The organism is Sandarakinorhabdus sp. DWP1-3-1, assembly GCF_049896705.1.
Classification (GTDB): Bacteria; Pseudomonadota; Alphaproteobacteria; order Sphingomonadales; family Sphingomonadaceae; genus Sandarakinorhabdus.
Genome location: NZ_JAFCUV010000001.1, coordinates 173,015 through 393,712, shown reverse-complemented (window position 1 = coordinate 393,712; position 220,698 = coordinate 173,015). Strand labels below are relative to the sequence as shown.

Here is a 220,698-nt window from a genome sequence, read left to right as displayed (position 1 = left end):
GGGTGCGCCCGTCCGACGGCCGCGTGCTGTTCCGCGGCCAGAACATTTCACGGCTGCCGGTGCACCGCATCGCCGGGCTGGGCATCTGCCGCAAGTTCCAGGCCCCCGGCGTGCTGCCGACGCTCACCGTCGCCGACAATCTCGGCATCGCCGCGGCCCGGTCGAAGCGGCTGTGGGCATCGTTCGGTTTCGGTCAGCCGGCCGCCGAGGCGGCGCGGGTCGCTGATATCCTCGACCGCATCGGGCTCGGCGATCGCCGCGGCGCCATCGCCGGCACGCTGGCGCATGGCGAGAAACAATGGCTCGAAATCGGCATGGTCGTCGCCACCGATGCCGAATTGCTGCTGCTTGATGAACCCACCGCCGGCATGGGCCTTGCCGAAACCAGCCGCACCGCCGACCTGATCCGCGGCCTCGCCGGCGACCACAGCATCATCGTCATCGACCACGACATGAGCTTTGTCGAACAGCTGGCGGCGCGGGTGACGGTCATGCACCAGGGCCGTTTCCTGATGCAGGGCAGCGTCGCCGAGGTGCGCGGCGACGCGCGCGTGGCCGACGTCTATCTGGGGCGGGCGGCGTGATTCCCCTCCTCGCCCTGTCCGGCGTCGCCGCGGGCTATGGCGCGGCGCAGGTGCTGTGGGACATCGACCTGCAGCTGGCGCCGGGCAGCGTCACCGCCCTCATCGGCCGCAACGGCGTCGGCAAGACGACGCTGCTGCGCACCATCATGGGCATCCAGCCGCTCGATGCCGGCACGATCCGCCTCGACGGGCGGGACATCGGCACGCTGCCGCCGCAGCGCCGCGCCCGCGCCGGCATCGGTTATGTGCCGCAGGGCCGCCACATCTTTCCGCAGCTGACCGTCGCCGAAAACCTCGAAACCGGCCTGATGGCGCTGGGCCCCCGCGGCAAGGCCGGCGCCGGCGTCCCCGACCATATCTACGATTTGTTCCCCAAGCTCGCCGCCATTCGCCAGCGCAAGGGCGGGCTCCTGTCCGGCGGCGAACAGCAGCAGCTCGCCATCGGCCGCGCGCTGGCCGGCGCGCCGCGGCTGCTGCTGCTCGACGAACCCACCGAAGGCGTGCAGCCCAACGTCGTCCAGATGATCGAGGCGGCGCTGCTGCAGGTCCGCGCCGACATGGGCCTGACCATCATCCTCATCGAACAATATCTCGATTTCGCCTGGTCCTTTGCCGATCATTATGCGGTGATGGACGGCGGCCGCATCGTCCGGCGGGGCGACACCGCCAGCGACGGCGCCGCCGATGTCGCGCACCTGGTGCGGATCTAGCAACGCGATCCGTCACCCCGGCGAAGGCTGGGGCCCATAAACCACCAATCACGCCACGCCGGCGCCTTCCCGGCCCTACTGCGTCAGCGTCTTCACCGCCGCCGCCGCCGCCGACGCCCGGTTCTCGATGCCCATCTTCTCGAACACCTGTTCCAGGTGCTTGTTCACCGTGCGCGGCGAGATCCCCAATATTTCGCTGATCTCGCGATTGGCCTTGCCGCGGCTGATCCACAGCAACACCTCCGCCTCGCGCTCGGTCAGGCCATGCTTCGCCGCGAGCAGCCGTTCCTCGGCGCCCTCGCGGATTTCCGCCAGGCGAAACAGCCATTCGTCGCTGCCGTTCCGCGTCAGCAACGTCAGTTCCAGCCGGCCATCTTCCAGGTCATGCCGCACCACCCCCTGCCCGTCGCTGCCGACATGGCGCGCCAGCGCGGCGGCCAGCGCCGGCGCCGGCAAGCCCTCTGGCGGGAACAGCCGCGCCAGCATCGCAATGCTGCGCGGCGTCGCCCACAACAGCCGCCCGGCACCATCCACCGCCAGCAGCGGCCGGCCGCTTTCATCAAGCGCCGCCTGGCTGCCCGACGACACCCGCGCATTGCCGAGATGGACCCGGATCCGCGCCAGCAGCTCCTCGACAACGATCGGCTTGGTCACATAATCGACGCCGCCGGCCTCCAGCCCGCGCACGACATGCTCGGTTTCCGTCAGGCCGGTCATGAAGATCACCGGCAGCCGGGCAAAACGCGGATCGGCCTTGATGCGCCGCGTCGTCTCGAACCCGTCCATCACCGGCATCATCGCATCCATGATGACAAGGTCGGGCAACGACCGTTCGCCGGCGAGTTCCAGCGATTGCAGCGCGGCGGCGCCGTCGCCCGCGATCAGCACGGTCATCCCGGCCTTTTCGAGCGTGGCGGTGACGAACCGCAGGCTTTCCGGCGTGTCGTCGACGACGAGGATGGTGGCAGGCTGGCTAGCCATGGATTTCGAGCAACTTCAGATACGCCTTCAGGTCGAACGCCCGCACCTTGTCGCGCAACTGCGCCACCAGGGCCTGGCTGTCGGGGAAATCGCGTTCGAGCGCGGCAAGGCCCGTCTCGATGCCGCGGACATGGCCGAGCTGCCCCAACCGGCGCAGCTCGGCGATCTGGCTGCCGGCGCCCGCCAGCGGCGCCGCCGGCGGCAGCGGCGTGGCAGCGACGGGCAGGCTTTCATCCCAGACCAGCCCGAGCCGGGTGGCGACGACATCGAGCAGAGTCTCCAGCTCCACCGGCTTCAGCACGAAACCGTCGTGATCGGCGCGGCCATCGCCGCCGGCGGCGAATTCATGGGCATTGGCCGACACCATGACGATGCTCGGCCGCTCGCCGAAACGTGCCCGCAACTGCGCCGCCACGTCCCAGCCGCTCAGTCCCGGCATCTGGATGTCGAGCAGCACCAGATCGGGATCGCAGCGCGCCGCGAGGTCCAGGCCGGCGGCGCCGGTCGACGCCGCATAGACGGTGAAGCCCAGCGGCCGCAGCAGGCCCTGCAGCACCGCCAGTTGATAGGGGTCGTCGTCGATCACCAATATCGTCCGCCGCGGGCCGGCATAGCCCGACACCGGCCGCAACCGTGTCGTCGCCGGCGGCGCCTCACCCGGCGCGGCGAGCATCAGCCGCAGCGTGAAGCGGCTGCCGATCCCGGGTGAACTGCGCACCGCCACGTCGCCGCCCATGACCTGGGCCAGCACCCGCGTGATGGCGAGGCCGAGGCCGGTGCCGGGCTGGCCATTGGTGGCGCTGCCGCGCTCGAACGGCTCGAAGATGCGCTCCAGGTCGCCGGGCGCGATACCGACGCCGGTGTCCGACACCTCGAATTCGGCCACCAGTCCGCGATAGCGCACCGCCAGCCCGGCCTGGCCCTCGGCGGTGTATTTGACGGCGTTCGACAGCAGGTTGATCAGGATCTGGCGCAAGCGTTTTTCATCGGTGCGCACGAACGCCGGCAGGTTCGGCGGCGGCTCGTAATGAAAGGCGATGCCCTTTTCCTGCGCCTGCATGCGGAACATGTCGGCGATCTGTTCGAGGAATGCCGGCAGCGGCACGATGTCGCGACTGAGCTTCAGCACGCCGCTCTCGATGCGGCTGATATCGAGCAGGCCGTCGACGATGTTGGTCAGATGCTCCGACGACCGCCGGATGACGCGGCCGGCTTCCTCGGGATCGATCGTGCCTTCGCGCTCGAGCAACTGGGCATAACCATAGATGGCGTTGAGCGGCGACCGGATCTCGTGGCTGACCCCGACCAGATAACGGCTCTTGGCCAGATTGGCGGCCTCGGCGGCGTCACGGGCCTTTTCCAGCGCCACGTCGGTGCGCTTGTGGGCCGCGATCTCGTCCATCAGCATGGCGGTGTGGCGCTGGCTTTCGGCCTCGGCGGCGCGGCGGCTCTCGTGCGCCAGCACCAGCAGCCAGGCGGCGATGCCCGACAGGATGGCCAGCGCAAAGAACACCACCCATAATGTCGTCATGATGGCTGCGCGCTCGGCGGGCGCGGCGGCGGCATACTGGATGCCGATCAGGAACAGCAGGCCAGCGCTGATCGCGGTGAACAGCGTCATCACCCCGATGAAATGCCCGGTCGTCGTGTCGGCATAACGCGCCAGCGGCCGCGGCAGCAGGTGCTGCAGCAGCCGTGTCGCCTGCTCGCCGAAACTGCTGCCGTCCTTGCACATGTCGTGGCACCGCGCCTCCAGCGTGCAGCATAGCGAACAGATGCTGCCGCTGTGGAGCGGACAATGCGCCATGTCGGGCCGTTCGAAACGGTTGCCGCACAAGACGCAAGCAAGATCGCCGGCGCCCGCCGGCAGATCGGCGTCGCGGGCGATGTAATAGCGGCCGCGGGTGGCCAGCGCGATCGCCGGCGCCGCGACAAAGGCCACCGACAGGCCGAGCAGCGGTGAAAACGCCTGCGCCAGCGGCCCGAACACGCCGACCAGCGCCGCGGTCGACACGATGATCGACAGCAGCATGGCGCCGACGCCGACGGGGTTGATGTCGTACAGCCGGGCGCGCTTGAACTCGATCAGCGGCGGCGACAGGCCGAGCGGCTTGGAGATGACGAGATCGGCGACCAGCGCCCCGATCCAGCCGGCGGCGAGGTTGGCATAAAGCGTCAGGATATTCTCGATGACGGCAAAAATGCCGATCTCCATCAGCAGCAGCGCCAGCAGCACGTTGAACACCAGCCAGACGACCCGGCCGGGATGCGCGTGGCTCAATCGCGAAAAGAAGTTCGACCAGGCGATGCTGCCGGCATAGGCATTGGTGACGTTGATCTTCATCTGCGCGGTAACAACGAGGATACCGGTCAACAGCATCGCCAGCCCAGGCGAGCCGACCATGTCGTTGAACACGGCGAGGAACATGTCTGGCGGTGCCGAGGCCTGCAGCGCATTGCCGCCATGATCGATGACCAGCCGCGCCAGGTACGAGCCGAGCAGCAGCTTGGCACCGCCGATGATCACCCAGCCCGGTCCGCCGAGCAGCAGCGCCCCCCACCAGCGGCCGCGGTTCCCGCGGGTGCGTGCCGGCAGGAATCGCAGGTAATCGGCCTGCTCCCCGATCTGCGGCAGCAGCGAAAGCAGGGTCGACAGCGCCAGCCCGAACAGCAGCAGGTCGACCGAACCATCGGCGGCGCCGCGCAGCCCCGGCCAGTCGAGCCAGCGCGCCATCGTCGGCCCGCCGACCGCCAGCACATAGACCAAAGGCGCCAGCTGCAGCACCAGCCAGACCGGCTGGGTCCAGGCCTGGAATCGCGTGATGGCGCGCATGCCATAGAGCGCGATCGGGATGACGATCAGCGACGAAATGATGTGGGCTATCGCGATCGGGATGCCGAGCAGCAGTTGCAGCGCCATCGACAGGATGCTCGCTTCGATGGCGAACAGCAGGAAGGTGAAGCTGGCATAGATCAGCGAGGTGATCGTCGAGCCGATATAGCCGAAACCGGCGCCGCGGGTCAGCAGATCGACATCGAGCCCGGCGCGCGCCGCATGCCAGGCGATCGGTAACCCGACCAGGAACAGCAGCAGCATCGCGGCGATGATCGCGGCGACGGCGTTGGAAAAGCCATAGGCCAGGGTGATCGTCGCGCCGATCGCCTCGCAGGCAAGAAAACTCGCGGCGCCGAACGCCGTCGAGGCGATGCGGCCCGTCGACCATATCCGTGCCCTCGCCGGCGTGAAGCGCAGGGCGTAATCCTCCAGCGTCGGATCGGCGACCCATTTGTTGTAGCGGCGCGTGCCGGCGACGGTGGACGCGGTCATCCGGGCACGGCCTGCGGCGGTATCGGGCGCGCCGGCAACCCGGCGGCGCCGACGAGGAAGGCGATGACGCCATCGAGGCCGTGATTGACCTTGAGATTGGAAAACAGGACCGGTCGCTCACCTCGCATCTTGCGCGCATCGCGGTCCATGACGCCGAGATCGGCGCCGACCAGCGGCGCCAGGTCGATCTTGTTGATGACCAGCAGGTCGGATCGCGTGATGCCGGGGCCGCCCTTGCGCGGAATCTTGTCGCCCGCCGACACGTCGATGACATAGATGGTGATGTCGGCGAGTTCGGGGCTGAAGGTCGCCGCCAGATTGTCGCCGCCGCTTTCGATGAAGATGATGTCGAGCCCCGGATGCCGCGCGTTCATCGTGTCGACGGCGGCGAGGTTGATGCTGGCGTCCTCGCGGATGGCGGTGTGCGGGCAGCCGCCGGTTTCGACGCCCATGATACGATCGGGCGCCAGCGCGCCGGACCGGGTCAGGAATTCGGCGTCCTCGCGAGTGTAGATATCGTTGGTGATGGCGGCGACATTGTAGTGCTCGCGCAGGGCCTTGCAGAGCCGGTCGGTCAGCGCGGTCTTGCCGCTGCCGACGGGGCCGCCAATGCCGATGCGGACGGGACCATGTTCGCTCATGACCGGAATAGCCTCGAATATTGGACTTCATGCGCCAGCGACGCCAGCTCGAGCTGCGGCGCCGCCGTGCCGAGATCGTCCAGCTCGGTCACCTGGGCGCGCGCCGTCGCCGCCTCGACCACCGGCATCAGGGCCGCCGTCGCCAGCTGGCCGTCGGTCTGCCCGAGCGGCACCAGCCGCACCCCGGCGGACACCAGATTGGCCGCCGTGCCATGCCCCCAGGCAATGAGCGCCGCCCCCAGCGGCACATCGTGCAGCGCACAAGCAAGCGCCCCGGCGGCGGCATGGCTGACAGGGCGGCCGGCGAGACGCGCCGCAAAGGCATCGAGGCCCGGGTGCGGCCAGGCCTTGCGCGTGACGAGAAGGAAGCTCGACCCCATCTGCCGGCTTTCGAGCGCGGTTTCCGAAGAACCGCGAAACGCCGTGGCAAAATCGCTGACCGCATCGAACGCCACGGGGTCCCGCGCCGCCCGCCAGCCATGCGCGAAGACGACGAGATCGGCCCAGCCGCCGCCGCGCGCGATCACTGCGCCGACGTAATCGACCAATGTCGCGCGATCATGGACATCGCCGGCCTCGACCGCCGCCTCCAGGCCATGGCTGTAGCTGAACGCCCCGACCGGATAGCTGGGCGAGGTCCAGGCCAGCAGCGCCGCAAGCCCGCGATCAGTGATCATGGTCATGCCCATGAGCGTCGTCATGATGGTGATGATGATCGCCATACCCGCCGGCATAGGCGCCGGTCTCGGGGTTGAAAGGCGCCGTGATGGCGGTGACCGTGCCGCCCAGCCCGCGCAGCATGTCGGCAATGACATGATCGGCGCGCAGCCGAATGGCATTGCCCAGCAGCGCCGCGGGCAGATGCCGGTTGCCGATATGCCAGGCGATCGCCAGCAGCGCCGCGCCATCGGCAGCCGTCACCTCGATAAGCGGTTCGGCGGCAGCGACCACGGCGACCACCCGGCCATCCTCCAGCACCAGGCCGTCGCCATCGGCGAGCACCCGCGCCCGCGGCAGGTCGAGCAGGAACGGTAGCCCGCCCTCGGCATGGTAATGAAACCGCCGCCGATGCCGCGCGGCATGATCGAGGACGACACGATCCACCGCATCGCGCCAATGCCCCGCCGGCAGCACGGATGTGGCGCGCAGCATCAGAACAGGAAATAACGTTGCGCGAAGGCGAGCTCGCTCGCCGGTTCGCAGGTCAGCAATTCGCCATCGGCGCGCACTTCGTAGGTCTCCGGATCGACCGCAATGTCGGGCAGCGCGTCGTTGAGCACCATGTCGGCCTTGCCGATGCCGCGCGTCCCCGTCACCGCCACGCATTGCCGCGACAGGCCGAGCGCATGCGGCATGCCGTCGTCCAGCGACGCCGCGCTGACGAACAGCAGCGATGACAGCGTTCCCGATCGCCCCATGCCGCCCCACATCGGGCGATAATGCACCGGCTGCGGCGTCGGGATGCTGGCATTGGGGTCGCCCATCGGCGCCATGGCGATGCTGCCGCCCTTGATGACGAGGTCGGGCTTCACCGCAAAAAAGGCCGGCGACCACACCACCAGGTCGGCGAGCTTGCCCACCGCCACCGACCCGACATGCGCCGACAGGCCATGCGCGATCGCCGGGTTGATGGTGTATTTGGCGACATAGCGCCGGGCGCGCAGATTATCGGCCGCACCGTCGCCGGCCAGGGGCCCACGCTGCTGCTTCATCTTGTCGGCCGTCTGCCAGCACCGGATGATCGTTTCCCCCACCCGCCCCATCGCCTGGCTGTCCGACGACATCATCGAAAAGGCGCCGAGATCGTGGAGGATGTCCTCCGCCGCGATCGTCTCCTTCCTGATCCGGCTTTCGGCGAACGCCACATCCTCGGCGATGCGCGGGTCGAGGTGATGGCAGACCATCAGCATGTCGAGATGCTCGTCGAGCGTGTTGACGGTATAGGGCCGCGTCGGATTGGTCGACGACGGCAGCACATTGGGCAGCGACGCCAGCCGGATGATGTCGGGCGCATGGCCGCCGCCGGCGCCTTCGGTGTGGAAACTGTGGATCGTCCGGCCCTTGAAGGCAGCGATGGTGTCCTCGACGAAACCGCTTTCGTTGAGCGTGTCGCTATGCAGCGTCACCTGCACGTCATGGGCATCGGCGACCGACAGGCAATTGTCGATCGACGCCGGCGTCGTCCCCCAATCCTCGTGCAGCTTCAGCACCGCCGCCCCGGCGCGGACCATCTCCTCCAGCGCCGCCGGCCGGCTGGCATTGCCCTTCGCCGACACGCCGAAGTTCATCGGCAGCATTTCCAGCGCCTGCAGCATCCGGCCGATATGCCAGGGCCCGGGCGTGCAGGTCGTCGCCAGCGTGCCGTGCGACGGCCCGGTACCGCCGCCGATGATGGTGGTGACGCCCGCGCACAGCGCCTCCTCGACCTGCTGCGGGCAGATGAAATGGACATGGGCGTCGATGGCGCCGGCGGTGACGATCTTGCCTTCGGCGGCAATGACGTCGGTGCCGGGCCCGATGATGATGTCGACGCCCGATTGCACATCGGGGTTGCCGGCCTTGCCGATATGGCTGATCCGCCCGGCGGTGATGCCGATATCGGCCTTGATGATCCCCCAATGGTCGAGGATCACGGCGTTGGTGATGACGGTGTCTACGGCGCCCTCGGCGCGGCTGCGCTGGCTCTGCCCCATGCCGTCGCGGATGACCTTGCCGCCGCCGAACTTGACCTCCTCGCCATAAAACGTGCGGTCGGCCTCGATCTCGATCAGCAGGCTGGAATCGGCGAGCCGGATGCGGTCGCCGGTGGTCGGCCCGAACATGCCGGCATAGGCGCGGCGGGTGACGGTGACACTCACAGCGGTCCGCCGATCTGCCCGCGAAAGCCCCAGACGATGCGGTCGCCGCCATAGGGGATCAGCGCCACGTCTCGCGTCTGCCCGGGCTCGAAGCGGATGGCGGTGCCGGCGGCAATGTCGAGCCGCTGCCCCCGTGCCGCGACTCGATCGAAGGCCAGCGCCGTGTTGGTCTCGGCAAAATGGAAATGGCTGCCGACCTGGATCGGCCGGTCGCCGGTGTTGGCAACGCTGAGCACCGTCACCGGCCGCCCGGCGTTGAGCACGATGTCGCCCGGGGCGGTGATGATCTCGCCCGGAATCACCTTATCGGCCGGTGCACGGTGACGAGCTTGGTGCCGTCGGGAAACGTCGCCTCGACCTGGACGCTCTCGATCATCTCCGCGACCCCGGGCATGACCTGGTCGCGGGTCAGCACATGGCCACCGCTGGCCATCAGCTCCGCCACGCGCACGCCATCGCGCGCCCCTTCGACGACATGATCGGCGATCAATGCCACCGCCTCGGGGTGGTTGAGTTTCACGCCACGCTCCAGCCGCCTGCGCGCCACGATCGCCGCCATGGCGACGAGCAGCTTGTCCTTCTCGCGCGGGGTCAGGTTCATGTTTTTCCTCTCCCGCTTGCGGGAGAGGCGAGAGACGGCGAAGCCGGCCCGGGTAAGGGTGTTCGTTCGCGCCGAAGCTGGGGGACACCCTCACCCGCCGCGCTGGTGCGCGTGTCGCCTCTCCCGCAGGCAGGAGAGGAAGCCGGGGCGTCGCATTTCATCATCAGCAATGCCACACATTCGGCATCGCCGCGGCATAGCCCCCCGCCGCCGCGCGCAGCCCCGCCACCAGCCGCATCACCGTCCGCCGCAGCGCCGCCGCATCCGCCGACAACAGCCGCACCACCAACAGCCCGTCGAAACTCGTCGCGCCCCCTTCGCATCCCGCCACCAGTATCCGCGCCAGTTCGAGATGCGCCTCCGCATCCGTCCCGACATACAGCAGTGTCGCCGACGAACACGCGTCCCCGAACCCGAACGGCGCCGCCATCTGCGCCGCGATATCCCCCTCCAGCCGCAGCGCATCGACCCAGACCAGCCGGCCGTCGCGGCGAATGCGCCAGCTGTCGTGGATGCGGCCCGACCGCAGCGTCTCGCCCATCGCCGTCCGCCCGAACACCAGGCTTTCGACCGCCAACAGCCGCCCCGTCGGCGCCACCTCGGCGTCGAAACTGCGCCGCGCGCGCGTCGCGTCGAACAGGATCGCCTCCTGCGCCAGCCATTCCGCCCAGCCGCCGGCGCCGACCGTCACCGCCGTCTCGATCCGGATATCGGCGTCGCCGGGCAGCACGCGGTACAGCCGCTCGGCCGCCTGGGTCGTCAGCGTCGCCGCCGCCCCGGCCGCCACCGCCAGTTCGACCCGGATGCGGTCGCCGCCGGTCAGCCCGCCGGTCGTGGTGATCGACACCGCCTGCAACGGCTCGCCGGGTTCGACATCGGGGAACAGCAGCCGGCATGGTGCGCGCTGGTACAGGTCGGCGACACCCGCCGGGCCGCACGCCAGCCGCGCCGCGCCATCGACGCGCTGGTGGCGCTGGGTGCCCCCGCCCGGCGCCATCGCTGCATATGGTTCCACCCGCATGCCTACAGGATTGGCGTCAGCCGGCCCCGGGTCAACATGGGGTAAATGACGTAGGGCAGACTCAGTTCGGCTTGGGCTTTGAAACCGTCACGTCCTTCACCGGCACTTCGGGCTTGTAGCGTTTCCGGCCTGCCGGCGTGTCGGCGCCATGCTCGGTGGTCACGTCGCTCAGGTAATGCGCCTGGGTCAGGCCCTTCTTGCGCATCGCGATCCCGGTCAGGCAGGCGTGCATGATGAAATTGGCGTTCAGCGGCGTCCGGTACGACACGTCCAGCTGCGGCGCGACCTCGACGATTTCGAAGCCGATGATGTCGGTCTCCGCGCACAGCCGGCGCACGATCGGGATCGCCTCGCGCATCGTCAGGCCGCCCGGCACCGGCGTGCCCGTGCCGGTCACGAACGCCGGGTCGAGCACGTCGACATCGAAGCTGACATACATCTTCTTGCCGGTCTCCTTCGCCTCCTTGACTGCCCGCTCCATGACGACGTTCCAGCCCGATTTCTCAACCTCGGGCATGGCGTGGTAGCGCACCCCGTTGTCGCGCATCCATTCGAACCCTTCCGGCCCCGGCCACGGCCCGCGCAGCCCGACCTGGATGTAGTTCTTCCCCAGCACATGGCCTTCCTTGACCGTGCGATACACCGGCTGGCCATGGGTGATGAAATGCTCGCCGCCCTTGCCGGCGTCGTAATGGCTGTCGAAATGGACGACGCCGAAACTGCCCTTGCCATGGACATCGGCAAGGCCGGCGACGTCGGAATACTCAAGGCTATGGTCGCCGCCGACGATGAACGGGATGGCGCCGGTCCGGGCGATCGCCGCGACCTCCTCGCGGACATGACCCATGGTGCGCTCGGTCGACATGTTGTCGACGGCGATGTCGCCGTAATCGACGATGTTGAGCTCGTCCGACGGGTCGACCATCGTGTACATGTCGATGCCGCCGGCGCCATAGGTGGCGCGCATCGCCGCCGGCCCCGCCTTGGCCCCGCGATAACCCGAACCCATGTCGAGCGGCGCGCCGACAATGGCGACATCGACCTTGCCGGCCACCAGGTCCTCGGGGGTGATGGCGACGGGCGCATTGGCAAAGGTCTTGATGCCGGTTTCCCAGCGGCCGATGTAGCGGTCGAGATAGATCGGCCCCGGCTCGCGCTTCGGGTTCATCGATTGCGGGCGCTTGGTCTTCCAGGCGTTGAAGCGCTCGTCGCCGGTATCGAGCGGGATCATGCCCATGTCGCGCCCGGCCTTGAACTTGAAGTCCTCGGTCATCTGCATCATGCCGTCGACATAGGCCTCGATCTCCGCCGGGCTCTTGTCCAGGAATCGCTTGAACAGCAGGTCGTGGCGCGCCGCGAAGTTGGTGATCTTGTCGGACAGCAGGAACTCCCGCTTCGCCGCCGGCAGCCCGGCGATCTTGGGTGCCAGCCAGGCCGGCACCTCGACCTTCTTGTCCTCCGCCATCACCATCGCGCCGCCGGCGATCCCCGCCAGCAGCACCACGCCGAACGCTGCACCCCGCCTGCTCATGTGGTCCCCCGCCGTGCCGGCTTCGCGTCCTTGTCGTCGGGCTTCTTGTCGACCGGTGGCACCGGCCGCTTGCTGAAATCGCGCCCGTCCTGGCCGTGTTCCGAGCTCAACGGGCTCAGGAACTTCGGCGGCTTGTTGCCCTGCTTGCGCATCGCGACGCCGGTCATGCAGGCATGGATGATGGTCTTGGAATTGAGCGCCGACTGATAGGTCGGGTCCATCGTCGGATCGAGCTCGACCAGCTCGAACCCGACAAGGTTGGTCTCGCTGCACAGCCGGCGGATCATCGGCACGACCTCGCGCATCGTCAGCCCGTTCGATACCGGCGTGCCGGTGCCGGACATGTAGACCGGGTCGAGCACATCGATATCGAACGAGATATAGATCTTGCGCCCGTCCTCGCTGGCTTCGGCAAGCACGCGCTTCATCACCGTTTCCCAGCCGGATTTTTCCACCTCGACCATGGTGTGATAGCGAAAACCCTGCTCGCGCATCCATTCGAAGGTCGCCTCGTCGGGAGACTGGGCGCGCAGGCCGACCTGGATATAGTCGCGGCCGCGGACATGGCCCTCCTTCAGCAGGCGATAGACCGGCTGGCCATGGCTGATCAGATGGGCGTTGCCGCGCCCGGCGTCGTAGTGGGAATCGAAATGGATGACGCTGACCCGGTTCTTGCCATGGACATCGGCCAGCCCGGCGACGTCGGAGTATTCGAGGCTGTGGTCGCCGCCGACGATGAACGGCAGCGCCCCGGTGGCGGCGATCTTGCGGACCTCCTCGCGGACATGCTCCATCGACCGTTCGGTCGACATCTGGTCGACGGCGATGTCGCCGTAATCGACCATGTTCAGCACCTTGTTGGCCGCCACCATCGTGTACATGTCGTTGCCGGGCCCCAGCCGCCCGACGGTGCGGATGGCGTTCGGCCCCAGCTGCGCACCGCGCGTGCCCGACCCCATGTTGAGCGGGATGCCGACCATGGCGATATCGACGGCGCCGGCCTTCAGGTCCTCGGGCGTGATCGCCACCGGCAGGTTGAAGAAGGTCGGGATGCCGCCGCGGCCCTGGGCATAACGCGACAGGTTGAACGGTCCCGGCTCGCGCTTCGGCTCCAGCACCTGCGGCCGCAGCGTCTTCCAGCTGTTGAAACCCGGCACCGTCGTGTCGAGCGGGATCGATGCCATGTCGGTGCCGGCGTGGAACTTGTTGTCCTCCACCACCTGCATCATCGCCTGGACATAGGCCTTGACCTGTTCCGGGGTCTTGTTGGCCCAGCGCCGGTACATCTCGGCACGGTTGGGAACCATCGCCTCGGCTGCCTTGGACAGCATGAAATCACGCTCGGCCGGCGTCAAAAGCCCGATTTTCGCGACGATTTCGGGCGGAATCGCTACCTCGGCACTGGCCAGGGCGGCCGCCATGCCACCCACAAGCGCCATGGCCGCCACCGTCCGCCGCCATCTGCCCGCCATGCCGTCGCCCCTCGACCCTGTTGCCGCAAAGGTGCGCCACCCCGCGCAGTGCAACAAATGGACGTTTGACGTAGGGCGACAGTCCGTGTTCGCCAGCGTAAGGCGCCTTTCCACGCCCGCTACGTCATACGCCTTATGGTCGCGGCGTTTGACGCCGCCCTAGCGTTGCTACAGGTTTCGACGTGCCGGTCACGTTGCGAACGCCCGGGGGCAGGTCTGGACCGATGATGACAGCCACGCAGCATCTGCCGTTTCTCGTCACCGCGCTGGTGCTGGCGGCACCGCTGTCGGCCCAGCCGGCCGCCACGCCGACGACATTCGCCCCGCCCGTCGTACCGCCCGCCCCCGCCGCTCCGCCGCCGACCCCTGCCACCGCCACCAGCGCCCCAATATTGGAGAGCGAGACCAGCGACATCGCCACCCTGCCGCCGGCCGGCCCGCACCGGCTTTTCGTCGCCTCGCGCCGCGGCGGCATCACCATCGTCAACGGCGACACCGCCAAGATCGAGGGCACCGTCAACGCCGCGCCCGCCGCGGGCTTTGCCGCCGCCCCCGACAACAGCCGATTCTACGTCTCGGAATCGATCTGGAGCCGCATCAATCGCGGCACCAGGCAGGATCTGCTGTCGGTCTATGACGGCACGACGCTCAAGCTGCTGACCGAAATCACCCTGCCGGGGCGCCTGATCGCATCGGGCCGCGTGCCCTATTTCAACCTGTCGGCCAGCGGCCACCGCGGTTATGTGCTCAACATGCAGCCGGCACCCTCGGTCGTCGTCGTCGATCTGAAGACAAACAGGCTGCTGTCGGAGGTCGAAACCCCCGGCTGCGGCCTGGTTTTCCCCTATCGCGACGCCGGTTTCGCCGCGCTGTGCGCCGATGGTTCGCTCGCCAATGTCGCGCTCGACAGCCGCGGCAAGGGCAGCATCACCCACACGCCGGTGTTCTTCAACGCCGAAACCGATCCGGTTTTCGAAGAAAGCCTGGTCGATCGCAACACCGGCAAGGCGCTTTTCATCACCTATACCGGCATGGTCCACCCGGCGACGCTCGGCGCCACCACCACGCTTGATCCCGCTTGGTCGCTGCAGCAGGCCGCGGGTCTCGGTACCGCCACCACGGCGCCCCAGCACAAGACCTGGCGCCCCGGTGGTCGCCACCCCTTTGCGCTGCACACCGCCAGCGGCCGGCTGTTCGCGCTGATGCACAACGGCAAGCACTGGACCCAGAAACAGGGCGGCAGCGAGGTCTGGGTGTTCGACATCGCCGGCAAATCGCTACTGCGCCGCTTCGAACTGCCGACCGATGGCTACGTCGTCGGGGTCAGCCAGGATGCCCGACCCCAGCTTTATGTGGTGTCGGAGGAAGGCTGGTTCTGGGTCATCGACCCCGAAACCGGCCGCATCGAGCGCAATCTGAAGGACCTCGGCCGCTCCGGGCTCATCACCGTGACGGGCTTCTGACATGCTGATCGCCTCCACCTTCCTGCTGTGGATCGTCGTCGCCGTGCTCGCAATCGCGGTGCTGGCGCTGGCCCGCCAGGTCGGCGTGCTCCACGAACGCATCGCGCCGATGGGCGCGCTGGTCACCGATGCCGGTCCGCGCGCCGGCGACATGGCCCCGCACGTCCACGCGACCACCCTCGACGGTGCCGCACTGGCCATCGGGCCGGGCCATATGGGCGCGCGCAACACGCTGCTGATGTTCGTCGCCCCCGACTGCCCCGTCTGCAAGAAGGTCGCGCCGCTGGCCAAGGCAGTGGCGGCGGCCGAAAACCTCGACCTGGTCTTCGTCGGCGACGGCGAAGACAGCGCCATTCGCGCCATGGTCGACCGCTACAAGCTCGGCGGCACCCCCTTTGCCAACAGCGCCAGCATCGGCCTTGCCTTCCATGTCGGCAAATTGCCCTATGGCGTGCTGATCCGGCCCGACGGCATCATCGCGTCCAAGGGCCTTGTCAGCAGCCGGGAACATCTCGAAAGCCTGATGATCGCCGACGAAACCGGCTTTTCATCGGCCCAGGCGTATCTGAAAAGCCTCAATGGCAAGGTCGCGGCATGATCGGAGACGCACCACATGGCTGAATTCCAGGCCAGCACCGGCATCGACGGCTGGAGCGAACGGCTGGTCCGGCGGCTGGCCGGCGGTACCTCGCGGCGCGGCGTGCTGAGCAAGCTCGGCCTCGCCATCGTCGCAGCGCCGGTGTTTCCGCTGCTGCCGATCGAGCGGGCGAAGGCCCAGACACCCCAGGCGCCCGCGCCGGCCCCCGGCACGGTGCTGCCCGACCTCACCGATTTCCAGAAAAAAGCCCAGACCAAGGAAGATACCGAGTGCAACTACTGGCGCTATTGCGCCATCGACGGCTCGCTGTGCACCTGCTGCGGCGGCGGCGTTCACACCTGCCCGGCCGGCACCCAACCGTCGCTGACGTCCTGGGTCGGCACCTGCTACAACCCCGACGACAAACGCAACTACCTCATCGCCTATCGCGACTGTTGCGGCACCTCGGGCTGCGGCCAATGCGGCTGCGACAACACCGAGGAAGCGATGCCGACCTACCGCCCGCAGGGCAACAACGAGATCATCTGGTGCTTCGGCACCTCGAGCATGGCCTATCACTGCTCGACGGCAGCGCTGGTAGGCGTCGCCAGTTGAACCGATTTTCGATGCTCGTCGGGCTGTTGGCAGCCGTCCTGACCGCGCCCGCCGCCGCCGCGCCGCCGCCGGCGTGGAAGGCGAACTGCCAGGTCTGCCACCAGACCGACGGCCAGGGCCTTGCCGGGCAGTTCCCGCGCCTGGCGGGGCGCACCGCCGTCATCGCCGCCAAGCCGGCGGGCCGCGCCTATCTCGCCGCCGTCGTCACCAACGGGCTGGCCGGCCGCATCATCGTCGACGGCACGCCGATCATCGGCGTCATGCCGGGCTTCGGCACATTGTCGGACAGCGACCTTGCCGCCGCGCTCAGCTTTGCCGCCCGCGGCGGCACGGCGGCGCCGTTCAAGCCCGCCGAAATCGCCGCCGCCCGCAAGGCGCCGATGAAGAACAGCGCCATGACCGAGCTGCGCGCGCGCCTAATTGCCGACGGGACCATCCCGTGAAGGCACTGGCGCTGCTGGTGCTGTTCACCGCCCCGGCCTTGGCCAGCGACAACAGCGCCGCCGAACGCAACGCCGTCGTACTGTCGCCAGCCCAAACCAAGTTCATCCTGCGCTGCGGCGGCTGCCACGGCACGCTGGGCGCCTCCCCGCCACTGTCGGTGCCGCAGCTGCGCGGCCTCGCCGGCTGGTTCCTGTGCACGCCGGACGCTCGCGAATATGTCGTCCGCCTGCCCAATGTCTCCCGCGCCCAACTGAGCGATGCCGACCTTGCCCAGGTCATGAACTTCGTCACCTTCGATCTCGGCGGCGCGTCCACCCCGCCGGCGACCGTGCGCTTCACCGCCGCCGAGGTCGCGGCGATCCGGACCCGGCCGCTCAACGTGCTGCCGCTCAACGCCTATCGGCGCCAGATCGTCACCGGCCTCATCCGCCGCTGCGGCGCCCCGGCATCCCTGCGCGACTATGGCAAGGCCAATGCGGTGACCATCGCGGCGCGTTGACGCCGGCTGCGTAGCCGCCCCTATTGCCTGCGGTCGCGGAACCTGCGCGCTTGAGCGCGATGACCGGCCTGCCCCTCAACATGCTCGTGGCGCTCGGCATCGGCCTGCTGGTCGGCCTCGAACGCGAACGCAGCAAGGGTCGCGGCCCGACCCGCGGCCCCGCCGGGCTGCGCACCTTCGCGCTGGTGGCCCTGCTCGGCACGCTGGCGATGCATCTTGGCGGTGCGCTGCTGCTCGGGATCGTTGTCGCCGCCGTCGCCGGGCTTGCCGGGCTCGCCTATCTCGGCCGCCGCAGCACCGATCCGGGGCTGACCACCGAGGTCGCGCTGGTTGCCGTGCCGCTGCTCGGCGCCCTGGCGCTGGCCCAGCCGCTGCTCGCCGCCGGCATCGCCGTCATCATCGTCGCCCTCCTCGCCGGCAAGACACGGCTGCACCGCTTCGTCCGCGGCACGCTGAGCCAGGCCGAGCTCGACGATGCGCTGGTCCTCGCCATCATCGCCATCGTCGTCTGGCCGCAACTTCCCGACCGGGCGATGGGCCCTTACGGCGCCATCAACCCGCACCTGCTGGGGCTCGTCGTCATCCTCGTGCTCGCCATCAGTGCCGCCGGCCACATCATGACCCGGGCGCTGGGACCGCGCTACGGCCTGCCGGTGTCGGGGCTGGCTGCCGGCTTCGTCTCCAGCGTCGCCACCACCGGCGCCATGGGCAGCAAGGCCCGCGCCGAACCCGCCGCGCTGACCGCTGCCGTCGCCGGCGGCACGCTGTCGTCGCTGGCGACCTTCGTGCAGATGGTGCTCGTCCTCGGCACCGTCAGCCGCCCGACACTGCTGGCCCTCGCACCGGCGCTGGCCGCCGGCACCGGCGTCATCATGCTGTTCGGTGGACTGTATACCCTGCGCGCCGCACGATCGACAGCGCCGCCACCCGCCAGTGGCCGCGCCTTCAGCCTCGGCGCCGCGCTGCTGCTGGCCGCCGGCATGGCCGCCATCCTGCTGCTCACCGCCGCCGCCCAGCCCTTGTTCGGCACCGCCGGCGTCACGGTCGGCGCGGCCCTCGGCGGCATCGTCGATACCCATGCCGCCGCCATGTCGGTCGCCGCGCTGGTCGCCGGCGGCAAGCTGACCGCGGCGCAGGCCGTCACGCCGGTGCTCGCCGCAATGACGGTCAACGCGGTCATGAAGATCGCCATGGCGGCGAGCACGGCGACCCCGGCCTATCTGCTGCGCGTCGGCGCGGCCGTCAGCGTGTCGATGGCGGCGTGCTGGGCAACCGCCTTTGCCACCGGCGCACTGGGCTGACGGGTCGCCAGGGATGGTCGCCGATGCGGTCGTGCACCGTCTCGACGCGCCGCTCCCCCAGCCAGATCGCCACCGCGCCACTGTCGGCCAGCGCCGTGCGATCAAGCTTCAGCCAGCGCGGCCGGCACCAGCCCGGCAGGCGGCGATCGCTGATCACGATGTCGGCGGCAGCACAGGCCGGCTCGAAGCTGGCGCGGGCGACGTAATCGCGCGACAGCGTCGCCAGCAGCCGCCAGTCGCGGCCGCCGGCATGGATGCGGCTGACACAGGCATCGCCGCTGCACGCCATGCCCGGCAGGTCGACAAAGGCGGCATCCCCCTCCGCCGCCAGCGCATCGCCCCATACATCCTTGAGGAAGCTGCCGGTCCGGGCGCGCAGGAACGCCAGCCGGCCATCGGGCAGGCGCACCGCGGCATTGCGGCCGTCGCTGCTGACCAGCAGGTCCGCCGGCGCTGCCGCCATTGCCAGCACCACGCCCAGGGCCGCGGCGCCAGCCCCCCACCAGCGCAGCCGGGACCGCCACAGCGCCAGCCACAGCCCGCCGGCGATGATCAGCGCATAGGCCGGCACCGGCATCGCCGGCCGCCGCACCACCGCGCAGGGCAGCGCCGCGGCGGCATGGGCGATTTCGACCAGCCAGCCCATGACCAGCCCGACCAGCGGCCAGGCCCAGGCGCCCAACCCGACCACGTCGGCGAGCAGCGCCAGCACCAGCGCCGGCATGATGACAAAGCTCGCCAGCGGGATGGCGACCAGGTTGGCGAGCACGCCGTACAGCCCCGCCCGGTTGAAATGGAACAACCCGATCGACGACAATGCCAGCTCGGCAACCAGCCCCGACACCAGCAGCGACAGCAGGTGACGGCCAAGCCGGTGCAGCGGGTGCTCGTCCTCCTGCGGCGTCGTGAGCCAGCGCCCGAGGCGGGATTCGTACAGCGCCACGATGGCGATGACGGCGGCGAACGACAGCTGGAAACTGGCGCCGAGCAGCGCCTCCGGCCGCACCGCGAGAATGATGAACGACGCCGCCGCCAGCAGCCGCAGCGAAAACGCCTCCCGGCCGAGCACCATGCCGACCAGCACGATCAGCGTCGCCAATATGGTCCGCACCGTCGGCACCTCGCCGCCGGCGAGCAGCGTATAGGCAACGCCGATCACCGCGGCGACGGCAACCGCGATAGTCTTGACCGGCCAACGCAGCGCGATCCAGGGGCTCAGCGTCAGCGTTCGCCGCACCAAAAAGATCGCCCCGCCCACGACAACGGCGATGTGCAGCCCGGAGATCGACAGAAGGTGCGCCAGCCCCGAATCGCGCATGGCCTGGGCGGTTTCGATGGGGATCGCGCCCTGGTCGCCGGTGACAAAGGCGGCAGCGATCGCGCCTGACTCACCGGGGACCGCCGCAACGATCCGCGCCGTCAGCCGGCCTCGCGCCGCGGCGAGCCAGGCAAGCGGCCCGGCGGGCGGCGGGGCCGGCGCCAGCACCCGTACCGGCCCCATCGGAAAGCCGGTCGCGCCGATGCCGGCAAACCATGCCCGGCGCGCGAAATCATAGCCGCCAGGAACGGCCGCCGCGGCCGGCGGCGACAGCATGGCACGAACGGCAACGCGCGCGCCGGGAGCGACTTCGACCTTGCCGCGGACCGTCAACCGCACCAGCGGCGGCAAGCCGCTACCGGCATCGGGCGCCACCAGCAGCCTGATCTGGCGACGATCGGCGCGGTTCTCCACGCCGGTGACGATCCCCGTGACGCTGGCGACCGGGCGCGCCGCAAGAACAGGATGCGCGACCCGCGCCGACCGCCACTCGGCAACGCCCATGCCGGCCAGTGCCAGCAACCCTGCCACCAGCAAGGGCCGCAGGCGCGACAGGCCGCCGGCCAGCGCCAGTCCCAGGCAGAGCACCGCCGCCGCCAGCCGCTGTTCGGCCCAAGGCAGCACGAACCAGGCGGCGATGCCGGCGCCGAACGCCACCGGCAGCCACAGCGCCACGGATTCGCGCTCGGCATCCACAAGTGCCCACCAGCGTGCGGTCAACGCGTCGCGAACCCTGGGGGCCGTGATTTGAACCCCCCCGGCGCTTCTGCTAGTCAGCCCCGCATATGGCCCCGCCATTGCCGTATTGCCCCCGCAATCAGCCTCCAAAGACCCCTATTACCATTGGACAAGAACCAGATGGGCGCAAGCAAAGTCGTTACCCGTTTCGCCCCGTCGCCAACGGGCTACCTACACATCGGCGGCGCCCGCACAGCGCTGTTCAACTATCTGTTCGCGCGTCATCACGGGGGCGAGTTCCGGCTGCGCATCGAGGATACCGACCGCGCCCGTTCGACCGAGCCGGCAATCGAAGCCATTCTCGACGGCCTGACCTGGCTCGATTTCGACTGGGACGGCGAGGTCGTCTACCAGTTCGCCCGCGCCGCCCGCCATGCCGAAGTCGCCCATCAGCTGCTCGCCAGCGGCCATGCCTATCGCTGCTACGCCACCGCGGCCGAGCTGGAAGAAATGCGCGCCGCCCAGCGCGCCGCCAAGCAGCCGCTGCGCTACGACGGCCGTTGGCGGGATCGCACCGACTGGCCGAACGATGTGCCTTATGTGATCCGGCTGAAAGCGCCGCAGGAAGGCAGCGTCACGATCGACGATCTCGTCCAGGGATCGGTGACCGTCGCCAATGCCGAGCTCGACGACATGGTTCTGCTGCGGTCGGACGGCACACCGACCTATATGCTCGCCGTCGTCGTCGACGATCACGACATGGGCGTCACACATGTCATCCGCGGCGACGATCACCTCAACAACGCCTTTCGCCAGCTGGCGTTGATCCGCGCGATGGGCTGGCCGGAGCCTCTCTATGCCCATATCCCGCTGATCCATGGCGCCGATGGTGCCAAGCTGTCGAAGCGGCACGGCGCGCTGGGCGTCAACGAATATCGCGATCAGCTCGGCATGCTGCCCGAGGCGGTGGAAAATTACCTGCTGCGCCTCGGCTGGGGTCACGGCGATGACGAATTCATCAACCGGGCCCAGGCGTCCGAATGGTTCGACCTGTCGGGTGTCGGGCGCGGCCCGGCGCGATTCGACATGAAGAAGCTGGAAAACATCAACGGCCACTACATCCGCGCCGCCGACGATGCGCGGCTGGTTGCGCTGATCGAGGGCCGTGTCGGCACCGCGCTCGGCCGCGCGCTTGCCGATCCCGACCGAGCCATCTTGCAGCGCAGCATGGCCGAACTGAAGAAGCGCGCCAACAATATCAACGATCTGGCATCGGGCTCGGTGTTCTATCTTCGCAGTCGCCCAATTCCGATGGACGATGGCGCGAGCAAGCTGCTAGCGTCGGCAGCACCGGGGGTGCTGGCATCGGCACGCGCGCTGTTCGCCACCATCCCCGACTGGACGGCAATCCAACTGGAAGAACAGGCACGCGCCTTGGCGGAAACATCGGCCCTGAAGCTCGGCCAGGTCGCGCAGCCGCTGCGCGCCGCGGTCACCGGCTCGTCGCAGTCGCCGGGCCTGTTCGAAGTCATGGAAACGCTGGGCCGCGACGAAACCCTGGGGCGCATCGACGATGCCATTGCTTTGATCCCTGCACTGATCCCCGCACCGACCCCCTCGCATTGAACGACAAAGGGCAATCCGAATGACCGAACCCGCAAGCGTCTCCGTCGACGGCAAGAGCGCGAACTATCCCGTCCTGGCCGGCAGCGTCGGCCCCGAAGTCATCGATATCCGCAAGCTGTACGCCCAGACCGGGCGCTTCACCTATGATCCGGGCTTCACCAGCACCGCGGCATGCGAGTCAAAGATCACCTATATCGACGGCGATGCCGGCGTCCTGCTGTACCGCGGCTATCCGATCGACCAGCTGGCCGAACAGTCGAGCTTCCTCGAGGTCGCGCACCTGCTGCTGAACGGCAATCTGCCCAACCCGGCCGAGCACGCCGAATTCACCCGCAACATCACCCGCCACACGATGATCCACGAACAGCTGGCGCAGTTCTATCGCGGCTTCCGCCGCGATGCGCACCCGATGGCGATCATGTGCGGCATCGTCGGCGCCATGGCGGCCTTTTATCACGATTCGACCGATATTCATGATCCGCAGCAGCGCATCATCGCCAGCCATCGGCTGATCGCCAAGATGCCGACGCTGGCGGCAATGGCGTACAAATATTCGATCGGCCAGCCGTTTCTCTATCCCGACAACAGCCTGTCGTTCGCCGGCAATTTCCTGCGCATGACCTTCGGCGTGCCCGCAGAGCCCTATATCATCGACCCCGTCGTCGAGGATGCGATGGAAAAGCTGCTGATCCTCCAGGCCGACCATGAACAGAATGCCTCGACGTCGACGGTGCGACTTGCCGGTTCGTCGGGCGCCAACCCGTTCGCCTGCATTTCGGCCGGCATCGCCTGCCTGTGGGGCCCGGCGCACGGCGGCGCCAACGAGGCGGCGCTCAACATGCTGCGCGAGATCGGCCGGCCCGAGCGGATTCCGGAATTCATCGCCCGCGCCAAGAACAAGGACGACCCGTTCCGCCTGATGGGCTTTGGCCACCGCGTCTATAAAAACTATGATCCGCGCGCCAAGGTCATGGCCGGCGTCGCGAAGACCATCCTCGACAAGCTCGGCATCGACGATCCCATCTTCGACGTTGCCCGCGAGCTCGAGCACATTGCCCTCAACGACCCCTATTTCATCGACAAGAAGCTCTATCCGAACGTCGATTTCTACTCGGGCGTCGTCATGTCGGCGATCGGCTTCCCAACGTCGATGTTTACCGTGCTGTTCGCCATCTCGCGGACCGTCGGCTGGATCGCGCAATGGACCGAGATGATGGAAGACCCGGAACAGAAGATCGGCCGCCCGCGGCAGCTCTACACCGGGCCGACCCACCGCGATTATGTGCCGCTGAACAAGCGGGCTTGACGCCGGCAGCGGCGACCAAGGGAAGTAGAGTATGCGTTACCTCGCCTTTGCGTCGTTGCTGGCGGCGCTCGTCGCCGCGCCGGCGCTCGCTGGCCCGTTCGCCGAGGTCGGTGACCGGCAATTGCGCCAGGACGTCGATTTGCTCAAGGCAGCCGGCCTGGTCGAGGGCCCGGTCGACAGTTGGCCGCTGCCATGGGCGCAGATCGATTCCGGCCTCGACAAAGCCCGTGACGGCCGCACGCTCGACCCCTGGCTAAAAGCGGCGGTCGACCGCCTCGACCGGCTCGGCGACCTGGCAGCGCAGCGCAAGGCCGTCGATATCCGGCTCGGCGTCACCAACGATGTTTCGGTCGCCCGCGACTTCGGCACCCTGGCCCGCGGCAAGGCGGATGCCTCGACACGGGTCGAGTTCAACAGCGATGTGGTGAGCGTCGCTCTCGGCGTCGGCTATCGCGCCGGTGCCGGTGGCCAGGACAACAGCTACCTGCATTTCGAACCATCGCAGATCGCCGTGCGGTTCGGCAATTGGGCGGTTTACGGTGGCTACACCGAGCAATGGTATGGCCCCGGCCATGACGGCGCGCTGCTTTGGTCGAACAGTGCCCGCCCCATTCCCAAGGTCGGCCTGAAGCGTCTGGTACCGGAACGCATCGACTTTCCCGTGCTACGCTGGCTGGGGCCGGTGCAGTTCGAAATCTTCGGCGGCGTCCTCAACGGTCCGCGCCGCGACTATGCCAATATCCTGACCTTTGGCACCCGCGTCGGCTTCGAACCCGCGCGCGGTCTGGCGATCGGGCTGAACCGCGCCCAGATGCTGTGCGGCGACGGGCGGCCCTGCGGATTGAAACAGATCAGCAGCAGCTTCATCGGGTTTGGCAACGCCGACAACCCGACGACCGGCGACCAGGTTGCGTTCCTGCAACAAGCCGGCAACCAGATCGCCGGCTGGGACATAAGCTACACCCAGCGCTTCGGACCGGTATCGGCAAAAGTCTATGTCGAGGCCGAGGCCGAGGATTTCGACAACGTCATCCTCGAGCAATATTCGCGCATGGTCGGCGCCACGCTGCAGGGCCCGTGGGGCAGGAAGGGTGCCAGCTGGGTCGCGACGGTCGAATATGCCGACACCCAGGCGGCATCGCTGTTCAACGGCACACCGCTCGAAAAACTTACCGGTGGCGAGACGATCTATCCGGGCTCCATGTACAACAACAGTCTGTATTTCGATGGTTTCACCTATCGCGGCCGGCCCATCGGTTATTGGACCGATGGCGACAGCCGCAGCCTGTCGTTCTCGGCGGCGGTGACCGATACCCGCAACCGCCGTTGGTATGGCTCCGTGCGATCAGTGCACCTCAACATAAACGACATCGGCAATCCGCCGATCCCGGCCAACGACCCGACCGGTGCCGTCCGCGGCCTGGTGAGCTACAGGATTTCGGCCAACGCTGAAAAGTTCGCGATCGTCACTGCCGGCGCCGAGCTGCCGCTGGCGTTCGGCGATGTCCGCATCGAGGGCCGATTGCAGACCGATTCGCCGAACACGCCGGGCTATCGCGACCGCCAGGCGGCACTGGAAGTGCAGTTTCGGCAGCGCTTCTAGCCGGCATCGGCAACGCCCTTTACTGCACCCAGTCCTCCGCTAACGCCAGTGCCCGAGGATCGTCGATGTCGATCCAGTCATGCGCCGAAACATCGACGGTGAGCGCCCGCCCGCGTGCCGCAAGCGCCCTGACGCCGTCGGACAAGCCCGGCGCCGGCAGCGGCGCCAGTGCCGCCACAAGCTCCGGCGTGATCAGGAACACGCCGCAGTCATGCGCGTCATAGGTGCAGATCTGCTTTCCGATGGCGACGATGCGGCCTTGGCGGGTGGCGACGCGGGTGACATCCGCCTCATCCGCCCATGGGTGGCCCATGCGGCGGTCGATACCCAGCACAAGCCCGGCATCCGGGCAGCCGGCGCCTGCCACGGCGGCATAGACGCCAGGGCTGGCCAGATGGTCGGCCATCACCAACAGCGCCTCGGCTTCGAGCCGGGGCGCCGCGGCGAGCACCGAAACCCCGTTCGGCTGTGCCCATTCCGCATTGTGCAGCGTCTCGGCGCCCCAGGCGTGGACAGCCTCCGCCACGTCATCGCCGCGATAGCCGGTAACGACGAGCGGACGGGTAATGCCCGCAGCCGCCAGGTTGTCGAGGATACGGTGGATCAGCGGCCGCCCGGCAACCATCGTCAACGGCTTCGACGGCGATACCGATCGCAGCCGCGTGCCCATGCCGGCCGCGAGGATGATTGCCTGCATAGCGAACAGGGCCGGAAGCGCGCGCTCCGGCCCCTGAAAGCTGCTTAGTTGACCGTGCCGGCGATGAACTCTTCAAGCGCGGCATAGGCTTCGTCGTCGGTCACCTGGACCGGCGGATGCTTGCAGAAATACGACGACGGCGTCAGGATCGGACCGCCGATCTTGCGATCGAGGGCAACCTTGGCGCAGCGGATCATGTCGATGGCGACACCGGCGCTGTTCGGGCTGTCCTCCACCGACAGGCGCAGCTCCAGATTGAGGGGCACGCCGCCGAACATGCGGCCTTCCATGCGCAGGAAGCAGACCTTGTTGTCGTTCTGCCAGGCGACATAGTCTGACGGGCCGACATGGATGTTGTCGTCGTCGAGACGGCTGTGCGCTACCGACTGCACGGCCTCGGTCTTCGACTTCTTCTTCGAAGCCAGCCGGTCCTTGTTGGTCATGTTGAGAAAGTCGGTGTTGCCGCCAGTATTGAGCTGATAGGTGCGATCAAGCGTCACACCGCGCTTGGCGAACAGATCGGTCAGCGTGCGGTGGACGATGGTGGCGCCCAGCTGCGCCTTGATGTCGTCACCGAGGATGGGAACGCCGGCGGCGCGGAAACGCTCGGCCCATTCCGGGTTCGACGCGATGAAAACCGGGATGTTGTTGACGAAGGCGACGCCCGCCGTGATCGCGGCATCGGCATAGAATTCCGTGGCTTCCTGGCTGCCGACCGGCAGATAGTTAGTCATGACCTGGGCGCCCGAACGCTTCAGCTCCTCGACGACCGAGGCCTTGGTGGCCTGCGGCAGGTCGGCCACGATGAAGCGGCGATCCTCGTGATAGGCGTTCATGTGATCCGAAGCGCCATCGAGCACGCGGCCCATCGACACGATCGCGCCGGTCTTGCCGACATGGTCGCAGAAAACCGCGGTGCAATTCGGCTTGGCAAAGATCGCCTCACCCACGTCCTTGCCGACCTTGCGCGCATCGACGTCCCAGGCCGCAACGATTTCAATGTCCTTGGGCCGATAGCCGGCCAGGTCCCAATGCATCAGGCCCTGTTCGTCATTGGAGCCGCCATTCGAATAATAGGACAGGCCCTGAACGAGCGAGGATGCACAATTGCCAACGCCGACGATGGCGACGGGAATGGACGACATGGTTGAAAGTTCCTTTTCGGGCGGCACGATTCATCAGCCGCGGACCCCAGCTTTGTTTGTTGCAGTTAGACTACGCGCCCGTCCGGGGCAAGAAGGTGTACGAGGTCGCCTGGTAGTTTGCGGCGATCCGATCACCATGCTGGCGTCCGTACTGTGATAACCTTTTGTAAAATCGCCATTGTGCCATACCGGTCGTCACGACGCTGTAGACCGCAATGCCCACAAAACCTTCGAACCAGAAGCCAAACGCGGCAAATGGCAGCCAGGTCCAGAGAAACGTGTTGCGGCGACCGGCGAACAACCTGATGCGGCGTTCGACGGTGCCGGCGTCGTCGAGCTGGATGCCGGTCACGCGCCGGAAGAATTCGCCCTGCACCGCCTCGACGATGGCCGGCAGGATGATCAGGGCGGCAATCGCATAGACCAGCATCGACCCGCGCACTTGCGAAAAATGCCACGCGACCGCAATATACCAGCCATATTCCAACAACTTGTCTAGCAGATGCTCGAGGTCGCCCCATCGCGAAAATTCCACCCGGGTGCGTGCCAGCTTGCCGTCGACGCCGTCCAGCGGCCCGGTGACGAGTGCCAGTATCAGCCCGGTCCACAGCCAGCCGGCAGCGAACGCGACCCCGGCTCCGACGCCGATCAGCCCCGTCCCGACTGTCACCATGTTCGGCGTGATTCGAGTCGGTGCCATCAGGCGCACCAGCAGGTTTTCGGGCAACGGGTGCAAAAAGCGCGCCGGCCAGTCGAGACAACCTTTCTGAGACGCGGCGATCAACGTCTCGCCGACCGCCCTGGCTTCGTCAGGTGTCTGCGGGCGCGACCAGAGCAATGCGATCTCGCGCCGGCGATTTGGTGCGTAGATCGGCAGGGTCGAAAATTCGATGCGGGTGGTCACCGGATCGCCGGCGACTGCACGTGTCAGCACCGAATGCAGGTCCCATTCCCCCAGCCCCGCCGCCAGCGTCCGCAGGGTGGTGCCCGGGAGCGTCAGCACGCCCCCGGCAAAGGTGAGCGCGTCGAGCCGCTCGACACCCGCGGCGCCCTCCACGCCGGCATCGCACACCAGCAAGGCAGGCGCCGGCGCTGCCAGCACCGCCGCGATTGCCCGTTCGTCGACAACCAGGCCTGCGGCCAGCGCGCAAACCCTGTCGCCGACCTGCACCTGGTCGACCAGCGTCGCTGCCGTTACTGCCGCGACCCCATCCGGCAACTGTGTCAAAGGCACAACATCGACGGCAAAAAGCACATCGATCCCGGCACGGCGCAATTGCCGCGCCTGGCGTTCCAGGATCGAAATACCGCCGACAATAAGGGAAGCCGGTGTTTCAGCAGGTGGAAATAAAAGGCCTACCGTACGCATTACACCCCATCGCATGTGCGGCGTGCCTCATAGGGCGTTGCAGTGGCGCTTGCCAAGGCTGCACTGCGGTGATTAGCGCAGTGTCGTGATCGATTTTACGCAGAACATCGCCCGACCGGCCGTTATCGAGGATCCAACCAACCTGTGGGTGGTGCATCCGCTTGCCGATCGGCTGCTGCCGCTGGCGCTGCGCCTGGGCATTCATCCCAACACGGTTTCCTTTACCGGCATGGGCTTCGGCGCCGCGGCCGGCTGGTGTTATTGGCACTGGCAGCAGCCGCTGTATGTCGTCGCCGGCTTCCTGCTGATGGTCGGCTGGCACGTCATGGATGGCCTCGACGGCAAGCTGGCGCGCGCCAGTGGCAAGACCAGCCCGCTCGGGCGGGTCATCGACGGCGTCTGCGACTATCTCGCCTTCATTTTCGTGCTGTTGCCGATAGCGCTGTCGTTCGCCGACTGGCCGTGGGTGCTGGCGCTGGCGCTGGTCTCGGGCGCTTGCCACGCCGTGCAGTCGGCCTGGTACGAAGGTGAACGCGAAGCCTGGAAGCGCCGTGCCCGTGGCATCTTCGTTACCGAACCACGGCCGCCATCGGGCATGGGCATCGAAGGGCTGTACAATCGCGTCGAGCAGAAACTGGGCAGTGGCGCCCGCGAAATCGATACCACGCTGGCCGCCAACCCTGGCCTGTTGCAACGCTACCTTGCCGGGACCGCGCCCCTGGTGCGCCGCCTTTGCGTGCTGTCGGCGAACAATCGCACCATCACCATCGCCCTGGCCTGCCTTGCCGGCAATCCGCTGCTCTACTGGTATTGGGAAATCTTCGGGCTGACGCTGGCGGCGCTGGTGCTGGCATGGCAGTTGCGGCGTTGCGAATCCGCGCTTACCCTGCACCCGTCAATGCCGGTTCGGCACGGCCACGTCGGGGGATGATGGAAGACAATCTGGAACTGCCGCAGTCCCGGCGCTGGCCGTTGATCGTGGCCATCGTCGCCGGTGTCATATGGCTCGGGTTGGCCGCACTCGCGCTGGCGCCGTTGTTCATTGATGGTCCACCGTCGCCGGCCCTGCTCGCGGCCGCCGGCGCGGCTTCGGCGGCGATGATGCTCGCTGCGCCTCTGGCGGTGATCTGGCTCGTCGCCGGCCAACTGCGCGACCGGAGCGGCGCCAACGCGCAGCGCACCGACCTGATGGCGCGCCATGCCCTGCTCGCCGAACAACGCACCGATCGCAGCGCCAGTGCCCTTGTCATGCTCGAGGATCGGCTGTCGGCCCTGACGGCGCGCATCGAAGCAATTGCCGGCCCCATCGAGCGCCAGCACGAAAACTTGCTCGCCGCCGTCGGCGCCCTCGAAACCGCCGGTGCGAAGCTGAACGAAGCCGCTGGCCGCACCAACGACGCAACGGTCTCGCTGACGGGAGCCACGCCCGCTGCCGTCAACGAGGCGGAGCGGCTCACGGCGCTCCTCGAAGCCTCCGAGGCCGGCCTGCACAAACAGATCGCCGATGCCGAGCGCATGCTCACGGCGCTGCACGAGCAGGCCGCCGCAGCCGAGGCCCAGGCCAGGGCGACAGCGACGGAAACTGTGGCCAGCCTCACCGCCATCGAGACCGCTTCGACCGCCGCCCAGACGGCCGTTGCCGCCCCGCTGGCACAGCTTGTCGAAGGCGTGGACGCGGCCTTCGCCCGCACCGCCGCGGCGATGGACGCCACCCGCGACGGCGTCCATGCCCAGACCAATGCCATGCTGGCCAGCGTCGACCAGGCCCGCGTCACGCTCGACCATATCGGTGGCGAAGCAGCGCGCCAGATCGGCGAGCGGCTCGAAAATCTGCTCGGCACCACCGGCCAGCTCGGCGGCGAGCTCGATGACCAGTCTGCGCGCTTCAACGCGATGATCGAGGAGATCAGCCGCAGCTTTTCCGTGCTCGACGCCAAACTCGGCAACTCGGCGACGACCGGCAGCAACGCGCTTGAGGGCATTGCTGTCCGCATGACCGAGGCGCGAGAAGCGATCCATCGGCTCGGCGAACCCATCGGCGTCACCGAAGAGGCGCTGGCGACGGTCGAATCGCGGCTGTCTGCCATCGGGCTGACGTTGGAAGGCACGCTCGGTTCGCTGCAGAGCGCCCTGCCCGCGGCAATGCCGCAGATCGACGACATGGCGTTGCGGTTGGGCGACCTGCACGAGCGCGCCGACCAGCTGTCGCTGCCATTGCGCAGCGGCGGCGACAGCATCGCCGCAGCCCAGGCCCAGCTCGAGGCGGCGCGCGACGCCCTCGATACGGCTGCGACCAAACTCGGCGAGGACCTGTCGCTGGCCCGCAACGCCCTCGCCGACATCGAGACCCAGACCGGCAGCGCCTCTTTGGCGGCATCCACGCAACTCATCGAAGTATTCGGCCGCGTCCGCGATATCGCCAACCAGACTGCCGGCACGATGCGCGAGACGCTGACCAACGTCGTCGCCGAGGCCGAGGCCGCGCTCGACCAGGTCGGCAGCAGCCGCGCCGAGCTGGCCTTCGGCGTGCCGATCCGGGCCCAGCTCGCCCAGGTCGAAACCATGCACGACCGGGTCGCCGCGGCGGCGCAGGCGGCTTCGGACCGCATCACCCAGCGGCTCGTCGGCCTTACCGAGACGGTCGCCAAGGTCGAGCAGCGGATCGACGAGGTCGACACCCGCTTCGAGGTCAAGGAGCGCAACACGCTGGCACGCCGGTCGAGCGAGCTGATCGACGCGATGCACGCCGAGGCCATCGACATCGCCGGGCTGTTGTCGTTCGACATCGAGGACAGCGCCTGGGACAGCTACATGAAGGGCGACCGCAGCATCTTTGCGCGCCGCGTCGCCGAACACCTCGACGCCAACGGCCAACGCGCCGTGGAGCGGCATTTCCACCATGATCCCGAATTCCGGGTCAAGGCGACGCACTACATCGAGGAATTCGAGAAGCTGATCAGCCATGTGCTGCCCGACCGCGAAGGCAAGTCGCTGTCGGTGGCGCTGCTGTCGTCGAATGTCGGCCGGCTCTACGTCTCGCTTGCCCAGGCCGCGGATCGCTTCAACTAGGCGGCACCCGGCAGCGCCGCTGTCAGCTGGCGATTGACCGATAGGGTCCGGTGTCTTTCCAGCCGGGAATGTCCTCAAGCGCGATCCAGCCGTGGACGTAATTGGCGTAGAACAGCGCGAACAGGATCGTCGCCACCACCGTCGTCCACAGCAGTTTCTTGCCGAGCATCGGGTTGTGCGGCGCCGACTCCGCCTGGCCAGGCACCGGCTCGGCGCCGCTTTCGCGGGTCGTGCGGACGCCAAAAGGCAGCACCGCGAACAGCGTCAGTGTCCAGAACAAAAGGTAGATGGCAACGGCGGACGCCGGTTTCATGGCGGCATCCCCGTCATCGCGCCGCTACAGCCGCACCACCTGGACGTCGGTGACCGGCTTCTTGCCGGTCCATTCGCGCGCCACCTTGCGGACGGCGAAGCGGATGGCCTCGGCATATTTGTCGGTCTGGCGCGAATCGCCCCTGGTGGCGGCAGCGCGGGCGGCATCGGCGCATTGCGACAGGAAATCCGCCTTGTCCTCCTCCACCGGCACGCCCTGGGCGGTGATCGCCGGGTCGGCGGCGACCTTGCCATCGCGCGACAGCACGACGGTGACGCCCATGTGGCCGCTCATCATCAGGCGCCGGCGTTCGACGATCGTCGCGCCGTTGGCGGGCAGGATGACATCGCCGTCGAGCACCAGGCGCCCGGCCTTTTCATGGCTGAGCAGCTTGGGGCCGTTCGGCGCCAACCGGATCGCGCTGCCGTTGATCGGCACCATCGCCTTGTCGACGCCATTGGCCAGCGCCAGCGCGGCATGCGCCTCCATGTGGCGGCGCTCGCCGTGGACCGGGATCGCGATTTCGGGGCGTATCCAGTCGTACATGGCCTCCAGCTCGGGTCGACCGGGGTGGCCCGAAACGTGCACATGCGCCTGCTTTTCGGTGATGACCTCGATGCCGCGCGTGGCCAGGGCATTCTGCACGCGTCCGATGGCGAGCTCGTTGCCGGGGATCTGCTTTGACGAATAGACGACGAGGTCGCCCTTCTCGAGCTTCAGCGCCGGGTGCGAACCATCGGCGATACGGCTGAGTGCCGCCATCGGCTCACCCTGGGCACCGGTGCACAAGATCAGCAGCTTCGACGGATCCATGTTGGCGGCGTCGTTCCACGAAAGGGTCGGCGGCATGTCCTTCAGATAGCCCGTCGCCTTGGCCACCTGGGTAATCCGGTCCATCGATCGGCCGGCCAGCACCAGATGCCGGCCGGTTTCCTTTGCCACCCAGCCAAGCGTCGCGAGGCGCGCAGCGTTCGAGGCAAAGGTGGTGACGACAACACGCCCCTTTTTTCGCGCCTTGACGACCTTCAGCAGGCCTTCGCGCACATCGGTTTCGCTGCCCGAAGCCTTTTCATTGAAGACGTTTGTCGAATCGCCGACCATGGCGAGAACGCCGCTGTCACCGATCGCGGTCAGCTCTGCCGCCGACGCCGGGTTGCCGAGCAGCGGGCCGTCGTCGAGCTTCCAGTCACCGGTGTGGAAGATGCGGCCATAGGGCGTGTCGATGACGAGCGCATTGCCTTCGGGAATCGAATGCGCCAGCGCGACATAGCGGAAGCCGAAGTCGCCAAGCTGCAGCGTGCCGCCCATCGGAATGATGTTGAGCTTGACCTCCCTGGTCAGGCCCTCCTCCTCGAGCTTCTTCGCAATCAGGCCGGCGGTAAACGGCGTCGCGTAAAGCGGCACGCCGAGATCGTTGGCGAGATAGGGGATGGCGCCGATATGGTCCTCATGGCCATGGGTCAGCACGATGCCGAGCAGGTCGGCGGCGCGGTCCTCGATAAAGCTCAGATCCGGCAGCACCAGTTCGACACCGGGATAGGACGGATCGGCAAAGGTCATGCCGAGATCGACCATCACCCATTTCCCGTTGCAGCCATAAAGATTGACGTTCATGCCAATCTCGCCCGACCCGCCCAGAGGCAGGAAAATCAGTTCTTTGCCCGGTTTCATCTAATCAAGAATCTTTTCTGTTGTGTTATTGGCCCTGGTTAAGGGCATGAATACGGATCAAACCGCGAATTGTCAGGTCGCCATCGACGCTATCGATGGCGGAAGTGTGGCGGTTGAACAATGTGGCAAGACCGCCCGTGGCGATCACCGTCACCGGCCCGTTGATCTCTGATGTAATGCGTTGCACCAGACCTTCAATAAGGCCGACATAACCCCAGAACACGCCGGACTGCATGGCATGGACGGTGCCCTTGCCGATGACACCCAGATTACCGCCGGGCGGCTCCACCGCAATGCGCGGCAGCTTGGCCGCCGCCTGGTAGAGCGCATCCATGCTGAGGTTGATGCCCGGCGCGATGACGCCGCCCTGATAGGCACCATCGGCCGAGACGACATCGAAGGTGGTCGCGGTGCCGAAATCGACGACGATGAGGTTTCCCGGATGGGCCGCATGGGCGGCAACGGCGTTGACCAGCCGGTCGGCGCCGACCTCTGCCGGATTGGGCATGTCGATTCGCAAGCCCAGGTTGATGCCGCCGACAGCGACGACCAGCGGCTCGACATTGAAATATTTGCGGGCGAGCCGTTGCAGGTTGAATAGCGTCGGCGGCACCACCGTGGCGATGATGGCGGCATCGATCAGCCCCCGCTCGACACCCTCCAGCTGCATCAGTTGGTGCAGCCAGACGGCATATTCGTCGGCGGTGCGCTGGCCGTCGGTGCTGATCCGCCAGCGCCACCTGATCTCGTCGCCTTCGCAGATGGCAAAGACGATGTTGGTATTGCCGACATCGATGGCGAGCAGCATGAGCCCCCTCCCCTTAAAGCGAGAACACTTCGCCGGCGTGCACCGGGCGCAGGCTGCCATCATCGAGCCGCAGCGCCAGCGCGCCGTCGGGCTCCAGCCCTTCGAAGCGACCTTCCAGTGTTTCGGTGCCGAGCCGGGCGGCGATGCGGTCACCGACACCCGCGGCAAGCGCCAGCCAGCGGCTGCGGATCGGCTCGAAGCCTTGCGTTGCCCACAGGCCACGATAGCCGGAGAAGGCGGTGATGAGCGCCGCCAGCAAGTCGGTCGTCGCCGGCACCGGTAGCCCCGCCGCGGCGAGCGAGATCGCAGGCCGCTCCGTGCCGGTGGGAAAGCTGCGCAGATTGGCCCCAAAGCCGATGACAAGCGCGGTAGCGCTGCGCTCGAGGAGAATGCCCGAGACCTTGGTGCCATCTAGCAGCAGGTCGTTCGGCCATTTCAACCTGATGCGATCGCCCTGCGCCAGCGCCGTGTGCAGCGCCAGCGCGGCGACGAACGACAATTGCTGCACCGGGCCTTCCGCCTTTACCAGGACCGACGCCATCAGATTGCCGGCGCCATCGCCCCAGGCGCGGCCACGGCGGCCGCGGCCTGCGGTCTGGCGATCGGCCAGCACCCATTGGCCGTCGGACAGTTCCCCGGCGCGAGCCAGCAGCCAGTCGTTGGTCGAACCCACCTCGGCAAGGTGGGTAATGCGGCCGCTGCTCAACCGGGGATCGCGAACAGCGCCGCCGATGCGCGCCCGGCGGCAGCGACCAGCGGCGTGATCGCCAGCATGCCGATCGGCGAGCAGAACAGCGCCGCCGCGGCGATCATGGCGCCATTGGTGCGGCCACCGTCGCTTGTCACCGCCACACCGGCATCATCGAAATACATGACCTTGACGAGGCGCAGATAGTAATAGGCGGCAACCACCGAGGTGATGAAGCCGATGATCGCCAGCGGCAACAGCCCGGCGCCGACCGCCGCCTGGAACACGGCGAATTTTGGCCAGAAGCCCAGCAGCGGCGGGATGCCGGCCAGGCTGAACATGAAGATCGCCAGCGCCGCGGCAAGGCCCGGCCGCACCTTGGACAGGCCGCTGAGATCGCTGAGCAGCTCCACGGCCGCCCCATCGGCGCGGCGCAGTTGCAGCACGACCAGGAAGCTGCCGAGCGTCATCGCCAGATAGACGGCAGTGTAGAACAGCAGCGCCTCGATGCCCTGGGGCGTTGCCGCCGCCAGCCCGACCAGCGCAAAGCCGATGTTGGCAATCGACGAATAGGCGAGCAGCCGCTTGACGTTGGTCTGGCCGATGGCGGCGACGGCACCGAGCCCCATCGAGGCAACGCTGAGGAAGATGACGATCTGCTGCCAATCGACCTGCATCGGACCGAAGGCGCCGACGAGAACCCGCACCAGCAGGCCGAGCGCCGCCGCCTTGGGGGCAGCCGAGAAGAAGGCTGCGACCGGCGTTGGCGCGCCTTCATAGACGTCCGGTGTCCACATGTGGAACGGCACCGCCGAGATCTTGAAGGCGAGGCCGGCAACGATGAACACCAGTCCCACGAGCACGCCGAGCGACCGTTCCGCCTGGGCGCCGAGCACCGCATGCATGACCGGAAAGCTGGTCGAGCCTGCAAAGCCGTAAACCAGGGTTATGCCATAGAGCAGGATGCCCGACGCCAATGCGCCGAGGACGAAATATTTGAGGCCGGCTTCCGATGACCGGGCCTCACCACGATGGAAAGCGGCGAGCACATAGGAGGCGAGGCTGGTCAGTTCGAGGCCGATGTAGAGCGACAGCATGTCGTTGGCGCTGACCATCATGCACATGCCCAGCGTCGCCAGCATCAGCAGCACCGGATATTCGAAACGCCCGGTTTTCACATCGTCGAGATAGGGCAGCGCCAGCAGCATCGACGCCGCCGCGGACCCCAAGATAAGCACCTTGAGGAACGCCGAAAAGCCATCGGCGACATACAGGCCATCGAAGGCATATTGCCGTGTCGTCAGGTCGTCGAGCAGCGTCAGCCCGGCGATGCCGAGGATCAGCGCACAAACCCAGGTCAGGCTCTTCAACGCCCGGTCACCGCCGCCATAGGTGCCGAGCATCAACGCCAGCAGGCTACCGGCGGTCAACACGGCTTCCGGCCCGGCGATGGCGATGGAGGCAAAGGTCGGGTTCATCGGTGCGTCTCGGGCTCGGCCGCCATGGCGGCTGGCAACAGGTTGACCGGCAGCCCCGGCGTCAGCGTCATCCGGGTCGGCAGCGTGGCCATCTCGCGGCCGTCGAGCCGCGCGACAATGCTGGCGATGGCAGGCTTCATCGGTGCCTGGAAGCTTTTGGGATAGATGCCCATCCACAACACGGCGGCGGTGATCGGCAGCAGGATGGCGACCTCGCGCAAGCTCAGGTCGGGCATCGCACGCGTGTCGTCACCGGCGGCGCTGCCAAAGGCGATGCGGCGGTACAGCCACAGCATATAGGCGGCGCCAAGAATGATGCCGGTCGTCATCACGAACGTCGCCCAGGTCGACGTCTGGTACAGGCCGAGCAGCACCAGGAACTCAGCGACGAAGCCGCTCGTCGCCGGCAGGCCGACGCTGGCCATAGTGAAGAACAGCAGCAACAGCGCATAGCGCGGCATGGTATCGGCGAGCCCGCCATAACGTCCGATCTCGCGGGTGTGCAACCGGTCGTAAACGACACCGACGCACAGGAAGAGCGCGCCCGAGACGAGCCCGTGAGACAGCATCATCACGAGACTGCCCTCGATGCCCTGCGTATTCAGCGCAAACAGCCCGGCGGTGACGAACGCCATGTGCGCGACCGACGAATAGGCGATCAGCTTTTTCATGTCGTTCTGCACCAGCGCGACCAGCGAGGTATAGACAACCGCCACCATCGACAGCGCCAGCACCAGCCAGATCAGCTGGGCCGAGGCATCGGGGAACATGGGCAGGCTGAACCGCACGAAACCATAGCCGCCCAGCTTGAGTAGCACGCCCGCAAGGATGACCGAGCCCGCCGTCGGCGCCTCGACGTGCGCGTCGGGCAGCCAGGTGTGCACCGGCCACATCGGCATCTTCACGGCAAATGACGCGAAGAACGCCAGGAATAGCCAGAACTGCGCTTCGGGCGTGAAATTCCAGCGCGACAGCACGCCGATGTCGGTGCTGCCGGCCTCGCCGACCATGTACAGCATGCCGACCAGCATCAGCACCGAGCCGAGCAGGGTGTAGAGAAAGAACTTGTACGACGCATAGATGCGCCGCGCGCCGCCCCAGATGCCGATGATCAGGAACATCGGGATCAGCCCGGCTTCGAAGAACAGATAGAACAGGAAGATATCGCGCGCCGCAAAGGTGCCGATCATCAGCGATTCCATGATCAGGAACGCCGCCATATATTCGGGCACGCGGGTCTTCACGCTTTCCCACGACGCGAGGATGCACAGCGGCATCAGGAAGACGCTGAGCAGGATCAGCATCAGCGCAATGCCGTCGATGCCGAGATGCCAATCGAGATAGGGCGCGAACAGCGGCAGCTTCTCGACGAACTGGAAGCCCGTCGCGGCGTTTTCATACCCCGACCACAGCATCAGGCCGAGCGCGAACTCCACCAGCGTCGTGACCAGCGCGACGACCCGCGCCCGCGGTCCATCGATGCCCGGCAGGGCGACGAGCACCACCGCCGACAGCACCGGCAGCAGGATCATGATCGACAGGATGGGCATCACTGGCCCCCCACGCCGGTACCGATGGAGAACCAGGCCGCCGCAGCCGCCAGCCCGGTCAGCATGACGAGCGCATAGGAATAGACATAGCCCGACTGGAAACGCCCGGCCGCGCGCGCGCCGCCAGCGACCGCCGCCGCGGCGCCATCGGGGCCGAAGCGATCGATGGTCTGCTGGTCGCCGCGGACCCACAGGAAGCGGCCGATGGCAAACGACGGCCGCACGAAGATGGCGTCGTAGAGTTCATCGAAATACCATTTGTGGGTGAGGAAGGCGTAGAGCGCCGGGATGGCACCCGCCGCCCGCGCCGGCAGTTCCGGTGACCGCAAATAGGCAAACCAGGCGCCGAGAAGCCCGAGGAAGAAAGCCACGGAAGGCGTCCAAACCACCCAGGTCGGCACCTCGTGCATGGCGTGCATCAGATGCTCGCGGAAGGCGAGGCTGCCGCGCCAGAAGCCGGCGCCTTCCTCCGCGCCGACGAACTGCTCGTGCCACAGCCAGCCGGCGCCGAGTGCCCCGGCACCGAGCACGAACAGCGGGATCAGCATCGACATCGGGCTTTCGTGCGGATGATAGCCGCCGGTGCCATGCGGAGCGCTGTGGGCGACGGGGGCATGGTCGTGCTCAAGCCCGGCGCTGTCGGTGCTGTCCTCGGTATCGTGATGGTCATGATGCAGCGCGTGCTGGATATGCTCCGACCCCGCCCAGCGCGGTTCGCCATAGAAGGTCAGGAACACCAGCCGCCACGAATAGAAGCTGGTCAGCAGCGCGACGAAGGCGCCCACGACAAAGGCGAACTGGCCATGACTGGTGCCGCTGGCGAACGCCGCCTCCAGGATCGCGTCCTTGGAGTAATAACCGGCGGTGAAGAAAAAGCCGGTCAGCGCCAGCGTGCCGACCGTCATCAGCGCAAAGGTGACCGGGATGTGCTTCCTGAGGCCCCCGTAGAATCGCATGTCCTGTTCATGGTGCATGGCATGAATGACCGAGCCGGCACCGAGGAACAGCAGCGCCTTGAAGAAGGCGTGGGTGAACAGGTGGAACATCGCCGCGCCATAGGCCCCCGAGCCGGCGGCGAAGAACATGTAGCCGAGCTGCGAGCAGGTCGAATAGGCGATGACACGCTTGATGTCGGTCTGCACCAGCGCGACGCTCGCCGCGAACAGCGCCGTGGCAGCACCGACATAGGTCACCACCGTCTGCGCGGTCAGGCTCGCCTCGAACATCGGCGACAAGCGACAGACCATGAAGACGCCGGCGGTGACCATCGTCGCGGCGTGGATCAGCGCCGACACGGGGGTCGGGCCCTCCATGGCGTCGGGCAGCCAGGTATGCAGGCCCAATTGCGCCGACTTGCCCATCGCGCCGACGAAAAGCAACAGGCACAGGCAGGTCATCACATCGACACTCTGGCCGAGGAACGAGAAGGTCTGTCCGGCATGACCGGGCACGGCGGCAAGGATGGCATCGATCGAGACCGTGCCGAACACCAGGAACGTGCCAAAGATGCCGAGCGAAAAGCCGAAATCGCCGACGCGATTGACCACGAACGCCTTGATCGCCGCCGCATTGGCGCTGGGCTTGTGGTACCAGAACCCGATCAGCAGGTAGGACGCGAGCCCGACCCCTTCCCAGCCGAAGAACATCTGGACAAGGTTGTCTGCCGTCACCAGCATCAGCATCGCGAAGGTGAACAGCGACAGATACGCAAAGAACCGCGACTGCGACGGGTCCTCCTCCATATAGCCCCAACTGTAGAGGTGGACGAGCGCCGACACCGTTGTGACAACGACCAGCATCACTGCCGTCAGCGTATCGACCTTGAAGGCCCACTGCACATTGAGGTCGCCCGACTGGATCCAGTCGAGCACCGGCACCACGGTCGCCGGCGCGCCCGACAGCCAGAATTGCGAGAATATCACCCAGGACAGCGCGGCGCTGACGAACAGGCCGCCGGTGGTAACGATCTTGGCGGCATTATGCCCGATGACACGGCCGCCGAGGCCGGCGACAAGCGCCGTGATCAGCGGCAGGAAGACGAGAAGCTGAATCACTAGGTCAGCCCTTCATCATGTCGGCGTCGTCGACCGCAATGGTGCCGCGATTACGGAAATAGATGACAAGGATGGCCAGACCGATCGCCGCCTCGCCCGCCGCCACGGTCAGCACGAACATCGCGAAGATCTGGCCGTGGACCTGGTGGAGATACGACGAGAAAGCGATGAAATTGATGTTCACCGCGAGCAGGATCAGTTCGATCGACATCAGGATGATGATGACGTTCTTCCTGTTGATGAAGATGCCGAGCACCCCCAGCACGAACAGCGCCGCCGACACGACGAGATAGTGCGAAAGCCCGATCACAGGTCTACCCCCTGGCCGACGCCGGGCTGCGCCGTATGCACCGCATTGGCCGGTGTGCGCGCCACCTGCTTGCCGATATCCTGCCGCTTGGTGCCGACGCGCTGACGATGGGTCAGCACGATCGCACCGATCATCGACACCAGCAGCACCAGCCCCGCCGCCTGGAAGACGAACAGATAGCGGGTGTAGAGAACCGAGCCGATCCACTGGGTATTGGTCATGCCGTCGGGCGCCGAGGCCAGCGTATCGAACATCAACACGCCGCGCCCCGGCACCCAGGTGCCGACCGCGAACAGCACTTCGCCCAGGATCACCCCGGCGACGGCCAGCCCGAGCGGCAGGTAACTGAGGAACCCGCGCCGCAACGTGGCGAAATCGATGTCGAGCATCATCACGACGAACAGGAACAGCACCGCGACCGCGCCGACATAGACAATGACCAGTAGCATCGCGAGAAATTCGGCGCCGAGCAGGATGAACAGCCCGCCGGCATTGAAGAAACAGACGATGAGCCAGAGCACCGAATGCACCGGGTTCTTGGAGGTGATCACCAGAACGGCGGCGGTGATCAGCACCACGGCGAACAGGTAAAAGGCAAAGACAGCAACAGTCACAAAAAGTTCCGGGAGGGCTGGGCAACAGCGCGGCACGCGGCCGCTGCGAATGGGCGTCCGGTTACCGCCACGGCGCGTCCGCCGCAAGGTTCGCAGCGATCGCGCGTTCCCATTTGTCGCCGTTGGCGATCAGCTTGGCCTTGTCGTAGATCAGCTCCTCACGCGTCTCGACGGAGTATTCCATGTTGGGCGTCTCGACGATGGCGTCGACCGGGCAGGCTTCCTGGCACAGGCCGCAAAAGATGCACTTGGTCATGTCGATATCATAGCGCGTGGTACGTCGGCTGCCGTCCTCGCGCGGCTCGGCCTCGATGGTGATCGCCAGCGCCGGGCATACCGCTTCGCACAGCTTGCAGGCGATGCAGCGTTCCTCGCCGTTGGGATAGCGGCGCAGCGCATGCTCACCACGGAAGCGAGGGGAGAGCGGGCCCTTTTCATAGGGGTAGTTGAGCGTCACCTTGGGCTGGAAGAAATATTTCAGCGTCAGCCCGAGGCCGGTCAGAAACTCCAGCAGCAACAGCGATTTGGCGGCGCGGAAGATTGCGGTCACAGCGTGACGCTCCCCGGAACAGTGGCAAATTTGTCGGTGAAGAACATCAGCCATCCCGACACGACGACGACCCAGAACAGCGATAGCGGCAGGAACACTTTCCAGCCCAGCCGCATCAGCTGGTCATAGCGGTACCGCGGCACGGCGGCCTTCACCCAGGCGAAACAGAAGAACATGACCGCCATCTTCGACAGCATCCAGACAAAGCCCGGGATGTAATAGAGGGGCGCCCAGTCGAGCGGCGGCAGCCAGCCCCCCAGGAATAGCACCGGGATCAGCGCGCACATGAACAGGATGTTCGCGTATTCGCCGAGGAAGAACAGCGCGAAGCTCATCGACGAATATTCGACCTGATAGCCGGCGACGAGTTCGGCTTCGGCCTCGGGCAAGTCGAACGGCGGCCGGTTGGTTTCGGCGAGCGCCGTGATGAAGAACATGATCGCCATCGGAAACAGCAGTGGATTGAAGACGTTGCCGTTCAATATACCGAGCACGTTGCCCTTTTGCGCCATGACGATGTCGCTGAGATTGAGGCTCTGCGCATACAGCATCACCGCGACCAGGATGAAGCCCATCGCGACTTCATAGCTGACCATCTGTGCTGCCGACCGCAGGCCGCCGAGGAAGGGGTATTTGGAATTCGAGGCCCAGCCCGACATGATGATGCCATAGACGCCCATCGAAGACACCGCGAAGACATAAAGCAGCCCGACATTGAGGTCGGCGAGCACCAGCCCGGCATCGAACGGCATCACCGCCCAGATCGCCAGCGCCAACACGAAACTGATCATCGGCGCGATAAGGAACACCTCACGGCTGGCCCCCGACGGGATGATTGTTTCCTTCAGGAACAGCTTGGCGGCGTCGGCAAACGTCTGCAGCAGGCCGAAAGGGCCGACGACGTTGGGGCCGCGGCGCATCTGCATCGCCGCCCAGATCTTGCGATCGGCATAGACCGCCATGGCGACGCCGACCATCACCGGCAGCACGATCGCCAGGATCAGCACGGTGGTGCCGACGAACCAGCCGAAGCCCTCGCCGAGATGCGACTGGAACCAGCCGGTAAACGTCATTCCGCCGCCTCCCGCATCGGAGCGAGGATTTGCTCCACACATTCCGCCATCGTCTGGCTGGCGCGGGCGATCGGGTTGGTCAGATAGTAGTTATCGATGGCAAGGCGCAGCGGCCCCGACGGCGCGGCGGCCTGGCCGGGGTCGGACAACGACGCCGGAGCGGCGTCGCCGCCTGCCAGATGCGGCCATTCGGCGGCAATCCGCGCCCGCAGCGCGCGCAGGTCGTCATAGGCCAGCGGCGTGCCGAGCACCGACGACAGCGCCCGGAAGATCGTCCAGTCCTCACGCGCCTCGCCGGGCGGGAAGACGGCGCGCAGCCCGCGCTGGGCTCGCCCCTCCAGGTTGACCCAGGTCGCGGCCTTTTCGGCATAAGCGGCGGCCGGCAGGATGACATCGGCGTGGCGGACGCCGCGATCGCCGTGCGTGCCGATATAGACGGTGAAGGCGTCGGCACCCATGTCGCACTCGTCGGCGCCGAGCAGGAACAGTGCCCTGGCATCGGCCAGCGCCGCAACCCCGCCATCGACGCTCAGCCCCAGGTCGAGCGCGCCGACCCGCGCCGCTGCCGTGTGCAGCAGGTTCCAGCCGTTCCAGCCGTCGCGCACGACCTCGTATTTCGCAGCAAGCGCCCGCGCCGATTCGTACAGCCCAGGGGTCCGCAGCGCGCCCATGCCCACGATGATTGCCGGCCGCTCGGCCTTGCCCAGGGCCTCGGCAAGCGCCGCCGGAACGCTGCCGAGCAGCGCCGCGTCGTCGCCGAGCCAGGACATATCATAGGTAAGGTCGACCGCCGGCCCGATGCCGAAGACCCTGGACAGGCCGCGCGACGCCTTCTTGCGCAGGCGCACGTTGAGCAACGGTGCCTCGCGGCGCGGGTCGGTGCCGACCAGCAGCACGACATCGGCGTCCTCGATGCCCGGCAACCCTGAATTGAACAGATAGTCGCCGCGCGCCGCGGTGGGGAACCGCGCGCCATCCTGGCGGCTCTCGATCCGTGTCGACCCGAGAGTCGCCAGCAGATCCTTCAGCGCCACCATGTCCTCGACCGCCGCCAGGTCGCCGACGATCCCGGCGATGGCATCGCCCGGCACGCCTGCCAGCCCGGTCTTGATCGCGGCAAAGGCCTCGACCCAGCTCGCCGCCTTCAGCTTGCCGCCGACGCGCACATAAGGGCGATCGAGCCGACGCTCCGACAGGCCGTCGCAGGCAAAGCGCGCCTTGTCCGACAGCCATTCCTCGTTGACGTAGTCGTTGATGCGCGGCGTCACCCGCATCACGGCGGGGCCGCGACTGCCGAAGACGATGTTGGAGCCCAGCGCATCCATGACATCGATGCCGTCGGTCTTCTTCAGCTCCCAGGGCCGTGCCTGAAAGGCATAGGGCTTGGACGTCAGCGCGCCGACCGGGCACAGGTCGATGATGTTACCCGAAACCTCGCTGGTCACCGCCTTTTCGAGATAGGTGGTGATCTGCATGTTCTCGCCGCGGCCGATGGCGCCGATCTCCTCGACGCCGGCGACCTCCTCGGCGAACCGCACGCAGCGGGTGCAGTGGATGCACCGCGTCATGGCCGTCTTGACGAGCGGGCCCATGAATTTCTCGGTAACGGCGCGCTTGTTCTCCTGATAGCGCGTGAAGCCCTTGCCATAGGCTAGGCTCTGATCCTGCAGGTCGCATTCGCCGCCCTGGTCGCAGATCGGGCAATCGAGCGGATGGTTGATGAGCAGGAACTCCATCACCCCTTCGCGCGCCTTCTTCACCTTGGGCGTCGTCGTCATCACCACCTGGCCATCGGCGGCCGGCATGGCGCAGCTGGCGACCGGCTTGGGCGCCTTTTCCATCTCGACGAGACACATGCGGCAGTTGCCGGCGATGCTCAGCCGCTCATGATAACAGAAACGCGGCACCTCGACGCCGGCGGCCTCGCAGGCCTGCAGCACCGTGGCGCCGGCCGGAACCTCGACCTCGACACCATCGACGATCAGCCGGGGCATGGCTTAGCAGGCTCCCGCGCAAACGGGGCAGGTGCAATCCGGAACAGGAGCAGCGAAGCGGCTCGCCATGGTCAATCCAACTGGTCAGGCGCGGTAGAATCCACGCGTCGCGGCGGCTATAGCGAGAGCGGCACGCAATGGGAAGGCAGCGCAGTCGCCGATCGACATTCAGGCCGGTTTCAGGCCCGCCGCAAACAAGAAAAGGCCCGGGACGAATCCCGGGCCTTTCCCCTGTTCAAGCGTGCCCGATTTCAGCTGGCAACAACGGCCGTCCGGCGACGGCGTGCCACGCCGACAAGACCGAAGCCGATGACGAGCATCGCCCAGGTCGAAGGCTCCGGAACGGTGGCGCCGGCGCCGTCGTCGCCGGTGATCGCAACGTTGTCGAGCGCCGGACCAAAGCGGTTGCCTTCCTGGCTGGTGAAACTCAGCGTGCTGGTCACGTCCGACGCGGTGAAGGAGAAACCATAGGTTTCCCACTGCATGTTGGTCGGCGAATTGGCGGCGGTCACCGAGTACACCTGCTCCACCGGGTCATTGCCGCTGAAGGTGATCACGGTGATCTTGTCGTCGACGCCGCCGAACGGATTGCCCGACAGGTCGAACGTGACCAGGTAGGTCACGCCGACAACGGTCGCAAAGCTTTGCGAGATGCTGCCGGCGCCGCGGCGCGACAGGTCGACCGACTGGATGCCGTCCGACGCGTCCCAATAGTTGCTGCCGACGAGATCGACACCGGCGCCACCGATTGTCCAACCGGTGATGCTGAGGTCGCCAGGCGACAGTTCGAGGTAACCCTGCGCCCGGGCATTGGCATTGCCGCCAAGCTCGAAGCTACCGTTGATGAGGGTGACGGCAGACGCGGGGGCGGCAAGGGCCAGGGCGCCTGTCATGGCGAGGATGGTGACGAGGGCTTTCATGGTAACACTACTCCGAAACGGCCCCCCGCATTAATTGATATGCAACAGTCATGCCAAATGTGTTTTTCATTATATATCAATGGCCAAGACCCTTAAGCATGCGAAATGGTGTAAATGCCGGCTTACAACGATACGGATGGACAACAGTTGAAAGTGCCGGCGAAGTCGTCAATTACCTATATCAGTCGCTTTGTTATCGAACTGACCGTACAAATTACGGTACGTTACCGTAACGTCCTTCGGGTCGTCGCGTTTTCTGCGCCTCGGCGACAAAAAGCGTCGGTTCGGTAACGAAATTAATTTTTCAGTAAGTCTGCAATGCAATAGGTCGCCTTGCAGACCAGCTCCGGGGGGAGTGCCGACATTTGGTCGGCTGGCTGCGCGATACGGGGGACTGACATGACATCCATCAATGCAAAAACCGCCTCGCGGCGGCTTCCTGGATATTGTCTGGCGGCCATGGCGATGCTGGTATCGGCGGCGCCGGCCTCTGCACTGGTCCAATCCTGGAACAACTATCGCTGGGCACGTTCCGGCCCGCTGCAGATCACCGTCGGCGACAATCTGACCGGTTACTGGGCCGGCGAGCTGGACAATGTCCTCTCGCAATGGTCGCAGGCGGCCTACATCGATCTGGTGGCGGCGCCGGGCAAGGCAAAGACGACGGCCTGCAGCCCGACCTATGGCTCGATCCAGGTCTGCAACGGCAATTACGGCAAGAACGGCTGGCTGGGCTATGCCAACGTCTGGACGTCGGGCGGCTTCATCGTCCAGGCGACAGTCCGCCTCAACGACTATTATCTCGCCGCCGGCGGCTATGCCACCGAGGCTTGGCGCGACATGACGATCTGCCAGGAAGTCGGCCATACCCTCGGGCTGGACCACAACAATGCTGCAAAAACCGATGCCAACAAGGGCACCTGCATGGATTACACCAACGATCCATCGGGCCTGAAGGGCACCAACGGTACGCTGGCCAACACGATGGTCAGCTTCACCGACATCGCCGCGCTCGATGCCAACTATGCCATCCCGGCCGGCAACCAGCTCAGCCACACCAAGCCCAAGATGCTGGCCGGCTCCGGTCTGTTCATCGACGGCGACCATGTGGAAATGCTGGCTGCGGTGCCGGAACCGCAAAGCTGGGCGCTGTTGATCGCCGGCTTCGGGCTGGTCGGCGCCATGCAGCGGCGGCGACGCATCGTCGCTGCCTAGGCGTGTATCGGTGGGGCCGGCCCGGTTGCGGCGCCGGCCCCATGCCGCCATAGACGCGGCATGACCAGCCCAATCCACATCATCGGCGGCGGCCTCGCCGGGTCCGAGGCTGCCTGGCAGGCCGCCCGCGCCGGGGTGCCGGTCATCCTGCACGAAATGCGCGGGGTCCAGGGCACCGACGCGCATCACACCGACCAGCTGGCCGAGCTTGTCTGCTCCAACAGCTTTCGCAGCGACGATCCCGACAACAATGCCGTCGGCCTGATCCACCAGGAAATGCGCGCACTTGGCAGCCTCGTCATGCGCCAAGCCGACAAGGCGCGCGTGCCGGCCGGATCCGCCCTGGCCGTCGATCGCGACCAGTTCGCCGCCGGCGTCACCGCGGCGCTGGAGGCCGAGCCGCTTGTCACCATCCGGCGGGAACTGGTCGCCGGCCTGCCGCCGGCCGATTGGGACAATGTCATCATCGCCACCGGACCGCTGACGGCGACCCCGCTGGCGGAGGCCATTCGCGGCCTGACGGGCGAGGACAGCCTGGCCTTCTTCGATGCCATCGCTCCCGTCATCCACCGCGACTCGATCGACATGGACATCTGCTGGGCCCAGTCGCGCTGGGACCGGCCGAACGAGAACGGTGACACCCAGGATTATCTCAACTGCCCGCTCGACAAGGACCAGTACAACGCCTTCGTCGATGCGATGCTCGCCGCCGAAAAGGCCGATTTCAAGGATTGGGAGGCCAACACCCCCTATTTCGACGGCTGCATGCCGATCGAGGTGATGGTCGAGCGCGGCCGCAACACGCCGCGTTTCGGGCCGATGAAGCCCGTCGGCCTGACCAACCCACGTACCGGTCGCCGTGCCTGGGCGGTCGTCCAGCTGCGGCAGGACAATGCGCTCGGCACGCTGTGGAACATGGTCGGTTTCCAGACCAAGATGAAGCATGCCGAACAGGTGCGGGTGTTCCGCATGATCCCGGGTCTTGAAAAGGCGGAATTCGCCCGGCTCGGCGGCCTGCACCGCAACACCTTCATCAAGTCGCCGGTACTGCTCGACGATGTGCTGCGCCTGAAGGCCGACCCGCGGCTACGCTTTGCCGGCCAGATCACCGGCTGCGAAGGCTATGTCGAAAGCGCCGCCATCGGGCTGGTCGCCGCCCGCTTCGCCATCGCCGAGCGCCAGGGCCGCACGCCGGTGCCGCCGCCGGCCACCACGGCGCTCGGTGCGCTGCTCGGCCACATCACCGGCGGCGCCGATGCCAAGTCGTTCCAGCCGATGAACATCAATTTCGGCCTGTTCCCGCCGCTGGCGCCACCGCCGGCGTCCAAGGACCAGCGCAAGCCGGCCCTGGTGGCGCGGGCGCGGGCAGACCTAGCGGGGTGGATGGCAGCCTGAGCCGCCTTGGTCACGGCATCAGGGCGGCGCGGACCTGGTGGAGCTCGCCGCGCGGCAAGCGCACCCAGTGCGCGGTCAGCCTTGCCGCCTCGGCCATCATCCTGTTCGTTCTAGTTCGCGCCATCGTCCGCATCGGCTGGCAGCCGCTGGTCGCAGCGCTGCCGGCGAGTGCGTTGTTCTGGTCGCTGTTCATCGGATCCTACCTGCTGCAGCCGTTGATCGACTGGCAGATTTTCCGGCACTGGTGGCGCCTGCAGGCGCGGGATATCGCCGTCTTCCTCAAGCGCCGCGTGATGAACGAGGCGCTGTTCAGCTATGCCGGCGATGGCTATCTGATGGTCTGGGCCTCGACACGGCTGGGGGTCGCCATCGACCCGGCCGACCCGGCGGCGCAACTGGCCGGTCGCGGCGATGGTCCCGGCGTCGATCCCGCCGCGCAGCCGATCGCAGCGATCAAGGACGTCGCCATCACTTCGGGGCTCGCCGGCAACCTGTCGACACTGCTGATGCTCGGCCTCGCGCTGCTGCTCGGCGCCGACACGGTGATCGATGCCGGGCTCGACCCGGCGCTGGTCCGGCGCGTCGGTATCGGTTTCGCGCTGCTGGTCAGCTTGTCGCTGCTGATCCTGCTCAATCGCGGCAAGGCGTTCAGCCTGCCGGTCGGCGCCAACGTCCGCGCCTTCTGGTGGCACCTGCTTCGCTTGCTGGGATCGCAGGCGCTGCTCGTCGCCAGCTGGGTCGTCGCCCTGCCGGCGGTGGCGGCGATCACCTGGGTGCAGTTTGGCGCGCTGCGCATGGTGATGACGCGGATGCCGTTGCCGAACAAGGAGATCCTTTTTGCCGGCATCGCGATCAGCCTGGCCGGCGATGCATCGACCGCCATTGCCGCGCTGATGGCGGCACAGGGCGCGCTGCACCTTGTCAGCCACGGGATCGCCTGGGCCGCGGCGGCCGCAATCGACCGGGCCCCGCCGCGGGTCGCCGGCTGAGCAACCTGGATGTTACCCGCCGCCGGCCGGACAGCGGCACGCCGGCTTCGGCTTCCGCTTTACGGCCGTGGTCGCGAACTCCGGCGCCGCCAGCGCCCCGTCGCCGTCGCGATCGGCGCGGGCGAACTTTTCCACCGTCCTGGCCGCATATTCCTCGAAGCTGACCCGGCCGTCGCCGTTGCTGTCGAGCCGGGCAAAGGCCTTCTTCCGTGTCGCCAGATATTCGTCGCGGCTGACGCGGTCGTCCCGGTCCTTGTCGACGCGGGCAAAGCGCCGCGCCTCGCGCTCGGCGGGCGTGACGTCGCTGCGCGGCGCGGTCAGGGCGCCGGGCTCGGCCTCGCTGTCGCTGTCCTCGACGGCGGGCGGCGGCGGCAGCGCGGCCAGAGCCACCGGCCGGTCGCGAGTCCACAGGAACCCGGCCGCGACCAGCGCCAGCAGCGCCACTCCCAGCGCCAACGCGCGCCGCATCATGCCGTCCTTTCGGTCCCTGTCGGTGAATTTGCCGGGATCAGCGACCAAAGGCAATCGCCGCCAGCAGCCGCAGCTGGCGCCCGGTACTGCCGCGCGGCTCCTGCGGCTGGCCGGAACGCGCCCGCGCCGCGTCGCGCGTCGCCAGCCGCACCAATCCGAGGAGCGGCCGCAGCGGCGTCGGCACCGATCCGACGAAGGGCTCGCCGGTCGCCCAGGCGAGGCCCAGCCGGCGACCGAGCGCCACATCGCCGCCGAGCAGCTGCGCCGCCCAGCCGAACAGGTCGCCGCCGCCCTCGATATGCGCCGCCGGCACCTCGTCGCTGTCGATGAGGCCGACCCAGCGGTCCTCCAGCCCGGCGAGCGCCGCGCCGGCCAGCCCGCGCGGCAGCACCTCGGCAGCGACCAGCTGGAGCAGCGGCTGCGCCGGCGGCGGCGCGCTGTCGAGCGCGGCCAGCGCCTCCCGCCACCACGCCAGCCGGATCTGGCCGATCATCGCGTCGCTGGTGCCGGCAACGACCTGCCCGAGCTCGAGATCGAGGCCGTGCAGCGCCATCAGCGCCGGGCGGACCGCTGCCGGCGCATACAGCACGCTTAGATAGCGGTCGCGATCGCGCGTCCGGACATCGGCGGAAACCAGGTCGAAATCTGTCAGGCGGAAGTCGCTCAGGCTGGGCCGACCCTGAAGGCACAGAACTTGTTGCCGTCGAGATCGCGGAAATAGGCGCCGTAAAAGGCCTGATCGCCTTCCTCGCCGCGCACACCGGGTGCACCCCCGTCGGTGCCGCCGGCCGTCAGCGCCGCCGCATGCAGCGTGTCGACCTTGGCGCGTTCATCGACGACGATCGCCATCATGGCGCCGTTGCCGACCGTCGCCGGGGCGCCGTTCTCCGGGGTGCCGATCGCGAACATCGGCTTGTCCCAGGCGACGCCATAGGCCACCGCGCCGGTCGGGAATTCCATCATCCGGTTGACGCCGATGGCGCCGAACAGGGCGTCGTAGAATGCCAGGGCGCGCGGCAGGTCGTTGGTGCCGTACATGGTATAGCCAAGCATGGTCGTGTCCTCCCTTGATTTCCGCCGCTTCTAGCGCCTTGCCGGCGTCGCCGCCAGTTCCTGCAGCACCGCTTCCTCGACGCCGGAGAATGCCGAACGGTGCGGCGCCTTGGCCGGATCGTCGCCGGTGCCGGTGATCAGGTATACCAGCACCCTGCGATGCTTCCGATCGATCCACAGCCCGCCGAGCAGCCCATAGGCCTCACCCAGATGCCCCCACCAGCGCGCACCGGCGACCGGCTGGTCGCTGGCCCCCGCCTCGCCCGACAGGCACTGCAGCCCCGGGCCATAGCAGCGCATCTCGCCCTGGTAGGTGTCGCCCGCCGTCCCCTGCCCGTCGCGCCACACCGGCGTCATCAAGGCGCGGACCGAGGCGGGGCGCAGGACCTGCACGCCATCGACGCTGCCGCCATTCAGCAGCATCCGGCCAACGGTGGCGAGCCCCGATGCCGAGATGCGCAAGCCGCCCTGCGGGCTGAACAGCGTGCCATTGTCGCCAGGGCGATAGGCCTCCAGATCGCACGGCGCGCCATCGGTAGCGACCGGACACGCGGCGCGCACGCCCTGCAGGTCGTCGACCTGCGCCACCCAGGGCCCGGCCGGGTCGATCGCCGTCTCGTCTCTGCCGCGCCTGTACAGTACCGCCGCCCGCGTCACCGCGGCATCGCTGGCACCGCTCCAGTTATAGCCCGCGTCGAGCCGCAGCGGCGCCAGCACGAGCCGGGTCATCAGCCGGTCGAAACGCTCGCCCGTCGCCGCCTCCATCACCGTCGCGACGATGCCATAGTTGAAATTGGCATAGGAAAAGCGCGTCCCCGGCGCCGCTGCCGACCAGTGCGACGGCAGCTCGTCGCGCAGTTTCTCGCCCAGTAGCAGGCGATAGCCCGCCGCATCGTCGATGCCCGACGTGTGTGACAGCAGCTGCCGCAACGTCACCGGCGCGTCGGGGAACGCCGGGTTGCGCACTCGCCAGCCGAGCCAGCGCGACACATCGCTGTCGAGATCGAGGCGCCGTTGCTCGACCAGGCGCATCACGCCGATCGCGACCACCGCCTTGGAGATCGACGCCACCCGCATCGGCGTGTCGACCGTCAGCGGCCGGCTCCCGATGACCGCCTCGCCCAGCGCCTCGGCCCGCACCACGCCCCTGGCGTCGGCAACCACCACCGCCAGCCCGGCGATCCCCGGCGTCGCCGGCGTGCGCCCGGCGACGATGTCGTCGAGCGGCGCGGCACCGGCCGGAACCGCGATCAGCAGCGACAGGAAAGCCCGGATCATCACCCCACCCTAGCCAAGCGCCACCCCCGCCGCCATATCCCGGACATGAGCGTAGCCTTCACCAAGGAATCCGATGCCGAGGCGGTTGCCGCCAACCTGCCCGACCGGCCCGTGCCGACCCACGCCAACCTCGTGACCGCCGCCGGCCTCGCCGCCATCGACGCGGCGCTGGCGGAGGCCCGCGCCGCCTATGACGAGGCCCGCGCCGGCGGCGAGATCAGCGCCGACCGCAGCGCCATGGCGGTTGCGACCCGCGAGCTGCGCTATTGGTCTGCGCGCCGCGCCAGCGCCCAGCTGATCGAAGGCACGCCCGCGGACGGCGTCGTCGGTTTCGGCAGCAGCGTCCGCATCGAGCGTGCCGACGGTCGCGTCCAGACCTGGCGCATCGTCGGCGACGACGAGGCCGACCCGGCGACGGGCAGCGTCTCCTATGTCTCCCCGCTCGCCCGCGCCGTCATGGGCCGCCGCATCGGCGACGTCGCGATGCTGGCCGGCCACGAGGTCGAGATCGTCGCGGTCGGGTGATGCCGGCAACGCCCCGCGCCGCGACGACGTTAGCGTGGGCTATGATGCTCCGCCTGCTGCCGATCCTTGCCCTGTTCCTCCTTGCCGGCTGCGAACGCATCCGCACCGCGCAAAAGGACATGCCCTGGACGCCATTGTCGCTGTCCGAGCCGATCGGCTGGTCGACCGGGCGGAAGCTGGCGGCGCTGACCACCAATGCGCCGAAATGCCTGGCGCTGCTCGATGCCGCCGGCGTGCGCCATGCGCCCTTGCCGCCGGTCTCGAAGGACCAGTGCGGCTATGCCGATGGGGTCACGCTGGAACGCGGCGGCGCGCTCGATATCCGCTTCCATCCCGGCAACCTCGGCGTTGCCTGTCCCGTCGCGGCGGCGCTGACGATCTGGCAGCGCGAGGTTGTCCAGCCCGCCGCCACCCGGCATTTCGGAAAGCCGGTTGTCGGGATCGACCATTATGGCAGCTTCAGCTGTCGCCGCATCAACGGCCGCCCGGAAGGCGACTGGAGCGAGCACGCCACCGCCGACGCCATCGACATCGCCGGGTTCCGATTGAAAGGTGGCGACACCGTCAGCATCCGCCGCGACTGGACCGGGAACCCGGCGCGCGCCGCCTTCCTGCGCGAGGTTCGCGACGGCGGCTGCAAGGTCTTCGCGACGGTTCTGTCGCCGGACTATAACGCTGCCCATGCCGATCATCTTCACATGGACCAGGCCGCCCGCGGGCGTTTTGGCAGCATGTGCGCCTAGGCGATCAGCGCAGGCTGGCGATATTCAGCCCATCCTGCTTCGCCCGCGCCTTGGTCGATTCCTCGCTGCGGGTCAGCGCCCGGGCGATCGCGCGCAGCGGCATGCCTTTCTTGGCCAGCGTGTGCAGCTTCTGCACCTCGTCGCTGGTCCAGGCTTGCTTGTGACGTTCGAATCGTTCGGCCATGGCGCCGTCATAGACGCGCACCGCGGACGACGGTAGGGGCTGGACCCCCGCCGCGGCCCGCCGTAAAGGCAGCGCCATGAAAGCCCGCGTCACCATCACCCTGAAACCCGGCGTGCTCGATCCGCAGGGCCGTGCCATCCAGAACGCGCTGGGCGGCCTCGGTTTCGCCGGCGTCGACGGCGTCCGCCAGGGGAAGGTCATCGAGCTCGACCTCGCCGACGGCACCAGCGAGGCGACGATTGCCGAGATGGCGACCAGGCTGCTCGCCAATACCGTCATCGAAAACTACCGGATCGAAGTGCTGTGAAAGCCGCGGTCGTCGTGTTCCCGGGCAGCAACTGCGACCGGGATCTCGCCGTCGCTATCGAACGCATCACCGGTACCGCGCCGGCGATGGTCTGGCACCGCGACACCGAATTGCCCGAAGGCCTCGATCTCGTCGCCCTGCCCGGCGGCTTTTCCTACGGCGACTATCTCCGCTCCGGCGCGATGAGCGCGCGGTCGCCGGTCATGCAGGCAGTGATCGCCGCCGCCGGCGAAGGCCGCGCCGTGCTGGGCGTCTGCAACGGCTTCCAGGTGCTGACCGAGGCGGGGCTACTGCCCGGCGCGCTGATGCGCAACGCCGGCCTCGATTTCGTCTGCCGCGACGTCGCCCTGACCGTCGAGAACAGCCAGACGATGTTCACCGCCCGTTATGACGCCGGCGCCACCATCCGCATCCCCGTTGCCCATCACGACGGCAATTATGTCGCCGATGCCGACACGCTCGACCGGCTGGAAGGTGAAGGCCGGGTGGTGTTCCGCTATGCCGAGGCCGTCAACGGTTCGGCCCGCGACATTGCCGGCATCGTCAACGCCCAGGGCAATGTGCTCGGCCTGATGCCGCATCCCGAACGCCTGATCGAAGCCGAACAGGGTGGCACCGACGGGCGCGCGATGTTCGAGGCGTTGCAGGCAGCGCTCGGCTAGACCTTTGTCGCGAACGGGGTGAAATCCGTCTTCGTGTCGAACACATCGAGCCCTTCGGCCTGCTTGAAGAACGCCACCACGCGATAGGTCACCGGCGTCAGCACGATCTCCCAAAGCACCTTCAGCAGGTAATTGGTGACGAGCACCGACACGACCAGTTTCGTCTCCCACACGCCCAGGAAGGCCAGCGGGTAGAAGATCAGGCTGTCGACCCCCTGCCCGACCACCGTCGAACCGATCGTGCGGGTCCACAGATGTTTGCCGCCGGTCATCACCTTCATCCGCGCCAGCACGAAGGCATTGGCCATTTCCCCGGCCCAGAAAGCGAGGATCGAGGCGAGAAAGATGCGCGGCACCTGGCCGAAGACCTCGGCTAGCGCCTTTTGCCCCGCCCAGTCGGGCGAAGGCGGCAGCGCGACGACAACAAAGGCCATGGCGGCGGCAAAGACCGAGGCGGCAAAACCGACCCACACCACCCGCCGGGCGCGCGCAAAGCCATAGACCTCGGTCATCACGTCGCCGAGCACATAGCCCAGCGGAAAGAACAGGATGCCGGCGCCAAAGGTTACCGTGCCGAGCACCGGAACCGTGATCTGTGCCGGCTTGCCCGCGCCGATCAGGTTGGAGCAGATCAGGATGACGGCGAACGCCGCCATGGCGAAATCATAATAGCGCAGCTGCCGCCCGGCGAGCGCGTCGGCATCGACTGCGGTGATGCCGGCAGGTTCCTCGGTCGCCTTGATATCCATAGCCCGTCCCCCGGTCGCGACGGGACTTTAGCGGCTCAGGCGATGCTGTCGAGAAAGCCGATCAGCGCAGCCTCGTCGGCATCGAGATCACCGGTGAAGCGCCCGGCGAGCGCCCCGGCCCGCCAGCCGGTGAACACCTCCGGATGGATATAGGCCTTGCGGCACACCGCCGGCGTGTTGCCGAGCAGACCGGCTGTCTCCTTGACGCAGGTCACCAGCTGCCGCTTGGCCTCCGCCTCCGACAGCGGCGGATCGGCCACCGCGAGCTGCTGCGCAGCCGCCAGCGTCGCCGCCCAGGTGCGGAAGTCCTTGGCGGTAATGTCCTCGCCGCTGATGTCGCGCAGATAATCGTTCACATCGGCCGAATCGATCTGGCGCGGCATGCCATCGTCGTCCTGATACTGGAACAGCCGCTGGCCGGGCATGTCGTGGAGCTTGCGGACGATATTGGCGACGCGGCGGTCACCAATCTTCGCCTTGTGACGCACCCCGCTCTTGCCCCGGAAATCGAGCACCAGCGCGGCGCCCTCGGTCTTCAGATGACGGTTGCGCAGCGTCGTCAGCCCGAAGCTCTTGTTCGATCGCGCATATTCGTCGTTGCCGATGCGGACCAGCGTCAGCTCGAGCAGCCGGACGATCGTCGCCAGGACGCGTTCGCGCGACAGGTCGCGGCGGCGCAGGTCGGCATCGACGGCGGCACGACTCCGCGGCAGCGCCCGGCCGAACGCCGCCATATGCGCAAACTTGGCGGTGTCGCGGGTCTCGCGCCATTTGGCATGGTAGCGATATTGCTTGCGGCCGCGCACATCGCGCCCGGTCGCTTGTATGTGCCCGCGCGGCTGTGCGCAGATCCACACATCGGTCCACGCCGGCGGGATCACCAGCGCCTTGATACGGCCAAGTGTTTCGGCGTCGCGCAGCTTGCGGCCATCGACCCCACGATAGGCAAAGTCGTCGCCCGCGCGCTCCCGCGTGATGCCCGGATCATCGTCGTTGACATAGCGGAGCCCGGCTTCCTTCGCCGCTGCGACACTCTCCGGATCCGTCGCCAATCGTGCTGCTCCCAATTTGTTACGGGTGGAAACCATGGCTGCGTCGCCGGTTCCTTGTTCCTATTATGTTCTGCCTGTGGCACACTGGCGCGCATGGCCGAGTCGCCGCCTCTTCGCTGGCTCTATCTTGATCTCAACAGCTATTTCGCGAGCGTCGAGCAACAGCTGAACCCCGCCATCCGCGGCCGCCCGGTCGTGGTCGCGCCGGTCGATACCGACAGCACCAGCGCCATCGCCGCCAGCTATGAGGCCAAGGCCTATGGCATCCGCACCGGCACCAAGATCTGGGAGGCGAAAGCCTTGTGCCGCGATCTGATCATCGTGCCCGGCCGCCATGAGGATTATGTCCGCTTCCACCACAAGATCATCGCCGAGGTCGAGCGCCACGTTCCCGTCACCGCCGTCTGCTCGATCGACGAGGTCGCCTGCCGCCTGCTCGACAACGAAAACGGCATCACCGAGGTGACCGCGCTGGCGGCGCGCATCAAGGCCGGCATCCGCGAACACGTCGGCGAATGCCTGACCTCGTCGATCGGCGTCGCCCCCAACCGCCTGCTCGCCAAGATCGCCGCCGACATGCAGAAACCCGACGGCCTGACCATCCTGCCCGCCGCAACGCTCCACGACCGGCTCTGCACGCTCAAGCTGTCGGACATCCCGGGCGTCGGCCGCAACATGGAAAAGCGCCTGGCCGCCGCCGGCGTCGTCACCATGGAACGCCTGCTGTCGCTCGACGAGCGCGAGGCGCGGCTGGCCTGGGGCAGCGTCTGGGGCACCCGGCTGCACTGGCTGCTGAAGGGCGAGGAGGTCGCCGAGATTCCCACCGTCAGCCGCAGCATCGGCCACAGCCATGTCCTCGGCCCCGAAAAGCGCAGCCCCGATCGCGCCCGGCTGGTGGCGCGCCGGCTGACCGCCAAGGCCGCCACCCGGCTGCGGCGTGCCGAACGCCGCACCGGCCAGATGGTGCTGGCGGTGAAGGCGGAGGGCGAGCGCGGCGAGAAGGGCGCGAAATGGGCCCATGGCGTCCGTCTGCCCCAGGTCATGGACACTGTCACGCTGCTGGCTGCCCTTGATCGGCTGTGGGACCGGATGCTGGCCGAATTCGCCGGGCGGCGCTTCATCCAGGTCGCGGTGACGCTGGGTGAGCTCGCCGATGCCGACGCCGTGCAACTGCACCTGTTCGACAGCGGCGCCGCGCTCGGCCGGCAGGACGAGGCCCGCCGCCTGGCGCTCAGCCGGGCGATGGACAAGGTCAACCAGCGCTTCGGCCGCGACGCCGTCACGCTCGGTCATGACGCCGCCGGCGCCTCGCGCAGTTCGGGGCCCCGGATCGCCTTCACCCGGATCCCCGAGCTGGCGGAGTTCCGGGAATGACGGCGGCCGGCGTCCGTATTCTCCCGTAAAGACCGGCCGCGCCGCGGCCGGCAGATTGCCCATGGCGGCGCATTGCACCGGGAAAGGCGACGGGCTTGAAGTCGATCATGCTGCATATCCATGACGATGCCGAACAGGGCAATCGGCTGCAGCTGGCGCTCGACCTGGCCCGGCTCGGGGGTGGCCATATCAGCTGCGTGCAGGTGGCCGCTGTCGAGCCCTATGCCTCCGATCCCTATGGCGGGCTGTTCGGGCTGGCGGCGATCATCGACACGATTCACGACCAGGACAAGCTGGCACGCCAGGCCATCGAGGCGCGGCTGGCGCGTGAGGATGTCGCCTGGGACTGGCGCTGTTTCGATGGCGGCGTCGTCGAGACGCTGATTGCGCAGAGCCGCCTCGCCGATGTGCTGGTGGTCAGCCAGCCGATGCCGGGCCGCCACGTCCATGATCACCCGCTGCCGATCGTCGGCGATGTCGTCCTTCATACCAGCGCACCGGTGCTCGTCGCGCCGATCGGCGCCCGCGGTTTCAAGGACGACGGCAATGCCCTTCTCGCCTGGAACGGTTCGGCCGAGGCTGCCCACGCCATGCGGCTGACCGTGCCGCTGCTGAAGCACGCCGCCTGCGTGCATGTCGTCGAGGTCGGCGACGACGCGTCGGGAACCCCGCCGGTCGAGGCTGCCAGCTATCTCGTCCGCCACGGCATTCCTTGCGAAGTGCACGACTGGCCGGCCAAAGGCCGCCGCACGGCGGTCGCGCTGCTCGATGCCGTCGCCGAGCTGGACGCCGACTACCTCGTCATGGGCGCCTATGGCCACAGCCGGCTGCGCGAAACCGTGCTCGGCGGGGTGACGCGGGCGCTGATCCAGTCGGCGACCGTTCCGCTGCTGCTGGCGCATTGATAAGTCGGCGGCTTTGCGCGTACAGATGGCCATGTGCCCGTTCCGATCCACCGCGCCAGATGGAGCGGACAGCGCTGTAACCGGGTCCGATTTCGCCGACAGCGCCGCCTACCAGAAATCGATCCTGGCAACCGTTCCCGATGCGATGATCGTCATCAATTCGCACGGCACCATCCTGTCGTTCAGCGCCGCGGCACAACGCATGTTCGGCTATGCGGAGGCCGATGTCGCCGGCAAGAACGTCAAGATCCTGATGCCGGAGCCCGATCGCGCCGCCCATGACAGCTATATGGAACGCTATCTCGAAACCGGCGTCGCCCGCATCATCGGCATCGGTCGCGTCACCACGGCGCGCCGCCGCGACGGCAGCAATTTCCCGATCGAGCTGTCGATCGCCGATGCCCATATGGCGCAGGGCCGCGTCTTTACCGGCTTCATCCGCGACCTGACCGAAAGCCAGCGCACCGAGCGGCGGCTGCAGGACCTGCAGGCCGAATTGAGCCACATGTCGCGCATCACTGCGATGGGCTCGCTGGCGTCGGCGCTGGCGCACGAGCTCAACCAGCCGCTGACCGCCATCGCCAACTACATGGAAGGGGCGCGCGACCTGCTCGACAGGCCCGACGCCGAATCGCTGGCAATGGTCCGCGAAGCGCTCGACGAGGCGGCGGCGCAATCGATCCGCGCCGGCCAGATCGTGCGCCGGCTGCGCGACTTCATCGCGCGCGGCGACAGCGAAAAGCATGTCGAGAGCCTGCGGAAACTGGTGACCGAGGCGAGCGCGCTTGCCCTGACCGGCACCGGCACGTCACTCGTCGACGTCGCCGTCAGGCTCGACAGCGTCGCGGACCTGGTGCTTGTCGACCGCATCCAGATCCAGCAGGTCATGCTCAACCTGATCCGCAACGCCGTCGAGGCCATGCAGCGCAGCCCGCGCCGGCGCATCGACATCCGCAGCATCGCGACCGATAACGAGACCGTCACCGTCATCGTCGCCGACAGCGGACCGGGGTTAGCGCCCGACATCCAGCGCCATCTGTTCGAACCGTTTCATACCAGCAAGGAGCAGGGCATGGGGCTTGGCCTGTCGATCAGCCGGAGCATCATCGAGGCACATGGCGGCCGCATCTGGGCGGAACCCGCCGACATCGGCGGCGCCGCCTTCCACTTCACCCTCGCGCGGGCCACGGTGGCCGATCATGTCTGAGCCGCGCGTCTATGTCGTCGACGACGAACTCGCGGTGCGGCGCTCGATCGGCTTCATGCTGAAGACCGCCAGCATGGCCGTCGACACGTTCGAATCGGGCGAGGAGTTCCTGAAAGCCGCCGCTCATCTCGACAGCGGCTGCGTGCTGCTCGACGTGCGGCTGGCTGGCATCGATGGGCTGGCCGTACAGGAACAGTTGCGCGCCCGCGGCATCATGCTGCCGGTGATCATCATCACCGGCCATGGCGATGTCGGCCTGGCGGTACGCGCCATGAAGGCCGGCGCCGTCGATTTCATCGAAAAGCCGTTCGAAAAGGCGACGCTGCTCGCCGCCATTGCCCAGGCGCACCTGCACAATGCCGGCCGCGAGCAGCTTCACACGCTCGCCAAGGCAGCACAGGCGCGGCTCAACGTGCTGACGCCGCGCGAACGCGACGTGCTGGAGGGGCTGGTCAACGGCCAGTCGAACAAGGTCGTCGCCTATGACCTCGGCATCAGCCCGCGCACCGTCGAGATCCACCGCGCAAATCTGATGCAGAAACTCGACGTCCACAGCCTGTCGGAGGCGCTGCGCATCGCCTTCACCGCACGCATGGGGGCGATCGAAGGCAACGCCTGATCCTTTCGGGACGGCGTCAGGCCCTGCCCTTGCGCCGCTGGCAACCGGCGTGGCACGCCTGGTCACAGGCCTTTCCCGGCAGCTTACCGGGCGCCTCTGTACTGCCGCCGCTGCACAGCGCCACCGTCATCGGCAGCGCCGCCGCCGAACCGCCGGCCATCAGCACGGCGGCGATCAGCGCCGGCAACCAGGCGACGGGCTTGTCACGCCCCATCGGACGGCTCCAGCGGCTTGTCGCCATCGTCGATCAGGATGCGCAGCGCAGCGCCATCGAGATCGTCGTACTGATGATGCCGCAGCGCCCAGAAGAACACCAGCAGCCCGCCCAGCCCGAGCGCCAGTGCCACCGGGATCAGGATGACGAGCCCGTTCACTTGCTGGCCCCGCGCAGGCGCAGCGCGTTGGCGACGACGATGACCGACGACCCCGACATGGCAAGCGCCGCCACCAGCGGCGTCACCTGGCCGGCGATCGCCAGCGGCACCGCGACGACATTATAGGCGATCGCCATGGCAAAGTTCTGCCGGACGATACGCGCCGTCGCCCGCGCCACCCGCACCGCGGTCGCCACCGGCGCCAGGCTATCGCCCAGGAACACCGCATCGGCAGCATTTTGGCTGGCATCGCTCGCCGACGCCGGCGCCATCGCGACATGCCCGGCGGCCAGCGCCGGGCCATCGTTGAGGCCGTCGCCGACCATCAGCACCCGTCTGCCCTCCGCCGCGAGCGCGCCGATCGCCGCCAGCTTGTCTTGCGGCGACAGGCCGGCGCGGGCGTTGAGGCCGAGGTGCTGCGCCACCGCCGCGACCGCCGAGGGACGATCCCCCGACAGGATCGAGGCCGGCAGCCCGAGCCGCGACAGCTCGGCGACTGTCGCGGCGCAATCGGGCCGCAGCGGATCGGCAAATTCGATGGTCGCGGGCGCCGCATCGCCAATGCGCAAGGCGCAGGCGGGTGCGTCCGACGCTGCCTCGGCGCGCGCCAGGCTGACCGTCTTGCCCTCCCAGCGCCCGAACATGCCCTGCCCGGCCAGCTCGGCAATGTCGATGATCCGCGCCGGCACGACGCCGTCGCTTGCCAGCGCGTGCCGCAGGGCATTGCTCAACGGATGGCGGCTGGGCTCCGCCAGCGCCAAAGCCAGCGATTGCTGCTGCGGCGAGAGCCGTTCAAGCGCCAGCGGCTGCGGGTGGCCGAGCGTCAGCGTGCCGGTCTTGTCGAAGACGACGCGGTCGGCCTCGGCCAGTCGTTCGAGTGCGGAACCATCCTTGACCAGTACGCCCGCCCGCATCAGCGCACCGGCGGCGACGATCTGTGCCGCCGGCACCGCCAGGCCCAGGGCGCACGGGCAGGTGATGATCAGCACCGCGGCAGCGATCAGCAGCGCCTGGTGCCAGCCCGCGCCGGCGAGCAGCCAGCCGACGAGGCTGAGCAGCGCCAGCGCATGGACGGCGGGGGCGTACAGCCGCGCCGCGCGGTCGGCGATGCGGACATAGCGTGACCGCGATTGCCCGGCACTGTCCATCAGCCGCGCGATGTCGGCGATGCCGGTATCGGCGCCGGCAGCGGTGACGCGCACCTGCAGCGGACTGTCGATGTTTATGGTGCCGGCCAGCGCCAGGTCGCCCGGCAGCGCCAGCACGGCCGCGCTTTCGCCGGTCAGCAGCGAGCGATCGACATGACTGCGGCCAACGATAATCTCGCCGTCGGCCGCCAGCCGTTCACCCGCCGCGACCAGCATGGTCATGCCCCGCCGCAAGTCGGCGGCGGCCATCCAGATGCTGGCGCCGCCGGGCACCGCGACCAGCGCGCCCGCTGCGGCATGGCGCAGCAGCGCCGTCACCCCATCGCGAGCACGGTCGCGCATCACGGCATCGAGCCAGCGCCCGGTCAGCAGGAAGAACAGCAGCATGACGGCGCTGTCGAAATAGGCATGGGCGCCGCCTGTCATCGTCTCATACAGGCTGAGTGCCGTCGCCAGCGTCACGCCGATCGAGATCGGCACGTCCATGTTGGTGCGGCCGTGGCTGACCGCCATCCAGGCCGATCGAAAGAACGGCTGGCCGGCATAGGCAATCGCCGGTAGTGCGATCAGCGCCGACAGCCAGTGGAACAGGTCTCGCGTCGCACCGGTCGCGCCCGACCAAACCGACACCGACAGCAGCATGACATTCATCGCGGCAAAGCCCGCCACCGCCATGGCGCGCAGCAATTGCCGGCTTTCATCGCCGCTGCTCGCCGGCACGGCATTGCCGAGCGGTTGCGCCTCGAAACCCAGCGCGGCCAGCGCCGCCGTCAGTTCGGGAACCGCCAGCACCGGCAGATGCGTGACCGTCACCCGCTTCGCGGTGAAATTGGCCCGCGCGGCCACCACCCCCGGCACCGCTGCCAGCCCGGTTTCCAGCTTCGAAATGCAGCCGGCACAGCGCATCCCGGGGACCGAAAACAACGTTTCGGGCAGCGCTGTCGCGGCACCGGCAGAGACGGCGACCGTCATTGCAGCGTCTCGGCCAGCCGCGCAGTGCGGCCGCCATGGGCGACCGCCACCCTCACCAGCCAACGTCCCGGCGGCAGCGGCGCCGCGCTGCGCAAGCCGCCGTCTGATCCCGGCGCAAATACCAGCGCGACATCGGGCGCCCCGCCAAGCGGGTGGTGCGCGGTGCCCGTCGCCGTCGCACTGCCGGCGCCCGCCAGCGCAACCGTGACATGCCGGGCCCGATCGACGCCAAGCCGCGCCTGCCAGCCATAGCCGGCCTGTGCCCGCGCCGCATGCAGCCATCCGTTGAACTGCTGGCTGGCAACATAGCTGTTGTCGACGACGGTGCCGCCAAAGGTCCGGCTGGCAAAGGTCGCCATGGTGATGTTCACCCCGACGACAAGGCCGAAAAAACCGACCATCACTGCCAGCATGTGGCGTCCGGTAAAGCCGCGGCTCATTCGTCGTCCTCCTGATCGGGCCGTTCGAAGACCACGACGTCGCGCGCCGGTCGGGCTTCGCGACTGCCGGGCGCACCATCGGTCGGCTGCGCGACAATCCCGAATTCGGCATGCTCGTCACCCGCTGATGGCGCCGCCACGAACAGGCGCAACTGGGTCGTGGCATCGGGCGCCAGGACCACGCGCAGGCTGCGACCGGCGGTCTCGCGGCTGCCGACTTCGCTCCACACCGCAGCATCGGGCAGGCCGGTGACGACCAGGTCGACGGTGCGCGGCCGGGTTTCCATGTTGCGCAGCTTGACGGTGAAGCTGTTCCTGATGCTGCCGTCCGACAGCTGGACATACCGTGGGTTGCGATCGGCGGCCACGCTGATTTCGAGCCGGTCGCGCTGGCCGAGGCTGAACAGCATGGCAGCGCCGATGCCCGCCCAGATGCCGAAATACACCAGCGTCCGTGGCCGCAGCAGCGTCCGCCACACCCGTCGCGCCGTGCCGCCGGCCTTTTCGACGACGGCGTCATCGAGCGTCGCATAGTCGATCAGTCCGCGCGGCCGGCCGATCTGAGTCATCACCTTGTCGCAGGCGTCGATGCACAGCGCGCAGGTGATGCAGCCGATCTGCGGGCCTTGCCGGATGTCGATACCGGTCGGGCATGCCGCGACACACTGGTTGCAATCGATGCAGTCGCCGGTGCGCCGGACCGCCTGGCCCAGCGTTTCGACCGGATAGTCGGCCTCCATGGCCGACGCCTTCTTCATTCCGGCGCTGCGCGGTTCGCCGCGCCAGTCCTTGTAGGTGACGATCAGCGACTTTTCATCGAGCATCGCGGTCTGGATGCGCGGCCAGGGGCACATGTAGATGCACACCTGTTCCCGCATGAAGCCGCCGAGGATGAAGGTCGTCGCCGTCAGCACGCCGATTGTCGCATAGGCGACAAAGGGCGCCTGCAGGCCGGCGAGATCGCTCGCCAGGGTCGGGGCATCGGCGAAATAGAAGACCCAAGCGCCGCCGGTCAACAGCGCGATCAACAGCCATATCGACCATTTGCCGAGGCGCCTTGCGGCTTTCTCCACCGTCCAAGGCGCCTTGGCGAGCCTGATCTGGGCGTTGCGATCACCATCAATGGCCCGCTCGACATGGACGAACAGGTCGGTCCAGACGGTCTGCGGGCAGGCATAGCCGCACCAGGCCCGGCCTACGGCGGAGGTGATGAGGAACAACCCGATACCGGCCATGACCAGCAGGCCGGCGACGTAATAGAACTCCTGCGGCCATATCTCGATCGAGAACATGTAGAAGCGGCGGTGTGCCAGGTCGATCAGCACCGCCTGGTCGGGGGCATAGGCGCCACGATCCCAGCGCAGCCACGGCGTGACATAATAGATCGTCAGCGTGACGACCATGATCGCCCATTTCAACCGCCGGTAGAAACCATCGACCGCCTTGGGATATACGCCCTTGCGCTTCTGGTAGAGCGGGCTCGACGGGCTGATGAGGTCAAGCGCCGACATTTGACGCGCCCGGGGCCCTCCCCTCAGGAACCACCGCGACGACCGGCGCCGGGGCGGTTTCTCCGCCGCCGAGCGAATGGACATAGGCCGCCAGCATCCGGATCGTTACCGGGTCGAGCCGGCTGTTCCAGCGCGGCATCACCCCGGCATGCGCCTTGGTGATGGAGATGCGCAGTGCCGCCTTGTCGCCGCCGTACAGCCAGATGCCGTCCGTCAGATTGGGCGCGCCGAATTCGCGGCCGCCCTTGCCGGCGGTGCCGTGGCAGGCGCTGCAGTTGGTTTCGAACAGCGCCGCGCCGGCGGCGCTCGGCTTGCCCTTGCCCGAAATGTTGCGGACATGGGCCACCAGGCGCTCGATCTCACCCGGCGTCAACACGTCGGCGAACGGCGGCATCTGCGACTGGCGGGTCTCGTCATGGTCCGGGTTCCGGATGCCGTGCGTCAGCGTGTATTCGATGCTCGTCAGGTCACCGCCCCACAGCCAGTCATCGTCGTTGAGGTTGGGATAGCCAACGGAACCGGCGGCGCCCGAGCCATGGCACTGGACACAATGCACCTTGAAGGCGGCACGGCCGCCCTCGATGGCGGTGCGCAGCAACTGCGGCTGGGCCGGCAGCGCCTCGATCGGCAACGCCGCAATGGCAGCCAGCGTCGAGGCCTTGCGCGTCCGCTCGGCGGCAACCGCGGCGGCAAGGTCGCCGCGGCTCGACCAGCCGAACATGCCTGCCGATGCCGAATGGCGCATCGGGATCGCCGGGTAGACGACGACATAGCCAGCCGCAAAGACAATGCAGGCTACAAAGATCATCAGCCACCAGCGTGGCAGCGGCGTGTCAAGCTCCTCGATGCCGTCCCATTCATGGCCGACGGTCGTCGTGCCGGTCGGTTCATCAACGCGCTTGGTCATCGCAGCCATCCTTGAAGATCATGTTGGCAGCTTCGTCGAGGCGCCGAGCCGACCCCTTGCGGAAGGTCCAGCCGACAAAGGTCACGAACATCACGCCCATCGCGACCAGCCCCCAGCTGTCGGCAAGATGGCGGAGCTGGTCATAGCTCATTTCGCCGTTTCCTGCGGTGCAGCGGCCTCGAAGTCGACCAATGTGCCGAGCATCTGCAGATAGGCGACGAGCGCATCCATCTCGGTCAGCTGCCTGGGATCGCCGTCGAAATCGCGGGCCTGCGACTTGGGATAGCGCGCCTTCAGCGCCGTCGTGTCGGCATCGGGATCGGCCTGCGCCTTCAGGTCATCGTTGGCACGCGCGACTGCCTCGGCCGTGTACGGCACGCCGACATGGGTCAGCGCCTTCAGATGGTCGCGCATGTCGCCGGCGCTCAGCGGCCGCGTCGCCATGAAGGCATAGCTCGGCATGATCGATTCCGGCACGACGCTGCGCGGATCGGTCAGGTGCTGGACGTGCCAACCGTCGGAATAGCGCCCGCCGACACGCGCCAGGTCGGGCCCGGTGCGCTTCGACCCCCATTGGAACGGATGGTCGTACATGCTTTCGGCGGCCAGGCTGTAATGGCCATAGCGCTCCACCTCGTCGCGGAAGGGCCGCACCATCTGGCTGTGACAATTGTAGCAACCCTCGCGCATGTAGATGTTGCGGCCAGCCAGCTCGAGCGGGGTATAGGGGCGGACGCCCTCCACCTTCTCGATGGTGCTGTCGATCCAGAACAGCGGTGCGATTTCGACGATGCCGCCGATCGCGACGGCAACTAGGGCCAGCACACCGAGCAGCGTGATGTTGCGCTCGATGGTCCGGTGGGAAAAGCCGCCGGCTTCGGTTTTCGGGTCATTTGCCATTGTCCGGTCCCCTATTCTGCGGGCTGGGCGAGCAGCGGACGGTCCGCGGCGGCGTTGTAGGGCGTCTCGGTCATCGGCTTTTCGACCCGGATCTTGCCGGCAATCGTCATCCCGATGTTGTAGGCAAAGATCAGCGCGCCGCTGAGATAGAGCAGTCCGCCCGTCGCCCGGATCAGGTACATCGGGTGCATCGCCGCCACGACTTCGGCAAAGCTGTTCACCAGATAGCCGTCGGCGCCATATTCGCGCCACAGCAGGCCCTGCATGATGCCGGCGACCCACATCGACGCGGTGTAGAGCACGATCCCGATAGTGGCGGTCCAGAAATGCCAGTTGATCAGGCGGAGGCTGTACAGCCGCTCGCGCTTCCACAGGCGCGGCGTCATGTAATACATGCAGGCAAAGGTGATCATGCCGTTCCAGCCAAGCGCGCCGGAATGGACATGGCCGATCGTCCAGTCGGTATAATGGCTCAATGAATTGACCGACTTGATCGACATCATCGGGCCTTCGAAGGTGCTCATCCCGTAGAAGGCGAGCGCCATGACCATCATGCGGATGATCGGATCGGTGCGGATCTTGTCCCAGGCGCCGTTGAGCGTCATCAGGCCGTTGATCATGCCGCCCCATGACGGCATCCACAGCATGACCGAGAAGACCATGCCGAGCGTCTGCGCCCAATCGGGCAGCGCCGTATAATGAAGGTGGTGCGGTCCGGCCCAGATATAGAGGAAGATCAGCGACCAGAAGTGGATGATCGACAGCCGGTAGCTATAGACCGGCCGCTCCGCCTGCTTGGGCACAAAATAGTACATCATGGCGAGGAAGCCGGCGGTCAGGAAGAAACCGACGGCGTTATGCCCGTACCACCATTGCGTCAGCGCATCCTGGACACCGGCAAAGGCCGAATATGACTTGCTGCCCACCCAGCTGACCGGCATCGACAGGTTGTTGACCAGGTGCAGCATGGCGACGGTGATGATGAAGCTGAGGTAGAACCAGTTCGCCACATAGATGTGAGGTTCGCGGCGACGCACCAGCGTGCCGACGAAGACCGCAAGATAGGCGACCCAGACGATGGTCAGCCAGATATCGACATACCATTCGGGCTCGGCATATTCGCGCGCCTCGGTGATGCCCATGACATAGCCGGTGGCGGCGAGCACGATGAACAACTGGTAGCCCCAGAACACGAAGCGGGCGAGCGTCGGGAATGCCAACCGCGCCCGGCAGGTGCGCTGGACGACGTAGAAACTGGTGCAGATCAGCGCGTTGCCACCAAAGGCAAAGATCACCGCCGAAGTATGCAGCGGTCGCAACCGGCCGAAACTCGTCCATTCCAGCCCCAGGTTGAGCGCCGGAAAGGTCAGCTGCAGCGCGATGGTCAGGCCGACGAGAAGGCCGACGACGCCCCAGAACGTCGTCGCCATGACGCCCCAGCGCACCGGTTCATCATCATATTCCGACCGGACGACAACGCGTGTGCCAGTGAAATCCGCCGTGCGCAGCGTGGCGACAGCCGCAATCAGCGCGGCCAGGGCGACGATCGCCATGTGCACGGCAAAGCCGCCGTCGACGGCCTTGGCCGTGGCCATGACCGCCGCCACCATCACGGCCGCATAGCCACCCGCCCGCACCACTGTCGCCTGCATCGCACCGCCCCGCTGCTTCGGGTTTGAAGCCTTGGGCAGCAATGCACCCGGGCGGCGGCGTCTCGATATACGGGCTATTGCGGACAGAATGGGGCAGTGCGCCAGCCCGCCCGCGCGTCTTTGGTGCCACATCGCCGGAACCGCCGGGCATCAGCGGCGCTTCATTGCCTGAACCCCCAGCAGCAGGACCCACAAATGCGTGCCATTCTTGCCCTCAGCCTCGCCGTTGGCCTTGCCGCGTGCGGCAACAGCAGCGATGCCCCCAGCCCCGAAGCCAGCACCAGCCGCGGCAGTACGCCGACCACGGCATCGGGCAGCTCCGGCAGCGTCGGCACCGACACGACCGGCGCCGGTACCAGCGCGGGCGATACGACCGGCACCGCCGGCTCCACCCCCGGCGGGGGCATGAACGCGACGACGGGCTCTCAGGCGATGGACATGGGTTCCAGCGGCGCCGGCGGCGCCTCGGGCTCGTCGGGCAGCAGCGTCGGTACCAGCGGCACCCCGACCTCGTCGTCGAACACCAGCACCGTCACCCCGGGCCAGACCAGCCAGGGCACGCCGCCGGGCTGATCTAACCGCCCGACGCCCGCCAAGGCGCGATGACCGTCTCGGCAAACCGCGCCATTTCCTCGGCCTGCGGGCTCATCTGCAGCAGCAGCAGGTCGACGCCGGCGGCTTCATAGTCCGCGATCCGTGCCCGAACCTGCGCCGGCGTCCCGACCAGCCCGGCGCGCAGGCCGCGGTTCGACACCGAATATTCGCGAATCTGGAACTCACGCTCCAGCTGCGTGCCGGACAACCACTGGTCGAAATTGTCATAGCCCGCCGGCGGATCACCGCTCAGGGTCGTGATCCGCGCCAGTTCGGCCTCGGCCTCCGCCTCGCTGTCGCGGACGATGGCATAGCCCGCCATGCCGAACGTCATCGGCGGCAGCCCGAGCGCCGACCGACGCGCCCGCATGTCGGCGACCTTGGCGGCGATCACCTCGGGCGGGTCGCCGTGCATGACATAGGAGTCACAGCGCGCGGCGATCATCGCCTTCGCCGCGTCGCTTTCGCCGCCGGCATAGACCCGGGGCCGCGGCGACGCGATGGGCTTGGGCGCACAGATTGCTGCCTCGGTTCGGTAGAACCGGCCCTCGTGGCTGAAGCGTTCCTCCGACCACAGGCCATCGACCACCGCCAGCCATTCGGCGGTGCGCGCATAGCGGTCGTCGTGCTGGTCGAACTGCAGGCCGTATTGGCGGGCCTCGTCCGCCCACCATGACGACACGACGTTCAGCGTCAGCCGCCCGCCGGCGATATTGTCGATATTCGCCGCCTGCTTGGCGAACAGCGCCGGATGATGGAAATTGGGCCGCACCGCGACCATCAGCTCCAGTGTCGACGTCACGGCCGCCAGCGCCGCCGCCGTTGACCAGGCATCGAGCGCCGGCGCCTCGATCCCCTTGATGTCGTTGAGGTTGAGCTCGGCGATCAGCGTCAGGTCCCAGCCCTGCCGCTCGGCGGCGATCGTCAGGTCGCGCACATAGGCCCAGTCGGCGCGCATGCCTTCGTCGGGCACATTGCGCAGCCAGCCGCCGAACACCGGCATCCAGAAACCAAAGCGCATCAGGCGGCCTTTCGTGTCGCGGCGATATGGCCGCCGAGCCAGTCGACCAGCCGGTCATGCGGATCCCAGCCCAGGACATCGCGCGGATTGGCAACAAAGTTCGACAACACATTGATATCGTAGAACCGCGGGGTGCCGTCGCGATCGTCGATCAGATACTCGACCCCGCCGACATCGAGGCCCGCCGCCTGGGCGATCGCCTCGGCAGCGGCGATCAGGCGCGGCGGCGGATCGGCGCGCACCATGCGCACCGGCGGCCGCCCGACGGCGCAGGCATCCGCCGGGCACAGGTCGAAGGTGTCGCCGGCGCTTTCGATGTCGAGTGCATAGAGATAGCGGCCAGCCAGCGTCTCCACCCGGGTGATGCGGTCGCCGCGCCGCGGCACGTAATCCTGCACCAGGGTGACGCTGTTGATGCCCATCGGCACGCTGCCGTCGGCGATCGCCGCGGCCAGGTCGGCGGCGCCGTCATAGCGCACGATGCCGGCGCCGGCGCCGCCGATATCGGCCTTCACCACCAGCGGAAAACCGATCGTGTCGGCCGCGGCCATCAGGTCGGCACGCGCATGCACCACCCGTGTCGCCGGGGCCGCCAGGCCGAGCCGGTGGATCAGCGCGAGTTGCCGCGCCTTCGATGCATCGATGGCCAGCGCCGCGCTGCCGTTCAGAACGCGGGCGCCTTGCCCCTCCCAATGCGCGAACAGCGCCTGGGCATAGAAGATCGGATGCTCCGCCTGGCGCATGAAGCTCGACATGGCGATACGGTTGAACACCAGCGGCGCCGGGGGCGGGCTGCCCGCCGGGTCGAAGCCATGCCCTTCGGCGGTGACGGCGGCATAGCCGATGCCGGCGCGATCGAGCGCGGCAAACAGCGGCCGGAACCATTCGGGATGCTCGTAGATGATGGCGATATCGGGATGGGTCATCCACCATCTCTAGAGCCAAGCCGCCACCTTCGCCAAGCGGCTGCGACCAAGCCGCGCGTCACGGCGCCCATCCGAAGGCCCGCGTTCGATTTCGACCAGCGTGGCGGGGATTTACTATTAATGAAGGGCGGACCTGCCTATCTGCCGGCGCTTCAGCTGTGAACTATGTCGCCATCGGCCTTGCCGGCATGTTCACATCGGCGATCAGCCGGCCCGTCTACGCCATGGTCAACGACAGCTTTTACGGCGACAATTCGGGTGGCTACATCTTCAGTTTAAATGCCGTATCCGCCGGTGTCCCGGAGCCGGGAGCTGGGCGATGCTGGTCGCGGGCTTCGGCCTTGGGGTGCGGTAGCACGCCGTCGCCAAGGCAAGGTGCACGCAGTCACGGCCTGACGGACCCTAGCATCGTGCAGGGCGCCGTCGGGGGCTTCCGACCGGCGCCTGCTTTCCTGATGCCGTCGCTTGTGCCCACAGCTGCCCGCGGGGGAACGTCCAGTCATGGCAAGTATCGATGGCGCGCGCAGCGCGATGGTTGACGACGCGCGCGGCGCGATGGTTGACGGCGCGCGCGGCGCGATGGTTGACGGCGCGCGCAGCGCGATGGCTGGCGGCGCGCCGTCGGTCCGGATCTATCTGCCGGCACCCGCGCTGCGCAGCTATGTCACCTTTCACTATTTCGTCGAGGCGGACGAACCGTTCAGCGACTTTCTCTATCCCGGACGGGCCAATGTCCACCTCGCAAAACGCGGCGACTGGTGGATCCGGATGTCGGGCTGCTATCCGGATCATGCGCAGCCGGCGCCCCTCTACGGCCCGACCGATCGGCGCGGCGAGATCGTCACCACCGGCGGCAAGACCGTCGGCTTCGGGATGACCCCGCTCGGTTGGGATCGTTTGATCGGAGGCGATGCGGGACGCTTGGCAAACCAGCTCCGCGATCTCGATGACGCGCTCGGCATGCCGGCCGAAGCGCTGCGCGCGGCACTGCGCGACGACGACGATGCGGCCGGCGTCGCCCGTTTCGATGCCCTGCTGGTGGCGCTGCTTGCCGTGCGGCCTCCCAACGACGCATCGCCGATTGCGATCGATGCGGCGCTGCGCCATCAACCTGTCGATGTGCCGGCCTTTGCCGCCGCCGCCGGCGTCTCGATGCGGACGCTGCATCGCGCGGCGCTGCGGACCTTCGGCTTTCCGCCGAAACAACTGCTGCTGCGGCAACGTTTCCTCGATACGCTGGGCCGCATCCGCGTCAATGCGATGGCACCATCGGGTCGGTCGTCGGTGCCCAGTCTTTCGACCAGTCGCACTTCATTCGTGACTAGGCCGACGCCCAGGCCGCGACGGTCGCCTCGAGGACACCCATCGGTACCGGCCCGGCCTTCAACACCAGATCATGGAAGTCGCGGACGTCGAACCGGTCACCCATCCTGGCGCGGGCGGCCTCGCGGGCCGCGGCGATGCGGTTGGCGCCGACCTTGAAGGCGCACGCCTGGCCCGGGATGACGCAATAGCGCACGATCTCGCGGTCGGTGGACAGCGGGGGTTCGCCGGCGTTCTCGACCATCCAGTTCACCGCCTGCGCCCGCGTCCATCGCTCATGGTGCAGACCGGTGTCGACCACGATGCGGGCAGCGCGGAACAATTGCGACTGCAACGCGCCGATGCGCCCGAAGGGATTGTTCTCATAGACTCCGATTTCGTCGGCCACCTGCTCGGCGTAAAGCGCCCAGCCCTCGCTGTACGACGAGAATCGTACCAGCTGCCTGAACAGCGGCAAGGCAGGCGTGTCGCGCATGACGCTTGCCTGGTAATGATGCCCCGGTACGCCTTCGTGGTGGATCAGGGTCGGCATCCGCCACGCCGCATTCTCTTCCGGCTGGAGCAGGTTGACGGTGATGAGGCCGGTCCCGGCGCCGCCGAGACCGTGATACATTGCCCCCGGCGAACCCGATTCCACGCCCGGGTCCATTCGTCGGACCTCGACCGGATGGACCTTGACCGTGTGGAAGCCATTGCCGAGCCTGGCGGTCGTGGCGGCGATCTGGCGCTCCGCCAGCGCCAGCAGCCTGGCCCGACCAGCATCGCCCGACGCCTGAAACCGCGGATCGCTGTCCAGCCCTGAAAGGCGCGCGCCGACGCTGCCCTTGCTGAGCCCCTGCGACGTCAGCAGGCGGTCGATCTCGGCCGAAAGCGCGCGGCATTGCGCCAGGCCTTCGCGGTGCAGTTCGCCGGGGGCGATATCGGTCGTCGTGTTGGCGCGCAGGGCCGAGGCATAATAGGCCTCGCCATCAGGCAGCCGCCAGACGCCGGCCACGTCCGACGCTTGCGGTCGCAGCCCCTCCAGCGCGGCGATCTGGCGATCGAGCGCCGGCACGATCCGCTTGCGCAGGATTGTCTCCGCGCGCGCCGAAACGTCGCCATGGCCCTTGGCCGCGATCCGCGCCAGCATCGGGGTGATCAGCCGGCTCCTCGCCGGGCTTTCGTCGCGCAGCGATTTCAGCTGCGGGACCGTGCGGTCGATGACGAAACCCGGCGGCGAAACGCATTGGGCGGCGTCGTGGCGAACCCGATCGGTCTCCTGGTCGAGCGCCACGGCAAAGCCATCGAGCCGCGCCAGCCAATGCTCGACATCACCGGCGGCATCGAGCGGTTGCCGCTCGCCGATCGACCCCGGTAGCCAGTACCAGGCACCGCCCATCTGCTGGACGACATAGGGACTTGGCCGAAGATTGAGATCGACGAAGCCATAGCGCCCGAGCAGGTCATCGAGCGCGGTATAGACGAAGCGCGCCACGTCGTAATCGAGAGCGGCCGGAGGCGAGAGCGCGGTGCGGTCGATTTTCGACAGTTCGGAAATTGCGACCTTGATCGCGGCGCGGTCGCTGACACGGGCCGCCTGTGAACGATCGTCGAGCCTCGACCGCAGCGCAGGGTCCACGCCGGGCGCCAGCCGCCGACCCGTCGCTTCTTGCGGCATGCGGCGGAGATAGGCTTCGGAATGACGCTGCAGCAGCGCCGCCAGGGCGGCATCCTGCCCACCCGCGGCAAGCGCGGGAAGTGCACTGCTCATCGCGACGACCGCCGCTCCCTGCAAGAAATTACGCCGCTCGATCATGTCAGTCCCCGCATTTGCGTCGCTTGGCATAATGCGGCATCTCGTGCCCCGGCAAGCACGGAATGATCGCGGATTGCCAAGGGCATGCGTCGGCGCCGCGGGTGCGTCGCCTGCATGTCACCGCGGATCATGCCGTGCGATCGGGACGACGAAGGTGACCCAGCCGCCGCTGCTGCCGCCCGCGCCGCATGGGAACGATGTCGTTGCCGCAAGCGTTGCCATGACTTGATGTATCAACGGTTTCGATGACAGTTCCCGCCAGGATCCTTGCGGCGATGCCGGCCCCGCCATCGCCGGACAGCCGTCATGCGCTGTTCCTCGATGTCGATGGCACCCTCTGTCCGCTGGCGTCGCGGCCGGCCGACGTCTCGATCGATGCCGACACGCATCGGCTGCTGGCGCGTTCCGTGGAGCGCCTCGACGGCGCCGTGGCGCTGGTCAGCGGGCGCCCCCTGAACTGGCTGCTGACCCAGGCCGAAGGCCTGCCGCTTGCCCTCGCCGGTACGCATGGCCTCGAAATCCGCGCTGCCGACGGCGACACCCGGCTGGCCGCACTGCGGCCCGGCCTGGCACCGGCGCTGGCGGCCGCCCGCAGTTTCGCCACCCGGCACCTCGGCGTACTCGTCGAAGCAAAGCCGCGCGGCGTCGCCATCCATTACCGCCTGGCGCCGGAGCGAGCCGATGCCGTCGCCGCCTTTGCCGAGACGCTCGCCGATCGGCACGACCTGCCGCTGCAATATGGCAACATGGTCGTCGAGTTGAAGGGTGGTGACGGCAACAAGGGCGAGGCCGTCGCCGAGCTGCTCGCCGCGCCGCCCTTCGCCGGGCGGGTGCCGATCTATGTCGGCGACGACCTCACCGACGAGGTGGCGTTCGGCGCGGCGACAGCGGCGGGCGGTTTCGGTATCCTCGTCGGTGCGCCACGCGACACCGCCGCGCGCTTCGGGCTCCCCGATCCCGCTGCCGTCCAGCGCTGGCTGGCGCGCGTCGCATGACCCGACCCCAGGGCCTCGATCTCTCCCCTATAGGCAATTGCGCCGTGTCGGCTCTGATCGACGGCGACGCGCGCTTCGTCTGGGGCTGTGTCCCCCGCGTCGACGGCGATCCGGCCTTTGCCGCGCTGCTCGGCGGCGGCACGGAAGGGCAATGGGCCATCGAGGTCGAGGGCCGCGCCACGACCGAACAGGCCTATCTGCGCAACACCGCCGTGCTGCGCACCGTCGTCACCGACACAGCCGGCGCCAGCCTCGAGATCATCGATTTCTGCCCGCGTTTCGAACGCTTCGGCCGGATGTTCCGCCCGGTCGCCTATGCGCGCATGGTGCGGCCGCTGGCGGGCGCGCCGCGCATCGCGGTGGCGCTCGACATCGCTGCCGGCTGGGGCGGCGGCTCGGCCGATGTCACCATGGGCTCCAACCACCTGCGCTTCCTGGCGCCCGCCGGCACGCTGCGCCTGACCACCGATGCACCGATCGGCTATATCGCCTCGGGACGCTCGTTCCGGCTGGAACGGCCGCTGCACTTCTACCTCGGCCCCGACGAACAGTTCGACCGCTATCTCAATGTCGCGCTGCCCGAAATGCTGGCGGAAACCATCATGGAATGGCGCCAATGGGTGCGCGGCCTCGCCATCCCTTATGAATGGCAGGACGCCGTCATCCGCGCCGCCATCGGCCTGAAACTCTGCTGCCACGAGGCCAGCGGCGCCATCGTCGCGGCGCTCACCACCTCCATTCCCGAAGCCCCGGGCTCGGGGCGGACCTGGGATTATCGCTACTGCTGGCTGCGCGACGCCTATTACACCGTCCAGGCGCTCAACCGGCTCGGTGCCCTCGACGTCCTCGAAAACTATCTCGGCTATCTCCGCAACGTCGTCACCCGCGCCGACGGCGGTCACATCAAGCCGCTCTACGGCGTCGAGCTCGAGGAGGACCTGCCCGAACGGCTGGTGCCCGACCTGCCCGGCTATCGCGGCGAAGGCCCGGTCCGCGTCGGCAACCAGGCCCATGAGCATCTGCAGAACGACGTCTATGGTCAGGTCGTGCTGTCGAACATCCAGGCGTTCCTCGACAAGCGCTTGTTCCGGCCTGCCGACGCCGTCGATTTCGCCGCGCTGGAGCGCGTCGGCGACCGCGCCTTTGCCCTCCACGATGCTCCCGATGCCGGCCTGTGGGAGCTGCGGACGCGGGAACGCGTCCACACCTATTCGTCGGCGATGTGCTGGGCGGCGTGCGACCGGCTGGCGATCGCCGCCGATGCGCTGGCGTTGCCCGATCGCGCCGCCTTCTGGCGCGACCGTGCCGCCATCGTGCGCGCCCGCATCGAGGCCGAGGCCTGGTCGTCCAAGGGCCATTTCGCCGCCAGCTTCGGCGGCGACGAGCTCGATGCCAGCCTGTTGCAGCTCGTCGATCTCGGCTTCATGGCGCCCGACGACCCGCGTTTCCTGGCGACCCTCAATGCCGTGGAGGCGGCGCTGCGCCGCGGCTCCCACATGCTGCGCTACGACGAGGCCGATGATTTCGGCGCGCCGGAAACCGCGTTCAATTTCTGCACCTTCTGGTTGATCGAGGCATTGGCGCTGGTCGGCCGCCAGGACGAGGCGCGGGCGCTGTTCGAGGAGATGCTGGCGCTGCGTTCCCGTGCCGGGCTGCTGTCCGAAGACAGCGACATGGCGAGCGGCGAAGCCTGGGGCAATTATCCGCAAACTTACTCGCTGGTCGGCATCATCAACTGCGCCAACCTGTTGAGCACCCCATGGAGGCTGGCACGATGAGCCGCATGATCGTCATTTCGAACCGTGTCGCCGCGCCGACGCAGGGCGGCGCCGGCAGCCAGGGCGGGCTCGCGGTTGCGATCGCCGCTGCCCTGAAGGAATATCGGGGCATGTGGTTCGGCTGGTCCGGCGAACGCATCGCCGAATACACCGGCGCCATCAGCATTGCCCGCCACGATGGCGTGACGACGGCGACGATCGACCTCGAGGAACAGGACGTCGACGAATACTACAACGGCTATGCCAACAAGACGCTTTGGCCGCTGTTCCACTACCGGCTCGATCTCGTCGAATTCGATCGGGCCTTCGGCGCCGGCTATGCCCGGGTCAACCAGCGCTTTGCCGATGCGGTGGCGCCGCTGATCGAGCCCGACGACCTTGTCTGGATCCACGACTATCACCTGATCCCGCTGGCGCGGGAGTTGCGGGCCCGCGGCCTGAAGAACCGCATCGGGTTTTTCCTGCACACGCCGTGGCCGCCGGCCCGCCTGCTGGCGACCCTGCCCCAGCACGAGGAACTGGTGCAGTGCCTGATGACCTATGACCTGATCGGCTTCCAGACCGAGGACTGGCTCGACAGCTTTCGCGCCTATATTCTCGGCCAGGTCGGCGGCAGCGAGTCCGATGGCGTGTTCACCGCCTATGGCGCCAGCGTCCGCGCCGGGGTGTTTCCCATCGGCATCGATGCGGAAGCCTTCATCGCCGCGGCACATGGGCCGGAAGCCGATGCCGCCCATGATCGGATCGTCCACTCGATTGCCGGCCGCAAGATGCTCGTCGGCGTCGACCGTCTGGATTATTCCAAGGGTATCGAGGACCGTTTCCTCGCCTATGAACGCCTGCTCACCGACCATCCGGAATGGATCGGCCGTGCGTTCCTGTTGCAGATCGCGCCACCGACGCGCGCCGGCATCGGCAGCTACCAGGACATCCGCGAGCGGCTCGATGCCCTTTCCGGCCGCATCAACGGCGCCTTTGCCGATGTCGACTGGGTGCCGCTGCGCTATGTCAATCGCGCCTATCCGCGGGGCGAGCTTGCCGGCATCTACCGCGCCGCCACCGCCGCGCTGGTGACACCGCTGCGTGACGGCATGAATCTGGTCGCCAAGGAATATGTGGCGGCCCAGGATCCGGACGACCCCGGCGTGCTGATCCTGTCGAAATTCGCCGGCGCGGCGACCCAGATGGGATCGGCGCTGCTGGTCAACCCGTTCGACGGCCAGGATATGATGGAGGCCATGGACCGCGCGCTGACCATGCCGCTGGCCGAACGCAAGGAACGCTGGACCGAACTGTACGACGGCGTCCGGCAGGATGACGTCCTGGCCTGGCGCGAACACTACATCGCCGCGCTGCAGGAAACCCCGTCGCAGCAGGGCCCGTGGCCGAGCGCCGCCGCGCCGGTGCAAGGCCAGCCAGCATAGCCGATCGGCACCGGCACCCTGTCATCCATCGCCATGGGCGCGCCTCGGCCTGCAACCGGCATCTTCACGGACCAGCCGCGTCGACAGCGGGAGCATCGACACCTCGATCGGGCAAGCGGCGAGCGGCGCGATCAGCAGGCGCAAAAGCTCGATGTCGTTCTGCAGCGATATCGGATCCTGCCCGTCGACGCCTCGCAACGCCGTCTTTAACCATGCGCTCGTCCCCGGACTGTCGAGCAGCCAAGCAATGCGGGCCCGCACCGTCGCGATGACGATCTCGGGTTCGTGACAGGTCCTGTTGCGTCTCATGCGGCCAGCTCCGATGCGGCGACCGGCGCGGGCGTCGCGATGGCTTGCCACTGCAATTGCCCGACATAGCGCCACGCCAGGCGGCCCGCGGAGTCGATGGCGAAAAGATGCAGCCAGCGGTTGTCGTAAAGGGCGCGGACGCCGGGGTGCCGTTCCAGAACATCCGTCATCGCCTCGCGCGGTGCTTCGATGCACACGGTCAGGCGCAGCGGCTCATGGGCAAGGCCATGGCCGTCATGCACGGATTGCCACGGCAGACCGGCACGCAAGGTGCCGCCATTGCCCTCCACGACGCCGATGCCGCCAACGACATTGTGCAGCAGCTTGTTGCCGCCGCCAAAGAGCGCGGGCGCCACGACCGACCCGTAATATTGCAGGCTGATCCAGCTGGCGACGACGACCGGCGCCGTCATGATGAGTTCGAGGACCGCGAAGCTGGGGTCCCGATGCCAATGATAGTCGTGAAGGAAGGCCCGCCCGCCGAGATCTCGCCCGACGGTGCGGTGGCGCGGTGCGGCAATGAAGGCGCGGCAACCCGCCAGGGCCCATTCCGGGCGCGTTTCCGCCCAATCCGTACTGCGCCGGGCAAGGCTTGCCTCGCCGTCGGCTCGGGGCAGGCGCAGCGCTCGCTCCGCGCGTGCCAGCGCGCCGGCGGCGCCCAGCCAGTGCCGTGCCCGGACGATGTCCTTGCGATGGGCCGGCGATGGACAGTCGTCGATGTACAGCGTCACCGCGTCCGTCGTCGTATCGTGGAGCCCGGCGACGAACAGCGTCGCATCGGGAATGACGATGCCGGCTGCGGGCAGCGCCTCCCGCACCTCGGGGTCGTTCAGCAGGCTCGCCAGCAGCCGCGCGTTGACGTCACCCGGATAGCCGCCACAGGCTCCACAGTGCAGCCCGCTGGCATGCGGATTGTTGACGACGTTGGCGCCATGCCCGGCGAGGATCACCAATGGCGCGAAGTCATCGGTCAGCGACATGGCGCGCAGCACCGTTTCGGCGGTCTTCAGCTTGGTCGCTGCATCCAGCGGCGGTTCCGCCCGCGGCGCGGGGTCGACAGCCGGCACATCAGGCGCCAGGCCCAGCGCGTCGCGGATCAGTTTCATGCCATAAAGCGGCCCGGCAGCCTCGACAAAGGCAAAGGACGACACCGCCGCCAGTTTGAAGCGCGCCCAGGCGCGGGTGACCCGGACATCGAGACGCGCAGTCGCATCCGCGGCGTCGTCGGGACCGCCGGCACAGGTCGTGAGGCCGGGATTGAGCAAGACCGGCAACCGGTGCTCGGCAACGTCGGAGCCCGATCGCCGGTGGGATGCGGCAAGCCCGAAAAATCCCGCAAAACCGAGCGTGCGGATGCCCGGATCGACGGATTCCAGCGCACGACGGAAGACTTCCGACCGGACATCGATGCAGAAAGCCACCTGCAGTTCCGCCGAAGACGCGGGCGGCGGTTCCGGCAACGCCGCCGCCAGTGCCGCCGCAATCGATCGCTGCGCGGCATGTTCGGCGGCTTCCTGCAGGACGGCATCGACGCGCTGGCCCAGCGTCGGCGCCAAGGGTTGGGCATGGCGTGCCAGCACCGCCCTCCATTCAGCGTCGATGCGCGTGCCATAGCGATCCAGCAGCGCCATGTCCCACAACAGCCGGATGGTCAGCATGTCCCTGACCGTCGGGTCGCTGCCGCCCGTGAGTTCGGCCTGCCATTGCCGGTGGCGCGCCGCGTGCGCCCAACCGCCCAGCGTGACGAGTGCGCGGTGAAAGCAGCTTGCCATCGCGGGCTCGGGAATCCCCAGCCGCGCCACTACCTCGACCAGCGCGTCGCCTGCTGCCTCGGGTGCCGCCGCAACAGTCGCTGCAAAACCACCCAGGCCGAGGATCTCGGGCGTCAGGTCATGGGTGGCCACGGCACGCCAGGCGGCATAGGCCGACTTGCCGCGCGGCGCCGCCCACAGCGCCTGGCCTTCGTCGAACCACGCTGCCGCCCAATTGCCGAAGCGCTCGGCGATGATCGCCGGCCAGTCGATGCCCGATGCCGCCGCGGCCAGGTCGGCGACGGTCGGCAAGGCGACGGGTGCCGGCGCAGGTTCATGCATCGCGGACCTGAGCAAAGCGGGATCGAGCCGCAGCGCCGGCGGTGCGGTTGCCAGCGCCGATTGCAGATCGGCCTCGGTAATCATGCCAGCGGCAAGGCGGTCGGCATACCAGCGCCGGTCCATCGTCACGGCAACCCCGGCAACGCGCGCCATGCGGGCCGATACCGTCGCGAGGTCATCCTCGGCCTGGCCGAGCCAGGGATTGACGGCCACGCTGGCAGCGAGCGGCCACACCGGCGGGATCGCCAATGCGGCGGCCGCAGCAGCTTCATGCACCAGCACAGCCCCGCCGGCATTTGTCATGGCTTTCCTCCTCGCAGTGGTCATGATGGTCGCCGCGACACCCAGCCACCGAGCAGGCGATCGGTCAGGGCATTGACGTAGAGCCCGTTCGACAGGTGCACGCGCAGCCCGGCGGCGGCGGGGTGATGGGCCCACAGCGGGAACATCGCCTGGGCGACAGCCACCAGTCCGAAGCTGATGACAGCGACGACAATCAGGACCCATTCCAGGGGTCCCGGCGGCGGCGCTGGCGGCACGCTGTCGGCCACCAGCAGGGTCGCTGCGACGTGAAGCCCGAAATAGCCGAGCGAAGCCAGCACGGCGAGAATAGCGAGGCGCCGGGTCAGCGCGCGCGGCGCAGCCTCCGCCAGTCCCTGCGCCAGCAGATAGGCAATGCCGAAAATGAGGATCGCACCCAGCGCCAGCGCCTGCGGCGACTGGCCGAGGAAGCCGACGGCGGCACCGATGATGGCATAGATGGCAAGCGCGATGACGAAGGCGCGGGCGACGGCGGGCGGCCCGGGGACCGCCACGGCGCCCGGGCGACGAAACATCGCGATCCGAGCGACGGCGTCGCCCGAGGACAGGAAGGCGTGCGCCTTGTACAGCGAATGGGCAACGATATGGAGCAGCGCCAGCGGAAACAGGGCAAGGCCGCATTGCATGATCATGAAACCCATCTGGGCGATCGTCGACCAGGCCAGCGACGTCTTGACGGCCGGTTGTGTCAACATGACGAGACCACCGAACAGCGCCGTGAAACCACCGATCATGACCAGCCCGGCCAGCGCCGCCGGCGACAGCAGCATGACATCGGCAAAGCGGATGAGCAGAAAGCCGCCGGCATTGATGACGCCGGCATGCAGCAGTGCGGAAACCGGGGTCGGCGCCTCCATGACCTCGGTAAGCCAGCCATGCGCCGGAAACTGCGCCGACTTCAGGCAGGCGGCGACGGCAAGCAGCGCGGCGGCCGCAACCGCTGCGTCGCCGCCCGCGCCGCCGCGCGCCGCAGCGATGATGGTGCCGATATCGGTGCTGCCATAGGCTAGCGCCAGCAGTATCGCCGCGGCGGCGAGCACCGCATCGGCCAGGCGGGCGACGACCTGTTTCTTGCGCGCCGCCCGCTGCGCCGCGGGCCGCTCGGGATAAAAGAGCAGCAGCCGGGTCAGGCCGAGGCTGGTGGTGATCCAGACGGCAACAAGCAGGACGAGATTGCCCGAGACCACCAGCACCTGGACACTGGCGAGCGTGGCACATAGCCAGCCCATGAAGCGGCCCTGCCCGGCCTCTCCATCGAGATAGGTGGCTGCGAACCGCACGACGATCCAGCCGACAAACCCGACCAGCGCCAGCATCGTCGTGCTGACCGCATCGAGGCGAACGGAAAGGCCGATGCCTGCAACACCGAGCAGGGACGAAGTGGACGGTCCACGGGCGATCAGCAGCCCTGCGCTGGCAAAGGCCGTCACCATCCCGAGCGCCACGATGGCCTCGATCCGCCGGACGCGATGGCGGGACAGATGCCCGGGACACGCAAAGCCGGTTGCCGCCGCCAGCATGACGAGCGCCGGCGCGCCGAGCGCGAGAAACTGGATCATCGTCGATCTTCCGCAGCGCGCCACATGAGGCGCTGTCGGGTTGCTAGCGGGCGGCCGGCACAGCTGAAAATTCATTGTTTAGCCGATACCGTTCTGTTCTATGAAACGGTCATGAGCGAACTCAACTATAATCACCTCCGGTACTTCTGGGCCGTGGCGCACGACGGCAACCTGACCCGGACCGCCGCGCGGCTGCATGTCTCGCAGTCCGCCCTGTCGGTGCAGATCCGCAAGCTCGAGCAGCGGCTCGGCCATCCGCTGTTCGAGCGACGAGGGCGCCAGTTGCACCTGACCGAGGCCGGGCGGATCGCACTCGACCATGCCGATGCGATCTTTGCGACCGGTCGCGAACTCGTCGGGACGCTGCGGCAGACCGGCACGGCACGACAGGCGGTGCGGATCGGGGCGCTGGCAACGCTGTCGCGCAATTTCCAGACCGGCTTTGTACGGCCATTGCTTGGCCGGGCCGATGTCGAGATCGTGCTCCGGTCAGGCAGCGCGCCGGAGCTGCTGCGGGGGCTGCAGTCTCTGAACCTTGATGTCGTGCTGACCAACCGGGCGCCCGAGACCGATGCGCTGACGCCGTTCATCACCCACCGCCTGTCCGAGCAGCCGGTCAGCTTCGTCGGGGTGCCGACGCTGCTGGCCGATAGCGGCAGCATTGCCGACCTGATCGCGCGGCACCCGCTGATCCTGCCGACGCCGGGCAGCAGCATCCGTGCCGATTTCGACGCCCTGGCCGACCGCCTTGGCCACAATCCGCAGATCGCTGCCGAAGTCGACGACATTGCGATGATGCGGCTGCTGGTGCGCGAAGGCACGGCGCTTGCGGTCCTGCCGCCGATCGCCGTTCGCGACGAACTGACAAGCGGCGTCCTTGTCCAGGCCAGCGCGCTGCCCGGAATTGTCGAAAGCTTCTTTGCCGTCACCGTCGATCGACGGTTCCCCAATGCGATGGTGAGATCGCTTATCGAGGCAGCGATGGTCAGCGACAGGTCCTGACCATCACCGTACCGGCGCGTCGCGTCAGGCAGTCGGCACGGTGCCACCATCGATCCGGTATTCGGCCCCGGTTATCGTGCCGGCGCGATCGGAGGCGAGGAAGGCGACGAGGCTGGCAACCTCTTCGGGCTGTGACGGCCGCCCGATGGGGATGCCGCCGAGCGAGTCCATGATCATCCGCCGGCCCTGCGCGATGTCGACGCCATGCTCTGTCGCCAGACGCTGCGCCAGTGCGACCGATGCCTCGGTCTCGATCCAGCCCGGCGACACGCGCACGACGCGCACACCGTTTGCCGCCACCTGTTTTAGCGGGATAGATTGGGATAAGCTATTGCGGATCACGGGATAATGCCGAGCTACAGCCTGACCGGTTTCGATGCCGTGCTGGCCATCGGCCGCCGCGGCTCGTTCCGCGCTGCGGCACTCGATCTCGGCATGTCGACGAGCGGGCTCAGCAATGCGATCGCCAAGCTCGAAGGGCAGCTGGGCGTGCGGCTGTTCAATCGCACCACCCGCAGTGTCTCGCTCACCGAGGCCGGCCGGCGGTTCGTGGACCAGGTTACCCCGGCGCTGACGGATATTCACCAGGCGCTGGATACGGTGCGGTCGCAGCAGGAAACCCCGTCCGGCACGCTGCGCATCAACACGTTCGCCACGGCCGGACGCGAGATACTGTCGCCACTCGTGCTCGCGTTCTTATTCATGCTGTCCGACGTCGAACAGGACATCGCGGCAGGTCGGCTGGTCCGCCTTCTCGAGCAATGGACGCCGCCGCTGTCGCCGCTGTGCCTACTACCCCAACCGGCGCAACCCGCCGGCCGCCTTCAAGGTCTTCGTCGATCTCGCGCGGGAGCTTGCGCGTTCAGCGGTCAGACTTCGTCCCGGCGGAAACATGCCAGTTCGTGATCGTTGACGATCCCGACCGCCTGCATCCACGCATAGACGATTTTGGGCCCGACGAACTTGAACCCGCGGCGCTTCAACTCCTTGGAGATCGTCTCGGATAGCGGCGAGTTGGCGATCCATTCACGTCCGGCGTTCCGGATCGCCTTCCCGTCGGTGAAGGACCAGCAGAAATCGGCGAAATTCTCGCCCTGCTCCCGCATGGCGCAGTAGATCCGGGCGCCTTCGATGGTGGCACGGATCTTGGCCTCGGCCCGGACGATGCCCGGATCTGCCATCAGCCGCGCAACATCATCCTCGCCGAACGCCGCGACGATCTCGGGGTCGAAACCCGCAAAGGCCTGGCGAAAGGCGTCCCGCTTGCGCAGGATGATGATCCAGGCCAGCCCCGCCTGGAACCCCTCGAGCATCAGCATTTCCCACAGCATGCGCGGATCATGCTGGGCAACGCCCCATTCCGCGTCGTGATACCGACGCATATCGGGATCATGTTTTGCCCAGGCGCAGCGTTCGTTGCCATCCGTCGCCATCGGTCACACCTCCCTCCAGTCGGTCACTCGCGACGCGAACGATCAAGCAACGGATAGAGCGCCGCGCGATGGCGTGCCAGCGGTTGTGGGCGTTCAACCGATGACGTTGGCCGATGACGACGGCAACCAGATATCCGGATGCTTCAGGGTACCGGGGCGGCAGGCGCATTGGCGGCCACCAGGGCGGCGGCCAGGAACTGCTGGCCCGCTTCGCGGCTGACGATGCCCACGCCGCGTGCGCGATCCTCGCAGAAGCCGCCGACCGAACTGTCGCGTTCGACGACGATGTTGAGGGGGAACTTGCGGGACTCGACCTCCCCCTCGCCCACGATGGTCACACGGGCGATGCAGCGAACGTTGTATTCCTTGACCTCCACGCACCGCTGGTTCGATCTGGCCGCTGTCACCCTGATCGAAAGAGGTGGCAGGGCCGCCACTGACGTCGGCTTGCGTGCCGCTTCGGCGAACAGCGCCTTGAGCATTGCGGCCATCGGATTTTCGACTTTGTAGGCCGAACAATAGTTGCCAAGGGTCAGGACTTCATGATCGACCCCGGCAGCGATCTCGGTCTTGATGTCCCTGCCGCTGTCCGCGGGTGGCGGCGTCGTCGGCGCTATCTTGAGGTTGGCAGCCTCCGCCGCGAAGTTGGCGGCATTGAGATGGCTGTAATCGACGGTGCGGGCATTCACCGGCCCCGCCAGGAGCGCCATGGCGACAAGGGCGCGGTGCGGCCTCACGATTTCGGCACCTTCGGTGTCTTGGACTTGCGGCCGGTCAGGACGCGCGAGCTCTCGAGCGCGAACTCCTCGGCGAGCGACTCGCGCACGCCCGACCCGCGCAAGGCCAGTCCGGCAAGCCCGCCGTGGCTGTTGATGACATCGATGTAGAACGAACCAAGCGCCCGCCCATCCGCGGGATCCAGAACCTCCACCATGCCGGCCAGTTGGTCGGACGAGCCGAGCAGCAGTGCCATCCCGGCGTTGGCGGTCTTCACGGTATCCACCGTGACCCTCAGCTTCACGGGCCGGCCATTCGCCAGCCCCCATTCCCGGGTGACGTCCTCCATCACCAGCGGCAACATCTGCCGGAACGGCAAGGTGGAGTAGGTATCCCTGGTCGGTCGCGCGGCCGCGGTGTCGACCGGTGCCGTCGCGTCGACAGGCGGCAGCTTGGCATCGGCGCGCTTCTGGACGGCGATCGCCTCGAGCTTGTCGAGCGTCTCGACGGCGGTGGGAGAAACCAGCACCTCGACCGAGGCAAGTTGGCTGGCGGCGATGATCGACGGATCGAGCGGCTCGACGATCTTTCTCGACTTTGCATCCGCCGCACCTGCGACGATTGCCAGCGCGAGCGCTGCAATCTTCAACTTCATCTGAGTTTACCCCGTTGCGTTACTGCCCGTGCGTTACGCTAAAGCCGGCTTTAGGGGCTGAAAAGGGGGGCAGCAGAGACTTGCAAACGGTTCGTCTGATTTCGCGGCAATTGCGCGGCGCCCCGATCAGGTCCGGCTGAACCGGCCACCGTCACAGGCGCCGGCTCGACAATGCCCTGTGCTTCAACCAGTGTTCCTGTCGTGAAATCCCTGTCGCACGCTCAACCTCTCGCCTGGCCGTCTCTGGCCTGGCCGACAATGGCGCTGGCCGGGGTCGTGGCACCGGGCCTGGCCATGCTGATGCTTGTCGATGCGCCGGCGCCGGCGCCGTTGGCCCTGGTGGGCGGCCCCATATTGGCCGTCGGGCTGATGGGCGTCGGCATGATCGCGGCGGCCATTGCCGGGCGCCTGTGGATCGGTGTCCTGCTGGCCCTGCTGGCCGGGGCCGGCCTCCTGCTGTTGGCCCGGGCGCTGGGCATGCCACCCCTGCCGCACCCGTTCTCGACCGGGCTGGCAATCGTCATCGCCAGTTTCAGCTTTGCCGCCCGGGGCACCCTGTTCGCCCGCACCGCATCCGACGCCGCGTACAACAGGGGCTGGTGGATCGCCGTCTTCGTGGTCGCCGGTGAAGCGGCCATGCTGCTGACGGCGTCGGCCATCCCGGGTGCGTTGCCGGCGTGGCTGCTCGTCCTGCTGCCCGCGCAATGGGCGAGCGTCGCGATCCAGACGGCGCTGACGGGTACCGGGACGCGCGCAGCCAGTTCGGCGCTGCTCGCCCTGGCCGGCACTGCGGCGGTGACGTTGCTCGTGGCTCGGCTGCGGCCACGTCGCTGGCCCTATGCGGTGATGTTCACGGCGTGGCTCGGCCTGTCGGCCCTCGTCTGGCACCGGCCCGGCCCGCCGATGCCCCGCGCCGATCTCGCTATCGCTGCGGCACCGGCCGGGCCGATCGCGCCGATCGCCGTCATGCCCCCCGATGCCGCGACCGCCAGCGCGCTCGCCCGCGTTCAGCGCCAAATTCGGAACTGGCCCGCCGCGGCCGATCCCGATTTGACCCAGCGCGCGCGCAACCTGCTGCTGATCGCCGTCGTGCCCGATCTCTACGACAACGAACCGCTGCAATCCCACCTGCCCCTGCTGGTCGCCGCCGAATTGAAGGTCCGCCTCCCCGCTGATCAGCGCGCCGCCATCCTCGCCGCGATTGCCGCCGACCCGACCGCCGGCAGCGTCGCCGCCCGTCGGACCCTTCCGGTGCTGGGCCTTCCGGCGAGCGTGGGAGATGAAGCGCCCTTGCGAAACCGGATGGGCCTGTATGCGGCGCGGCTGGCGCGGAAATAGCAGCCAGCGAGCTGGCGGCAAGGTCACAGGACCGTCGCCTTGCGGGCAGCGGACTGGCGCCGGGACGATCCGATCGGCGGTCAGCCTTTGGGCGGGGCGACGAGCATGGCCGACAATTGCGCCAGCGCGCTCGACGTCGTTTCCGCGACCTTGCCCTCGATCTCGGCGTAAGTTCCAACGACGGCATGTCCCAGGGGAGAGAGCGAAGCGCCCCCGCCAGACGGACCGCCGGCGCGCGTGTCGATCAGGGGCGTCGAGGCAAGCGCGTTGATCTCGGCGACCAGTTTCACGCTGCGCGCATGGCTCATCCCCAGCGACCGGGCAGCAGCCGACACCGAGCCCGTCGCCGCGACCGCACGCATGAGCGCTATCTTCCCGGGTCCGAGCGCACCGGTGGGCAGCAGCAGGCGGAACCAGATCGAAGGATCGGTCGAGGGCGGGCGTTCGGCCATGGCCTTTGACACCGGGGGCCGGCGCTGTTGTCAATGGCGCTGTATCCGTCCGAACATAGCGGGTCTGGGGCAGCATGGTATGAAATCGGCGATCGGCGCGCAGCAGCCTTTATGGTGATCCGACGCTCTCCGGCGGCATATCGGGGGCGGAGGCAATCCGCAGCGATCTGGGCCGACGGCGGCACGGGCGCTGGCTGGCCCGATGCCGCGCACCGGCGGACATGGCGGCGAACACGGGACCTTGGCGACGGGTGGTGCGTGCTTTCGGCATGGACTCGTTTTATCATCGCAGGTCCCGCGGCTGACAATGACTTCCTTGCAATTGACAATGGAAGGACCCTGATATGACCAAGCTGATCTCGACAGCGCTGGCCGCTGCCCGCCTGTTGCTTGCGGTGTCTGCCACCGCCCAGCAGACGACGAATGTGGCCTCTGCCAAGGGCGCGTCTTCAGCGACCTTGAATGGCAGCATCAGGGGCGACCGGGACAGCCGCTATGTCGTCAACGCCCGCGCCGGCCAGACGCTGACGGTGGATTTCAAGCCGACCAACGCCTCGGCCTATATCAATATTCTCGCCCTTGGCGGTACGGGGAAGCGATGTTCATCGGTTCGACCAGCGGCAATCTTTTTTCAGGGCCGCTGACGATCAGCGGCCGTCGATCTGGGTTACTTTGCCGTGCGCCTGCAAGACGCCGGCGGAGACGCGCAGGACGCCGCCAGCCATGGCAACGCTTGGTTCGACTTCTACCACGAGATTTGCCTGGGCATCGTGCAGCATACGCTGCCAAGACAACAAGGTAAGGGGTCAACCGCCTAACCGGCGAGCCGTTCCGATGATGCCAAGAGGGTCACCTTCAGCCCGGTGGGCTGCCAATCATAGGCGAGACTACCCTTCAGTTGACCGCTGGCGGTACGACGGGCGAGTAGGCTTCCGAAACCTTCTCGGGCAGGCGGGCCGTTGATCGGCGGCCCGCCGCTTTCGACCCACGATAACTCCAACATATCCCCAACCGTTCTCCAGGAGACGTGAACATGGCCGGTCGTTCCTGACAGGCTGCCGTACTTCGCGGCATTGGTCGCCAGCTCATGCAGGATCATTGCCAGGCTCGTTACGGCATCGCCAGAGACGGCGATCTCGGGTCCGTCTGTGACCGCACGGGCCGCAGCCGTGCCTGCGACGTACGGACGCAGAACCGTGTCAACGACCTCCGCAAGCGAGGTCTCGAACCGTTGGCCGATTGGAGATGTACGGCGAGGGCGTACCAACTGATGTGAGCTCGCCAGCGCTCTGATACGCCCCTGGATTGTGGTCGCCATTTCAAGGGGTGTCGGCGCCGATCTGGCACTCAGCGAGACTATCCCGCTGATCACGGCAAACAGGTTTTTGACGCGGTGATCCATCTCACCGAGCAGGAGCTCCTGCTGCTCGTCGTGCCGTTTGCGGTCGCTGATATCGAGGAAAATAACCCCTAGCTTGGGTCCCGCGCCGTTTTCGAAACGAAAGGCATAGGCTTCCAGCGCCCTGCCCTGCGTCTCCAGCTCGCGCTCGAAGCGGACTGGCTCGCCAGTTTCCCAAACTTTGTCATAGATCTCGAACCACGCTTCAGACTCACCGGGTGCGATCTCACGGATCGTTTTGCCAACCGGGTTTTTGATGCCGCTCTGTTGTTCGAAGCCAGGATTGGCTGACAGGTACACATAATCGCTCTGCCCGCCGGCCGGAACCGAGATCCTTTCAAGCGTGCAAAACCCTTCGTCGATATAGTCGAACAGCATGCGAAACTTGGCTTCGCTGTTGCGGACGGCTTCGTCCGCAGCCTGGCGCGCGGTGATATCGACGAAGGTTAGAACGACACCGTCGATTACATTGTCCACAGTGCGGTAGGGGCGGATCTGCAGGATGTAGCTCGACCTGGTGTCGTGGAGCGTGACCTGACGCTCGACAGCCGTCAGCTTGCGCAAGACGGTCTTCACATCGCGCTCGAGTTCAGGATAGTCGAGCAGGGTCACGATCTCGGTAATCGGTCTTCCGACATCGCTGTCGCGCACATGGAAAACCTCGGCTACGCCGCGCGTGAAACGTCGTACGCGGAGCACGCTGTCAAGAAACAGCGTGGCGATCTCGGTACTCTCGAGAAGGTTGCTGAGGTCGCTGTTGAGCTGGGTAAGCTGTTCGTTCTTGCTGGCGATTTCGGTGTTGATCGTCTGTAGTTCCTCGTTGACCGACTGCATCTCCTCCTTTGCGGTCTCAAGCTCCTCGTTTGAGGATTGCAGTTCCTCATTGACCGACTGATATTCCTCGTTTGAGGATTTCATCTCCTCATTGGCGGTCTCAAGCTCGTCGATTGTCGATTGCAACTGAGTCCTTGTGGTACGCAGCTCCTGCTGGATTGCCTCGAACTCATCAGCCGATTGGCCGCCATGCAATGTGCCCTTGCCGCGCAAGGATGCCGGACCGCCGTCGTGGATCGCTAGTACAACGAACTCCGCATTTGATCCCTTGTCGGCCAGATGCTCGGCAGTCAAGCTGACGAGGCGTGGCTTTCCCTCAACGCGGATTGTGATGTTGTCGCGCCGCGCCGCGCCGGCCGAGTTACGAACGTCCTGGAGAATTTCGCGTGCTGCGGGGCGCAAGGCCTTGCGAAGGAGGTCGAACAAAGAGAAGCTTGCCGCGCCCGGTGACGGCTCGAGATACTGCCCTGCAGTCCCGCCCGAGAAACGAACAATACGGTTCGACCGGTCGAGCAACAAATGCGCCGGATTGTATTTCTCGATTACCCGCCGAATGCTCCGGTCGATGTCGTCGCCGGGGATGGCTTGCGGCTCGGTGGGCACTCGTCCGACTGCCCGATTGCCAGGGGCGAACGTTGGTAGTGAGCCCACAGCCACATCGGACCGCTCGAAAATGCGATGCCGCTTGTCGATCACGCTGAACATCTTGCCGGTTCGGGAAACGGACTCCGAGTTGCCGAGGAAAAGCTTGCCTTCGGGCTTTAGCGCATAGTGGAATGTGCACATCAGCCGATCCTGAACGGCGTTATCGAGGTATATGAGCAGGTTGCGGCAAGAGATCAGGTCGAGGCGCGAAAACGGCGGGTGTTTCACCGCACTGTGCACCGAAAAGATGCACATCTCGCGGATTTCGGAATTGATGCACAACTCCTCTCCATCGCAAGTGAACCAGCGTTCGGCCCGCTCCGGGGAAAGTCCCGCCGCCCCCTTGGCATAGCGGCCGCTCCGCGCAATACCGATCGCGCGTTCGTCGAGATCCGTGGCGAAAATTTGTACCTTCGGACGCGTCCGGCGCGGGTCGAATGCTTCCCTTAGCAGGATCGCCAGCGAGTAAGCTTCTTCCCCTGTTGCGCAGCCAGGCACCCAGATGCGAACGGCCTCGTCACCCGTCGTCCTCGCGACCAGCGGTTCTATCACCGTCGCATTCAATGCCTCGAATGCTGCCGGATCGCGAAAGAACTGCGTGACGCTGATCAACAACTCGCGGAACAGCATGTCGAGTTCTTCGGGCGCCTCCGCCAGTCGCGCGATATAGGCTTCGGGCGTGTCGACCTGCAAAACCTGCATTCGTCGCTGCAACCGGCGAACGATGGTCTTTTCCTTGTACTCGCTGAAATCGTGGCCGGTGCGCACGTGCAGGGCGCGCAGGATGGCCGACAGATGGGAAGCAGCGTCCGATCGGACACCCTCGTCATCCTTGCCGGCCGCGACATTGGCAAGGTGGTTGCGGTAGGAAATCAGCCGCTCGGGCATGGCCTCGACCTGCAGAACCTCGTCGACGAGGCCGGTGTCCCACGCGCTGCGCGGCATCCCGGACATCGCCAGGTGGTCGTGCTCGGCCTGTGCCAGCGTGAAGCCGCCGTGCTCCTTGATCGTCGCAACACCGAGCGCACCGTCGCTTCCCGTGCCCGACAGGATGATGCCGACGGCAAACTCGCCCATGTCTTCGGCAAGCGACTGGAGAAACGTATCGATCGGCCGGCGTCGCTCACGAGGCGGTGCCGGACGCACGATCTTGAGACGGCCCGCGGCGAGCGTCATCGTCGCATCGGGCGGTATGACGAACACACAATCGGGTTTCAGGGCCTGTCCGTCATGCGCCTCGACGACATCGAGCGCAGTGACCCGGTCGAGCAATTCGGCGAGCATGGATTTGTAGTCCGGCGACAGATGCTGGACGAGCACGAAGGCCATACCGCTGTCGGCGGGCATTGCGCCAAGAAAGCTCTTGAACGCCTCGAGCCCGCCGGCCGAGGCCCCGATGCCAACCGTCAGAAAAGCAGGAGCGGCGATTGGCATACGACGGGCCCCCATGCTTGCCGGAACGCAACGATCAACTTCTGCGGCGGAGGCACGTTGGGCCATTATGCATTTCGTGTCACGGCTTAAACGCCGACGTGGCAGCCAGCGTGAGCTAACCCTCCGCTGGCCTGACGCCACCATTGATCGCGGGGTGAATCCAGCGGCGGTTCAGCAAACCCTGTAGCACCGCTGTCCGGTCGCGCACTTCGGCTTCTGCTGCCTTCCACTGGTTGGCCGCTCCCTCGTCGACCGAACGGATTTCATCGATCATCACACGGCACAACTCGCCGCGTTCGCCGAGCGAGCGCAGTGCCTGCTCGATGAAGCGTTCCATCGCAAGGAATTGCGCCGCCATCATCACCTCGATCGTATAGACATGGCCGATATGGCAAGTGAACTGCGTCAACGATCCAAGCTGGCTCTGCCGCAGCGCACCGCCGCAGTCGGGGCAGGTTACCGCAACCGGCTTATGCTGTGTGAACTGACCTGTCATGCCCCTCTCCTGCGCGTCACCGGATGTCTGATTTCTATGCGCCCGGCCGCCGCTGTCGTGATGTGCAGCAACAAGGCGAATCAGCAGCGGGCCAAGCGCGGCGATCTCTTCGACGTGATCGACCACAACGTTATCTATCGCGCTTTGCGGCATGCTTGAGCCGTACGCATTTGCCGGGTTCTGGACGATCGTTGTTCCGCCCTGCGCCTTTACCTCGATCAGGCCGGCAGTGCCGTCGTTGAGCCCGCCGGTCAATACTATGCCGATGACGTCCTGACCGTAGGCACGCGCCGCGCTGCGGAACATCGGATCGATTGCAGGTCGCGCCATATTCTCGCGAGGCCCTCGGGTGAGTACAATTCTGCCTGGTTCGACGACCATATGATGGTCGGGCGGCGCGACGAAGACATGCCCTGCGCGGATCTCTTCACCGTCAACGGCGTGGCTTGCCGTAAGCGTACCGATGCGGCCGAGCAGCCACGGTAACTCGCTTTTGTGCGCCCCGATGTGCAGCGTTACAAATAGCGCAGCATCAAGTTCACGAGGGAGCGCAGCAACGATTGTGCGAAGTGCGTCGACACCACCAGCAGACGCGCCAATTACAATAATCGTACCGGGAGGAGACATTCGTCATCCTTTGGCGCTGAAGACCGGAAGCGGTTGCATCGTGCGCGCGGACAATGTGCTCCAACAACGCCCAGCTCGTCGTTACGGTGCCTTCGGATGGTCATTACACTCCGTTCTTTAAGCCAACGGAACGAAAGCAGCGACGCCGCTATCCCGAAAACGACGTCGGCGTGGAACTGCGATAGTCGAGGCTTGTTTCTTCTCTTTCACGCGCATGGACACTTGTGCGACAAAGGTGATTGACAATGGTCGAACTCTGGGGCGGTCTCGAGTGCACCGTCAATCGCATTGACGATTGCTTTTTTGACCAGGCAAGTCGCGGCAACCGCCGCACAGAACCGCTGGATTTCACGCCATTTTCGCGTCTCGGGATCAAGGCCATTCGTCTTCCGGTGCTATGGGAGACAACAGCGGCGCGCCCCGAACATCTTGAAGTGGTCGACACTCACATGGCGGCACTGCAGCGCCTTGGCATGCGACCGATCGTAGGACTGGTTCACCACGGCAGCGGCCCTGCTGGGACCGATCTCCTCGATGCTGACTTCGCCACCGGCCTTGCAGAACATGCCGCCGTCGTCGCGCGCCGCTATCCGCATGTGCACGACTGGACCCCTGTCAACGAGCCGCTTACCACCGCGCGTTTTAGTTGCCTCTACGGCCATTGGTACCCTCATCGTCACGACGAGGCGGCCCTGTGGCTTGCCCTGCTTAACCAGATTGACGCGACACGCCTGGCAATGCGCTCGATCCGTGCGGTCAACCCGCAAGCGCGACTGATCCAGACCGACGACCTGGGCGAAGCCTCTTCGACGCCCGAGATGGCGAAGCAGAGGGATTTCGAGAACCACCGTCGGTGGTTGACCTGGGATCTACTCGCCGGATTGGTCGTCCCTGGCCATCCGCTTTGGTCGCGCATCGCCGAGCATGGCCATGCCAACCAGTTGCAGAAGATTGCCTATGACCCGTGCCCGGCCGATGTCATCGGCATCAACCATTACCTTTGCAGCAATCGCTACCTCACCCACCGTTGCGACCTGCACCCCGACATTGTGCCCGCCAGCGATGGTGTTCCCTGTACCAACCTCGACGCCGTACGCACCGTCGAATCTACGATCGACCTCGCAGGGCTCCTGAGACAGGCCTGGCATCGGTATGGCACCACGCTTGCCGTTACCGAGTGTCACAACGGCTCGACCCGCGACGAGCAGATGCGCTGGTTTTACCAAGGTTGGCGGGCGGCGAGCGCAGTGGCATCAGAAGGTATCCCCGTTGAGGCCGTAACTGCTTGGTCACTGCTCGGCGCCTTCGATTGGAACAGCCTGCTGACCCGCGACGACGGTCATTACGAACCGGGAGTCTTCGACGTTCGCAGCACGCCGCCGCGGCCGACCGCCATGGCAGGGTTGTTGCAAGCGCTCGCGCACGGTGCCGATCCGCCGCTGTCGGAAATCGTCGAAGCTGCAGGATGGTGGCAGCGACCGGAACGGATGTTACCGAGCTATGCCGCGTCGACACCCGCGCCACCTTTGGCGGGACGGCCAATCCTGATTATCGGCGCCACCGGCACCTTGGCCCGCGCGATCGCGGGGCAATGCCAGGTGCGCGGCCTTGCCCATCTCATGACCGATCGAAACCTGCTAACCTTGACCGACCCGGTCTCGGTAGCAGCCGCACTCGATCGCTTCGCGCCCTGGGCGATTATAAACTGCGCCGGGCTTGTCGACATCGACCGGGCGGAGCGTGATCCACGCCTGTGTCGCCAGGTAAACGCCATTGGTCCGCAAACGCTTGCCCGCGCCGCCACGGAACGCGGCATCCGGCTCGTGCATATCTCGTCGGACCAGGTATTCGACGGCCGCGCCGGCGCACCTTATCACGAGCGCGACCGGACGCGCGCCGTCAATGCCTATGGCCGCGCCAAGGCTGAGTCCGAGCGCCGCGTCCGCCTGGCTTGTCCCGATGCGCTAATCGTGCGCACGGCAGCATTCTTTTCGCCGCATGACCCACATAATTTCGCGGTCCATGCGTTGGACACACTCGCACGCGGGCAGCCATTCCCCGCAGCCGCCGACCAGATCGTGTCTCCGACCTATGTGCCCGACCTGGTCACAACGCTGCTCGACCTGCTGATCGACGGCGAGAACGGCATCTGGCACCTCGCCAGTGCCGGCGGAATGGACTGGGCGGAATTTGCCGGTGCGCTGGCCGAAGCGAGCGGCCTACAGCGCCGCCTCGTCCGTCGCGCCAACGGCGGCGCGCTCGGCCAGCTGGCGCCGCGGCCGGCCGATGCGCGGCTGACGAGTTGCCGAGGGTTGGTGATGCCGGCGCTCGCGTCGGCGATCGAACGATTTAGCGCCACCTACCGGCCGGCAGCGTCCCGCACGGCACCGGCCAATTAAGATCGAGGAACCGCAAGTTCGGCACATGGCTGCGGTCGGGTCAGCGCAACCGAAAGGTTCGACCCCATCCCGCTGACTCTTAGCAACGCCGCCGAAGTCCAGTCAGTTCGCCAGGCGGTCTTCGCGCATGGAGAGCCTCGCAACGACGCCTTCCGACGCCCAGTCATAAGCGATCGTACCGCCGAGCCCGGCCATGCTGCGCTGGACCAGCTTGCTGCCAAAACCCTCTCCATCGGATGGTTTTGCCGTCGCTGGCCCCCCACGCTCGGTCCAGACTACGACAACATCCGAGTTGTTGGTCGAGCACTGAATGTCGATCGATCCGTCCGGCGATGATAGTGACCCGTATTTCAACGAGTTGGTAGCAAGCTCGTGAACGACGAGCGCCAAAGTTGTCGCTGCATTCTGTCCGACGCTCATGCGAGGCACCGCTACGCGGACGCGTTCGAGCGCTGCACCCATATCGTCGTAAGGCGCCAGCAGAACCGTAAACAGATCGCCGAGAAGAGCGGCGCCACCGCCTGCTCCTGGCAAAGGCCGAACAAGATCGTGCGCACGCCCTAGCGCGGTCAACCGCCGCGTCAGGTCGCCCGCCATCTCCGCGGCAGTGGTCGTTGAGCGGGAGGTGATTGTTGTCAGACCCGATGCGATGGCCAGAAGGTTCTTGACGCGGTGGCTCATTTCGCCGGCAAGCAGCTCATGATTCTCTTCCGCCTGCTTGCGCTCCGTTATGTCGAGAAAAACCCCGAACATGACGCGATTTCTAATTTCTTCGTCGTTGCCGTGACCGCGCGCTGAAATCCACCGCAGTTCATCGTCACGGGTAATCCGAAAATCCATCTCGTAGCTCCCCGGCATGGACCGGGTCGCCGCGAACGCTTGGCGGACGCGGTCACGATCCGCTGGATGGATGCGCGCCGACAACTCTTCGAATGTCACCTGTTCGCAACTTGGTACACCCCAAAGGCTGAATGCCCGCTCGCACATCGTCAACCGATCGTCATCGACATTCCAAGACCAGAGCGCCACGTCTGCAGCATCGATCGCGGCTTGCAGCTGTCTCATGCCCCAACCCGAAGGCAACGTGCTAGCTTGCGTCATGCTCCGGGCCTCATCTGAACTCCCAGAACCCATTTGCTGGCAGGAGGATGCAATCCCCAAGTTACCTGACGTCCGGAAGGTGTGTCTCAGGCGCGGCAGTCGATAGCTGCATCAGGGCCGCCTGCAGTACGACGGGGTTATACGGCTTGGCGAAGAATAATGCACCATCCGGAATTTGGTCCGCGTCAGGCGTATGCTCGCCGCTGACGATCACAAGGCCGACGGCAGGCTTTTGCTGGCGGGTCCGGACGGCAAGCTGCAAGCCATTCATCGACCCAGGCATCTGTATGTCAGTGAAAACGATACTGATGTCGTCGTGTGTTTCAAGGAGCAAGATCGCTTCGTCCGCACTGGCCGCCTCGCGGACAGCAAAGCCCAGGTCGTCGACGATATCAGCCGCCATCATCCTGAGGAGGACATCGTCCTCAACGATCAGTACAGTGCAGGTGCAACGGGGACCATCGTACACCTCCGACGCGGACGCGTTCATTCGAGGGACCATCTACAGACCTTTGCGTGAACCGGGGCTGTCGGCACCGGCGCCCATCCATGCGTTCAGCCTTCCCCTAACGCCTTGGAAACAGAATTGATCCTTGATCGTGATCGGACTGTGCTGTTCTCGGCGCCTGCCCCTTGCAAATGTCGCCACCTCGATGTGAACGGCACCAATGCTGGCTACTCAACATGCTGATATAGCTTACGTCGCTTGTATATGATTGAACCGACCGAGGGGGGGCGTAAACCACTGGAGCCGGCCTCCGCATGCTGCCGTTCGTTCGTGCTTGTGACAAATAAGAAAGCCTGGAGGCATCTTGTATTCATCGCCGCTAGGCATGAACCCGATCGCTTCCCAGACGCGTTTACAACCGGAGGAACTTGCGCCGGGGTACGTGGCACTCGCTTTGGGAGAGTTGCGCTACACCGACGGCAGCGTCTTTTGTTAGCGACGGGCACAATCTAGAGCGGGCACGCTCGCTCCACGACGTCATGGCGATCGTTTGCCAAAAGGCAGCCTTGAGGAAAGGTTAGTCAGATGGATGTTACAGTAACGGCAGCAGTCAAACGGATCGCGTGTGTGCTGGCAGGCGAGCGATTTTGATCGATTGGCTCCGCGGAGATGGCCGGCGCGGCCTACCATGCGTGCGTTGATAATTACTCGCGACTTTTTCGGAAGCCTGAAGCAAGCCGTCCGAGACCTGTACGGCGCGACGGCCGTTGCGGACATTCCGGCAGGGCGGACCAGGGCCGGCTCAATGTTTGCGACGGACAGAACGTCTCCCGACCCGGCAGCGACAGGTGAGCCACCGGGATTTGCGCTGACGACGTCAGGGCCCGTTCACCGCGTTGAATATGTGAGCAACGGCTATCGGCGGCTTTTCAACGACGCTGGTGCGCTGGGCGGACCTTTGGCGGAAGCCTGCCCTGCAATTTCGGGCAAGGATTGGGCAGAATTGTTCGACCGGGCGCACCTGGCCGGTGAGCGACAAAGCGCGCGGAGGCTGCCGGCAGGGTTCGCCGGGGACAACCCGACGTTCGTCATTGATGTGGTTTGCGTTCCACTGTTTGAGACTGGTGGCGGAGTCGGCGGCGTGTTTTGCCAGGCCTTCAACGTGGTCGCCCGCGGCGAAGATACTTCGGCGGACTCCGGTTAAGGGCGACTAAGGCCGAATATCGACTCGCTCAATATCGGATTGTGGGTCGTTAAAGACGGTCACGGCGCACTCCAATTGGCTGGCCCGGGTAAAGGGGATGTTCGGCATATCTGACACGTTAGCACCGGCCGATCGCGACCGACGCGAACTTTGCAACATCGACTTGCGGACTATTGGCGAGGATAACGGCGTCATGCGCCGGGTGGCGGCTAAGAGACATTGCCATTTCACGAAGCCGATAGGTGCGTTCGATGTAAGCGGTGTTCTGACCCCATCTTGCTGGTGGGTGCATAACCCGCGGGTCCTGCTGATCCCCGGGGCTGGCGGCGCTGAAGCTATGACGATGCGATGTGACGATGCTAGCGTGATCGACGGTCGCGCGGCGCGCAATAGCGCTTTCACCAGTACGCGGCGGCGCCGGATTGGTCCGACGAAGACAAGGCGCGGATCGTTGCCGAGAACTATCGGCGGCCGCTTGGACCTCGAGGTCCTCGAGCCGCAGCTCGAGCTGTTCGACCGTCCTGGTCAGCCGTTCCGATAACTGGAAGCGACGCTCGCCGCATGTCCTCAGAACGTGAAGCGCACACCGGCTTCGACAGCGTGGATCTTCAAGCCATCGAGACGAACAGGACCGAACAGCGGCACGTCATTAACTGTCACCCCGGGTGTGGCGAAATACCGGTATCCAAGCGTCAGGCTGGCCTTTTCCGCCACGGAAACACCAACGCCGGCCATCAGCTGCCAGGCAAATCCGGTGCGGTCGCCGCTGATCGGGCCGAAGCTGCCGACCGGCCCACCGGACGGCAGACCGACGGCAGCGACATTCGAAGCGCGAAAGCGAGAGATTCCGACGCCTCCACCGACATAGGGCTGCAGCGGTCCGATATTGAATGCCGGGTCGAAATAGGCATTCGCCATCGCGCTGAGCGCCGACGCATTGCCGGTGCCGGGCAGCTCAAGGCCGAAACCGCTGGCGCCATCGACGCTGCTGCGACGGTAGCTCCCCTCGAGTTCGGCCCGGATCGGGCCGAGTCCGGTCCCTACGGCAAGGGTGAAGGCATAGCCGTTCTTCAAATTACCACTGATCCCTGCATCGGATTCCAGGTCCTTTGGAAATGTCAGTCCGCCGGTAGCGGCGACATAGGGTGCCACCTGAGCATTCGCCACGCCACCGTAAAGACAAGCCGCCGAAACGATAGTCGTTGCGGCTGCAGCGTAAGACATCTTCATCAATTTGCTCCCAGAATATTGTCGAGGATATTGTTTTCGACAACGGCGTTAGCGATTACTCAGTTCCCGGCTATTCGATGAATAATGTCGGTGTGACCAATGCGGCACAGGGGGCCGCTGCCGAACTATGCGTGCGTTCCGGAAGGTCCCGCACGTACTGAAGCTTGGTGGCCTGAACCGCGGCGCCCCGAACTGACAACGAAGCGCCGAGGGTGGAGCCGGCGCCCTGCGGAGCTTCTGTCAAAATACGGATGACAGACATAACCGCTTTCGGCGCTTACAGGTTCATGGGGCTGGCGCTGTTGAGCGCGTCGTCTGTCGCCGAGGCCGGACCGATGATGGCCAAGGTGCACGCCTGAACTGCAGGCCGTGACGTGCACCCCTGATTGGTACCTTTCAGAAGTAGAGCCCTTTGCTTTGATGGCTGACAGCGACGTGTCGGCCACCAGCGCCAGGCACTCCCGCGTGAAGTCGTCGACGACGCACAGGATGCGGAACCGCCGGCCGCATGCAAAGGCGTCAGATACGAAGTCGAGCGACCAACGCTGGTACGGCCCCTGCGGCACCGTCATTGGCGCCCTAGTCCCCAGCGCCCGCTTGCGGCCGCCGCGGCGGCGCACCTTCAACCGTTGCTACGCAGCGGCAGGAAGATCTGGTTCAAGCTCGAAAGGCCAATACGCGTTGCGAGACGGCAATCAACCCCCTGCTTGAACTCATCGAAGAAGGCCTAATGTCGGCCAAGGATCCGATCTTTGCGAAACGTCTTGCGGACCAGCGGGGCAAAAAAGCTGAGCTTGACGCAACGATTGCCGGGCTCGACGCCAAATTTCGGGGACATGATCGTCCGCAAGCTACAAGGCGATGACCCGGTTTCTGCGAAAAGCCTATGTCCGTTTGCTTGTCGACAAGGTCGAAGTGACCACCACGGAAATCCGTATCCTCTGGTCCAAGGCGGCACTCGAACATGCCGTCCTCGACAATCGGATAGCCACCGGGCAAGTGCCCAGTTTTACCGAGATTGGTGCCCCTGGCCGGACTCGAACCAGCACGGATTTCTCCATCCGATTTTGAGTCGGACGCGTCTACCATTTCACCACAGGGGCATCGGCTCCGCGACTAGCGCATCGGCGCATCGTCTTCAACTGCTGCCATTCCATGAAGGCGGTGAAAGACCGTTCGTTAACAGAAAGCTTCCCGGACGTGCGGGAGCGATGCCGAAATGTCACGCACATAACAAAAATGTCATGGAACAGCCGTTGCGGCAATTTGGTGCTTCGCGGCGGCCTGCCCCCACATTTAGCATTGCGGCATCATCAACAACGCAATTGAGGGGGCTCTCATGCGTACCATCATCCTGTCCAGCGCTTCGGCGCTGGCGCTTCTTGCTGCGGCTGCAAGTGCGCAGACTGTGGCGCCGGCGGCGCCTCCGGCCACGACGACTGCCGCGGCAGAGGCTGCCGACGAAGGGCTGGTCATCGTCACCGGGTCTCGCATCGCCCGCGCCGGCCTCGATTCGGCCGTACCGGTCACGACGCTCACCCGCGCCGAGCTGACCATCAACGGCGAAGTCAACATCGGCGACCAGCTGTCGCAGCTGCCGGCCTTCCGCGTCACCTCGGGCTCGCAGAATTCGGGCGGCGCCATCGGTACCGCCGGCCTCAACATCCTTGATCTGCGCGGGCAGGGCACGGCGCGCACGCTGGTGCTGCAGAACGGTCGCCGCCATGTCACGTCGCAGCCGGGCACCAGCACCGTCGACACCAGCACCATCCCCAATGCGCTGGTCGAGCGGGTCGACATCGTCACCGGCGCCAACTCCGCCGTCTATGGTTCGGATGCAATCGCCGGCGTCGTCAACTTCATCACCAAGAAGGATTTCGACGGCATCGCCCTCGACGGCCAGACCGGCCTGTCGTCGCGCGGCGACCGCCCGACCTATTTCCTCAGCGGCACCTACGGCAAGAACTTCAACGACGGCCGCGGCAACATCGCCGTCAACGTCGAATATTCGCAGCAGAACCCGCTCTACTACAGCCAGCGCGAGGATTTCGCCGGCGCCCTCGGCGGCCGTTCGCAGTTCCAGCTGACCCAGGACACGTCGGTAACCGGCCCCGGCCGCACCCCCGAGCCGGCGGCGGGCGACGGCATTTTCGACACGACGTTTATCCGTAACGTCAACAACATCGGCATCACCACCGGTGGTGCCATCACGTCCGCCTGCCCGGCGCCCACGCCCACCAACGCGGCCCGTGTCGCGCTCAACTGCTCGGGCCTGTTCACCAGCACCGGTGCCCAGCTCGGCAACGTCTTTGCGTTTCTGCCCGACGGCACGCTGGTCAAGAACGTCGTCACCACGGACTTCCGTCCCTTCGGCTCGGGCAACGCCGTCGGCGGCCTCGGTTCGACCCTGCGCGAAGTCGGCCAGCTGTCGACCGGCACCACCCGCTATGCCGGCAACATCCTCGCCCGCTATGAATTCGACCCGGCCTTCACCGTGTTCGCCGAGGCGAAGTACGTGATGACCCAGTCGCAGCAGGAAGGCCAGCCGACCTTCTCGTCGGGCGCGCTCAACCCGACCTTCAGCATCAACAACCCGTTCCTGACGGCGCAGGCGCGCAGCACGCTCGTCACCCTGCTCGCCCCCGGCGCCACCGGTTTCGCGCTGCAGCGCTTCAACATCGATTTCGCCGGCCGCGGCGAGGACCACAGCCGCGACCTCTATCGCATCGTCCTGGGCGTCGAAGGCACCTTCAACGACACCTGGCGCTATGAAGTCGCCGCCAACTATGGCCACGTCGACACCTATTACGAAACCCGCGGCAACGTGAACCTCGCCAAGTTCACCAACTCGGTCAACGCGGTGCGCAACACCGCCGGCAACATCGTCTGCGGCATCAACAACGATGCGATCGCCACCAACGACGACGCCGCCTGCGTGCCCGTCAACCTGTTCGGCCTGGGCGCGCCGAGCGCCGAGGCGCTGAACTATTTCCTCTACACCTCGTCGCGCAAGCAGCGCTCCGACCAGCTCGATTTCACCGCCTTTGTCTCGGGTGACACCGAAAAATGGTTCAGCCTGCCCGGCGGCCCGGTGGCCTTCTCGGTCGGCGGCGAATATCGCCGCGAAACGAGCTTCTCGGCCTTCGACGCCTTCACGCGCGGTGGCGGCACGTTCCTGAACTCCATCGCCGATTTCGCGCCGCCGCCGCTGGAGGTGAAGGAAGCCTATGGTGAACTTCGCCTGCCGCTCGTCAAGGACGTGTTCCTGCTGCGCGAACTGACCCTCGAAGGCGCGGCGCGCATCTCGGACTACAACACCGGCAACACCGGATCGACCTTTGCCTGGAACGCCGGCGTGACCTGGTCCCCGGTGCAGGACCTGCGCTTCCGCGCCGGCTATGGTCGCGCCGTTCGTGCCCCGACCCAGTTCAACCTGTTCGCATCGCAGAGCCAGACCTTCCTCAACGGCCTTGTCGATCCCTGCGGCCAGCAGAACATCAACAGCAACCCCAATCGCGCCGCGAACTGCGCCGCCGGCGGTGTGCCGACGACCCAGACCTTCAACGGCATCACCGAACCCTTCACCAACCGTCCGGCATCGGGCATCTCGGGCCTCAACGGCGGCAATCCGCTGCTCGATGAGGAAGTGTCGAACAGCTACACCATCGGCGGCGTCTTCACGCCGCGCTTTGCCCCGGGCCTGGTGCTGACGGTCGATTACTACAACATCGAGTTGAAGAACGCGATCAACACGGTGCTGGCGCAGACGGTCATCAACCAGTGCTACGACAGCCCCGATGGCATCGACAACAGCTTCTGCCGCGCCCTCACGCGCAACCCCAATGGTACCTTTGCCGGCCAGCAAAACGTCCTCCACGCCGGCAGCCAGGTCGACTTCCCCGCCACCGGCTCGTCGTTCACCCAGGGTCCGTTCAACTATGCCCGGCAGAAGACCTCGGGCATCGATTTCGACCTGACCTACAACACGACCTTCGGTGCCGACTGGCGCTTCGGCACCCGCGCCATCGTGTCGTACCTGATCGAGCGCAACGAATTCACCTCGATCACCGAACCCGGTCGCATCACCCAGGAAAAGCAGACGCTGGGCGATCCGGAATGGCAGGGCCAGCTCCGCCTCAACCTGGGCTACAAGGCGTTCGATGCCAGCGTGAACATCCGCTACATCGGCAAGATGACGGTCGCCGCCGGCTTCGATGCGCAGAACAGCGTCCAGGGCCGCCCGCCGACCAACGCCGACCAGTTCCCGCGCGTCTTCTACCCGAACGCCGCCTATGCCGATTTCCGGTTCCAGTACGAGCTGACCCCGGGCAAGCGGATCTACGTCGGCGTCGACAATGCCTTCGACAAGCTGCCGCCGTTCGACCTGCTGGGGCTGACCGACAGCGCCATCTACAGCAACACCGGCCGCTTCTTTTATGGCGGCTTCTCGGTCAGATACTGATCGTTCGCCGCACGACAGTGGTGGCAAGGGGCCGGTCGCAAGACCGGCCCCTTCGCTTTTTCAGGAACCTCCGCGCTGTCACAAGGCTGGACTTGCCAGCCGCTTGGCCGCAAGGCTGGCACGATGCGACCACCAAGAAAAACCGGCGGGCCCTCGGGCGGCGCCCGACCGCCCCATGGCCCGGGCGGCGACCGCCCGACAGGCAACCGCCCCACTGGCGACCGGCGTGCACCCCGTGCCGAGGGCACGCGCCCTCCCCGCGCCGGCGGGACCCGTCCGCCGCGCCCCGACGACGCCCGGCCGCGCGACGACGCACCCCGCACCTTCCGCGCCGTCGCCCCCGTCAACCCGCGCCCGCGGCCGCGCGCCGCCGACGAGGTGCTCGTCCACAGCCGCCGCGAGGCCGAGGCGCTCGACCAGCCGCGCGATCAGAACTCGGGCGAGCGCCGCCGCCACATCCCCGGCGGCCGCCTGCCCAAGCTGCCGCGCAGCGAGCCCAAGGCGGTACCGCGCCCGCCACGCGACGGCCGCAAGCCGATACGTGCCAACCCGGCGCCGTTCAGCGACCTGCCCGCGCCGCCGACCGGCCGCCGCGGGCGGGGTGATGCGCGCGTGGCCGCGCGGGCCGCCGAGAAATCCGGCAAGAACGTCCCCGTCGAGCCGCAGCGCATCGCCAAGCTGCTCGCCCGCGCCGGCATCGGTTCGCGCCGCGACATCGAACGCATGATTGCCGAGGGCAAGGTCGTCCTCAACGGCAAGGTGCTCGACACGCCGGCGACCATCGTCGCCAGCCTCGACGGCATCACCGTCGACGGCAATCCCGTCGCCGCGCTGGAGCCGTCGCGGCTGTTCCGTTTTCACAAGCCTGCCGGATTCCTGACGACGGCGCGCGATCCCGGCGGCCGCCCGACGATCATGGACATATTGCCCCCCGGCCTGCCCCGCGTCGTCCCCGTCGGTCGGCTCGACATGAATACCGAGGGGCTATTGCTGCTGACCACCGACGGCGCGCTCAAGCGCGCGCTCGAAATGCCGTCGAGCGGCGTGCCGCGCCGCTACCGGGTGCGCGCCTATGGCGAGATCACCCAGCCGGCGGTCGAGGCGCTGATCGAGGGCCTGACCATCGACGGCATGCGCTATGGCCCCATCGATGCCGAAATCGAGCGCCGCACCGGGCGCAACCTGTGGCTGACGATCACGCTGACCGAAGGCAAGAACCGCGAGATCCGCCGCGTGCTGGAACATCTCGGCCTCCAGGTCAGTCGCCTGATCCGCGTCGCCTATGGCCCGATCGAACTCGGCGATCTCGAACCGCGCGATGCCGATGAAGTGCCCGACGGCGTCGTCGCCAGCTTGCGGAAATCACTCGCGAGGGCGTGAAGATGCGCATCATTTCCGGCCACTGGCGCGGCCGCGCGCTGATCGCTCCGCCGGGCGATTCGACCCGCCCGACCGCCGACCGCGTCCGCGAGGCGCTGTTCTCGATGCTGACCAGCCGGCTGGGCAGCTTCGAGGGCTTGCGCGTGTTCGACGGCTTCGCCGGCACCGGCGCGCTCGGCCTGGAGGCGCTGTCGCGCGGCGCCGCGCACTGCACCTTCGTCGAAAGCGACGCCGCCGCGGTCAAGGCGCTGCGCACCAATATCGCCGGCATGAAATCCAATGCCGATGTCATCCCCGCACCGATGCAGACGCTCGGCCAGGCGCCGGCGCCGTGCGACCTGATCATGCTCGATCCACCCTATGGCTCCGGCCTGGGCGACCTTGCATTGCAACGCCTGTCGGAGCGCGGCTGGGTGGCGCCGCATGCGATCATCTCGGTGGAAACGGGCAAGAAGGACGTGCTTGCCACCGACTATGAGGTGCTGGTCGTGCGCGACCACGGCAAGGCCCGGCTGCACCTGCTGCGCGCGCCGGGGTAATTCTCAACCGGTTTGCAGCGCCGCAGCAGAGGCGCGCCGCCGGCGCAGGACGGCGCCAACGCCGGTGAAGCCGAGAATGAGCATTGTCCAGCTTGCCGGCTCCGGCACGCCGCCGACGACCTCGCTGGCGGCGCCATAGATCAGCGTGTCGAGCGTATAGGCAAAGCCGCTGTTGGCCTGCAACGTCACCGTGGTGAAGGGCAGCGTCGACACAAAGCCGATGAACTGGCCGGTGCCGCGGCCGGGGAACGTTTCGAAGATGCTCAGCGACGTGTCGCCGGTGTTCAACGTCACGCTATAGGCGCCGTTGTCCGGGGCAAAGGTGTTGATGTCGATGGCGAACGCCGTGATCGCAGAGCCGAAGGTGAACGATGCGGTATCGGCCGCCAGGAAGAACCCGACCCCGGTCCGGCCGAGGCCGTTGGCGCCGGTGCTGGTCAGGAACGTGCTGGTCACCAGCGGCGTGCCTGTCGATGCGCCATACTGGACCGCGCCGTCGCTGGTCAGCTCGGAGCCCGCGACAAGGCTGTCGAAATCCTGCACGCCCAGCGTCGTCACGCCGGCGATCGCCGCCTGGAAGGTCGCCCGGTCGAGACTGGCGAGGACCGCGGCCTCGGCTGCCGCCGTCGTGCCGAACAGGGCCAGGCCCAGGACAAGATGCATCGGCTTCACGGACCGTTCCTCCCGCTGGAAAGTCGATCGCTTGCCAGGCCTCGCTTTGCCGTCGATCAACAGTGGAATGCAGAATACCGCGGTCCGGCGGCGAAGCCATGACGCAGGCGACGTAACTCGAAAGAGGTGCCGCCTGGTTGGCGCGGCTAGGCGGTTCGTTCCCGCACGCATGGGTAGGTCCCGATAACCCTCACCCATTTGGTGTGAAACTGCAGCTCCTCCAGCGCCAGCTGGACCGCTGGCTGGTCGGGTGAGCCGACGATCTCCGCATAGAATTCCGCCGCCGCGAACGACCCGTCGCGGATATAGCTCTCCAGCTTGGTGATGTTGATGCCATTGGTGGCAAAGCCGCCCAGCGACTTGAACAGCGCCGCCGGCACGTTGCGGACTTCGAAATTCAGGCTGGTCATCGCCAGCACGTCCGGCGCCGGCAGCGGCACGGCGTCGGTCTGCAGCACGACAAAGCGGGTCGTGTTGTGCTCGGCATCCTCGACACCTTCGGCGAACACCGTCAGCCCGTACAGCTCCGCAGCCAGCCGCGACGCGATCGCGCCGACCGCGGGGTCGCCGTCGCCCGCGACCTGCGCCGCGGCCGCCGCGGTATCGAAGTAATTGACCTGCTCGATCCCCATCGCCCGCATCCGCAGCCGGGTCTGGCCGAGCGCCTGCGGATGGCTGAGCACCTGGCGGAGATCGCCCACCGCCCCTGTCCCCATCAGGCAATGGCGGACCCTGACGAAATGTTCGGCAACGATCGTCAGCCCGGATTCGGGCAGCAGGAAATGCATGTCGGCGACACGGCCGTGCAGCGAATTCTCGATCGGGATCACCGCGCGCCCGGCACGGCCGGTCTGCACCGCCTCAATCGCATCCTCGAACGAGGCGCAGGGCAGCGCCGGCGCGTCGGGAAACAGTTCGCGCACCGCCTGGTGCGAATAGGCGCCGGGCGCCCCCTGGAAGGCCACGGCGGCGCGCGGATCGGCGTCGGCGCGTGCCGTCATGGTGGCAACGATCGTTTCGGCGCGGGGCGGGTAACTGCTCATGCCAGCCGCTTAGGTGTTACCGCGGGCCTGCGCAATTGCCGCCGCGACACGCAATCCCTTGCTCCGCTGCCCTGCCTGCTATAGCAGCCCGGCATTCAACGCTTATCTGAGGGTCGTCGGTGCGCCGGCAACCTGCCGCCGTTCGGGAGCCACGACGTGGACAGTTACGAATTCAACAAATATGCCGGCTGGGGTCTCGCCGCCGTGATCGCCGTGCTCGGCGTGTCGATCGTCAGCCACGAGATGTTCCTGCCGGAAAAGCCGGAAAAGCCGTCCTATGTCGTCGAAGGCGTCGTCGCGGAAGTGTCCGCCGATGCCGCACCCGCCGTCGCTGAAAAGCCGATCGCCTTTTACCTCGCCAGCGCCAGCCCGGACAAGGGCGAGGCGGTGTTCAAGAAGTGCGGTGCCTGCCACAACGCCGAAAAGGGCGGTGCCAACGGCATCGGGCCCAACCTTTACGGCATCGTCGGCAACACCCACGCCCATGTCGCCGGCTTCGCCTATTCCGAAGCGCTGACGGCCATGAAGGGCAAGCCCTGGAGCTGGGACGAGCTCAGCGCCTGGCTCGCCAACCCCAAGGGTTATGCGCCCGGCACCAAGATGGCCTTTGCCGGCATCGCCAAGCCCGAGGATCGCGCCGCGCTGCTGCTGTACCTAAACTCCAAGAGTGACGCCCCGCAGCCGGTGCCCGCCGCACCTGCGGAAACTGCTGCAGCGCCAACCGAAGCGGCAGCGCCGGCGGCCGATGCAGCAGCGCCGGCGGCGGATGCGACGGCACCGGCAGCGGCACCCGCACAGTAATTCCTGCCCGTCACCCCGACGAAGGCCGGGACTCATAGACCGCAAAAGTCGCCACACGGGCGTTGCTCGCGCCGAAGCGTGTGGTGTATGGGCTCCGGCCTTCGCCGGGGTGACAGCGTTATGGCGACAGCGTTGCTGACCGCCCCCGCCCCTCACATCCCGAAATGCGCCTTCACGATCGCCCAGCCCTCCTCGGCGGTCTCGACGATGTGGAACAGCTCCAGATCACTCCGCGCGATCACGCCCTCATCGGCCAGCGCATCGAAATCGACCACCCGGCTCCAGAATTCGCGGCCATAAAGCAGGATCGGCAGCGGCGCGACCTTGCCGGTCTGCACCAGCGTCAGCAACTCGAACAGCTCGTCGAACGTGCCGAAACCGCCCGGGAACACCGCCACCGCCTTGGCGCGCATCAGGAAATGCATTTTCCGCAGCGCGAAATAGTGGAACTGGAAGCTCAGCCCCGGGGTCACATAGGGGTTGGGCACCTGTTCGAACGGCAGCACGATGTTGAGCCCCACCGACGGCGCTTCGGCATCGAAGGCGCCGCGGTTGGCGGCCTCCATGATCGACGGACCGCCGCCCGAACACACGGTGAAGCAGCGCTTGCCGTCCTGTTCATGGAGCGAGACCAGCCGTGCCAGTTCACGCGCGACATTGTAGTAATGCGCCTTGGCGACCAGCCGCTCGGCGATCGCCGTCTCCTCCGGCGTCTTCGCCTTGTCGAGCACGCCCTGCGCCTCCTCCGGCGCCGGGATGCGTGCCGAGCCATAGAAGACGAAGGTCGAATCGATGCCCGCCTCGCCCAGCGCCAGTTCGGCCTTCAACAGCTCGAGCTGGAACCGCACCGGCCGCAGATCTTCGCGCAGCAGGAAATCATTGTCCTGGAACGCCAGCGCATAGGCGGGATGCTCGGTCTGCGGCGCGCTCGTCGGCGTGCTGGCGGTGCGGGCTTCCTCACGGGCGGTGGGGAAGATGCGGGCGGGGATCGGGGGCGGGTTCATCATGGGACGGCGGCAAGTAATCGCGCCGACCGCTCTTGTCACCCCCTGCCCGAAACGCGGTCCTTGCCTTTCGGCGATTAGGCCCTATCCGCAAGGCGGCAGAATACAGGATCACCGATGCTGGTCACCACCATCGATCCGGGCGGCGTCGCGCGGGTCACGCTCGATCGCCCGGATCGCCACAATGCCTTTGACGAGGCGCTGATCGCCGCACTGGCAGCCGCGTTCACGTCGCTCGGCGTCGACCCGGCGGTGCGCGCCATCGTCCTCGCCGGCAACGGCAAGTCGTTCTGCGCCGGCGCCGACATCGCCTGGATGCGCCGCGCCGGCAGCTGGACCGAGGCGGAGAACCGGGCCGACGCGATGCGGCTGTCCGACATGCTGCACGCCATCGACACCTGCCCGAAACCCGTCATTGCCCGCGTCCATGGCGCCGTCGCCGGCGGCGGCGTCGGGCTGGTCGCCTGTGCCGACATGGCGGTCGCCATCGACGGCACGCAATTTCGCCTGTCGGAAGTGCGGCTGGGCCTGACCCCCGCCACCATCTCGCCGTTCGTTATCGGCAAGATCGGCGCCGGCCAGGCGCGACGCTGGTTCCTGACCGCCGAGGCCTTTGGCGCCGCCGAGGCGCAGCGCATAGGGCTGGTCCATGAAACCGCCGCCGACGCCGACGCCGCCGACACCGTCATCGCCGGCTGGCTGGCACACATTGCCAGGGCCGCCCCCGGTGCGATCGCCGATGCCAAGCAACTCGTCCGCGATGTCGCCGGCCGGCCCATCGACGACGACCTGCGCGGCCTTACCGCTGCCCGCATCGCCGCGCGGCGCGCCAGCGCCGAGGGCCGCGAGGGCCTTGCCGCCTTTTTCGACAAACGCCAGCCAGGATGGACCGCATGATCCGCATCGCCCTTGCCACTGCCCTGCTGCTCGGCGCCAGCGCCGCCATGGCCAGCCCCGAGACCGAGGTGCTCGCGGTCGTCGACCAGGCGCTCGTCGCCGTCAGCAGCAATGACGCGGCGCTGTTTCAAAAGGTCATGCTGCCGGCTGCGATCATCGTCGCGCAAGGCTATGATGCCGACACCGACGCGCTGGCGACGCGCACCTACACCGTCGCCCGGATGGCCGAGCGCCTGGCCGCCACCGGCCCCAAGATCGACGAGCGCCGCACGACGACCAAGGTGCTGGTCCAGCGCGACCTCGCCCATGTCTGGGCCGACTATACGCTCGATGTCGACGGCAAGCGGCTGCACTGCGGCATCGACAGCTTCGGCCTCGTCAAGCAGGACGGCGCCTGGCGCATTTCCAGCCTGACCTGGACCGCCGAACCCAAGGGCTGCCCGAAATGAAAAAACTCCTCATCGCCAATCGCGGCGAAATCGCCCGGCGCATCATCCGCACCGCGCACGCGATGAACATCGCGACCGTCGCCGTCTATTCCGACGCCGACGCCGCCAGCCCCTATGTCCGCGAGGCCGGGCAATCGGTCGCGCTCGGTGCCGCCGACACGCGGCCCTATCTCGACAGCGACCGGATCATCGCCGCCGCCAAGCGCACCGGCGCCGATGCCATCCACCCGGGCTATGGCTTCCTGTCCGAAAACGCCGATTTCGCCAAGGCGGTGCGCAAGGCCGGGCTGGTCTTCGTCGGCCCGCCCGAGGCGGCAATGCGCGTCATGGCCTTGAAGGACAGCGCCAAGGCCGCGATGAAAAAGGCCGGCGTGCCGATCACCCCCGGCTACCAGGGCAACGACCAGTCGCTGGTCCGCCTGCAGCGCGCGGCCGATGGCGTCGGCTTCCCGCTGCTGATCAAGGCAGTCGCCGGCGGCGGCGGCAAGGGCATGCGCGCCGTCCACGACGCCGCCGAATTCCAGGATGCGCTGATGGCGGCGCAGCGCGAGGGCCAGACCAGTTTCGGCAATGCCAGCGTCATGCTCGAAAAGCTGATCCAGCGCCCGCGCCATGTCGAGGTCCAGGTCTTTGCCGACCGCCACGGCAATGTCGTCCACCTGTTCGAACGCGACTGCTCGCTGCAGCGCCGCCACCAGAAGGTGATCGAAGAGGCCCCCGCCCCCGGCCTCAGCGATCGCCTGCGCCACATTCTCGGCATCGCTGCGGTCACCGCCGCCACCGCCATCGCCTATGAAGGCGCCGGCACCGTCGAATTCATCCTCGATCTCGACAATGTCGATGCCGAGGGCGACCCCGCCTTCTACTTCATGGAGATGAACACCCGGCTGCAGGTCGAGCACCCGGTCACCGAATGCATCACCGGGCAGGATCTGGTCGAATGGCAGCTGCGCGTCGCCCGCGGCGAGATGCTGCCGGCCAACCAGGAATCGCTGACGGTCACCGGCCATGCGATGGAAGCCCGGCTCTATGCCGAGGATGCGGAGGGCGGCTTCCTGCCGTCGACCGGCACGCTGTCGCGACTGGAATTCGGTTCTGGGCCATTTTCGAGTTTCGGCGGCGCCGCCGCCGGGGGCGTCCGCATCGACACCGGCGTCGAAACCGGCAGCGCCATCGGCCTCGACTATGATCCGATGATCGCCAAGGTCATCGCCTGGGGCCCCGATCGCGCCACCGCCATCGACCGGCTGGTCGGCGCGCTCGACGGCACCATCGTCGAGGGGTTGAAATCCAACCGCGCCTTTCTCGCCCGTCTCGCCGACCATCCGGCGTTCCGCGCCGGGGAGGTCGATACCGGCTTCATCGCCCGCCACGCCGGCAGCCTCTCGCCCGCCGCCATCGTTCCCGATGCGGCGCTGCTGCTGGCGGCGCTGGCCGTCGCCCTGCCCGATGCCGCGCCCGACCCGCAGGCACCGGTATTCGCGCGCAGCGGCTTCCGGCTCAACCTGCCCGAGGAACGCAGCATCCGGCTGTGGAACGGCGCGCATCTCCACGCCTTGACGCTGCGCCCCGCCAACGGCCGCTGGCGCATCGCCGGCATCGACAGCTTCGCCGAATTCGGCGCGACGCGGCGCGGCAACGCCATCCATGTCGATGCCGGCGGCAAGTCGCTGTCGGGCATCGTCGTCGGCGGTGCCGCCGGCGTGGAAGTCCGCCTCGCCGGCCAGAGCTATCGCCTCGCCACCCGCGCCCCGAAAAAGGGCCATGTCGCCGGCGCCAGCGACGGCCGCATCAGCGCACCGATGCCGGGCCGCGTCCTCGCCGTCGATGTCGCGCCCGGCCAGGCCGTCGCCGCCGGCGACCGGCTGCTCGTGCTGGAAGCGATGAAGATGGAACACCGCATCGTTGCCCTCGCCGCCGGCACGGTCAGCGCCGTCCACATCGCCACCGGCGACCAGGTCGCCGATGGCATGTTGCTGGTGGAGATCGGGGCCTAATCGCTCTCCACGCCGCGCCAGGCGAGGATGATCCCCGGCAGCGCCAGGCTGGTGATGGCGAAGGCCGACAGCAGGTCGATTGCCGGCGCGATCTGCGGCAGCCACCAGCCCAGCGCCTGCGCCGGGATGGTGTAGAGAAACGCCGCGAACATGCTGACGACGATGACCTGATAGCTGAGCACATAGGCGCGATCACGTTCATGGCGCTGGCGCTCGTCGAGCAGTCGGTCGGGGGCATTGGCATGCTGGCCGGTGCTGTCGATGAACAGTGCGATGGCGCCGACCAGCCCGAAGATTTTCAGCAGACCGAGCGCCACGAACAGCCAGCGCGGCGGATCGGCAAGGACGGCGCTGCCGAGATAACCGATGCCTAGCGCGGCCAGCGCCGCGATGGACAGCCGACGCGCCGTCCGCAGCTTCAGGCGCAGCACGGGTCGATAGGCGGTTTCCATCACATCTCTCCTCGGGATGACGGCGCCAGCTGGCTGGCAAGCGATTGAAAAGGCGTCAGCGAAAACAGCATCTCGACCGGCACGCCGAACACTGCTGCCAGCTTGAGCCCCAGTTCGAGGCTGGGGCCATAGCTGCCGCGCTCCAGAAAGCCGATGGTCTGCGGATTGACCCCGACCTGGTCGGCAAGGTCCTTGCGTGACAGCCCCGCCTCGGCCCGGAACAACGCCAGGCGATTATGCAACAGCGGATTATCATTGCCGTTCATGTTGTATCGTTGCTTAAACACAATGCGACCTTTGGTCAAGCCCTCTTCCCCGGCCCCGGCAACCCGCCTAGGAACGGGGCAACCTTCCCAACACAGGCGCGCCCGATGCTGTCCCAGCTCCGTTTCAACCATGGCGAAACCATCGAAATGCTGCGCGACAGCGTCGCTGCCTTTGCCGCCGCCGAGATCGCGCCGCGCGCGGCGGAGATCGACGCCAGCAACCAGTTCCCGATGGATTTGTGGAAAAAGCTCGGCGACCTCGGCCTGCACGGCATCACGGTGAAGGAAGACGATGGCGGCGCCGGCCTCGGCTATCTCGCCCATGTCATCGCCATCGAGGAAATCAGCCGCGCCTCGGCGAGCGTCGGCCTGTCCTTCGGCGCCCATTCCAACCTCTGCATCAACCAGATCGCCCGCTGGGGCACGGCCGAGCAAAAGGCCCGCTACCTGCCCAAGCTGATCAGCGGCGAGCATATCGGCAGCCTCGCCATGTCCGAGCCCGGCAGCGGCAGCGACGTCATCTCGATGAAGTTGCGCGCCGAACGCAAGGGCAACGATGCCTATCTGCTCAACGGCAACAAGTTCTGGATCACCAACGGCCCCGACGCCAACACGCTCGTCGTCTATGGCAAGACGGACCCCGAAGCGGGCCCGCGCGGCATCACCGCCTTCCTGATCGAGCGCGGCATGACGGGCTTTTCGACGGCGCAAAAGCTCGACAAGCTCGGCATGCGCGGCTCCAACACCTGCGAGCTGGTCTTCGAGGATTGCGAGGTGCCGGCCGAAAACGTCCTGGGCGGCGTCGGCATGGGCGCCAAGGTGCTGATGTCGGGCCTCGATTACGAGCGCGTCGTGCTGTCGGGCGGTCCGCTCGGCATCATGGCGGCGTGCATGGATGTCGTCGTGCCCTATGTCCATGACAGGAGGCAGTTCGGCCAGTCGATCGGCACCTTCCAGATCATGCAGGCCAAGCTCGCCGACATGTATGTCGCGCAATCGACCGCCCGCGCCTATACCTATGCCGTCGCCGAAGCCTGCGACCGCGGCGAAACCACCCGCAAGGATTCGGCCGGCTGCATCCTCTATTCCGCCGAAAAGGCGACCTGGATGGCGCTGGAAGCGATCCAGTGCCTCGGCGGCAACGGCTATATCAACGACTACCCGACCGGCCGCCTGCTCCGCGATGCCAAGCTCTACGAGATCGGCGCCGGCACCAGCGAAATCCGCCGCTACCTGATCGGCCGCGAACTGTTCGACGAGACGGCGTGACGTGATGCAATGAAAATCCTCGGCGCGGTCCTCGCCGGCGGACGGTCGTCACGCTTCGGCAGCGACAAGGCCCTCGCCCCGTTCGACGGCCGCCCCCTCATCGACCATGTCATCGCCGCGCTGGCGGCCCAGGCCGACACCGTCGTCGTCATCGGCCGCGACTGGCCCCGCCAACCCCATATCCACGACCGCCCCGCCCCCGGCCTCGGCCCGCTCGGCGGCCTCTGCGCCGCGCTCCACCACGCCGCCGCCACCGGCCATGACGCGGTGCTCGCCGCCGGCTGCGACCTGCCCCGCCTGCCCGCCGACCTCGGCGCGGCCCTCGCCCCCGGCCCCGCGCACGTCCTCGGCCAGCCGACCGTCGGCCTGTGGCCGTCCACCCTCGCCGCCGCCCTCGACGCCCATCTCGCTGGCGGCGGCCGCTCGCTCCACGGCTGGGCCGCCCATTGCAACGCCCGTGTCGTCGACCTGGGGCCGCTGCCCAATATCAACACCCCCGCCGACCTCCGCGCACTCTGATCGCTTCCGGCGGAACCACGGCGCTGTTGCGGACATTGATGGCACTCCCGCCCCCCACGGAGTCGCACCAATGACCACAACCACTTACAAACCCTACCGTAACGGACAGACCGACAACAGCGGCAACGGCACCTCCGCCCTTGTCGCCGGCGCCGCCGGCTTCGGCCTCGGCCTGCTCGCCGCCGCCGGCCGCAAGGCCGCCGTCCAGGCCGTCACCGCCGCCGCCGGCGACTGGTTCGAAGGCCTGAAGGCAGAGCACAAGATGGCCCGCACGCTGTTCGAAAAGCTCGCCGAGACCAGCGACGACGACAAGGCCAAGCGCGCCACGCTGCTGTTCCAGCTGCAGCACGCCATCGGCAAGCACAATGTCCAGGAGGAATATGTCGTCTATTGCGTGCTGCGCGAGCATGGCCAGACCGAGGACGCCGACGAGCTCCACGCCGAGCATGGCGAGCTGAAGCAGGCGCTGTTCGATCTCGAGATGATCGGCAAGCGCCAGCAGACGGGCTTCCTCGTCCGCCTCGCCGACGCCCGCGCGGCGTTCGAAGAACATGTTCGCGAGGAGGAAGACGACATCTTCCCGCGCCTGCAGGCCAGCCTCGACGCCGAACAGTCGAAGCTGCTGACCGGCCGCATGAACCGCGAAGGCTATAAGGTCGCCTGATCGGCCCATCACATCGCCGGGGGTGGCGGCGCCGTTCGCGCCCCGCTATCCCCGGCCGGTGAGCCGTCCCGTCGCCTTTACGCAATATGCCGCCGGCGTCGGCGCGTTGTGCGTGATGGATGCGATGGTCAAGTATCTGACGGCGGACCATTCGGTGCCCGTCGTCACGCTTGGCCGCTATGTCACCGGCACCATCATCGCGCTCGCTGTCTGGCAGGCCCAGGGCCGGCCGGCGCTGACCCGCGCCATGCTGCCCGTCCATCTGTTGCGCGGCGTGCTGCTGGCGACGATGGCGCTGACTTTCTACTGGAGCCTGACGCGGCTGCCGCTCGCCGAAAGCATCACCTTGTCGTTCATCGCGCCGCTACTGGTGCCGGTGTTCGCCAGCCTGATGCTCGGCGAACGCATGCAGCCGCGTTATGTCGCCGCCGGCGCGCTTGGCTTCATCGGCGTCCTCGTCACCGCGCAGGGCGCGCCGAGCTTCAGCGGCGACCGGCTGCTCGGCCTTGCCGCCGTACTGTACGCCGCCGTCGCCTATGCCGCGTCGTCTGTGCTGCTGCGGGCGCGCGCTGCCGCCGACGGCTCGACGGTCGTCACGTTGATGGGCGCCGCGGTGCCGATGCTGCTGCTCAGCCCCGTCGCCATCGGCGCGCCGGCACCCGACCTGTCGGCGATCCTGTGGTTCATCGGCCTCGGCCTCGTCGGCAACATCGGCGTCCAGCTGATCGCCAAGGCCTATGCCCGGCTGGAGGCGCAGGCCCTTGCCGTGGTGGAGTTCAGCGCCCTGCCCTGGGCCGCGCTGTTCGGCTGGCTGTTCTTCCAGGAACCTGTGCGTTCGCAGGTCTGGACCGGCGCCGCGATCATCCTTGCCGCCTGCGTCTGGGCATCGCGACCGGAGCGCACTGCAGCCACCGCAAGCTGAAAACCTTCTCCCCCGCCGGAATGGAGGGCATCAGGCCGGCGGGTCGGCGATCATCGCGGTGAAACTCGCTTCCGCGACCAGCTTGCCGCCGACTTCGGCGCGGCCGGTGAACTTGCTGATCCGCCCGCGGTTCTGCGCGAACTCGACCTTCAGCGCCATGATGCAGCCGGGTTCGACCGGGCTGCGGAACTTGGCGTTCTCGATCGCCATGAAATAGACGAGCTTTCCCTTGCCCGCATCGCCCAGCGTCGTCAGCGCGAGCACGCCGGCGGTCTGCGCCAGCGCCTCCACGATCAGCACGCCGGGCATGATTGGCCGGCCCGGGAAATGCCCGGCAAAGAACGGCTCGTTGATCGTCACCGCCTTGATGCCGGTCGCCGACCGGCCGGGGACGATGTCCACGACCCGGTCGACGAGCAGCATCGGGAAACGATGCGGCAGCAGCGCCATGACGGCGAGGATGTCGGCGTCGGCGACCTTGGTCACCGCGCCTTCGCCGTCCGTCACCGCAGCTGTGCCTTCCGCGTCCGTCACCGGGGCGCGGCAGGCGCCGCAGGGGCCGTCGACGACACGCGCGGCAGCGACTTGTCGAGGCGCGCGACGACGTCGTTGGTCACGTCGACCGAGGCGCTGTGCTGCAACGTCGCGCCTTCGGCGAGCGCGATGCTGGCGCCGCGCTCCTTCATGATCGCGGTGATGATCGGCTGGGCGCCGTCATTGATCTGCTTCAGCACATACTGGCGGCTGGCCTGGAAATCCTCGTTCCGCTTGGTCAGCTCGGCTTCGGCCTGCTGCTTGCGGGTGGTGAAATCCTTGACCTTGGCTTCCCACGCGGTGGCGGCGGCGCCCGGCGCGGTCGGGCGGGTCTGGCCGAGCGTCTGCTCTTCCGTACCGAACGAGGTGCGCAGCGACTGGACGCGGGCCTGAATGCCGTCGAGGCGGGTCTTCAGCTCGCCCTGGGCGATCTTGCCGGCGGCCGAGGTCTGGAACACCTGGTCCATGTCGACGATGATGATCACCGCCGGCGGCAGCGTCTGCGCGGCAACCGGGGCAGCGATGGGAGCGATAACGGCGGCGGTGCCGAGCGCCAGAGCAACAAGAAGCGTCTTCATCAGAATTGAGTCCCTACGTTGAATTGGAATGTTTGGGTGAAATCGCCTTCCTGCTTCAGCAAGGCCTTGGCAAGGTCGAAGCGGAACGGACCGAACGGCGAGTTCCACGACACGCCGACCCCGACCGCGAGGCGCGGGCTGGGCGAATCGCCAAGGAAGACTTCCTGGAAGCCGTTGGCGAACTGGGGGTTGGTGCCGGCGGCGACGCAGTTCGGGCCGACCACCAGCGTCGGGCCGTTCTGGCACGACAGGATCGGTCGCCGGACGTTCCACACCGCACCCATGTCGGCAAAGATCGACGGCCGCAGCCCCAGTTCGGCACCGCTGGCGCCCAGCGGGATCTGGATCTCCGCCCGCGCCAGGTAATAGGCCTTGCCACCGAGCGCGTCGTCCTGGACGTTGTCGCGGTCGGTGATCAACGTGCCGTCGGCATTGAACGGCTGGCGCAGCACGCGCGGGCCGACGCCGCGGATGTTGAAGCCGCGCATCTGCGGCTGGCCGAGGAAGAAGCGATCGGTCAGCAACACGTCGCTGCCGCCATAGCCGAAGATGGCGCCGCCCTCGCCGCCCAGGTTGAGCACGAAGCCCGAGCCGAACAGCGCATGGTACCAGTCGTAGTTCAGGCGCGTGCGCAGGTATTTCACCCCGGTCGGGATACCGGCCAGGTCCTGGCTGAGCGAGAAGCGCTGGCCCGCCGACGGCCGCCGCGGATTGTTGACGGTGTTGTAGATGAGCGAATAGCCGATCGACGACACGGTACGGTTGCCGAGCGCATCGCACAGATAGCGGCCGGCCTTCAGCGGGTCGCAGACGCCGTTGGTGAAGAACACCGCTTCATCGAGGCTGACATCCTCGAACGACAGGCCATAGCGGAACGAGGCCGCCCAGAACTCGGTGATCGGGAAGCCGGTGCGGACCTGGAAGCCGGTCGACGTCTGGTTGTACGTCGTGTTGCGGGTCGTGCCGATCTGGTTGAACGACCGGAAATCGCGGCGGAACACGTCGAAGCCGAGCGCCAGGTTCTTGCCGAACAGATAGGGCTCGGTAAAGCCGGCCTCGATCGACTTGGAAAAGCTCGAGATATTCGCCGAAGCGCGCAGTTCCTGGCCACGGCCGCGGAAGTTGCGTTGGCGGATCGACAGCGACAGGATGAAGCGTTCAAGGCTGGAAAAGCCCGCCGAGACCTGCAGTTCGCCGGTCGGCTTTTCCTGCACATTGGCTTCGAGGATGACCTTGTCGGGCGACGACCCGGGCTTCTGCTCGATCTCCAGCTTGTCCTGGAAATAGCCGAGGCCGAGCAGGCGGTCGCGCGAACGCTTGACCTTGATGCTGTTGAAGGCGTCACCCTCGGCCAGCCGGAATTCGCGGCGGATGACCGGATCGATGGTGACGGTGTTGCCGTTCACCTGCACGCGCTCGACATAGACGCGCGGCGCCTCCCCGATCTGGAAGGTGATGTTCATTTCGCGCTTTTCCTTGTCGCGATCGAACTGCGGCCGCACATCGGCAAAGGCATAGCCGAGCAGGCCGGCGGTCTCGGTCAGGCCCTCGACGGTATTCTCGATCTTCTGGGCATCGTACCAGTCGCCGGTCTGGATGCGGATCAGCGGCCGGAATTCCTTGGGCTTGATGTCGCGGATCTGCGATTCCAGCTCGACCTTGCCGAACTTGTAGCGCTCACCCTCGTCGAGCACATAGGTGACGATGAAATCCTTGCCGTCGGGCGTCAGCTCGGCGACCGACGACACCACGCGGAAATCGGCATAGCCGTTGGTCAGGTAGAACTGGCGCAGCTTCTGCTGGTCATAGGCCAGGCGGTCGGGATCATAGGTGTCGTTCGACGCAAAGAATTTCCAGGCGCGCGACTGGCGGGTGGCCATGGCGCCGCGGATCTTGCCCTCGTCGAACTTGTTGTTGCCGAGGATGTTGATCTGGCGGACCTTGGACTTCGGCCCCTCGTTCATCTCGAACACCACGTCGACGCGGTTCTGTTCGAGCTGGACGATCTTGGGTTCCACCGAGGCGGCAAAACGGCCCGAGCGGCGATACAGCTCCAGGATGCGGCCGACGTCGGCGCGCGCCTTGGACCGGGTGAAGATCTGGCGCGGCGCCAGGCGGATTTCCTCGCGGACCTTGTCTTCCTTGATGCGCTTGGCACCTTCGATGATGATCCGGTTGATCACCGGATTTTCCTTCACCTCGACCGTCAGCGCGCCATTGTCGTCGCGGATCGTCGCGTCGGCGAACAGTTCGGACGCAAACAGCGCCTTCAGCGCCTGGTCGGTGCGATCACGGTCATAGCGATCGCCGATGTTGAGGTTGAGATACGACCGGACGGTCTCCGGCTCCAGCCGCTCGGTACCGCGAATGACGACGGCGCGCACGACACCGGCATTGGCCGGCGTCGCCGGCAGCGCCTGCTGCTGCGCCGCCTCGGCGGCACGCGTCTCGGCCTCGGCCGACGGCGGCGCCGGCGGCGCCGTCGGCTGCGGCCGCGGCTGGGCCAGCGCCGGCGTCGCCAGCATCGTGGAAATGAGCAGCGCAGACGCGGCGTGCGATACGCCGCGACGGGCCCCTGCCGGGCAATGATTCACGCTGCAACCGTCCTTGCTGCCACCACAAACGTCCAATTTTCGAAACACGCTGCTCAACCCAGCCACCCTGCCAGCCGGTCCCAGAACCCGACCGAGGCAAGATCATTCCAGGTCAGCACCACCATGAGCGACATCAGTGCGGCGAACCCCGACATGAAAGCCCATTCCTGGACCTTCGCGCCGATCGGCTGCCGCCTGACGGCTTCGATCGCGTAAAGCAACAGATGCCCGCCGTCCAGCATGGGGATGGGGATGAGATTGATGAAGCCGAGGTTGATCGAGAAGAACGCCATGAAGGCGATGAAGGCGAGCACCCCCAGCGATGCCTGCTGGCCCGTCACCTGCCCGGTCTTGATCGGCCCGCCGAGATCGGACAGCTGGCGTTCGCCCATCACCACCTGGCGGATGGTGCGGGCGATGCTGCCGACGATGTCCCAGGTGTCCGACACGCCATAGGCCAGCGCGCGGAACGGCCCGACCTTTTCGACGACCTGTGCCGAGCGGGCGATGCCGAGCCGGCCGATCTTCGTCACATTGCCGAACCGGTCGGTCATCTCGACCATGCGCGGCGTCACCGTCAGCGCCAGCGGCGTACCACCGCGATCGATGGCCACCAGCAGCGGCTTGCCGGTGCCGGTCATCACCTGGTTGACGACATCCTCGAAGCGATCGACCGACTGCCCGTCGATGCTGGTGATGCGGTCGCCCTTGACGATGCCGGCCGCGGCCGCGGCGCTGCCCGGCATCACCTGCGAAACCACCGGCGGGGTAAACGGATGGCCGAGCGCGATGTAGAAGCCGGCAAGGATCAGGATGGCGAACAGGAAGTTGATCGCCGGGCCGGCGGCGACGATGATCGCCCGCTGCCACAGCGGCTTGAACACGAACAGGCCCTCGCGTTCATGCACCGGCAGCGCCATGATCTCCGGGCTGGGCTGGCTCGCCTCGTTCATGTCGCCGGTGAATTTTACGTAACCCCCGAGCGGGATGGCGTTGATCTTCCAGCGGGTGCCGCGGGAATCGTTGAAACCGAACAGCTCGCGCCCGAAACCGACGGCAAAGGCATCGATTTTCGTGTTGAACAGCCGGCCCGCCAGATAGTGGCCGCCCTCGTGGACCACGACCAGCACCGCCACCATCAGCACATAGCTGGCGAGCGTGAAGATCAGGCTCGGCTGGGGCAGCAGTTCGGTCATCGTGTACGCATCTCCACCTGGACTGTCGCCTCCGCCCGTGCCGCGCGGTCGATCTCGACGACTTCTTCGATCGACCCCACCGGCCCGGACGCTACCCGGGCGAGTGTTTCGGCCACGATTGTGTCGATATCGAGGAAGCCGACTTGCCCCGCGATGAACGCCGCCACCGCGACCTCGTTGGCGGCGTTGAGAATGCATGGCGCCGAGCCCTCGGCGCGCATCGCATCCCAGGCCAGTTGCAGGCAGGGAAAGCGCGCCAGGTCGGGCGCCTCGAACGACAGGTTGGCGATCTGCGCCAGGTCGAGGCGTGTGGCCGGCGTCGCGATGCGGTCGGGCCAGGCCATCGCATAGGCGATGGGGATGCGCATGTCGGGGCTGCCAAGCTGCGCCAGCACCGACCCGTCGACATATTCGACCATCGAATGCACCACCGATTGCGGGTGGATGATGACATCGAGCCGATCGAGCCCGACCGGGAACAGGTGATGCGCCTCGATCAGTTCCAGCCCCTTGTTCATCAGCGTCGCCGAATCGATCGAGATCTTGGCGCCCATCGACCACACCGGATGGTTGCAGGCGTCCTTGACCGTCACCTCTGCCAGCTCGGCGCGGCTGCGGGTGCGGAACGGCCCGCCGCTGCAGGTCAGGATGATCTTCGCCACCCGGTCGGGGCGGTCATGGTCGAAGACCTGGAACACGGCATTATGCTCGCTGTCGACGGGCAGCAGAACGGCGCCCGAGGCCTTTGCCGCCGCCGTGACCACCGGCCCGGCGCAGACCAGCGTCTCCTTGTTGGCGATGGCGATCGTCGCGCCGCGGTTGACCGCCGCCATCGTCGGCCCCAGCCCGGCCGCGCCGACGATCGCCGTCAGCACGATATCCCCCGGCCGCTGCGCCGCTTCGCACAGGGCCGCCGGGCCTGCGCCCGTCTCGATGCCGCTGCCGGACAGCGCCGCCTGCAACGCGCCATGCAGCGCCGCATCACCGATCGCGGCGAACCTTGCGCCCGACGCCCGCGCCGCCGCCGCCAGCCCGGCGACATCGCTGTTGGCGGTCAACGCCTCGACCTGCCAGCGCCCGGGATTGCGCGCGACGAGGTCGAGCGCCTGGCTGCCGACCGAACCGGTCGCGCCCAATATCGTCAATGTCCGTGTCATCCGGCCCAGCCTGTCGCCCAGAACACCGCCGCCGCCGCCACCGCCACCGGCACCAGCCCGTCGAGCCGATCCATGACGCCGCCATGCCCCGGCAGCAATGTCCCCGAATCCTTCACCCCGGCACGGCGCTTCAGCCAGCTTTCGAACAGGTCGCCGAGCACCGACAATACCGCCAGCCCGCCGGCCAGCCCCACGAACGTCCCCGCCATGATGCCGCCGCGCTGCGCCAGATACCAGGCCGCCAGCCCGCCGGCGACGACCATCGCGCCGACGATGCCGCCGATGGCACCCGACCAGGTCTTGTTGGGGCTGATCGCCGGCGCCAGCTTGGGCCCGCCCAGCGACCGGCCGGTGAAATAGGCAAGGATATCGGCAGCCCAGACGCAGACCATGACATAGATCGTCACCACCAGCCCGAGCGGCAGCCCGCGCAGCCAGATCATCGCGATTGCCGGCAGCCCGGCATAAAGCACCCCCAACGCCGCCGTCGTGCCGCTGCCACGCGTGAGCCCGCGCGCGAAGATGCCCAGCGCCGCGGCACCGCCGGCGAGCAGCAGCACCGCCTCGCCGACCGGCTCCAGCGCCATGACGAGGATGGTGCCGGCGAGCAACGCCAGACCGCCCAGCCGCACGCTCCTGTGCAGCCGGTGCATCACCGCCCATTCCATAAACATGACCAGCGTCGCTGCCGACACCAGCGCCGTGAACGCCATGCCGCCCAGCCACACCGCCGCCAATGCCACCGCGACCAGCACCAGGCCGGTCGCGACCCGCAGCATCAGTGGCTTCGCGCTAGCGCCCGCCAAAACGCCGCTCGCGGGTGGCGAATTCGGCCACGGCCCCGGCCAGCGCGGCACGATCGAAATCGGGCCACAGCGTGTCGGTGGCGACGAATTCGGCATAGGCCGATTGCCAGAGCAGGAAGTTCGACAGCCGCATCTCGCCCGAGGTTCGCAGCACCAGGTCGGGGGGCGGCAGCCCGGCGGTGTCGAGGCGGTCGGCCAGCGTGTCGATGGTGATCGCTGCCGGGTCGAGGGTGCCCGCCACGGCTTCGGCGGCCAGCGCCCGCGCCGCGCGCACCATCTCGTCCTGGCCGCCATAATTCAGCGCCATGATCAGCACCAGCTTCTCGTTGCCTGCGGTCAGCGTTCGCGCATCTTCGAGCAATTTCACAAGATCGGGCTTCAAGGCCTTCCAATCGCCGATGAAATCGAGCCGCACGCCATTCTTGTGCAGGTCCTTCACTTCCGACCGGATGTAATGGTTGAGCAGCCCCATCAGGTCCGACACCTCGTCGGCCGGCCGCTTCCAGTTCTCGGACGAAAAGGCGTAGAGCGTCAGCACCTCGATGCCCAGATCGGGTGCCGCCTCGACGACGCGGCGCACCGCCTCCACCCCGGCGCGATGGCCGGCGACGCGCGGCAACCGCCGCGCCTTGGCCCAGCGGCCGTTGCCGTCCATGATGATGGCGAGGTGGCGCAGGACATGCGCCTCGCCACCGCCGCGCGGAGAGGCGACGGCCAAGGTCACTTGCCGAGGATTTCCTTTTCCTTGGCGGTGGCCGCGGCATCGATATCGAGCATCGCCTTGTCGGTGATCTTCTGCACCTCGGCCTCGAACTTCTTCTGCTCGTCCTGGCTGATCTTGCCTTTCTTTTCAGCAGCTTTCAGCACTTCCATGCCATCGCGTCGCACGTTGCGCGCGGCGATCTTGGCCTTTTCGGCATAGGTCGAGGCGAGCTTGGCCATTTCCTTGCGGCGTTCCTCGGTCATGTCGGGGATCGGCAGGCGCAAAGTCTGGCCATCGACGATGGGGTTGAGGCCCAGCCCCGCCGAGCGGATCGCCTTGTCGACCGGCGTCACGTTCGACTTGTCCCAGACCTGGACGCTCAGCATCCGCGGCTCCGGCGCCGTCACCGTCGCCACCTGGCTGATCGGCATCGCCGAGCCATAGACCTCGACCGTCACCGGATCGAGCAGGCTGGTGTTGGCGCGGCCGGTCCTGAGACCGGCGAGATCATGCTTCAGCGCGTCGATGGCGCCGGTGGTGCGGCGCTCCAGGTCGGCCTTGAACGGGCCTGCTTCGAATTCAGCCATTGGCCATGTCCTCATTGGTGACGATGGTGGAGGTGCCCTCGCCGTTCAGCACCGCCGCCAGCGTGCCGGCCTCGCGGATGTTGAAGACGACGATCGGGATGTCGTTGTCGCGGCACATGGACACGGCACTTGCATCCATGACCTTCAGATTGTCCGCCAGAACCTTGGAAAAACTCAAGGTTTCATAGCGTTTCGCCGTCGGCACCAGCTTGGGGTCGGCGTCGTAGACTCCATCGACCGAGGTGCCCTTGAACAGCGCGTCGCAATTCATCTCGGCGGCGCGCAGCGCGGCACCGGTGTCGGTGGTGAAGAACGGGTTGCCGGTGCCGGCGGCAAAGATCACCACCCGGCCCTTTTCGATGTGCCGCTCGGCGCGGCGCCGGATATACGGCTCGCAGACAGACGGCATCGGGATCGCCGATTGCACCCGTGTCTCTATGCCGATATTTTCCAGTGCATTCTGCACGGCGAGCGCGTTCATCACCGTCGCCAGCATGCCCATGTAATCGGCGCTGCCACGGTCGAAGCCCTTGGCCGCCGCCGCCAGCCCGCGAAAGATGTTGCCGCCGCCGACGACGAGGCACAGCTCATAGCCGGCGTCATGGGCGGACTTGACCTCGCCGGCGATGCGCGCCGTCTCGGCCGGGTCAATGCCATATTGGCCCGACCCCATCAGCGCTTCGCCGGACAGTTTCAGAAGGATTCGCTTGAAGCCGGACCGTGGCATGGCGGTGTCGATACTCCTGATGGTCCGGAAAGGCCGTGCGCGGCACCCTAGTGGCGCCGGGCGCCAGTGCCAAGCCGAGTTGGCCGCCGCCGGACTCCCGGCGGCGGCCAAAGGTTCAGACGCCGGCCGCGGCTGCGACTTCGGCGGCGAAATCCTTTTCCTCGCGCTCGATGCCTTCACCGAGCTGCAGGCGGACAAAGCTGCTGATCGTGATCGGCGTGCCCGCCGCTTTCGCTGCAGCGCCGACGATATCGGCGACCTTGGACTTGCCGTCGATGACGAAAACCTGCGTCATCAACGAATTTTCCTGGGCGTATTTGCGCACGCCGCCCTCGATCATCTTCTCGATGATCTCGGCAGGCTTGCCCGAGGTCGCGGCCTTTTCACGCGCGATGGCGCGCTCGCGCTCCACCAGCGTCTGGTCGAGACCGGTCTCGTCGAGTGCCAGCGGATTGGCGGCGGCAATGTGCATGGCGATCTGCTTGCCGAGCGGCTCCAGCACATCGGCGGGCGCCGACGATTCGAGACCGACGAGCACGCCGATCTTGCCGAGGCCCGATGCGGTGGCGTTGTGGACATAGGACGTCACGACGCCTTCGTTGACTTCGACGATCGCGGCGCGGCGCAGCGACTGGTGCTCGCCGATGGTCGCGACATTGTGGGTCAGCTTGTCGTGCACGGTGCCGTCGCTTTCGGGATACGAAGCGGCGAGCAGGGTCGCGACGTCGCTGCCGAGCTGCGAGGCGATATCGGTGACGGTGCGCACGAAACCCTGGAAGGTCTCGTTCTTGGCGACGAAATCGGTTTCCGAATTGACTTCGACGACAGCGCCGCGCTTGCCGGCGACAGTGACGCCGATCAGGCCCTCGGCCGCGGTGCGACCGGCCTTCTTGGCGGCGGCGGCGAGGCCCTTGGTGCGCAGCCAGTCGACCGCGGCTTCCATGTCGCCGGCGGTCTCGTTCAGCGCCTTCTTGCAATCCATCATGCCGGCGCCGGTGCGGTCGCGCAGGTCCTTGACCATGCTCGCGGTGATATCGGCCATGTCGTGGGTCCCTTTTCTTGCGTGTCTGTGCGGCCGGCGAGCGGCCGTTGATTCGCGTCACCCCGGCGCAGGCCGGGGCCCATAACCCACAGGCTCGGCAACATGAGCACGAACGCGCCAACGTTCGTGGTTTATGGGCCCCGGCCTACGCCGGGGTGACAAGTTCAGGCGGCCGGCGATTCCGCAGCGGCCTCGTCGACGGCGGCTTCCATCGTCGTCACCGGTGCGGCTTCGACAACAGCTTCCGGCTCGGCGATCGCGAACTCGACGGGCGCGACGTCCTGCGCGCCAAGGTCCATGCCCTGGTCGGCGGCGCGGCCCTGGCGGGCCTCGATCACCGTGTCGGCGATGGCGTTGACATAGAGCAGGATGGCGCGGCTGGCGTCGTCATTGCCCGGCACCGGGAACGCGATGCCCGAAGGATCGGTGTTGGTGTCGAGGATGGCGACGACCGGAATACCGAGGACATTGGCTTCCTTGACCGCCAGCTCTTCCTTGTTGACGTCGATGATGAAGATGACGTCCGGAAGCCCGCCCATGTCGCGGATGCCGCCCAGCGACAGCTCGAACTTGTCGCGCTCGCGGGTCAGCTTCAGCACTTCCTTCTTGGTCAGGCCCTGGGTGTCACCCGAAAGCTGCTCCTCGAGCGTCTTGAACTTCTTGATCGAGCCCGAAATCGTCTTCCAGTTGGTCAGCATGCCGCCGAGCCAGCGATGGTTGACATAATGCTGGCCGCAGCGACGCGCGGCTTCGGCGATCGGGTCCTGCGCCTGGCGCTTGGTGCCGACGAACAGCACCTTGCCGCCGGCCTGGACCGTGCCGCGAACGAAATCGAGCGCGCGGGCGAACAGCGGCACGCTCTGCGACAGGTCGATGATGTGGACGCCGTTGCGATCACCGAAGATGTAGGGCTTCATCTTCGGATTCCAGCGGTGGGTCTGGTGGCCGAAGTGGGCGCCGGCTTCCAAAAGCTGCGCCATCGAGACGACGGGTGCCGCCATAGGTCTTCTCCTCTATCCGGTTGGTCCGCTGCAGGGGATGTTCGAGTTTCCTCGACACCGGATGGGTTGCCCCTGCATGGGGTTTCGGCACGATTGCCGGTGGCGGGCCATTAGCGGCGGGGGGCGTTCGGGTCAAGCCGTGTCGTTGCCGGTGCGGCAGCGCGGTGATAGCATGGCGCGGTCCGCAACGGAGAACCGCCCCATGACGTCACTGTCCGGTGCCCGGCCCGTTACCTTCATCATGACCGCCGATGCCGAGCGCTCGCGCGCCTTCTACGCCGGCACGCTGGCACTGCCGCTGGGCCCGCAGGACGATTTCGCCACCGTCTACGACCTCGGCGGGGCGACGTTGCGGGTGACGGAGATCGCCGGCTGGGAGGGCAGCCCGCACCCGGCGCTGGGCTGGCACGTCGCCGACATCGCCGCCGCCGCGACCGCGCTGCGCGCCAAGGGCGTCGACTTCACCATCTACGAAGGCTTCGGCCAAGACGAACTCGGCATCTGGACGGCGCCCGACGGCATCGCGAAAGTGGCGTGGTTCAGCGATCCCGACGGCAATGTGCTGAGCCTGGCGCAAGCCTGACTCGCCTCCCTGCGGGGACGGCCCTTACCGCGGCGCCACCCGTAGCAGCTTCCCGTTGCTGTCATCGGTCAGCAGGTACAGCGCCCCGTCCGGCCCCTGCACCACGTCGCGGATGCGCTCGGCACGATCGGTCAGCAACCGTTCCTCGCCGACAACGCGATCGTTCTTCAGCACCAGCCGCACCAGCGCCTTCGAGGACAGCCCACCGATGAAGACATCGCCGCGCCATTCCGGGAACAGCGACCCCGAATAGATCGTCATCCCCGACGGCGAGATCACCGGATCCCAATAATAGACCGGCTGCTCCAGCCCGGCCTTGGCGGTGATCGCCTGGCCGATCGGCGCGCCCGAATATTCCTCGCCATAGGTGATCGTCGGCCAGCCATAATCGGCGCCGCGCTTGACGAGGTTCAACTCATCGCCACCCTTGGGGCCCATCTCGACTTCCCACAGCCGGCCCTGGCCATCGAGCGCCGCCGACAGCACGTTCCGGTGACCCTTCGACCAGATGCCCGGCTGCGCGCCCGCCTCGCCGGCCCAGGGATTGTCCTTGGGCAGCGAGCCGTCGCGGTTGATCCGCACGATCTTGCCGAAATGGCTGTCGAGATTCTGCGCCTGCACGCGGCCTTCCATCACCGACCGCTCGCCCATCGTGACGAACATCGTGCCGTCGGCCGGGAACGCCAGCCGGCCACCGATATGCTTCGTCGAGGTGATCGTCGGCTGCATGCGGAACAGCACCTGCACATCGGTCATCGCCGGCGCCGCGGCGCTGCCGCCCAGCTTGCCGCGCGCCACGGCCAGGCCCAGGCCGCCCTCGCGCGGCTCGGCATAGGTCCAGTAGACATGGCCATCGCCCGGAGCCGCGACGCCCATCGTGCCGACCTGGTCCTGCGCCACCACCGGCGGCAGGCCGCTGATCGCCGCGGACTTCTTGCCGTCCTTGCCGATGATCACCATCGTGCCGGCGGCCTTTTCGGTGACCAGCATGCGGCCGTCGGGCAGGAACGCCAGGCCCCAGGGCTTGTTCAGCCCGGTGGCGATCTCGGTCACCACCGGCACCGTCTTGGTCGTCACCGTGGTCGCGCGGGTCTGGCCGGCAAAGGCCGGCTTGAATTCGGGAACATTGGGCGCGCCCTGGGCCACCGGCGCGGCGCAGGCGGAGGTCGAGATCAGCAGGGCGAAAAACAGGGTGCGCACGTAAGCTCCTTTGCAATGTTACCGCGAGTTAACGCTTCAAGCCGCAAAAGGTCCAATCGCACAGGCGGCGCATTGCCGCCGGCAGCCGCGCTCACGCCTTGAGGCGCGGCCGGCCGAGATAGTCGCGCTTGCCGATGGCGACGCCCTTGTGGCGCAGGATGTCGTAGAATGTCGTCGCGTGGAAAAAGAAGTTCGGCACGCTGAACGACAGCAGGAAATCCTCCGCCCGGAACGCCATCTCGAAGCCGGGGCCGGTGAAAACGACATCGCGCCCGATGAAGCTCTCGACTTCGGCGGCATCGAGCCCGGCCAGTTCGGCATCCGCAACCGCCAGCGTCTGCCGCAGGCTCTCGAAATCATCGCCGGCTCCCCCGAATTCGGGCGCCGCCTTCCCGGCGCGGGCGGCGGCAATGGCGCCGGCCGAATGATGCGCGATCTGCCTGACCTGATAGGACAGCGCCCCTATGTCGGCGATCAGCCTGGCCTCGATCAGATCGGCCGGGGTCAGGTCGTGCGCAGTGCAATGCGCCTCGGCCTTGTCGACAACGCGCTTCGCAGCACCGAGCAGTTGCCGAAACACCGGTACGGTCGCATCGTAAAGCGTGATCGGCATCGCAGATTCCCCCGGTGACGTCGTCAGTGCTGCGTCGCCGGCATCCGCACCACCAGGCCGTCGAGATCGGGCGACGCCTTGACCTGGCAGGCCAGCCGGCTGTTCGGCTGCAAGCCGTCGGCGAGGTCGAGCATGTCGATCTCCAGATCCGACTTCTCGCCGGTCTTCGCTTCCCACGCCGGGTCGATATAGATGTGGCAGGTCGCGCAGGCGGCATTGCCGCCGCAATCGCCGTCGATGCCGGGCACGCCGTTGCCCAGCGCGCCTTCCATCAGCGAGACGCCATCGGCGACCTGCACGGCGTGTTCGGTGCCGTTGAATTCGACATAGGTGATCGTTGCCATTGCTGGTCCTGCAGATAATCTGTTGAAATCAGGCCGGAATACGGACCATCAGCGACTTGTAGCCCTTGACGAACGCCGATGGCACCCGCTCCGGCTCCGCCACCACCTCGATGGTGTCGAAACGCTTGATGATCTCTTCCCACAGGATCTTCAGCTGCAGTTCGGCAAGGCGATTGCCGACACAGCGGTGGATGCCGAAGCCGAACGACATGTGCTGGCGGGCGCGCGGCCGGTCGATGATGAAGGCATCGGGGTTCTCGATCGCGCGCTCGTCGCGGTTGCCCGAGACATACCACATGATGACCTTGTCACCCTTGCGGATGTGCTGGCCGCCCAGGATGGTATCCTCCAGCGCGGTGCGGCGCATATGCGCCAGCGGCGTCTGGTAGCGGATGATCTCCGACACCATCGGCTCGATCAGCTCGGGGTTGGCACGCAGCTTGGCATATTCGGCCGGGTTCTTGTTGAGGAAATACAGCCCGCCGGTGATCGAATTGCGGGTCGTGTCGTTGCCGCCGACGATCAGCAGCACGAGATTGCCCATGAACTCCATCGGCGGCATGTTCCGCGTCGCCGGGTTGTGCGCCAGCATCGAGATCAGGTCGCCCTTCGGCTCCGGATCGTTCACCCGCTCGTTCCACAGCCCCATGAATTCCTGCAGCATGCCGAGCAGCACCGCCTGGCGCTCCTCCTTCTGCAGATTGCCGGGCACTTCGGGGTCGGCGGTGGCGATGTCGGACCAATAGGTCAGCTTGCGGCGATGTTCCTGCGGGAAATCGAACAGCGTCGCCAGCATCCGGCTGGTCAGCTCGATCGACACGCGGTCGACCCAGTCGAACACCTCGCCGCGCGGCAGGCCATCGAGGACTTCCTGCGTGCGCGAGCGGATCAGCCCCTCGAAATCGGCGAGATTCTGCCCCGACACGATCGGGTTGACGGCCTTCCGCTGCACATCATGCTTCGGCTGGTCCATGGCGATGAACATCGGCATGATGAAATCGCTGTCCATGTCGAACAGCGTGATGCCGCCCAGATGCGCATCCGACGAAAACACCTGATGGTTGGTATCGACCGCCATGATGTCGGCCCAGCGCGTCACCGACCAATAGCCGCGGTGGCGTTCCTTGTTGAGCGCGGTGAAATGAATCGGCGCCTCGTCGCGCAGCCGCTTGAAGAAGGTCCAGTGGGTGTCGGTTTCCCACCATAGCGGATCGGCGATATCGACCTCGTCGAGCGGCGCCGCCTGCAGATAGGCGGTCAGCGTCCCCGGCTGGTGATCGGCGAGCGTCGGGCGGATGCGCGGCGGCAACGGCCACATCGGCGGGGCTTCTTCACGCGACAGGGTATGCTGGCTTGCCATATCACTCTCCCACTGACGCCCTCGGCGCTCATTAATACGGTGCTACACTACGCAGCAATTAAGTGCCACTCATATTTTGCGACAATGGCGATTGTAGCAATCCCCGCCGATGCGCCATGGTGGCGGCAACAAGGGGGAACGGCATGGCCGACATCAGTGCATTGGTCGCCGAAATCGCCGCCCGCATGGCCGCCCTGCCCGACCGCGGCCGCGTCGCCGACTATATTCCCGAACTCGCCAAGGTCTCCGGCGACCATTTCGGCCTGGCGGTCATCACCGCCGACGGCACCGAACATGTTGCGGGCGACGCCGACACCTGCTTTTCGATCCAGTCGGTCAGCAAGGTGTTCGCGCTGGTCGAAGCGCTCGGCAGCTGCGGCGATCGCGTCTGGGATCGCGTCGGCCGCGAGCCATCGGGCAGCGCCTTCAACTCGATCATCCAGCTCGAGCTCGAACAGGGCCGGCCACGCAACCCGTTCATCAACGCCGGCGCCCTCGCCGTCACCGATCTCATCGCCAACCGCACCGACAGCGACGGCAGCGGCATCGGCGACATCCTGCGCCTGGTCCGCCGCCTTGCCGGCGACGACAGCATCGCCGTCGACGGCGCCGTCGCCTATTCGGAGGCCGCGACCGGTTTCCGCAACGCCGCGCTCGCCAACTACATGCGCGCCTTCGGCACCATCACCGGCCCGGTGGCGACGACGCTCGACGTCTATTTCCACCAATGCGCCATCGCCATGTCGTGCCGGCAACTGGCTCGCGCCGGGCGCTTCCTCGCCCATGGCGGCATCGATCCGGCCAGCGGCCAGGCCATCGTTCCCCCCGAACGCGCCCGCCGCATCAACGCCCTGATGCTGACCTGCGGGCATTACGACGCCTCGGGCGAATTCGCCTTTCGCGTCGGCCTGCCGGCAAAATCGGGCGTCGGCGGCGGCATCCTCGCCATCGCCCCGGGCCGTGCCAGCATCGCCGTCTGGTCGCCGGGCCTCAGCCCTCAGGGCAACAGCCTGCGCGGCACCCAGGCGCTCGAGGACCTCGCGCACGCCATGGGCTGGAGCGTGTTTAACCCCGATGTCTGACCCCGCAACGGTCATCGTGACACATTGCCGCCGCGCCGAACGCGCCTAAGTCCGTCCGATGGCACCACCCCCACCGATCCGCGGCCGCGCCGTCCCCAGCGGCCGACTGTCGCGCCTCGCCGCCTTCGGCAGCATGGCCGGCGGGGTCGCTGGCAGCGTCCTCGCCGGCGGCGCGCGCGAACTGGCGCAGGGCCGCCGCCCGACCGTCGCCGGCCTGCTGATGACCCCCGCCAACGCCACCCGCATCACCAGCCAGCTTGCCAATCTGCGCGGCGCCGCGATGAAGATGGGCCAGCTGATGTCGATGGGCGGCGCCGAGTTCCTGCCGCCGGAGCTGTCCGACATCCTCGCGCGGCTGCGCGCCGATGCCCAGCACATGCCGCCGAAACAGCTGGAATCGGTGCTGGATGCCAATTGGGGCCGCGGCTGGCGGGCGCGCTTTGCCCGTTTCGACGTCCGGCCGATCGCCGCCGCCTCCATCGGCCAGGTCCACCGCGCCCAGACCCGCGACGGCCGCGACCTCGCCATCAAGATCCAGTATCCCGGCGTGCGGCAGAGCATCGACAGCGATGTCGACAATGTCGCCACGCTGGTCCGCCTGTCGGGCCTCATTCCCGCCGCCATCGACCTGGCGCCGATGCTGGCGGAGGCCAAGCGTCAGCTCCACGAGGAAGCCGACTACGAACGCGAGGCCGAGTGCCTTGCCGAATTCGGCGCGTTGCTCGCCGGCGATGCCGATTTTACCGTCCCGGCGCTGCACGCGGACCTGACGACGCGCGACGTGCTGGCGATGTCCTACGTCCGCGGCGTCGCTGTGGAGAGCCTCGACGATGCGCCGCAAGCGACCCGCGACCGCATCATGACCTTGCTGGTCGGCCTGCTGCTCCGCGAACTCTTCGACTGGCAGGTCATGCAGACCGACCCGAATTTCGCCAATTACCGCTACGATCGCGAGGCCGACCGGCTGGTGCTGCTCGATTTCGGCGCCACCCGCCGCTTCGGGCCCGAAATCGCCGACCGCTACCGCCGCCTGCTGCAGGCCGGCCTCGCCGCCGACCAGGCCGCCGCGCGCCCGATGCTGCAAGCGGCGATGCAGGACATCGGTTTCTTCGGTCCCGACACACCGGCGCGCCACCAGGACAGCATCATCACCATGTTCGAACAGGGCATGGCGCCGCTGCGCAGCACGGGCCGCTTCGATTTCGTCATGGGCGAGATGCTCGACGACATGCGCGACCGTGGCCTCGACATCGCGAAGGACCGCGATTTCTGGCACATTCCGCCGATCGACACGCTGTTCCTGCAGCGGAAATTTGGCGGCATCTACCTGCTCGGCAACCGCCTGCGCGCGAATATCGACATGGCGGCCCTGCTGGCGCCGTATCGATAGCGCAGGAAGCACCCCCCATCCTCCTGTCACCCCGGCGAAGGCCGGGGCCCATGAACCACAAGCCACGGAGATATGGCGCCCTCGTACCAACGATCGTCGTCTACGGGCCCCGGCCTGCGCCCGGGTGACACGTGAGATGCGGGTCGGCGTTCCACATCACGCCACCTTGACAATTGTCACCATATCGGTTACTTCGGCAAGGGTTTTCGCTCTTTGACATCGCCGCCAACGACAACCCCTCGCAGCCCAAGATATATCTCGGCCTCCCGCGATCCCAACTCGGTGACTTTCGAGACTTTTGATGGATTTCGGCACCGCGGCGCCACGCTATGATCCCACGCCGACCAGGAGCGCCCCCATGCCCAGCCACCGCATCTACGCCATGAGCGTCGCCGCCGTGTACCCGGCCTATGTCGCCAAGGCCGAGAAGAAGGGTCGCAGCCGCGCCGAAGTCGACGAGATTTTCCGCTGGCTGACCGGCCACAGCCAGGCGACGTTCGAGGCCGCCCTTGCCGACAGGACCAGCTTCCACGATTTCTTCGCCTGGGCCCCGCAACTCAATCCGGCGCGGGACCTCGTCACCGGCACCATCTGCGGCGTCCGCATCGAAGCCATCGAGGAACCGCTGATGCGCGAAATCCGCATTCTCGACAAACTCGTCGACGAACTCGCCAAGGGCCGGCCGATGGCGAAAATCCTGCGCCAACAGCCTGCGTCAATGGTGTAGCCTTAGTGTAGCCTCAAGGTTACAACGTTGTTTTCATTGGGGTAAAACTACCCCACCAGCGCCAGTCGCGGCGGGTCCAGCACTTCCGATGCCACCCGCTCGGCGCCAAACGCCCGGGCCACCCGCGCCATCGTCTCGGCATCGAGCAGATAGTCGCGCCCCAGCGTCACCCGCGCCAGGCCGGCGGCAGTCGGCACCTCGGCAACCAGCTCGCCGCGGCCCTTGCCCCGCGCCTCCGCCACCAGCGCCGCCAGCTGCGGCACCTCGCCGGTTTCGGCGATGCCGACGACGATCCGCCCCCGCGCCCGCTTCGCCATCTCCGACAGCAAAGTGATCCCGCGCAGCGTCACCCGCGGCACATCCTCGCCTTCCCGCCACATCAGCTCGGCCTGGACCAGCACCGACGGGCTGTCGCCGGCGACAGCCTCCAGCCGGTTCTGCGCATCCTCGTCGAAACAGCTGGCGACATATTGCCCCGACCGGTCCGAAAGGTCGATCAGCAGGTAGCGATTGCCGCCACGACCGTTCTGGCCCGTCTGCGGCGTCCGCCAGCGGATGCCTTCGATCAGCCCGGCCATCACCACGCCCTGCCGGCCACCGCCCGCCGGCGCCGGCAGCGCCGCGACCTCGGCAAAGCTCCTGGCGCCCTGGGCATCGAGCACCGGTCGCCACGCCTCCACCGGATGCCCGGAGAAGTAAAATCCGAACGCCTCCTTTTCCTGCGCCATCGTCTCGGCGAGCGTCCAGGTCGCGTGCGGCACCAGCATCGCCAGCCCCTGGTCCGTGCTTTCCCCGAACAGCGCCGTCTGCGCCGATTCGCGCGCCGCCGCCGCTGCCTGCGCGGTGCCGAGGATCGCCTCGGCCAGCATGTGCACGCCGGCGCGATTGGGCTCGATGCCGTCGAAGCAGCCGGCGGCGATCAGGCTTTCCAGCTGCCGCTTGTTGAGCAGCTTGGGGTCCACCCGCTTCGAGAATTCGGGCAGCGAGGTATAGCCGGGGCCGCGGCCGGTGACGACGACCTCCATCGCCCGCTCGCCGACATTCTTCAACGCCGCCAGCGCATAGCGGACGACGAATTTCTCGCCGTGCTTCTCCACGGTGAAATCGGCCTGGGAGGCGTTGATGCACGGCGGCAGGATGGTCACGCCGCTGCGCCGCGCATCCTCCGAAAATGCCGCCAGTCGGTCGGTATTGTCGATGTCATAGGCCATCGACGCGGCATAGAATTCCTGCGGATAATGCGCCTTCAACCAGGCGGTCTGGTAGCTGACCAGCGCATAGGCCGCGGCGTGCGACTTGTTGAAACCATAGTTAGCGAACTTCAGCACCAGGTCGAAGATGGCGCTGGCGGTGTCCTTCTCGATGCCGTTCTTGGCGGCGCCGTCGGCAAAGCGCTCCTTCTGCGCCACCATCTCGGCATGGATCTTTTTGCCCATGGCGCGGCGCAGCAGGTCGGCTTCGCCAAGGCTATAGCCTGCCAGCGTCCGGGCGATCTGCATCACCTGTTCCTGGTAGACGATGATGCCATAGGTTTCGCGCAGGATCGGCTCCATCAGCGGATGCAGCAGCACGACTTCCTCGCGGCGATGCTTGCGCGCCGCAAAGCTCGGGATATTGTCCATCGGGCCCGGCCGGTAGAGCGCGCCGAGTGCGACGATATCGCCGAAGCAATCGGGCCGGACCTGGCCGAGCGCGCGGCGCATGCCCTCCGATTCGAACTGGAACACCCCGACCGTGTCGGCCCGCGCCAGCAGCGCGAACACCGCCGGATCGTCGAGCGGCAGCGTGTTCCAGTCGACGGCGATGCCGCGGTTGGCCAGCAGCTTGGCCGCCCTGTCGAGCACCGACAGCGTCTTCAGCCCGAGAAAGTCGAACTTGACCAGCCCGGCCTTTTCGACCGCCTTCATTTCGAACTGGGTGACCGGCATATCCGATCGCGGGTCGCGGTACAGCGGCACCAGCTGGCTGAGCGGCCGGTCGCCGATGACGACGCCGGCGGCATGGGTGGAGCTGTGCCGCGGCAGCCCCTCCAGCTGCAGCGCGATCTCGATCAGCCGCTTGACCTTGGGATCGCGGTCGCGCTCGGCGATGAATTCGGGCAGGCCGGGATAGCGGCGGCCGTCCTTGTCCTTGCCCTGCCCTAGCGTCCGCGCCAGCGTCCAGGGGTCGGTCGGGTGGCTCGGCACCATCTTCGCGAGCCGGTCGATCTGGCCATAGGGCATCTGCAGCACGCGGCCGACGTCCTTCAGCACGGCGCGCGCCTTCATCTTCCCGAAGGTAATGATCTGCGCGACCTGGTCCCGGCCATAGCGCTGCTGGACATATTTGATGACCTCGACGCGCCGCGTTTCGCAGAAATCGATATCGAAATCGGGCATCGACACGCGGTCGGGATTGAGGAAGCGTTCGAAGAGAAGCCCGTGTGCGAGCGGATCGAGATCGGTGATCGTCAGCGCCCAGGCGACGACCGAGCCGGCACCCGAGCCACGGCCGGGACCGACCGGGATGCCATGGTCCTTGGCCCAGGCGATGAAGTCGGCAACGATCAGGAAATAGCCCGGGAAGCCCATGGCGTTGATGACCCCGAGCTCGAAGGCCAACCGCTCGCGATAGGGCGTCGCCGCCTCGCCGCTGATGCCCAGCGTCGCCAGACGCTTGTCGAGGCCGGCTTCCGCTGCCGCAACCAGCGCCGGGTCCTCGCTCATGCCGTCGGTCGCCATGCGCGGCAGGATGGGCTTCCGTGACGGCGCCGCCACGGCGCAGCGCTGGGCGACGACGACGGTGTTGGCGATGGCTTCCGGCAGGTCGGCAAAGGCCTTGCGCATCTCGTCGGCGGATTTCAGCCGATGCTGGGGATTGGACCGGCGCCGCTCCTCGGCCTCGACATAGGCCGAATCGGCGATGCAGAGCAGCGCGTCATGGGCAATGTGCACGCGTTCATCGAGAAACTTGACCGGGTTGGTGGCGACGATCGGCAGGTCGTGCGCCGTCGCCAGCCGCAGCAGCCCGGCTTCCGACCGTTGCTCGATCGGCTCGCCCGACCGGCTGATCTCGACATAGAGCCGGCCGGGGAAGAGCCGCATCAGCGTCGTTGCATAATCCTCGTGCGGCTGGCCCTCGGCAAGCAGCCGCGCCAGCGCGCCATCGGCGCCGCCGGTCAGGCAGATCAGCCCCTCGGTCCGCCCGTCGAGGTCGCCGAGCTGGATATGCGGGTCCTCCGACGGGTCGCCGCCGAGATGCGCCTGGCTGACCAGCGCGATGAGGTTGGCATAGCCGGCAGCGTCCTGGGCATGCAGCACCAGCCAGTCGAACGCCGGCCGGGTCAGCGCCGTCCGCGATCCCGGCCGCTCGACAGCGACCATGGCGCCGATGATCGGCTGGACCCCGGCCTCCTTGGCGGCATAGGAAAAATCCATTGCCGCGAACATGTTGCCGCGATCGGCCAGCCCCGCCGCCGGGAACAGCCCGCGCCGACAGGCCTTGGCCAGGTCCTCGGGCTGGATCGCGCCCTCCAGCATCGAATAGGCCGATTGCAGGCGCAGATGGACAAAGCCGGCATGGGCGCTCGTTGAAAAAGGCTTCGGCGATCGCATGGACGGATGATGGGGCTTTCGGGCGATTCCGGAAAGGCCCGGCGGTGGAGTTATCCACGGCAAAGTCAGATGGTCGCCAGCCGCCCCTCGTGCAACGTCACCACCCGGTCCATCTGTTTTGCCAGCGCCAGGTTGTGGGTCGCCACCAGCGCGGCGCTGCCCTGCCCGCGCACCAGCGCCAGAAACTCCGCCAGCACCTTCGCTGCCGTCGCCTCATCCAGATTGCCGGTCGGTTCGTCGGCCAGCACCAGCACCGGCTTGTTGGCCAGCGCGCGCGCCACCGCCACCCGCTGCTGCTCGCCGCCCGACAGCTGCGACGGCCGATGGCTCAGCCGGTCACCGAGGCCGAGCGCGGTTAGCAGTTCATCGGCACGCGCCGTCGCGGCCTTCTCGGAATGGCCGGCAACCAGCCCCGCCAGCATGACATTCTCGCGCGCGCTGAAATCCGGCAGCAAGTGATGGAACTGGTAGACGAAGCCCAGCCGGTCGCGCCGGACCCGCGTCCGGCCCGCATTGTCGAGCGCCTCGACGCGTTCCCCGGCGATGCTGATGGCGCCCTGAAAGCCCCCTTCCAGCAACCCGACCGCCTGCAGCATCGTCGACTTGCCCGATCCCGACGGCCCGAGCAGCGCGACGATCTCGCCGGCGTCGACGCTGAGGTCGACGCCCTTCAGCACCTCGATCGTCGTCGAACCTTGGGTGAAGCTGCGGCGCAGCCCTTCGACCCTCAGGACAGTGTTACTCATAACGCAGCACCTGCACCGGGTCCGTACTCGCCGCCTTCCACGCCGGGTACAGCGTCGCCAGGAAGCTCAGCAGCAGCGCCAGGAGGACGATGCCGACGACCTCCAGCGGGTCGGTCTTGGCCGGCAGCTCGGTCAGGTAGCGCACCGACGGATCCCAGATATTGGTGCCGGTCAGCGCCGACACGCCCGACACGATCGGGCCGCGAAATGCCAGCAGCGCAAAACCGAGCACGCAGCCGAGCGCGATGCCGAGCCCGCCGATCAGCGTGCCGACGGTCATGAAAACCCGCATCAGCGCGATGCGGCTGGCGCCCATGGTGCGCAATATGGCGATGTCGCGGGTCTTGGCGCGGACCAGCATGATCAGCGACGACAGGATGTTGAAGACGGCGACCAGGATGATGATCGACAGCACCCAGAACATCACCGTGCGCTCGACGACCAATGCCGAAAACAGCGCCGAGTTGGTCGATTTCCAGTCGCTGACGATGGCCTGGCCGGCGATGCTGGGCCCGATCGGTGCCAGGATCTGCCCGACGCGATCGGGGTCGACGGTCATCACCTCGATCATGCCGACGGCATCGCCGAGCCTGAGCAGCGTCTGCGCATCGCTCATCGGCATCACGACGAACGCCTTGTCGTAATCGAAGATCCCGACCTCGAAGACGGCGACGATGCGATAGGCGACGATGCGCGGCACGGTGCCGAACGGCGTCGATTCGCCCTGCGGGTTGATGAGGGAAATCTGGTCGCCGATGCGGGCGCCCAGCGCCTCCGCCAGCCGCGCGCCGATGGCGACGGTGTTGGAACCCGGCTGCAGGTTCTTCAGCGTGCCGGCGACGACATTGTCGGCGATGACCGGCGTGCCGTTGATGTCGGCGAGCGTCATGCCGCGCACCAGCACGCCTTCGACCCGGCCGCCGAAGCTGCCCATCAGCGGCTGTTCGATCAGCGGGGTCGCGCTGGTGACGCCGGGCAGCGCCTTCAGCCGCGCCTGCAGCGGCTGCCACGCCTCGATCCGCCCGCCATAGCCCTGGACGACGGCATGGCCGTTCAGCCCCAGGATGCGATCGAACAGCTCGGCACGAAAGCCGTTCATCACCGACATGACGGCGATCAGCGCCGCGACGCCCAGCGCGACGGCGATCAGGCTGATCGAGGCGACGAGGAAGATGAACCCCTCGCCGCGCCCGGGCAGCAGGTACCGCCGGGCGATCATGCGTTCATAGCGGGTGATCACGCGGTCAGCTGCGCCACCGCAGCATCGATGCCGACTTCGCTCTTGTCACCGCCGCGGCGCTTCAGTTCGACAACGCCACTGGCCAGCCCCTTGGGCCCGACGACGAGCTGCCACGGCAAGCCGATCAGGTCGGCGGTGGCGAACTTGGCGCCGCCCCGTTCGTCGCGATCATCGTACAGCACCTCGACACCGGCGGCGGTCAGGCGCGCGTACAGGCCATCGGCGGCGGCCGCACAGGCGGCATCATCGACACGCAGGTTGATGAGCGCGACCTTGTACGGCGCCACGGCCTCCGGCCAGATGATGCCGTCCTTGTCGTGGCAGGCTTCGATGATGGCCCCCATCAGCCGCGACACGCCGATGCCATAGCTTCCCATCAGCGGCGTCACCGGCTGGCCGTCGGGGCCCTGGACCGTCACGCCCATCGCCTTGGTATATTTGTCGCCGAAGTAGAAGACCTGGCCGACCTCGATGCCCTTCGACTGCTTCAGCGCCGCCCCGGCCGCGGCCTCGGCGGCGGCGTCGCGCTTCTCGTCGGTCGCGGCATAATCGGCGTTGAGGCCGTCGATATAGGCCTCCAGCGCGCCGGCGTCGTCGGCCTCGATATGGTCGGTGTCGCGGCCCTTTTCCCAATTCTCGTGATAGAAGACATCGCTCTCGCCGGTCGGTGCCAGCACGATGAACTCATGGCTCAGGTCGCCGCCGATCGGGCCGGTGTCCGCCTGCATCGGGATCGCGTGAAGGCCCATGCGGGCGAAGGTGCGCATATAGGCGATGAACATGCGATTATAGCTGTGCCGCGCCCCGGCGAAATCGGCATCGAAGCTATAGGCGTCCTTCATCAGGAATTCGCGACCACGCAGCACGCCGAAACGCGGGCGCACCTCGTCGCGGAACTTCCACTGGATCTGGTAGAGGTTGCGCGGCAGGTCGCGATAGCTTTTGGCGCCATTCTGGAAAATGACGGTGAACAGCTCCTCTGCAGTCGGGCTGAACAGCATCTCGCGGTCGTGCCGATCGACGATGCGCAGCATTTCGGGGCCATAGGCCTCGTAGCGGCCCGACTGTTTCCACAGCTCGGCAGACTGGATCGTCGGCATCAGCACCTCGATGGCGCCGGCGCGATCCTGTTCCTCGCGGACGATCTGCTCGATCTTCTTCAGCACGCGCAGCCCCAGCGGCAGCCAGGCATAGATGCCGGCGGCGGTCTGCCGAATCATGCCGGCGCGCAGCATCAGCTGGTGCGACACGACCTGGGCATCGCCCGGCGTTTCCTTGAGGACGGGCAGGAAGTAACGGGAGAGGCGCAAGGTCTGGTCTTTCGATAGTCGCAACGATGGCTGCCGGGCGCGTGTAGCATGGCCACGGCCCGGTGCAATCACGGGCGCTACGGCCGGCGCTGTTGCAACGCCGCCACAGTCGGCAGGGAAGTGCAATGATGCGACACGTTCACTGCCGTAAGTCAGTGACTTGCGGCGCGGAACCGCATAACAGGGCGCGGAAGGCCAAGACGAAAGTCCGGTCTTCACGGAGAGCGGCCTTACGGCCTGAAACCATGCCGCGCCTCGCAAGGGCAGCGCACACCGGATGGGGATTGGGGGCTTTGCCCGTTCCGGTGGATGTGGTTTCCAGGATAAGAGGTCTCGTCACGGGAATGCCCGGGTGCGCTGCCGCACTCGGGCATTTTCGCGTCTGGCGCCGGCGCACTGCCCTCCCCCCCCTCGCCTTTTCGTGCATGGCGCCGCCCCGCCACCGCTGCCAGACAAGCGGGCACAGCAATGGGGAACATCGCCATGGAACACGCCACCGCCACGCGTGAAGGTCACACGCTGATCGTCACCATCAACCGCCCGGAGCGGATGAACGCGCTGCACCCGCCGGCCAATGCCGAGCTGGCGCAGATCTTCGACGACTTCGCCGCCGATCCCGAGCTGTGGGTGGCGATCATCACCGGTGCCGGTGACCGCGCCTTTTCGGCCGGCAACGACCTGCGCTGGCAGGCGGAGGGCAATGCCGTCACCGTGCCGCCGACGGGCTTTGCCGGGCTGACCTCGCGCTGGGACCTCGACAAGCCGGTGATCGCCGCGGTCAACGGCGTGGCGATGGGTGGCGGCTTCGAAATCGCGCTGGCTTGCGACATCATCATCGCGTCCGATAACGCGACCTTCGCCCTGCCCGAGCCCAAGGTCGGCCTGGCCGCGCTCGCCGGCGGCCTGCACCGGCTGCCGCGCACCATCGGGGTCAAGCGCGCCATGGGCATGATCCTGACCGGGCGCAGCGTGCCGGCCGCGGAAGGCGTGGCGCTCGGCTTCGTCCATGCCGTGGTGCCGCAGGCGGAACTGCTCGATGCGGCGCACGCCCTGGCGGCGCAGATCTGCACCCTGTCGCCGATGTCGATTCGCGCGTCGAAGCAGGTCGTCGCCCGCAGCCTCGACACCGCATCGCTGCAGGAGGCGTACGAGGGCCAGATGAAGCATCCGGCGGTATCGGCGCTGTGGCGCAGCGAAGACCTGAAGGAAGGCCCGCTGGCCTTTGCCCAGAAGCGCAAGCCCGAGTGGAAGGGGCGATAGCGCCGGCGGGTCAAGTTCCCCGGCACAAGCAGAAGGCCGCCGGGTTGCCCCGACGGCCTTCACATTGCCGGTGTACGAACCGGAGATGGCGCTGACTTCAGACCGTTGCGATTCCCACCGCAACCACCAACGCACCGGACCGTAACGTGTGACAATGAGACATCCGATCACCTCCTTCCGTATTGTTGAACACAGCCCGCAATGTCAGAGACGTCGGTGGAAAATGCAAGAGGCAAGATGATCGCATCCGGCACCATCGCCGCCGTCCGTGTCGGCCGCTCCGCCCCGCTGCCCGGCGCTGGCCGCCGCGGCGCCGATCTCGTCACCGCCTATTTCAAGTCGCCGGTCGATGGCCCGGTGGCGATACGTCCGCTCGGCCTGGATGGTGATACCCAGGTCAACCGGCGCTGGCACGGCGGCCTTGAAAAGGCGGTCTATGGCTATCCGGCGTCGGGCTATGACGGCTGGCGCGCCGAATTTGCCGAACGTGCCGAACAGTTCGTCCCGGGCGCGATGGGCGAGAACCTGGTGATCCTCGGCCTCGACGAAACCAGCGTCTGCATCGGTGACACGATTCGGGCCGGCACCGCGCTGCTGCAGGTCGCCCAGCATCGGGAACCCTGCGCGACCTTTACCGCCGTCCATGGCACGGCAAAGCTGGCGCGAGCGATGAGCCGGTCGGCACGCTGCGGCTGGTACTATCGCGTCCTCGAACCCGGCATCGTCGCCGCCGGCGATTCGCACAATGTCGTCGAGCGGCACAATTCCGGCTGGACAGTGGCCCGCTTCGTTCACGTCATCGGCGGCAAGGCCGAAGCCGCCGGGGCGCTCGCCGAACTGGTCACCCTGCCGGGCCTGACCCCGGCGTGGCAGGCGCACGCCGCCAATGCCCTGGCGACGCAGCAGGCGCGGCTGCTCTAGCATTGACGGCAATCAGTCGGATCGGCTCAGGCCGGGCGGGATCCGTGATTCAACGAAGCTGAAGGCTATGCCAGGGGGTGGCCGGCAGCCGCCCGGGCTAGCCTGCGCAGACGCGATCCCGGCCACCGCGCTTTGCCGCATACAGTGCATCGTCGGCGCGCTTCATCCAGCATTCCGTCGTCTCGCCGGCGCCGGCGATCGACAAGCCTATGCTGACGGTGACCGACAGCGCCGGCTGCCCCGGCACCGCCATCGCCGCCACCGCCTGGCGCACCGCCTCGGCAATCGCCGGCGCGTCGTCGCCATCGGGCAGCAGCACGCCGAATTCCTCGCCGCCGACCCGGCCGACGGCGCCGAACGGCCCCGCCGCCTCGATCGTCGCCGTCACCGCCCGCAGCACTTCGTCGCCGACGGCATGGCCAAGGCGGTCGTTGATCTGCTTGAAATGATCGATGTCGATCAGCAGCACGGCGGAATTCCCGCGGCGCGCCAGCGCATCGAACATCGCCTGGTCAAAGGCGCGGCGCGTCAGCAGCCCGGTCAGGCTGTCGGTGCTCGCCATCTGCCGCAGCTCCATCTGCGAAACGACGACATCCGAGAAACGCCGCAGTATCTCGCGGTCGGTGATCGAGAACCGCCGGCTTTCGTTGCCGATGATGCACAGCGCGCCGACCTGATAGCCATCGGGGGTGCGCAACGGCGCGCCGAGATAGCTGCGGATATTGGGGTCGCCGACGACCAGCGGCGAATCGGCAAAGCGCGGGTCGTTCGCCGCATCCTCGACGGCCAGGCCATCGGCCGCTGCGATGGTGTGGTGGCAGAATGCCATGCTGCGCGGCGTTTCGGCCACACCAAGCCCGCGCCGCGCCTTGAACCATTGCCGGTCGGCATCGACCAGCGTCACCGCGGCCATCGGCATGCCGAACACCTGCTGCACCAGCTGGACGATCTGTTCGAATTCCTCCTCGACCGCGGTGTCGAGAATGTCATAGCGGCCGAGCGCGGCCAGTCGGCCATGCTCATCGTCCAGCTTCAGCTTCATGCGCATGGTCGCCCCCACCACGTCGCCGCCCCCGCGACATGCCGGCATCCGCTTATACCCGTACTAACCCAATGAATAGATAGGCTTCACTCAGGTCGTCGCATTCTTCCGGCGGCGCGCCCGCAGCGCCTGCCATTCGGTGATCGCGATGACGACGAGGCCAAGCAGGAAGGGGATATAGGTGTAGATCAGCCGGAACATCACCAGCGCCGCCAGCACCCCGGCTTTGGGCGCCTCCGGCATCAGCAGCAGGATGACGCCTTCGAACACGCCGAGCCCGCCCGGTGAATGGCTGAGCGCACCGACGACCATGGCGACGGCATAGATGGTCAGGAAGGTCAGCAGCCCCGGCGCCCCGGTGTCGGGCAGCAGCAGGTAGAGCGCGCCGCCGGCAAAGGCGAGATCGATGGCGCCGACGACGATCTGCAGCAGCGTCTCGCGGCCGTCGGGGATGAAGAACTTGTAGCGCCACAGCCGGAATTCCCGCCGCCACAGCGTCGCCAGAGCCAGATAGCTGAGCGTGCCGACGAGCAGGATGGCACCGGCCCAGCGCTCCGCACTCGGCGCCAGGTCCTTGAACGGGGTCGCCAGGTCGGGGGCAATCACCAGCCCCAGCCCGGCCACGGCGACGATGCCGAGCCAGAAGGTCCAGCCGCAAAGGAGGATGATCATCGCGATATCGGCGGCGCGCACCCCGGCGCGGGTATAGATGCGGTAACGGACAGTGCCGCCGGTCAGCACCGTGACGCCGAGCGTGTGGCTCATCGTGAAGCTGGCAAAGCTTGCCGCCGCCAGCGTCGACCACGGCAGTTCATAACCCAGATGCCGCGTCGCCAGCCAGTCATAGCCGACAAGGACGACATAGGACGCCGCTGCCGACAGCGCCGCGGCGACGATCAGGTGGCTCGGCGTCGCGCGGACATCGGCCATGATCTCCTCGAGCGTCACCTGCCCGGCGATCATGTTGAGGCCCCAGATGGCGAGACCGAGCACGACCAGGCCGAGCAGCGCGCCCAGCCATTGCTTGAGGTTGGCCCGCGGCGGCGCCGTTTCCTCGCGCAGCGCAGCGACCGCTGGCGGGGCAGTTGGCGGCAGATCGGACAGGGGCCACTCCTTCAGCAACAACCGGTGGGCCCGGAGGGATTCGAACCCCCAACCTAGCCGTTATGAGCGGCCGGCTCTACCGTTGAGCTACAGGCCCGGCCCGGCCGCGACGGCGTAGCGCATGATTGCAGGCAGGGGCAACCGCCGCGACACGGCGCGCACAAAAAAGGGCCGGGCCTGCGGATCGCAGGCCCGGCCCCAATATGTGACCCGCGGCGGCTGGCCCCGAGGGGGGGAGGGGTGCCAGGGCGCGGGTCGGTCACCGGGCCAATCAGGGGAGGGCGACCGCGGTAACCATGCATCCGCATGTCGGGGAGGACATGGCAGATGTAGTGCCGTCAGTGACGGCGACAGCCTTCATCTAGGCCTCGCCCCGCCTTTTGTGCACCGCACAATAATGCAAGACTGCCATGCGTCAGGTGCATGACTCATTTCGCACCGAGCGCGTAGCCATCGATGTCGAGATTGGCCGGCGTCATGCGCTCGACGAGAAAATCGCGCAGCGCCGCCACCCGCAGCGATCGCCGCAGTTCGACCGGATAGGTGAAATAGGTGCGGAACACCGCACCCTCGAGCGCCGGCAGCACGACCTTCACCTTCCCCGAAAAGCGGATGAGATAGCTGGGCAGCGCGGCGATCCCCGCCCCCGCCTCGACCGCCTGCAACACGCCATGGCTGTTGTTGATGGTCAGCGCCGCCGCCCGCGGCGCGCCTTCATGGCCGAGATCGAGCGCCCAGTTGATACCCTTCAGAAACTCGGGCGCGGTGTCGCCATAGGCGATCAGGCGATGCGCATCGAGATCGGCGATCGTCCTCGGCACGCCATGGCGCGCCAGATAATCCGGCGACGCGCACAGGAAATGCCGGATCGGCATCAGCGGCTTCTGCACCAGCTCGGCCTGGAACGGCAGGTGGAAGCGGATCGCCACATCGGCCTCGCGCTTGGCGAGATCGACGTCGAGGTCGCTCAGATGCAGGCTGACATTGATGTCGGGATACAGGTCGAGGAAATCGCCGAGCTGCCGCGCCAGCCACGTCGAACCGAAGCTGACCGTGGTGGTCAGCCGGATCTCGCCCGTCGGCCGGTCGCGGGAGGCATCGATCGCCTGGCGCGTCCGCTCCAGCCGGTCCTGCATGTCGTGGGTGGCGGCGCGCAGCTGCTCGCCCTCGTGCGTCATCGCAAGGCCGCGGGCGTGGCGGTGGAACAGCTTGGCGCCGATCTGTTCCTCCAGCGCGCCGATCTGGCGGCTCAGCGCGGGCTGGCTCATGTGCAGGCGCCGCGCCGCCTCGGTAAAGCTGCCCGCCTCGGCGACCAGCTCGAACAGCCGCAGCTTTTCCCAGTCGAGGTTCACGCCGCAGCTGCATCCTCGGCTTCGGCGTCGATCGCTTCCTCGTCGACGCCATTGGCGCCGTGCAGGCCGTGCGCCATGAAGCGCTCGGCTTCCAGCGCCGCCATGCAGCCCATGCCGGCCGCGGTCACCGCCTGGCGATAGATCTTGTCCTTCACGTCGCCGGCGGCAAACACGCCCGGCACCGACGTCGCGGTCGAATCGGGCGCGGTGATCAGATAGCCCTCGTGATCCATGTCGAGCTGGCCGACGAACAGCTCGGTCGCCGGCACATGGCCGATGGCGATGAACAGGCCATCGGCGGCGAGCGGCCGGGTGGCGCCGGTGACGGTATCGCGCAGCACGACGCCGGTGACGGTCAACGGATCGGCGCTGCCCTCCACCTCGGCAATCTCGGCGTTCCAGTGCATCTCGATCTTGGAGTTGGCGAACAGCCGCGCCTGGTTGGTCTTGTCGGCGCGCAGTTCGTCGCGGCGGTGGACCAGGTGCACCTTCGATGCAAAATTGGTCAGGAACATCGCCTCCTCGACCGCGGTGTTGCCGCCGCCGACAACGACGACAGTACGATTGCGGAAGAAGAAGCCGTCGCAGGTCGCGCACGCCGACACGCCGAAGCCCCGGAAGCGCGTTTCCGACGGGATGCCGAGCCAGCGCGCCTGGGCACCGGTGCAGATGATGAGCGTGTCGGCAAGCCAGGTCTGGCCCGAATCGGTCTCGACCATGAACGGCCGGCGGCTGGTGTCGACGCGGGTGACGATGTCGCTGACCAGTTCGGTGCCGACATGCGCCGCCTGTTCGGCCATGCGCAGCATCAGGTCGGGGCCCTGGACGCTGGTATCGCCGGGCCAGTTCTCGACCTCGGTCGTGATGGTCAGCTGGCCGCCGGGCTGCAACCCCTGGATCAGCACCGGATTCAGCGCAGCGCGCGCCGCATAGACAGCGGCGGTGTAGCCGGCAGGGCCGGAACCGATGATCAAGACACGGACATGACGGGTTTCGGGCACGATCGATTTTCCTGCGTTGAACGACCCTGTAGTTAGTCGCTGGCGCAACATTTTGCACCCCCCGCCACGGTCGCAGCACAGCTTATATTGGACAAGCAGACTTGCGCGTTTCGGTAATATTGTTATTTGTAAACGTCATTTCAGACGCGCGGAGTTGCACGGATGCACCGTTCCCGGTTGCCAATCGACGATATCGACCGTGTGATCCTGCGTCATCTGCAAGCCGAGGGGCGGATCACCAATGTCGAGCTCGCCGAACGCGCTGGCCTGACCGCACCGCCCTGCCTGCGCCGCGTCCGCGCGCTGGAGGAAAACGGCACCATTCACGGCTATCACGCCGATCTCGACGCCCAGGCGCTGGGCTATGGCATTACCGTCTTCGCCATGGTGTCGCTGCGCAGCCAGGCCGAATCCGACCTCAAGGCCTTCGAGGACCATGTCGCCGCCCTGCCCCAGGTCCGCGAATGCCACATGCTCAATGGCGAGATCGATTTCATCCTCAAGGTCGTCGCCCATGACCTGCAGGAGTTCCAGAAATTCCTGACCAGCGCGCTGACCCCGGCGCCGAATGTCGAGAGCGTGAAGACGAGTTTTGTTATCAGGACGGCGTTGAGCAGGCCAGGGGTTCCTGTCGACTGACACCTCTCCCCTCGCGGGAGAGGTCGGGCTCGGCGCAGCCGAGCCGGGTGAGGGGGAAGGCAATGGCGGCGCGGCCGGCGGCCGCGCCGCCGAGTCCGCTGGGTCGCAAAAAAACAGCAAGAGCGCGGCCAAGCCGCGTCGTCGGACGAGTCAAAAAAGGGCGCCCTGATGGGGCGCCCTTTTTCGCTCGCCGTCCGGCCTTGCGCGAGTCCGCGCGTAGCAAGCTACGCGTGGCCGCGCTGCGGCTTAGAACCTCACCCTTGCACCAACCCGGATCTGCCAGAGCGACTGGTTCTGGAACAGCGTCTCGGTCGGTGCCGTCACCGTCGAGCCGCTGCGGTTGCTGTAGCGATACTGGGCGCAAGGCTGGGCAGGCGTCGTGATGTTCGGCGCGGTCGGGGTTGCCGTCGCGACACACGACACGTTCACCAGCGTCCCGTAATAGGGGAACGCCACCTGGCGTAGCGAGCCCCAGTCGCTGTTGATCAGGTTGAGCACGTTTTCGAGGTCGGCAAAGACTTCCATCTTGCCACCGAAGACGAACGGCAGCTCCTGCTTGATCGACAGGTCGAGCTTGTTGAACCGCGGCGAGCGGCCGATGTTCTTCGGCGCGATCTTGCCCTGGTACTTGTTCAGCTCGCTGTTCTGCACGACGCTCTGGAAGCCGGCAAAGTCGAAGCCGGCGGCGTACTGAACCAGCGGGTCGGCATTCGGCGACGACACGTTGGGCACGTAGATCAGGTACCGGTTGTTGGTCTGCACGGTACCAAACACCGCCGAACGGTTCGCCGTGGTGTCGGCGAAGGTGTAGCTGAAGCGCTGGCCGGCGCGGCTGTTGAAGAAGAACTCGATCCGGGTCTTGTTGTCGCCGAACCAGGCCTTTTCATAGCCGATCTGCAGGCGGTAGGCGTCGTCGATCTGGTAGTTCGACGTACCATAGGCGCCATTGTTCGGATCGATACCGGAGGCGGCGTTGCCATAGTTGGAACCGGCCGTCGACGAGGTGCCCGAGTTGACGTCCTTCGAACGCTGGAAGGTGTAGGCGGCGCTCATGTAGAAGCCGTTGTCCCAATCCTTGGCGACGCGGGCGACGACGTTCCAGCTGTAGCCGCGATCGGTATTGGTCAGGAACAGGTCGGTATTCTGGCCGGCGGCGGCGTTGAAGGCCTGGTAGCGCGGGCGACCGTCCGGGGTCGCGCCGCCGTTGACGGTGGTGTTCGGGATCGAGCGCAGGTCGGTGTAGGTCAGAGCATTCTTGACCCGCGACCAGACGACATCGGCACCGAAGTTCCAGTCATCACCAAGGAAGCCCAGGTTCGCCGCATAATCGACGGTACCCGATACGCGCCATTGCGACGGGATCTGGAAATCGGGGTCGAGCACGTTGGTCGGCGAGGCCGCCGAACCGGTGGTGGCGATCAGCTGCGACAACTGATCCGGGACGCCGGTGCCGCCGGTGACGTTGTTCAGCGTCGCGGCGCCGAGCGCCTGGACATCGAGACCGGCGGTCGGGATGCCGTTGATGCTGAACGTGCCGTTGGCGAGGCGCTGCACGGTCACGCTGCCCAGCGTCGGACCCGGGTTCGAATAGTTGTTCGAAATCCAGACGTTGGGGTTGCCGCCGGCAAACAGGCCGGCCGTGGCGCGGATGTTGAGGCGATCGCTCGCCTTCCACGAGATGGCGGTGCGCGGCTGGAAGACCTGGCGACCGTTCAGCGTCGAATTGTTGGGGATGCCGGTGCGCGCCAGGAAATCCGGGTTGTAGACCGGCTGGTCGGGCGATTCGTACAGATCCCAGCGGAAGCCGGCGGTGACGCTGACGTTGTCGGTGACATCCCAGACGTCCTGCAGGCCGAAGGTGTAGACATTGTTGGAAAACAGCGCCCGCACCGTGTCGATATCGCCGCGGATCGGTGCGGCAAAGATCAGCTGGTTGGCGCGGCCGTTCTGGAGATCGGCGATCGAATCGAAGCGGAAGTTGCCCGAGACATTCTGCGCGAACAGGTTGTTGAAATCCTGGCCGCGGCGCTCGGCGATGAACTTGACCGTGTGGTTGTTCATCTTCAGCTGCGCCTGGAACTCGATGCCCAGCGTCTGTGCCGACAGCTCGTTGGCCTGGCGCGAGACATCGGGGCCGAACTGGATGCGACGGATGCCGGTCGCGCAAGGCGTCGCCGCCGAGCCCGTGGTGGCATTGGGTGCGAGGCAGACCTGGAACTGGCCGAAATCCTTCTGGCCGAACGGTTCCTGCAGACGGACGTAATCATTGTAGCTGACGCGCAGCTGGGTCGAGAAGCTGTCGCTCCACTGGTCGTTCAGCTGGAACACGCCGAAGTGGTTGATGGAGCCCTGGTTGTAGTTGTTCGATTCCAGCGACAGCGTCGGGTTGTTCTGGTTGAACTCGCTGGCCTGGGTCTGGCCGGCGAGCAGATTGCCCTCGTTGTAGATGTAGGTGAAGGCGGCACGGTGGCCGTCGGCGATGTTCCAGTCGATCTTGGCGACGACCTTGTCATCGCGCTCCGAGATCGCATTGGCGACCTGGCCGGCGTCGAAACTGTAGCGGCTGTCGGCGATCGTGTTGATCTGGTCGATCTGCGCCTGGGTCACGCCCAGGTCGACGGCCTGCACGGCCGACGGCGTCGAATCGCGCAGCCGCTCCCAGGTCACGGCGAAGAACAGCTTGTCCTTGATGATCGGGCCGGTCAGCTGGGCGCCGAAGATCTTCGATTCGAAATCGCGGGGACGGTCGATGCCGCGGGTCTTGGTACCGGCGAGGCTGTCCGACGAATAGGTGAAGAAGCCCTGGGCGGTGAAGTCGTTGCCGCCCGACTTCAGCTGGGTGTTGATGGCACCGCCCTGGAAACCGCCCTGCTGGATGTCGACCGGGGCGATTTCGACCGAAAACTCACCGATGGCGTCGAGCGGCACGGCGCCGCGCGCCGAGGCAAGGCCGCCGGCTTCGAGGCCGAACGGGTCGCCGAACTGGATGCCGTCGACGGTGATGCGGTTGAAACGGTTGTTCTGCCCGGCGATCGAGATGGCGCCGCCGTTGGTCGGGTCGAGCGAGACCAGCGGGTTGCGCGCGGCAAGGTTGCGGATGTCGCGATTGACGGTCGAAACGCCGCGGATGTCCTCCGCCGTCAGCACCGTGGCCGGGCCGCTGGCGATGGTGATTGCCGAACGCTGGCGGCTGGCCGTGACGGTCAGCGTCTCGCCGACATTGGCGAGCAGGACTTCAAGGCGCTGCGGCGTGCCGGCAACGAGGTTGGGGACGGTTTCCTCGGCGGGATCGAAGCCCTGGGCCGTGACGGCGACGCTGTAGGGGCCGCCAAGACGCAGGCCGGTGGCGTTGAACACGCCGCTGGCATCGGTCGTCTGGGTGGTGCGGGTGCCCGACGGCGTGTGGGTGATGACGACCGTCGCATTGGCGACCGGCGCGCCGGCACTGGTGCTGACCTGGCCGCGGATCGCCGAGGCGGTTTCCTGGGCGTGAATGGCAACCGGGGCGACCAGTGCCGCAATGGCACAACCGATACGAAGATGACGCATGGACGGAAAACCCCTGTTCGAAGATTGGAAGATCGGTACGCAAACCGGCAGGCAAACCGGACCGGAATCGCTTGCCCCGACTCGTTGTGGTCCCTTTGGGCGCGCTATATGACGGATTTGTTGCAGCGCTATAATGCGATTGTGACATTGATGGCGGCGGTGCGGCTTCGGCTGCAATTGGTCGGCCGTTGTTGCGCTGCAGCAACACTGCGACGGCACGGCGCCGACGGCCTGGTGGGCGATGACGGGCTCGAACCGCCGACATCTTCCGTGTAAAGGAAGCGCTCTACCAACTGAGCTAATCGCCCCGACCAGCGGGACCATGGGCAGCGCCCTTGGTGATCAGGGTTCTGCCGCGACGACTTGGGGAACGCAAGGGAAACGCGCGGAACCTGCGGGAGCGGCGATCCCCGCACTATTCCCAAACTCCGTTCCCGGCTTGTTCGGCGCCGTCCAACATCTGTGACCGATGATGTTCGCCGGGGCTTGCTGCCCAACGATTCGCGCCGCTAGCTTGGTCGCAGGCATGAAGGGGGTCATCGGTGCAACTCATTCCAGGCTCACCAATCTCCGAGAAGGAGCTTTGGGCTTGTGCTGTGCACATGCTCCAAAGATATGGCGAAAGCGCGCGGGACGAGGTCAACGGTCGAATCGATGCGATGGCCGCCGCGGACGATCCGGCGGGCTATGCGACCTGGCTCAACATTTCCCTTTGCCTTATCGCCTTGACGGTGCGGCCCGACCTGCTGCCGACGAACTGATCGGACATCATTGAATTTCCGGCCCCTGCTTCCCGAAGGCAGGCCGCGACGGCGTTCGGCGTCCTTCTCGTAGGGCGCGCCGGCCATCGCTCGAGCAAATCCACCCGAGAGAGCCGGAACGTTCGCGGTCCCAGCGGACTCGGTGCGTGACGCGTCCGGCTCTGCGCTGGCATGGTGGCGACCTGCGATTAGACGGTGCCGGCGAAGAAGAGCGGGGACGTCTCTATGCGATGCTATAGAGCAGGACCGGGACGCCCAGCGCAATTATCATGAAAACAAGACTTACGTCGCTCTTCGTTAGTGCGAGAGAGAAGAAGCTCGAACGCGTACCGGGGGCACCCTCTGGATCTTCGTCCACAATTTCGATGTCGAAGTCCTTCGAGAAGAAATGCTTTCGCCTCGTCACCAACTTCCGGCTTATGCCTTCGGTGGCATCGCACAAAACAACGACATTCGAACGGCGATCAGCCGTTTTGCAATTTAATTCCGACATGGATTAGGCTCCGCCTATTCGAATTTCCAAGCGCACGCGGCAACTTGAAAAGATGATCGAATACGTCTCGAACCCGGCGGGAATCGCCGAGCTCGAGCCTAGACACGCGCGGCGAGTTGCCCGGCGTGATGGCGAAAGCGTTGGTATGTCGCGAATGCGTACATGCAGCTTTTATTACAAAGCTGTCATCTTGTGTCAACCTGAGAGCGCGGTCCGGCAAGGATCTGCGGGGCGTAAGCCGTACCCGAGGGGGTCATCAGCCGTGCACAAGTCGCTCTGCTCACAAGGCAAGCCGACTGCGCTTCACCCGAAGTTTTGCCACCAGGCCTGCTGCCTGCCAGTCGAAGGCGAGCTCGCCGCGAAGTTGCTGCTCGACCGTCTTGAGGACGACACGGCTGCCGTAGCCTTGGCGATCGGGCACACTGGCGACAGCAGGGCCACCAGTTTCTGCCCAGACGATTACCAGGTCGTCGTCATCGCTGGTGCTGGTAATTTCGAGCATTCCTGACGGGACTGACAAGGCACCGTGCTTCAATGAGTTTGTGGCTAGCTCATGGATCACCATCGCCAACGTTGTGGCGGAAGTTTCGCCGACACCCATACGCGGCACCGACGTCCTGATCCTCCCGGCAAATGCACCGCCATCGTCGTATGGCGATAACAGGACAGCGATCAAATCGCCCAGTAAAGCGGCTCTCCCTTCTGTCCCGGGCAGTGGCCGGACCAAGCTATGCGCGCGGCCCAGGGCGGTGAGCCGCTGAACCAGCTCCTTGGTCATGTCCGGCACGGAAGCCGCTTTTCGCCCGGTCATATTCGTTAATGACGTTGCGATCGTGAGAAGATTGAGCACCCGATGGCTCATTTCGCCTGCTAGGAGCTCGTTGGCTTCCTCGGCCTGTTTGCGCTGGGTGACGTCGATGAAAACCCCAAAGCTCGAACGGTCTTGAAGGCCTTCGTCAGCACCTTTGCCACGCGCCGAAACCCACCGGATTTCATCCCCAAGCATGATGCGGAAGTCGGTTTCATATAGACCGCTTACCGATCGCGTGGCTTGGAATGCAGCACGAACACGATCTCGATCGGCCGGGTGGATGTGCGCAGACAGTTCATCGAAGGATACTTCGTCCTTCCAAGGCAGTCCCCAGAGCTCGAACCCGAACGCGTCCATGCTAAGGCGATCGGTGTCCACGTCCCAGCACCACAGCGCGACGGACGCAGCGTCTACGGCAAACTGCAAGTGCTCCGGGAGCCATCGCCGCGATCCTGCGCTTGATCCTGACATAGCTTCTCCACTATCCGGCGCAGCCATTTCGCAAATTCATTTCAGCCTATCGAGACCTCCCCTCAACCTGCAGTCCCGAGATCGGTGCCGTCTTGCGACGGCTCGCTAGCGATCTCAGTGCCCGGTTCACAGGTCGGCCAGTTCGCCGAACCTAAGGAAAAAGCGGCATAAGTCTGAACTGACAAAATGAAGGGCACCGATCCCTAGCTTTAGGTCGCAGCTGCGGCACACACAGGCAATGTTGCTATCTCCCCTCCTAGCTTCGTTGCGAATGATAGGGGAATTTGTCAGGCGGCGTTGGGCGTCGTTTGTAAGGGCGGCCCGCCGCCTGCATATCGACGCCCCCGGGCCGTCCGGTCGGGCTTGTGAATAGTATCGCAGGCGAAGGCACGCGCCAACCCGTGGCCGACGGCCGTATACCGTGCCTGATATCGGGCTGCAGGCGGACGGGTGCGATCGAGAAGTTCGGCGCCGACGCCGAAATCATCTGTGGCAAGCACTGGCGGATAGTGCCGGCGCTCGACAAGCGGCATCTCGCGAAGGTGAAGCGGCGCTATCGCCGACGGTCATCGGAGCCACTCGGGCGGCTGTGTGACCGCGCTTGGGACCGTTGCCGAACCGCAGCGATTGACGGCGCTGCTGGCATTATCAATGATGCCGACCTTGCCTAATTCCTTAAGACCATCTGAGGCCGAATGAGTAGTGCTCGCAACGAGAGGCGTCTTGCGAAGAAGGCCGGCGCAAAGGCAGCGAGTGCAGCAGGACCCATTACCAGAGAACTATTCACGGTCTGGCCAGGCGATGATCTCCCGCCGATACTGCTGGACATCACCGCTATGCGCGCATGGGCAAGTGCGGAGCTCAAGCCAAAAGCCGTCATGCTAGATTCTGCGTTGGCCGCCAAGCTGGTCCGAAACGGCTCGGTCGATATCGGCCACCTGAAGCATGCGTTCCAAGATCCGTCGGATCTGTCGCCGATCATCATTTGCTTGAAGATTTCCGCAGATGGCGCGGACATGATTGTCGATGGCAATCACCGCTACGTTTTGGCCTGCGTTACCGAACAGAAATACAATACCGGCGGCGCTGCACCCGGCTATGTCTTGTCTCCGCCGGAGTGGCGGCCGTTTGTAATTGACCCTGCGCTGGCGGCGATGAACGGAGTAGTTCCCGCAATGCCAGTCGGCCTTAACCCCAAGGGCATCTAACCCCCTCCTAAATTCGTTCCGAGTGAAAAGGCAACTTGGCGGGCGGTCTTCCGGGCTTCGGCCCTGAAGTTTCGACCCTTTCCCCTCCCCTCGACCGGCGCGCGCCGGCCTGCAGGGGCGCACTGGCGACGCGCAGACATACGAAGGGGCGGCGATGGCCCAAGCCACCACCGCCCCTGTTGCGCCCCCTGACGGGCTGCGCAATACACACCCATGACCATGCTCGCCCACGACGATCCTTCCATCGCCGCCGAGCGCGAGCGGTGCGCACGCATCACCGAGTCCCAGATCGTGGGCGCCGAAGGTGATGACCGCATCGAGCGGGTGGTGACAGCGATCCGCGTCGGGCAGAAGTTGAAGACCACCGTCAACGCCGAGCGCAAGCGCTGCTCCAACGTCGTCCGATCGCAGCTGAAGGGCGACGATGCAGACGAGCGCATCCAGGGCATCATCGACGCAATCGACGACGGTGCCGAGGCCGAGTGACAGCCTGACCAGCACCGCCCTTGCGACTCATACCCCACACCGCCACCTTGCCGCGATGTGCAACCGCTACCGCCTCACCGCCGACACCCATGCCTGGGCGATCGCCATGGGTGCGCAGCCGCTCGGCGAGTACGAGCCCCTGCCCCCGCCCGAGATCTTCCCCAAGCGCAGGGGCTGGACCGTCCGCACCGAGGCCGGCCACCGCATTGCCGAGCCCATGGCATGGGGCTTCCCACCACCGATGAAGGCCGCGGGGCCCGTCACCAACGTCCGCAACCTGGCCAGCCCCTTCTGGCGAACCGCCCTCACCAACCCGGCGCGGCGCTGCCTCGTGCCCGTCACCGACTTCTGCGAGTGGGAGGGTGAGAAGGGCGCCAAGATCGCCCGATGGTTCAGCGTGCCCAGCCTGCCCATCTTCGCCTTCGCCGGCGTCTGGCGCCCGACCGAGGCCGGCCCGGCCTATGCCTTCCTGACCTGCGAGCCGAACGCCTTGGTCGAGCCGATCCACCCCAAGGCGATGCCCGTGCTGCTGCACCCCGAGGATCATGAGCGCTGGCTCACCGCGCCGATCGCCGACGCACTGGCTCTCGCCGCGCCCTTTCCATCGCAACTCATGGCTGTCGCCTGATGGGGCAGTGGACTTCATCACCCTCAACGGTCGACACATTGATGGTCGAGGCGGTACGCAATTCCGGGTTCCAGTCGAACCTCCGGAACTGGTACCGGGTCAGCCTGGCGCGCAAGGACGGCAGCCTGTTCGCCTTCGAAGGCAAAGAGGTGCTCACCGTCGCGGGCGACTGGACCAGTCCACCCTGGGAGAAGCTGATCCTGTGGGAGGATCGCGCCGGCGGGAATGTCGCGGGGCGCGGTTGGGCCCGACACGGCGATCCCAAGCGTCCGATGATCTGGAAGGTCGGTCGGCCGGAGACGGTCGGCGAGGCGATGGCTGTGTGGGGCTGGACGGCGCTGGCGCACGAGATGGCCGAACGAATGAAGTGCCGCGTGCCTCACGAGGAGCCGCCGGGCGAATGAAGTCTGGCACGAAAAAGGGGCGACGAGGCCTGAGCTCCGCCGCCCCTGATCCGGCCCTCCCGCCTTCGCTACTTGCGATCAACCGCCGCTACACCGGCCCACCACGCCTGCCAAGCTCGCAACCTGGCCGCGTCGTTCTCTGCGTCCGTCACGACGGCGAGGGCAGGCTCGAACGGTATCCCCCCGGCCGCCGTGCAGGCGGCATCAGCAGCGAGGCTGGCGGCGCTGGCAGGACCGGGCAGGTCAGCATTGCCGGGGCGACCGGGATCGGCGCGACGCGCTCGCCACAGCCGGCCAAGGTCAGCAGTGCGGCGAGCATTGTCAGCTTGTTCGTGTCGAAGCGCAGCATCGGTCGTCTCCCTGATTTTGGCGTCGCGCGCCGCGATGGCGGCGTTGAGCCTGGCCCGCTCTGCCGTCGCCGCTGCGAAGGCCTTGGCGACCGCCGTGGCATCGGCTTCACGCTGTTCCTTGCGAGCCGCTGCGACCAGCGCGTCGACCCGGCCGCCGTGCCAGCGATGCGCGGCGAATATCAGGCCGGCCAGCAGCGCGATGACGGCGAGAATGCGCAGCACCTTTGGCCCGAAGCGGGCGGCCAGCGCGGCGAGGTCGAGGCCCGTCACGGCTTCGTCTGCGCCAGCTGCGTCTTGCCGGCCGGAGCGTAGAGCCGCGCCAGCGTGGCCCAATCGTCCTCGCTGGGGGCAAGCGCCGACTTCGGCCCATATGGCGGCTTAAGCCCTTCGGGGTCATTGGTATTGTCCATGACCGAGCCGGTGTTGGTGTTGCCGTTGGCGGCGTCGTTATGGGACAGGCCGATGGCATGACCGAGCTCGTGCGTGATGACGCTCTGCCAGCGTGCCGGCCCCTGCCGGGCCAGATAGTGCATGTTGAGCCGCACGACCGCCTGGACGGTCTTGCCGCCGCTGGGCCAGAAGTTCGCATAGCCATAGAAGCCGTTGGCACCGTAGCTGGCGGCGCAGACCTGGACGGTGCCGAACACCGGCTTGCAGGTCGCAGGCTCGCTCTTGCCCGGCACGATCACGAAGCGGATGTTCGTGCGAGCGGCGCCGGCATTCCAATCCGCCACCGCGCGCTCAAGGTACGGCCGCCAAGCCGGCGTCGTGTTATCGCCGACGCGGATGACCAGCGGGCCGGTGCGGGCCCAGGTCGGGCTGTTCGGCAGCGACGGCGTCGGGGCGGCGGTTGCAGGCATGGCGAGCGCCAAGAGCGCAAGGACAAGCAACAGGATACGCATCGTCATCCTTCCAGTGCAGCGGGTGTGGGGGTGACCGTGGTGGCGGTCGTCGTCGTCACCGTCGCGGCCGCCGCGTCGTCACTGCCGCCGGAAATGTCGACGCTTGTCCCTCCCGGGCCGTCGACCTTGATCGAGCGCCGGTTGATGGCCATGCCGAGGGCGGTGATGGTCACGAACGCGAGACCGAGCAGGCCGTAGGAAATGTAGGCGATCGCCGCGATGCGCTGGACCTGGGTCGCGTCGAGCCACCCGCCGCGCCAGAGAATATGAATACCCCAGCCCAACATCGCCATCGCCGTTGCGGCGCCGATGACGCTGGCGATCAGCGCGATAAGCGCCATTTGCGTCCGGGGCGGCCAAGCGATCACAGCCCGACCCGGTTCGCCAGCCAGCCATTGAGGAACTGCTCGTTCGCCGACCGTCCTTCGGCCAGCTCGATGTAGCGGGCGCCCTGCAGAGCATTGAGGCCGGTCAACACGACCTTCTCGCCACGGACCTGCAGCGCTTTTGCCAAGGCCGCGAGGGTCCCTGGGCCGATGACGCCGTCGGTCGCGATGTCCGGCCAATCCTTGCCCTGCCGGTTCATCACATTGAGCAGCCGCTGCAGGAACCGGATCGGCACGGTCGGGCCCATGTTGACGCCGGTGTCGACGAGCTCGGCGGCGATCGCAGCGGACAGGCGGAGCACCTTGTCGAAGCCTGGGCCGACGACATAGCGCTGACGGTAGATGTCCAGCGCCTTGCCGCGCGGGAGGTCCTGCATGCGGCCCTGCCACCCATTCGCGCGGGCGACTGCAACCGTGATGCCAAAGTTGGTCTCGCCGCCGCGGTCGTTCGGATCGTTCACATAGCCGCCCTCGGCCTTGAGAACCTCCGCCAGAATGTCATCGATGGTCATCGGCGGCGGTCTCCGGGCCAGGTTCGAATGAGCACGCAAAGCCACGCGACGGTGGCAAGCAGCGCGAGGATCAGCGTCAGCGCAGTGGCGGGATCGAAGCGCGGCATGTCACGCCGGCACGGGCCCGACCGGATCGGTCTCGGGCAGGTCGGCCATGAGATCCGGGCCGAGCAGCTGCTGGGCCATCGCGATGATCTTGTTCTTGGGGTCGCGGCCGTGAAGTTCGCCGACGACCATCCGGTACGCGGCGAGCGACGTCGTGAACTTGCGCTTCAGATCCAGCATCTCGGCTTCGGTGCCGGCAAGGCGGCGCTCCATTGCCTCAATGCGGTGGAGATACCAGTCGCCGCTCTCACGCTGCTCCTTGCCCAGCGCGATGCGGGCGTTAATCGTGGCCAGCTTTATCGCCGGCCAGGACCGCACCACGACGCCGAGAAAGATGAGCACCCCGGTCCAGACGCCGGCGCCGCCCGGTGTCAGGCCTGCGACGCCAAGCAGGTGATCCCCGCTCACGCCGATCACGGTTCGCGCTCATCCGGGTTCTGCGGCGGCCGTGGCGTCGATGTGCCGGCGTCCCGGTCTGCCCGGGCGGCACGGACACCGCGGAAGATGATGAACCCGATGGCGAGCAACAGGCAGAGCGCCGCGAGGGCGTAGAGCAACGTTTCCAACGTGGCTGTCCTTTCGGTCGATCCGCACAGACGGGCGGTCCCCGGCAATATCCGCGATTTCGGGAATGCCGGGGAGTGCGCCGGGTCAGGCCGGCGGCTGCCCGGCCTTGATGGCGGCGGCGCGCGGCGCGGTCAGTATCCCCAACTGCTCGGCCAGGTCGATGCCGGCGATGACCTCGGGCAGCGCCAGGTCGATCGACGGTGCCGCCAGCGTCAGCGTCCGCGCCTGGATCATGTAGACGTTCGTCGACTGATAAACGGCGGCAGTTTCCTCGGCCGTCCACAGCCGCAGGAACGCCAGCAGCGGCAGCGGCGGCGCCGGCTCGGGCGGCCGCGCGGCGGCGTCGCTGGCGCGCTGGGCAATGCTGCGCTCGGCGTCGCAATTCCATCCGTCGTCGCCGTCGGGTTCGAGCATGAAGCCCGGCCGCCAGCAGCCGCACACCGGGCACTGCACCTCGATGACGTCGCCGCCGCGGTCGCGGGTCGGCAGGTCGGGCCGGTCCTCGGGAGGAAGCTGCAGATAGTTCACAGCCGCGCCTCCCACCGGATCGGCGAGGCGCCGGTCGGCGTCAGGCTGGTCTCGGTCACCGTGCCGAGCGTGTATATGACGCTGGTGAAGCCATTGACGCTGGTGCCGCTGCTGCCGCTGATCTTGCCGACGCCGAACTCGTTGCCGGCGCCGAAATCGACCGCGCCGGGCGACGCCGCGAAATTATAGGTGCCGCTGGTGCCATGATACGCGGTGCCAGCCTGCAACCAAACGCCGGAGCGCTTGACGTAGATGCCGACTTCGATCGTGCCGGGCTCGCCGAACGCGATCGCCGGCACATTCACCGTGTAGCGAAACACGAAGCGGCCGTCATAGGGGTTGCCGGCGTTGGTGCGGTTGATCACGCGCGCCGGCTCACCGCCGGTGCCGGTCGTGCTGCTGCCATCGGTGATGGTGCTGCCGACGGTGACGCCCTGCGACTTGGCGATCAGGGTAAAGCCGCTGGCGGTCAAGCCGTCGGCATCGATGCGGATGTTCTGCCCCGCCGTCGCGGCATTGCCGCCATAGCTGAACGTCACCTGCGGCACTGCCGGCAGCGTCGCCGCGAAGGTGACCGCATCGCCGTCGCGCGCCTCGCCGCTCGCCACCACCCGGTTGAACGGGTTGCCATCACTGGCCACGAATGTCGGCAGCGCGTTGCCGGTCGTCGGCGACAGGTTCTGCACGATCGGCTGCACCGCGGTGACATCGGCATAATTGGCCGGCTTCTCCGCACCCGTCACCTCGGTCGCGAAATCGACGAAGTCCCGGTACGCGAGCACGCCCAGGGTCGGGATGAAGCCGATGGTGGGCAGGTCGCCGGTCGAGCTTGGCGTCGCGTTGGCCAGGTCGGAATAATCGGCACTGGCGACGTCGCGCAGGACCAGCTGGGTCTTGTCGATCGCCAGCCCCATCGTCTCGACCCGAAACCGCCGCGCGGTCCATCCGGTCCGTGGCCGCGCCACCGAGATGACATTGGTGGGCCGCAGCCCCAGCGTCTTCAGCGCCGCCGGCCCGGCCAGCCTGCCCTGCCGGCTCTCGCGCAGCCGGATCGAGGCGAGGCGTCGCGCCTGGTCCTGGTCCTGCACGAGACCGAAGTCGAGCGTGTCGGCCAGCTCCTCGCCATTGTCGAGCGCGATCAGGTCGCCCGGCCGAACCTCCAGATAGGGCGCCGGCTGATAGAAGTTGGCCGCGTCGACAAAGCTGCCGCGGGCGGTGTTGCGCACCTCGCCTTCGGGCAACGGCTGCCACTGGATATCACCGAGCCAGTCGCCGTCATCGACGGTCATCAGCGCCGTCGCGGTGTCGTCATGCGCGACCCACAGCCCGATCAGCCCCCCCGTGTCCGTCGCCTTGCCGCCGCAGGTTGCGTGGATCTTGCCAAGGTTGATGTTGTGGATTTCGCCGAGGCTCAGCAGGCCGTCGATGCGGTACCGGGGCTTGCCGTTGACAACCTCGTCGCAGACGTTCGCCGACGCGATGTAGCTGGCAAAATCGATGCTGCTCGGGTCCTCGCCCATGCCGGCCCAGAGCCGCCCGCCCTTTCGCCACCCGAGCCGATACGTCAGTTCGACCAAGGCCGGGTTGCGGCCGATCTGGTCACCGCCGACCTCATATGCCCATGTCGCTTCGTTGTCGGCGCGGTGCGAGCCCGAGCCGCCGCGCGTGCTGTCCCGGCGCGGGTCATAGACACGGCTCGTCTTGGCGATGAACTGGATATTCTGCGGCAGGCCGGACCTGAGCTTTTCCTCATCGAAGGCCCAGCGGAAATGCGACATGGCCAGGCCCTGCCCGACATGCGACGCGCCCCAGAGCCCGCCGTGGACCGTCGTGAACGGGTTGGCGGTGTGCGTGCCGTCGGCGGTCTGGATCGCCAGGATGCCCGCATAGGCGCCGGTCGGGGTCGGAAACGGCGTCGGGATATTGTTGATGTTCAGCGCGACATAGCCGGCGATCGGATGACACGTATGGGCGAAGATCATCGACAGGTTTTCGTTGTTGCTGCCCGACGTTCCGAAATAGATCATCTGCGTCGGCAGCGCGGTCTGCCCGATCGCCAGCCACTGGCGCACGTCGGCATCGAGGCTGACCCGCGAGGTCAGTCCGGTCGACGCGCTCAGCGCCACCTTGGGCTTGCCCTTGATAGCACTGAGCGCGTTGCCGGCCAGCCCGGTCAAGCCGCTGAACGCGATCGCTGCACCGAGACCTTGCAGGCCGGGCACGAGCGCCAGCAGCGAACCGCCCACGGTTTTCAGGATGTTGCCGACGACCTTACCCATCAGCTGGGCTCCGCCTCGACCGCGGGCCACCCGAGCGGGAAAGCATAGGCGCAGTCCGACATCGGCACGAACACCAGCCCGGCGCCGGTGTCGCTGGTGAACGCCGCGACCGATCCGACGCAGATACCGATGGCCATGCCGCCGCGCCGCAGCACGACGTCGCCGCGCTTGGCGAACGGCGCCGTGATGCAATTACCGAAGATGCGCCGGCACGCGGCCCGCAGATTGCCGTCGCGGTCGTTGAGGACCTGCCAGGCCGTGGCTTCGTCCGCATAGGTCTCGCGGTATTCGACCAGAGGATCCTGCCCGGTCATCGCCTCGACGACGTCGGCGACGAAATGGCAGCAGTCCCACGACGCCCAGACAAAGGGCCGGGACGCCGCGGCGTCGAGCGCCTGGTTCATCCGCAGGGTCCAGTCTGGCAGGCGGTCGATGGTCATTGGTTCCGCACCTGCCCGGCGCCGGCGGCCAAGCCACGGCCGATCGATCCGCCGACGCCCATGCTGCGCTGTACCGCGTCGGGCGTGCCGAACCGCAGCTCCTTGCCGACCAGTTGCGGGATGAAGTCGAGGGCGTTGTCGCCCGGGTAAAATGCCTTCTGATGCGCGCCGGCGAGTTGCCAGTTGCTGGCGCGCTGGCCGTCATAGCCCGACTTGGCCGCGACCTTGACGACGATCGATGGTTGGGCGCCATCGGTGCTCGACACATGTAGCAGGCGGCCCGTCATGATGCGCACCGGATCGGCGACGGGCAAACCGGTGGCGGTCGAGACGAAGCCGGCCCAGATCACGGCAAGACGGCGAGACCATGATGCCTCGGTGTTGACGAACTCATAGGCGGCCGGGTCGGTGAAGTCGGCGTTGCCGAGCATCATCGTCATGGTCTGGACCGAGCCATCGGCCGCATGGGTCAGCCCTTGGACCGCGGCGATGTCGGCCGCGCCGACGAAGGTCCGCCCGCCGGACAGCAGCGGATCGCCCACGACGGTCACCGTGAGGTTGCCGCGCCCGGTCCACGCCCAAAGAGGATCGCCGACGACGTCGAGATGCACGAGATAGAACGGCTGATTGACCGATGCCGAGGCGGCGGTCTGCATGGCTCCGCTGAGCGCCGGCACTAGAGGATTTCCTCGCCGGTGACGCTGATTTGGAACAGGCCGCCGGGCTGCGACTGGACGTCGTATTCGACCAAGCGGCAGGTCAGCCGAAACACCGACACGAGGGCAGGGACCAGCCCCAGATTGCCTTCGTCTGGCGGGCTTCCCCGGTACGGTGTGTCGATGTTGATCGTTGCGCGCCCGTCAACGTCCGAATTGACGTCGGCGGTCAGCACGAACATCTGATAGCCAACGACCGACTGTATAAAGATGCGGTCTCCCGCTTTTGCGATGCTGCTGTTTATGGCCCAGCGATGAGTGTTGAGGACCTTGCCGGTCTGGCCCGGTCCTCTGATCGTTGCACCGCCGGCGGTATAACCCGACTGCGGAATACCGAAATCAGGGTCGTAAACCTCGAAGCTACCGGTGCCCTCCTCCTGCGCCGCGATCAGCGCGAGCAGCGGCGCCGCCTCGGCGCGGTGCATCAGCTGATAGTCGAACCGGAACTGCCAGCGCGCATCATCGAAGCCGGAGCGGTAGACCTTGCCGTTGAACGGCGATTGGTTCGCGACGACGGTGCGCACCCGCCGGAACGACGCCGTGCCGATGTTGTCCATCCAGGCCGTCATGTGCTGGGAATTCCGATGTTCTGGGCCTCTTGGAAGGCCGCGATCGCCTGGTCTCGCGCGATGCCGGCAAACATGGCCGCGTCGGCCTTTGTCGCGGCGTTGCCGGCCAGGTTGATGGCGAACGACTGGTTGACGACGATGCCGCCCCCGCCGCCGAAGCTGCTGTTCGGCCGGACGTTGCCGGCGCCGCTGGGCACGAACAGCTCGGGCCCGCGCTCGCCGACGAGGTACGGCCTGTTGCCGGTCACAGGGCCGCCGACGGCGCGACCGCTGAGTGCCCCGATGATGGCGCCGAACAGACCGCCGCCACCGCCGCCGCTGCCCCCGCCCGACCCGCCGTTGAACAGCTCGCGCAAGCCCGACGAGATGAACTCTGCCGCCGCGGCTTTGATCGAATTGACCAGCACGTCACCAAGATCGTCGCCGAACGCCACGGCCTCGCCGAGATTGCGAGCCAAGCTCTCGCCGAAGTCGCGCGCCGCGTCGACGGTGCTGCTGCTGATGATTTCGGTATTGGACAGGTCGATTGCGACGCCCTTCACGCCTTCGAACTTGCCAAAGATATCGTCCAGGTCTGCCGAGATGGTCTTTACCGTGCCAGCCGCGTCGGTGAGGCCTGGGAAGTCGCCCGCGTTGCCGGGCGCCTGCGACTGCATCCGGAGCTGCGCCGGCGTCGGGTCTGCTTTGGCGGTCGAGCGCGAGCGGGTGGAGCGGGTAGACGTCGGCGTGGGAGTTGGCGTCGGGGTCGGCGTGGGGCTTGCATCTGGCCGTGAGGCGAACGCTTGCACGCTACCCTGCAACCCGGCTTTGAACCGGTCGCTGCGTCCCGCATCAATGCGGCCCTGTATGCCAGTCCCGAGCAGCGCCAAAACGCCCTGCTCTTCCCGGATTTTCTTCGACCCGTTGTAGAAGTCGGCAAGCTTTTGAGCCGCGCTGATCGACGCTGACGCCACGCCCAGAATTGCATTCGCGAGGCCGACGATCGCCTGCGCGTTTTCCGCAACGAAGCCGCTGATATTCGCGCTGAGCACTTTCTGCAGAGCCGCAATATCATCCGCCGCACGGTCGGCATTGGCGATCGCGCTATCCGACAGGACGACGCCGAGCCGATTGGCAGCGGCGGCCATCTCGTCCAGCGCCTTGGTGCCGCCCGCAAGCAGCGTGTCCAGTTTCTGGCCAGAGCGGCCGAACAGATCGACCTCCAGCGCCGCGCGCTTGGCGGGGTCTTCGATCTTGGCCAAGGCGTCGGCGATCTTGCGGAACGCTTCATCGGTGTTGAGGCCCTGCAGTTCCTTCTGCGAGATGCCGAGCGCGGCGAAGGCCTTGACCGCCTGCTCCCCGCCGAGCTTGGCGTCGCCGAGCGTCTTGGTCAGCTTGCCGAGCGCGCTTTCCAGCGTGCCTTGGTCAACGCCAGCCTGTGTCGCGGCGAATGAGAGCTCCTGATAGAATTTGGTGGAGACGCCCAGCTGTTGCGAGATTTCGCCGAGGCTCGCGGCGTATTCGAGGCCCGATTTCGCCAGATCAAAAATCTTGTCGACAGTTAGGACTGCAGCGAACCCTGCCGCGGCCCCCTTCAACAGGGTGAATCCAGCCCCCACCTTTTGTGTCGCAGCCTCGGCAAGGAGCGACGACTTGCGGATGCGTTCCATGCTTGCATCGGCGACGGTCGCTGCGCCTCGCATATCGGCATTGAACTTGGCGATGCGGGCTTCGAGTTCAACGATGACGCTTTCGGCGGTGACGGCCATTCAGAGGCATCCTGCGCAGGGCTGTGTCGCCGTCCGGCGAGATGCCCGGAAAGATAGCCGCTGCGGCACGGAGCGGGGAGTGCGCCGCCCGATTGCGCGGCGACCGCGATGGCCATAGGTTGCCGCCACAAACGGGGGACGATCGATGGCAACTGAAATCCGGGTGTTCTTTTGGGGCATCGCAGTGCTCGCCAACTGCGGCGCGATCTATCTTTTCGGGAAAACGCTGCTGTCGCTCGGTGAAGCCCCACCGTCTGGTTCAGGCGCAGAGACGATGGTCGGCGCAATGATCGGCGGCAGCCTCGTTTCGGTTTTCGCGCTCGCGCTGGCCGTGCTCTTCACCTGCCTCGCTATCAGCGTTGACGGCCTAACCCGCTCGAAAGCCCATCCCGCTACCCCGCGTTGAGCGCCGCCAGGCTGCGCCGAACTCTCTCCGCGTCGGGCGGCTCGACCGGGCGCTTGCCATCCTTCTCGGCGTGCCGCGCGTTCCAGATGGCCAGCATGGCGGTGTACTGGTGAAAGGTCAGCGCCTTCGCGTCGGCCGGCCCGACGCCCATCATGGCGCAGTTTACAAGCGCTTCCTCGAGCGAGAAGCGGCCTTCGTCGGCGTTGCCCCCGCCCCTGGGGCGGGTGGCGCTTTTGGGGGTTCGTACCCCTCGATCAGCGCTGACGTCACCGCGACGGCGACGGTCCAAGCCTCTGCGACTGGCCGCGCCGGCGGGCCGTAGGTGGCGACAAGCCGCTGCGCCATAATGGGCGTGACCGTGACCGCAGCACCGTCCACCACGCCTACGGCGCCGCCGATCAGGCCTTGCCGCAGCACCTCGATGATGTCGGCGAGGTAGAACTCGGCCTCGGCGGCGTTGCCGACGCTGCGCCCGTCGCCCAGGACATAGCGGCCCTTGAGCAGGCGAGCATAGAGCGCACCGATGCCGGTCCCGGTCTTGGTCTGGATCTCGGCGATCTGCGCCAGCCCGAGGCGGAACAGATATTCGCCGTCGCCGAACGCCAGCGTGATTTCGGTCTGCGGCACAGTCAGACCTCGGTGAACGTCCAAGGCCCGTCGGACTGGATCGTCAGTTCGATGCTGACAAGGTCGCCCTCGGTTGCGCCGGTCGAGATCGTGGTGAGCATGGCCGGCCCTGCGTAATAGCCTCCGAAGACGAGGTCGCCTGCCGGCTCGCCGATTTTGAAGCGCCAGTTCTTCGTAACGCCGCTCGCAGCCTGGACCATCTCGAGGCTCTCGCGTGCCAGATAGCCCGAGCCGGAAAGGCTCCACTGCTTCCCGGTCTTGGTGAGCTTGCGGATCGGGATGGCGGCCGGGTCGGCGCAGTCGCGGATGAACCGATCGGCGGTGTTGACCTGCTCGACGAAGCCCCGCGTGGTGAGGCCGCAAACGGCGGTGAAGACCTCCGGGCCGGCGCCGTTGCCGAGCAGGATGGTGACATAGCCGTCTTCGAGGACTTCAGGCAGCGCCATGGGAAAAGCTCCATCTAAGGGAACATGCCGCCATCACGACGGGAACGAGCCGGACTATACCGCCGGCGCAGGGACCGGGGGAGTGCGCCTAGCTGGCGACGATGATCTCGAGGTTCGTCACGACGTGCCAGGCGTCGGCTTCCTCCGGATCCTGCAGGGTGGTGTTGCCCGTGTGCCGCACCCGGGCCGTCGCGGGAAATCCCGTTTCGGCTGATAGGTCCAGCACCGCGCCGTCGAGCACCCGCGCGACCCACGCGCCGATGCGGCTCGCCTGGTCCTCGCCGGGGCCGCGGGCGAAGCTGTGCACCGCCACGGCGATCAGGCTGCCGTCAGCGCCGGTGGGCTTCCACGGCAGCTGCGTCGCCGCGCCATAGCGGATGAACGGCCAGGCGCGCGTCGGCGGGGTCTGGGGCGGGTAGATGCTGGCCGCTGCGATGACGCCGGAGGTCGGCGCCTCAGCCTTCAGCCGGGTCAAAATCGCGCGGCGCGCCGCCAGCGACGTGTCTTGTGCCATGATCAGTCGGCCCGGTGTCGTTGCTGGGGAGCAGCATGGCGTCGTTGCAGCCGAACGTCTCGCCGATGTGCATCAGGACGCACATCTCGAGCCAGGTCGCCACTTCGTCCATGGTTGGGGGCCGCGCCATTGCTAGCCACGATAGCAGAGCGACGGGCGTGCGTCATCGGCGCAACGCCTTGTTGACCGCGCGGCGCACCAGCTCGGTCACGGCGTCGCGGTTCCGGATCGCCGCCGGCCGCATAAATGGCCGGGCCGCCATCTTCGATGTGCCATTCTCGAGCTCGATCGAATAGGGCGCGTTGCTGCTGACCGTCACCTTCAGCGGGCCGGTCTGGACCGTCTCGATATTGTTCGCCAGCACGCCGGTGTCGTTGTTCGGCGCGTCGCCCGGCGCGCTCGGGACATGGTTCTTGCCGCTGATGCTGCCGCGCGTGATGCTGATCTGGGCATCGGTCGTAATGCGCTCGCCGCCGGTGAACAGCGCGGCTCCGACGAGCCGCACCGCATCGGGCCCGCCAAGGCTGCGGATACGCTGCGATGCCTTCGCGGCTCCGACGATGCGGACCATCAGGCGGCCCTGCCCCTCAGGTCCCAATAGCTGGCCGCCGGGTCGCTGGCCACGCTGGCGATGAGCCACCGCTTGCCCGAGACGGTCACCTCGTCATCCGTGGTGACCGCGCCGGCCAGCGTCGCGGACAGGATCAGGATCCGGACATCACCGTCGACGAAGCCCTCGGCACTGCGCATCGCATAGCCGGCCGCTTCGACCTGGGCCCGGCACGACACGTCTGCGAAGCCTGCGCCGGCGACGACACTGCCACCCGCGTCATACGTCGGGGCCTGCCGACGGTGCAGCGTAGCGGGCAGGTAGATGCTGCCGAACGCCGCGCCGAAGATCTGCGCCAGGCCGCCGCCGAGCAGGCTCACCAGCCCGGCATCCGGCCGAACGGATAGACGCCGACAACAACGCCGGTGCCGGTGACCCGCGCGCCGCCGCGGTTCTGGCGCAGCAGCAGCGCGAACTGACGCCCATAGGCGGTGCCGCCGTAGGCGCCGGCCGCAACCCCCGTGTCGCCGCGATCGAGCGACAGGCTGCCCGACTTCATCGACTTGAACCCGCCGGCCCCGGCCGCCGCCATCTCGGCCTCGGCGCCGATCCCCAGGCCTTGTTCAGTCATCAGATGCGCGGCGAGCAGCTGGCGGCCATATTCGCGGTCGCCCTCGGTCCAGCTGTCATCGACCGATCGGGCCGCGCGGGTCAGCCAAAAGTCGATCGTCGCACCGAGCACGGCGGCGAAGGCCGGGAACGAGAGTCGGAACGCCACGACGGCTGCGCTCTCGGGCAGGCCGACTGTGCCGGCAGCGGTCCCGAACAGGTCGAAGCTGCCCTGCCCCACGCCGAACACAGGCTGACCGCCGAAGTCCGCGGTGACGCTGCCGAAAAACTGCACCGTGGCTGCGCCGGACCCGCCGATCGCATGGCGCGCAGTCCCGCCGCCATCGAAGCTTATAATCGCCGTGGCGTTCCCGCCCGCGCCGACGCCGATCTGCTGGCCCGTTGCCGCGCCGAACAGATTGATCGTGGCAGACCCAATGCCGAACGTTGGGTGCAGGCCGGCGCTGGCGCCGAAGATGCTGATCGTCGCAACGCTGGCACCGCCGACGGCCTGGCTGCCCGCTCCTGTGCCGAGCAGGTTGAACGAGCCGAATGCAAAGCCGCTCACGCCTGACGGAGCGATGGCCCCGGCAGCCGTGTAGAAACCTGGCAGCAATGGCCCCTCGGTCATCGACAGCGCGGGCGAACCAGCCTGCAGAGCGTAGTTGCCGCCGCCAGCCCCGCCGACACCCGCCGCCGTCGCATGGGCCGGCGCAACGAACAGCGGATTATTCAGGACCGACGTGCTGGCGCCTATGTTGCTGCGCGGGCCTTCATAGTCGGGATTGAACCCGCCTGATGCCGGCGATGTGCTCCCACTGGCATTCATATACATCATGAAGTTGGCGTCATGGCCGACACCGAACGCGACGGGCCAGCCACCGGTCCTCAACGTCCCCGCGCCACCCCCTGCAAACAGGTCATGCTTCGTGTTGTACTGCGTGCCGATATTGTTCTTGAATAGCTGCTGCTTGTGCGTCCGATCGCGCGATGTCGTCGGAGAGTTATTGTCCACATAGCGCCAATTATAGCGCCCGTTATCGCTGTAACCCACTGTCGTGTTGTGGATGTGCAGAATGTTCGACGTGCTTTGCGTATTGGCGTCGCCCGAATAATTCCAGAATTGGCTCGCGGACAAGCCTGATGCCATCTCGAGCACATTGGCCGCGTCCAGAACGTCGCGGCCTACGCCGCTAACCACGATGATCGTCGCGCTTGATGTCGTCAGGGCGGTGACGAAATTGCCCATCATCACCGAATAATCGGGCCGGTTGATGCGCTGCAGGTCGGTGATGCGATTGCCCAGCAAGGCGCGTGCAGTGACGTTGCAGCCGCTCAATCCCCAGGAACAACCGCGAACCGACTGGCCGCCCGTAGTGATAGAGGCAGTGAGATTGGTAAAAGTCGTTGCGTGATAATCGATGTAGCCATTCACGCCGCTGCTGGAAATAACGACGGCAGGCTGTGAGTTATTGTTGAAAGCGACATCTTCGAACAGGACGTAGTTCATGCCCGACGTTTCGATCTGAATGCTGGCGCTTACGCCTCGGGTGATGCTGACACCCTGAAAGCGCATTGCGGACCCAGGCACGCCCGAGAAACCGCCCAGGCGCAGGCGCATCGCCGTCGACGTGCTGATGTCGATGATGACGTTGGCGCGGGTTTCAAAAGGATCGCGGGTGATAACCAGCGCCGCTGCGCCCTTGCAAACCTTGGTGCCGGCAGCGGCGACGCCGGGGATGTGAGTGGCTGCGCTGCAGCGGATTTCGCAGCCGCTCATGTCGCCGGCAACCGCATAGGCCGACGAGCCGGCCACGATGTCCAGCGATGCGCGTCCGACCGCGCCGGCAATTGACGAGAACGGCAGGCTGCGCGCTGTGGCGTCGGTGGTGCTCCACCGGCCCGTTGTGTTGCTGCCCGTCGTCGGGTTGACATAGGCGCGCGGCACATTGGCAAAGCGCGTCAGGTCTTTCAGGTCGTAGCGCGGCGAGAAGTCCCAATTCTCGTTCAGACCGCGCGCTGACCAGTCGGCGGTGTTGGCGATCGACCGCAGGATGTCGGTTGCGGCGGTGTTGTCGCCAACCCAAGGAATGACGCGGGCGTCGTACCGGATCAGCCCTTCGCTGAGGCTTCCCATCTGCGTGCTGGTGAAGGTGGCGCGGTAGACATAGACCGGCAGGGCGTCGGTGCTTTCGCCCGATACGACCATGTCGGTGACAGTCTGGTAGACCGTGTTGGTGCCGTCACTGGCCGAAAAGATGACGCAGGCGACCTGGCGTCCGTCGTGCTTGGCCCACAGATGCCCGGCGACAACCTCGACCGAGCGCGCCGAACCGTCGATCAGCCGGCGAAACGTCGTCGCCCATTGCGCAACCGGCAACGGGCTGAGCTGGGTCGAATTGTTGGTGACGCCCGCTGCGGTCGCGCCGGCAACGACCTCCATCGACAGCGCGACATCGGTTGCGGAGTAGGACGCGGAGCCACCGGCTGTGCGAACGCGGCCAGCGATAAGGATGTTGCGGACATCGTTCGCCGCAGCGCCGGTGTTGTCATAGCCCGGCGATGTGAGGGCCAACGGTTCGTTCAGCACCGTGCTCGGCGGCGTGCCCGAGTACGTTGCCGTCCAACCGTTGGCTGCGATTGCCGTGATCGCCATCGGACTATGTCACCTCAAAAGAAAAGGGGCGGGCCTCCCCCCGGAAAGCCCGCCCCATGCGACCCGGCCGGTTGCGTCAGGCGGGAATGCTGAGCTGCATGCCGGTGATCTGGATCGGGCCGCCGGCGACGATCGCCACCGTGTTGAGCTCGATGAACCCACCGCCACCCGTTGCCGTCACCGTGCCGTCGAACACCGTCGCGCCCGAGGCATCGAACACGCGCGCCCAAGACGCCGTGGCGGTCGCATCGGCGCTGACATCCTGCGTGATGGCCGACATGGTCAGCACACCGCCGCTGGACGAAGGTGCGACCGGATCGGCAAACGTTAAGGTGCCAAGCAGCGTGCCCGTCACCGCGGCGTCGGCGTTGGCCGGCTTCGTCCCCGAATAGATGTTGATGGTACCCTTACCGCCGCCGACGGTCGGATCGAGCAGCAGCGCCAGGCGATCGAGCAGCGTATTGCGTGCCGCTACGGTGAGGTTGATCGTCGCCATGGATCAGGCTTCCTTCTCGGGTGCCGTCGAGCGAGCGGTGCGGATCGCAGCGACGATGTCGGCCTTCAGCTTGGCGTCACCGAGATCGATCGCTTCGGCGCTGGCCAGTTCGGTCAGCTGCGCAATGGTCTGGTCCTCCAGCCCATCGTCCGCCGGCACGTCGGCAGCCGGGGCTTTCTCACCCTCATCGGGTTCCGCATCACCATCGAGGTCGAACCATCCGGTGCGCTCGGCGCTGCGAAATTCAGCCTTCGAGAGCTTCACGTCGACGGTCGCGCCCGGATCAACCGAGACAGGGCCGGCAACGGTGTTGATGCCGCGCGGCCCGGCCTGCGTGTTCTTGACAGTTACCATCGATCAAATCCCATCATAGTAGGCGCCGCCCTTGGGCAGTCGCCATTCGGTGCCGCCGACGTTCATGATGCCGCCGACTTCCCAGGTCATCGCCGACTTCTGGAAGGCAGGCAGGAACTCGTGCGGACCCGGCAGGTGCATCTGCACGACCTCGCGGGCGTTCTCGTACGCCACCATGCGCGCCGTGGAGCCGGCGCCGGCGGTCTCGAGCTCGCGCGATGCGATGATGTTGAGTTCCTGGCCGGTCGACAACTTGTAGAAGTTGTTCTCGCGGATGAACTTCAGGATCGTGTCATTGTCGTTCGTGCCCATGCGGGTCGAAGCGATGTACTGCATCCGGGTCGTGGGCAGGAGCAGCGTGTTGGCGATCTGCGTCTCGCGGGTCGCGGTGAACGGCGCGTTGAGGGCCAGGTTGATGTCGCGATTGATCTGGTCGGGCGTCTTCGTCGACCAGGTCGTGGTGGCGCCGGTGCCGTCGGCAGGCACGGTGGCGGCCGGAACGCCAGCGTCGTTGATCAGGCCGGTCATGTTCTTCTCGGCCGAACCACGGATGGCGATGCCATAGATGAACTGTTCCGCGACCTTGGCCGCTGCCATCGCCTTGTCGTTGCCGAGGTTGCGACCGAGGCGCGCGGCGCGCTGAAGCTCCTGCAGCGACCATTCATAGCCGATGCCGGCCAGCTGGTTCGCTCGCACGAACTGCGTCTGCGCGATGTCGGCGAAGGGCATGTCGAAGCCCTTGCCCGACAGGAACTCTGCCTTGCCGGCGATGTCGCCCGAATAGAAGACCGAGCCCACGTCCCACATGTCGCCGTCGACGTTGGTGAACATCAGGCGCGAATAGTCGAAGGACGGGTACTTGACCTGATAGACCTCCGTCTCGATCCGCAGCAGCTGCGGCACGATGAAACCGAGCGCCTGCTGGGCATCGAGGAAGTTGATCTCGGGCATCTCTGTCGTTCCTTCTTCGGGACTGCGGCGCTTCACAGCGCGGCGTCGGGGCGTGGCAGTTAGCGGCGGACGATGCGGACCATGGCGCCGCTGGCAGCGGTGTCGTCGAAGAACCAGCCCGGCGCGATGATGTTGGCGCCGGCCGTGTCGACGATCAGGCCACCGGCGGTGATGTAAACCTGGGCGCCATCGGTCACCGCCTCGCCGGCGACAACCCACATCATGCCCAGGGCAAGCAGCGCGGCGCTGCCGTACTGCGGCACGATATCCGCGGCGACGCCTCCGGGCAGGATCTGCACGCCATGATCGGCGATGACGAAGCCCATGAGGCCGCCGGCCGTCGGGGTGGCGGTTACGCCATGATCGCCGGCGCCGCGGAACGCCGCCTTGCCGAACGCGATGCCGGCCGCGTCCTCGACGGTGCGGCTGATGCGGTTCGAGGTTTCGCCATTGGCGACCTGACCCGGAAAGCCGAGCGGGATCGAGGCATCATAGGTCGTCTGGACTGCGGGCATTGGATCGTTCCTTCTACGGGCCGGAGCGCTTCACAGCGCGCCATCGAGGCAGTGCAGGGTTAGGCGGTGGCTGCGCCCGCGTGTGCGGTGGCAAACCGGGCGGCGCGAGCGGCCAGCGCGGCGTCGCGAGCCTTCTGGGCATCGCCGATGCTGACCACGCCGTCACCGATGACGGTGCGCAGCGGATCGGTCTTGGCATCGGCCGTGGTCGTTGCGAAGGCGGCGAACGCACCGGCAATGCCGGCATCGTCCAGCGCGGTCGCGGCGTCTCCGAGCCGGACCGCAACCGCGGCGCGGCGGATCTCGGCGTCGCTCTTGCCGTCGACGACGAGCGTCGGGGCGATCTTCTTGGCGTCGGCGATGACGGCCTGGCGGGCGGCGTCGCGGGCGGCGATCTTGGCCGGGTCGTTGGCATCGGCCAGCTGCGACTTCAGCGCGACGATCTCCCCGTCCTTGGTGGCGACAGCGGCGAGCGCGGCGCCTTCCTTGGCGGCGGCATCGGCGACCTTGGCGTTGAGCGCGGCAACCTGGCCGGCGAGCTTGTTGATGACGGCTTCGGCAGCGTCGGTCGTCTCGATCGGCAGGCCGTCGAAGGTGATCGTCTTGGTTGCCACTTTGCTCTCTCCTGTATCGCCGATGCGCAGGTCCGACCCGCCCCGTGCCACGGAACATACCGCCACATGATTTCCGCGGGGAGTGCGCTGCCACGCGTCATAGGCCTCGCCCGAATCGGTGACGCCGGCCTCGACGACGAGGTCGCAGGTATAGCCGACGCTGAGCTCGCGCTTGCCGGACTGGATCGCCCGGATCGTCGCGCCGTCCATGATCTTGATCGGCACCTTCACGAATTCGCCGTCGCGCATGACCTCGCCGCCGGTGTCGCCCTTGGCGTACTGGCTCCAGTTGTCGGCGGTGACCATGACCGGAGGATGGTCGAGCGTGATGGGGCGGTGCGCCATGCTGGCCATCGCATCGGTGGCAAAGACCTCGTCGGCCGGGCGGTACACGCGCAGGAACTCACCCGGCGCGCGATCGGTCAGGCCCAGTTCGCCGGCCGTGTACTGCTGAATGCCGGTGCGGGCGATGCGCGCCTCGCCGACCAGATAGCCGTCGCGGGTGATGCGGATGCCGGTCAGCGGCGCCGTGTCGGAGAGCTGGATCTGCATGGCGGCAAGATATGGCGGATTGCGCGTGGCCGGGGAGTGCGCCCAGCGTCGTCTTGCTGACAAGACGCAATGCCCTATGCTGGCGGGCAATGACACAGTCCTCGAGAAACCCGCGCAAGGGTGTTGGAAAATGCATATTCTGCGCCGGCGGCTCGCTAACGAAGGAACACATCTGGCCGACTTGGGCGGCACACTTGCTGCTACCGAGCCCAAAGCATGTCCGCTACTTTGCCGTCATGCGGCGCGGTGAGATCGCCGAGACCCCCGTAAATTGGGAGCGTCAAGGTAGCGTCGGGACGAACAAGCTTCGGGTGGTCTGTCGTAGTTGCAATAATGGATGGATGAGTGCGATCGAGATGGCCGCTCAGCCGCTCCTGACCCTGATGGCAGGGGGAGCTCGCACCCATCTTTCTACCACCGACATCGATGCCGTCACGCACTGGGCAGCGCTCAAGTTTCTGATCTTAGATCATGTCAATCCGGCTGACTGCACGGTAACGGCCAACGAACGATCAGCATTCTACCATACTCGTACGGTGCCTACCGGCCTCCGCATTGATTTGATGCGTTGCGGAGTTGGTGATTGGCAGACGCGATACCAGCGGCATTCTGGCACGTTAAGCACTGGCCCTGCTCGACCGAATACAGGCGGCATGAACAATGTCTGCAGCATCGCCTTGGGGTTCGGACAACTTTTCATCTTCATGACGCGGATTGTCGCCGTAAATCTGCAAATTTCGCCGAACCGAGCAAAAGCTGTCTGCATCTTGCCGAAACCCACTCACGGGGTCTCTTGGCCGCCATTATTCCCAATTGGGATCGACGAGGCAGAGAAGATAGCTGGTACTGTTGGGGACCTGTTCACCTCGAGGTGGTCCAAGCACGCCGATTGAATGTTGCTATCTGTCGAGATCCAACACCGCCCGCGCCCGACACCCGCAGTTCGGAAGCTCTCCCGGCATGTCCTCGGGCGGGTCCTTGTCGCTGAACACCTTGCCGTCGAGCGCCGCGTGCTCCTCGCGGCCGTTGACCTTGCCGCTGGCCAACCACTCCCACTGATCGAGACCCGCCTGCCGGCGTCGCTCGGCCGCCAGCTGCGTGGTGAGCTTGGACAGCTGATCGCTGGCGATGCGGAGGCTGCGGGCTCGGCCCAGCGCCACCGCCTCGTTCATCTCCCGAGCGACGTCGCGCGCCGGAGTGCGCCGGCTCAGACCGCGAAAGACGATGTCCGAGATCCTGCCGCGCGCCTGGTCGGAGACGTCCCGAACCAGCGCGACGTTGCGCTCTACCCATGTGTCGAGCGGCGCCCTGGCATCGCCTGGCCCGATGACCGTATCGAGGTTCACGCCGGTCGCTGAAAGCACGCCGGCGGCGAACCGGCAGCGCACGAAGCGCTCGATCCGCACGGCCCAGTCGCGCAGCGCCGGGGTCAGCACGAGCGTCAGGCGCGAAGCCTCGCCATCGGCTGCGCTGATCGTGCTGGCGGCGCGGGGTGCATCATCGCGGGTCATGGCGTCCATGGGCTGGGCGGCCAGAGCTTCCGAATAGGCGGCGAGTATCGGGCCGCGCGCTGCATCGTTCCATACCGCAACGACGCGGAGCAAGATGCGCGCGAGCTCGTCCGACTGCGCCTTGGTGCCGCCGATCGCGGGCAGCACGACGCGTTTGCGTTTCAGGCCTTGGCGGCGCGCCATTGCGGCGAGGTCGTACCGCACCGGATCAGGCCTCGGTCAGCCGGTCGCTCCAGGTGTCATCGACCTCGGCGAAGATCTCGGGGCCGAACACGAGCTTGCCGCGGTACGGCTCGATCGCGGACAGGTCGACGTCGCTGCCCGCATAGGTAATCGTGACATGGGGCTGGTACTCGGGGAAGTCCCACGACGCCCCCTTCTCGCGCAGCGATCCGTGGCGCCACGACAACTCCCACGAGTTGAACAGCAGCACGACCGCGCCCTTGTCGCCGAGCGGCTCGACGATGCGGGCCCCGCCCTCGGGGATGACCAGCTTGCCGTCGGCGTTGCCGAACTCGCTGGCGTTGCCCATGGCTAGCCAATCGACCGGCGCCCGCGAATAGGCGATCGTGACGTGCATCTCAAAAGCCGGCACGGTCGTGTCGAAGCCCTGCGCCTTCGCCCAGGCGATGAGCTCCGCAGCGTTCTGCAGCTGGCGATGGACGTAGAGCGACCGTGGCGCTGCATCATTCGCGGCCCGGCGCAGCGGCACCACATTGCCCTCGCCGACGATCGCGTTCGGGTCGACGGTGTCGTCGGGCGCCGGCTCGCCCAGCGCCTTCGCAGCTTCTTCGAGCGCGGCCTCGACGCCGGGGAACTCTCCCGACTCGATCAGCCGGTTCGCCGCCACCTTGGCCAGCACGTCCATGGGCACCAGGCCGCCGTCGCCATAGGTCTTGAGCGTGTCCGCCGCGGCCTTCTCGGTGTCGATCTTCTGCTTCGGCGTCTCCTGCACCAGCGCGGCGAAGGTCCAGTACACGTCGGCCGGCCGGGTCCCGAACAGCGACGGCAGCATGACATCGTCGATGCGATCGAGCGCGGGCCGGAGCTCGCTGTCCTGCTGCGACCCGATCATCGCCAGATAGTCGCGCTCCTCGCCGGCACCAGTGCTGCCGAGGCCGCCGGGAGAGGTGCCGAGCAGCCGCGTGACCGGGATGTCAGCGGCGCCCGCGACGACGTTGAGGTAGGTGTTGATGACGTCGGGCATGCCGGCCCAGCTGACCTGGCGCTGCTCCCACGTCTCCGCCGCATCCTTGATCAGCGCCCGATGGGTCGACTTTGACAGCTGGGCCAGCGCCAGGCGCCGCATGAGCAGCGCCTCGTACTCGGCAGACGCGACGCTCTGCATCAGGTCCGGGATGCCGATGATGTCCTGGCTCGCCTCGTTGATCAGCGTCGCAAAGCCGGCCTGGGCAAGGTCGGCATTCGCCACCGCGTCGCCGATGCTCTGCATGATCGGATCGCCCCAGAAGGCGTCGACGGCGAGCGACGACCCCTCGGGCGCGCGCTGGCCCCGGAAGGCAATGACCCGCGAGGGATGAATATTCGCGGTGCTGCCCTGCCCCGTCATCCGCCACATCACCGGCTCGCCATAGGCGGGCGACAGCGGATCCAGGTCAAGCCGGTCATAGCTCAGCTGGTACCGCGACACGACGTGGACGAACTGCAGCCCGCCTTTGCGCAGCGACCCCGGGGCGAGCGGATCGGACGGCAGGCCCTGTGCGACCCCGAGAATGAGCGCGCCGCCGCCGAACAGCCGCGACAGGATCAGCGCCCGGAGCAGCTTCGCCTTGAGGCACAGCCGGCGCTCCTCGCGCTCGATCGTCTCGATCTCGTCGGGCTGGGCCTGCCAGTCGCGCCAGCTGCGCGTCATGTCCCGCGGCGGCACGTCGACGATCTTGCGGGTCAGCCATGATGACCGATACGCCGCCTCGGCCTGATGCTGGTCCAGCGCGCGGAAGGCGTAGAACCGGTGCGAATTCTTGTCCGCCGTGGTGCCCATGCCGGTGACCACATTGGCGAGGCCATCTCGGACGGCGGCGGGCTTCTTCGCGACGGCGCGGGTCACATGCGGTTCCTCGGGATGGCGCTGCAATGTAACCGCGGGGCCAGAGGCCGGGGAGTGCGGGCGCGGGTCACAGCGCTTCGAGCGAGTACCGGCTCCCCAGCGCCAGCTCGTTGACCGCATCGGACAGCGCGTCGACCTGGTCGTCATGCGCGCCGGCCGGGAACAGCTCGACCTCGGCGAGGAATGGCTCGATCCACGCGTCGCGATCCTCGTCGCCGGTGCGCAGCAGCACGATGTTCCCAGCCTCGGCCTGTGTAGCCGCTGGGCTGGCGCGGGTGGCCTTGTCGCCCGTCACAACCTTGGCGATGACCGAATAGCCGGCGAGCATCTTGATGAAGGTGTCGGCCTGAGACTTGCCCGCCTGCCCCGGATCCTGCGGCAGCCGGATCGTCACCCCGGTCCCATCCTGCTTGGCCGCGCTGTCGATCGCCGCGCTGACCTCGCCGGGAGATCCCTGCAGCCGGCGCGTGCCCTCGATCAGAAAGCGCTTGTCCGCGCCCTGCGACATCAGCAGGCCAACGGTCCAGTCCGGCTTAATGCCCGTCGCCTTCTTGGTCGCGGCGAGGTCCCATGCCCTGACCCGGCGCCGCGGCCCGACCGGTATCGCAGCCACAAAGCCGAACCACGACCGCTTGAACAGCCCGCCCTCGCGCGGCCCGGGGCGCTGCTGGTACTGCCCGGCCCACGCATAGGCGCCCATGTCGCGCTTCAGGTTCTCGACGACAGGGCGCGGGAAGCGGATCGGGTCGAGCAGGTCGCCATCCTCGGTCCGCGGGTCGGTGAAGCCGATCGAGGTCGAGCATGCCCGGGTCGCCTCGAATTCCATCGGCAACATCAGGTGGACATAGCCCATCTTCAACTTGAGGATCTGGCCCGCCACGTCCTCGGCGTGCAGGCGCTGCATCACGACGACGATCGCGCTGCGCTCCTGGTCGTTCAGCCGGTTCGTCGCGCCCTCACGGAAGCGCCTCGTCGTCGTCAGCCGCTCCGCCGGGCTTTCGGCTGTTTCGGTCGAATGCGGGTCATCGATGATCAGCCGGTCGCCACGCTGTGAGGTCAGCGACCCGAAGGCCACGCCCTCGCGGTTGCCGGTCGCGCTGTTGGCGAAGCTGGTCTCGCCGGTGCGGGTGAGCTCGACGTGCGGCCACAGGCCCCGGTACCAGTCCGACAGGGTCAGGTCGCGATGCTTGCGGGTGTCGCGCTTGACCGGAACATCGTTGTGCGCCGTCGTCAGGTACCGCAGCGACGGGCGATTGCGCGGGCCCCACTCCCACGCCGGCCACAGCACCGAGATGATCAGCGACTTCGAAGACCCCGGCGGGACGTTGACCAGCAGGCGGTTGATGAGGCCGTCGGTGACCGCCTCGAGGTGCTCGCAGATCGCATCGATGTGCCAGTTGTGAACGTAGGGCTGGTTCGGCTCCAAGACATGCCAGGCCTCGCGGACAAAGCCGGCAAGGGTCTGGCAGCGGGCCCGGATCGCGTCGCCATCGCGGGCAATGCGCTCCCGCTCGCGCTCAGCCGCCCGCCTCGCTCGCTCCGCCCGGATCGCCTCCAGCGGGGGCAACCTTGCTGCGAAGTCGCTCAAGCTGTTCAAGCTCGTCATCGGTCAATCCGGACAGGTCGAAGCTGTGACTGGCGGCTATGCGATTGACCACCAAGCCGTTGAGTTTGGCCGCATCCATCGCGGCCGCGCGGGCGACCGACAGGCCCGGCGCATCGGCCAGCTTCTCGGCCGCGTCGGCGATCCGGATCAGTCGCTCGGTCACGCCAGCGAGGCTGATCTCGGTTCGTTTCGCCGCGCCGGCCTTCAGCTGCTCGATCCGCGCTCGAACGCTGACCTTTGCTGACAGACGCGACGACGCCGCAGTCGAGGGCAGATAGCCGGCGTCGACATAGGCCGCGGCGGCCGACTTTCCGGACGCGACCAGCTGGGCGAACCGCTCGTGCCTGGCATTCGGGAGTGGCTTGGACATGGCTCACCATTACCGGGTTTCAGGGGCTTGGCGGAGTGCGGGACGGACATCGCCGGGGTCGAAACCCCGCACCGTCGCGCGTCGGATCAGGTCCTGGGCCGTGACCCGCACCGCGCCGATGAACCAGTCACCCTCTCCCGACGGCGAAACGCGATGCCCTCCGTTCTGCGGAATTCGGAGGTAGTGGGCCGCGGCGCGCAGGATATCGGGATCAGGCGCCGGCTCGGAAGCGGACAGCGCCCGCCTGCGCCGCTCGGCCATGGCAATATTCGCGCGCTTCTTCGCGGTTTTGCAGGCCCGTTCCCGCTTCACCTCCCAGATGGCCGCCAACACCGCGGCCCGCTCGGCGCGCAACCTGCTGCGGCCGGCTTCCTCGCTCCACCGCCTCACCGTGCGGTTCGAAGCCGAATAGTGCTCGGGCAGAACCTTGGGCCCGAGCTCGATGTACATGGCCTCGAAATCGGGGGGTATTGGACGGCGGTCGACCTCTTCGGTCTCGTCCTCCGGCACGCCGAGCAGGCGCGCCAGATCGGCAGACTCCTGATCGGTCAAAGCGCGCAGCCGCGACAGCTTGTCGAGTGCGGAAATCGCAATCTCGGCAGCGTCGGGAAAGGCTAGCGCCGGCTCGGTCACGCCGGGCGACCGAGCTTCTCGGCCATCATGGCCTTCAGTGCCGGCGACGCGTCGGAAACCGCCGGCATCTCGATTTTGTGCGGCCGCTCCGCATAGGGCGCGAACGACGCCGCCTTGCCCTGGCCGAGCAGTTCTCGGGTATTGGCGTCGATCTTGGCGAAGGTCTCGGCAAGGGTGCCGGCCGTGTCCTGTGGCGCCACATAGGCCGGCGCCGGCAGGGCACGGCGATCGGCTGCCTCGTTACGCTCGCGCTCCTGGCGCATGCGGTCGCGACGCTCGGCGAGGAAAGGCTGGGCAGCTTCGATGATCTCGGCCAGCGTCGGCAGGAACCGCCAGGTCTTGCGGCCTTCGGCGATGGCGGCGCGGAACGCCTGTGCATCAAGGGTTTCGCCCAGGTCCTCTGCGAGCAACTGCATTCGAATTTCGTCACCGGCCTCATCACTGGATTTTGGAAACCGCATTGCCAGCTCCGCCAGCAATTCCATTATCTCCGGCTTGACTGGCGGCCTCGCGGCTTCTGGCGAGCATGTCGAGAACGATGCCGGTCCGTCCCGCCGGACGAGCTCGATTGGGCCCATGCTGTCGAACTTCATGTCCATTGGATCTTGCCTCCCTCTGGGCTGCTGCGCGGCGGACCGCGGTGTCGAAATATTTCAGGCTGGTGATATTCGGCGCGTCCGGTGCAGCGCGGTCTTCTCGGATCGTGGTGAGGATCAACGGGGGATCGGCGCCGGCCTGCTGCCATTCTCGAACCAGCGTGACATTGCGGGCGATCGAGCCAGGATCGGCGTGGCGGACGCCCGCGGCGCGGCATGCGTCGATAGCGAGCTCGTGATCAGCGGTCGGTCCGCCAGACTGCGCAACGTCGCGTCCGCGCACGCCCGCGCTATCATCAACATCATCATAACTCTTAATGGGTGTGGGTGTGGGTGTGGGTGTGGGGGCATCGCCCGGGCATTGCATCGGCAAAGCCGTGGCATATTCGTTTATCGTGGGATTGCCGTCACTTGCTGGCGCATCCGAAAACGTGGCCCCTTCATCGGGGTCCAACATGTCATTAGCGGATGACCGATTTTCGACCGAGTTTGCATCGACATCGACGGGTTTCTTGCCCCAGCGCTTCGCCGCCTTCTCGCGCTGAACCTTGCTCTTGCCGCGCACGTATACGGCCTCGGCGGACAGGCGCTTCTGCGCGAATGTCTTGGTCCGGCCGTCGCGCTTCCAGAACTCCATGACCGTTGCTTTGATAGCCAGCCAGTCGTCCATGGCCAGTCCGGCAAGGCGGGCCAGCAGGCGGTCGTCATCGGGCAGCGAGCACGTCGGCCGGCGCCAAGCCTCCATGAGCAGCAGCAGATACGCGCCATGCTCCAGCGTCGTCAGGTGGCGCGTGTCGGCCAGATAGGCGTCCGTCCACAGAGGCAGCGCGGGAAAATCAGCCATCAGAGGCTCGCCTTGCGAGAGAACGCCGCGACCATCTCGGCAAAGTCGGGGTCGGCCGCGCAGCGCTCGGCAGCGGCGCGGACGCCGTGCAGCACTGTGGTATGGTCACGCCCGCCAAGCCGGCGCCCGATTGTAGGCAGCGACAGCTGGGGCCGTTCCCGCCGAACCGCCAGCATCAGCGCCTGGCGCGGCCATGCAGCGTCGCGATGACGCGCCGGGCCGCACAGGGTGCCGCGGCGCAGGTCGGCATATTCCTCGGCGAACCGGACCAGCTCGGCAAATGAGGGCGGCGCGGTGCGGACCGAGACGGCCGGAACGCTGGCAGGATCGATCGGCAACCCGAACGGATTGCAGGGCATCGCGACGGTCAGGACCGGGGAGCCGCCGGGACGGACATGGAGCATCATGCCGCCCTGCCCCGGTGCCGTGCGTGGAACCGTACCGTGTCGGCCTGGACGATCGCCTTCTGGGCAAGGTCGAGGCTGAGGCCGTAGCCGCGCGCCACTGTCTCGGCGCTGATCGGCGCGGGCGCGCGCAAGGCGAGCAGCTGCACCACGCTGCGGTACGGCACCGGGGGGATATCGGAATTCACAGGCCCATATCCTTGTCGACGAGCTCGGCCTCGGGGATGGGAATACCGGCGGCCGTCGCGGCATCGGCGCGCGCGTGTCCATGCTGGCGGAACTGGAGATAGCGGGTCAGCTGACGCGACAGGCGCGGCGCTGGCGGGCACGGCGGGGCATAGCCGGTCATGCGGCCAGCCTCCCCATCAGCCGGGCCGCCATGGCGCCGCGAGCGAGGGTCAGGTCGAGGATGGCCAGCGCGTCGGCCTCGTGGTCTGACTTCACGTCGAACCCGAGCCGCTTGGCCATCGCGATCATGGGCGCCTTGTCGCGCTGCATAGGGGAGCCGAACCACGCCTTCACCGAATTGATCGGCGCCTCGCGGAGCACCACGCCCCTATTCGCGGCCCAGCCACAGACGACGGCGCGAAGCCCCTGGGCGATCTCGGTGGCGGCGTTGGTGCGCGAGAACTTGCCCGGGATGGCCTGCTCGATCACGACCAGGCCCGGCGCGGCATGGGCCCGGAGCATCTGGGACAGCGCGTCGAACCTGCGGCCATGCAGCCCGCGGCCAAGCTCCCATGTTCCGAACCCGACCTCGGGAAGCGGCCGAGGATCGGGCTCGATCATGGCCAGATCGTTGAACGGGCGGGTTACGGGCCAGTCAGCGATGCAGCCCGGCCGGGCAAATGCCCACCCGGTCGCCGAAGACAAGTCGAGCGCCAGGACGCCACGTCGAAACGCAGCTGCGGGCAAGAGGTCGCTCTCTTCGGCGCGGCGCATCAGTGGAACATCGGCTCGGGCTGGCCGGCGGGGGTCTCCGGCGGCTTGATCGCCGGCGCTGCGGGTGCGCCCGACATGTCGACCAAATCGACTTCGACCTGGATCTCGGCGGCCTGGCACAGACCGAACAGCGAGCGGAGCACATCCTCGCGCTTGTCCGTGCTGGCGGCCATCACATGGGTCTGGAAGAACCGCGCCGCCGCCTTGTGGACGTGGCATTCGTCGGCGATGACCTTCCAGGCCGCGCTGACACCGCCGCGAGTCTCGGCCATGCCTTCCATCGCGGGCTTGATGTCGCCCCGCAGGACGCGCAGCGCCCGGTCGAAGTCGGGCTTGTCCATCTGCTCATTGTCGGGCTTGGCACCGGCTGCGACCGTCTCCTTCATCGCGCCCTCGAGCACGCTTTCCTTCTTCGGCACGTCATTCTCCTCTGCACGAAGGGGCTGCGCCGCCCCACGCGAGGCGGCGCAGCGGTTGCGATCAGGCGTCGGGGCTCGGGGTCACCGGCGAGGCGGTCAGCGCGGCGTTGATGGCCTCGACCTGCTCGGCGTCCTCGGCCGCGTCGGCGGCGATCAGGGCGTCCTTTTCGGCCGTGGCGGCGGCGACGGCGGTGTCGATCGCGGCCTGGTCGTCGGCCTTGAGCGCCTCGATCTGGGCGATGATGTCGATGGTGGATTGGCGAAGTGCCATGATGATAACTCCTGTGCAGACGATGATGGTGAGGTAGAACATCGCGTTCATTCCTCGGGGGTGTCGCGCGGCAGGATTGCCGGGACCGGTGGAGCGCCGTGGCGCAATCTCTGGTAGTCGGGCGCGGCTTCCATCACCTCGCGGGCCCGCCGCATCTCGTTGATCCGGCGCTGATGGTTGCCCTTTGCGACACGGGCGGACCGGCTCCGGCGCACGCAAAGCGGCACCGTGACCGGCACCGGGGCGTAGCGGCCCCGTCCGTCGCGACCCGCATTCATACCGCCACCTGCGTCGGCGCGATGCGGCCACCGCCGCGCATCATCGCGTGATGCCGGTGCTGCCAGTCCAGGCTGCTCCGCGCCGCAGCTTCGTCGGCCCGGCGCCTCTGCTCCGCCGCGACGTCCAACGCCAGGATGCGCCGGACCTCCGCGGCGTCGCGCAGCTTGTGATAAAGGGCGAAATAGGTGTCGTGGTGTTCCGGCGGCACGCCCTGCAGCCGGCTCCCCCTGCCCCGAACGGACAACCGGTGGCCGTGGCCCGCATGATACGACGCCCGCGATGCCGCGGTGATCCGCTCGCGGTACGCCGGGTCGGCCCACTGGCGCCGCTTGAGCGCAGACGACCGGACGGACTTGACCGCCTTCGGCACCCGGATACCGAGGCGCCAGCACGCCATGTTGGCGGCCTGCTCCTTGACGCCGTAGCGCGCCGCGATGACCGCCATGGTATCGCCAGCGGCAACCATCGCGCGGAGGTCGGCCTCGCGGGCTTTCCAGGGGTTCGGGCGCGCCATCAGGCTGCAGCCGCTTCGAACTTGTCGACGTCGTTGCCCCAGCTGCTCCAGCCTGCGCGCCGCTGGCGGGCGAACAGCTCGAGATAAGGTCCGTCGAACAGGGCCTCGATGTCGCCGTACACGCGATCGGGCTTGCGGCTATGCTCGCGCACCGGCTCGACGATTAGCTGGCGCACCCCGCGGCTTTTCGGCAGCCCGACCCGGCCATTCATGCCGAGCAAGCAGATCTCCGGGTTGGCGCGGGTGTAATAGCCCGTCCCCATGTGCCAACCCGTGTCATTGGGAGTGCGCTTCGCCCAGGTGAATGCGACCGTGACGAACCGAAATCCCCACGCCGTCATGACCTCGATGGCCTTGTCGAGCAGCGGGTCGGTCGCCCACAGCAGTAGCGCGGCGTTGTCGGCCGCAAGGTGACCCACCGGCAGCGCTTTGATTTGCTCCAGCGACATCGTCGGGTAGTGGCGGTTCGGATTCCGGCTCTCGCCTTTGGCGCTGTAGTTTTCGAATGGCCACGCCGGATCGGCGTAAATTACCCGATGGCCGAACATCGGCAGGTCGCCGAATGGCCAAGCCGTGCTCATGCAGCGCGCCCCGCCGAAGCGATGCGCCCGGTCAGCGTCTGGACGACTGGACGCGCGGCATCGAGCACGCGGGCATTTTCGATATGATCGATTCGACCGTCACGCATCGCCTCGGCGACGACAGCGTTCAGGTGTGCAACATCGGCATTGAGGCCGGCATCATCCGCGGTTGCCGCATCGATCGGAGCAGCCCGATAGCCGAAATGCGCAAGCAACTCGTCCAGGGCTGACGGGTCCTTGGCCAGCATGTTGAACAGCGATGCGCCTGACAGCGAGGAACGCCGATCACGGGCATTGCGCATCGTGCGCTCGTCGCAACCGACTTCGAGCGCCAGCCTGGCGCAGCCGTCGGCGGCACTGACGCGACGAATGCCGGCGGAGGAGAGCCGCCGGTAATCGTCGTCGGTCAGAAGTCGCGCATTCGGAATGATCTTGCCGCGGATCACAGGCTATCGCTCCCGAAATGATGATGCCTGCACTTCCCTGCCATCGACCCTTCCCTGGTACCGTTCCGGCCAGGATCGTTGACGCCTTGCGGCGCTGGCCGAGCATCCCTGTCGGGCGCGCAGCAGGCTCTCGCGTCCGGAAAGGAGCCGGAACGGTAGGGGGTGACCACGCTCGTCATGCGGCGGCGGCCTCGGAGGTGGCGTCTCCGGCCGGAGCCGGCGCGTATTCTTCCATGAATTTTCGGACCTTCGCGATGGTCTCTGGCCAAAGGCGCCGCTTGCCCTCCCTGAGACTGCGGAGAAATTTCCAGTCATTGACCGCAAGGCGCCCGAAGGTGCTGTCAGCCATGCTGTGGCGCGCCTGGAACGCCTCGATCTCGGCAAGCAGGGAGTGATTATCCATGCGCAGCCTTATCGGCGGGACACGTCCCGCACGTCAAGCAATTTTGCGGGATACGTCCCGTCGTTGACGCACCCGCAGGAAATGCGGGAGTTAACCCGCATGGCCTCAACCATCGATATGGACGCGGTCCGGCGAATTTTGCTGGAAGCGACGACGGGTGAAAGCGGGCAGTCCGCTCGCGGTCTATCGCTTGCCGCTGGATTGAACGCGGACGCGGTGCGCGACATCCTGAGAGGGAAGAGCGGTCAAGCTAAGATCGACACGCTCGCAGCGCTCGCCAAAGCGCTTAAGATCGACCTTAGCGAGTTCCTCGGCTCAGGTTCCGTGAACGTCCCGCTCCCGGTACCAAACCTGGAGATCGATCCGCCCAGTCCATCCTTCAGCGGAAATGCGGCCAACTTTCCGAACGACGTGCCGATTGTCGGTACTGCCCAGGGCGCCGACTTCGCGCTGGAGCAAGATGGGCTTGCCGTGCTCATAGAACAGACGGAGATGATGCCGGGTGAAATACGCGGCTACACGCGCCGTCCGCCGAGGATCTCGGGCAACAAGGCGATATATGCCATGCAGGTCGCCGGCTCGTCGATGGAACCGCGGTTCGAGATCGGCGAGGTGATTTACGTCGACCCGCGCCGAATTCCTGGCATCGGCGATTATGTCGTCGTCCAGCTCCGCAATGGTGATGACGAGGTCATCTGCGCCATGGTCAAACGCCTGGCCCGTCGAAACGCGAGCACGATCGAACTGGAGCAATTCAATCCACAACAACGCTTCTCGCTGAAGACTTGCCAGGTTGCGGCAGTCCACCGCGTCGTGCCGTGGAGCGAGATGTTAGGTTAGCAGTCGAAAGCCGGGGGGCAGGATGTCAAGAATACCGAAGCGGGTAAATGACCGTCTGATCGAGGGACTGAAGCGGTATCAGCCGATTGTCGGCAAGCTTCGAGAGCGCGACATCTCCGAGGCCGACACCGTCACCGTCGTCAAAGATATTCTCTGCGATGTCTTCGGCTTCGACAAATACATCGACCTGACATCCGAGCAGCAGATCCGCGGCACATTCTGCGACCTAGCGATCAAGCTCGACGGCAAGGTCAGATATCTTGCCGAAGTGAAATCGGCCGGCACCAACCTCAACGAGACCCATCTGCGCCAGGCGGTAAATTACGGCGCCCACCACGGTATAGAATGGGTCATCCTCACCAACGCGCTGGAGTGGAAAATCTACCGGCTGAAGTTCGCGCAACCGATCGAGTATCGGGAAGTCGTTTGCATCGACATCATGAAGCTAAATCCACGGCGCGAGGACGACCTCGCCCGGCTCTTCCTGCTGTGCAAGGAGGGCATCTCGGGCGATGCGCTATCGGCATTCCACTCCAAGGCGCAAATCATAAACCGCTACACGGTCGCAGAGGTGATGCGATCGGAGCCGATGATTGCCGCTCTCAAGCGTGAGATGCGCAAGCTCTTTGAAGGCGTGAAGGTCGATGACGAGGAACTCTGCGACATCGTCGTCAACGAGGTCTTGAAGCGCGACGTGGTCGACGGCGATGCGGCGATCGAGGCGCGGCAGGTTATGAAAAAAACTGGCCAGACCATGGCTCGGAAAGCGGCCAAGGAAGCCGCATCGAAGGCTGCGGTGCAGCAAGGCACTGATAATGCTCCCGGTGATTAGACGACAGAGTGCGGGAAAATAGTGCGGGATTAGTCCCGCTTTCTGCTTGACGTGCGGGATGCATCCCGCGTAGTGTCTCCCCATCGCCGCTGGAACAATCAGGTTCCCGGCGATGGGAATTCGCCTCATGGGCACCCTCGAAAGCATGGGCGGCACGGCGTGGCTCGCAGCCCGCGAAGCAGCCTTCCTCGCCTCTAGCTCCACCCCTGCCGAGATCGAATGGCAGGAGCGCGCGCTCGTCACGATGCGCGCCATCGCCGCCACGCCGGACACCGGCACGCGTTACGCCGTCGGCGCCGAGATGGACCGCCACTACACCGCGCATGACATCGCGCTGGCTGAAGAAAGGCTGGCCCGTTGCAAGGCCTATGCCGCGTCGCTGGCGCAGCAGGTGGCGGCATGAGCGCAGCCTGGCCCAAGCGCATCGACGGCACGAATAAGACCGTTCGCGAGATGACGCCCAATGAACGGAACGGCCTCTGCCTCGCCCGGGTCGTCGCCAAGGCCGCAGGCGCATGAGCTTCCCGCCGCCCCCGCCGCGTCGGGATGACGTGCTCGCTAACCTGATCATGGTCGCGTTCGCGCTGTTCGCCGTCGCCGTCATCGTCCTGGCGATGAAGCTGTGATCGGCATCCCCGACATCGCCGTCGCCGGCATCGTCACCACAGCGCTGCTTTTCCTCGCGGCCTGGAACGGTTGGCTGCGCTTCGAAACCCTTGCCGCCGGCCTCGTCGGCGTCGCCGCCGGCGCCTTCGCCACCCTCAACATGATCGGAGCTTACTGATGGGCAACGTCCACCCTATCCCCACGGCTGACCAGATCGATGCGGCCGTCATGGCCAGCGACGCGCTCGGCCTGGCCGGCTCGAGTGCGCTGACCGGCTTCCTCAAGGCGACCACGGACCCGCTGCGCACTCTGCGCCAGATCGAGGTCGAGGGGCCGCACGGCCTGCCGCATGTCCACTTTTCCATGTGCCTCACCGCGGCGATCCGTGCGGCGCTGGCCGAGTTCGCCGCCGGTGCGGTGATCGAAACCATCGGCGACGGCTCATACCGGCTGCCTGTGACGATCGCCGGCCGGGTCCACCTGGTCACGGTCGAGCCCGAGCCGATGCGCGCCGCACCGCTGGCGGCCGTCGCATGAGCGCCGATAACCCATTCGCGTTCCCGGAAGTGCCGGGCGACTGCAACGCTTATGAGGGTCGGTCTGGCATGACCTTGCGCGACTGGTTCGCGGGGCAGGCTTTGGCGAACCCAACCATCTGCACCGGACACGCCGACGAGCGCCACTATCAACGCTGGTTTGGCGGGCGTACCGGCATAGAGCGCTGGGAAATCGTAGCCAAGCAGGCCGGTGACTACGCCGACGCCATGCTTGCCGAGCGCGCCGAATGAGCCGCCTTCGTCGCCAGTTCGAGGACGCCACCGGCTCGTCGCAGGTGCCGTTCATCATCCCGCGCAACCAGCGGGTGCAGATGCAGATCGACCGCCTGCGGTGGACTGCCCTTCGCGCGGTTTGGCTGGGCGGGCTGCTCACCGCCGCGGTCGTCCTCTTCATGATTTGGAAAATCGCATGAGCATGAGCGTCCGCATCATCAGCGACACCGAGGTCGTGCGCCGGCGCACCGGCACCCTGCCCCCGGCGCGGCGCTACAATGCCATGGCCTGGACCGCCACCGCGACCTTCGTGATGGGCTGGGGCGCCGGCCTGCTGTGCGGCCTGGGGCTGCACTGATGGGCGCGCTCATCACCACGCCGGGCGCTTATCCGGACATCGCGGCCGAGGACTATCACGGTGCCGAGATCTGCGACGCGCCGAGCATCAGCGCCAGCGGGCTCAAGCTGATCGAGGCACGCTCGCCGCTGCATTATTGGTGGAAGTCGCCTCTGAACCCGAACCGCCCGAAGCAGGACGAGAAGGCGCACTTCGCGGTCGGCAAGGCCGCGCACGACCTGCTGCTGCTCGGCGACCGCTGGCCCGCCGCCTATTTCGTTTTGCCCGAGGATTTCAACGCCAGAGCGACGAAACAGCAGGCTGCCTATCACGCTGCTCGCGCCGAGGCACAGGAACGCGGCCTGACGGTGCTGACCTATGCCCAGGCGCAAACGGTGTCGGCCATGGCGGCAGCGCTCCGGGCGAACAAGTTTGCGGCGGCTTCGCTGACCAATGGCGATCCGGAAATGACGCTCGCGTGGAAAGACGCCGCGACCGGGGTGTGGCTTCGCGCTCGCCCGGATTTCCTGCCCGCGAAGCGCCTCTACGTTCCGGATCTGAAAACCGCTGCAGACGGCTCACCTGGCGCCTTCGCGCGATCGGTTGCGAGCTTCGGCTATCACCAGTCCGCTGCGCTCTACCGCGAGGGCATCGAGGCGATCTACGGCGAGCGGCCGCGCCACATGTTCTTCATCGTGATCGAGAAAGAGCCGCCGCATTGCGTCGCGCTCTACCAGCTGCCCGAGGACGATATCCATCGCGGCCGCATGCTGAACCGCCGCGCGATCGACACCTTCGCTCACTGTCTCGATGCCGGGAAATGGCCCGGATACGCAGACGACGTGCTGCAGCTGCCGATGCCGAATTGGACCCAGCGCACCATCGATCAAGCCGCCGAGCGCGGCGAGCTTTCCTACGCCGCCTGAAAGGACACCGCATGAACAATCTGCCCGCCAACGTCACGCCGATGCCGAACCTGCCGCAGTCGAGCGAGTCCGCGCGCTTCGACCTGTTGCAGCGCAAGGCCAAGGTGTTCGCATCGTCGCCACTGATCCCTGATCATCTTCGTAAAGGCCGCCCCGAGGAAGCGCTGGCGAACTGCTATATCGCGCTGACCATGGCGGAGGCGATGGGCGAAAATCCGCTGATTGTGATGCAGAATATCCACGTCGTCAGCGGCAAGGCCGGCTTCGCGGCGCAGTACATGATCGCCCGCGCCAACGCGTCGGGCATCTTCGCCGGCCGCATCGACTGGCGCATTGCAGGCACCGGCAAGGACCTGGCCATCACGGCCTTTGCGACGCTGCGCGACACCGGGCAGGAGATCAGCGTCACGGTCACGATGGCAATGGCAGAGGCCGAGGGCTGGACCAAGAACCCGAAGTACCGGTCGATGCCCGAGGTGATGCTGCGGTATCGCAGCGCGACGTTCCTTGTCCGGTTCTACTGCCCCGAAGTCATGCTCGGCTATCAGTCGGCCGAAGAGGTCGAGGACATGACCATCGCGGCCGGACCTTCGCTTTCGGCGACGCCGCTCTCCGGTGCCATGCTGATCGAACAGAGCGCCGATACCGATCGCGTCGCTGACCCCGCGCCCGCCGCACTGTCCGGAGATATCCTGCATTCGGTCACGGACACCGAGGCGGGATCTGACGAGACCGATGAGGCCCTTCGGTTTCGGCGCCCGGACGGCCAGCCCGGCTATGACTTGGCCGGGCCGGGAGCAAAGGCGGAACCGCCGCTGGTAGAACGCATCAGCAATGCCGCGACGATCTCGGAGCTTGAAGCGCTCACCGCGTCCATTCCCCTGGCGCCGGACGATGACCATGACGCCATGAGCATCCTCGATATGCGCGCCGCTGCTGATAGCGCTCGCGCGCGGTTGACCAAGGGCAAGCGGTAATGGCCGCCAGCTTCACCGCCCAGGACAAGCGCGACAGCGCGATCCGCGAGGCCAACATGCGCCGCCGCGTCTACCCGCGCTGGGTCGAGAACGGAAAGATGCGGCAAGCCTCGGCCGACCGTGAGATCGCGCTGATGGAGGCCATTGCCGAGGACTACAAGCTCGAGGCCGAGAAGGAAGCGGTCGAGCGGTCCCGGGCCGACGAGGCCGCGCGCCAGCGGACCCTGTTCGGGTGAGCGGGCCAGTTCCCCTATTTGACCTGTCGACCGCCATCATCGGCATGTCCGGCGCCGGCAAGACGGTCTCGGCGAAGGTGCTGGTGGAGAAGCTGCTGCATGAGCAGCGCCACACCTGCGTCATCGACCCGACCGGCGTCTGGTATGGCCTGCGCAGCGATGCCGCCGGCACCGGGCCGGGGTTCGGCATCCCGATATTCGGCGGGCTGCACGGCGATGTTCCGATCAGCGCCCATGACGGCGCCAAGGTGGCCCGGCTCGTCATCGACGGGCCCCTGTCGGCAGTCGTCGACATCTCCGAACTGCGCAGCGGCCAGGAGCAGCGCCGCTTCGTTCGGGATTTCATGGCGACGATCCGCGGCAAGCCCCGGACCCGGTTTCACTTGGTCATCGACGAGGCCGACGAGTTCGCGCCGCAGACCGCCGCCGACGATCTCGGCTATGCGCTGCTCGAGGACATGATCTGGATCGCGAAGCGCGGCCGCGTGCATGGCTTCGTGCCGATGCTCATCACCCAGCGGCCGGCCGACATCGCCAAGTCGGTGCTGTCGCAGATGCAGACCCTCATCATTCACCAGCTCGTCGCTCCGACCGACCAGGCTCCGGTGCGGGCCTATCTGAAGGGTCATGCGACCAAGGATCTCGCCGCCCAGGTCGAGCAGTCGCTGGCCAAGCTGAAGCGCGGCGAGCGGTGGGTCTATTCGCCGGCGGCCGACGTGCTCGATCGCAACGTCGCGCCGCTGCCGGTGACGTTCGACACGAGCCGGACGCCCGAGGCCGGAGAGTCGCCGCCGGTGCCCGCCACGCTGGCGACGATCGACACCGCGGCGCTGGTCGCGGCGCTGAAGCCTGCCGCCGATGCAACCGTTGCTGTGCAGGACGTCGCTGCCGCCGGGCCGATGGCGCAAATGGTCATGCAGCAGCAGAGCAAGGAGATCGCCGGCCTGCGCATGGATATTCAGGACGCAGCCGATCGTGAGGCCCGGCTGCAATGGATTATCGCCGGCTACCAGCGAGCCGAACGCGCCTATCACTGCCTCGTCGGCGACGTGCTTTTTCCATCGATTCCACGACATGACGGCAGCGCCACCACGGACCCCTATGTGGTGGCGCCGCTCGACCAGATCCCCGCGCAAGGCGGCGGAGTGCCCGAAGGAGACGACGGGCAAAAGATGGCGCCGACGGAGAGGGTCGACGCCACAGCGAAACGACAGCGCGAGCGGGAGGCCAAGCCCCCGGCCGAGAAACCGCAGGTCGTGACAGCCGGAGAGACGGCAACCAAGGCCAGCCCTGCGGCCATCGCCATCGCCGATCTTCTCGACCGCGTGAACCCGGCAAAGCTGACTTGGGCGCAGGCGGCGCTGACCGGCCGCAAAGCCACCGGCGGCAATTTCAACGCCGCCCGGAAATGGCTGCGCGACAGCGGCCGCATCGCCGAGAAAGGCGAGCTCATCTGGTCGGCAAGCCCGGCGCCGGCGGGCATGTCGCGGGAAGAAGCCCTGTTGCTGTGGCAATCGGTGCTGACCAATCCGGCGCCGCGCATGATCGAGGCTCTGACCTTCGCGTCGATGTCGAAGGACGCGCTGGCCGGACGCCTTGGCTGCAAGCCGACCGGCGGCAACTGGAACAATGGCCTGGCGCAGCTTCGTCGCAACGGCGTCGCCTTCGTCGAGGGCGACCGCGTGCGCCTCGCCAATCCCCTGCCGGGAGAAATGGCATGACCATCACCCGTCCGCTCGGCCCACCGGCCGGTGGCCCAACGACATTCACTACGAAGGGGACTGACCATGGCATTTGAGATCGTCGAGCGGATTGCCCCGAAGGGCACGACGAAGGGAGCCACACCCGACGATGGCGTCCGCTGCGTCCGCATGGGCAAGGATGCCCGCGGCTACATCGCAGTGATGATCGGGCACAAGCTGGCCCACGCGCTCGGCATGCGGAACCCGGAGCACAAGCTTCTCGTCATGGTCGGCAATGGCAGCGACGCCGGCTATGTCGCGGTCGCGCTCGCCGACGATGCGCCGAAGGGCTTCATCGCCAAGGGCAAGCCGAACAAGGGCTATCGAGCCACGATCAACAAGGCGTCGGCCGAGGGGCTGTTTGCCTGGGAGTTCGAGGCATTCACCGCGGCGAAGTGCGAGGTCATCCGGCCGACCGTGCCGGGGCAGCCCGCACGCTTCGTGTTCCGGCCGCCCGCGTACTTTCTCGAAACTGGCGATTGAGCCGTGCCGGTCCTGCATCAGACCCAGGAGTGCGGTTGCGCGATGTGCGACGCCATCACCGCGCTGCGCATCGACATCGCGGCGAGCCTGTCCGCGAGGGCCGCCGAGCTCGAGCAGCAGATGTGCCCCGGCGAGGCGCGCGCCGCAGTCCTCGCCGCCATGAGCCTGACTATCGGCGACGCGATCCAGTCATGGGTCAGCGAGGACCGCTGGCTCGAGGATGTCGAGAAACACGCCACGCTGCTGCGCACCGCGCTCGGCGGCCGGCCCGAAGGAGTGACCGTTCAGTGAGGCTCGCCAACCCAAGCAATCGCCTAACAAACGTCAGCGGCTCGGATACGGATGGATCCGTCCGCTTCGAGGGCATTTGCGTTGAGCTTCGCCTCTGCGATCTCTCCGATGTCGAATGCATTTGCTCCAAAGATAGCAAGCAGCTGGTCGGGCTCGAATGCGATCGAACCGGACATGTCCTGGAGCGCTTCGTCAGAAATCGAGCAGTTGATGACTTTGCCGTTTTCGCGCCCGCGGAAGTTAACCCGCCCATGGTCGAAATCGTGGGCAGCGAGCGTATCGATCTCAAAAATTCGTCGCGCCATTATGTTCGTCCCCCTGCTAGCGCCCCGGCGCTCAGCCGGAACGATGGCAGCGGCGTTGCGGTCGGGCAAGACTATCTGGTGCGGGCCGCATGACCGGCAGCCTTTTCTCCGGCGGCGCTCGCATGCTCGGCACCGAGGCGATCGAGCTCACACTGATGTCGCTGCGCGCATATTGGGACAAGCACGACCATGTCGCCGTCGCCTGGTCGGGCGGTAAGGACAGCACCGCCACGCTGACCATGATCATTCACCTGATCGACGCCGGCGAGTTGCCGCAACCGCAGCGCCTATGGGTATTCTATGCCGATACCCGCCAGGAGCTACCGCCGATCGCCGCCGCGGCCGAGCTGATGATGGCGAAGCTGCGGCTGCGGAACTGGATCACGGTCGAAGTTGTGCGCGCGCCGATGGACAAGCGCTTCATGGTCTACATGCTCGGCCGAGGCGTGCCGCCGCCGAACAACAACACGCTGCGCTGGTGCACCCGCCAGATCAAGGTTGACCCGATGACGGCGGCGATCGAACGCGCGCTCGAGCATATCCCCGGCACGGTCCTGATGATCACCGGCGTGCGGGAGGGCGAGAGCGCGGTTCGCGACGGCCGCATCAGCATGTCGTGCAGCAAGGACGGCGCCGAATGCGGACAGGGCTGGTACCAGCAGGTTCTGCCGATGGCGAAGGGCATCCGGGGCCGTGTCGCCACCTTGGCGCCGATCCTGCACTGGCGGGTCTGCACGGTCTGGGACTGGCTGATGATCTATGCGCCGCAGCCGGAGTTCGGTGGCTGGGATACCCGGATCCTCGCCGACGCCTATGGCGGTGACGAAGCAGTCGAAGTCAACGCCCGGACCGGTTGCATTGCCTGCCCGCTGGCGGCCGAGGACGTTGCGCTAAAAACCGTTGTCGCCATGCCAGCGTGGACTTGGCTTGCGCCGCTGCTGCAGCTGCGCCCGGTCTATCGCTCGCTGCGGCTTATGAAGAACCGGCTTCGCAAGGCGGAGCCTGAGGTTCTGAAGGATGGCACCCTGTCGAAGTCCGGGCAACGCGCCGGGCCGGTCAAGCTCGACGTCCGCCTGGAAGCGCTCGAGAAGGTCCTGGCGATCCAGAAGACTTGCAACGATGCCCGGCCGGAAACAGCGCCGGCCCTCGATATCCTCAATGTCGAGGAAGAGTCCCGCATCCGCGAGTTGATCGCCGCCAAAACCTGGCCGCAGCGCTGGGATGGCAGCGAGGTCAGCGCAGATGCGTGGCTCGACAAGATCAACGCCGACGGCACCGTAGAGCCGATCATGTTCCGGGAGCTCGTAGGTTCATGACGAACAAGCCCCAGCCCCGCCCGCAGGCGCAAGGCGGCGACGACCCGCAGCTGGTCCGCGCCGTGCGCCAGGACAATGCCCGCGCCGAGGCGATGGCTCGGCACATCAAGGAGGGCCATGCGAAGTGAGTGAGCCGTTCACCCGCCCGCCGCGCGCAACCCACCATTGCCGCCACTACAGCTATGAGCGGACCGCTAGCTTGGCCGAGAGCGGCCCGCGCTGTGCCGCCGGCCTTGGCCTTTCCGAGCCGGGATCAGCGAGCAAGTGCATGCCCGACGCTCCGACGCCCACTTGCAGCTTGCGTCAAGAATACACCGACGCCGAGCGCGCCGCTTGGAAGGCCGCAACGTCCGAGGGGATGGCTCGCCTAGTCGCCGCCATCACCGCGCTACCGACGGCGATCCCGCTACGCACCGGCGGCTTCGTGCCTTGCCCCAGCTGCGACGGGCAGGTCCGCTACGACCGCTGGCACCGTGGCGCGTCGCTGTGCTGCTCGACCGAAGGCTGCTGCGAAGCTCGGTTCAATATCGCCGCCGGCGCCGTCTGGCCGGCAAAAAGGTTGGGAGCCGAAGCGTGACCGACCGGCCCATCAGGGTGCATCTGTCGCGCGCGAAAGGCTGGCGGATGCCGCCCAACACGGTGAAGGTCTCGCGACCGGGGCTGCTCGGCAACCCGTACATCATCGGCCGGCAGGTGAGCGACGCCGCCTCGGCGCGGAACGCGTACCGCATCGACCTGGAGCGCGCGATTGCGCATCCCGACCTGGTCAGTTCCAAATGGCAGCGCCGGGCGGCCGTGCTGCCCGAGCTTCGCGGCAAGAACCTCGCCTGCTGGTGCAAGCCGGGGACGCCCTGCCACGCCGACGTCCTGATCGAACTGGCGAACCGGTGAAGCTCGAGCTCCTCACCGCCGAGCAGGCCGCTGCCCGCATCCGCGTCTGCACCAAGACGCTCGGGCGCCTGCGCCGCGCCGGCAAGATCCGGTTCTATGCCACCGGCGGCCGGGCCTTCCACTACAGCGAGGAGGATTGCGACGCCTATCTTGCCAGTTGCCAGGTGCTGGCGCAGGTTCGTGCGCCGGAACCAGAGCCGGTGAAGGGACGACGCACAGCCCGCGTCATCCCGCTGCGCCCGAAGTTCTCCGAGGCCTATGGCTGATGCTCTACAAGCAGGCGCGCTCCCCGTACTGGCGCTATGATTTCGTCATCAACGGTGTCCGCTACAGCGCCTCGACCCGCACCGCGGACAAGCGCGCCGCCGCCAAGATCGAAGCCGACGCCCGCCTGCAGGCCGTCACGCCGAACCGATCCCGGCCGGTCATCACGCTCGACGAGGCCGCCGCTCTCTACGCCGAGCGAGCAGAGACCCTGCCGTCATGGCTCAACGCCAAGCGCATTATCAAGGTGCTGCTCGCCGGGCTCGGTGCCTCGACGTTCATGGGCGACGTCACGCAGCGCGACCTGCAGTTGCTAGTCGCCAAGCGCCGCGTCGGCCGGGCGAACTCTTCGGTCAATCGCGAGATCGTGATCTGGCGCGCGATCTGGCGCCACGCCGACGAAACCCGGTTCGACATCGGCGAGATGCCCGCTTGGGGCAAACTGCTGCTGAAAGTCTCGGACCAACCCGCGCGCACCCTGTCCGCGGCCGAGGAGACAAAGCTGTTCGCAGCGCTGCGGTCCGACCTCCATGACTTCGTCGCTTTCGCGCTGGCCTCTGGCTGGCGGCTGTCTGAAGTGATCCGGCTGACCTGGCGCGACGTCGACATGGCCCAGCGCACTGCCACGACGCGCATCAAGGGCGGCGACACGATCGAAAGGCCGCTAGGCGCCGCCATGCTGGCCCTGATCGCCTCGCAGCCCCGCGTCTGCCCCCAGGTATTCACGTTCGAGGCACAGGCGACCCGGAGCAAGCACACTACCAAGGACGGCCGGACGCGGGCGGCGCGGCGGAAGGGCGAGCGGTACCCGTTCTCGTCGAATGGCTGGCGCAAGCCGTGGACCGCCGCACTGGCGGAGGCCGGCATCGATGCGATGCGGTTCCATGACCTCCGCCACACCCGCGGCACCAGGATCCTGCGAGCGACGAACAACCTGCCGCTGACCGGCAAGGCGCTGGGGCATCGCTCGCTCGCGACGACGATGCGCTATGCTCACGTCTTGAACGAGGATTTGCGGGCCGGAATCGATGCTGCTGACAGCGTTTCCCCTACTATTCCCACACTGCCCATTTCCGAAAAGCAGAAAGCTTAAAGTGTGGAACGCGTTAGCCCAACCGGACCCGACCCGTGTAAAGGAAGCGCTCTACCAACTGAGCTAATCGCCCCGACCAGCCGCTGCCGGCCTAGCGCGACCGCCGCCGCTGTGCAACTTTGCCGGCAAAAATCGGGGGAGCGCCAGGTGAATAGCGTGCAGATCGGCGTGTTTGCAGCGCTGACCGTCCTGATGGCGGTGGCGACATGGTGGCAGACGCGGCGCATGGCGCGCGCGGCCGGCGAAACCGGCGGCCGCGGCACCAACAGCAACCGCGAGTTCTTCCTCGCCGGCGGCGGGCTGACCTGGCCGTTCATCGCCGGCTCGATCACGCTGACCAACCTGTCGACCGAGCAGCTGGTGGGCATGAACGGCAACCAGATGCTGCTGCTGGCCTGGTGGGAGCTGTCGGCGGTCGCCGGGCTGGCGATGCTCGCGCTGATCTTCCTGCCCATTTATTACCGCAACAACTGCACGACGACGACCGAGCTTTTGCAGAAGAAATACGGCTCCAAGCACCTGCGCGCGCTCGTCTCAACTCTGTTCCTCGCCGGCAATATCCTCATCTATCTGCCGATCGCGCTTTATACTGGCGCGCTGTTCCTGCGCACCGTCTCGGGCGTCGACCTGCCGCTGCTGCCGCTCGCCGCGGCGCTCGGCATTATCGGCTCGCTCTATGCCATCCTCGGCGGCCTGCGCGCCGTCGCCGTCTACGACACGATCGCCGGCGTCGGCGTGCTCGGCAGCGCGCTGGCGGTGGTGTTCCTCGCCATGTCGGCGATCGGCTGGTCGTTCGACGGCGTGCCTGCAGAGCGGCTGAGCATGGCCGGCGGGCTGGACTCGCCCATCCCCTGGCCGACGCTGCTTACGGGCATGATCTTCATCCAGATGTTCTACTGGTCGACCAACCAGACCATCACCCAGCGCGCCATGGCGGCACCCAATTTGCGCGAAGGGCAAAAGGGCGTGTTTGCCGCCGGCGTCATCCGCATCCTCATCGTGCCCGCTATCGTCGTGCTGCCCGGCGTCGCCGCCTACAAGCTGTTCGGCGTCACCGGCGATGCCACCTATGGGCGGGTCGTCGCGGCGGTCATGCCGGCCTGGGCGTCGGGCGCCTTTGCCGCCTTCATGTGCGCGGCGGTGCTGACGCACTATACATCGATCCTCAACTCGACGACGACGCTGTATGTCTGCGACATCCACGAAAGCTATATCGACGCCAACCCCGACGTGCGGCGCTTGAACACGCTGATTTCGGTGGGCTTCGTCATCGTCTCGATCGCGCTGGTGCCGGTCTATGCCGGCACCGTCTCGATCATCAATCTCGTCCAGCAATTGAACGGGCTGCTGTCGATGCCGATCCTGTCGGCCTTCATCGTCGGGCTGGTGTTCAAGGGCGTCAAGGCCGGCGCGGTCATGGCGGCACTGGCCTTCGGCGTCGGGCTATACGCCGTATTCACCTGGGTGTGGACGCCGGTGCATTACATCCATCTGATGCTGGTCACCCTGCTCGCCTGCATCGCCGTCGCGTTGCTGCTCAATCGGCTGATGGGCGGCCGCGCGCGCTTTGCCGGGCTGGCGGCGGCGTGAATATTGGGGAATAAGACGGCTGCAAACTCAAGGAGGCTGCCAGCGATGTTCGCTCGCCTGTTCGTCGATCACCCTCGCGCCGTCAACGAGAGCTATGTCGAGCACATGGGCGCCGCCTTCGGGGTCGCCGGCCGACTGGCGGTCGCGTCGGCCAAGTGCATCGTCCATGGCCTGGTGCCGGGCCTGTGCAAGACCGCCGGAAGCGATGCCATCCTGAAGCTGCATGGCGAGATCAGCCCGCGCCGTTTCGACCAGCCGACACTTTAAGGACCAGATTCATGCCCGATGAACTCGGCTTCTCGCCGGAGCGCCTGGCGCGCATCGATCGCTTCCTCGACGAAAAATATGTCGCCACCGGGAAACTGCCCGGCACGCTGACCATGGTCGCCCGCCACGGCGACATCGCCCATCTGGGCCTGACCGGCCATGCCGATGTCGAGCGCGGGGTCGCCATCGCCGAGGACACCATCTTCCGCATCTATTCGATGACCAAGCCGATCACCTCCGTCGCGCTGATGATGTTGGTCGAGGAAGGCAAGATCGCGCTCGAGGACCCTGTCCATCGCTACATCCCCGAATGGCAGAACCTCGCCGTCTTCGCCGCCGGCACGCATCGCATGGGCTTCCAGACGACGCCGGTGAAGCGTCCGATGCAGGTCGTCGACCTGCTCCGCCACACCGCCGGCCTGACCTATGGTTTCCAGCTGCGCACCAATGTCGATGAAGCCTATCGCCGCGAAAAGATCGGCGAGATCGAAAAGGCCGGCACCCTGCCCGACATGATCGCGGCGCTGGCCAGGATCCCGCTGGAATTCTCGCCCGGCGACAGCTGGAACTATTCTGTGGCCACCGATGTCTGCGGCTGGCTGGTGGAGGTCGTGTCCGGCCAGAAGTTCGAGGATTTCCTTGAGCATCGCCTGTTCAAACCGCTCGGCATGGTCGATACCGGCTTCCACGTCCGCGACGGCCAGGGCCATCGCCTCGCCAGTTGCTACCAGCCCAACCGCACCGGCACCATGGACCTGCAGGACGATTGCCAGGGCAGCAGCTACCTGACGCCGCCGGATTTCGTCTCGGGTGGCGGCGGCCTCGTATCGACTGCCGGCGATTACATGAAGTTCGCCCAGATGCTGCTCAACGGCGGCACCGCCGACGGCCATCGCTACATCGGCCGCAAGACGCTCGACCTGATGACCGCCAACCACCTGCCCGGCAACAGCAGCATCGCCGCCATGTCGAAATCGCTGTTTTCGGAAGCCGCCTATGACGGCATCGGATTCGGCCTCGGCTTTGCAACGACGATGAACGCGGCGGCGACGCTGATGCCCGGCAGCGACGGCGATGCCTTCTGGGGCGGCGCCGCCAGCACCTTCTTCTGGGTCGACCCCGCCGAGGACCTGATCGGCCTGTTCATGACCCAGCTCATCCCGAGCAGCACCTATCCGGTACGCCGCGAGGTCCGCACCATGGTCTATGCGGCGCTCGACGACTGAGCATCCCTACAGCCGGCCGGTGACCGGGCCACCCATTGCCGGCGGCGGCACCAACGCCAGCGGGTCGACGGCGGCGCCCGGCGTGCCTGCCGTCACGCCGGCATAGATCGCGGTGCCGACCGGGCTATAGGCGATGGCGTTGCTGACCAGCAGCGACCCGACCATCGCCGCCATGCCCCAGCCCCAGGCCGGATGGACGCTGCCGCTGCGGCGCAGGTCGGCGACGACGCCGGCCAGCGGGAACAGCATGACGGGGACCAGCGTCGCTTCGAACCCCCAGGGCGCCAGCAACGGCAGCGGCAGCAGCCGTCCGAACGCCGGCCCGAGCAGCAGCGCCATGCCGCAGAAATGCAGCCGCCGGTGCCATTCGGTCTGCCGGCGCCGCACGATGGCGGCGGCACCGAGCCCGGCAAAGGTGAACAGCGTCATCGGATCGAAGATCAGGAACTGCAGCGGGTGGAAGAAGAACGGCACCTGGCCCCGCCGCACGATCGCCAGCGTCACCGCGACGCCGAGCACGACCATCGCCACCATCCAGCCGGCGGCGATCCAGCCGAGCCGGCGATGCAGCGCCCGGTTGCCGCGCACCACCAGCAGGTTCTGCACCAGGTAAATCGCCACCCAGCCCATGAAGACGACGGCATGGGCATGGACGAGCAGCGGCGCCGCAAAGCTCGATCGGCCCATCGCCACCTGGGTCGAAAAGCCGGCGACGACGACCGCCACCATGACAAAGGCGGAATTGAGGAAGAAGCGGCCACCACTGCCCGTCCGCATGCCCTGCCCGTCGACGCGTGTTGCCATGTTCATCACCCTTGCCGGAAAATCGCGATCGCGCTGCGATACCGCAAAAAAGCCGGCCGCAATTGTCGAAATCCGTCAGAACCGCCGCTCATCGTTGCAGGCCCCGGGCTGTTCCCGGCTGCCAGCACGGAGACTGCCATGCCTCGATTGCCGCTGATCCTGCTCGCGCTCGCCGCCACCCCGGCTGCGGCGCGCGAATACACCCTCGTCATCCACGAAGCCCCGGCACAGCTGGCGTTGCGCGCCGACACCGGCCCCCGGGGTGCCGCCTATTGGCAGGGCTTTGCCGCCGCCGGCCAGGCGCTGGCCAGGGCCGGCGCACTGAAGGGCGGCGCCGCGCTCGAACCCCGCGCCGCCGCCAGCCTCGGCAGCGGCGCCGCCGGCCCGACACCGACCGGCTATTTCATCGTCGAGGCCGCCGATCTCGCCGCCGCAAGGGCGCTCGCCGCCGGCATCCCGGCGGCCAGGACCGGCCGCGTCGACATCATCGCCCACGCCCCCGCCCAAGGTCCTGCCAAGACCGGAATGTGATTGCCAACCGCCAACGCTGAAGGAAGGATACACCCATGGAATATACGCTGCTCTATTTCGAGACCGCGGCAGAACAGGGCCGCCGCGACACGCCCGAGGCGCCCGCCTATTGGGGCGCCTGGACCGCCTATATGGGCGCGATGAGCGCCGCCGGCGTGATGCGCGGCGGCAACGGCCTGCTCGGCCCCGACACCGCCACGACGCTGCGCGTCAGCGAAGGCAAATGGGCTGTCCAGGACGGGCCGTTCGCCGATACCAAGGAACAGCTCGGCGGCTATGTCGTGCTCGACGTGCCCGATCTCGACACGGCGCTGGCATGGGCGGCGCGGGCACCCTGCGCCACCGCCGGCGCCGTGGAGGTGCGCCCGGTGATGCCGCCGCCCGCGGCATGACGGAGGCTGCGCGCCGCAATCCCGACGGCCCTGCCGCTGCCGGCAGGGCTGCCGAGATCGCGGCACGCACCTCCTATGGCCGGCTGCTGGCGCTGCTCGCCAGCCGCAGCCGCGACATCGCCGCCGCGGAGGATGCGCTTGCCGAGGCGCTGGCGGCGGCGCTCGCCACCTGGCCGGTGCGCGGCGTGCCCGACAATCCCGACGCCTGGCTGCTGACCGCGGCGCGCCGCAACCTGGGCCACGCCCGCGCCCGGACCGCCACTGCCCAGGCCGGCGCCGACACCCTGGCCCAGCTGCAGGACGAACGCGACAGCAACGAGCCCCCGTCCTACGGCGACCCCCGCCTGCAGCTGCTGTTCGTCTGCGCCCACCCCGCCATCGACCCGGCCGTGCAGGCGCCGCTGATGCTGCAGGCCGTATTGGGCCTCGATGCCGCCCGCATCGCCGCCAGCTTCCTCGTCGCGCCGGCGACGATGAGCCAGCGGCTGGTCCGCGCCAAGACCCGCATCCGCGACGCCGGCATCGCCTTTGCGATTCCCCCGACCGAACAACTCGCGCCGCGCCGCGCCGCCGTGCTCGCCGCCATCTATGCCGCCTATGGCACCGCCCACGACGATGTGCCCGCCGCCGCCGAGGCGCAGGGCCTGGCCGGCGAAGCGATCTGGCTGGCGCGGCTGCTCGGCGAGCTGCTGCCCGACGATCCCGAGGCCCGGGGCCTGCTCGCGCTGATGCTGTTCTGCGAGGCCCGCCGCCCGGCCCGGCGCGACGCCGCCGGCGGCTTCGTGCCGCTGCTGGCGCAGGACCCGCACCGCTGGGACGCGGCGATGCTGACCGAAGCCGAGGCACTGCTGCGCATGGCGGCGCAAGCCCGTACCCCCGGCCGCTTCCAGATCGAGGCGGCGATCCAGTCGCTGCACGCCCAGACCGTGATGACCGGCAGCGCCAACCCCGGTGCGCTGGTGGCGCTCTACGACCTGCTGCTGGCCGTCGCGCCCTCGACCGGTGCCCGCGTCGGCCGCGCCGTGGCGCTGGCGGCGCTCGATGTGCCGGCCGCGCTCGCCGACCTCGATGCGCTCGCCACCCGCTGCACCGGCTACCAGCCCTGGTGGGCGGCGCGCGCCCATGTGCTGCGCCGCGCCGGCGACCGGGCCGCGGCCGCCGACGCCGCGCGCATTGCCGCCGGCCTCGCCAGCGACCCCGCGGTGCGCAACTGGTTGCTTGCTGCCTCCCAAGAATAACATGCTGTCGCGCCGCCGGGCGCCGCGCTAGCAAGGGGCACATCCTCCGCGAAAGGTATCCCCCGATGGCCGATTACGTCCCCCCCAAGGTCTGGACCTGGAACAAGGAGAATGGCGGCCGCTTCGCCAACATCAACCGCCCCGTCGCCGGCGCCACCCATGACAAGGACCTGCCGGTCGGCAAGCACCCGCTGCAGCTCTATTCGCTCGGCACGCCCAACGGCGTGAAGGTGACGGTGATGCTCGAGGAGCTGCTCGCCGCCGGCCATGCGGGCGCCGAATATGACGCCTGGCTGATCAACATCGGCAACGGCGACCAGTTCGGCAGCGGCTATGTCGCCGCCAACCCCAACAGCAAGATCCCGGTGCTGGTCGACCACAGCGTCTCGCCGCCCCAGCGCGTGTTCGAATCGGGTGCCATCCTGCTCTACCTCGCCGAAAAGTTCGGCGCCTTCCTGCCGACCGACCGCGCCGCACGCACCGAGGCGCTCAACTGGCTGTTCTGGCAGATGGGCGCGGCGCCGTTCCTGGGCGGCGGCTTCGGGCACTTCTACGCCTATGCACCGTCGAAGATGGAATATCCGATCGACCGCTACGCCATGGAGGTGAAGCGGCAGCTCGACGTGCTCGATCGTCATCTGGCGGTGAACGAATTCATGGCCGGCACCGAATACAGCATCGCCGACATGGGCATCTGGCCCTGGTACGGCGCGCTGGTGAAGGGGCTGGTCTATGACGCCGCCGAATTCCTCGCCGTCCACGAATATACCAGCGTGCTGCGCTGGACCGACCAGATCGCCGCCCGTCCGGCAGTGAAGCGCGGCCGCATGGTCAACCGCGTCCAGGGCGAGCCGTCGAGCCAGCTCCACGAGCGCCACGACGCCAGCGACTTCGACACCAAGACGCAGGACAAGCTGGCGCCGACGGCATGATCAATATTGCCGAGCCGACACCCGGCAGCCTGCCCGATACGCTCGGCCAGCAGCGTATCATCCGCTTCGAACCCGGCCTCGCCGCGATCGAATATCGGTGCGGGCTGCACATGTGCCATAGCGGCGGTGTCGCCCAGGGCGGCTTCGTCGCCGGCTGGATCGATGCCGCCATGGCGCATGCGGTGATGGCGAAGCACGGCATGGACCGGGTGCCGATCTCGCTCGATCTCAAGATCAGCTATTTCGCACCGACCAATCCCGGGCTGGTGATCGCCGAAGGCTGGATCGAAAGCGGCGGCAGCCGTACCCTGTTCGCCGAAGGCCGGCTGCTCGACGCCAATGGCAAGGTGCTCGCCAAGGGCATCTCGACGATCCGCCTGATCGACAGCGCCCGCGTCAGCGCGACGATGACGGGGGGCTGATACCTTGGCAGACACCCCGGCGCAGGCCGGGCCCATGGCCCAGAAGCTAGGCGCACCGGGGGACCGGCCCTCGCCCCTAATCCAGGTTAGGCCGCAACCAGCGCTCCGCCGTCTCCACGTCGATCCCGCGCCGCTCGGCATAGTCGGCGAGCTGGTCCTTGCCGATCCGCGCCACGCCGAAATAGCTCGCCTCCGGGTGGGCGAAATAGAACCCCGACACCGCCGCCGTCGGCAGCATCGCGAAACTGTCGGTCAGCGTGATCCCCGTCCGCTCGGTCGTCGCCATCAGTTCGAACAGCGTCCGCTTGAGGCTGTGCTCGGGGCACGCCGGATAGCCGGGCGCCGGGCGGATGCCCTTGTACTTCTCGCGGATCAATTCCTCGTTCGTCTGCTGCGGCCCCGTCTCGTAACCCCAGAACTCCCGCCGCACCCGCTCGTGCAGCCGCTCGGCAAAGGCTTCCGCCAGCCGATCGGCCAACGCCTTCAGCAGGATATCCTGGTAATCGTCGTGCGCCGCCTTGAACCGCGCCGAATGGGTGTCGATGCCGTCGCCGACCGTCACCGCAAAGCCGCCGAGCCAATCGCCATCGGGCGAGATGAAATCGGCCAGGCACGAGTTCGGCCGGCCTTCGCGCTTGGCGATCTGCTGGCGCAGGAACGGGAAACGCGCAACTTCCTCCGCCCGGTTGTCGCCCTCGAACACCACCACGTCATCACCATCACGCCGCGCCGACCAGATCGCCACGACGCCGCGCGGCCGCAGCCAGGCTTCGGCGACGATCTGCGCAAGCATCGCCTGCGCATCGGCGTACAGCGCCGTCGCGCTGGCGCCGACCACCTCGTCGGTCAGGATCGCCGGGAAATTCCCTGCCAGTTCCCAAGCCTGGAAGAACGGCGTCCAGTCGATGTAGGGGATCAGCTCCGCGACCGTCACGTCATCGACCGTGCGCACCCCGCTCCACGCCGGCCGCACTGGCGGACTGGCGGCGAAATCGGGGCGATAGGCATTGGCGCGCGCCTCGACCAGGGTCGCGAGCTTCGACTGGCCGCCGGCGGCGCGCTTGACGCGGATGTCTTCATATTCGCGCGCCGTCGCATCGACGAGCTCGTCCTTCAGTGTGTCGCTGACCATCGTCCCCGCCACGCCGACCGCGCGGCTGGCGTCGAGCACATGGATGACCGGCCCCTTGTACGCCGGCGCGATGCGCAGCGCGGTGTGGACGCGGCTGGTGGTGGCGCCGCCGATCAGCAGCGGCATGGTCATGCCGGCGCGCTGCATCTCGGCCGCGACGGTGACCATTTCGTCGAGTGACGGCGTGATCAGTCCCGACAGGCCGATCATGTCGGCGCCCTCGTCATTGGCGGCCTGCAGGATCGTCTGGAACGGCACCATGACGCCCAGGTCGATGACCTCGAAATTGTTGCACTGGAGCACGACGCCGACGATGTTCTTGCCGATGTCGTGGACGTCGCCCTTGACCGTCGCCATGACGATCTTGCCCTTCGACGACGACGCGCCCTCGGGCCCGGCGAGCTTTTCGGCCTCGATGTACGGCAGCAGATGCGCCACCGCCTTCTTCATGACGCGCGCCGACTTCACCACCTGGGGCAGGAACATCTTGCCGCTGCCAAACAGGTCGCCGACGACGTTCATGCCGTCCATAAGCGGCCCCTCGATGACATCGATCGGGCGTCCGCCGCTGTTGAAGGCGAGCAGCCGCGCCTCTTCGGTATCCTCGACGACGAACGCGTCGAGGCCCTTGACCAGGGCATGTTCCAGCCGTTTCGACACCGGCAGCAGCCGCCATTCGTCGGTGGCCTTTTCAGCAACCTTGCCGTCACCCTTGTACTTGTCGGCGATGGCGAGCAGCCGGTCGGTGCTGTCGTCGCGGCGGTTGAGGACGACATCCTCGCAGGCCTCGCGCAGTTCCTCGGGAATGGCGTCATAGACATCCAGTTGCCCGGCGTTGACGATGCCCATGTCCATGCCGGCGCGAATGGCGTGGAGCAGGAACACCGAATGCATGGCGCGGCGCACTGGCTCGTTGCCGCGGAAGCTGAACGACAGGTTCGACACGCCGCCCGAGATATGGGCATGCGGGCAGCGGCGCCGGATCTCGGCGGTCGCGGCGATGAAGTCGTTGCCGTAGTTGTTGTGCTCCTCGATGCCCGTCGCCACCGCAAAGATATTGGGGTCGAAGATGATGTCGGCGGGCTCGAAACCGATGCCGACCAGCAGGCGATAGGCGCGCTCGCAGATCTCGACCTTGCGCTGCGCGGTGTCGGCCTGGCCCTTTTCATCGAAGGCCATGACGACCGCGGCGGCGCCATAGCGCATGACCTTGCGGGCATGGTCCAGGAACGGCCCCTCGCCTTCCTTCAGGCTGATCGAATTGACGATGCCCTTGCCGGCGATGCACTTCAGCCCGGCCTCGATGACGCTCCATTTGGAGCTGTCGACCATCACCGGCACCCGCGCGATATCGGGCTCGGCAGCGATCAGCTTGAGGAAAGTCACCATGGCGAACTCGCTGTCGAGCAGCCCTTCGTCCATGTTGACGTCGATGATCTGGGCGCCGTTCTCGACCTGGCTGCGCGCGACCTCGACCGCGGCGGCATAGTCGCCGTTGAGGATCAGCTTCTTGAACGCCGCCGACCCGGTGACGTTGGTGCGTTCGCCGATGTTGATGAACTGCGCGACCTGGGCCGCCTCGCGGCGCTCCTCCCGCGACGGCTCGAACGGCGGCGACAGCGAGGCGAGCACCTCGTCTTCGACCGGCAGCGCGGCACTGGCAATGGGGGCGGTCATGCGGCGAAACTGAAGGCTTCGAGGCCCGACAGGCGCAGCGCCGGCGCCGCCGCCGGCACCTGGCGCGGCGGATATTTCGCCACCTCCCGCGCCATCGCCGCAATATGCGCCGGCGTCGTGCCGCAGCAGCCGCCGACGATGTTGACAAGACCGGTCGCCGCCCAGTCACCGACCAGGTTGCCGGTGGTATCGGGCGCCTCGTCATATTCGCCAAGGTCGTTGGGCAGCCCGGCGTTGGGATAGACCTGGATCAGCGTGTCGGCGACCTTGGCCAGCGCGACGACATGCGGGCGCAATTCAGTGGCGCCGAACGAGCAGTTGAGGCCCACGGTCAGCGGCTTCACATGACGGATGGAATGCCAGAAGGCTTCGACCGTCTGTCCCGACAGGTTGCGGCCCGACAGGTCGGTCAGCGTCATCGACAGCATCACCGGCAGCTCGCGGCCCAGCGCCTCGGCGGCCTCGGCGGCGGCAAAGGCCGCCGCCTTGGCGTTCAGCGTGTCGAACACCGTCTCGATCAGGATGATGTCAACGCCGCCTTCGACCAGCGCATCGATCTGCTCGCGATACACCGCCTTCACGCCATCGAAATCGACCTCGCGAAACCCGGGATCCGACACGCGCGGGCTCAAGGACAGCGTCTTGTTCGTCGGCCCCAGCGCCCCGGCGACGAAGCGCGGCCGGCCATCGGCCGCGGTGGCGGCATCGGCGCAGCGCCGGATGATGCCGGCGGCGGCGCGGTTGATGTCGCCGACCAGATGCTCGGCGCCGTAATCGGCCTGGGAAATGCGGTTGGCGTTGAAGGTGTTGGTCGCCAGCACATCGGCACCGGCACCGATATAGGCGTTGCAGACCCCGGCGATGTCGTCGGGCCGGGTCAGGTTGAGCATGTCGTTGTTGCCCTTCTGGTCCATCGGCAACGCCAGTTCACCCTTGTAGTCGGCCTCGGTCAGGCCGAGCGCCTGGATGGCGGTGCCATAGGGCCCGTCCTTGATGAGGATCCGCTTGGCGGCTTCGGCGCGCAGGCGCTCGGCGATGGTCATGCGGCGATTTCCAGCGGGGCGGCGGCAGGGCGCACCCCGAGCATGTGGCAGATGGCATAGGCCAGTTCGGCGCGGTTGAGCGTGTAGAAGTGGAAGTGCCGGACCCCGCCGGCGTACAGACGCCGGCACTGTTCGGCGGCGACGCTGGCGGCCACCAGCTGACGCGCCGCCGGCTTGTCGTCGAGCCCCTCGAACAGCCGCGCCATCCAGGCCGGCACGGCAGTGCCGCACGGCCCGGCCATGCGCTGCAGATTGGCGAAGTTCGTCACCGGCAGGATGCCGGGCACGATCTCGGCGGCAATCCCTGCCGCGGAAGCGCGGTCGCGAAACCGGAAAAAGGTATCGGGCTCGAAAAAGAATTGCGTGATCCCGCGCGTCGCCCCGGCGTCGAGCTTGGACCGGAAGGCATCGAGATCGGCGGCGGCGTCGCGCGCCTCCGGGTGGACCTCGGGATAGGCGCTGACCGAAACCTCGAAATCATGCACCCGCTTCAGGCCGGCGACCAGGTCGGCGGCGGTGGCATAGCCATCGGGATGCGGCGCGAAACGCGCATCCTTGGCCGGCGGATCACCGCGCAGCGCCACGATATGGCGGACACCGGCCTGCCAATAGGCATCGGCGACGGCATCGATCTCGGCGCGGCTGGCATCGACGCAGGTCAGGTGCGCGGCCGCCGGAATGTCGGTCTCGCGGGCGATGCGGGCGACGGTCGCATGGGTGCGTTCGCGCGTCGAACCGCCGGCGCCATAGGTCACCGACACGAAGCGGGGATTGAGCGGCTTCAGCGTTTCCACCGAATCCCACAATGTCGCCTCCATCGCCGCCGTCTTGGGCGGGAAGAATTCGAAGCTGACGGCGATGTCGCCGGGCAGGTCGGCGTACAGCGACGGGTTCAGCGCACGCGCCGCCTCGGCAACGCGATCGAGATTTGCGGTCATGCCGCCTTCCTTTCCATCGATGGCACCGGCAGCCGCCGGCCCAGCCACAACGTCACCCCCAGCGCCCGCAGATTGTCGGCATCGGGCGGCGGCAGGCGCCGTGCCACCCGCGCCTCCAGCCCCGCCGCCGTCATCCAGCCGCAGACCTGCTCGTCGCCGAAGCCCAGCCGGACGTGCCGCTGCTGAACGCGCAATTCCTCGCGGCCGTGGGGCATGAAATCGACCACGAGCAAGCGCCCGCCCGGCGCCAGCACCCGCGCCAGTTCGGCGATGACGGCGGCCGGATCATCGGCGAAATGCAGCACCTGGTGGAGGACCACCGTATCGACGCTGCCGTCGGCGCGCGGCAGCGCATACATGTCGCCGCGCCGGACCTCGGCGTGCGCCAGCCCCGATGCCTCGATGCGGCCGCGCGCCAGCCGCAGCATCTCGGGACTGCGATCGATCCCCAGCGCCGCCCGCGCCTGCGGCCCGAGCAATTCGATCATGCGGCCGGTGCCGGTGCCGACATCGACGAGCACGCCCAGATCGGCAGCTGCGTCGCCCGCGTCGTCGTCAGGCGCCAATGCCGCGGCGATCGCCGCCTCGACATCCGATTCGGCGATGTGCAGCGCGCGTTCGCGATCCCAGTCGGCGGCATGGGTGGCGAACCAGGCATCGGCGGCGGCGGCGCGCTCGGCGCGGACCACCGCCAACCGCGCCTGGTCGGCCTCCCCGGCGTCGGCGGCCAGCGCATCGACGGCGGCGAGCACCGGCGCCGAAATCGCTGCGTCGCCCAGCCGCACGAACACCCAGGCGCCTTCCTTGGCACGCTGCACCAGGCCGGCATCGGCAAGGATGCGGATATGGCGCGACACCCGCGGCTGGCTTTGCGCCAGCACGGCCGCCAGTTCGCCCACCGACAGTTCCATGCGACGCACGAGCAGCAGGATGCGGACCCGGCTGGGGTCCGCCAATGCCCTGAAAATGGATAGCAACGCCTTCATCGCGACAAGGACATAAAGATATCTTTATATGTGTCAAGCAACGCCGGGGGCGATATGCGACCACCTGCGGCGAGTCGTGGCTTGCCCCCGACCGGCAAAATGTGCGAGCGCTGCGCTGCGGGTGCGAAAGGGTCTTGATGTTTCTCCGTTTTCGGGCGCCGGCCGCCATCTTGCCGCTGCTGGTGCTCGCGGCCTGCGCGACACCCCGAGCCGGCGGGCTCGAGACTGCCGAGGCCGACCGCTGGGAAGCCAGCAACCGCCGCATCTATGCGTTCAACAAGCGCGTCGACAAATATGCGCTGAAGCCGGCCGCCAACACCTATCGGACCGTCGTGCCGATCGCCGCGCGCCATGGCGTGACCAACGTCTACAGCACCTACAACGAGCCGCTGAACTTTCTCAACGACCTGCTGCAGGGCAAGATCAGCAAGGCCTTCCGCTCGGTCGACCGCTTCCTCATCAACGCGACGATCGGCGTCGGCGGGCTCGCCGACAACGCCACCGACCTCGGCCGCCCGGAAGAACCCGAGGACTGGGGCCAGACCTTTGCCCACTGGGGCATCAAGTCCGGTCCCTATGTCATGCTGCCGTTCCTGGGCCCGTCGACGCTGCGCGACAGCTTCGGCCTCGGCTTCGATTTCGTCGTCCACCCGTCGGATTTCGTGCGCAATGCCACGCTCAGCCCCAGCCTCTACTGGCGCGCCGGCCAGATTTCGGTGCGCCTCGTCAACCTGCGCGCCCGCATCACCGACCAGGGCGGCGACGCGCTGCTCGCCGACAGCCTCGATGAATATACGCTGGTGAAATCGGCCTATCTGCAGAGCCGCAGGAACGCCATCTGGGACGGCAACCCGCCCTATGACGCGTCGGAGGACGGCAGCGAGGACGTGCCCCCTCCCGCCGATGCGCCGGCGCCGGCGCCCGCGCCCACTGCACCGACACCACCACAATAACCGTCACCCCGGCGGAGGCCGGGGCCCATGAACCACGATTTCTGTCGCGGCGGATGCACGCGTGCGGCGAAGCTTGCGGTTTATGGGCGCCGGCCTGCGCCGGGGTGACAGGGAATAACGCCTAGCGCACCGCTGCCGCCACAATAACCGGCAGCAGCGGCGCCAGCAAAGATGCGTTCGCTATACAGCCCCATCGGCGCAGCCTGGCGATGTCCGCCCCGCGGTGCAAGCCTGCGCTATCCCGTGGCGCAAGCCTGCGCTATCCCGCGGCGCAAGCCTGCGCTATGCCCCGGCGCAACCCTGCGCTATCGAACGCCGATGATGCGCATCCCAGCTCTCTGCCTCCTCGCGGCGCTTGCTCTCGCCGGCTGCGACGACGACCCAGACAAGCGCACCACCCCGCAGGAAAGCCGCGTCACCGCCAAGGCGGTGGCCGATGTCGATGCGGCGATGGCCGACGCCCGGAAAGCCAGGCCGCTCCCGGCAGCCGCAGCACCCGCCGCCACGGCGGAACCATCCGCCGATACCACCTCCGACGCCGAAAAATAGCGCGACGGAATGGCACTGCCGGACACCGTGAAGGAACTTATGTCGGCTTCGCGGCTTCGTTGCAGCAATACAAACTGAGAAACGGGAGCCCGATATGCGCACTGCCAAGATTGCCACACTGATGTTCGCCGCCGCCGCCCTGCCGCTCGCCGCCTGCGGTGAAAAGCGCGACGACAGCGCGACGACGACCAGCACCACGACGACCAGCGATGCCATGACCGGCACGACGACGACCGACAGCGCCGGCGGCATGACGTCGGACACGATGTCGACCGCGCCGACCGACACGACAACGATGCCGAGCGACGGCACCACCAGCTCGACCATGTCGGACGGCTCAATGTCCTCGACGATGTCGGACACCACGACGTCGACGACGCCGCCGCAGTAATCGCGTCGGCTTCGCCCACGAAAAAGGGGCCGTGGCATCCGCCACGGCCCCTTCTTTTCGTGCGGTCGGTATGGACTAGAAGTCCATGCCGCCCATGCCGCCCATGCCGCCGCCGGGCATGCCGCCGCCGCCGCCCTTGTCGTCGGCCGGCAGTTCGGTGATCGCGGCTTCCGTCGTGATCAGCAGCGATGCGACCGAAGCGGCATCCTGCAGCGCGGTGCGAACGACCTTGGTCGGGTCGATCACGCCGGCGGCCACGAGGTTCTCGTAGACATCGGTCTGCGCGTTGAAGCCGATCTTGTCGTCATCGCCATCGAGCAGCTTGCCCGAGACGACGGCGCCGTCATGGCCAGCGTTCGACGCGATCTGGCGGACCGGAGCGAACAGCGCGCGACGGATGATGTCGACACCGCGGGTCTGGTCGTCGTTGGCGCCCTTCAGGCCTTCGAGGGCCTTGGTAGCGTACAGCAGCGCGGTACCACCGCCCGGGACGATGCCTTCTTCGACAGCGGCGCGGGTGGCGTGCAGGGCGTCGTCGACGCGATCCTTGCGCTCCTTGACTTCGACTTCGGTCGAACCGCCGACCTTGATGACCGCGACACCACCGGCGAGCTTGGCAAGACGCTCCTGGAGCTTCTCCTTGTCATAGTCCGACGTGGTGATCTCGATCTGGGCGCGGATCTGCTCGACACGGCCCTTGATGCTGTCGGCTTCGCCGGCGCCATCGATGATCGTCGTGTTGTCCTTGTCGATGGTGACGCGCTTGGCGACACCGAGCATCGGCAGGGTGACGTTCTCCAGCTTGATGCCGAGGTCTTCGGAAATCATCTCACCCTTGGTCAGGACGGCGATGTCTTCCAGCATGGCCTTGCGGCGATCGCCGAAGCCCGGCGCCTTGACGGCGGCAACCTTGAGGCCGCCGCGCAGCTTGTTGACGACGAGCGTCGCCAGGGCTTCGCCTTCGACGTCTTCTGCGATGATCAGCAGCGGGCGACCCGACTGGACGACGGCTTCCAGGACCGGGAGCAGCGCCTGCAGGTTCGACAGCTTCTTCTCATGGATCAGGATGTAGGGCGATTCGAGCTCGACCTGCATCTTTTCCGGGTTGGTGATGAAATAGGGGCTCAGATAGCCGCGGTCGAACTGCATGCCCTCGACGACCTCGAGCTCCGATTCCATGCCCTTGGCTTCTTCGACAGTGATGACGCCTTCCTTGCCGACCTTTTCCATGGCCTTGGCAATCATCTCGCCGATTTCCGACTCGCCATTGGCCGAGATCGTGCCGACCTGGGCGATTTCGGCGGTGCCGGCGACGGGCTTGGAGCGCGCCTTGAGATCAGCGACGACCTTGCCGACGGCGAGATCGATGCCGCGCTTCAGGTCCATCGGGTTCATGCCGGCGGCGACCGACTTCATGCCTTCGCGCACGATGGCCTGGGCCAGCACGGTGGCGGTGGTGGTACCGTCCCCTGCGATGTCGTTGGTCTTCGAAGCGACTTCGCGGACCATCTGGGCGCCCAGGTTCTCGAACTTGTCCTTCAGTTCGATTTCCTTGGCGACGGTGACGCCGTCCTTGGTGATGCGCGGGGCACCGAACGACTTTTCGATGACGACGTTGCGGCCCTTGGGACCCAGCGTGACCTTGACCGCATCGGCAAGGATGTCGACGCCGCGCAGGATGCGCTCACGCGCGTCGCGGCTGAACTTGACGTCTTTGGCTGCCATGTTGATTTCCTTTATTTATTCGCTGACAATCTTCGGCTCGGGCTTCAGCCCAGAATGCCCAGGATGTCGCTTTCCTTCATGATGATCAGGTCTTCGCCGCCGACCTTGACCTCGGTGCCCGACCATTTGCCGAACAGGATCTTGTCGCCGGCCTTGACCTCGAGCGGATGGACGGTGCCATCGTCGCCGCGCGCGCCGGTGCCGACGGAGACGACTTCGCCTTCCTGCGGTTTTTCCTTCGCGGTATCGGGGATGATGATCCCGCCGGCGGTTTTCTCTTCGGCTTCGACACGGCGCACGAGCACGCGGTCGTGGAGCGGACGGAACGTCATATTAGCCCTCACTTCGGTTAAAATCTGACCCGTTGGCACTCGGCAGATGCGAGTGCCAACAGCGAGGCGGCATATGTAACCGCCGATGAACAAGGTCAAGGCCGCGGCACCGCCTGCCACATAAAATTCATCGCCGACGCCCTTGCCGGGTTGACGCGCCGCCCCCTGCCGATACCGATGGCGGCGTGCCCGGCGACACCGCCGGCCGGGGGGAGTCGCATCGCATGGCCAGGATTTCGGGCTTGTCATCAATCGCCGCTACGTTGCTGGCCATCGCGGCGCCTGCAGCGGCCCAACCGGCCGCACCCGTCGCCGCCGCGACATCCCCCGCCGAAGCCCGCGCCAACGCGCTCTACGCCGCCGAATGGAAGTGGCGAAAGGCCGAGTTCGCCGAGGTCGAGGACGGCCCGCGCTCGCGTCCCGGCGATCACCTGCCCGGCGCCACCCCCGCCGATTTCGCCCGGCGCCTGGCCTATTGGACGAAAGCCCTCGCCGACGCCGACGCCATCCCCGTCGCTGAACTGTCCAACGAAGGCCGCATCAACCTCGCCGTCTTCCGCACGTCGCTGCAGGCCGAAACCGCCAATATCCGCTTCAGGACCTATGAGGCGCCGCTCAACAGCGACACCTTCTTCTGGGGCGAGATCAAGCCCTATTCGTCCTTGTCGACCCCGGCCGAATATCGCCGCTATCTCAACCGGTTGCGCGAGGTGCCGCGCTGGTTCGACGAGAACATCGCCAACATGCGCGCCGGTTTGGCCCGCGGCTATTCGGTGCCGCGCGTCGGGCTGGAGGGCCGCGACGCCACCATCGTGCCGTTCACCGCCACCGACGACAGCAACCCGCTGTTCGACGTTTTCAAGCGCCTGCCCGATTCCATGCCCGCCGCCGAACAGGCAGCGCTGCGCGCCGAGGCCCGCCAGATCATCGCCGGCACCGCCGCCCCGGCCTATGCCCGGCTGCTCGCCTTCATGCGCACCGAATATATGCCGAAAACACGGGCGACGATCGCCGCCTACGACCTGCCCGACGGCAAGGCCTTCTACCAGGCACAGATCCGCGAATACACGACGCTCGACCTGACGCCCGAGCAGATCCACGCCATCGGGCTATCGGAGGTCGCGCGCATCGACGCCGACATGCAGAAAACCATGGCCGACGCCGGCTTCAAGGGCAGCTTTGCCGAATTCCTTGCCTTCCTGCGCAAGGACCCGCAGTTCTACGCCAAGACGCCGCGCGAGCTGCTCGGCTTTTCGGCCTATGTGACGAAGCGCATGGACGGCAAGCTGAAGGACGTGTTCGGCACCCTGCCCCGCTATCGCTTCACCATCCTGCCGGTGCCCGATGCCATTGCCCCCATCTACACCTCGGGCCGCGGCGGGCTCGATGCCTGCTTGATGAACACCTATGACCTGCCGGCGCGGCCGCTCTATGCGCTGACCGCGCTGACGCTGCACGAATGCGTGCCCGGCCACAGCTTCCAGGCGGCGCTGGCGCTGGAGGCGCCGCCGCGCCCGCCGTTCCGCCGCGAGACCTATTTTTCCGGCTATGGCGAAGGCTGGGGGCTGTACACCGAATGGCTGGGCACCAAGCTCGGCCTGTACGAGACGCCGTACGAGGAGTTCGGCCGCGAGACGTTCGAGATGTGGCGCGCGGTCCGGCTGGTCATCGACACCGGTATCCATTCGATGGGCTGGAGCCGCCAGCGCGCCATCGACTATCTCGCCGGCCACACCGCCCTGTCGCAGCGCGATGTCGAGATCGAGGTCGACCGCTACATCAGCTGGCCGGGCCAGGCGCTCGCCTACAAGCTCGGCGAGATGCGCATCAGGAAGCTGCGCGCCGAGGCCGAGGCGGAACTGGGCCCGCGCTTCGACCAGCGCCCGTTCCACGACGCGTTGCTGGCGATGGGATCGGTGCCGCTGCCGGTGATGGAAAGCGAGATGCGTGCCTTCATCGCGGCGGAAAAGGCCAAGGTGGCAAAGCCCTAGGCGCACCATCGTTGCGCGGCGCAACGAAGCCTGTAGAGTGTTGGGAAAATAATAACGAGTCGCGTCAACAGATTGCAACCACCACTTGGGGGGCGTCATGGTCGACCGCGTTTTCGTTCTAAAGGCTTTGGCAACAATATCGACAGCCGCGACCATTGCGGCCTGTACCTCCTATTCCAATGCTTCCCCCCAGGCCGGCGCCGGCTGGCAGAACTGGTCGGCGCAACAGCAATCGGCCTGGTATTCGGCGACCCAAGGTTCCCGGCTGATGCCGCTGGCCTGGCTGCTGGCGCTCGAGCAGCCCGATGCGGCCAAGCCCTTCCTCGGCCCCGACACCATCGCCCAATGGCGGCTGCTACCGCGCCCCAACAGCGATCGCCTGCCGATCGGGCTGGTCGTCGACGACAATGACGACAGCAACCTCGCCAATTCGAAGCTGCGCTGGTTCGCCGGCCAGGGCCCCAAGGAAAAGTGGGTCGGCATGAACTGTTCGGCGTGCCACACCGCCGAACTGACCTACCAGGGCAAGGCCATGCGCGTCGACGGCGGCCCGGCGCTGTTCGATTTCCAGACCTTTGTCGAGGATCTCGATGCTGCCGTCCGCGCCACCGTCAACGCTCCCGACGGCTCCGAGAAATGGGACCGCTTCGCCAAGGCCGCGCTCGCCGACAAGGACAGTGCCGGCAACCGCACCCTGCTGCGCGCCGCGCTGGCGAAGCTGCTCGCCTGGGAAGATCGCGTCGAGGCGATGAACAAGACGCCGCTGCGCTATGGCTATGGCCGCGTCGATGCCTTTGGCCATATCTTCAACAAGGTCTCGCTGTTCACCGGCGCCGCCACCCCGACGCGCAATCCGGCCGACGCCCCGGTCAGCTATCCGCACATCTGGGACATCCACCGCTTCGACAAGCTGCAATGGAACGGCATCGCCCAGAACCAGCGCCTGTCGCTGGGCGGCGACCGCTACCTCGATTACGGCGCGCTCGGCCGCAACGCCGGCGAAGTGCTCGGCGTGTTCGGCGACATCACCGTGACGCCGAACGGCGGCCTTGGCGGCTACAAATCGAGCATCCAGGCCGACAACCTCATCCGCCTCGAAACCCAGCTGGTGTCGCTGAAGGCGCCGGCCTGGCCGACGAGCTTCGGCGCGCTCGACGCGGCCAAGGTC

General features: G+C 66.8%; 232 protein-coding genes, 3 tRNA genes and 2 pseudogenes (2 of these 237 only partly in view). 92 read left to right on the top strand and 145 right to left on the bottom strand.

Going from position 1 to position 220,698, the window contains the following annotated elements; all coding sequences use genetic code 11:
* Both urtD and urtE read left to right on the top strand, forming a co-directional pair.
* A protein-coding gene (gene urtD / locus ACP7AI_RS01850) for an urea ABC transporter ATP-binding protein UrtD (RefSeq protein WP_426163439.1) crosses the window boundary here: on the top strand, window positions 1-584 show its 3' portion. The gene continues 169 nt to the left of window position 1, outside the view; the window shows 584 of its 753 coding nt (coding positions 170-753); the start codon falls outside the window, past its left edge; the stop codon is at window positions 582-584.
* Complete coding sequence (gene urtE / locus ACP7AI_RS01845) at window positions 581-1,294, top strand: urea ABC transporter ATP-binding subunit UrtE (protein WP_426163437.1); 714 nt, start codon at window positions 581-583, stop codon at window positions 1,292-1,294. The genes urtD and urtE overlap by 4 nt, the downstream gene beginning before the upstream one ends.
* A gap of 75 nt (window positions 1,295-1,369) precedes the next feature.
* On the opposite strand, the gene ACP7AI_RS01840 is transcribed toward urtE, so the two are convergent.
* The 11 genes from ACP7AI_RS01840 to ACP7AI_RS01790 all read right to left on the bottom strand — a co-directional run bounded on the left by ACP7AI_RS01840 (window position 1,370) and on the right by ACP7AI_RS01790 (window position 13,727).
* Window positions 1,370-2,275: a response regulator gene (locus ACP7AI_RS01840; protein ID WP_426163434.1), complete on the bottom strand. Its 906-nt coding sequence runs from the start codon at window positions 2,273-2,275 to the stop codon at window positions 1,370-1,372.
* Window positions 2,268-5,603 carry a hybrid sensor histidine kinase/response regulator gene (locus ACP7AI_RS01835; protein WP_426163431.1) on the bottom strand — a complete coding sequence of 1,112 codons (3,336 nt, stop codon included), beginning with the start codon at window positions 5,601-5,603 and terminating at the stop codon, window positions 2,268-2,270. The genes ACP7AI_RS01840 and ACP7AI_RS01835 overlap by 8 nt, the downstream gene beginning before the upstream one ends.
* Entirely contained in the window at window positions 5,600-6,244 is a 645-nt protein-coding gene (ureG, locus tag ACP7AI_RS01830; protein ID WP_426163428.1) for an urease accessory protein UreG, read from the bottom strand. The genes ACP7AI_RS01835 and ureG overlap by 4 nt, the downstream gene beginning before the upstream one ends.
* Window positions 6,241-6,966 carry an urease accessory protein UreF gene (locus ACP7AI_RS01825; protein WP_426163426.1) on the bottom strand — a complete coding sequence of 242 codons (726 nt, stop codon included), beginning with the start codon at window positions 6,964-6,966 and terminating at the stop codon, window positions 6,241-6,243. Before ACP7AI_RS01825 ends, ureG begins: the two co-directional genes overlap by 4 nt.
* The gene (locus ACP7AI_RS01820; RefSeq protein WP_426163424.1) at window positions 6,911-7,396 is read right to left on the bottom strand and encodes an urease accessory protein UreE; all 486 of its coding nucleotides are present in this window, start codon (window positions 7,394-7,396) and stop codon (window positions 6,911-6,913) included. Before ACP7AI_RS01820 ends, ACP7AI_RS01825 begins: the two co-directional genes overlap by 56 nt.
* Complete coding sequence (ureC, locus tag ACP7AI_RS01815; protein ID WP_426163421.1) at window positions 7,396-9,102, bottom strand: urease subunit alpha; 1,707 nt, start codon at window positions 9,100-9,102, stop codon at window positions 7,396-7,398. Before ureC ends, ACP7AI_RS01820 begins: the two co-directional genes overlap by 1 nt.
* Window positions 9,099-9,404: an urease subunit beta gene (locus tag ACP7AI_RS01810; protein WP_426163419.1), complete on the bottom strand. Its 306-nt coding sequence runs from the start codon at window positions 9,402-9,404 to the stop codon at window positions 9,099-9,101. The genes ureC and ACP7AI_RS01810 overlap by 4 nt, the downstream gene beginning before the upstream one ends.
* Window positions 9,401-9,703 (bottom strand): urease subunit gamma, encoded by a 303-nt coding sequence (locus tag ACP7AI_RS01805; protein ID WP_426163417.1) that lies wholly within the window; start codon window positions 9,701-9,703, stop codon window positions 9,401-9,403. The genes ACP7AI_RS01810 and ACP7AI_RS01805 overlap by 4 nt, the downstream gene beginning before the upstream one ends.
* A gap of 163 nt (window positions 9,704-9,866) precedes the next feature.
* A complete protein-coding gene (locus ACP7AI_RS01800) occupies window positions 9,867-10,724 on the bottom strand; it encodes an urease accessory protein UreD (protein ID WP_426163416.1) in 858 nt (285 codons plus the stop codon).
* Between the two features lie 61 nt (window positions 10,725-10,785).
* Window positions 10,786-12,255 carry an agmatinase family protein gene (locus ACP7AI_RS01795; RefSeq protein WP_426163414.1) on the bottom strand — a complete coding sequence of 490 codons (1,470 nt, stop codon included), beginning with the start codon at window positions 12,253-12,255 and terminating at the stop codon, window positions 10,786-10,788.
* A complete protein-coding gene (locus tag ACP7AI_RS01790) occupies window positions 12,252-13,727 on the bottom strand; it encodes an agmatinase family protein (RefSeq protein ID WP_426163412.1) in 1,476 nt (491 codons plus the stop codon). The genes ACP7AI_RS01795 and ACP7AI_RS01790 overlap by 4 nt, the downstream gene beginning before the upstream one ends.
* 224 nt (window positions 13,728-13,951) lie before the next feature.
* Between ACP7AI_RS01790 and ACP7AI_RS01785 the strand changes: the two genes are divergently transcribed.
* From ACP7AI_RS01785 to ACP7AI_RS01760, 6 genes are read left to right on the top strand one after another with little or no spacing between them, the layout of a single operon-like run.
* Complete coding sequence (locus ACP7AI_RS01785) at window positions 13,952-15,190, top strand: amine dehydrogenase large subunit (RefSeq protein ID WP_426163409.1); 1,239 nt, start codon at window positions 13,952-13,954, stop codon at window positions 15,188-15,190.
* A gap of 1 nt (window position 15,191) precedes the next feature.
* Complete coding sequence (gene mauD, locus ACP7AI_RS01780) at window positions 15,192-15,788, top strand: methylamine dehydrogenase accessory protein MauD (protein ID WP_426163406.1); 597 nt, start codon at window positions 15,192-15,194, stop codon at window positions 15,786-15,788.
* A gap of 15 nt (window positions 15,789-15,803) precedes the next feature.
* Window positions 15,804-16,382 (top strand): methylamine dehydrogenase light chain, encoded by a 579-nt coding sequence (locus ACP7AI_RS01775; protein WP_426163404.1) that lies wholly within the window; start codon window positions 15,804-15,806, stop codon window positions 16,380-16,382.
* Window positions 16,379-16,825, top strand: coding sequence for a c-type cytochrome (locus tag ACP7AI_RS01770; RefSeq protein WP_426163402.1), 447 nt, complete (start codon window positions 16,379-16,381; stop codon window positions 16,823-16,825). The genes ACP7AI_RS01775 and ACP7AI_RS01770 overlap by 4 nt, the downstream gene beginning before the upstream one ends.
* Complete coding sequence (locus ACP7AI_RS01765; RefSeq protein WP_426163399.1) at window positions 16,822-17,325, top strand: cytochrome C; 504 nt, start codon at window positions 16,822-16,824, stop codon at window positions 17,323-17,325. The genes ACP7AI_RS01770 and ACP7AI_RS01765 overlap by 4 nt, the downstream gene beginning before the upstream one ends.
* Window positions 17,326-17,384: 59 nt before the next feature.
* On the top strand, window positions 17,385-18,626 hold the full coding sequence (locus ACP7AI_RS01760; protein WP_426163397.1) for an MgtC/SapB family protein: 1,242 nt from the start codon (window positions 17,385-17,387) through the stop codon (window positions 18,624-18,626).
* Here ACP7AI_RS01760 and ACP7AI_RS01755 read toward each other — a convergent pair.
* The gene (locus ACP7AI_RS01755) at window positions 18,568-20,664 is read right to left on the bottom strand and encodes a ComEC/Rec2 family competence protein (protein ID WP_426163394.1); all 2,097 of its coding nucleotides are present in this window, start codon (window positions 20,662-20,664) and stop codon (window positions 18,568-18,570) included. The genes ACP7AI_RS01760 and ACP7AI_RS01755 overlap by 59 nt on opposite strands.
* Before the next feature lie 138 nt (window positions 20,665-20,802).
* Between ACP7AI_RS01755 and gltX the strand changes: the two genes are divergently transcribed.
* Genes gltX through ACP7AI_RS01740 form a run of 3 tightly spaced genes read left to right on the top strand, consistent with a single transcriptional unit; the run spans window position 20,803 to window position 25,157 of the window.
* Window positions 20,803-22,248 carry a glutamate--tRNA ligase gene (gene gltX / locus ACP7AI_RS01750; RefSeq protein ID WP_426163392.1) on the top strand — a complete coding sequence of 482 codons (1,446 nt, stop codon included), beginning with the start codon at window positions 20,803-20,805 and terminating at the stop codon, window positions 22,246-22,248.
* A gap of 19 nt (window positions 22,249-22,267) precedes the next feature.
* Window positions 22,268-23,554, top strand: a complete 1,287-nt coding sequence (locus ACP7AI_RS01745; RefSeq protein ID WP_426163390.1) for a citrate synthase — start codon at window positions 22,268-22,270, stop codon at window positions 23,552-23,554.
* Between the two features lie 31 nt (window positions 23,555-23,585).
* Entirely contained in the window at window positions 23,586-25,157 is a 1,572-nt protein-coding gene (locus ACP7AI_RS01740) for a capsule assembly Wzi family protein (protein WP_426163388.1), read from the top strand.
* 19 nt (window positions 25,158-25,176) lie between these two features.
* Here the strand turns inward: ACP7AI_RS01740 and ACP7AI_RS01735 are convergent, their stop codons facing one another.
* The 3 genes from ACP7AI_RS01735 to ACP7AI_RS01725 all read right to left on the bottom strand — a co-directional run bounded on the left by ACP7AI_RS01735 (window position 25,177) and on the right by ACP7AI_RS01725 (window position 28,368).
* Window positions 25,177-25,854: an NTP transferase domain-containing protein gene (locus tag ACP7AI_RS01735; RefSeq protein WP_426163386.1), complete on the bottom strand. Its 678-nt coding sequence runs from the start codon at window positions 25,852-25,854 to the stop codon at window positions 25,177-25,179.
* Between the two features lie 44 nt (window positions 25,855-25,898).
* Window positions 25,899-26,999, bottom strand: coding sequence for an inositol-3-phosphate synthase (locus tag ACP7AI_RS01730; RefSeq protein ID WP_426163384.1), 1,101 nt, complete (start codon window positions 26,997-26,999; stop codon window positions 25,899-25,901).
* A 70-nt stretch (window positions 27,000-27,069) separates the two neighbouring features.
* Window positions 27,070-28,368, bottom strand: a complete 1,299-nt coding sequence (locus tag ACP7AI_RS01725; protein ID WP_426163382.1) for a CDP-alcohol phosphatidyltransferase family protein — start codon at window positions 28,366-28,368, stop codon at window positions 27,070-27,072.
* A gap of 85 nt (window positions 28,369-28,453) precedes the next feature.
* On the opposite strand from ACP7AI_RS01725, the gene ACP7AI_RS01720 reads away from it, so the two are divergent.
* Both ACP7AI_RS01720 and ACP7AI_RS01715 read left to right on the top strand, forming a co-directional pair.
* The gene (locus ACP7AI_RS01720) at window positions 28,454-29,299 is read left to right on the top strand and encodes a CDP-alcohol phosphatidyltransferase family protein (RefSeq protein WP_426163380.1); all 846 of its coding nucleotides are present in this window, start codon (window positions 28,454-28,456) and stop codon (window positions 29,297-29,299) included.
* The gene (locus ACP7AI_RS01715; protein WP_426163378.1) at window positions 29,296-31,437 is read left to right on the top strand and encodes a hypothetical protein; all 2,142 of its coding nucleotides are present in this window, start codon (window positions 29,296-29,298) and stop codon (window positions 31,435-31,437) included. The genes ACP7AI_RS01720 and ACP7AI_RS01715 overlap by 4 nt, the downstream gene beginning before the upstream one ends.
* 22 nt (window positions 31,438-31,459) lie before the next feature.
* Here ACP7AI_RS01715 and ACP7AI_RS01710 read toward each other — a convergent pair whose 3' ends face one another.
* The 13 genes from ACP7AI_RS01710 to ACP7AI_RS01650 all read right to left on the bottom strand — a co-directional run bounded on the left by ACP7AI_RS01710 (window position 31,460) and on the right by ACP7AI_RS01650 (window position 45,460).
* Complete coding sequence (locus ACP7AI_RS01710; protein WP_426163376.1) at window positions 31,460-31,750, bottom strand: DUF1467 family protein; 291 nt, start codon at window positions 31,748-31,750, stop codon at window positions 31,460-31,462.
* 24 nt (window positions 31,751-31,774) lie between these two features.
* Window positions 31,775-33,421, bottom strand: coding sequence for a ribonuclease J (locus ACP7AI_RS01705; protein WP_426163374.1), 1,647 nt, complete (start codon window positions 33,419-33,421; stop codon window positions 31,775-31,777).
* A gap of 25 nt (window positions 33,422-33,446) precedes the next feature.
* On the bottom strand, window positions 33,447-34,229 hold the full coding sequence (locus tag ACP7AI_RS01700) for a type III pantothenate kinase (RefSeq protein ID WP_426163372.1): 783 nt from the start codon (window positions 34,227-34,229) through the stop codon (window positions 33,447-33,449).
* 13 nt (window positions 34,230-34,242) lie between these two features.
* The gene (locus tag ACP7AI_RS01695; RefSeq protein ID WP_426163370.1) at window positions 34,243-34,935 is read right to left on the bottom strand and encodes a biotin--[acetyl-CoA-carboxylase] ligase; all 693 of its coding nucleotides are present in this window, start codon (window positions 34,933-34,935) and stop codon (window positions 34,243-34,245) included.
* Window positions 34,932-36,395 carry an NADH-quinone oxidoreductase subunit NuoN gene (gene nuoN, locus ACP7AI_RS01690; protein ID WP_426163368.1) on the bottom strand — a complete coding sequence of 488 codons (1,464 nt, stop codon included), beginning with the start codon at window positions 36,393-36,395 and terminating at the stop codon, window positions 34,932-34,934. The genes ACP7AI_RS01695 and nuoN overlap by 4 nt, the downstream gene beginning before the upstream one ends.
* A complete protein-coding gene (locus ACP7AI_RS01685; protein ID WP_426163366.1) occupies window positions 36,392-37,945 on the bottom strand; it encodes an NADH-quinone oxidoreductase subunit M in 1,554 nt (517 codons plus the stop codon). The genes nuoN and ACP7AI_RS01685 overlap by 4 nt, the downstream gene beginning before the upstream one ends.
* The gene (gene nuoL / locus ACP7AI_RS01680; protein WP_426163364.1) at window positions 37,945-39,999 is read right to left on the bottom strand and encodes an NADH-quinone oxidoreductase subunit L; all 2,055 of its coding nucleotides are present in this window, start codon (window positions 39,997-39,999) and stop codon (window positions 37,945-37,947) included. The genes ACP7AI_RS01685 and nuoL overlap by 1 nt, the downstream gene beginning before the upstream one ends.
* 4 nt (window positions 40,000-40,003) lie before the next feature.
* Window positions 40,004-40,309 carry an NADH-quinone oxidoreductase subunit NuoK gene (gene nuoK, locus ACP7AI_RS01675; RefSeq protein ID WP_426163361.1) on the bottom strand — a complete coding sequence of 102 codons (306 nt, stop codon included), beginning with the start codon at window positions 40,307-40,309 and terminating at the stop codon, window positions 40,004-40,006.
* Entirely contained in the window at window positions 40,306-40,923 is a 618-nt protein-coding gene (locus ACP7AI_RS01670; protein WP_426163359.1) for an NADH-quinone oxidoreductase subunit J, read from the bottom strand. Before ACP7AI_RS01670 ends, nuoK begins: the two co-directional genes overlap by 4 nt.
* A gap of 61 nt (window positions 40,924-40,984) precedes the next feature.
* Window positions 40,985-41,473 carry an NADH-quinone oxidoreductase subunit NuoI gene (nuoI, locus tag ACP7AI_RS01665; RefSeq protein ID WP_426163357.1) on the bottom strand — a complete coding sequence of 163 codons (489 nt, stop codon included), beginning with the start codon at window positions 41,471-41,473 and terminating at the stop codon, window positions 40,985-40,987.
* Window positions 41,470-42,546, bottom strand: coding sequence for an NADH-quinone oxidoreductase subunit NuoH (nuoH, locus tag ACP7AI_RS01660; RefSeq protein WP_426163355.1), 1,077 nt, complete (start codon window positions 42,544-42,546; stop codon window positions 41,470-41,472). Before nuoH ends, nuoI begins: the two co-directional genes overlap by 4 nt.
* Window positions 42,543-44,540, bottom strand: a complete 1,998-nt coding sequence (gene nuoG, locus ACP7AI_RS01655) for an NADH-quinone oxidoreductase subunit NuoG (protein WP_426163353.1) — start codon at window positions 44,538-44,540, stop codon at window positions 42,543-42,545. The genes nuoH and nuoG overlap by 4 nt, the downstream gene beginning before the upstream one ends.
* A 251-nt stretch (window positions 44,541-44,791) precedes the next feature.
* On the bottom strand, window positions 44,792-45,460 hold the full coding sequence (locus ACP7AI_RS01650; RefSeq protein WP_426163351.1) for a choice-of-anchor C family protein: 669 nt from the start codon (window positions 45,458-45,460) through the stop codon (window positions 44,792-44,794).
* Between the two features lie 459 nt (window positions 45,461-45,919).
* Between ACP7AI_RS01650 and ACP7AI_RS01645 the strand changes: the two genes are divergently transcribed.
* Genes ACP7AI_RS01645 through ACP7AI_RS01635 form a run of 3 tightly spaced genes read left to right on the top strand, consistent with a single transcriptional unit; the run spans window position 45,920 to window position 49,059 of the window.
* The gene (locus tag ACP7AI_RS01645; RefSeq protein WP_426163349.1) at window positions 45,920-46,675 is read left to right on the top strand and encodes a PEPxxWA-CTERM sorting domain-containing protein; all 756 of its coding nucleotides are present in this window, start codon (window positions 45,920-45,922) and stop codon (window positions 46,673-46,675) included.
* Window positions 46,676-46,735: 60 nt separating this feature from the next.
* The gene (gene trmFO, locus ACP7AI_RS01640; RefSeq protein WP_426163347.1) at window positions 46,736-48,070 is read left to right on the top strand and encodes a methylenetetrahydrofolate--tRNA-(uracil(54)-C(5))-methyltransferase (FADH(2)-oxidizing) TrmFO; all 1,335 of its coding nucleotides are present in this window, start codon (window positions 46,736-46,738) and stop codon (window positions 48,068-48,070) included.
* The gene (locus ACP7AI_RS01635) at window positions 48,055-49,059 is read left to right on the top strand and encodes a hypothetical protein (protein WP_426163345.1); all 1,005 of its coding nucleotides are present in this window, start codon (window positions 48,055-48,057) and stop codon (window positions 49,057-49,059) included. The genes trmFO and ACP7AI_RS01635 overlap by 16 nt, the downstream gene beginning before the upstream one ends.
* Window positions 49,060-49,071: 12 nt before the next feature.
* Here the strand turns inward: ACP7AI_RS01635 and ACP7AI_RS01630 are convergent, their stop codons facing one another.
* Genes ACP7AI_RS01630 through ACP7AI_RS01615 form a run of 4 tightly spaced genes read right to left on the bottom strand, consistent with a single transcriptional unit; the run spans window position 49,072 to window position 51,861 of the window.
* The gene (locus ACP7AI_RS01630; RefSeq protein WP_426163342.1) at window positions 49,072-49,527 is read right to left on the bottom strand and encodes a histidine kinase; all 456 of its coding nucleotides are present in this window, start codon (window positions 49,525-49,527) and stop codon (window positions 49,072-49,074) included.
* 40 nt (window positions 49,528-49,567) lie between these two features.
* Window positions 49,568-50,167: a squalene/phytoene synthase family protein gene (locus tag ACP7AI_RS01625; RefSeq protein ID WP_426166530.1), complete on the bottom strand. Its 600-nt coding sequence runs from the start codon at window positions 50,165-50,167 to the stop codon at window positions 49,568-49,570.
* A 26-nt stretch (window positions 50,168-50,193) separates the two neighbouring features.
* Window positions 50,194-50,583 carry a VOC family protein gene (locus ACP7AI_RS01620; protein WP_426163340.1) on the bottom strand — a complete coding sequence of 130 codons (390 nt, stop codon included), beginning with the start codon at window positions 50,581-50,583 and terminating at the stop codon, window positions 50,194-50,196.
* A gap of 30 nt (window positions 50,584-50,613) precedes the next feature.
* On the bottom strand, window positions 50,614-51,861 hold the full coding sequence (locus tag ACP7AI_RS01615; RefSeq protein WP_426163338.1) for a serine hydrolase domain-containing protein: 1,248 nt from the start codon (window positions 51,859-51,861) through the stop codon (window positions 50,614-50,616).
* A gap of 45 nt (window positions 51,862-51,906) precedes the next feature.
* Here ACP7AI_RS01615 and greA point away from each other — a divergent pair, with 45 nt between their 5' ends.
* Together greA and ACP7AI_RS01605 are read left to right on the top strand one after the other, a co-directional pair.
* Window positions 51,907-52,386 (top strand): transcription elongation factor GreA, encoded by a 480-nt coding sequence (greA, locus tag ACP7AI_RS01610; RefSeq protein WP_426163336.1) that lies wholly within the window; start codon window positions 51,907-51,909, stop codon window positions 52,384-52,386.
* A gap of 41 nt (window positions 52,387-52,427) precedes the next feature.
* Window positions 52,428-53,129, top strand: coding sequence for an extensin family protein (locus ACP7AI_RS01605; RefSeq protein WP_426163334.1), 702 nt, complete (start codon window positions 52,428-52,430; stop codon window positions 53,127-53,129).
* Window positions 53,130-53,133: 4 nt separating this feature from the next.
* Here ACP7AI_RS01605 and ACP7AI_RS01600 read toward each other — a convergent pair whose 3' ends face one another.
* Window positions 53,134-53,313: a hypothetical protein gene (locus ACP7AI_RS01600; protein ID WP_426163332.1), complete on the bottom strand. Its 180-nt coding sequence runs from the start codon at window positions 53,311-53,313 to the stop codon at window positions 53,134-53,136.
* A 76-nt stretch (window positions 53,314-53,389) separates the two neighbouring features.
* Here ACP7AI_RS01600 and purS point away from each other — a divergent pair, with 76 nt between their 5' ends.
* A complete protein-coding gene (gene purS, locus ACP7AI_RS01595; protein ID WP_426163330.1) occupies window positions 53,390-53,620 on the top strand; it encodes a phosphoribosylformylglycinamidine synthase subunit PurS in 231 nt (76 codons plus the stop codon).
* Window positions 53,617-54,282, top strand: coding sequence for a phosphoribosylformylglycinamidine synthase subunit PurQ (purQ, locus tag ACP7AI_RS01590; protein ID WP_426163328.1), 666 nt, complete (start codon window positions 53,617-53,619; stop codon window positions 54,280-54,282). The genes purS and purQ overlap by 4 nt, the downstream gene beginning before the upstream one ends.
* Here purQ and ACP7AI_RS01585 read toward each other — a convergent pair.
* Complete coding sequence (locus tag ACP7AI_RS01585; RefSeq protein WP_426163326.1) at window positions 54,279-55,031, bottom strand: queuosine precursor transporter; 753 nt, start codon at window positions 55,029-55,031, stop codon at window positions 54,279-54,281. The genes purQ and ACP7AI_RS01585 overlap by 4 nt on opposite strands.
* 35 nt (window positions 55,032-55,066) lie before the next feature.
* Window positions 55,067-56,083 carry a DNA topoisomerase IB gene (locus ACP7AI_RS01580; RefSeq protein ID WP_426163323.1) on the bottom strand — a complete coding sequence of 339 codons (1,017 nt, stop codon included), beginning with the start codon at window positions 56,081-56,083 and terminating at the stop codon, window positions 55,067-55,069.
* A 93-nt stretch (window positions 56,084-56,176) separates the two neighbouring features.
* Between ACP7AI_RS01580 and ACP7AI_RS01575 the strand changes: the two genes are divergently transcribed.
* The 4 genes from ACP7AI_RS01575 to ACP7AI_RS01560 all read left to right on the top strand — a co-directional run bounded on the left by ACP7AI_RS01575 (window position 56,177) and on the right by ACP7AI_RS01560 (window position 60,188).
* Window positions 56,177-57,457, top strand: coding sequence for a type VI secretion protein ImpB (locus tag ACP7AI_RS01575; protein WP_426163321.1), 1,281 nt, complete (start codon window positions 56,177-56,179; stop codon window positions 57,455-57,457).
* Between the two features lie 95 nt (window positions 57,458-57,552).
* Window positions 57,553-58,362: a universal stress protein gene (locus ACP7AI_RS01570; RefSeq protein WP_426163319.1), complete on the top strand. Its 810-nt coding sequence runs from the start codon at window positions 57,553-57,555 to the stop codon at window positions 58,360-58,362.
* A 25-nt stretch (window positions 58,363-58,387) separates the two neighbouring features.
* Entirely contained in the window at window positions 58,388-59,569 is a 1,182-nt protein-coding gene (locus ACP7AI_RS01565) for a PAS domain-containing sensor histidine kinase (RefSeq protein ID WP_426163317.1), read from the top strand.
* Window positions 59,562-60,188: a response regulator transcription factor gene (locus ACP7AI_RS01560; protein ID WP_426163315.1), complete on the top strand. Its 627-nt coding sequence runs from the start codon at window positions 59,562-59,564 to the stop codon at window positions 60,186-60,188. Before ACP7AI_RS01565 ends, ACP7AI_RS01560 begins: the two co-directional genes overlap by 8 nt.
* A 16-nt stretch (window positions 60,189-60,204) precedes the next feature.
* On the opposite strand, the gene ACP7AI_RS01555 is transcribed toward ACP7AI_RS01560, so the two are convergent.
* Genes ACP7AI_RS01555 through ccoN form a run of 9 tightly spaced genes read right to left on the bottom strand, consistent with a single transcriptional unit; the run spans window position 60,205 to window position 68,092 of the window.
* Entirely contained in the window at window positions 60,205-60,402 is a 198-nt protein-coding gene (locus tag ACP7AI_RS01555) for a hypothetical protein (RefSeq protein ID WP_426163313.1), read from the bottom strand.
* Window positions 60,392-60,562 (bottom strand): cbb3-type cytochrome oxidase assembly protein CcoS, encoded by a 171-nt coding sequence (gene ccoS / locus ACP7AI_RS01550; protein ID WP_426163311.1) that lies wholly within the window; start codon window positions 60,560-60,562, stop codon window positions 60,392-60,394. The genes ACP7AI_RS01555 and ccoS overlap by 11 nt, the downstream gene beginning before the upstream one ends.
* The gene (locus ACP7AI_RS01545) at window positions 60,559-62,682 is read right to left on the bottom strand and encodes a heavy metal translocating P-type ATPase (protein ID WP_426163309.1); all 2,124 of its coding nucleotides are present in this window, start codon (window positions 62,680-62,682) and stop codon (window positions 60,559-60,561) included. Before ACP7AI_RS01545 ends, ccoS begins: the two co-directional genes overlap by 4 nt.
* Window positions 62,679-63,122: a FixH family protein gene (locus ACP7AI_RS01540; RefSeq protein ID WP_426163307.1), complete on the bottom strand. Its 444-nt coding sequence runs from the start codon at window positions 63,120-63,122 to the stop codon at window positions 62,679-62,681. The genes ACP7AI_RS01545 and ACP7AI_RS01540 overlap by 4 nt, the downstream gene beginning before the upstream one ends.
* Window positions 63,119-64,633 (bottom strand): cytochrome c oxidase accessory protein CcoG, encoded by a 1,515-nt coding sequence (gene ccoG / locus ACP7AI_RS01535; RefSeq protein ID WP_426163305.1) that lies wholly within the window; start codon window positions 64,631-64,633, stop codon window positions 63,119-63,121. Before ccoG ends, ACP7AI_RS01540 begins: the two co-directional genes overlap by 4 nt.
* A complete protein-coding gene (gene ccoP / locus ACP7AI_RS01530) occupies window positions 64,620-65,549 on the bottom strand; it encodes a cytochrome-c oxidase, cbb3-type subunit III (RefSeq protein WP_426163303.1) in 930 nt (309 codons plus the stop codon). The genes ccoG and ccoP overlap by 14 nt, the downstream gene beginning before the upstream one ends.
* On the bottom strand, window positions 65,524-65,691 hold the full coding sequence (locus ACP7AI_RS01525; RefSeq protein WP_426163301.1) for a cbb3-type cytochrome c oxidase subunit 3: 168 nt from the start codon (window positions 65,689-65,691) through the stop codon (window positions 65,524-65,526). The genes ccoP and ACP7AI_RS01525 overlap by 26 nt, the downstream gene beginning before the upstream one ends.
* On the bottom strand, window positions 65,688-66,440 hold the full coding sequence (gene ccoO / locus ACP7AI_RS01520; RefSeq protein WP_426163299.1) for a cytochrome-c oxidase, cbb3-type subunit II: 753 nt from the start codon (window positions 66,438-66,440) through the stop codon (window positions 65,688-65,690). The genes ACP7AI_RS01525 and ccoO overlap by 4 nt, the downstream gene beginning before the upstream one ends.
* An 11-nt stretch (window positions 66,441-66,451) precedes the next feature.
* Window positions 66,452-68,092, bottom strand: coding sequence for a cytochrome-c oxidase, cbb3-type subunit I (gene ccoN / locus ACP7AI_RS01515; protein ID WP_426163297.1), 1,641 nt, complete (start codon window positions 68,090-68,092; stop codon window positions 66,452-66,454).
* A gap of 195 nt (window positions 68,093-68,287) precedes the next feature.
* Here ccoN and ACP7AI_RS01510 point away from each other — a divergent pair, with 195 nt between their 5' ends.
* The gene (locus ACP7AI_RS01510) at window positions 68,288-68,665 is read left to right on the top strand and encodes a hypothetical protein (RefSeq protein ID WP_426163295.1); all 378 of its coding nucleotides are present in this window, start codon (window positions 68,288-68,290) and stop codon (window positions 68,663-68,665) included.
* A 1-nt stretch (window position 68,666) separates the two neighbouring features.
* Here the strand turns inward: ACP7AI_RS01510 and ACP7AI_RS01505 are convergent, their stop codons facing one another.
* The 3 genes from ACP7AI_RS01505 to ACP7AI_RS01495 all read right to left on the bottom strand — a co-directional run bounded on the left by ACP7AI_RS01505 (window position 68,667) and on the right by ACP7AI_RS01495 (window position 73,706).
* Window positions 68,667-69,707 (bottom strand): LLM class flavin-dependent oxidoreductase, encoded by a 1,041-nt coding sequence (locus ACP7AI_RS01505; RefSeq protein ID WP_426163293.1) that lies wholly within the window; start codon window positions 69,705-69,707, stop codon window positions 68,667-68,669.
* A complete protein-coding gene (locus tag ACP7AI_RS01500; RefSeq protein WP_426163291.1) occupies window positions 69,707-70,633 on the bottom strand; it encodes an ATP-grasp domain-containing protein in 927 nt (308 codons plus the stop codon). The genes ACP7AI_RS01505 and ACP7AI_RS01500 overlap by 1 nt, the downstream gene beginning before the upstream one ends.
* 1,321 nt (window positions 70,634-71,954) lie before the next feature.
* On the bottom strand, window positions 71,955-73,706 hold the full coding sequence (locus ACP7AI_RS01495) for a DUF885 domain-containing protein (RefSeq protein ID WP_426163289.1): 1,752 nt from the start codon (window positions 73,704-73,706) through the stop codon (window positions 71,955-71,957).
* Between the two features lie 290 nt (window positions 73,707-73,996).
* Between ACP7AI_RS01495 and otsB the strand changes: the two genes are divergently transcribed.
* The 3 genes from otsB to ACP7AI_RS01480 are packed head-to-tail and all read left to right on the top strand — an operon-like array spanning window position 73,997 to window position 77,948.
* On the top strand, window positions 73,997-74,746 hold the full coding sequence (otsB, locus tag ACP7AI_RS01490; RefSeq protein WP_426163287.1) for a trehalose-phosphatase: 750 nt from the start codon (window positions 73,997-73,999) through the stop codon (window positions 74,744-74,746).
* Window positions 74,743-76,524 carry a glycoside hydrolase family 15 protein gene (locus ACP7AI_RS01485; protein ID WP_426163285.1) on the top strand — a complete coding sequence of 594 codons (1,782 nt, stop codon included), beginning with the start codon at window positions 74,743-74,745 and terminating at the stop codon, window positions 76,522-76,524. The genes otsB and ACP7AI_RS01485 overlap by 4 nt, the downstream gene beginning before the upstream one ends.
* Entirely contained in the window at window positions 76,521-77,948 is a 1,428-nt protein-coding gene (locus ACP7AI_RS01480; RefSeq protein WP_426163282.1) for an alpha,alpha-trehalose-phosphate synthase (UDP-forming), read from the top strand. Before ACP7AI_RS01485 ends, ACP7AI_RS01480 begins: the two co-directional genes overlap by 4 nt.
* 21 nt (window positions 77,949-77,969) lie before the next feature.
* Here the strand turns inward: ACP7AI_RS01480 and ACP7AI_RS01475 are convergent, their stop codons facing one another.
* The 3 genes from ACP7AI_RS01475 to ACP7AI_RS01465 are packed head-to-tail and all read right to left on the bottom strand — an operon-like array spanning window position 77,970 to window position 82,230.
* The gene (locus tag ACP7AI_RS01475) at window positions 77,970-78,308 is read right to left on the bottom strand and encodes a hypothetical protein (RefSeq protein ID WP_426163280.1); all 339 of its coding nucleotides are present in this window, start codon (window positions 78,306-78,308) and stop codon (window positions 77,970-77,972) included.
* On the bottom strand, window positions 78,254-80,653 hold the full coding sequence (locus ACP7AI_RS01470) for a YbcC family protein (protein ID WP_426163278.1): 2,400 nt from the start codon (window positions 80,651-80,653) through the stop codon (window positions 78,254-78,256). Before ACP7AI_RS01470 ends, ACP7AI_RS01475 begins: the two co-directional genes overlap by 55 nt.
* A gap of 20 nt (window positions 80,654-80,673) precedes the next feature.
* On the bottom strand, window positions 80,674-82,230 hold the full coding sequence (locus ACP7AI_RS01465; protein WP_426163275.1) for an NADH-quinone oxidoreductase subunit L: 1,557 nt from the start codon (window positions 82,228-82,230) through the stop codon (window positions 80,674-80,676).
* A 111-nt stretch (window positions 82,231-82,341) separates the two neighbouring features.
* Between ACP7AI_RS01465 and ACP7AI_RS01460 the strand changes: the two genes are divergently transcribed.
* A complete protein-coding gene (locus ACP7AI_RS01460) occupies window positions 82,342-83,232 on the top strand; it encodes a LysR family transcriptional regulator (protein WP_426163273.1) in 891 nt (296 codons plus the stop codon).
* Between the two features lie 24 nt (window positions 83,233-83,256).
* On the opposite strand, the gene ACP7AI_RS01455 is transcribed toward ACP7AI_RS01460, so the two are convergent.
* On the bottom strand, window positions 83,257-83,532 hold the full coding sequence (locus ACP7AI_RS01455; RefSeq protein ID WP_426163271.1) for an SDR family oxidoreductase: 276 nt from the start codon (window positions 83,530-83,532) through the stop codon (window positions 83,257-83,259).
* 48 nt (window positions 83,533-83,580) lie between these two features.
* Between ACP7AI_RS01455 and ACP7AI_RS01450 the strand changes: the two are divergent.
* A pseudogene (locus ACP7AI_RS01450) lies at window positions 83,581-84,145 on the top strand (LysR family transcriptional regulator).
* On the opposite strand, the gene ACP7AI_RS01445 reads toward ACP7AI_RS01450, so the two are convergent.
* The 4 genes from ACP7AI_RS01445 to ACP7AI_RS01430 all read right to left on the bottom strand — a co-directional run bounded on the left by ACP7AI_RS01445 (window position 84,102) and on the right by ACP7AI_RS01430 (window position 86,420).
* Window positions 84,102-84,614 (bottom strand): DNA-3-methyladenine glycosylase I, encoded by a 513-nt coding sequence (locus ACP7AI_RS01445; protein WP_426163269.1) that lies wholly within the window; start codon window positions 84,612-84,614, stop codon window positions 84,102-84,104. The pseudogene ACP7AI_RS01450 and the gene ACP7AI_RS01445 overlap by 44 nt on opposite strands.
* 194 nt (window positions 84,615-84,808) lie before the next feature.
* Window positions 84,809-85,375, bottom strand: coding sequence for a hypothetical protein (locus ACP7AI_RS01440; protein ID WP_426163267.1), 567 nt, complete (start codon window positions 85,373-85,375; stop codon window positions 84,809-84,811).
* A 23-nt stretch (window positions 85,376-85,398) separates the two neighbouring features.
* Window positions 85,399-86,037, bottom strand: a complete 639-nt coding sequence (locus ACP7AI_RS01435; RefSeq protein ID WP_426163265.1) for a hypothetical protein — start codon at window positions 86,035-86,037, stop codon at window positions 85,399-85,401.
* Between the two features lie 221 nt (window positions 86,038-86,258).
* A complete protein-coding gene (locus ACP7AI_RS01430) occupies window positions 86,259-86,420 on the bottom strand; it encodes a hypothetical protein (protein WP_426163263.1) in 162 nt (53 codons plus the stop codon).
* Between ACP7AI_RS01430 and ACP7AI_RS01425 the strand changes: the two genes are divergently transcribed.
* The gene (locus ACP7AI_RS01425; RefSeq protein ID WP_426163261.1) at window positions 86,419-87,375 is read left to right on the top strand and encodes a hypothetical protein; all 957 of its coding nucleotides are present in this window, start codon (window positions 86,419-86,421) and stop codon (window positions 87,373-87,375) included. The two genes, ACP7AI_RS01430 and ACP7AI_RS01425, sit on opposite strands and share 2 nt — an antisense overlap.
* An 80-nt stretch (window positions 87,376-87,455) precedes the next feature.
* Here the strand turns inward: ACP7AI_RS01425 and ACP7AI_RS01420 are convergent, their stop codons facing one another.
* Window positions 87,456-87,827, bottom strand: a complete 372-nt coding sequence (locus ACP7AI_RS01420) for a winged helix-turn-helix domain-containing protein (protein ID WP_426163259.1) — start codon at window positions 87,825-87,827, stop codon at window positions 87,456-87,458.
* Between the two features lie 344 nt (window positions 87,828-88,171).
* On the opposite strand from ACP7AI_RS01420, the gene ACP7AI_RS01415 reads away from it, so the two are divergent.
* Entirely contained in the window at window positions 88,172-88,471 is a 300-nt protein-coding gene (locus ACP7AI_RS01415) for a hypothetical protein (RefSeq protein WP_426163257.1), read from the top strand.
* Between the two features lie 170 nt (window positions 88,472-88,641).
* Here ACP7AI_RS01415 and ACP7AI_RS01410 read toward each other — a convergent pair whose 3' ends face one another.
* Both ACP7AI_RS01410 and ACP7AI_RS01405 read right to left on the bottom strand, forming a co-directional pair.
* Window positions 88,642-92,205 (bottom strand): chemotaxis protein CheB, encoded by a 3,564-nt coding sequence (locus ACP7AI_RS01410; RefSeq protein ID WP_426163255.1) that lies wholly within the window; start codon window positions 92,203-92,205, stop codon window positions 88,642-88,644.
* 49 nt (window positions 92,206-92,254) lie between these two features.
* Window positions 92,255-93,262 carry a chemotaxis protein CheB gene (locus ACP7AI_RS01405; protein WP_426163253.1) on the bottom strand — a complete coding sequence of 336 codons (1,008 nt, stop codon included), beginning with the start codon at window positions 93,260-93,262 and terminating at the stop codon, window positions 92,255-92,257.
* Window positions 93,263-93,507: 245 nt separating this feature from the next.
* Here ACP7AI_RS01405 and ACP7AI_RS01400 point away from each other — a divergent pair, with 245 nt between their 5' ends.
* A complete protein-coding gene (locus ACP7AI_RS01400) occupies window positions 93,508-95,661 on the top strand; it encodes a family 1 glycosylhydrolase (protein ID WP_426163251.1) in 2,154 nt (717 codons plus the stop codon).
* Window positions 95,662-95,763: 102 nt separating this feature from the next.
* On the opposite strand, the gene ACP7AI_RS01395 is transcribed toward ACP7AI_RS01400, so the two are convergent.
* Together ACP7AI_RS01395 and ACP7AI_RS01390 are read right to left on the bottom strand one after the other, a co-directional pair.
* A complete protein-coding gene (locus ACP7AI_RS01395) occupies window positions 95,764-96,726 on the bottom strand; it encodes a sensor histidine kinase (protein WP_426163248.1) in 963 nt (320 codons plus the stop codon).
* A 97-nt stretch (window positions 96,727-96,823) separates the two neighbouring features.
* Window positions 96,824-97,252 carry a response regulator gene (locus ACP7AI_RS01390; RefSeq protein ID WP_426163246.1) on the bottom strand — a complete coding sequence of 143 codons (429 nt, stop codon included), beginning with the start codon at window positions 97,250-97,252 and terminating at the stop codon, window positions 96,824-96,826.
* Window positions 97,253-98,114: 862 nt separating this feature from the next.
* Between ACP7AI_RS01390 and ACP7AI_RS01385 the strand changes: the two genes are divergently transcribed.
* Complete coding sequence (locus tag ACP7AI_RS01385) at window positions 98,115-98,414, top strand: hypothetical protein (protein WP_426163244.1); 300 nt, start codon at window positions 98,115-98,117, stop codon at window positions 98,412-98,414.
* A gap of 567 nt (window positions 98,415-98,981) precedes the next feature.
* On the opposite strand, the gene ACP7AI_RS01380 is transcribed toward ACP7AI_RS01385, so the two are convergent.
* The 3 genes and pseudogenes from ACP7AI_RS01380 to ACP7AI_RS01370 form a co-directional block, all read right to left on the bottom strand.
* Entirely contained in the window at window positions 98,982-99,644 is a 663-nt protein-coding gene (locus ACP7AI_RS01380) for an outer membrane protein (RefSeq protein ID WP_426163242.1), read from the bottom strand.
* A 416-nt stretch (window positions 99,645-100,060) separates the two neighbouring features.
* Window positions 100,061-100,270: pseudogene (locus ACP7AI_RS01375) on the bottom strand (IS3 family transposase); the annotation flags it as partial.
* Window positions 100,271-100,663: 393 nt separating this feature from the next.
* Window positions 100,664-100,747: transfer RNA gene (locus ACP7AI_RS01370), tRNA-Leu, on the bottom strand.
* A gap of 236 nt (window positions 100,748-100,983) precedes the next feature.
* Here ACP7AI_RS01370 and ACP7AI_RS01365 point away from each other — a divergent pair.
* The 3 genes from ACP7AI_RS01365 (at window position 100,984) to rsmD (ending at window position 106,025) form a co-directional block, all read left to right on the top strand.
* A complete protein-coding gene (locus tag ACP7AI_RS01365; RefSeq protein ID WP_426163240.1) occupies window positions 100,984-104,106 on the top strand; it encodes a TonB-dependent receptor domain-containing protein in 3,123 nt (1,040 codons plus the stop codon).
* Between the two features lie 123 nt (window positions 104,107-104,229).
* Window positions 104,230-105,486 carry a pseudouridine synthase gene (locus tag ACP7AI_RS01360; protein WP_426163238.1) on the top strand — a complete coding sequence of 419 codons (1,257 nt, stop codon included), beginning with the start codon at window positions 104,230-104,232 and terminating at the stop codon, window positions 105,484-105,486.
* Window positions 105,487-105,488: 2 nt separating this feature from the next.
* Window positions 105,489-106,025, top strand: coding sequence for a 16S rRNA (guanine(966)-N(2))-methyltransferase RsmD (gene rsmD, locus ACP7AI_RS01355; RefSeq protein WP_426163236.1), 537 nt, complete (start codon window positions 105,489-105,491; stop codon window positions 106,023-106,025).
* 3 nt (window positions 106,026-106,028) lie between these two features.
* Here the strand turns inward: rsmD and ACP7AI_RS01350 are convergent, their stop codons facing one another.
* Complete coding sequence (locus ACP7AI_RS01350; RefSeq protein WP_426166528.1) at window positions 106,029-106,688, bottom strand: PEPxxWA-CTERM sorting domain-containing protein; 660 nt, start codon at window positions 106,686-106,688, stop codon at window positions 106,029-106,031.
* 155 nt (window positions 106,689-106,843) lie between these two features.
* Window positions 106,844-107,740, bottom strand: a complete 897-nt coding sequence (locus tag ACP7AI_RS01345; RefSeq protein ID WP_426163233.1) for a prephenate dehydratase — start codon at window positions 107,738-107,740, stop codon at window positions 106,844-106,846.
* A 156-nt stretch (window positions 107,741-107,896) separates the two neighbouring features.
* Between ACP7AI_RS01345 and ACP7AI_RS01340 the strand changes: the two genes are divergently transcribed.
* Window positions 107,897-108,541, top strand: a complete 645-nt coding sequence (locus ACP7AI_RS01340) for a c-type cytochrome (protein WP_426163231.1) — start codon at window positions 107,897-107,899, stop codon at window positions 108,539-108,541.
* A 152-nt stretch (window positions 108,542-108,693) separates the two neighbouring features.
* On the opposite strand, the gene ACP7AI_RS01335 is transcribed toward ACP7AI_RS01340, so the two are convergent.
* Window positions 108,694-109,545, bottom strand: a complete 852-nt coding sequence (locus ACP7AI_RS01335; protein ID WP_426163228.1) for a TIGR00730 family Rossman fold protein — start codon at window positions 109,543-109,545, stop codon at window positions 108,694-108,696.
* A 117-nt stretch (window positions 109,546-109,662) separates the two neighbouring features.
* Between ACP7AI_RS01335 and ACP7AI_RS01330 the strand changes: the two genes are divergently transcribed.
* From ACP7AI_RS01330 to ACP7AI_RS01320, 3 genes are read left to right on the top strand one after another with little or no spacing between them, the layout of a single operon-like run.
* A complete protein-coding gene (locus tag ACP7AI_RS01330; RefSeq protein ID WP_426163225.1) occupies window positions 109,663-110,442 on the top strand; it encodes an enoyl-CoA hydratase-related protein in 780 nt (259 codons plus the stop codon).
* Complete coding sequence (locus ACP7AI_RS01325) at window positions 110,439-110,891, top strand: nuclear transport factor 2 family protein (protein ID WP_426163223.1); 453 nt, start codon at window positions 110,439-110,441, stop codon at window positions 110,889-110,891. Before ACP7AI_RS01330 ends, ACP7AI_RS01325 begins: the two co-directional genes overlap by 4 nt.
* Window positions 110,888-112,888: an acetyl/propionyl/methylcrotonyl-CoA carboxylase subunit alpha gene (locus ACP7AI_RS01320; RefSeq protein WP_426163221.1), complete on the top strand. Its 2,001-nt coding sequence runs from the start codon at window positions 110,888-110,890 to the stop codon at window positions 112,886-112,888. The genes ACP7AI_RS01325 and ACP7AI_RS01320 overlap by 4 nt, the downstream gene beginning before the upstream one ends.
* On the opposite strand, the gene ACP7AI_RS01315 is transcribed toward ACP7AI_RS01320, so the two are convergent.
* Both ACP7AI_RS01315 and ACP7AI_RS01310 read right to left on the bottom strand, forming a co-directional pair.
* Complete coding sequence (locus ACP7AI_RS01315) at window positions 112,885-113,340, bottom strand: hypothetical protein (protein ID WP_426163219.1); 456 nt, start codon at window positions 113,338-113,340, stop codon at window positions 112,885-112,887. The genes ACP7AI_RS01320 and ACP7AI_RS01315 overlap by 4 nt on opposite strands.
* A complete protein-coding gene (locus ACP7AI_RS01310) occupies window positions 113,340-113,606 on the bottom strand; it encodes a helix-turn-helix transcriptional regulator (RefSeq protein ID WP_426163217.1) in 267 nt (88 codons plus the stop codon). The genes ACP7AI_RS01315 and ACP7AI_RS01310 overlap by 1 nt, the downstream gene beginning before the upstream one ends.
* Before the next feature lie 105 nt (window positions 113,607-113,711).
* Here ACP7AI_RS01310 and ACP7AI_RS01305 point away from each other — a divergent pair, with 105 nt between their 5' ends.
* The 4 genes from ACP7AI_RS01305 to ACP7AI_RS01290 all read left to right on the top strand — a co-directional run bounded on the left by ACP7AI_RS01305 (window position 113,712) and on the right by ACP7AI_RS01290 (window position 116,980).
* The gene (locus ACP7AI_RS01305; RefSeq protein ID WP_426163215.1) at window positions 113,712-114,875 is read left to right on the top strand and encodes an isovaleryl-CoA dehydrogenase; all 1,164 of its coding nucleotides are present in this window, start codon (window positions 113,712-113,714) and stop codon (window positions 114,873-114,875) included.
* A 9-nt stretch (window positions 114,876-114,884) separates the two neighbouring features.
* A complete protein-coding gene (mobA, locus tag ACP7AI_RS01300; RefSeq protein WP_426163213.1) occupies window positions 114,885-115,394 on the top strand; it encodes a molybdenum cofactor guanylyltransferase in 510 nt (169 codons plus the stop codon).
* A 70-nt stretch (window positions 115,395-115,464) separates the two neighbouring features.
* A complete protein-coding gene (locus tag ACP7AI_RS01295) occupies window positions 115,465-116,058 on the top strand; it encodes a hemerythrin domain-containing protein (protein ID WP_426163211.1) in 594 nt (197 codons plus the stop codon).
* A gap of 58 nt (window positions 116,059-116,116) precedes the next feature.
* Window positions 116,117-116,980 carry a DMT family transporter gene (locus tag ACP7AI_RS01290; RefSeq protein WP_426163209.1) on the top strand — a complete coding sequence of 288 codons (864 nt, stop codon included), beginning with the start codon at window positions 116,117-116,119 and terminating at the stop codon, window positions 116,978-116,980.
* A gap of 30 nt (window positions 116,981-117,010) precedes the next feature.
* On the opposite strand, the gene fabZ is transcribed toward ACP7AI_RS01290, so the two are convergent.
* The 11 genes from fabZ to rpsB all read right to left on the bottom strand — a co-directional run bounded on the left by fabZ (window position 117,011) and on the right by rpsB (window position 127,905).
* Window positions 117,011-117,487 (bottom strand): 3-hydroxyacyl-ACP dehydratase FabZ, encoded by a 477-nt coding sequence (gene fabZ, locus ACP7AI_RS01285; RefSeq protein ID WP_426163207.1) that lies wholly within the window; start codon window positions 117,485-117,487, stop codon window positions 117,011-117,013.
* Window positions 117,488-117,510: 23 nt separating this feature from the next.
* Window positions 117,511-118,092, bottom strand: coding sequence for an OmpH family outer membrane protein (locus ACP7AI_RS01280; RefSeq protein WP_426163205.1), 582 nt, complete (start codon window positions 118,090-118,092; stop codon window positions 117,511-117,513).
* Window positions 118,092-120,617, bottom strand: a complete 2,526-nt coding sequence (gene bamA / locus ACP7AI_RS01275; RefSeq protein ID WP_426163203.1) for an outer membrane protein assembly factor BamA — start codon at window positions 120,615-120,617, stop codon at window positions 118,092-118,094. Before bamA ends, ACP7AI_RS01280 begins: the two co-directional genes overlap by 1 nt.
* A gap of 122 nt (window positions 120,618-120,739) precedes the next feature.
* Window positions 120,740-121,882, bottom strand: coding sequence for an RIP metalloprotease RseP (rseP, locus tag ACP7AI_RS01270; RefSeq protein WP_426163201.1), 1,143 nt, complete (start codon window positions 121,880-121,882; stop codon window positions 120,740-120,742).
* Window positions 121,879-123,039, bottom strand: coding sequence for a 1-deoxy-D-xylulose-5-phosphate reductoisomerase (locus ACP7AI_RS01265; protein WP_426163199.1), 1,161 nt, complete (start codon window positions 123,037-123,039; stop codon window positions 121,879-121,881). Before ACP7AI_RS01265 ends, rseP begins: the two co-directional genes overlap by 4 nt.
* Window positions 123,036-123,818, bottom strand: coding sequence for a phosphatidate cytidylyltransferase (locus ACP7AI_RS01260; protein WP_426163197.1), 783 nt, complete (start codon window positions 123,816-123,818; stop codon window positions 123,036-123,038). Before ACP7AI_RS01260 ends, ACP7AI_RS01265 begins: the two co-directional genes overlap by 4 nt.
* Window positions 123,819-123,831: 13 nt before the next feature.
* A complete protein-coding gene (locus ACP7AI_RS01255) occupies window positions 123,832-124,500 on the bottom strand; it encodes an isoprenyl transferase (RefSeq protein WP_426166526.1) in 669 nt (222 codons plus the stop codon).
* 65 nt (window positions 124,501-124,565) lie between these two features.
* On the bottom strand, window positions 124,566-125,135 hold the full coding sequence (gene frr, locus ACP7AI_RS01250) for a ribosome recycling factor (protein WP_426163195.1): 570 nt from the start codon (window positions 125,133-125,135) through the stop codon (window positions 124,566-124,568).
* Window positions 125,128-125,862 (bottom strand): UMP kinase, encoded by a 735-nt coding sequence (gene pyrH / locus ACP7AI_RS01245; RefSeq protein WP_426163192.1) that lies wholly within the window; start codon window positions 125,860-125,862, stop codon window positions 125,128-125,130. Before pyrH ends, frr begins: the two co-directional genes overlap by 8 nt.
* 115 nt (window positions 125,863-125,977) lie before the next feature.
* A complete protein-coding gene (gene tsf / locus ACP7AI_RS01240) occupies window positions 125,978-126,904 on the bottom strand; it encodes a translation elongation factor Ts (protein WP_426163190.1) in 927 nt (308 codons plus the stop codon).
* Window positions 126,905-127,068: 164 nt separating this feature from the next.
* Window positions 127,069-127,905: a 30S ribosomal protein S2 gene (gene rpsB / locus ACP7AI_RS01235; protein ID WP_426163187.1), complete on the bottom strand. Its 837-nt coding sequence runs from the start codon at window positions 127,903-127,905 to the stop codon at window positions 127,069-127,071.
* Between the two features lie 202 nt (window positions 127,906-128,107).
* Between rpsB and ACP7AI_RS01230 the strand changes: the two genes are divergently transcribed.
* Window positions 128,108-128,488 carry a VOC family protein gene (locus tag ACP7AI_RS01230; protein WP_426163185.1) on the top strand — a complete coding sequence of 127 codons (381 nt, stop codon included), beginning with the start codon at window positions 128,108-128,110 and terminating at the stop codon, window positions 128,486-128,488.
* 24 nt (window positions 128,489-128,512) lie between these two features.
* Here the strand turns inward: ACP7AI_RS01230 and ACP7AI_RS01225 are convergent, their stop codons facing one another.
* From ACP7AI_RS01225 to ACP7AI_RS01210, 4 genes are all read right to left on the bottom strand, one after another.
* Window positions 128,513-129,688: a PQQ-dependent sugar dehydrogenase gene (locus tag ACP7AI_RS01225; protein ID WP_426163183.1), complete on the bottom strand. Its 1,176-nt coding sequence runs from the start codon at window positions 129,686-129,688 to the stop codon at window positions 128,513-128,515.
* Window positions 129,689-129,779: 91 nt separating this feature from the next.
* Window positions 129,780-130,301: a DUF1993 domain-containing protein gene (locus tag ACP7AI_RS01220; RefSeq protein ID WP_426163181.1), complete on the bottom strand. Its 522-nt coding sequence runs from the start codon at window positions 130,299-130,301 to the stop codon at window positions 129,780-129,782.
* A 23-nt stretch (window positions 130,302-130,324) separates the two neighbouring features.
* The gene (locus tag ACP7AI_RS01215; RefSeq protein WP_426163179.1) at window positions 130,325-130,645 is read right to left on the bottom strand and encodes a 2Fe-2S iron-sulfur cluster-binding protein; all 321 of its coding nucleotides are present in this window, start codon (window positions 130,643-130,645) and stop codon (window positions 130,325-130,327) included.
* A 28-nt stretch (window positions 130,646-130,673) separates the two neighbouring features.
* On the bottom strand, window positions 130,674-132,005 hold the full coding sequence (locus tag ACP7AI_RS01210; RefSeq protein WP_426163177.1) for a cytochrome P450: 1,332 nt from the start codon (window positions 132,003-132,005) through the stop codon (window positions 130,674-130,676).
* A 143-nt stretch (window positions 132,006-132,148) separates the two neighbouring features.
* Here ACP7AI_RS01210 and ACP7AI_RS01205 point away from each other — a divergent pair, with 143 nt between their 5' ends.
* The 3 genes from ACP7AI_RS01205 to ACP7AI_RS01195 all read left to right on the top strand — a co-directional run bounded on the left by ACP7AI_RS01205 (window position 132,149) and on the right by ACP7AI_RS01195 (window position 135,204).
* On the top strand, window positions 132,149-133,087 hold the full coding sequence (locus ACP7AI_RS01205) for a glutaminase (protein ID WP_426163174.1): 939 nt from the start codon (window positions 132,149-132,151) through the stop codon (window positions 133,085-133,087).
* A gap of 58 nt (window positions 133,088-133,145) precedes the next feature.
* Window positions 133,146-134,477: an ABC1 kinase family protein gene (locus ACP7AI_RS01200; RefSeq protein ID WP_426163172.1), complete on the top strand. Its 1,332-nt coding sequence runs from the start codon at window positions 133,146-133,148 to the stop codon at window positions 134,475-134,477.
* Window positions 134,478-134,835: 358 nt separating this feature from the next.
* A complete protein-coding gene (locus tag ACP7AI_RS01195; protein ID WP_426163170.1) occupies window positions 134,836-135,204 on the top strand; it encodes a DUF2200 domain-containing protein in 369 nt (122 codons plus the stop codon).
* 47 nt (window positions 135,205-135,251) lie between these two features.
* On the opposite strand, the gene dnaE is transcribed toward ACP7AI_RS01195, so the two are convergent.
* From dnaE to proS, 4 genes are all read right to left on the bottom strand, one after another.
* Entirely contained in the window at window positions 135,252-138,797 is a 3,546-nt protein-coding gene (gene dnaE / locus ACP7AI_RS01190; protein WP_426163168.1) for a DNA polymerase III subunit alpha, read from the bottom strand.
* A gap of 65 nt (window positions 138,798-138,862) precedes the next feature.
* A complete protein-coding gene (locus ACP7AI_RS01185) occupies window positions 138,863-139,543 on the bottom strand; it encodes an ABC transporter ATP-binding protein (RefSeq protein WP_426163166.1) in 681 nt (226 codons plus the stop codon).
* Entirely contained in the window at window positions 139,536-140,762 is a 1,227-nt protein-coding gene (locus ACP7AI_RS01180) for a lipoprotein-releasing ABC transporter permease subunit (protein ID WP_426166524.1), read from the bottom strand. Before ACP7AI_RS01180 ends, ACP7AI_RS01185 begins: the two co-directional genes overlap by 8 nt.
* Before the next feature lie 17 nt (window positions 140,763-140,779).
* Window positions 140,780-142,093, bottom strand: a complete 1,314-nt coding sequence (gene proS / locus ACP7AI_RS01175) for a proline--tRNA ligase (protein WP_426163164.1) — start codon at window positions 142,091-142,093, stop codon at window positions 140,780-140,782.
* Between the two features lie 483 nt (window positions 142,094-142,576).
* Between proS and ACP7AI_RS01170 the strand changes: the two genes are divergently transcribed.
* Window positions 142,577-143,353 (top strand): enoyl-CoA hydratase-related protein, encoded by a 777-nt coding sequence (locus ACP7AI_RS01170; RefSeq protein ID WP_426163162.1) that lies wholly within the window; start codon window positions 142,577-142,579, stop codon window positions 143,351-143,353.
* 237 nt (window positions 143,354-143,590) lie between these two features.
* Window positions 143,591-144,274 (top strand): MOSC domain-containing protein, encoded by a 684-nt coding sequence (locus tag ACP7AI_RS01165; protein ID WP_426163160.1) that lies wholly within the window; start codon window positions 143,591-143,593, stop codon window positions 144,272-144,274.
* Between the two features lie 97 nt (window positions 144,275-144,371).
* Here the strand turns inward: ACP7AI_RS01165 and ACP7AI_RS01160 are convergent, their stop codons facing one another.
* The 5 genes from ACP7AI_RS01160 to trxB all read right to left on the bottom strand — a co-directional run bounded on the left by ACP7AI_RS01160 (window position 144,372) and on the right by trxB (window position 148,773).
* Window positions 144,372-145,316 (bottom strand): diguanylate cyclase, encoded by a 945-nt coding sequence (locus ACP7AI_RS01160; RefSeq protein WP_426163158.1) that lies wholly within the window; start codon window positions 145,314-145,316, stop codon window positions 144,372-144,374.
* A gap of 90 nt (window positions 145,317-145,406) precedes the next feature.
* Window positions 145,407-146,438 (bottom strand): lysylphosphatidylglycerol synthase domain-containing protein, encoded by a 1,032-nt coding sequence (locus ACP7AI_RS01155; RefSeq protein ID WP_426163155.1) that lies wholly within the window; start codon window positions 146,436-146,438, stop codon window positions 145,407-145,409.
* Window positions 146,439-146,445: 7 nt separating this feature from the next.
* Window positions 146,446-146,517, bottom strand: a tRNA-Ile gene (locus ACP7AI_RS01150).
* 331 nt (window positions 146,518-146,848) lie between these two features.
* On the bottom strand, window positions 146,849-147,772 hold the full coding sequence (locus tag ACP7AI_RS01145) for a LysR family transcriptional regulator (protein WP_426163153.1): 924 nt from the start codon (window positions 147,770-147,772) through the stop codon (window positions 146,849-146,851).
* Complete coding sequence (gene trxB / locus ACP7AI_RS01140) at window positions 147,769-148,773, bottom strand: thioredoxin-disulfide reductase (RefSeq protein ID WP_426163151.1); 1,005 nt, start codon at window positions 148,771-148,773, stop codon at window positions 147,769-147,771. Before trxB ends, ACP7AI_RS01145 begins: the two co-directional genes overlap by 4 nt.
* 162 nt (window positions 148,774-148,935) lie before the next feature.
* Between trxB and ACP7AI_RS01135 the strand changes: the two genes are divergently transcribed.
* Window positions 148,936-149,412, top strand: a complete 477-nt coding sequence (locus ACP7AI_RS01135) for an Lrp/AsnC family transcriptional regulator (RefSeq protein ID WP_426163149.1) — start codon at window positions 148,936-148,938, stop codon at window positions 149,410-149,412.
* 246 nt (window positions 149,413-149,658) lie between these two features.
* Here the strand turns inward: ACP7AI_RS01135 and ACP7AI_RS01130 are convergent, their stop codons facing one another.
* Together ACP7AI_RS01130 and ACP7AI_RS01125 are read right to left on the bottom strand one after the other, a co-directional pair.
* Complete coding sequence (locus tag ACP7AI_RS01130; RefSeq protein ID WP_426163147.1) at window positions 149,659-152,961, bottom strand: TonB-dependent receptor; 3,303 nt, start codon at window positions 152,959-152,961, stop codon at window positions 149,659-149,661.
* Between the two features lie 232 nt (window positions 152,962-153,193).
* A tRNA-Val gene (locus ACP7AI_RS01125) sits at window positions 153,194-153,269 on the bottom strand.
* Window positions 153,270-153,563: 294 nt separating this feature from the next.
* Between ACP7AI_RS01125 and ACP7AI_RS01120 the strand changes: the two genes are divergently transcribed.
* On the top strand, window positions 153,564-153,722 hold the full coding sequence (locus tag ACP7AI_RS01120; RefSeq protein WP_426163145.1) for a hypothetical protein: 159 nt from the start codon (window positions 153,564-153,566) through the stop codon (window positions 153,720-153,722).
* Window positions 153,723-154,495: 773 nt separating this feature from the next.
* Here ACP7AI_RS01120 and ACP7AI_RS01115 read toward each other — a convergent pair.
* The gene (locus tag ACP7AI_RS01115) at window positions 154,496-155,404 is read right to left on the bottom strand and encodes a sensor histidine kinase (protein WP_426163143.1); all 909 of its coding nucleotides are present in this window, start codon (window positions 155,402-155,404) and stop codon (window positions 154,496-154,498) included.
* Between the two features lie 788 nt (window positions 155,405-156,192).
* Here ACP7AI_RS01115 and ACP7AI_RS01110 point away from each other — a divergent pair.
* From ACP7AI_RS01110 to ACP7AI_RS01095, 4 genes are all read left to right on the top strand, one after another.
* On the top strand, window positions 156,193-156,705 hold the full coding sequence (locus tag ACP7AI_RS01110; RefSeq protein ID WP_426163141.1) for a hypothetical protein: 513 nt from the start codon (window positions 156,193-156,195) through the stop codon (window positions 156,703-156,705).
* Between the two features lie 213 nt (window positions 156,706-156,918).
* Window positions 156,919-157,191, top strand: coding sequence for a hypothetical protein (locus tag ACP7AI_RS01105; protein WP_426163139.1), 273 nt, complete (start codon window positions 156,919-156,921; stop codon window positions 157,189-157,191).
* Complete coding sequence (locus ACP7AI_RS01100) at window positions 157,175-157,819, top strand: SOS response-associated peptidase (RefSeq protein ID WP_426163137.1); 645 nt, start codon at window positions 157,175-157,177, stop codon at window positions 157,817-157,819. Before ACP7AI_RS01105 ends, ACP7AI_RS01100 begins: the two co-directional genes overlap by 17 nt.
* A 41-nt stretch (window positions 157,820-157,860) precedes the next feature.
* On the top strand, window positions 157,861-158,223 hold the full coding sequence (locus ACP7AI_RS01095) for a hypothetical protein (protein ID WP_426163135.1): 363 nt from the start codon (window positions 157,861-157,863) through the stop codon (window positions 158,221-158,223).
* Between the two features lie 68 nt (window positions 158,224-158,291).
* On the opposite strand, the gene ACP7AI_RS01090 is transcribed toward ACP7AI_RS01095, so the two are convergent.
* The 12 genes from ACP7AI_RS01090 to ACP7AI_RS01035 form a co-directional block, all read right to left on the bottom strand.
* On the bottom strand, window positions 158,292-158,843 hold the full coding sequence (locus ACP7AI_RS01090; protein WP_426163133.1) for a hypothetical protein: 552 nt from the start codon (window positions 158,841-158,843) through the stop codon (window positions 158,292-158,294).
* Window positions 158,840-159,481, bottom strand: a complete 642-nt coding sequence (locus tag ACP7AI_RS01085) for a M57 family metalloprotease (protein ID WP_426163131.1) — start codon at window positions 159,479-159,481, stop codon at window positions 158,840-158,842. The genes ACP7AI_RS01090 and ACP7AI_RS01085 overlap by 4 nt, the downstream gene beginning before the upstream one ends.
* Entirely contained in the window at window positions 159,478-159,816 is a 339-nt protein-coding gene (locus ACP7AI_RS01080; RefSeq protein ID WP_426163129.1) for a hypothetical protein, read from the bottom strand. Before ACP7AI_RS01080 ends, ACP7AI_RS01085 begins: the two co-directional genes overlap by 4 nt.
* Window positions 159,817-159,839: 23 nt before the next feature.
* A complete protein-coding gene (locus ACP7AI_RS01075) occupies window positions 159,840-160,373 on the bottom strand; it encodes a glycoside hydrolase family 108 protein (protein ID WP_426163127.1) in 534 nt (177 codons plus the stop codon).
* A 108-nt stretch (window positions 160,374-160,481) separates the two neighbouring features.
* On the bottom strand, window positions 160,482-160,895 hold the full coding sequence (locus ACP7AI_RS01070) for a hypothetical protein (protein WP_426163125.1): 414 nt from the start codon (window positions 160,893-160,895) through the stop codon (window positions 160,482-160,484).
* On the bottom strand, window positions 160,892-161,044 hold the full coding sequence (locus ACP7AI_RS01065) for a hypothetical protein (RefSeq protein WP_426163123.1): 153 nt from the start codon (window positions 161,042-161,044) through the stop codon (window positions 160,892-160,894). The genes ACP7AI_RS01070 and ACP7AI_RS01065 overlap by 4 nt, the downstream gene beginning before the upstream one ends.
* A gap of 85 nt (window positions 161,045-161,129) precedes the next feature.
* Entirely contained in the window at window positions 161,130-161,573 is a 444-nt protein-coding gene (locus ACP7AI_RS01060) for a hypothetical protein (RefSeq protein ID WP_426163121.1), read from the bottom strand.
* Window positions 161,570-163,852 carry a phage tail protein gene (locus ACP7AI_RS01055; RefSeq protein WP_426163119.1) on the bottom strand — a complete coding sequence of 761 codons (2,283 nt, stop codon included), beginning with the start codon at window positions 163,850-163,852 and terminating at the stop codon, window positions 161,570-161,572. The genes ACP7AI_RS01060 and ACP7AI_RS01055 overlap by 4 nt, the downstream gene beginning before the upstream one ends.
* Window positions 163,852-164,292, bottom strand: coding sequence for a DUF6950 family protein (locus tag ACP7AI_RS01050; RefSeq protein WP_426163117.1), 441 nt, complete (start codon window positions 164,290-164,292; stop codon window positions 163,852-163,854). The genes ACP7AI_RS01055 and ACP7AI_RS01050 overlap by 1 nt, the downstream gene beginning before the upstream one ends.
* Window positions 164,289-164,948 (bottom strand): hypothetical protein, encoded by a 660-nt coding sequence (locus ACP7AI_RS01045; protein ID WP_426163115.1) that lies wholly within the window; start codon window positions 164,946-164,948, stop codon window positions 164,289-164,291. Before ACP7AI_RS01045 ends, ACP7AI_RS01050 begins: the two co-directional genes overlap by 4 nt.
* Window positions 164,949-164,968: 20 nt before the next feature.
* Window positions 164,969-165,577, bottom strand: coding sequence for a hypothetical protein (locus ACP7AI_RS01040; RefSeq protein WP_426163113.1), 609 nt, complete (start codon window positions 165,575-165,577; stop codon window positions 164,969-164,971).
* Window positions 165,574-167,325, bottom strand: coding sequence for a hypothetical protein (locus ACP7AI_RS01035; protein ID WP_426163111.1), 1,752 nt, complete (start codon window positions 167,323-167,325; stop codon window positions 165,574-165,576). Before ACP7AI_RS01035 ends, ACP7AI_RS01040 begins: the two co-directional genes overlap by 4 nt.
* 145 nt (window positions 167,326-167,470) lie before the next feature.
* Between ACP7AI_RS01035 and ACP7AI_RS01030 the strand changes: the two genes are divergently transcribed.
* Window positions 167,471-167,731 (top strand): hypothetical protein, encoded by a 261-nt coding sequence (locus ACP7AI_RS01030; RefSeq protein WP_426163109.1) that lies wholly within the window; start codon window positions 167,471-167,473, stop codon window positions 167,729-167,731.
* Here the strand turns inward: ACP7AI_RS01030 and ACP7AI_RS01025 are convergent.
* From ACP7AI_RS01025 to ACP7AI_RS00965, 13 genes are all read right to left on the bottom strand, one after another.
* Window positions 167,718-167,885, bottom strand: a complete 168-nt coding sequence (locus tag ACP7AI_RS01025; RefSeq protein ID WP_426163107.1) for a hypothetical protein — start codon at window positions 167,883-167,885, stop codon at window positions 167,718-167,720. The genes ACP7AI_RS01030 and ACP7AI_RS01025 overlap by 14 nt on opposite strands.
* A gap of 8 nt (window positions 167,886-167,893) precedes the next feature.
* Complete coding sequence (locus ACP7AI_RS01020) at window positions 167,894-168,358, bottom strand: gene transfer agent family protein (protein WP_426163106.1); 465 nt, start codon at window positions 168,356-168,358, stop codon at window positions 167,894-167,896.
* A gap of 2 nt (window positions 168,359-168,360) precedes the next feature.
* On the bottom strand, window positions 168,361-168,804 hold the full coding sequence (locus tag ACP7AI_RS01015) for a phage tail tube protein (RefSeq protein WP_426163104.1): 444 nt from the start codon (window positions 168,802-168,804) through the stop codon (window positions 168,361-168,363).
* An 88-nt stretch (window positions 168,805-168,892) separates the two neighbouring features.
* Complete coding sequence (locus tag ACP7AI_RS01010; protein WP_426163101.1) at window positions 168,893-169,318, bottom strand: DUF3168 domain-containing protein; 426 nt, start codon at window positions 169,316-169,318, stop codon at window positions 168,893-168,895.
* Window positions 169,260-169,430, bottom strand: coding sequence for a hypothetical protein (locus tag ACP7AI_RS01005; RefSeq protein WP_426163099.1), 171 nt, complete (start codon window positions 169,428-169,430; stop codon window positions 169,260-169,262). The genes ACP7AI_RS01010 and ACP7AI_RS01005 overlap by 59 nt, the downstream gene beginning before the upstream one ends.
* 51 nt (window positions 169,431-169,481) lie before the next feature.
* Entirely contained in the window at window positions 169,482-169,889 is a 408-nt protein-coding gene (locus tag ACP7AI_RS01000; protein ID WP_426163096.1) for an HK97-gp10 family putative phage morphogenesis protein, read from the bottom strand.
* The gene (locus tag ACP7AI_RS00995; protein ID WP_426163093.1) at window positions 169,889-170,248 is read right to left on the bottom strand and encodes a hypothetical protein; all 360 of its coding nucleotides are present in this window, start codon (window positions 170,246-170,248) and stop codon (window positions 169,889-169,891) included. Before ACP7AI_RS00995 ends, ACP7AI_RS01000 begins: the two co-directional genes overlap by 1 nt.
* Window positions 170,245-173,133, bottom strand: coding sequence for a DUF4054 domain-containing protein (locus ACP7AI_RS00990; RefSeq protein WP_426163091.1), 2,889 nt, complete (start codon window positions 173,131-173,133; stop codon window positions 170,245-170,247). Before ACP7AI_RS00990 ends, ACP7AI_RS00995 begins: the two co-directional genes overlap by 4 nt.
* 76 nt (window positions 173,134-173,209) lie before the next feature.
* The gene (locus ACP7AI_RS00985) at window positions 173,210-173,629 is read right to left on the bottom strand and encodes a hypothetical protein (RefSeq protein ID WP_426163088.1); all 420 of its coding nucleotides are present in this window, start codon (window positions 173,627-173,629) and stop codon (window positions 173,210-173,212) included.
* A 3-nt stretch (window positions 173,630-173,632) separates the two neighbouring features.
* Window positions 173,633-173,983 carry a hypothetical protein gene (locus ACP7AI_RS00980; RefSeq protein WP_426163086.1) on the bottom strand — a complete coding sequence of 117 codons (351 nt, stop codon included), beginning with the start codon at window positions 173,981-173,983 and terminating at the stop codon, window positions 173,633-173,635.
* A 3-nt stretch (window positions 173,984-173,986) separates the two neighbouring features.
* Entirely contained in the window at window positions 173,987-174,934 is a 948-nt protein-coding gene (locus ACP7AI_RS00975) for a DUF2184 domain-containing protein (RefSeq protein ID WP_426163084.1), read from the bottom strand.
* Between the two features lie 59 nt (window positions 174,935-174,993).
* Window positions 174,994-175,449 carry a structural cement protein Gp24 gene (locus ACP7AI_RS00970; RefSeq protein ID WP_426163081.1) on the bottom strand — a complete coding sequence of 152 codons (456 nt, stop codon included), beginning with the start codon at window positions 175,447-175,449 and terminating at the stop codon, window positions 174,994-174,996.
* Between the two features lie 59 nt (window positions 175,450-175,508).
* Entirely contained in the window at window positions 175,509-176,615 is a 1,107-nt protein-coding gene (locus tag ACP7AI_RS00965) for a DUF2213 domain-containing protein (RefSeq protein ID WP_426163079.1), read from the bottom strand.
* 341 nt (window positions 176,616-176,956) lie between these two features.
* Between ACP7AI_RS00965 and ACP7AI_RS00960 the strand changes: the two genes are divergently transcribed.
* Window positions 176,957-177,508 carry a hypothetical protein gene (locus tag ACP7AI_RS00960; protein WP_426163077.1) on the top strand — a complete coding sequence of 184 codons (552 nt, stop codon included), beginning with the start codon at window positions 176,957-176,959 and terminating at the stop codon, window positions 177,506-177,508.
* A gap of 6 nt (window positions 177,509-177,514) precedes the next feature.
* Here the strand turns inward: ACP7AI_RS00960 and ACP7AI_RS00955 are convergent, their stop codons facing one another.
* The 17 genes from ACP7AI_RS00955 to ACP7AI_RS00875 all read right to left on the bottom strand — a co-directional run bounded on the left by ACP7AI_RS00955 (window position 177,515) and on the right by ACP7AI_RS00875 (window position 188,502).
* A complete protein-coding gene (locus ACP7AI_RS00955; RefSeq protein ID WP_426163075.1) occupies window positions 177,515-178,330 on the bottom strand; it encodes a phage minor head protein in 816 nt (271 codons plus the stop codon).
* Window positions 178,331-178,334: 4 nt separating this feature from the next.
* The gene (locus ACP7AI_RS00950) at window positions 178,335-180,194 is read right to left on the bottom strand and encodes an anti-CBASS protein Acb1 family protein (RefSeq protein WP_426163073.1); all 1,860 of its coding nucleotides are present in this window, start codon (window positions 180,192-180,194) and stop codon (window positions 178,335-178,337) included.
* Between the two features lie 67 nt (window positions 180,195-180,261).
* Window positions 180,262-181,782: a phage terminase large subunit gene (terL, locus tag ACP7AI_RS00945; protein WP_426163071.1), complete on the bottom strand. Its 1,521-nt coding sequence runs from the start codon at window positions 181,780-181,782 to the stop codon at window positions 180,262-180,264.
* Window positions 181,712-182,170: a terminase small subunit gene (locus tag ACP7AI_RS00940; RefSeq protein WP_426163068.1), complete on the bottom strand. Its 459-nt coding sequence runs from the start codon at window positions 182,168-182,170 to the stop codon at window positions 181,712-181,714. Before ACP7AI_RS00940 ends, terL begins: the two co-directional genes overlap by 71 nt.
* A gap of 9 nt (window positions 182,171-182,179) precedes the next feature.
* Window positions 182,180-182,803, bottom strand: a complete 624-nt coding sequence (locus tag ACP7AI_RS00935; protein WP_426163066.1) for a hypothetical protein — start codon at window positions 182,801-182,803, stop codon at window positions 182,180-182,182.
* Window positions 182,800-183,219: a hypothetical protein gene (locus tag ACP7AI_RS00930; RefSeq protein WP_426163063.1), complete on the bottom strand. Its 420-nt coding sequence runs from the start codon at window positions 183,217-183,219 to the stop codon at window positions 182,800-182,802. The genes ACP7AI_RS00935 and ACP7AI_RS00930 overlap by 4 nt, the downstream gene beginning before the upstream one ends.
* Window positions 183,220-183,241: 22 nt before the next feature.
* On the bottom strand, window positions 183,242-184,243 hold the full coding sequence (locus tag ACP7AI_RS00925) for a DUF1376 domain-containing protein (RefSeq protein WP_426163060.1): 1,002 nt from the start codon (window positions 184,241-184,243) through the stop codon (window positions 183,242-183,244).
* Window positions 184,243-184,650, bottom strand: a complete 408-nt coding sequence (locus ACP7AI_RS00920; protein WP_426163057.1) for a helix-turn-helix domain-containing protein — start codon at window positions 184,648-184,650, stop codon at window positions 184,243-184,245. The genes ACP7AI_RS00925 and ACP7AI_RS00920 overlap by 1 nt, the downstream gene beginning before the upstream one ends.
* Window positions 184,647-184,835: a hypothetical protein gene (locus ACP7AI_RS00915; RefSeq protein ID WP_426163054.1), complete on the bottom strand. Its 189-nt coding sequence runs from the start codon at window positions 184,833-184,835 to the stop codon at window positions 184,647-184,649. Before ACP7AI_RS00915 ends, ACP7AI_RS00920 begins: the two co-directional genes overlap by 4 nt.
* A complete protein-coding gene (locus tag ACP7AI_RS00910; RefSeq protein ID WP_426163052.1) occupies window positions 184,832-184,996 on the bottom strand; it encodes a hypothetical protein in 165 nt (54 codons plus the stop codon). Before ACP7AI_RS00910 ends, ACP7AI_RS00915 begins: the two co-directional genes overlap by 4 nt.
* Window positions 184,993-185,589, bottom strand: a complete 597-nt coding sequence (locus ACP7AI_RS00905) for a hypothetical protein (RefSeq protein WP_426163049.1) — start codon at window positions 185,587-185,589, stop codon at window positions 184,993-184,995. Before ACP7AI_RS00905 ends, ACP7AI_RS00910 begins: the two co-directional genes overlap by 4 nt.
* Window positions 185,589-186,008: a hypothetical protein gene (locus tag ACP7AI_RS00900; protein ID WP_426163047.1), complete on the bottom strand. Its 420-nt coding sequence runs from the start codon at window positions 186,006-186,008 to the stop codon at window positions 185,589-185,591. Before ACP7AI_RS00900 ends, ACP7AI_RS00905 begins: the two co-directional genes overlap by 1 nt.
* Window positions 186,009-186,069: 61 nt before the next feature.
* Window positions 186,070-186,330 (bottom strand): hypothetical protein, encoded by a 261-nt coding sequence (locus ACP7AI_RS00895; protein WP_426163045.1) that lies wholly within the window; start codon window positions 186,328-186,330, stop codon window positions 186,070-186,072.
* A gap of 223 nt (window positions 186,331-186,553) precedes the next feature.
* On the bottom strand, window positions 186,554-187,072 hold the full coding sequence (locus tag ACP7AI_RS00890; protein ID WP_426163043.1) for a hypothetical protein: 519 nt from the start codon (window positions 187,070-187,072) through the stop codon (window positions 186,554-186,556).
* Window positions 187,072-187,653 carry an MT-A70 family methyltransferase gene (locus ACP7AI_RS00885; protein ID WP_426163041.1) on the bottom strand — a complete coding sequence of 194 codons (582 nt, stop codon included), beginning with the start codon at window positions 187,651-187,653 and terminating at the stop codon, window positions 187,072-187,074. The genes ACP7AI_RS00890 and ACP7AI_RS00885 overlap by 1 nt, the downstream gene beginning before the upstream one ends.
* On the bottom strand, window positions 187,650-188,099 hold the full coding sequence (locus ACP7AI_RS00880) for a hypothetical protein (RefSeq protein ID WP_426163038.1): 450 nt from the start codon (window positions 188,097-188,099) through the stop codon (window positions 187,650-187,652). Before ACP7AI_RS00880 ends, ACP7AI_RS00885 begins: the two co-directional genes overlap by 4 nt.
* 175 nt (window positions 188,100-188,274) lie before the next feature.
* A complete protein-coding gene (locus ACP7AI_RS00875; RefSeq protein WP_426163036.1) occupies window positions 188,275-188,502 on the bottom strand; it encodes a hypothetical protein in 228 nt (75 codons plus the stop codon).
* Between the two features lie 99 nt (window positions 188,503-188,601).
* On the opposite strand from ACP7AI_RS00875, the gene ACP7AI_RS00870 reads away from it, so the two are divergent.
* From ACP7AI_RS00870 to ACP7AI_RS00805, 14 genes are all read left to right on the top strand, one after another.
* Window positions 188,602-189,342, top strand: a complete 741-nt coding sequence (locus tag ACP7AI_RS00870) for a S24 family peptidase (protein ID WP_426163034.1) — start codon at window positions 188,602-188,604, stop codon at window positions 189,340-189,342.
* A gap of 22 nt (window positions 189,343-189,364) precedes the next feature.
* Entirely contained in the window at window positions 189,365-190,174 is an 810-nt protein-coding gene (locus tag ACP7AI_RS00865) for a hypothetical protein (protein ID WP_426163032.1), read from the top strand.
* A gap of 112 nt (window positions 190,175-190,286) precedes the next feature.
* A complete protein-coding gene (locus ACP7AI_RS00860) occupies window positions 190,287-190,577 on the top strand; it encodes a hypothetical protein (protein ID WP_426163030.1) in 291 nt (96 codons plus the stop codon).
* Window positions 190,578-190,796: 219 nt separating this feature from the next.
* Window positions 190,797-190,958: a hypothetical protein gene (locus ACP7AI_RS00855; protein WP_426163028.1), complete on the top strand. Its 162-nt coding sequence runs from the start codon at window positions 190,797-190,799 to the stop codon at window positions 190,956-190,958.
* Window positions 190,958-191,317 (top strand): hypothetical protein, encoded by a 360-nt coding sequence (locus ACP7AI_RS00850; RefSeq protein WP_426163026.1) that lies wholly within the window; start codon window positions 190,958-190,960, stop codon window positions 191,315-191,317. The genes ACP7AI_RS00855 and ACP7AI_RS00850 overlap by 1 nt, the downstream gene beginning before the upstream one ends.
* Window positions 191,314-191,568, top strand: a complete 255-nt coding sequence (locus ACP7AI_RS00845) for a hypothetical protein (RefSeq protein ID WP_426163024.1) — start codon at window positions 191,314-191,316, stop codon at window positions 191,566-191,568. The genes ACP7AI_RS00850 and ACP7AI_RS00845 overlap by 4 nt, the downstream gene beginning before the upstream one ends.
* Entirely contained in the window at window positions 191,565-191,750 is a 186-nt protein-coding gene (locus ACP7AI_RS00840) for a hypothetical protein (RefSeq protein WP_426163022.1), read from the top strand. Before ACP7AI_RS00845 ends, ACP7AI_RS00840 begins: the two co-directional genes overlap by 4 nt.
* 2 nt (window positions 191,751-191,752) lie before the next feature.
* Window positions 191,753-191,908 (top strand): hypothetical protein, encoded by a 156-nt coding sequence (locus ACP7AI_RS00835; protein ID WP_426163020.1) that lies wholly within the window; start codon window positions 191,753-191,755, stop codon window positions 191,906-191,908.
* On the top strand, window positions 191,908-192,813 hold the full coding sequence (locus tag ACP7AI_RS00830; RefSeq protein ID WP_426163018.1) for a PD-(D/E)XK nuclease-like domain-containing protein: 906 nt from the start codon (window positions 191,908-191,910) through the stop codon (window positions 192,811-192,813). The genes ACP7AI_RS00835 and ACP7AI_RS00830 overlap by 1 nt, the downstream gene beginning before the upstream one ends.
* An 11-nt stretch (window positions 192,814-192,824) precedes the next feature.
* Window positions 192,825-193,790 (top strand): hypothetical protein, encoded by a 966-nt coding sequence (locus ACP7AI_RS00825; protein ID WP_426163015.1) that lies wholly within the window; start codon window positions 192,825-192,827, stop codon window positions 193,788-193,790.
* Complete coding sequence (locus ACP7AI_RS00820; RefSeq protein WP_426163012.1) at window positions 193,790-194,026, top strand: hypothetical protein; 237 nt, start codon at window positions 193,790-193,792, stop codon at window positions 194,024-194,026. The genes ACP7AI_RS00825 and ACP7AI_RS00820 overlap by 1 nt, the downstream gene beginning before the upstream one ends.
* Entirely contained in the window at window positions 194,023-195,747 is a 1,725-nt protein-coding gene (locus ACP7AI_RS00815; RefSeq protein WP_426163009.1) for a helicase HerA domain-containing protein, read from the top strand. The genes ACP7AI_RS00820 and ACP7AI_RS00815 overlap by 4 nt, the downstream gene beginning before the upstream one ends.
* 66 nt (window positions 195,748-195,813) lie before the next feature.
* Window positions 195,814-196,251, top strand: a complete 438-nt coding sequence (locus ACP7AI_RS00810) for a hypothetical protein (protein WP_426163007.1) — start codon at window positions 195,814-195,816, stop codon at window positions 196,249-196,251.
* 42 nt (window positions 196,252-196,293) lie between these two features.
* On the top strand, window positions 196,294-196,542 hold the full coding sequence (locus ACP7AI_RS00805) for a hypothetical protein (RefSeq protein WP_426163005.1): 249 nt from the start codon (window positions 196,294-196,296) through the stop codon (window positions 196,540-196,542).
* A gap of 23 nt (window positions 196,543-196,565) precedes the next feature.
* On the opposite strand, the gene ACP7AI_RS00800 is transcribed toward ACP7AI_RS00805, so the two are convergent.
* Complete coding sequence (locus ACP7AI_RS00800) at window positions 196,566-196,847, bottom strand: DUF1488 family protein (protein WP_426163003.1); 282 nt, start codon at window positions 196,845-196,847, stop codon at window positions 196,566-196,568.
* Between the two features lie 89 nt (window positions 196,848-196,936).
* On the opposite strand from ACP7AI_RS00800, the gene ACP7AI_RS00795 reads away from it, so the two are divergent.
* The 9 genes from ACP7AI_RS00795 (at window position 196,937) to ACP7AI_RS00755 (ending at window position 203,494) form a co-directional block, all read left to right on the top strand.
* On the top strand, window positions 196,937-198,163 hold the full coding sequence (locus ACP7AI_RS00795) for a phosphoadenosine phosphosulfate reductase family protein (protein ID WP_426163001.1): 1,227 nt from the start codon (window positions 196,937-196,939) through the stop codon (window positions 198,161-198,163).
* On the top strand, window positions 198,160-198,291 hold the full coding sequence (locus ACP7AI_RS00790) for a hypothetical protein (RefSeq protein WP_426162998.1): 132 nt from the start codon (window positions 198,160-198,162) through the stop codon (window positions 198,289-198,291). Before ACP7AI_RS00795 ends, ACP7AI_RS00790 begins: the two co-directional genes overlap by 4 nt.
* Window positions 198,292-198,521: 230 nt before the next feature.
* Window positions 198,522-198,740: a hypothetical protein gene (locus tag ACP7AI_RS00785; protein WP_426162995.1), complete on the top strand. Its 219-nt coding sequence runs from the start codon at window positions 198,522-198,524 to the stop codon at window positions 198,738-198,740.
* Entirely contained in the window at window positions 198,737-199,054 is a 318-nt protein-coding gene (locus ACP7AI_RS00780) for a DUF4326 domain-containing protein (RefSeq protein ID WP_426162993.1), read from the top strand. The genes ACP7AI_RS00785 and ACP7AI_RS00780 overlap by 4 nt, the downstream gene beginning before the upstream one ends.
* Window positions 199,051-199,320 (top strand): helix-turn-helix domain-containing protein, encoded by a 270-nt coding sequence (locus ACP7AI_RS00775; protein WP_426162991.1) that lies wholly within the window; start codon window positions 199,051-199,053, stop codon window positions 199,318-199,320. Before ACP7AI_RS00780 ends, ACP7AI_RS00775 begins: the two co-directional genes overlap by 4 nt.
* The gene (locus ACP7AI_RS00770; protein ID WP_426162989.1) at window positions 199,320-200,411 is read left to right on the top strand and encodes a tyrosine-type recombinase/integrase; all 1,092 of its coding nucleotides are present in this window, start codon (window positions 199,320-199,322) and stop codon (window positions 200,409-200,411) included. The genes ACP7AI_RS00775 and ACP7AI_RS00770 overlap by 1 nt, the downstream gene beginning before the upstream one ends.
* A 147-nt stretch (window positions 200,412-200,558) precedes the next feature.
* Window positions 200,559-202,001, top strand: coding sequence for an SLC5 family protein (locus ACP7AI_RS00765; protein ID WP_426162987.1), 1,443 nt, complete (start codon window positions 200,559-200,561; stop codon window positions 201,999-202,001).
* Between the two features lie 45 nt (window positions 202,002-202,046).
* On the top strand, window positions 202,047-202,268 hold the full coding sequence (locus ACP7AI_RS00760) for a DUF6356 family protein (RefSeq protein WP_426162984.1): 222 nt from the start codon (window positions 202,047-202,049) through the stop codon (window positions 202,266-202,268).
* Window positions 202,269-202,279: 11 nt separating this feature from the next.
* A complete protein-coding gene (locus ACP7AI_RS00755; protein WP_426162982.1) occupies window positions 202,280-203,494 on the top strand; it encodes a serine hydrolase domain-containing protein in 1,215 nt (404 codons plus the stop codon).
* 6 nt (window positions 203,495-203,500) lie between these two features.
* Here ACP7AI_RS00755 and ACP7AI_RS00750 read toward each other — a convergent pair whose 3' ends face one another.
* Window positions 203,501-204,298 (bottom strand): hypothetical protein, encoded by a 798-nt coding sequence (locus ACP7AI_RS00750; protein WP_426162980.1) that lies wholly within the window; start codon window positions 204,296-204,298, stop codon window positions 203,501-203,503.
* 138 nt (window positions 204,299-204,436) lie between these two features.
* Between ACP7AI_RS00750 and ACP7AI_RS00745 the strand changes: the two genes are divergently transcribed.
* From ACP7AI_RS00745 to ACP7AI_RS00725, 5 genes are all read left to right on the top strand, one after another.
* On the top strand, window positions 204,437-204,829 hold the full coding sequence (locus tag ACP7AI_RS00745; protein WP_426162978.1) for a YciI family protein: 393 nt from the start codon (window positions 204,437-204,439) through the stop codon (window positions 204,827-204,829).
* 35 nt (window positions 204,830-204,864) lie between these two features.
* On the top strand, window positions 204,865-205,221 hold the full coding sequence (locus ACP7AI_RS00740) for a YciI family protein (RefSeq protein WP_426162977.1): 357 nt from the start codon (window positions 204,865-204,867) through the stop codon (window positions 205,219-205,221).
* Complete coding sequence (locus ACP7AI_RS00735; protein ID WP_426162975.1) at window positions 205,218-206,459, top strand: RNA polymerase sigma factor; 1,242 nt, start codon at window positions 205,218-205,220, stop codon at window positions 206,457-206,459. The genes ACP7AI_RS00740 and ACP7AI_RS00735 overlap by 4 nt, the downstream gene beginning before the upstream one ends.
* A gap of 65 nt (window positions 206,460-206,524) precedes the next feature.
* The gene (yghU, locus tag ACP7AI_RS00730; RefSeq protein WP_426162973.1) at window positions 206,525-207,391 is read left to right on the top strand and encodes a glutathione-dependent disulfide-bond oxidoreductase; all 867 of its coding nucleotides are present in this window, start codon (window positions 206,525-206,527) and stop codon (window positions 207,389-207,391) included.
* Window positions 207,388-207,813, top strand: a complete 426-nt coding sequence (locus ACP7AI_RS00725) for a PaaI family thioesterase (protein ID WP_426162971.1) — start codon at window positions 207,388-207,390, stop codon at window positions 207,811-207,813. The genes yghU and ACP7AI_RS00725 overlap by 4 nt, the downstream gene beginning before the upstream one ends.
* A 76-nt stretch (window positions 207,814-207,889) precedes the next feature.
* On the opposite strand, the gene metH is transcribed toward ACP7AI_RS00725, so the two are convergent.
* The 4 genes from metH to ACP7AI_RS00705 are packed head-to-tail and all read right to left on the bottom strand — an operon-like array spanning window position 207,890 to window position 213,589.
* On the bottom strand, window positions 207,890-210,622 hold the full coding sequence (metH, locus tag ACP7AI_RS00720) for a methionine synthase (protein WP_426162969.1): 2,733 nt from the start codon (window positions 210,620-210,622) through the stop codon (window positions 207,890-207,892).
* The gene (locus ACP7AI_RS00715; RefSeq protein ID WP_426162967.1) at window positions 210,619-211,665 is read right to left on the bottom strand and encodes a homocysteine S-methyltransferase family protein; all 1,047 of its coding nucleotides are present in this window, start codon (window positions 211,663-211,665) and stop codon (window positions 210,619-210,621) included. Before ACP7AI_RS00715 ends, metH begins: the two co-directional genes overlap by 4 nt.
* On the bottom strand, window positions 211,662-212,603 hold the full coding sequence (gene metF / locus ACP7AI_RS00710) for a methylenetetrahydrofolate reductase (protein ID WP_426162965.1): 942 nt from the start codon (window positions 212,601-212,603) through the stop codon (window positions 211,662-211,664). Before metF ends, ACP7AI_RS00715 begins: the two co-directional genes overlap by 4 nt.
* A complete protein-coding gene (locus ACP7AI_RS00705) occupies window positions 212,600-213,589 on the bottom strand; it encodes an ArsR/SmtB family transcription factor (RefSeq protein WP_426162963.1) in 990 nt (329 codons plus the stop codon). Before ACP7AI_RS00705 ends, metF begins: the two co-directional genes overlap by 4 nt.
* A gap of 137 nt (window positions 213,590-213,726) precedes the next feature.
* On the opposite strand from ACP7AI_RS00705, the gene ACP7AI_RS00700 reads away from it, so the two are divergent.
* The 3 genes from ACP7AI_RS00700 (at window position 213,727) to ACP7AI_RS00690 (ending at window position 215,482) form a co-directional block, all read left to right on the top strand.
* Window positions 213,727-214,542 carry an MlaA family lipoprotein gene (locus ACP7AI_RS00700; RefSeq protein WP_426162961.1) on the top strand — a complete coding sequence of 272 codons (816 nt, stop codon included), beginning with the start codon at window positions 213,727-213,729 and terminating at the stop codon, window positions 214,540-214,542.
* A 318-nt stretch (window positions 214,543-214,860) separates the two neighbouring features.
* A complete protein-coding gene (locus tag ACP7AI_RS00695; RefSeq protein ID WP_426162959.1) occupies window positions 214,861-215,091 on the top strand; it encodes a hypothetical protein in 231 nt (76 codons plus the stop codon).
* A gap of 94 nt (window positions 215,092-215,185) precedes the next feature.
* Window positions 215,186-215,482 carry a hypothetical protein gene (locus tag ACP7AI_RS00690; protein WP_426162957.1) on the top strand — a complete coding sequence of 99 codons (297 nt, stop codon included), beginning with the start codon at window positions 215,186-215,188 and terminating at the stop codon, window positions 215,480-215,482.
* A gap of 75 nt (window positions 215,483-215,557) precedes the next feature.
* Here the strand turns inward: ACP7AI_RS00690 and groL are convergent, their stop codons facing one another.
* Together groL and groES are read right to left on the bottom strand one after the other, a co-directional pair.
* Window positions 215,558-217,207: a chaperonin GroEL gene (groL, locus tag ACP7AI_RS00685; RefSeq protein WP_426162955.1), complete on the bottom strand. Its 1,650-nt coding sequence runs from the start codon at window positions 217,205-217,207 to the stop codon at window positions 215,558-215,560.
* A gap of 44 nt (window positions 217,208-217,251) precedes the next feature.
* Entirely contained in the window at window positions 217,252-217,539 is a 288-nt protein-coding gene (gene groES, locus ACP7AI_RS00680) for a co-chaperone GroES (protein WP_152576673.1), read from the bottom strand.
* 224 nt (window positions 217,540-217,763) lie between these two features.
* On the opposite strand from groES, the gene ACP7AI_RS00675 reads away from it, so the two are divergent.
* Window positions 217,764-219,530: a DUF885 domain-containing protein gene (locus ACP7AI_RS00675; protein WP_426162953.1), complete on the top strand. Its 1,767-nt coding sequence runs from the start codon at window positions 217,764-217,766 to the stop codon at window positions 219,528-219,530.
* A 97-nt stretch (window positions 219,531-219,627) separates the two neighbouring features.
* On the top strand, window positions 219,628-220,698 hold the 5' portion of the coding sequence (locus tag ACP7AI_RS00670) for a di-heme-cytochrome C peroxidase (protein ID WP_426162951.1). 726 nt of this gene lie beyond the right edge of the window; only the first 1,071 of its 1,797 coding nucleotides appear in the window; its start codon is at window positions 219,628-219,630; the stop codon falls past the right edge of the window.

What these genes read in the sequence shown, in the direction of transcription:
- ccoG (WP_426163305.1), bottom strand. Translation starts at nt 64,633, where the DNA reads ATGTCGGCGCTTGACCTCATCAGCCCGTCGAGCCCGCTCTACCAGAAG.
- ACP7AI_RS01555 (WP_426163313.1), bottom strand. Translation starts at nt 60,402, where the DNA reads ATGGGGCGTGACAAGCCCGTCGCCTGGTTGCCGGCGCTGATCGCCGCC.
- ACP7AI_RS01255 (WP_426166526.1), bottom strand. Translation starts at nt 124,500, where the DNA reads ATGGACGGCAACGGCCGCTGGGCCAAGGCGCGGCGGTTGCCGCGCGTC.
- ACP7AI_RS01010 (WP_426163101.1), bottom strand. Translation starts at nt 169,318, where the DNA reads ATGGCACAAGACACGTCGCTGGCGGCGCGCCGCGCGATTTTGACCCGG.
- ACP7AI_RS01075 (WP_426163127.1), bottom strand. Translation starts at nt 160,373, where the DNA reads ATGACCATCGATGACATTCTGGCGGAGGTTCTCAAGGCCGAGGGCGGC.
- ccoN (WP_426163297.1), bottom strand. Translation starts at nt 68,092, where the DNA reads ATGCAGGCGACAGTGGTGCGGGCGGGTGGCTATGCGGCCGTGATGGTG.
- ACP7AI_RS00755 (WP_426162982.1), top strand. Translation starts at nt 202,280, where the DNA reads ATGCCCGATGAACTCGGCTTCTCGCCGGAGCGCCTGGCGCGCATCGAT.
- dnaE (WP_426163168.1), bottom strand. Translation starts at nt 138,797, where the DNA reads ATGCGATCGCCGAAGCCTTTTTCAACGAGCGCCCATGCCGGCTTTGTC.
- pyrH (WP_426163192.1), bottom strand. Translation starts at nt 125,862, where the DNA reads ATGCCACGGTCCGGCTTCAAGCGAATCCTTCTGAAACTGTCCGGCGAA.
- ACP7AI_RS01560 (WP_426163315.1), top strand. Translation starts at nt 59,562, where the DNA reads ATGTCTGAGCCGCGCGTCTATGTCGTCGACGACGAACTCGCGGTGCGG.
- ACP7AI_RS01645 (WP_426163349.1), top strand. Translation starts at nt 45,920, where the DNA reads ATGGCGATGCTGGTATCGGCGGCGCCGGCCTCTGCACTGGTCCAATCC.
- ACP7AI_RS00835 (WP_426163020.1), top strand. Translation starts at nt 191,753, where the DNA reads ATGAGCGTCCGCATCATCAGCGACACCGAGGTCGTGCGCCGGCGCACC.
- ACP7AI_RS01165 (WP_426163160.1), top strand. Translation starts at nt 143,591, where the DNA reads ATGATCGCATCCGGCACCATCGCCGCCGTCCGTGTCGGCCGCTCCGCC.
- rpsB (WP_426163187.1), bottom strand. Translation starts at nt 127,905, where the DNA reads ATGGCGGCACCCGTCGTCTCGATGGCGCAGCTTTTGGAAGCCGGCGCC.
- ACP7AI_RS00790 (WP_426162998.1), top strand. Translation starts at nt 198,160, where the DNA reads ATGACGAACAAGCCCCAGCCCCGCCCGCAGGCGCAAGGCGGCGACGAC.
- ACP7AI_RS00990 (WP_426163091.1), bottom strand. Translation starts at nt 173,133, where the DNA reads ATGGCGATCACGGCAATCGCAGCCAACGGTTGGACGGCAACGTACTCG.
- ACP7AI_RS01040 (WP_426163113.1), bottom strand. Translation starts at nt 165,577, where the DNA reads ATGACGGCCTGGATGGACAACATCGGCACGGCGTCGTTCCGGCGGGTG.
- trmFO (WP_426163347.1), top strand. Translation starts at nt 46,736, where the DNA reads ATGACCAGCCCAATCCACATCATCGGCGGCGGCCTCGCCGGGTCCGAG.
- ACP7AI_RS01435 (WP_426163265.1), bottom strand. Translation starts at nt 86,037, where the DNA reads ATGAAGTTGAAGATTGCAGCGCTCGCGCTGGCAATCGTCGCAGGTGCG.
- ACP7AI_RS01260 (WP_426163197.1), bottom strand. Translation starts at nt 123,818, where the DNA reads ATGCTGCGGGTCGCGACCGGCCTGGTGCTGGTCGCGGTGGCATTGGCG.
- ACP7AI_RS01480 (WP_426163282.1), top strand. Translation starts at nt 76,521, where the DNA reads ATGAGCCGCATGATCGTCATTTCGAACCGTGTCGCCGCGCCGACGCAG.
- ACP7AI_RS00715 (WP_426162967.1), bottom strand. Translation starts at nt 211,665, where the DNA reads ATGACCATCGCCGAGCGCCTGCGCGCCGAAGCCGCCAAGCGGATCCTC.
- ACP7AI_RS01015 (WP_426163104.1), bottom strand. Translation starts at nt 168,804, where the DNA reads ATGGCGCTGCCTGAAGTCCTCGAAGACGGCTATGTCACCATCCTGCTC.
- ACP7AI_RS01410 (WP_426163255.1), bottom strand. Translation starts at nt 92,205, where the DNA reads ATGGCCCAACGTGCCTCCGCCGCAGAAGTTGATCGTTGCGTTCCGGCA.
- ACP7AI_RS01705 (WP_426163374.1), bottom strand. Translation starts at nt 33,421, where the DNA reads ATGAAACCGGGCAAAGAACTGATTTTCCTGCCTCTGGGCGGGTCGGGC.
- ACP7AI_RS00695 (WP_426162959.1), top strand. Translation starts at nt 214,861, where the DNA reads ATGATGCGCATCCCAGCTCTCTGCCTCCTCGCGGCGCTTGCTCTCGCC.
- ACP7AI_RS00960 (WP_426163077.1), top strand. Translation starts at nt 176,957, where the DNA reads ATGAGTGCGATCGAGATGGCCGCTCAGCCGCTCCTGACCCTGATGGCA.
- ACP7AI_RS01415 (WP_426163257.1), top strand. Translation starts at nt 88,172, where the DNA reads ATGACCAAGCTGATCTCGACAGCGCTGGCCGCTGCCCGCCTGTTGCTT.
- nuoG (WP_426163353.1), bottom strand. Translation starts at nt 44,540, where the DNA reads ATGCCCCGGCTGATCGTCGATGGTGTCGAGGTCGAGGTTCCGGCCGGC.
- purS (WP_426163330.1), top strand. Translation starts at nt 53,390, where the DNA reads ATGAAAGCCCGCGTCACCATCACCCTGAAACCCGGCGTGCTCGATCCG.
- ACP7AI_RS01105 (WP_426163139.1), top strand. Translation starts at nt 156,919, where the DNA reads ATGACCATGCTCGCCCACGACGATCCTTCCATCGCCGCCGAGCGCGAG.
- ACP7AI_RS00725 (WP_426162971.1), top strand. Translation starts at nt 207,388, where the DNA reads ATGATCAATATTGCCGAGCCGACACCCGGCAGCCTGCCCGATACGCTC.
- ACP7AI_RS00940 (WP_426163068.1), bottom strand. Translation starts at nt 182,170, where the DNA reads ATGTCCAAGCCACTCCCGAATGCCAGGCACGAGCGGTTCGCCCAGCTG.
- ACP7AI_RS00675 (WP_426162953.1), top strand. Translation starts at nt 217,764, where the DNA reads ATGGCCAGGATTTCGGGCTTGTCATCAATCGCCGCTACGTTGCTGGCC.
- tsf (WP_426163190.1), bottom strand. Translation starts at nt 126,904, where the DNA reads ATGGCCGATATCACCGCGAGCATGGTCAAGGACCTGCGCGACCGCACC.
- ACP7AI_RS00845 (WP_426163024.1), top strand. Translation starts at nt 191,314, where the DNA reads ATGAGCGCCGATAACCCATTCGCGTTCCCGGAAGTGCCGGGCGACTGC.
- ACP7AI_RS01760 (WP_426163397.1), top strand. Translation starts at nt 17,385, where the DNA reads ATGACCGGCCTGCCCCTCAACATGCTCGTGGCGCTCGGCATCGGCCTG.
- ACP7AI_RS01500 (WP_426163291.1), bottom strand. Translation starts at nt 70,633, where the DNA reads ATGACCCATCCCGATATCGCCATCATCTACGAGCATCCCGAATGGTTC.
- ACP7AI_RS01265 (WP_426163199.1), bottom strand. Translation starts at nt 123,039, where the DNA reads ATGACACGGACATTGACGATATTGGGCGCGACCGGTTCGGTCGGCAGC.
- ACP7AI_RS00830 (WP_426163018.1), top strand. Translation starts at nt 191,908, where the DNA reads ATGGGCGCGCTCATCACCACGCCGGGCGCTTATCCGGACATCGCGGCC.
- ACP7AI_RS01440 (WP_426163267.1), bottom strand. Translation starts at nt 85,375, where the DNA reads ATGGCGCTCCTGGCGGGGCCGGTGAATGCCCGCACCGTCGATTACAGC.
- ACP7AI_RS00865 (WP_426163032.1), top strand. Translation starts at nt 189,365, where the DNA reads ATGTCAAGAATACCGAAGCGGGTAAATGACCGTCTGATCGAGGGACTG.
- ACP7AI_RS00925 (WP_426163060.1), bottom strand. Translation starts at nt 184,243, where the DNA reads ATGGCTGATTTTCCCGCGCTGCCTCTGTGGACGGACGCCTATCTGGCC.
- ACP7AI_RS00760 (WP_426162984.1), top strand. Translation starts at nt 202,047, where the DNA reads ATGTTCGCTCGCCTGTTCGTCGATCACCCTCGCGCCGTCAACGAGAGC.
- ACP7AI_RS01085 (WP_426163131.1), bottom strand. Translation starts at nt 159,481, where the DNA reads ATGACGATGCGTATCCTGTTGCTTGTCCTTGCGCTCTTGGCGCTCGCC.
- ACP7AI_RS01445 (WP_426163269.1), bottom strand. Translation starts at nt 84,614, where the DNA reads ATGCGTCGGTATCACGACGCGGAATGGGGCGTTGCCCAGCATGATCCG.
- ACP7AI_RS01745 (WP_426163390.1), top strand. Translation starts at nt 22,268, where the DNA reads ATGACCGAACCCGCAAGCGTCTCCGTCGACGGCAAGAGCGCGAACTAT.
- rseP (WP_426163201.1), bottom strand. Translation starts at nt 121,882, where the DNA reads ATGACCGAACTGCTGCCCCAGCCGAGCCTGATCTTCACGCTCGCCAGC.
- ACP7AI_RS00860 (WP_426163030.1), top strand. Translation starts at nt 190,287, where the DNA reads ATGGGAATTCGCCTCATGGGCACCCTCGAAAGCATGGGCGGCACGGCG.
- ACP7AI_RS01325 (WP_426163223.1), top strand. Translation starts at nt 110,439, where the DNA reads ATGATCCGCATCGCCCTTGCCACTGCCCTGCTGCTCGGCGCCAGCGCC.
- ACP7AI_RS01630 (WP_426163342.1), bottom strand. Translation starts at nt 49,527, where the DNA reads ATGCGGCGCGCGTTGGCGCTGGGAGTGGCGCTGCTGGCGCTGGTCGCG.
- ACP7AI_RS01805 (WP_426163417.1), bottom strand. Translation starts at nt 9,703, where the DNA reads ATGAACCTGACCCCGCGCGAGAAGGACAAGCTGCTCGTCGCCATGGCG.
- ACP7AI_RS01200 (WP_426163172.1), top strand. Translation starts at nt 133,146, where the DNA reads ATGGCACCACCCCCACCGATCCGCGGCCGCGCCGTCCCCAGCGGCCGA.
- ACP7AI_RS00770 (WP_426162989.1), top strand. Translation starts at nt 199,320, where the DNA reads ATGCTCTACAAGCAGGCGCGCTCCCCGTACTGGCGCTATGATTTCGTC.
- ACP7AI_RS00905 (WP_426163049.1), bottom strand. Translation starts at nt 185,589, where the DNA reads ATGCGCCGCGCCGAAGAGAGCGACCTCTTGCCCGCAGCTGCGTTTCGA.
- ACP7AI_RS01795 (WP_426163414.1), bottom strand. Translation starts at nt 12,255, where the DNA reads ATGAGCAGGCGGGGTGCAGCGTTCGGCGTGGTGCTGCTGGCGGGGATC.
- ACP7AI_RS01185 (WP_426163166.1), bottom strand. Translation starts at nt 139,543, where the DNA reads ATGAGTAACACTGTCCTGAGGGTCGAAGGGCTGCGCCGCAGCTTCACC.
- ACP7AI_RS00920 (WP_426163057.1), bottom strand. Translation starts at nt 184,650, where the DNA reads ATGATGCTCCATGTCCGTCCCGGCGGCTCCCCGGTCCTGACCGTCGCG.
- ACP7AI_RS01280 (WP_426163205.1), bottom strand. Translation starts at nt 118,092, where the DNA reads ATGAAGACGCTTCTTGTTGCTCTGGCGCTCGGCACCGCCGCCGTTATC.
- ACP7AI_RS01220 (WP_426163181.1), bottom strand. Translation starts at nt 130,301, where the DNA reads ATGCCGATCACGCTTTACGATGCGACCGTACCGGTGTTTCGGCAACTG.
- ACP7AI_RS01600 (WP_426163332.1), bottom strand. Translation starts at nt 53,313, where the DNA reads ATGGCCGAACGATTCGAACGTCACAAGCAAGCCTGGACCAGCGACGAG.
- ACP7AI_RS01575 (WP_426163321.1), top strand. Translation starts at nt 56,177, where the DNA reads ATGGCCGAGTCGCCGCCTCTTCGCTGGCTCTATCTTGATCTCAACAGC.
- ACP7AI_RS01700 (WP_426163372.1), bottom strand. Translation starts at nt 34,229, where the DNA reads ATGCTGCTCGCCATCGATGTCGGCAATACCAACATCGTCTTTGCCATC.
- ACP7AI_RS01395 (WP_426163248.1), bottom strand. Translation starts at nt 96,726, where the DNA reads ATGAGACAGCTGCAAGCCGCGATCGATGCTGCAGACGTGGCGCTCTGG.
- ACP7AI_RS00930 (WP_426163063.1), bottom strand. Translation starts at nt 183,219, where the DNA reads ATGCAGTTGCTCGCAGAGGACCTGGGCGAAACCCTTGATGCACAGGCG.
- ACP7AI_RS00795 (WP_426163001.1), top strand. Translation starts at nt 196,937, where the DNA reads ATGACCGGCAGCCTTTTCTCCGGCGGCGCTCGCATGCTCGGCACCGAG.
- ACP7AI_RS01735 (WP_426163386.1), bottom strand. Translation starts at nt 25,854, where the DNA reads ATGCAGGCAATCATCCTCGCGGCCGGCATGGGCACGCGGCTGCGATCG.
- ACP7AI_RS01025 (WP_426163107.1), bottom strand. Translation starts at nt 167,885, where the DNA reads ATGATGGGCGTCGGGCCGGCCGACGCGAAGGCGCTGACCTTTCACCAG.
- ACP7AI_RS01180 (WP_426166524.1), bottom strand. Translation starts at nt 140,762, where the DNA reads ATGATCGCCCGGCGGTACCTGCTGCCCGGGCGCGGCGAGGGGTTCATC.
- ACP7AI_RS01005 (WP_426163099.1), bottom strand. Translation starts at nt 169,430, where the DNA reads ATGGACGAAGTGGCGACCTGGCTCGAGATGTGCGTCCTGATGCACATC.
- ACP7AI_RS00840 (WP_426163022.1), top strand. Translation starts at nt 191,565, where the DNA reads ATGAGCCGCCTTCGTCGCCAGTTCGAGGACGCCACCGGCTCGTCGCAG.
- ACP7AI_RS01205 (WP_426163174.1), top strand. Translation starts at nt 132,149, where the DNA reads ATGGCCGACATCAGTGCATTGGTCGCCGAAATCGCCGCCCGCATGGCC.
- ACP7AI_RS01160 (WP_426163158.1), bottom strand. Translation starts at nt 145,316, where the DNA reads ATGAAGCTGAAGCTGGACGATGAGCATGGCCGACTGGCCGCGCTCGGC.
- ACP7AI_RS00700 (WP_426162961.1), top strand. Translation starts at nt 213,727, where the DNA reads ATGTTTCTCCGTTTTCGGGCGCCGGCCGCCATCTTGCCGCTGCTGGTG.
- ccoO (WP_426163299.1), bottom strand. Translation starts at nt 66,440, where the DNA reads ATGGCAAATGACCCGAAAACCGAAGCCGGCGGCTTTTCCCACCGGACC.
- ACP7AI_RS01505 (WP_426163293.1), bottom strand. Translation starts at nt 69,707, where the DNA reads ATGCGCTTTGGTTTCTGGATGCCGGTGTTCGGCGGCTGGCTGCGCAAT.
- ACP7AI_RS01715 (WP_426163378.1), top strand. Translation starts at nt 29,296, where the DNA reads ATGATGGAAGACAATCTGGAACTGCCGCAGTCCCGGCGCTGGCCGTTG.
- ACP7AI_RS01195 (WP_426163170.1), top strand. Translation starts at nt 134,836, where the DNA reads ATGCCCAGCCACCGCATCTACGCCATGAGCGTCGCCGCCGTGTACCCG.
- ACP7AI_RS00890 (WP_426163043.1), bottom strand. Translation starts at nt 187,072, where the DNA reads ATGGCGCGCCCGAACCCCTGGAAAGCCCGCGAGGCCGACCTCCGCGCG.
- ACP7AI_RS00885 (WP_426163041.1), bottom strand. Translation starts at nt 187,653, where the DNA reads ATGAGCACGGCTTGGCCATTCGGCGACCTGCCGATGTTCGGCCATCGG.
- ACP7AI_RS01035 (WP_426163111.1), bottom strand. Translation starts at nt 167,325, where the DNA reads ATGGCCGTCACCGCCGAAAGCGTCATCGTTGAACTCGAAGCCCGCATC.
- ACP7AI_RS01800 (WP_426163416.1), bottom strand. Translation starts at nt 10,724, where the DNA reads ATGCGGGTGGAACCATATGCAGCGATGGCGCCGGGCGGGGGCACCCAG.
- ACP7AI_RS00825 (WP_426163015.1), top strand. Translation starts at nt 192,825, where the DNA reads ATGAACAATCTGCCCGCCAACGTCACGCCGATGCCGAACCTGCCGCAG.
- ACP7AI_RS00820 (WP_426163012.1), top strand. Translation starts at nt 193,790, where the DNA reads ATGGCCGCCAGCTTCACCGCCCAGGACAAGCGCGACAGCGCGATCCGC.
- ACP7AI_RS00970 (WP_426163081.1), bottom strand. Translation starts at nt 175,449, where the DNA reads ATGCCCGCAGTCCAGACGACCTATGATGCCTCGATCCCGCTCGGCTTT.
- frr (WP_426163195.1), bottom strand. Translation starts at nt 125,135, where the DNA reads ATGGCTGAATTCGAAGCAGGCCCGTTCAAGGCCGACCTGGAGCGCCGC.
- ACP7AI_RS01045 (WP_426163115.1), bottom strand. Translation starts at nt 164,948, where the DNA reads ATGCAGACCGCCGCCTCGGCATCGGTCAATCAGCCGTTCTATCTCGTG.
- ACP7AI_RS01330 (WP_426163225.1), top strand. Translation starts at nt 109,663, where the DNA reads ATGCTGGTCACCACCATCGATCCGGGCGGCGTCGCGCGGGTCACGCTC.
- nuoH (WP_426163355.1), bottom strand. Translation starts at nt 42,546, where the DNA reads ATGACGTTTACCGGCTGGTTCCAGTCGCATCTCGGCGAGGGCTTCGGC.
- ACP7AI_RS01365 (WP_426163240.1), top strand. Translation starts at nt 100,984, where the DNA reads ATGCGTACCATCATCCTGTCCAGCGCTTCGGCGCTGGCGCTTCTTGCT.
- ACP7AI_RS01095 (WP_426163135.1), top strand. Translation starts at nt 157,861, where the DNA reads ATGGTCGAGGCGGTACGCAATTCCGGGTTCCAGTCGAACCTCCGGAAC.
- ACP7AI_RS01310 (WP_426163217.1), bottom strand. Translation starts at nt 113,606, where the DNA reads ATGAACGGCAATGATAATCCGCTGTTGCATAATCGCCTGGCGTTGTTC.
- ACP7AI_RS01525 (WP_426163301.1), bottom strand. Translation starts at nt 65,691, where the DNA reads ATGAGCTATGACCAGCTCCGCCATCTTGCCGACAGCTGGGGGCTGGTC.
- ACP7AI_RS01775 (WP_426163404.1), top strand. Translation starts at nt 15,804, where the DNA reads ATGGCTGAATTCCAGGCCAGCACCGGCATCGACGGCTGGAGCGAACGG.
- ureG (WP_426163428.1), bottom strand. Translation starts at nt 6,244, where the DNA reads ATGAGCGAACATGGTCCCGTCCGCATCGGCATTGGCGGCCCCGTCGGC.
- ACP7AI_RS00800 (WP_426163003.1), bottom strand. Translation starts at nt 196,847, where the DNA reads ATGGCGCGACGAATTTTTGAGATCGATACGCTCGCTGCCCACGATTTC.
- ACP7AI_RS01345 (WP_426163233.1), bottom strand. Translation starts at nt 107,740, where the DNA reads ATGAGCAGTTACCCGCCCCGCGCCGAAACGATCGTTGCCACCATGACG.
- ACP7AI_RS00895 (WP_426163045.1), bottom strand. Translation starts at nt 186,330, where the DNA reads ATGAACGCGATGTTCTACCTCACCATCATCGTCTGCACAGGAGTTATC.
- ACP7AI_RS00785 (WP_426162995.1), top strand. Translation starts at nt 198,522, where the DNA reads ATGGCTCGCCTAGTCGCCGCCATCACCGCGCTACCGACGGCGATCCCG.
- ACP7AI_RS00810 (WP_426163007.1), top strand. Translation starts at nt 195,814, where the DNA reads ATGGCATTTGAGATCGTCGAGCGGATTGCCCCGAAGGGCACGACGAAG.
- ACP7AI_RS01405 (WP_426163253.1), bottom strand. Translation starts at nt 93,262, where the DNA reads ATGTCTCCTCCCGGTACGATTATTGTAATTGGCGCGTCTGCTGGTGGT.
- ACP7AI_RS00690 (WP_426162957.1), top strand. Translation starts at nt 215,186, where the DNA reads ATGCGCACTGCCAAGATTGCCACACTGATGTTCGCCGCCGCCGCCCTG.
- ACP7AI_RS01565 (WP_426163317.1), top strand. Translation starts at nt 58,388, where the DNA reads ATGGCCATGTGCCCGTTCCGATCCACCGCGCCAGATGGAGCGGACAGC.
- ACP7AI_RS00850 (WP_426163026.1), top strand. Translation starts at nt 190,958, where the DNA reads ATGGGCAACGTCCACCCTATCCCCACGGCTGACCAGATCGATGCGGCC.
- ACP7AI_RS01585 (WP_426163326.1), bottom strand. Translation starts at nt 55,031, where the DNA reads ATGGATATCAAGGCGACCGAGGAACCTGCCGGCATCACCGCAGTCGAT.
- ACP7AI_RS01840 (WP_426163434.1), bottom strand. Translation starts at nt 2,275, where the DNA reads ATGGCTAGCCAGCCTGCCACCATCCTCGTCGTCGACGACACGCCGGAA.
- ACP7AI_RS01030 (WP_426163109.1), top strand. Translation starts at nt 167,471, where the DNA reads ATGGCAACTGAAATCCGGGTGTTCTTTTGGGGCATCGCAGTGCTCGCC.
- ACP7AI_RS00875 (WP_426163036.1), bottom strand. Translation starts at nt 188,502, where the DNA reads ATGGATAATCACTCCCTGCTTGCCGAGATCGAGGCGTTCCAGGCGCGC.
- ACP7AI_RS00735 (WP_426162975.1), top strand. Translation starts at nt 205,218, where the DNA reads ATGACGGAGGCTGCGCGCCGCAATCCCGACGGCCCTGCCGCTGCCGGC.
- ACP7AI_RS01080 (WP_426163129.1), bottom strand. Translation starts at nt 159,816, where the DNA reads ATGGCGCTTATCGCGCTGATCGCCAGCGTCATCGGCGCCGCAACGGCG.
- ACP7AI_RS01135 (WP_426163149.1), top strand. Translation starts at nt 148,936, where the DNA reads ATGCACCGTTCCCGGTTGCCAATCGACGATATCGACCGTGTGATCCTG.
- ACP7AI_RS00870 (WP_426163034.1), top strand. Translation starts at nt 188,602, where the DNA reads ATGGCCTCAACCATCGATATGGACGCGGTCCGGCGAATTTTGCTGGAA.
- ACP7AI_RS01210 (WP_426163177.1), bottom strand. Translation starts at nt 132,005, where the DNA reads ATGGCAAGCCAGCATACCCTGTCGCGTGAAGAAGCCCCGCCGATGTGG.
- ACP7AI_RS00985 (WP_426163088.1), bottom strand. Translation starts at nt 173,629, where the DNA reads ATGGCGACGATCAACCTCACCGTAGCGGCACGCAATACGCTGCTCGAT.
- metF (WP_426162965.1), bottom strand. Translation starts at nt 212,603, where the DNA reads ATGACCGCAAATCTCGATCGCGTTGCCGAGGCGGCGCGTGCGCTGAAC.
- ACP7AI_RS00805 (WP_426163005.1), top strand. Translation starts at nt 196,294, where the DNA reads ATGTGCGACGCCATCACCGCGCTGCGCATCGACATCGCGGCGAGCCTG.
- ACP7AI_RS01050 (WP_426163117.1), bottom strand. Translation starts at nt 164,292, where the DNA reads ATGACCATCGACCGCCTGCCAGACTGGACCCTGCGGATGAACCAGGCG.
- ACP7AI_RS01110 (WP_426163141.1), top strand. Translation starts at nt 156,193, where the DNA reads ATGAGTAGTGCTCGCAACGAGAGGCGTCTTGCGAAGAAGGCCGGCGCA.
- bamA (WP_426163203.1), bottom strand. Translation starts at nt 120,617, where the DNA reads ATGCTGGCGACGCCGGCGCTGGCCCAGCCGCGGCCGCAGCCGACGGCG.
- ACP7AI_RS00740 (WP_426162977.1), top strand. Translation starts at nt 204,865, where the DNA reads ATGGAATATACGCTGCTCTATTTCGAGACCGCGGCAGAACAGGGCCGC.
- ACP7AI_RS01820 (WP_426163424.1), bottom strand. Translation starts at nt 7,396, where the DNA reads ATGCTGCGCGCCACATCCGTGCTGCCGGCGGGGCATTGGCGCGATGCG.
- ACP7AI_RS01130 (WP_426163147.1), bottom strand. Translation starts at nt 152,961, where the DNA reads ATGCGTCATCTTCGTATCGGTTGTGCCATTGCGGCACTGGTCGCCCCG.
- ACP7AI_RS01295 (WP_426163211.1), top strand. Translation starts at nt 115,465, where the DNA reads ATGACCACAACCACTTACAAACCCTACCGTAACGGACAGACCGACAAC.
- ACP7AI_RS01485 (WP_426163285.1), top strand. Translation starts at nt 74,743, where the DNA reads ATGACCCGACCCCAGGGCCTCGATCTCTCCCCTATAGGCAATTGCGCC.
- ACP7AI_RS01000 (WP_426163096.1), bottom strand. Translation starts at nt 169,889, where the DNA reads ATGGTCCGCATCGTCGGAGCCGCGAAGGCATCGCAGCGTATCCGCAGC.
- ACP7AI_RS01730 (WP_426163384.1), bottom strand. Translation starts at nt 26,999, where the DNA reads ATGTCGTCCATTCCCGTCGCCATCGTCGGCGTTGGCAATTGTGCATCC.
- ACP7AI_RS01545 (WP_426163309.1), bottom strand. Translation starts at nt 62,682, where the DNA reads ATGACGGTCGCCGTCTCTGCCGGTGCCGCGACAGCGCTGCCCGAAACG.
- ACP7AI_RS01710 (WP_426163376.1), bottom strand. Translation starts at nt 31,750, where the DNA reads ATGAAACCGGCGTCCGCCGTTGCCATCTACCTTTTGTTCTGGACACTG.
- ACP7AI_RS01725 (WP_426163382.1), bottom strand. Translation starts at nt 28,368, where the DNA reads ATGCGTACGGTAGGCCTTTTATTTCCACCTGCTGAAACACCGGCTTCC.
- metH (WP_426162969.1), bottom strand. Translation starts at nt 210,622, where the DNA reads ATGACCGCCCCCATTGCCAGTGCCGCGCTGCCGGTCGAAGACGAGGTG.
- ACP7AI_RS01540 (WP_426163307.1), bottom strand. Translation starts at nt 63,122, where the DNA reads ATGAGCCGCGGCTTTACCGGACGCCACATGCTGGCAGTGATGGTCGGT.
- ACP7AI_RS01120 (WP_426163145.1), top strand. Translation starts at nt 153,564, where the DNA reads ATGCTCCAAAGATATGGCGAAAGCGCGCGGGACGAGGTCAACGGTCGA.
- ACP7AI_RS01430 (WP_426163263.1), bottom strand. Translation starts at nt 86,420, where the DNA reads ATGCCGACGCCCATCAGCCCGACGGCCAATATGGGGCCGCCCACCAGG.
- ACP7AI_RS01305 (WP_426163215.1), top strand. Translation starts at nt 113,712, where the DNA reads ATGCTGTCCCAGCTCCGTTTCAACCATGGCGAAACCATCGAAATGCTG.
- ACP7AI_RS01825 (WP_426163426.1), bottom strand. Translation starts at nt 6,966, where the DNA reads ATGGCGATCATCATCACCATCATGACGACGCTCATGGGCATGACCATG.
- groES (WP_152576673.1), bottom strand. Translation starts at nt 217,539, where the DNA reads ATGACGTTCCGTCCGCTCCACGACCGCGTGCTCGTGCGCCGTGTCGAA.
- ACP7AI_RS00745 (WP_426162978.1), top strand. Translation starts at nt 204,437, where the DNA reads ATGCCTCGATTGCCGCTGATCCTGCTCGCGCTCGCCGCCACCCCGGCT.
- ACP7AI_RS01650 (WP_426163351.1), bottom strand. Translation starts at nt 45,460, where the DNA reads ATGAAAGCCCTCGTCACCATCCTCGCCATGACAGGCGCCCTGGCCCTT.
- groL (WP_426162955.1), bottom strand. Translation starts at nt 217,207, where the DNA reads ATGGCAGCCAAAGACGTCAAGTTCAGCCGCGACGCGCGTGAGCGCATC.
- ACP7AI_RS01620 (WP_426163340.1), bottom strand. Translation starts at nt 50,583, where the DNA reads ATGCTTGGCTATACCATGTACGGCACCAACGACCTGCCGCGCGCCCTG.
- ACP7AI_RS01465 (WP_426163275.1), bottom strand. Translation starts at nt 82,230, where the DNA reads ATGATCCAGTTTCTCGCGCTCGGCGCGCCGGCGCTCGTCATGCTGGCG.
- ACP7AI_RS01605 (WP_426163334.1), top strand. Translation starts at nt 52,428, where the DNA reads ATGATGCTCCGCCTGCTGCCGATCCTTGCCCTGTTCCTCCTTGCCGGC.
- ACP7AI_RS01785 (WP_426163409.1), top strand. Translation starts at nt 13,952, where the DNA reads ATGATGACAGCCACGCAGCATCTGCCGTTTCTCGTCACCGCGCTGGTG.
- ACP7AI_RS01320 (WP_426163221.1), top strand. Translation starts at nt 110,888, where the DNA reads ATGAAAAAACTCCTCATCGCCAATCGCGGCGAAATCGCCCGGCGCATC.
- ACP7AI_RS01230 (WP_426163185.1), top strand. Translation starts at nt 128,108, where the DNA reads ATGACGTCACTGTCCGGTGCCCGGCCCGTTACCTTCATCATGACCGCC.
- ACP7AI_RS00980 (WP_426163086.1), bottom strand. Translation starts at nt 173,983, where the DNA reads ATGGTAACTGTCAAGAACACGCAGGCCGGGCCGCGCGGCATCAACACC.
- ACP7AI_RS01360 (WP_426163238.1), top strand. Translation starts at nt 104,230, where the DNA reads ATGCGACCACCAAGAAAAACCGGCGGGCCCTCGGGCGGCGCCCGACCG.
- mauD (WP_426163406.1), top strand. Translation starts at nt 15,192, where the DNA reads ATGCTGATCGCCTCCACCTTCCTGCTGTGGATCGTCGTCGCCGTGCTC.
- ACP7AI_RS01685 (WP_426163366.1), bottom strand. Translation starts at nt 37,945, where the DNA reads ATGCCCATCCTGTCGATCATGATCCTGCTGCCGGTGCTGTCGGCGGTG.
- greA (WP_426163336.1), top strand. Translation starts at nt 51,907, where the DNA reads ATGAGCGTAGCCTTCACCAAGGAATCCGATGCCGAGGCGGTTGCCGCC.
- ACP7AI_RS01740 (WP_426163388.1), top strand. Translation starts at nt 23,586, where the DNA reads ATGCGTTACCTCGCCTTTGCGTCGTTGCTGGCGGCGCTCGTCGCCGCG.
- ACP7AI_RS01335 (WP_426163228.1), bottom strand. Translation starts at nt 109,545, where the DNA reads ATGAACCCGCCCCCGATCCCCGCCCGCATCTTCCCCACCGCCCGTGAG.
- rsmD (WP_426163236.1), top strand. Translation starts at nt 105,489, where the DNA reads ATGCGCATCATTTCCGGCCACTGGCGCGGCCGCGCGCTGATCGCTCCG.
- ACP7AI_RS01615 (WP_426163338.1), bottom strand. Translation starts at nt 51,861, where the DNA reads ATGATCCGGGCTTTCCTGTCGCTGCTGATCGCGGTTCCGGCCGGTGCC.
- yghU (WP_426162973.1), top strand. Translation starts at nt 206,525, where the DNA reads ATGGCCGATTACGTCCCCCCCAAGGTCTGGACCTGGAACAAGGAGAAT.
- ACP7AI_RS01790 (WP_426163412.1), bottom strand. Translation starts at nt 13,727, where the DNA reads ATGGCGGGCAGATGGCGGCGGACGGTGGCGGCCATGGCGCTTGTGGGT.
- mobA (WP_426163213.1), top strand. Translation starts at nt 114,885, where the DNA reads ATGAAAATCCTCGGCGCGGTCCTCGCCGGCGGACGGTCGTCACGCTTC.
- ACP7AI_RS01510 (WP_426163295.1), top strand. Translation starts at nt 68,288, where the DNA reads ATGCGTGCCATTCTTGCCCTCAGCCTCGCCGTTGGCCTTGCCGCGTGC.
- ACP7AI_RS00750 (WP_426162980.1), bottom strand. Translation starts at nt 204,298, where the DNA reads ATGGCAACACGCGTCGACGGGCAGGGCATGCGGACGGGCAGTGGTGGC.
- ACP7AI_RS01460 (WP_426163273.1), top strand. Translation starts at nt 82,342, where the DNA reads ATGAGCGAACTCAACTATAATCACCTCCGGTACTTCTGGGCCGTGGCG.
- ACP7AI_RS01400 (WP_426163251.1), top strand. Translation starts at nt 93,508, where the DNA reads ATGGTCGAACTCTGGGGCGGTCTCGAGTGCACCGTCAATCGCATTGAC.
- ccoP (WP_426163303.1), bottom strand. Translation starts at nt 65,549, where the DNA reads ATGGCTGCGATGACCAAGCGCGTTGATGAACCGACCGGCACGACGACC.
- ACP7AI_RS01380 (WP_426163242.1), bottom strand. Translation starts at nt 99,644, where the DNA reads ATGAAGATGTCTTACGCTGCAGCCGCAACGACTATCGTTTCGGCGGCT.
- ACP7AI_RS01390 (WP_426163246.1), bottom strand. Translation starts at nt 97,252, where the DNA reads ATGAACGCGTCCGCGTCGGAGGTGTACGATGGTCCCCGTTGCACCTGC.
- ACP7AI_RS00975 (WP_426163084.1), bottom strand. Translation starts at nt 174,934, where the DNA reads ATGCCCGAGATCAACTTCCTCGATGCCCAGCAGGCGCTCGGTTTCATC.
- ACP7AI_RS01470 (WP_426163278.1), bottom strand. Translation starts at nt 80,653, where the DNA reads ATGACAAATGCCGGCGGGGCTGTGCTGGTGCATGAAGCTGCTGCGGCC.
- ACP7AI_RS01835 (WP_426163431.1), bottom strand. Translation starts at nt 5,603, where the DNA reads ATGACCGCGTCCACCGTCGCCGGCACGCGCCGCTACAACAAATGGGTC.
- nuoN (WP_426163368.1), bottom strand. Translation starts at nt 36,395, where the DNA reads ATGAACCCGACCTTTGCCTCCATCGCCATCGCCGGGCCGGAAGCCGTG.
- ACP7AI_RS00910 (WP_426163052.1), bottom strand. Translation starts at nt 184,996, where the DNA reads ATGACCGGCTATGCCCCGCCGTGCCCGCCAGCGCCGCGCCTGTCGCGT.
- ACP7AI_RS01215 (WP_426163179.1), bottom strand. Translation starts at nt 130,645, where the DNA reads ATGGCAACGATCACCTATGTCGAATTCAACGGCACCGAACACGCCGTG.
- ACP7AI_RS01055 (WP_426163119.1), bottom strand. Translation starts at nt 163,852, where the DNA reads ATGGGTAAGGTCGTCGGCAACATCCTGAAAACCGTGGGCGGTTCGCTG.
- ACP7AI_RS00965 (WP_426163079.1), bottom strand. Translation starts at nt 176,615, where the DNA reads ATGCAGATCCAGCTCTCCGACACGGCGCCGCTGACCGGCATCCGCATC.
- gltX (WP_426163392.1), top strand. Translation starts at nt 20,803, where the DNA reads ATGGGCGCAAGCAAAGTCGTTACCCGTTTCGCCCCGTCGCCAACGGGC.
- ACP7AI_RS01495 (WP_426163289.1), bottom strand. Translation starts at nt 73,706, where the DNA reads ATGAGCAGTGCACTTCCCGCGCTTGCCGCGGGTGGGCAGGATGCCGCC.
- ACP7AI_RS00705 (WP_426162963.1), bottom strand. Translation starts at nt 213,589, where the DNA reads ATGAAGGCGTTGCTATCCATTTTCAGGGCATTGGCGGACCCCAGCCGG.
- ACP7AI_RS01425 (WP_426163261.1), top strand. Translation starts at nt 86,419, where the DNA reads ATGATCGCGGCGGCCATTGCCGGGCGCCTGTGGATCGGTGTCCTGCTG.
- ACP7AI_RS01350 (WP_426166528.1), bottom strand. Translation starts at nt 106,688, where the DNA reads ATGCATCTTGTCCTGGGCCTGGCCCTGTTCGGCACGACGGCGGCAGCC.
- otsB (WP_426163287.1), top strand. Translation starts at nt 73,997, where the DNA reads ATGACAGTTCCCGCCAGGATCCTTGCGGCGATGCCGGCCCCGCCATCG.
- ACP7AI_RS01170 (WP_426163162.1), top strand. Translation starts at nt 142,577, where the DNA reads ATGGAACACGCCACCGCCACGCGTGAAGGTCACACGCTGATCGTCACC.
- ACP7AI_RS01420 (WP_426163259.1), bottom strand. Translation starts at nt 87,827, where the DNA reads ATGGCCGAACGCCCGCCCTCGACCGATCCTTCGATCTGGTTCCGCCTG.
- ACP7AI_RS01315 (WP_426163219.1), bottom strand. Translation starts at nt 113,340, where the DNA reads ATGGAAACCGCCTATCGACCCGTGCTGCGCCTGAAGCTGCGGACGGCG.